The following is a 174,234-nucleotide window of genomic DNA, read 5'->3' as shown; positions in this document are numbered from 1 at the left end:
AGATCGATGTCAGACATAAAATCTGTGTCTGACTCGGTCAGTGTGGGAGCGAGCCTGCTCGCGATGGCCATTACTAGGTCCCGAGCCGATCAAGACAACTCAGCAGCCCCACGACTCGCGTACGTGTTCTGCACACCACCAATCCCCCCCCCCAAAACCCGCGACGAACCGATAACGATCCGTTAATGCCCTGCCGACACTCTGGTTCTGTCGCCGCTTGAATCCATATCGACATCTCGTACGTATACACAATGCAGGCCTCGAAGCAGTGTCTGGAAATACTCTGCCACGGCCTTAACATCTATTTAATCGATTGTTTTTAGCATTTATTTGCGCTTTTTAATCAATTTTATGTGCGTAGTATGAACTCCATACCCAACGCACAACACGCAAACACACCTGGAGTACACATCATGAAAACCAAACTGATCTTCGCTCTGACCCTCTCCGTACTGGCCGCCAACACCTTCGCCGCCGACGGTTATGACCGCACCGGTTCTGGCGCTTTCACCGCTGAACGTTCTGCCGCTGTGGCTGCTGACGGCTTCGATCGCACTGGCTCGGCCAAAGTCGCCGCTGACGGCTTCGATCGCACTGGCTCGGCCAAGGTCGCGTCCGACGGCTTTGATCACACCGGCACCGCCGACGCTATCGCCGCCGATGGTTTTGATCGCACCGGTACTGCCGCCGCTATCGGCTAACACCTTGGGCAGACTTCACAGCCCGGCTTCGGCCGGGCTTAGTTGTGTGCGCCCAGCATGGGCGCAATCTTGTGGGTGAAAGTCCCGCCGTAAGCTGACCACAGCGAACGAAGTGAAGCGCAACTGCATGAGGGTGACCGAGTGTGGGGAGGAAGCGTGAATCGAAGCCATGAGCCGATGTACAAGAACCGGATAAAAGGCGCGGCCGATCAGGGCGAGCGGGCACAAAACCGCGAAGCTCTTGTGGTCAAGGATCAGGCTGTGTAAATCCGGCGGTTGTGTGGTGAAGGATTGCGTTCTTACCTGGGGAGATCTCGCCTTATGCCTGAAAGGGCGACGGTGCCAGCCGGAGCGAGAAGTCAGCAGAGGCCGTAGTAGTCTTTTTTTTTGACGAAGGGCCGAACGAGAGAAAGCGTTATAGGCCATGTTGATACGAAAGACCGGAAGTCAGATGCCTGCCAAACGCGGGGCGGATGGAGACTGCGAGCGGTGAAGCCGTGAGAAGTCCCGTCAGCGACGAGGTCAATCGCCCGCAAGATGAATCCGACAACGCAGGGCAAGGGCTGCTGGAACGGGCCTTTGCGAGAGAAAACCTGAAGCGGGCGTGGAAACGGGTCAAGGCCAACAAAGGTGCAGCGGGAGTCGACGGTCTGGATATTGATCAGACGGCCGAGTACCTGCTGACCCAATGGGCGGCGATTCGTGAACAGCTTCTATCAGGTGTCTACCGGCCCAGTCCGGTACGGCGTGTAGCCATTCCCAAACCTGACGGCGGTCAACGCGAGCTGGGTATCCCAACGGTCACCGACCGTTTGATCCAACAAGCGCTGCTGCAAGTCTTGCAGCCATTACTCGATCCGACTTTCAGTGAACACAGCTACGGCTTTCGTCCGGGACGCTGTGCGCAGGGCGCCGTTTTAGCGGCTCAGCGCCATGTTTCTTCAGGACGTAAAGTGGTGGTGGATGTTGATCTGGAGAAGTTCTTCGACCGGGTCGATCACGACATCTTGATGGATCGTTTGCGCAAACGGACCACGGATCAGGCGGTTATCCGGCTGATTCGTGCCTATCTGGATGCGGGAACGCTGATCAATGGAGTGGTCGAGAAAAGCCGCTGCGGGGCGCCGCAAGGCGGCCCGCTGTCGCCGTTGCTGGCGAATGTGCTGCTGGACGAAGTGGACCGAGAGCTTGAGCGCAGGGGACATTGTTTTGTGCGCTATGCCGATGATGCGAACGTTTATGTTCGCAGTCAGAAGGCGGGGCAGCGGGTAATGGCCCTGCTGAGGCAGCTGTACGAAAAGCTGCACTTGAGCGTCAACGAGAGCAAGAGTGCAGTGACGAGCGCGTTTGGTCGCAAGTTTCTGGGCTATGAGTTGTGGTCAGCCCGCGGCGAAGTCAAGCGTGCCGCATCCTATAAAGCGCAGAAGCAGTTCAAGCAACGAATACGCTGGTACACCCGACGCTCGTGTGGCCGTAGCTTGCAGCAGATTGTCGATGACCTACAACCTTACATTTTGGGATGGAAAGCTTACTTTGGGTTGTCGCAAACCCCAGCCGTCTGGCGTGCGCTGGACGAATGGATACGACACCGGTTGCGAGCGATCCAGCTTAAACAATGGAAGCGCGGAACGACGACGTATCGTGAGCTGCGAGCACTTGGCGCGAATAACCAGGTGGCGCAGAAGGTGGCAGGAAACACCTGCCGCTGGTGGCATAACAGTCGTCTTGACCTGAATCGCGTGCTTAATACTGCGTGGTTCGACAGGCTGGGATTAGTGCGTTTCTCATAACCTCAATCTCTCGAACCGCCCGGTGCGGACCCGCATGCCGGGTGGTGTGGCAGGGGAGCGGCCTATGAAGGCCGTCCCCTATGCCGATTTCTGGTACAGCGAAAAACCCGATGATCCGGGAGTGGCATTCACCGTCGATGACTTGCACTATGGCAACCTTCACTTTTACGTCTGCGCAAGAGCCCGCCATGTCTGATGATATTCACTACTACGAACCTGCCTTGGGCCATGGCCTGCCCCACGACCCGTTCAACGCCATCGTCGGCCCGCGGCCTATCGGCTGGATTTCCTCACAGGATGCCGAAGGTCAGCTGAACCTGGCGCCGTACAGCTTTTTCAATGCGTTCAACTACATTCCGCCGATCATCGGGTTCTCGAGCATCGGCCGTAAAGACAGCCTGAACAACATCGAGCAGACCGGCGAATTCGCCTGGAACCTGGCCACTCGTCCGCTGGCCGAGCAGATGAACCAGAGTTGCGCGGCGGTCCCGGCCGACGTCAACGAATTCGAACTGGCCGGGCTGACGCCGGCAGCGTCGAAAATCATTCAGGTGCCACGGGTCGCCGAAAGCCCGGTGTCCTTCGAATGCAAGGTCACGCAGATCATTCAGTTGCAACGTGCTGATAAAGAAGTGGTGCCGAGCTGGCTGATCCTCGGCGAAGTGGTCGCCGTGCATATCGCCAAGTGGCTGCTCAAGGACGGGGTGTACGACACCGCCGCGGCAGAACCGATTCTGCGCGGCGGCGGGCCGGCGGACTACTTTCAGTTGGGACCTGAGGCCTTGTTCAAGATGTTCCGCCCGGGGGCGACCCGGTAAATCGTTACCAGACCAGTTCGCCGTCTTCAGCGACGTCGGTCAACTGCTCAAGCTTCTGCTCGGCAGCCTGATCGGCTTCGAAGGCGGTCTTGAATGTCTGTTCATCGAGGATTTTGTGAAAACGCGGGGCGCCTGAGCCACCCAGGGCTTTGACGGCGATGGCGGCGCTGTAGCCTCCTTCACCTGGTACTACGGCGGAAACTGCTTCGAACTGTGCAAACTCTTTACGTGCCATGTCGCGGATCCTGGCCAATGGAAAGTCGGCCATTCTAAACCGTCAACTGGCCAACTGGTGTAATGACGCACTGTTCAACTGCGGATATTCGCCGCGAGCCTGAGCTGCCGACACTTCACTGAAGGTGTGGAAATCCAGGCTATTGACCACCAACTCTTGCACCAGCTCGGCAAATATCTGCATGGCCGGGGTGCCGAAATAGGCGGTCATGGCCTGCTGGTCGACCCAAAAACCGGACACCAGCCACAGTTCGGGATCGCACAACGAATGCTGCAAGGCAAAGTGCAGGCAACCGCTGGCCTGGCGCGACGGTTCGATCAGGCTGCTCAAACGCGCGCCCAACTCCATAGAGCGGCCTGCGCGGGCACGGATAAAAGCCATATGGCTGACGGGGATCTGCGTGGACATGTTCGACTCTCCCTGATGTAGACGATCGGCAGCCTGAGAGAAGCTGCGACAGGGACAGAGATTAAGCGACAGGCGCTAGACCCGTTAGTCGATTCCTGCCGGCTTGTTGCACAATCCTGCACACAAACAAAGTTATCGCCGTGCCACGGCAAGATCCGATCCTGGAATGTGACAAAGGGCTTTCAAGCAAGTTTTCCAGCGTTCTGTTCACGTTCTCTACGCTGAATCCGACCACACAGCAGGATCAGGCAAGTTTTGCGCAGGATTTGCCTACCACCTGGACTTGCACAAACTTAAGCTGTGCTCATCCCATCTCCTTGCCGAGGATGTTTTGCATGCCATCTCTGGATTCCACTCACGCCCCGCTGGATGCCAACATGGAAAAACAGCGTGTGGAGCTCTCGGCAATCATTCGTCGTAATACCGGCGAGGATGGCAGCTACGCGACCGCCATCGGTTCGTTGTTTTTGTCGCGGCATAGCCAGTCCCACGACTTCGCCCCGGTGCTCGCGCAACCGGCACTGTGCATCATGGCCCAAGGGCGCAAGGAAGTCCGGCTGGCCGACGAAGTCTTCAACTACGACCCGCTCAACTATCTGGTGGTCTCGGTCTCGATGCCGCTCAGCGGACGGGTGGTCGATGTCTCGCCGCAAGAACCGATCCTGGCCTTGCGCCTGGATATCGACCCGGCGCAAATCACCGCATTGATAGCCGACGCAGGCCCCCTCGGCGTGCCCACCCGTCCTGCCGGACGTGGCCTGTATGTCGAACAACTGGATCAGCCGATGCTTGATGCCGTGCTGCGCCTGGCGCGCTTGCTCGACACCCCGAAGGACATCGCCATGCTCGCGCCGCTGATTCGTCGGGAGATTCTCTATCGCTTGTTGCGCAGCCCACAGGGCCATCGACTGTATGAAATCGCCGTCGCCAACAGCCAGAGCCATCGCATCGGTCAGGCGATCAAATGGCTCAACGGCAACTACGAGCAGCCGTTGCGCATTGATGAGTTGGCCAAGGAAGTGAACCTGAGTGTGTCGACCCTGCACCATCGCTTCAAGGCGATGACGGCGATGAGTCCACTGCAGTATCAGAAGCAACTGCGCCTGCAAGAAGCGCGGCGCTTGATGCTCGCCGAGGGTATCGACGCCTCGGCGGCGGGCTACCGCGTGGGCTATGAAAGCCCCTCGCAGTTCAGCCGCGAATACAGCCGACTGTTTGGCGCACCGCCGTTGCGGGATTTGGCGCGGTTGCGGATGAGTGTTTGAAGCGGTTGCAGAATGCTTATTGTGGCGAGGGAGCTTGCTCCCGCTGGCCCGCGCAGCGGGCCCAACATCAGCAATCGGGTTCTGTCAGGCAGAACTCGTTTGCTGGGTTACGACTGCTTCGCCCGAGCGCGGACCGGCCGGCGGGAGCAAGCTCCCTCGCCACAGTGATCGGCGTCGTAACTTAGGCGCCGAGCACGCGGCAGGCTTCGGATGGAATGGTCACTGACACCGGGTTGCCGATGCTCAGGCCGATGCCCTGGCATGGCGTGCTCAACGCAGTCAGCGACACCCCGGAACACTCGACCGTGGTCTCAATGGTCGCGCCGATATCGCGCACGAACGTCACCCTGCCCAGCAAGCGATTACCGGCGGTTGCCTGTGGGTGCGACAGTTGAAGGTCTTCCGGACGCACCAGCATTTTGACCTTTTCGCCCACCACGATGCTGCTGCAAATCGGCACCTGAAGCGCATCGCCACCGGGCAAACCGACTTTGCCATCGCCCAGCGCCGTGGCCGGGAAAATGTTCCCCGAGCCGATAAAGTCGGCGACGAATTCGTTGGCCGGATGCCGGTAGATCTCGATCGGCGTGCCGACCTGCTGCACCCGATTCTGCCCCAGCACCACCACGATATCGGCCATGGTCATGGCTTCGCGCTGGTCGTGGGTGACCATGATGGTGGTGATGTTCAGGCGTTGCTGAAGCTGGCGAATCTCCACTTGCATCGATTCGCGCAGCTTGGCGTCCAGGGCCGACAGCGGTTCGTCGAGCAGGAGGATTTTCGGGTGCGAGGCAATCGCCCGGGCAATCGCCACGCGCTGACGCTGACCACCGGAGAGTTTCGAGACCGGACGATCAACCATCTCTTGCAGCTGAATCAGTTGCAGCAATTCAGTGACCCGCGCCTGCTGATCGACCTTGCTCACGCCACGCAGTTTCAGCGGATAGGCGATGTTCTCGCCAACCGTCATGTGCGGGAACAGCGCCAGCGACTGAAACACCATGCCGAAGTTGCGCAGGTGCGCCGGTGTGTTGCCGATGTCTTCACCGCCCAGACGAATCTCGCCGCTGGAAAGGGTTTCCAGGCCGGCGATCATCCGCAGCAAGGTGGTTTTGCCACAGCCCGAAGGGCCGAGAAAACACACCAGCTTGCCCTCAGGCAGGTGCAGATTGACGTCCTTGACCGCGCACGCTGTGCCGTAACGTTTCTCGACGTTTTCCAGAATCAAACCAGTCATGTTGCTCACCTCAAATCAAAAGGAAACGCCACCTTCACCGACCAGCTTCTCCAACGCCCAAATGAGGACGAAGTCGATCAGCACGATCAGCACGGCAAACGAGAATACGGTTGGGTCCAGCGACGACACGGTGCGGCTGAACATCCAGATCGGCACGGTCATGACATCGATGGTGTAGAGGAAGTAAGTCACGGTGAACTCGTTGAACGAGACAATGAACGCCAGCAGCATCCCGGCCAGGATCCCCGACTTCATCAACGGCACCACCACATCGACAATCGCCCGCGTCGGCGAAGCGCCGAGCATTTGCGCGGCCTCTTCGACTTCACTGCCGATGGACAGCATCGCCGCGGTGCAGTTTTTCACCACAAACGGCAAGGCCAGAATCACGTGGGCAATCACCAGTCGCGAAACCGTCATCTGGAACGGCAGGCTATCGAACACCAGCAACAATGCCAGACCCAGTACCACCATCGGAAACACCAACGGCAACGACATCAATTGCAGTGCCACGGCTTTGCCACGAAACTCCAGGCGGGTCAGCGCATAAGCCGCCGGCACCGCAACGAGGGTCGCGAAGATCATCGCCATGAACGACACCATCAGGCTGGTGCTCATGGCTTTGCCCAGGCTCAGCACATCACTGGCGTCCGGGGACACGAAGGTGTGCCAGGCAGCCTTGTACCATTGCAGGCTGTAACTGCTGGGCGGAAAGTCGAGGTTCGAAGAGCCACTGAACGACATGACAATCATGGTCAGGATCGGCAACACCGCCAGAAACAGGATGACACCTGAAAGGATCCCGGCAAATTTACCGGTATCGCCTGGCAACAGCGTCAGGCGCTTCTTGATCAACGTGCTCATTGCGAAGCCTCCAGCATGCGCCGACGACGGCCAGTGATGTATTCGGACAAGGTCATGATGGCCAGCGTGGTGACGATCAGCACCACACCCGCAGCGGAGGCGGCTGGCCAATTCATCAGCGGGGCGATCTGGTCATGCACCATCACCGCGAGCATCGGCACGCGCCGACCTCCGAGCAGCAAGGGCACCACAAAACTGCTGGCGTTATAGGCGAATACCAGGGTCGCGCCGGTGATGATTCCCGGCATGCTCATCGGCAGCACCACCTGGAAAAACACCTTCAAGCGGCTCGCGCCCAAGGTCGCCGCGGCTTCCTCGTAGGTGCGGGCAACGCCGCGCATGGCGCTGGCAATTGGCAGCACGGCCAACGGGAAAGCGGTTTGTACCAGGCCCATCAAAACGCCGTTCTGGTTGTACAGCAGCATGATCGGACGCTTGATCAAACCGAGGCCCATCAACGCCTGATTGAGCATCCCGCCAGGTCCCAAAATCACCAGCCAGCCATAGCTTTGCAGCAACAGGTTGACCAGCAACGGCAACAGCACGGCGGCCAAAAATACTCGGCGCAGCAACGGAGAAGTCAGGCGCGACATGGTGTACGCCACCGGAATCGCCAGCACCACGGCAATCACCGCGCTAATCAGCGCCAGGCGCAAGGTCAGCATCAGGGATTTGAGGTAATACGGTTCCAGCAGCTGGGCATAACTGGCCAGGCTGAAGCCGGTCCATTCTGCGCCTTTGGTGCCCACGCTCATGCGCAATACCAGCAGGCTGGCAGCGATCAGCACACCGAGAAACAGCATCGATGGCGAAAGAAATAACCAGGCGCGCGTCGTCGGCGAAACGCCGAAGCGGGGGCGCACGACAGCAGCGCCGACCGGGTGGGTCAGAGGTTGGTGTTCCATAGCAATGGTCTCGTCAATGGAAGGCAAAAAAACCCGGAGCCGCACGAGAAACTGTGGCGAGGGAGCTTGCTCCCGCTGGGCCGCGAAGCGACCCCAAAACCTGCCAACCGGTGTTTATCCGACACACCGCATCTACCGGTTCACGACTGCTGCGCAGCCGAGCGGGAGCAAGCTCCCTCGCCACAATGGATCTCCAAGCGACAGACGTCAGGAAGAGAAGATTTCCGTGTAGCGACGAATCCATTGGTCATGCACAGTCGCCAGGAAGGCGTTGTCGTGCATGATCGCCTTCTCGGCAATCTGCTCTGGCGTGAGGATGAACGGATTCTTGCGCGCTTGCGCAGAGATGATTGCCTTGGCGTTGACCGGGCCGTTGTAGATGTCTTCGGCCATCTTGCCCTGCACCAACGGGTCGAGTGAGTGGTTGATGAACGCATAGGCCAGATCGGTATCGCCCGGACGGTTCTTCGGCATGACCGACTGCATCAGGTCGGTGTAGAAACCTTCCTTCATGCCAAAGGTTGCACTCAGACCGTAGTTCGGATCGCGGATCTGTTTCGGGAAGAACGCTGGAGCGTACAACCCCCCCATGTCCAGGGAGCCGGTGCGGAACAGCTCGGCGATCTGGTTCGGGTTTTCACCCAGGGTCACCACGCGGCTCTTGAGCTCGGCGAGTTTCTTGAAGCCGGGTTCGATATTGTGTTCGTCACCACCGGCCAGTTTGGCGGCGATGATGATCAGGTCCATGGCCTCGGTCCAGTTCGGCGGCGGCAGGAAGATATTCGGCGCCAGGTCCGCGTCCCATAGGGCCGCGTAGCTGTCCGGGGCTTCTTTCTGAGTGCGGGTGCTGTAGACGAGGCTGTTGCACCAGAGCAGGTAACCGATGCCGTGACCGTTGGCCCCGGTGCGGTATTTCTCCGGTACGTCGATCAGGTTGGGAATGCGGTTCAGGTCCGGCTTTTCCAGCAACCCGGCAGCGGCCAGGCCTTCAGCGCCCACGCCAGCCAGAGTGATGACGTCGTATTGCGGGCGATCACCACCGGCCTTCAGTTTGGCGACCATTTCCGAAGTACTGCCGGTACGGTCCGCGATGACCTTGGCGCCGGTTTTGGCTTCAAAGGTCGCGGCGATGTTGCGCAGCGCCGCAAGCCCGGTGTCATCGGACCAGGTCAACAGCCGCAGGGTCTTGCCCTGAAAACGTGTGTCACTGGCATTGGCGCGGATGAACGGCATGCTCATGGCGGCCGCCGCAACCGATGCAACACCGACGGTCTTGATGAATTGTCTTCTGTTCAGATCATGATCGCCCATGAAGGACTCCCTTTATTGTTGTAGGTATGAGTGAGGAGCATCCCTTGCACCCGCGCTCTTCGATCCGCTGCCAGCCCCCGTATTACAAGGGGTGTAGCGAGGTCTGCGGGTTCATCCTGAGGTCACGCAAAACGCGCAACAATCGAAAAAAAATCATTGGTGCCATGTCCCAGGCGCATGCCTCGTTACGAGGCATGCATGGGCCGTTTTCGTGCCGTCAGACGGCCCGAATCACGTGCTTTATTTCTTGAAACGCCTGCAGGCCCCACGGCCCCAACTCGCGGCCGATACTGCTCTGCTTGTAGCCGCCCCAGGCCGTCTGCGGGAAGATCACCTGCGGCGCGTTGATCCACACCAGCCCCGCCTGCAAGGCGTTGGCGACCCGTTCGGCAGTCTCTGGATCAGCGCTGACCACACTGGCCACCAGACCAAACTGGCTGTCGTTGGCCAGCTCGATCGCCTCCTGCTCCGTGGCAAAACTGCGCACACAGAGCACCGGGCCAAAAATCTCTTCACACCACAACGCACTGTCGAGGGGCACTTCGGTGAAAATGGTCGGCCGCAAAAAATAGCCATGCGGCAGATCGGCAGGCCGGTCACCGCCACAGACCAACCGCGCGCCCGCGCTCAAACCGCGATCAATGTGACCCAGCACGCGCTGGTATTGCGCCTGATTGACCAACGCGCCCATTTCAACCTCGGGGTCAAACGGGTCAGCCACGCGAATCGCCTCGGCCCGCGCCGTCAGACGCAGCAGGAAATCGTCCGCCAGTTCATCGGCGACCAACACCCGGCTGGTGGCCGAACACATCTGCCCGGCATTGAAGAAACCACCGCCACAGGCCAGCTCGACGGCCAGGTCGAGATCGGCATCCGCCAGCACCAGCAGCGAGGATTTGCCACCCAGCTCCAGGCTCACGCCCTTGACGGTTTCCGCCGCACGCTGCATGACCTGAACGCCCACCGCGTTGCTGCCGGTGAAGGAAATTTTTGCCACCCGCGGATCGGCCGACAGCGGCGCACCGACCGCCAGCCCCGTACCGCAGACCAGGTTGAACACACCGTTGGGCAAGCCGCTCTCGGCGATGATTGCCGCCAGCTCCAGCTCCGGCAGTGGCGTGACTTCCGAAGGCTTGAGCACCACGCAGCAGCCCGCCGCCAAGGCTGGCGCGAGCTTCCAGGCGGTGGTGACCATCGGGAAGTTCCACGGCACGATCAACCCGACCACACCGCACGCTTCACGGCGCACACGGGCGGCGAAGTCTTCGCTCGGCAGTTCCACGACGCGGTCCTGGCCGGCGTCAAGCGCTTCGGCCAGACCTGCGTAATACTCGAACGTGGCAATCACGTCATCGACGTCGATGCCCGCTTCGAACTGTGGCTTGCCGTTGTTGCTCGACTGCAAATACATCAAGCGCTCGCGGCGGGCCTGCACTCCATTGGCGATCTTGCGCAGCACCGCGCCGCGTTCGGCACCAGTGGTTTTCGACCACTGCACAAACGCCGCACTGGCCGCTGTGACCGCTTGATCAACCGCACGCTGATCGCCTCCCTTGACGGTGGTCAACAGCGCTTCGGTCGCCGGATTGATGACCCGCAAGTGCTCGTCGCCGGCCGACCATTGGCCATCGATGTACAAACCATCCTGGATGATTGGAAAGCTCATGCCGACACCGCCTTCATCCACTGGGCCTGATCGATTTCGATCAGGGTCGGGCCCTGGCGATCAGTGGCCGCACGCAATGCCGCGCGCAGTTCTTCAACGCCGCTGACGGCGTGTGCCGCACAGCCCAGGCCTTTGGCCACGGCGATAAAATCCGGGGTGTAGATGTCCACGCCAACCGGTTCGATGTCGCGGTTGACCATGTACTTCTTGATCTCTTCGTAGCCCTGGTTATTCCACAGCAGGACGATGACCGGGGTGCGTGCTTCCACCGCGCTGGCCAGTTCCGGCAAGGTGAATTGCAGGCCGCCGTCGCCGATCAGGCACACCACCGCTGGACGACTGTTGCGTTCCTGACCACCGCCGAGCCACGCGCCGATAGCCGCCGGCAAGGCATAGCCGAGGGTGCCGTAACCGGTCGACGAGTTGAACCAGCGACGCGGACGCTCCGGGTTGAACGTCAGGTTGCCGGTGTACACCGGTTGGGTCGAGTCGCCGACGAATACCGCTTCCGGCAACTCATCCTGCACGGTGTGCAGGAACAGCGTCTGCGCACGGGTTGGCGCGTCCCAGAGGGTTTCAAGCTCGGCACGCAAGCTGGCGGCGCGAGCCTGGCCCCAGTCGCTGCAACGCTCGGCCAGCGAATGTTTGGCCACACCGTCGAGCAAGGCCTGGGCCGCGCTTTGTGCATCGGAGACCAGCGCCACCTTCGGCGGATAGTTGCGCACGGTCTGGTCCGGGTCGATGTCGACCCGCAGCAAAGTGCCCGGAATTTCAAAGCCACCGGCAAAGGTCACGTCGTAGTCGGTCTCGGCCAGTTCAGTGCCGATGGCCAGGACCACATCGGCGTCAGCCACCAGGGCACGGGTGGCCACCAGCGTTTGGGTCGAACCAATGAGCAACGGGTGAGTCGACGGCAGCATGCCCTTGGCATTGATGGTCAGCGCCACCGGTGCATCGAGTAATTCGGCGAGCCGGGTCAACTCGGCGGCTGCATCGATCGAACCGCCACCGGCGAGGATCAACGGACGTTTGGCGTTGGCCAGCAGTTCGCTCATCTGCGCCACGGCCGACGGCGCTGCACCGGCGCGAGTGATGCTCACCGGTTGGCTGGCGAGCAAGGCATCGGCGTCTTCGACCAGCACGTCGAGCGGAATTTCGATGTGCACCGGACGCGGCCGGCCAGCCTGGAACAAGGCAAAGGCACGGGCCAGCACACCCGGCAGTTCGGCAGCGGACATCAGCGTATGGGAGAACGCTGCAACGCCGGCCACCAGCGCGCCCTGGTTCGGCAGCTCATGCAACTTGCCGCGCCCACCGCCCAACTGGCTGCGCGATTGCACGCTGGAAATCACCAGCATCGGGATCGAATCAGCGTAGGCCTGGCCCATCGCCGTGGTGATGTTGGTCATGCCGGGGCCGGTGATGATGAAGCACACACCCGGTTTGCCGCTGGTGCGTGCATAACCGTCGGCCATGAAGCCAGCACCCTGCTCGTGACGCGGCGTAACGTGGTTGATGCTCGAACGGGCCAGCCCGCGATACAGCTCAACGGTATGCACGCCGGGGATGCCGAACACCTGCTCGACCCCGTAACCTTCGAGTAACTTGACCAATACTTCGCCGCACGTCGCCATATCTTTGCCCTTCTTGTTCGTTGAGACGCTGGCCCCGCGCGGCATTTGAAAGCGCGCCGCGGTGCTCAGTCATGGCGTTATTGGAACGGTCAGCGGGTAGCCGCAACAATCGATAAAAAGTCATACTCGCCATGTCCTCACCTCATGCCTTGGCGTCCCATGAAACGACTTCCCCCCCTTCCCGCGTTGCACACGTTCCTGATCACGGCCCAGTGCTGCAATTTCACCCGGGCGGCCGAGCAGCTGCACATCACTCAGGGCGCGGTGAGCCGGCAGATCGCCGGGCTGGAAGAACATTTGGGCTACACGCTGTTTCACCGTCAGGCACGCGGTTTGAGCCTGACGGCCGAAGGGCTTGAGTGGCTGCCACGGATTCAGCAGGTGTTCGGCTTGATCGATGAGGCGGTGGAACAGGTGGGCGCACACCGTGAAACCTTGCAGCTCAAGGCGCCGACCTGTGTCATGCGCTGGCTGCTGCCGCGTTTGCTGCAATGGCAAAAGGAACGCCCGGACGTGCCGGTGGAACTGACCACCACGGTGCAACATGGCGTGGATTTTCATCGTGAGCAGTTCGACGCCGCCGTCATGTACGGCGCACCGCCAGACAGTTCACTGGCGTCGCTGCACCTGTTTGACGAGCAACTGACGCCGGTCTGTTCGCAGCCGCTGCTCGACGGCCCGGTGCCGCTGCACAGCCCGTCAGACCTGAGTCAACATTTGCTGCTGCATCCAACGCGCGATCAGCGGGACTGGAAGGCCTGGCTGAACGCGGCGGACGTCAACCTCAGCACACTCGGCAAGGGGCAGCATTTCGAAACCCTGGACCTGGCGATGTCCGTGGCGTCTCAAGGGACGGGGGTGGCGATTGGGGATTGGTCGTTGATCGGCGATGACCTGAGTGCCGGACGGCTGGTCATGCCCTTTGATTTGAAGGTTAAAACGGGGCTGGGGTATTACCTGGTGTTCCCGCAGAAACCGGGGCCGTCGCCACAGTTGCGTGAATTGATGGAATGGCTGGTGGTGCAGGCGCAGGCGCGGTGAACATCCGGATCGGGAAAATCACTCACTGTGGCGAGGGAGCTTGCTCCCGCTGGGTTGCGAAGCGACCCTAGAATCAGCCGCCGCGAACATTCAGATGGAACGCGATTGCCGGATTACGACCGCTTCGCGGCCGAGCGGGAGCAAGCTCCCTCGCCACAGTTGTGGAGTTAGTAGCCCACGGTAAACCGCTGGCGGCTATGCGCTGGCTTCTCGACTTCATCAATCATCGCAATCGCGTAGTCGGCGAAGGTGATCCAGCTCTTGCCTTCGGCGCTCACCAGCAGATGGTCCTTGCCCACGCGGAAGGTGCCGGTACGCTCGCCTTCGACGAACAGCGCCGACGGTGAAAGGAAGGTCCAGTCCAGATCCTTTTCCTGACGCAGGGTGTCGAGGTAGACACCACCGGCAGTCGCCTCGGCCTTGTACTCTTCAGGGAAGTTCGGGGACTCGATGACTTTGCTGCCATCCGGCACCAACAGCGAACCGGCACCACCGACCACCAGCAGACGTTTCACGCCGGCCTTTTTGACCGGCTCGATAATCGCGCTGGCCGGGATCGTCGAAAAGTGTGCCGCGCTGATCACCACATCAGCACCTGCAACCGCCGCTTGCAACGCTGCGCTGTCGGCAACGTCGACATTTTTGCTGACAACGCCGGCACGCGGGCTGATTTTCGAGGTGTCGCGGGCGATGGCAGTGACGCTGTGACCGCGACGCAGGGCTTCTTCCAGCAGTTGGCTACCGGCACGACCGGTGGCGCCAATGATTGCGATCTTGCTCATGAACAGTGCTCCAGTTGATTAGGTGTGACCTGTGGCAAGGGGCTTTTGTGACTTACCACTTCATCTCGCCTTTGGCGACTTTGGCGCTCAGCTCAAGGGAGCTTTCTTCGCCGAGGTTCGGGTAATGCTTTTTCATCGCGGCGATCAACCCAGCCGAATCTTTGGCCTTGGCGGTTTCTTCGTCGAATGCCTTGATGTAGTCGGCGGTGAAGTGCACAGCGGCCAGCGAACGTGCGCTGTCACCCAGGTAATGACCCGGAACGATGGTGTTCGGTTTCAGGCTGTCGATAGTCTTCAGGGTAGTCAACCAATCGGCATGGGACTGCACGGTTTGAGTATCGGCCATCCATACGTGGATGTTTTCCGCGACGACCACACCCCCCACCACGGCTTTGATCGACGGGATCCAGACAAAGGTCCGGTCCGGTTGCTTGCCGTCCAGGCCAATGATGTCGAGCTTCTTGCCTTCCAGGGTCAAGCTATGGCCCTTGAGCACAGCCGGTACGATGGTTTTTGCCGGTGCATCGGCAGCCAATTTCGGTCCCCAGAACGCTACTTTGCCTTCAACGGTGGCCTTGATGTGATCAACCGTCGGCTGCGAGGCGAGCACTTTGGCTTTCGGGAACGCGGCGGTGAGGGTGTCCAGGCCGAAGTAGTAATCCGGGTCACCGTGGCTGATGTAGATGGTGGTCAGTTGTTTGCCGCTGGCGCGGATTTTTTCCACCACCTGTTCGGCCTGGGATTTGCCGAATTGCGCGTCCACCAGAATCGCTTCTTTCTCGCCGCTGACCAGTACCGAGGTCACCGGGAAAATCGCAGCGGCGCCCGGGTTGTAGACGTCCAGGGTCAGTGCCGGAGTAGCGGCGGCCGCATGAGCGGTAAAGCCCAGGGTGGCGGTGGCGAGTAAAAGGCGCTTGAGAGAAGTGAAGCCGATCATGGTGCTGCTCCGTTGTGCATAAGCCGTGTTTGACGATGGGACAGAGCTTAGTTGCCTGATTCGCTACAAAAAATGCGATGCTTGAACATAGTTTGTTTCTGAAAGCGGGCAAATCATGGATCGTCTTCAAGCAATGCAGGTGTTCGTCACCGTCGTCGACCTCGGCAGCCAGTCAGCCGCGGCCGATCATCTGGACCTGTCGCGCCCGGTGGTGTCGCGCTATCTGGCCGAACTCGAGGACTGGGTCGGAGCGCGCCTGATGCACCGCACCACGCGCAAACTCAGCCTGACTGCCGCCGGCACCGAGATCCTGCCGCGTTGCCGGCAGATGCTCGACCTGTCGAGCGACATGCAGGCCGCCGTCAGCGAGCCGGACGATGCGCCACGCGGCTTGCTGCGGATCAGCGTCAGCACCTCGTTCGGCCAGGCGCAACTGGCCGACGCCATGGCGGCGTACGTCAAACGCTTTCCCGGCGTCAGTATCGACCTGCAAATGCTCGATCGAACAGTGAACCTGGTGGACGAGCGCATTGACCTCGCAATCCGCACCAGCAACGACCTGGACCCGAACCTGATTGCCCGGCGGCTGACCGTCTGCCGTTCGGTGATCTGTGCCTCCCCCGCCTACCTGCGCGAACACCCGACGCCGCAACGGGTGGAGGACTTGAGCCAGCACAATTGCCTGACCCACTCCTACTTCGGCAAAAGCCTCTGGCATTTCGAGCAGGACGGCGAGCAGGTCTCGGTGCCGGTGCAGGGCAACATCAGCGCCAACGAAGCCAGCACGTTATTGCGCGCAGCAATGGCCGGTGCCGGCGTGGCGATGCTGCCCAGCTACCAGGCCGGCGTGCATATCCATAGCGGCGAACTGGTGCGCCTGCTACCTCACGCCGAACCACGGCAGATGAACATGTACGCGGTGTACACCTCACGCAAACACATGCCCGCAGCGCTGCGCAGCATGCTGGATTTTCTGGTGTCGAGATTTCCTGAAGAACCTGCGTGGGATGTGGGGTTGTAAATACGCTGTGGCGAGGGAGCTTGCTCCCGCTGGGTTGCGAAGCGACCCTAAAATCAACCACCGCGAGTATTCAGTTGGACCGCGATTGCCGGATTACGACCGCTTCGCGGCCGAGCGGGAGCAAGCTCCCTCGCCACAATGGTTTCACCCAATCAGTGGTGTGGGCGGGGTTTATGGCAACTCACCACCGCTGACCTATGCTGATATCAGTACCTCTTAAAAAATAAGGGGTATGGGTTCAGAGGTCAGCGCCATGAACGTTAAAACCAGAAGGTATCTCGCGATCTTCATTACTTGCACCGCTGCGCTGGCGTTGTATGGCACCGCCGCCTACCGCGTTGAACAGGCCCGGCAGCTGCCGCGCGAGTACGCCAGCTGCAACTTCGAACGGTGCATTCCGCACACCGCGACCCTGAACCTCAAGTAACGAGGCCCCTAATCCTGATCAGCTTTCAAGCGATCCCGAAACGCCTTCGGTGAAATCCCCACGCGGCGCCGAAACAGCCGGGTGAAATTGGTGGGATCGGAGAAACCCAACACATCGGACATCTCGTAAATGGTCATGCTGGTGTAGGTCAGCAGTCGCTTGGCCTCCAGCAACTGCCGCTCGTGCATGATCTGCAATGCCGGTTGTCCCGCCAGCTCACGGCAGGTGCCGTTGAGGTGGGACACGGAAATCCCCAACCGGTGTGCCAGATCCTCGACCTTCACGTGCTGGCGATAATTTTCTTCCACCAGTTGAATAAACCCGTTGAGGTATTCGCGTGCACGCTGTGGTCGCTGACTGGCGGCGCGGCGCTGGATCACCTGGCGGCTGACCCACACCATGATCACGCTGACCAGCGAATGCATAAGCATTTCGCGTGCGGGCTGGTGCCCGACGTATTCATTCTGCAAGGCTGAAAACAGGCTGTTGAGGTAGTCCGCATCGCTACCTGCCGAGTAACTCTCCGCCACTGCCAGGGCATTCACCGAACTGCCCAGTTGCGCTTGAAGATGAGCCACCAGCGGCGCCGCCAGCGTCACCACAAAGCCTTCTACCTCTTCGGAAAATCGAAAACCATGTACCGACAGCGGTGGCAGGATCTGGATCGCGGCTTCGCTCAGTTGCGTACGCTGGCCCTCTATCTCAAGCTCCGCCTGGCCTTTGTACACGAACAGCAATTGACATAAATCGGCATGCCGATGGGGTTTGATTTCCCATTGATGCTCGCGGCTGCGTTTGGAAATGGTTTCGCAATGCAGCAAGTCAGGGGTCGGCCAGTCCAGGCTCTCGCCATAGAGTTTGAATACAGGAATCGAAGGAAGGGCAGGCTTGTTCATAACTTCAGTCCAGGCCTCAGCGTAACGGGCGGTAATCGCCCCGATTGGCGAAATGTACAGGTTTCGGCGCAGTTTTCACCTTCAATTGACCGACTCACAAGCGAAAAATGCAAGCACTCGATTCATAAAAACCATTCACCGACTTTGTCCGCGTGAAGCTTGCGAGCCCTAACAACAATGAAAATCCTCAAAACCCAAGTTGCCATTATCGGCGCCGGCCCCTCTGGCCTGCTGCTCGGCCAGTTGTTGCACAACGCCGGCATCGCCACTGTCATTGTCGAACGCCAGACACCCGAGTATGTACTGGGGCGAATCCGCGCCGGGGTCCTGGAACAGGGCATGGTCGAGCTGTTGCGTCAGGCCGGAGTCAGTCAGCGCATGGACGCTGACGGTCTGGTGCATGGCGGCTTTCAGTTGGCCCTCGGCGAGCGCCAGGTGCACATCGATCTGCACGCGCTGACCGGCGGCAAAACCGTGATGATCTACGGCCAGACCGAAGTCACCCGCGATCTGATGGCCGCCCGTCAGTCGGCGGGGGCATCGACCCTCTACGAAGCCAGTAACGTGATGCCCCACGGGATGAAATCCGACGAACCGTTCCTGACCTTTGAAAAGGACGGTGAAACCTGGCGCCTGGACTGCGACTACATCGCCGGTTGCGACGGTTTCCATGGTGTCGCACGGCAATCGATTCCCGCCGACACGCTGAACATTTTCGAACGGGTCTACCCGTTCGGCTGGCTCGGCATTCTCGCCGACACCCCGCCGGTCCACGATGAACTGGTGTACGCCCGACACGCTCGCGGCTTCGCGCTGTGCAGCATGCGTTCGACCACGCGTACCCGCTATTACGTGCAGGTGCCCGCTGACGAGAAGGTCGAGGACTGGTCCGATCAACGCTTTTGGGAGGAGCTCAAATCGCGCCTGCCGCAGGCGCTTGCCGATACGCTGGTCACCGGACCGTCGATCGAAAAAAGCATCGCGCCGCTGCGCAGTTTTGTGGTCGAGCCCATGCAGTACGGACGGATGTTCCTGGTCGGCGACGCGGCCCATATCGTCCCGCCCACCGGCGCCAAAGGCCTGAACCTGGCCGCCAGCGATGTCAGCACCTTGTTCAACATTTTGCTCAAGGTCTACCGCGACGGCCGTACCGAGCTGCTGGCGAAGTACTCGGAAATCTGCCTGCGCCGGGTCTGGAAGGCCGAACGATTTTCCTGGTGGATGACCTCGATGCTGCATACCTTCGAAGGCAACGATGCCTTCAGCCAGCGCATCAGCGAGTCGGAACTCGAGTACTTCGTCGACTCCGAAGCCGGTCGAAAAACCATTGCAGAAAATTACGTCGGGCTTCCGTACGAGGCTATCGAATAGCAGGCTATCGACTTACACTGGCGAGCATCCCCCGCTCGCCTTGTCTCTTGCGGGTTAATCACCGCCCGCAGGTTTGACCCGTGACCAATCTGAACCAGCCTGACTCCACCAAACCGGCCATCCGCAGCGTGTTGGTCTCCCTGATGCTGGCGATTTTTCTCGGGGCGCTGGATCAAACCATCGTGGCCGTCTCGATGCCGGCCATTTCCGCCCAGTTCAAGGATTTCAGCCTGTTGGCCTGGGTCATCGCAGGCTACATGGTGGCGATGACCGTGGCAGTACCGATCTACGGCAAGCTCGGCGACCTGTACGGCCGTCGGCGGCTGATGCTGTTCGGCATGGGGTTGTTCACGCTGGCCTCGGTGTTTTGCGGCATGGCCCAGAGCATGGAGCAGCTTGTCCTCGCCAGGATCATTCAGGGCATCGGTGCCGGCGGAATGATTTCGGTCAGCCAGGCGATCATCGGCGACATCGTGCCGCCCCGCGAACGCGGGCGTTATCAGGGTTACTTCAGCAGCATGTACGCAGTGGCCAGTGTGGCCGGACCGGTGCTCGGCGGTTACATGACCGAGTACCTGTCGTGGCGCTGGGTGTTTCTGATCAACCTGCCGCTGGGCCTCGGCGCCTGGCGGGTGGCTAACCGCACGCTGGTCGGTTTGCCGGTGCCGCAGCGCAAGCCGATCATCGACTACCTGGGCACACTGCTGATGATCATCGGCCTGACCGCGTTGCTGCTGGGCATCACTCAGGTTGGCCAAGGGCATTCGTGGCGCAGCAGCGAAGTGCTCGGGTTGCTGGCGTGTGCGCTGCTGACCCTGACGCTCTTCGTCTGGCATGAGCGGCGGGCGCGCGAGCCGTTGCTGCCGATGCACCTGTTCGCCAACCGCAATGCGATCCTCTGCTGGTGCACGATGTTCTTCACCAGTTTCCAGGCGATTTCGTTGATCGTGCTGATGCCGCTGCGCTTCCAGAGTGTCACCGGGGCCGGGGCCGACAGTGCGGCGCTGCACCTGTTGCCGCTGGCGATGGGGTTGCCGATGGGGGCCTACTTCGCCGGTCGCCGGACCTCGGTGACCGGTCGCTACAAACCGATGATCCTGACAGGCGCCCTGCTCACCCCGATCGCGATTCTCGGCATGGCGTTCAGCCCACCGCAAGCGATGCTCATCAGCAGCGTCTTCATGATGCTCAGCGGCATCGCCGCCGGCATGCAGTTCCCGACTTCATTGGTCGGCACGCAAAACTCGGTGGAGCAACGCGACATCGGCGTCGCCACCAGCACCACCAACCTGTTTCGCTCACTCGGTGGCGCGGTCGGCGTAGCCTTGATGTCGGCCTTGTTGCTGGCGCTGTTGCAGGATTCGAGTTTCGCTCATTTGACCGGCTCGTCGCTGATCGCCGAGGGCAGCTCCGGAAACGTTTTGCTCGATGGCCTGAACGCCGCACCGGGTGACACTCAAAACGCCTTGCGCGCCGAGCTGTTGCTGACCTTCCGGCATTTGCTGATGGTCAGCGCGGCGGTGTCGTTGCTGGGTCTGGCGGCGGCCATCGCCATGCCGAACATGCTGTTGCGCGGGCGGGAAGACAAAGTCCGGTAGAAAGACCGAGTCGCCTGCATCGCGGGCAAGCCTTGCTCCTACAGGTATTGCACTGCTCTTGTAGGAGCAAGGCTTGCCCGCGATGACGTCATCACAAACACCACATCATCAAGAGCTGTAATACCCCACAGCCACAGGTGTTCAACGCCTATACATCAAGGTCGAGCGTTGAGCTGCTGTTGCAGGTTCTGGATCTGGCTCTGCAACGTGGTGATGTTGCGCGTGACCTGGCCACGGAAGGCGTCGAACTCGGCGACATTCGCGTTGCTGCCTTGAGCGGCAGCCGGGCGGTTGTCCTGCTGGCTTTTGATCACCACCAATTCTTGCTCCAGACGCTCGATAGCCGCGCTTGGGTTGCCTTGTTTCTTCAAGGCGGCGATATCGGCCCCCAGGCTTTTCAGCTGGGCGTCGAACTTGCTGGTGTCAGTCGGGGTATTTTTCAGGGTCGCCACGTCAGCGCTCAGGGCTTTCAGGTCAGCTTGCAACTGAGCGTTGACCGCATGTTGCTCGACGCTTTGCGCAGCGATCTGCGCCAGCCGCTTGTCCAGGTCGGACGCCTGCCCGACCACGCCTTGCTGCTGTTGGTTCTGCTCCACCAACCTGGTTTCCAGTTGCTTGATTTTCAGTTTCAGCGCTTCGCTGTCGCTGGTGACGTTTGACTGACTGGCGACCACTTTGCCGGAAATATCCTGCAAGCGCCCAGCGGCTTCCTCGCTGATGCGGGCAAAGCTTTCCTGGGTCGCGACCAGTTGCTGCTCCATCAACGAAATTTGCTGAAAGCTCCACCAGGCAAGGCCGGCAAAAGCAAACAGCAGCGCCCCGACCAAGGCCCACAACGGGCCGGTGCTCGGGACTTTTACTTTGCCCCTGCTTGTGCTTCGCGCATGTACGCCGGTGTGTTCACGGGCAGCGGCGGTGGTTGGAAAATCGTCGGCATCGAGGGGGTCGGCACGCAGGCTCGGTACATCGTCGAAGTCGTCGTTGGCATCGTTACGCATGGACATGAGGCAACCTTTCTGAACCACAGTGATGGCTAAATGCGACGAGTATAAACCCTGAACTCGCCGCATTGATCGACCTTGATCCGCTAGCTCGGTTCAGTGTTTATTTTGCGCCCGGGTCCTGGGCCTTCCACCAGCCACAAAACTCATCGAGCGCCGTCCACAGACTGACCTTGGGATCGTAGTCCAGATAATGCCGGGCGCGGCTGATATCGAGGGTGAAGTTTTTGTTCATCACCTGCATGCCCAAGCGTGACAGTGTCGGCTCCGGACGCCCCGGCCACAGTGCGCAAAAACCCTCGTTCAGCGCCGCAATGCTATAGGCCAAACCGTAGGAACGGTGACGAGTCACCTGCGGGACTTGCATCTGGCGCATCACGTAATTGACCACATCCCACAGCGGCACCGGTGCGCCGTTGCTGATGTTGTAGGCCTTGCCAAGCGCCGATCCCGTCGCCAGCAAACAGCTGAGCATGGCTTCGTTGAGGTTCTGCATGCTGGTGAAATCGACCTTGTTCAGGCCGTTGCCGATGATTGCCAAACGCCCTTTGCGCTGCATGTTCAGCAGACGCGGGAAGATGCTCATGTCACCCGCTCCGGTGACAAAACGCGGGCGCAGGGCCAGCACTTCAAGACCAAACTCCTGAGCGCCGAAAACTTTTTGCTCGGCCAGGTATTTGGTCGCTGCATAAGGATGCTTGAAGCGCTTGGGCACTTGCTCTTCGGTCAGCCCGAGATGATCGCGGCCATCGAAATAGATCGACGGCGACGACAAGTGCACCAGCCGCCGGACGTTTTGTTTCAGGCAGGCTTCGACCACGTTTTCGGTGACCAGCACGTTGCCCTGATGGAAGTCCTGATAGCGCCCCCAAAGTCCCACCGCACCCGCGCAATGCACCACGGCTTCGACGTCTGCACACAGCTCGCGAACCAGTTCCGCATCACTCAAGTCGCCCTGGACGAACTCCGCGCCCCGCCGTACCAGATGTTCGACACCTTCGGCCCGGCGGCCGTTGACCCGCACGTCCAGGCCCTGCTCCAGAGCGAATCGCGCAAAGCGCCCGCCAATGAAGCCGCTTGCGCCGGTGACCAGAATTTTCATGAGTTGCTCCGATGTGTTTCGTTTTTCATGCGTGTCGCATTACAAATTTCGTGTGCTCTTGACGCTGCCCGTCAGTCCAACGGCACCAGCCACTGCCTGGATAAACGTACCAGATGCTCGGTGAGTAACCCCAGCAACTGGCCACCATTGCGCCAATGATGCCAGTACAACGGCACATCAATCGGTTTATCTGGCAACAACTCCACCAGCACACCGCGCTCAAGCTGTTCACGCACCTGCAACTCCGGCACCAGCCCCCAGCCCAGACCGGCTTCGGTCAGGCGGATGAACCCTTCGGATGACGGGCACAAATGATGTTCGAAACCACCGTCCACGCCCAACGACGCCAGGTAACGGTGCTGCAAAAAGTCATCCGGGCCAAACACCAGCGCCGGCGTGCGGGCCAACTGATCGGCTCTGACCCCTTGGGGAAAATGCCGGGCAATAAACGCCGGGCTGGCCAGCGCGCGATAACGCATGGCGCCCAGCAACACACTGCGGGCACCCGCCACCGGGCGTTCACTGGCACACACGCACGCGGCCACTTCACCGGCGCGCATACGTTTGAGGCCAACGGTCTGGTCTTCCACCACCAGGTCGAGCAATAGATGCTGCTCGGCGCAAAAGTCGCCCACCGCCTCGGCCCACCACGTGGCCAGGCTGTCGGCGTTGAGCGCGATGCGCAGGCGTTCCGGCAAGCCTTCTTCATCCAGCGCTGGCACCAGGCTTTGCAGATCGCGCTCCAGCAAACGCACCTGCTGCACATGGTTGAGCAGACGCCGACCAATCTCGGTCGGTGCCGGTGGCGTGGCCCGCACCAGCACCGGCTGGCCGATACGCGCTTCGAGCAACTTGATCCGCTGGGAAATCGCCGATTGCGACAACCCCAACACCTGAGCGGCGCGTTCGAACCCCGCCTGCTCGACCACCGCAGCAAGGGCGGACAGCAATTTATAGTCGAACATCAGTTTTCCTAATGAGCGATCAGCAATATTGGTTTTTCTTATACAGCCTGGAGCAGGAGAATGACCAGCAAGAACTCTTGAACAAGGATCAGCGACATGGCTGGCGAAACCTCATTGAACACCCTGCTGCGCAGCATGAGCCCACAGCTCAACGACGGCGAATACGTGTTCTGCACGATTCGCGACGGCCATCTGCCCAAAGACTGCGAAATCATCGGCAGCTTCCGCGAACAGGAAGGCCTGACGGTGATCCTTGAGCGCTCGCAAGCCGAAAAGGCCGGGTTCAGCTTCGACTACCTGGCGGCGTGGATCACCCTCAACGTGCATTCGGCCCTCGAAGCCATCGGCCTGACCGCTGCCTTCGCCAGCGCCCTCGGCCACGCCGGTATCAGCTGCAACGTGATTGCCGGCTATTACCACGACCATTTGTTTGTCGGCCAGGCCGACGCCAAACGCGCGATGTCGGTACTGCGGCAACTCGCGGCAAACGCGGAGTAAACCTTATGTGGCAAAGCTATGTGAACGGCCTGTTGGTCGCTGCGGGACTGATCATGGCGATCGGTACGCAAAATGCGTTCGTGCTGGCGCAAAGCCTGCGCCGCGAACATCACCTGCCAGTGGCGGCACTCTGCGTGACCTGCGATGCGTTGCTGGTGGCCGCCGGGGTGTTCGGGCTGGCGACGATCCTCGCGCAAAACCCACTGTTGCTGGCGATCGCCCGTTGGGGCGGCGCGGCCTTCCTGCTGTGGTACGGCAGCCTGGCCCTGCATCGCGCCTGTTCCAGGCAAAGCCTGCAACAGGGTGAAAACCAGACCGTACGTTCATTGCGCGCGGTGTTGCTCAGTGCACTGGCGGTAACGCTGCTCAACCCTCATGTGTATCTGGACACCGTGTTGCTGATCGGTTCGCTCGGGGCCCAACAAACAGTGCCAAGCGCTTATGTGATGGGCGCGGCCAGTGCATCACTGTTGTGGTTTTTCACCCTGGCGCTGGGCGCCGCGTGGCTGGCACCGTGGCTGGCACGCCCGAGCACCTGGCGGATTCTCGACCTGCTGGTGGCGGTGATGATGTTTACCGTGGCCTTTCAACTGATCAGCGCCGCCTGATTATTACAAACGGCTCTGGAACCTCTATCCCACACAGTTGTTGCGTGGTTAAGCCGCACCCCCGGTGCTATGATCCGACACCTGCGCCGCAAAGAGTACAAACTCCCCGGCGCTTGTCTGGCCGCCCGTGATCGGCCTTGCGCTCACCGCAACTGACCTGATTAGGAGAATCACCATGGCTTTCGAATTGCCGCCACTGCCTTACGCACACGATGCACTGCAGCCGCACATTTCCAAGGAAACGCTGGAATATCACCACGACAAGCACCACAACACCTACGTCGTGAACCTGAACAACCTGGTGCCAGGCACCGAGTTCGAAGGCAAGACCCTGGAACAAATCGTCAAGACTTCTTCGGGTGGCATCTTCAACAACGCCGCTCAGGTCTGGAACCACACTTTCTACTGGAACTGCCTGGCGCCAAACGCTGGCGGTCAACCAACCGGCGCACTGGCTGATGCGATCAACGCGGCTTTCGGTTCGTTCGACAAGTTCAAAGAAGAGTTCACCAAGACTTCGGTCGGCACCTTCGGTTCCGGTTGGGGCTGGCTGGTGAAAAAAGCTGACGGTTCCCTGGCCCTGGCCAGCACCATCGGCGCCGGCAACCCGCTGACCAGCGGCGACACCCCGCTGCTGACCTGCGACGTCTGGGAACACGCTTACTACATCGACTACCGCAACCTGCGTCCGAAGTACGTTGAAGCGTTCTGGAACCTGGTTAACTGGAAGTTCGTGGCTGAGCAGTTCGAAGGCAAAACCTTCACCGCTTAAGTCCGCTTGCAGTCAAAAAAACCCGGCATTGCCGGGTTTTTTTATGCTCGTGCAATGTGAAGTTCACCTGCAACGCCCTCAAAAACAAACGTTCCCTTGCCCCAACGCCACAGCCGTCTACCATCAACCAGACACAAATATTCTCCCCTGCCTCTCAAGTTGCAGGAGGTGCCTACCGAAACATTACTAATGGGCTCCCACTGCCAACTACCACGGCAATGAGGCCAAGCCAGCAGACAAAATTCGCTTGGTTTGATTGTCCCTTTGACTGCCATCACGGGATTGCCAATACTCATGGCAATTTGACGTTACCCGCACGGAACAAGGAAAAACCCTTTGAAGCTGGAACTCAAAAACAGCTTGTCGGTGAAGTTGCTCCGGGTCGTGCTCCTGTCGGCATTGATCGTCGGCGTGGTGTTGAGCTGTGCGCAGATTGTTTTCGATGCTTATAAAACACGCCAGGCCGTGGCCAATGATGCCCAGCGCATCCTCGACATGTTCCGCGACCCTTCGACCCAGGCGGTGTACAGCCTCGATCGGGAAATGGGCATGCAGGTTATCGAAGGCCTGTTCCAGGACGACGCCGTGCGCATGGCCTCCATCGGCCATCCCAATGAAGCCATGCTGGCGGAAAAAACCCGTGAATTGCAGCATTCTCACAGCCGTTGGCTGACCGACCTTATTCTGGGCCAGGAGCGCACGTTCACCACGCAACTGGTCGGGCGCGGCCCCTATAGCGAATATTACGGCGACCTCAGCATCACCCTCGACACCGCCACCTACGGTCAGAGCTTTATTGTCAGCTCGGTGATCATCTTCATCTCCGGCGTATTGCGGGCCATGGCCATGGGCCTGGTGCTGTATCTGGTCTATCACTGGCTGCTGACCAAACCGCTGTCGCGGATCATCGAACACCTGACCAACGTCAATCCCGACCGTCCCAGCGAACACAAGATTCCGCAGCTCAAGGGTCACGAAAAGAACGAACTGGGGATCTGGATCAACACCGCCAACCAGTTGCTTGAGTCCATCGAACGCAATACCCACCTGCGCCACGAAGCCGAAAACAGCCTGTTGCGCATGGCGCAATACGATTTCCTCACCGGCCTGCCGAACCGTCAGCAATTGCAACAGCAACTGGACAAGATTCTGGTAGACGCCGGTCGTCTGCAACGCCGGGTCGCCGTGTTGTGTGTGGGCCTGGACGATTTCAAGGGTATCAACGAGCAATTCAGTTACCAGACCGGCGACCAATTGCTGCTGGCCCTGGCCGACCGCCTGCGTGCCCACAGTGGTCGTCTCGGCGCGCTCGCCCGCCTGGGGGGCGATCAGTTCGCGCTGGTCCAGGCCGATATCGAGCAACCCTACGAAGCCGCCGAGCTGGCGCAAAGCATCCTCGATGACCTGGAAGCGATGTTTGCCCTCGATCATCAGGAAATCCGCCTGCGTGCAACCATCGGCATCACCCTGTTCCCGGAGGACGGCGACAGCACCGAGAAGCTGTTGCAGAAAGCCGAACAGACCATGACCCTGGCCAAGACCCGTTCGCGCAACCGCTATCAGTTCTATATCGCCAGCGTCGACAGCGAAATGCGCCGTCGCCGCGAACTGGAAAAAGACTTGCGCGACGCCCTGACCCGCGATCAGTTCTATCTGGTTTATCAACCGCAGGTCAGTTACCGCGATCAGCGGGTGGTCGGTGTCGAGGCGCTGATTCGCTGGCAACACCCGGAACACGGGCTGGTGCCGCCGGATCTGTTCATTCCACTGGCCGAGCAGAACGGCACGATCATCGCCATCGGCGAATGGGTGCTGGACCAGGCCTGCCGACAGCTGCGTGAATGGCACGATCAGGGGTTCAGCGACCTGCGCATGGCGGTCAACCTGTCGACCGTGCAACTGCACCACTCCGAGCTGCCGCGGGTCGTCAACAACCTGATGCAGATATATCGCCTGCCGCCGCGCAGCCTCGAACTGGAAGTCACCGAGACCGGTCTGATGGAAGACATCAGCACCGCCGCGCAACACCTGCTCAGCCTGCGCCGTTCGGGGGCCCTGATCGCTATCGACGACTTCGGGACCGGCTACTCATCGCTGAGTTATTTGAAGAGCCTGCCGCTGGACAAGATCAAGATCGACAAGAGCTTCGTTCAGGACCTGCTCGATGACGACGACGATGCAACCATCGTTCGCGCGATCATCCAGCTCGGTAAAAGTCTTGGCATGCAGGTCATCGCCGAGGGCGTGGAAACGATCGAGCAAGAGGCTTACATCATTTCTGAAGGCTGTCACGAAGGTCAGGGCTATTTCTACAGCAAACCGCTGCCTGCGCGGGAGCTGGCCGCTTATCTGAAACAGGCCCAACGCAGTAATGCGCTGATCCTGTGACGGTCTAAAGATCACAGCCTTCGACAGCTCCTACGGGTATATGCGGTCGGAGCTGCCGAAGGCTGCGACTTTTGATCTACCCCGCACCGTCCCCGTAAACAAGAAATATTTCCAATCGCGGCCCTTTACACATAATGCGAAAGATTTGCATTATGTCGCAGTTTTGCGCACCCCCGCGCCTGTCCATTTTTTACCGAAGCAGGATGTTCGCCATGATTCGTATGCCTCTGGCTACCGCCAGTTTGCTGGCCATCGCTATTTCCCTCGCCGGTTGCGGTGAAGGTAAAGACAAGGCTGCTGCTCCTCAAGCGCCTACGCCGGCCACCAGCACTGCGGCACCCGCAGCGCCTGCCGCCACCGGGAAAGTCGATGAAGCCGCTGGTAAAGCTGTTGTCGCGCACTACGCCGACATGGTTTTTGCGGTCTTCAGCGATGCCGAATCCACTGCGAAAAACCTGCAAACTGCCATCGACGCCTTCCTCGCCAAGCCGAACGCCGAGACCCTGAAAGCCGCTCGCGCTGCCTGGGTTGCGGCACGCGTGCCTTACCTGCAGAGTGAAGTGTTTCGCTTCGGCAACACCATCATTGACGATTGGGAAGGTCAGGTTAACGCCTGGCCGCTCGACGAAGGCCTGATCGACTACGTCGACAAGAGCTACGAGCACGCCTTGGGTAACCCGGGCGCCAACGCCAACATCATCGCCAATCCGATCATTCAGGTGGGTGAAGACAAGATCGACGTGACCGACATCACGCCGGAAAAACTCGCCAGCCTGAACGAGTTGGGCGGTTCCGAAGCGAACGTCGCGACGGGTTACCACGCCATCGAATTCCTGCTCTGGGGCCAGGACCTGAATGGCACCGGCCCCGGTGCTGGCAACCGTCCGGCTTCGGACTACCTGGAAGGCGCCGGGGCTACCGGTGGCCACAACGATCGTCGTCGCGCTTACCTGAAAGCCGTGACCCAGTTGCTGGTCAGCGACCTGGAAGAAATGGTCGGCAACTGGAAGCCGAACGTGCCTGACAACTACCGCGCCGAGCTGGAAGAAGAACCGGCTGAAAGCGGTCTGCGCAAAATGCTCTTCGGCATGGGCAGCCTCTCGCTGGGCGAACTGGCGGGCGAGCGCATGAAAGTTTCCCTGGAAGCCAACTCCCCGGAAGACGAACAGGACTGCTTCAGCGACAACACCCACAACTCGCACTTCTACGATGCCAAAGGCATTCGTAACGTGTATCTGGGCGAATACACCCGCACCGACGGTACCAAAATGACTGGCCCCAGCCTGTCGTCGCTGGTGGCCAAAGCCGACCCGGCTGCCGATGCTGCACTCAAGGCTGACCTGGCCGCCACCGAGGCCAAAATCCAGGTCATGGTTGATCACGCCAACAAGGGTGAGCACTATGACCAACTGATCGCTGCCGGCAACACCGCTGGCAACCAGATTGTGCGTGACGCCATTGCGGCACTGGTCAAGCAGACCACCTCGATCGAACAGGCTGCCGGCAAACTGGGCATCAGCGACCTGAACCCGGACAACGCCGATCACGACTTCTGATCAACGCTTGCCAAGCAATAAGGCGACCTTCGGGTCGCCTTTTTTATACCTGCCTGAACGCAACCCCCTGTGGGAGCGAGCCTGCTCGCGATATCGGTAGCATGTTCAAAATAAATATTGGCAATGATGACCCCATCGCGAGCAGGCTCGCTCCCACAGGGGATCGCGGTCAACTGTGAGAGCAAACGATAATTCCTCTTATTCAAACTCCGCTGCCCTGTTAGACTTTGCGCCCTTGTCTGGCTCGTCTTTCAGGATTGCCGATGCCCTCGCTGCCTCTTCGCTTGTCTGCACTGCTTCTGGCCCTGGGCCTGAGTGCCTGCGATGACGCCCCGCGTTTTACCAAAGCCGAACCCGGTGAAGCCCGCTCCGGTGGCGCGGCAACTGTCAGAAAGACCGACCAGAATGCGTTCTCCCTGCCTTCAGCCAACCTCTCGCCGACCCGTCGGCTGGACTTCAGCGTCGGCAACAGCTTTTTCCGCAGCCCTTGGGTGATCGCCCCGTCGACCACCACCGCCCGCGACGGCCTCGGTCCGCTGTTCAACACCAACGCCTGCCAGAACTGCCATATCAAGGACGGTCGCGGTCATCCGCCGACGGCCGATTCCGATAATGCCGTGTCGATGCTGGTGCGTCTGTCGATCCCCTACGCTCCGGCCTACGCCAAGGTCATCGAGCAAATGGGTGTGGTGCCTGAGCCGGTCTACGGCGGGCAACTTCAAGACATGGCCGTGCCCGGCGTCGCCCCCGAAGGCAAGGTTCGAGTCGACTATGATCCGGTCCCGGTACGCTTTGCCGACGGCACTGAAATCGAACTGCGCAAACCCAGGCTGCTGATCACCCAACTGGGCTACGGCCCGATGCATCCCGACACGCTTTTTTCCGCTCGAGTTGCCCCGCCGATGATTGGCCTCGGACTGCTCGAAGCCGTCTCCGACGCAGATATCCTGGCCAACGCCGACACCCAGGCCAAAGCCAAAAACGGCATCGCCGGACGTCCGAACCGGGTGTGGGATGACGCGCAGCAAAAGACTGTTTTGGGGCGCTTTGGCTGGAAAGCCGGGCAACCGAATCTCAATCAGCAAAACGTTCACGCGTTTTCCGGTGATATGGGCCTCACCACCCGTCTGAGACCGTTCGATGACTGCACCCAGGCCCAGACCGACTGCCTGCAGGCGCCCAACGGCAACGGCCCGGATGGCGAGCCGGAAGTCAGCGACAACATCTTGCGCCTGGTGCTGTTCTACAGCCGTAACCTGGCCGTCCCGGCCCGCCGCGACGTCAACGGGGCACAGGTGCTGGCCGGCAAAAACCTGTTCTATCAGGCCGGTTGCCAGTCGTGCCACACAGCAAAATTCACCACGGCCGCGAATGCTGCAGAACCGGAACTGGCCAATCAAGTGATTCGCCCCTACAGCGATCTGCTGTTGCATGACATGGGCGAAGGGCTGGCCGATAACCGTAGCGAATTCCAGGCCTCGGGCCGCGATTGGCGCACCCCGCCGCTGTGGGGCATTGGCTTGACGCAAGCAGTCAGTGGTCACACGCAGTTTCTGCATGACGGCCGCGCTCGCAACCTGCTCGAAGCCGTGCTGTGGCACGGCGGTGAAGCACGCGCGGCGCAGCAGCAGGTTTTAGCGTTCAACGCCGAGCAGCGCGCTGCGTTGCTGGCCTTTTTGAATTCTCTTTGACGCATTTCCCATACGCTTTTGCCCACAAAAAGGGAGCCCGACATGTTCCGCCCCAAGCTGTTGTTCACCAGCCTTGCCGCACTCGTCCTGGGTGCCTGCTCGCCCCAGGACCCTCAAGCCGTCACCTCGGCAGCCATCGCCAAGCAAGTGATCCTGCCGACCTACAGTCGCTGGGTTGAGGCCGACCGCCAATTGGCCGTCAGTGCGCTGGCCTACTGCGAAGGCAAGGCGGACCTGGCAACGGCTCGCGCCGACTTCCTCCATGCACAAAAGGCCTGGGCACAATTGCAGCCGCTGCTGGTTGGTCCACTGGCCGAAGGCAATCGCTCCTGGCAGGTGCAGTTCTGGCCGGACAAGAAAAACCTGGTCGGCCGCCAAGTCGAGCAACTGGTCACCGCACAACCGCAGATCGATGCCGCTGCACTGGCCAAATCCAGCGTCGTCGTGCAGGGCCTCTCGGCCTATGAGTACATTCTGTTCGACGACAAGACCAACGTGGCCGACGCTGCGCAAAAAGCCCGTTACTGCCCGCTGCTGAGCGCCATCGGCGAACGTCAGAAGCTGCTGGCCGAAGAGATCCTCGCCAGCTGGAACAGCACTGACGGCATGCTGGCCCAGATGAGCAAATTCCCGAACCAGCGTTACGCCGATTCCCACGAAGCCATTGCCGATTTGCTGCGCGCTCAAGTGACGGCACTGGATACCCTGAAGAAAAAACTCGGCACGCCGATGGGGCGCCAGACCAAGGGCATTCCGCAACCGTTCCAGGCAGACGCATGGCGCAGTCATTCGTCGCTGCAAAGCATGGAATCGAGCCTGGCTGCCGCCCGGACGGTCTGGGTCGGCGTCGACAACAAGGGCCTGCGCGGCCTGCTGCCGGCCGAACAAAAGCCGCTGGCGGACAAGATCGATGCCGCGTACGCCGCGTCGTTGAAACTGTTCGAAAGCAGCCAGCGCTCGCTGACCGAAATGCTCACGGACGATGCCGGTCGCCAGCAACTCAACGATCTTTACGACAGCCTCAACGTCGTCCATCGCCTGCACGAAGGTGAACTGGCCAAAGCGCTGGGCATCCAGCTGGGCTTCAACGCCAACGACGGTGACTGATGAGGGGTAGCGCCATGCTGCGACGTCAGGCTCTGACTTTAGGCAGTTTGTTGCTGGGCGCCGTGACGCTGGGCGGCTGGAAGCTGTTCAAGCAAAAGGACCACGGTCCTTTGCTGCTTTCGGCGCGCGACGACAGCGACGGCAAACATTACGCCGTCGGCTATCGGCTGGACGGCACTCGAGTGTTCGCCACCGAAGTCGGCCAGCGCTGCCACGACATCATCAACCACCCTGCTCTGCCGATAGCCCTGTTCGTCGCACGACGGCCAGGCACCGAGAGTTATCTGGTCGATCTGCGTGACGGTACGCTGCTGCAAACCGTGGTGTCGCAACCGAACCGGCACTTCTATGGTCACGCGGTTATTCATAAAAGCGGCGACTGGCTGTACGCCACCGAAAACGACACCACCGACCCAGGTCGGGGCCTGCTTGGGGTGTACCGTTTCGAGGGTCAGCGGCTGGTTTACAGCGGTGAGATTTCCACCCATGGCATCGGCCCGCATCAGGTGTCATGGATGCCCGACGGTGAAACCCTGGTGGTGGCCAACGGCGGCATTCGCACCGAAGCCGAAAGCCGGGTCGAGATGAACCTCGACGCCATGCAACCCAGCCTGGTGCTGATGCAACGCGACGGCAGCCTGCTGAGCAAGGAAACCCTGGCCCAGCAGATGAACAGCGTGCGTCACATGGGGATCGCCAGCGATGGCACCATTGTCACCGGCCAGCAATTCATGGGCGCCGCCCATGAGTCATCCGAGCTGTTGGCGATCAAGCGTCCCGGTCAGCCCTTTGTCGCGTTCCCGGTCGCCGAGCACCAGTTGCAGGCCATGGGGCACTACACCGCGAGTGTCGCGGTGCACAGTGAATTGCGTCTGGTGGCGCTCACCGCGCCGCGCGGCAACCGCTTTTTCATCTGGGACCTGGACAGCGGCGAAGTGCACCTCGATGCGCCACTGCCTGATTGTGCCGGTGTCGGTGCAGTGGCCGATGGCTTTGTCGTGACCTCGGGACAAGGGCGTTGCCGTTTCTATGATTGTCGCCAGACACCGCTGCTGGCAAAGCCCCTCGAACTCCCCGCCGGGCTCTGGGATAACCACCTGCATCTGGTCTGAAATCTGCGCTGCCAAATTGATCCTTCCCACGCTCTGCGTGAGAACGATCAACACCGCGGCGCATGATTTTACGACTGCTGCGCAGCCGAACGCAGCCTTCGGCAGCTGCTACAGGGCAGGTGTGACCGGCGAGAAAATGCTGTCTGGAATCACCTGCATACACGGAGTAATGTTCGGTCTGTCTCGCCTGATTTTTTCCAAGGAAGTGGAATATGCTGCGTCGCCGCATGCTGATCATGTTGGGTGTTGTGCTGTTGATCGTCCTGATGCTGGGAGGCTACAAAGCCTTCTCCATCTACAAGATGATCCAGACCTTCGCTGTGCCAAGACCACCGGTGAGCGTTGCCGTGGCCACGGCCACCGAACGGCAATGGCAATCGCGCTTGCCCACGGTCGGCACCCTCAAGGCACTGCAAGGGGTCAACCTCAGTCTGGAGATCGCCGGTACGGTCAAGGACGTGCAGTTCGAATCCGGACAGAAGGTCAAGGCCGGCCAGCCGCTCGTGCAGCTCGACAGCGCCGTTGAAAGTGCCCTGCTGGAAACCGCCCAGGCCGACCTTGGCCTGGCGCAACTCGATTACGGCCGTGGCAGTCAACTGGTCGGCAGTCAGGCGATCTCCAAGGGCGAGTTCGACCGGCTCAGCGCAGTGCTCGCCAAGAACAAGGCCACCGTCAATCAGCTCAAGGCTGCGCTGGCAAAAAAACACATCGTCGCGCCCTTCAGCGGCACCATCGGCATTCGTCAGGTGGATGTCGGCGACTTCCTGCCCAGTGGCACGGTCATCGCCACCCTGCAGGACTTGAGCAGCCTTTACGTCGACTTCTACGTGCCGGAACAATCGGTGCCGAAAATCGCCCTCGGTCAGGCGGTTCAAGTCACGGTCCCGGCCTACCCGACGCAGAACTTCCCCGGTGCCATCAGCGCGATCAACCCCAAGGTCGAAAGCAGCACCCGCAACCTGCTGGTACGTGCCACCCTGGCCAACCTTGACGGCAAATTGCTACCGGGCATGTTCGCCAGCCTGCAGGTCATACTGCCGGACCCGCAGCCCAGAATCGTCGTGCCGGAAGGCGCGATCACCTACACCCTCTATGGCAACTCGCTCTACGTGGTCGCCCAGAAGAAGGACGCGAACGGCAACGTCGAGAAAGACGACCAGGGCCAGCCGATCCTGATCGCCGAACGGCGCTTCATCGAAACCGGCGAGCGGCGCGAAGGCCTGGTGTTGATCAACAAAGGCTTGCAGAACGGCGAGCAAGTGGTCAGTGCCGGCCAGATCAAACTCGACAACGGCACGCACATTGTCGTCAGCCCCGACAAGAACCTGCCAACTGAACAGACCAGCCAACCGCGCACGAACTGATCAAGGAATTCCCATGGCTTTTACCGATCCGTTCATTCGCCGCCCGGTGCTCGCCACCGTGGTCAGCCTGCTGATTGTGCTGCTGGGTTTCCAGGCCTGGAGCAAACTGCCACTGCGCCAATATCCGCAAATGGAGAACGCGCTGATCACGGTGACCACCGCCTACCCCGGCGCCAACGCCGAAACCATTCAGGGCTACATCACCCAACCCTTGCAGCAAAGCCTGGCCAGTGCCGAAGGCATCGACTACATGACCTCGGTCAGCCGCCAGAACTTCTCGGTGATTTCGATTTACGCGCGCATCGGCTCCAACAGCGACCGGTTGTTCACCGAGCTGCTGGCCAAGGCCAACGAGGTCAAGAACAAGCTGCCCAAAGACGCTGAAGACCCAGTGCTGAGCAAGGAGGCCGCGGGTGCCTCGGCGCTGATGTACATGAGTTTTTACAGCAAGGAATTGAGCAACCCGCAGATCACCGATTATCTGTCTCGGGTGATCCAGCCCAAGCTCGCCACCCTTCCCGGCATGGCTGAAGCCGCGATTCTCGGCAACCAGGTGTTTGCCATGCGTCTTTGGCTCGACCCGGTAAAACTTGCCGGTTTCGGCTTGAGCGCCAGTGACGTCACCAACGCCGTGCGCCAGTACAACTTCCTGTCCGCTGCCGGTGAAGTCAAAGGCGAGTACGTCGTCACCAGTATCAACGCCAATACCGAGCTGAAGACCGCCGAAGCCTTTGCCGCAATCCCCTTGAAAACCGAAGGCGACAGCCGGGTACTGCTCAGCGACGTGGCGCGCGTGGAAATGGGCGCCGAGAACTACAACACCATCAGCTCCTTTGGTGGCACACCGTCGGTGTACATCGGGATCAAGGCCACACCGGCCGCCAACCCGCTGGACGTGATCAAGGAAGTGCGCAAGCTCATGCCGGAGCTGGAATCCCAACTGCCCCCCACCCTCAAGGCTGAAATTGCCTACGACGCCACGCTGTTCATTCAGGCCTCGATCAACGAAGTGGTGAAAACCCTCTTCGAAGCCGTGCTGATCGTGATTGTCGTGGTGTTCCTGTTCCTTGGCGCGCTGCGTTCGGTATTGATCCCGGTGGTGACCATTCCACTGTCGATGATCGGCGTGATGTTCTTCATGCAACTGATGGGCTACTCGATCAACCTGCTGACCTTGCTGGCGATGGTACTGGCCATCGGCCTGGTAGTGGACGACGCCATCGTCGTGGTGGAAAACATCCACCGACACATGGAAGAAGGTAAAACGCCGCTGGACGCTGCCCTCGAAGGCGCCCGGGAAATCGCCATGCCGGTGGTCTCGATGACCATCACCCTGGCGGCGGTCTATGCGCCCATCGGCTTTCTGACGGGCCTGACCGGCGCCCTGTTCAAGGAATTCGCGCTGACCCTGGCCGGCGCCGTGGTGATCTCCGGGATCGTTGCGCTGACGCTGTCGCCGATGATGTGCGCGCTGCTCTTGCGTCACGATGAAAACCCGTCAGGCCTGGCCCATCGCCTCGATGTGATTTTCGAAGGGCTCAAGCGTCGTTATCAAAGTGTCCTGCACGGCACGCTCAATACCCGGCCGGTGGTGCTGGTGTTCGCCGTGATCGTGCTGTGCCTGATTCCGGTACTGCTCAAGTTCACCAAATCGGAACTGGCTCCGGATGAAGACCAGGGCGTGATTTTCATGATGGCCAACGCCCCGCAACCGGCCAACCTGGATTACCTGAATACCTACACCGACGAATTCCTGGCGATATTCAAGGCGTTTCCCGAGTACTACTCGTCCTTTCAGATCAACGGATTCAACGGTGTGCAGTCAGGTATTGGCGGTTTCCTGCTCAAACCCTGGAATGAGCGCAAACGAACCCAGATGCAGATTCTGCCAGAGGTGCAGAAAAAGCTTTCGAGCATCACCGGCCTGCAAATCTTCGGCTTCAACCTGCCCTCTCTACCGGGCACGGGTGAAGGCTTGCCGTTCCAGTTCGTGATCAACACCGCCAATGACTACGAGTCCCTGCTGGAGGTGATCAATCGGGTGAAGAAGCGTGCCCTGGAATCCGGCAAGTTCGCGTTCCTCGACATCGACCTGGCCTTCGACAAACCCGAAGTCGTGGTTGATATCGACCGTGCCAAGGCCGCTCAAATGGGCGTCTCGATGGAGGATCTGGGCGTGACGCTGTCGACGTTGCTGGCAGAAGCCGAAATCAACCGTTTCACCATCGAGGGGCGCAGTTACAAGGTCATCGCCCAGGTCGAACGACTTTACCGGGACAACCCTGACTGGCTGAGCAACTACTACGTTAAAAACACCAAAGATGAACTGTTGCCCCTGTCGACCTTGATCAACCTCAGTGACCGGGCACGACCGCGACAACTGAATCAGTTCCAGCAACTCAATTCGGCGATTCTTTCCGGCGTTTCGACAGTCAGCATGGGCGAGGCGATTGATACCGTGCGCCAGATCGCCCAGGAAGAAGCACCGCCGGGTTATGCCTTCGATTACGGCGGCGCCTCTCGGCAGTTCGTTCAGGAAGGCAGCGCCTTGTGGGTGACCTTTGCCTTGGCGCTGGCAATCATTTTCCTGGTGTTGGCGGCGCAGTTCGAAAGTTTCCGCGATCCACTGGTGATTCTGGTGACCGTGCCGCTGTCGATTTGCGGCGCGCTGATCCCGTTGTTCCTGGGCTGGTCGAGCATGAACATCTACACCCAGGTCGGGCTGGTGACCCTGATCGGGCTGATCAGCAAACACGGGATCCTGATCGTCCAGTTTGCCAACCAGTTGCGCAAGGACAAGGGCCTGACGCCCCGCGAAGCCGTGGAGCAAGCGGCAGCCATTCGCCTGCGTCCGGTATTGATGACCACAGCCGCCATGGTCTTTGGCATGGTGCCGTTGATCATCGCCACCGGCGCGGGGGCCGTCAGCCGCTACGATATCGGGATGGTGATCGCCACGGGTATGTCGATCGGGACACTGTTCACCCTGTTCGTGCTGCCCTGCATCTACACGTTGCTGGCCAAGCCCGATAAACCCTGAGAGCTCGCTCCCACACTGGTTTTCGGCAAATTGAAGATTTGGGTTCAAAAACAAAAAAAAGCCTCGCGTATGCAAGGCCTTTGATCTGGGCTGAGGAATTTCAACTCTGGTGTTTCATTCCCTGAGTCATGCCAAGCATGAACAAGAACAGCTCATCATTTTCGGAGTGGGTCACCGTGGATGACTTCGCAGCCCGTGGTAGCGGGCAATGCGCGCCCCCATGCTTTGCACTGAGAACTTGCGTACGTGGCTGCTCCAGTCCAACCACCGCCAATGAAACAACTGCCAAGGCTCCTGCCAAAAAAAGACCCCTAGCAATTTCTAGTTTCATCGCTACAAACCTTTGATGGAGCTGCCAAATACCTTGTTATAAAAATAGTTGAGCTTCTCCCAATCTGCCGAGCCCCACGACGAGTGGCGGCGCAGCTGTTTCATGTCATGCGAAGCCGCTTGCTGGCGGGTCCTGAACCCGAAAATCCGCCTGCTTGAACTCTGCTTCTACGGTCGCGACCGAGGCATCAGGCGTCCGGGTTGCCCAGTTCGACATAAAAGCGGCAGCCGTTAGGTTCCATGGTGCTGAGACTGACGCTCCAGCCCTGGTTTTCACAAATTCGCTGCACCAGTGACAGGCCCAGCCCAAGCCCTTCCCCACGCTTCTCGCCACCGCGCACAAACGGCTCGAACATCGCTTCGCGCTTCTCTTCGGGAATACCGACGCCACTGTCTTCGACCAGAAAACCGCGGGGCAGAATGGTCAGGCGAATAAACCCGCTGTCGGTGTAGTGCAAGGCATTACGCAACAGGTTACCCATGACCGCGTGCAGGAATGTCGCGTTATAGCGCGTATCCGTCGGGTTGCCGGGTTCATAAAACAGCGTGAGCCCCTTGTGCTCGATCGGCTGGCGCCACAGGCCGAGCAAGTCCTCGGCCACCTGCCCCAAGGTCTGTTGCGGCGACATGCTGGCATCTTCACGCTGGGCCCGGGCGAGCATCAGGAAGGTCTGGACCAGATCGCGCATCTCTTCACAGGCACGAGCAATCCGCTCGACCTGGTTGCGACTGCGCTGATCGAGGTCCGGATTCTCGAGCAACAGTTCACAGGAACTGGCCAATACCATCAATGGGGTGCGCAGCTCGTGACTGACGTCGCTGGTGAACAGCCGCTCGCGGCTCAGTGCCTGGCGCAATCGGCCCAGCGTGGCGTCGAAGGCGACGGCCAGTTCACCGACTTCATCGGCGGCATAGTCCGGCGCCAGGGGCGGTGCCAGACCGAGCAGTTGATCGCGGTGACGCACCTGGCGCGCCAGCCGGACCACCGGCGCCATGACCTTGCGTGCCAGCACCCAGCCGAGGAACACCGCCAATGCCAGACTGAATACGAACCCCACCAGCACCACGGCAAACAGCACTCGCTCGCGCTCTTCGAAATCGCTCTGGTCTTGCAGCAGGACGTAGCGCCGACCGTCAACGATCTCGACGATCGCGTGATAGGACAGTTGCTCGCGAAACACTTCATGGAAGCCCGCATTCAGATGCCGCAGGTCCCTGGGCAAGTCAAAATCGCCAGGACCGCCACTGAAGTAGAACAACTGATCGGGCTCGGGACGGTGATTCCAGTCGGCCATGCTGTCCATCAACAGCAAACGCTGTAAATCGCTACCCAAGCCTGCGGAAATCAGCTTTGCTTCGACCAGATGCACAGTCGCCACGATGCCCATGGCGAATGCGCCCGCCACCAACGCACTCATCAAGGCAAAGGCAATAATGATCCGCTGAGCAAGGCTCTGCTTAAACTCCATCACGCCCCTCGGCCAGGCGATAGCCGACGCCGTGCACGGTTTGCAGCAATGGTTTGGCGAACGGCTTGTCGATCACCTGGCGCAACTGATGGACGTGACTGCGCAGGCTGTCGCTGTCCGGACAGTCGTCACCCCAGAGGGCTTCTTCGAGTATTTCACGACGCAAGACGTGCGGGCTTTTCTGCATCAACACCGCCAGCAGCTTGAGGCCTACCGGGTTGAGTTTCAGCAGGCGTCCTTCGCGGGTCACTTCCAGCGTGTCGAGGTCGTAGCTCAGATCGCCAACCTGCAGGGCACGGCGACCGCCACCCTGGGTACGACGCATGACCGCCTCGATGCGCGCCGCCAGTTCAGACAGGGCAAACGGTTTGACCAGGTAATCATCGGCGCCGGACTTGAAGCCCTGCAGCCGGTCATCCAGTTGGTCACGGGCGGTCAGCATGATCACCGGGGTATCGCGCCGGGCATCTTCACGCAGGCGTTTGCACAGGGTGTAACCATCGATGCCGGGCAGCATGACGTCGAGCACGATCAGGTCGTAATGCTCGGTGGCCGCCAGGTGCAGACCTGACAAACCGTCCTGCGCGCAATCCACGGTATAGCCTTTAAGCCCCAGGTAATCGGCCAGATTGGCGAGGATGTCGCGGTTGTCTTCAACCAATAGAATTCGCATGGGCACTTGCTCCGTACACAGTAACGGCCGTCTTGGCCCGCGCAGCTTAAGGCCAAGAGTGGCTCAGGGATAGATCTGTTGATCCAAACCCTGTCAGGGAAGGTCTGCCGATATGTTTTAGACATAAAAAAACCCCGCCTGCATAACGCAGGCGGGGTTTTTTCGTACAGGGTAAGGCTGGCTTACATCATGCCGCCCATGCCGCCCATACCGCCCATGTCTGGCATACCGCCGCCAGCTGGTGCGTCTTCCTTGATCTCGGCGATCATGGCTTCGGTGGTGATCATCAGGCTGGCAATCGACGAAGCCGCTTGCAGAGCCGAACGAGTCACTTTGGCCGGGTCCAGGATACCCATTTCGATCATGTCGCCGTATTCGCCGGTAGCAGCGTTGTAACCGTAGTTACCCTTGCCCTGCTTGACCTTGTCGACAACAACGCTTGGCTCGTCACCGGAGTTGGCAACGATCTGACGCAGTGGCGCTTCAACAGCGCGACGCAGCAACTGGATGCCTACGTTCTGGTCATCGTTGTCGCCTTTGAGCTCGGAGATCGCTTGCAGAGCGCGAACCAGTGCCACGCCACCGCCAGGCACCACGCCTTCTTCAACGGCTGCACGGGTAGCGTGCAGGGCGTCTTCAACGCGGGCTTTCTTCTCTTTCATTTCAACTTCGGAACCCGCGCCAACCTTGATCACTGCAACGCCGCCGGACAGCTTGGCCAGACGCTCTTGCAGTTTTTCACGGTCGTAGTCGGACGAAGTATCAGCCACTTGTTGACGGATCTGAACAACGCGAGCCTGGATGTCAGCCTCAACGCCAGCACCGTCGATGACAGTGGTGTTTTCTTTGGACAGGATCACGCGCTTGGCATTACCCAGGTGTTCCAGGGTAGTGCTTTCCAGGCTCAGGCCGATCTCTTCGGAGATAACGGTACCGCCAGTCAGAACAGCGATGTCCTGCAGCATGGCCTTGCGACGGTCGCCAAAGCCCGGGGCTTTGACAGCTGCTACTTTAACGATGCCACGCATGTTGTTCACAACCAGAGTCGCCAGGGCTTCGCCTTCAACGTCTTCGGCAACGATCAGCAGAGGACGGCCGGCTTTGGCAACGGCTTCCAGTACTGGCAGCATTTCGCGGATGTTCGAGATCTTTTTGTCGACCAGCAGGATCAGCGGACCGTCCAGTTCGGCGGTCATGGTCTCTGGCTTGTTGACGAAGTATGGGGACAGGTAGCCGCGGTCGAACTGCATGCCTTCTACAACCGACAGTTCGTTTTCCAGGCCCGAGCCTTCTTCAACGGTGATCACGCCTTCTTTACCGACTTTTTCCATGGCTTCGGCAATGATGTCGCCGATGGAGTTGTCGGAGTTGGCCGAGATGGTGCCGACCTGAGCGATGGCCTTGGTGTCAGCGCATGGCTTGGACAGGGCTTTGAGCTCTTTGACGATAGCGATGGTCGCTTTGTCGATACCGCGTTTCAGGTCCATCGGGTTCATGCCGGCAGCGACGGCTTTCAGGCCTTCGTTGACGATCGATTGAGCCAGAACGGTCGCGGTGGTGGTGCCGTCGCCTGCGTCATCGTTGGCACGGGAGGCAACGTCCTTGACCAGCTGCGCGCCCATGTTTTCGAAACGGTCTTTCAGCTCGATTTCTTTGGCTACGGAAACGCCGTCCTTGGTGATGGTCGGAGCGCCGAAGCTCTTCTCGATGATCACGTTACGGCCTTTAGGGCCCAGGGTCGCTTTTACTGCGTCAGCCAGGACGTTGACACCGGCGAGCATTTTCTTACGGGCGGAATCGCCGAATTTAACTTCTTTAGCAGCCATGATCGATATTCCTTAAATACTGTTGTAGTAGCGGGAAATTGAGCGCAAATCAGCCTTCGATAACAGCGAGAATCTCGTTCTCAGCCATTACCAGCAGGTCTTCACCGTCGACTTTCACAGTGTTGCTGCCGGAGTACGGGCCGAACACAACCTTGTCACCCACTTTCACGGCCAGCGCACGCACTTCACCGTTGTCCAGCACGCGGCCGGTACCTACAGCAAGGACTTCACCGCTGTTGGCTTTTTCGGCAGCCGAACCTGGCAGAACGATACCGCCAGCGGTTTTCTTTTCTTCTTCGCTGCGACGGATGACGACGCGGTCATGCAGAGGACGAAGCTTCATTGTCGATCTCTCCTAATTGTGGTTTTCAGCGGCCGGTGTAATCCCGGCAGGTTAAATTCCGGCGTTGCCGGTTGCGGCTCGTCAAGCGAACCGCGGAAGTCTGTCTGGTGATCTTCACCAGAAACCTTGCGGTGACCGTTACATAAGGGCGCATAAGCTTATTACAAGGGCGGGGCAGTGATTTTTTTTACGGCACCGACCACAGAAACGAACACGGCACCCGAAGGTGCCGTGTCAATGAAACAGTTATTTGGAGTCGCGGTGCTCGAACTCGCCCTCGATCACGTTCGGCTCACGGCCCAACGGTTGACGCGGAGCCGGGCCGCCACGCGGTTGCAGATCATCGGCAAAGGCACGCTGACGAATGACCTGCTCTTCGGCGCGCTGGCGCATCTTATTGGCCAGCAGCCGACGGGTGATCGGCAATATCATGATCAGACCGATCACACTGCTGATGAAACCCGGCAGGATCAACAGACCGCCACCCAAGGCCAGCATCAGGCCTTCAAGCATGGTCTGCGCTGGCAGTTCGCCGCGATTCAGGCTTTCACGAGCGCGCAAGGCGGTCGCCAGACCGGCGATGCGCAGCACGAACACGCCGAACATCGAGCCGAGAATAATCAGCAGCAGCGCCGGGAAAAACCCGATGGCCGCGCTGACCTTGACGAATACGAACAGCTCCAACACCGGGAACAGCAGAAAGAGCAACAAAAAAGGGCGCATCAAATGGTTCCTCAACGCAAGAATGCCTTGCAAGTAAAACCTAGATGACGTCGCCGTTTCGTGATTTCAAGCGTCGGCTGTCGCATTTTTCGGCCAATGCTCGGCGTGAGCCAATAAAACCAAGGCTTCGCGTACTTGTGTCGGCGTATTACACACCTCCGGGAACGGCAACCAGTAAAGCCCCTGGCCAATGCGCAGGTGCATCCCTTCGCTGTCGATACCCGCCAACTGAGCGGGTGCGGTTTTCGGCAAGCCGGCCAGGTCGACGTAATGGGCGATGGCCTTGGCGTGGTCGGCGTTCATGTGTTCGACCATACTCACTTCAGCCTTGCCGGCGAACGGGTTGGCCAGGGTCAGTTGGTCGACCCAGTGAATCGCACCGAAACCGCCGATGTAGCGATGCCGTACCGGTTTGAGTACCCAGAAGTCGAAATCATGCGCCTTGTGATAATTCTGCGAATCCGGGAAATAGCGGTAATAACGCTCGGCGGCGGCATCGATGGCAGCCTGGTCTTCGATTTTTTCCGCCTCGGCCAGGTAGGTCAGGCGACCAACGGCCTGCACGTCTTCAGCCTCGCGCTCACCCACCAGCAATGAGCATTTGGGGTCTTTTTGCAGATTGTGGGTGTGCTGGGCGATCCGGCTGATCAGGATCAGCGGCCGACCCTGCTCGTCCAGGCAATAAGGAACCACCGAGCCGAACGGGAAACCGGGCATCGCCTTGGAGTGTGTCGAGAGCACTCCGCGGTATTCCTTGAGTAACAATTCTCGGGCATGCTTGGCAGCTTCAACGCTCAATTTATGACTCCTTATATAGAATCCGTCAAAAAAACGGACAGGCACCTGGGACAAAGTTCCAGCAATGCCCTCGGGCAGTTCTCATGTGCAGCCAGGCCAAACCAGGTGCAGATCGAGAGACTCTCTAAAAGGAAACTACTCTGACCTGCCATTGAGGGCATGCGAATGAAACTCACTGACAAAGTAATCATTATCACGGGCGGTTGCCAGGGTTTAGGCCGTTCGATGGCCGAGTATTTCGCCGCCAAGGGCGCAAAACTGGCGTTGGTCGACCTCAATCAGGAGAAACTCGACCAGGCCGTCGCCGCCTGCAAGGCCGCCGGCGTCGAGGCTCGCGCTTACCTGTGCAACGTCGCCAATGAAGAACAGGTGACGCATATGGTCGCCCAGGTTGCCGAAGACTTCGGCGCGATCCACGGCCTGATCAACAACGCCGGGATTCTGCGCGATGGCCTGCTGATCAAGGTCAAGGATGGCGAAATAACCAAGCTGAGCCTGGCCCAGTGGCAGGCCGTGATCGACGTCAACCTGACCGGCGTGTTCCTGTGCACCCGGGAAGTGGCGGCGAAAATGATCGAGCTGAAGACCAGCGGTGTGGTCGTCAACATTTCCTCGATCTCCCGCGCCGGCAACGTCGGCCAGACCAACTACTCCGCCGCCAAGGCCGGGGTTGCTGCGGCCACCGTGACCTGGGCCAAGGAACTGGCGCGCTACGGCATTCGCGTGGCCGGTATTGCGCCGGGCTTCATCGAAACCGAAATGACCCTGGGCATGAAACCTGAAGCGCTGGAGAAAATGACCTCCGGGATTCCGCTCAAGCGCATGGGCAAACCGGAAGAAATCGCCCATTCGGCGGCGTACATCTTCGAGAACGACTATTACACCGGCCGGATCCTGGAAATGGATGGCGGTTTGCGCATTTAAGACCTACCTGAAACCAATAATGAAATGGCTACCCCCGCCGCCCCCTGTGATCGCCCACTAAGCTTTCGCAGGGGGCTCATCGGAGACCGTTGCCATGAACAAAGTAGCTATTGCCGCCATCGATCTGGGAAAACACTCTTTCCATCTACACGCGCAAGATGATCGTGGTCATGAGTTACCGCAAAAAGTTTACTCGTGCGGCGCTCATGCAGCACCTGATGAATCTCGAACCCTGCACCGTTGTGATGGAAGCCTGCGGCGGAGCCCACTTCATGGCGCAGGAGGTCGCGAAGCTGGGACATACGCCCAAGCTCATTGCCCCGCATCTCGTACGCCCTTACGTGAAAAGCAACAAAAACGACTTCGCTGATGCCGAGGCGATCTGCGAGGCGGCGACTCGTCCAACAATGCGCTTTGTACACCCCAAAACCCAGGCTCAGCAGCTGCTGGCCATGCTCAACTCGACACGCGATTCGTTCATCAAAGAGCGCACCGCGACCGTCAATCGGATTCACGCAGCGCTTTTGGAGGTCGGCGTCAGTCTGGCCACAGGCTTCAAGCCCATCAAAGAACTGCCCGCTCGGCTTGAAGCGAGTTCAATTCCTGTGCCCATCAAAAAACTTCTGACGAGGTTGCAGGAGCACTTCACCTATCTGGATGGGCAGATCAAGACGCTGGACAAGGAAGTGGAATGCCAGGCCGCCGAAGATGATCTGGCGGCTCGTTTGATGACCATGCCCTGCGTAGGCCCGATCACCTCCAGCGTCCTGGCTGCCGAATTGGGCGATGGCAAGCAGTTCAAATGCGGCCGAGGCTATTCGGCCTCAATCGGGCTGATACCCAAACCAGCATTCTACGGGCGGCAAGACCGTCCTGCTGGGCATCAGCAAGCGAGGTGATCGCAACCAGCGGCGCCTGCTTGTCCAATGTGCCCGTGTTTACCTGATGCAACTGGACCGACAGAAAGGCTGGCTGGCGGACTGGGTCCGGCAGCTATTGGCCCACCATCACTCCAACCATGTGGTCTGCGCGCTGGCCAACAAGCTGGCGAGGGTCGCCTGGGCGATTGCGGCCCACCACACCGAATTCGATGCAGGAGCCAGCCGCGATGAACGCCTGACCTGCTGTGACCACCGCCAGCACCCCACCACACCTGGTTTTGCGATGCTGGATAAGCTGATGGACGCTGAACGGGCCAACCGCCCTGACGACAAACCCTGAGCTCCCACCACCGCTGAAAGGCCGTCGAATAAATTAGGATCGTCGCGTATGCGATTCTCATTCGAGGCGCGCGGGGTTGCCACCCCACACAGACGCGCGGATAGATGAAAGCAAGCCAAACACGCATCAACAAAACAGTATTGCAGAAAAGGGGGTAACCATAGATGTGGGAGCCGGGCGGCGCTCCGTCTGCTCGCGATAGCGGTGCAACAGTCACAATCAATCGTGAATGTTATGCCCTCATCGCGAGCAGGCTCGCTCCCACAGGTTCAGCATGCTATTTGACAGATATCAATCGTCGCTGACGGTGATGTTCGGCATCGCTGGCGTGGCAGCTTCCTGCAAGACAATCCGCGCCCCCACGTGACGGGCCAGTTCCTGGTAGACCATGGCGATCTGGCTGTCCGGTTCGGCAATCACTGTTGGCTTGCCGCCGTCAGCCTGCTCGCGGATCACCATCGACAGCGGCAGCGATGCCAGCAGTTCGACGCCATATTGGCTGGCCAGTTTCTCGCCGCCGCCTTCACCGAACAGGTGCTCGGCATGACCGCAGTTGGAGCAGATGTGCACGGCCATGTTTTCCACCACGCCGAGCACTGGAATGTTGACCTTGCGGAACATCTCCACGCCTTTGCGGGCGTCCAGCAATGCCAGATCCTGCGGCGTGGTGACGATCACCGCACCCGCCACCGGGACTTTTTGCGCCAGGGTCAACTGAATGTCACCAGTGCCCGGCGGCATGTCGATCACCAGATAATCCAGTTCGCTCCAGGCCGTCTGCGTCACCAGTTGCAGCAAGGCGCCGGAGACCATTGGGCCACGCCAGACCATCGGCGTGTTGTCGTCGGTCAAAAACGCCATGGACATGACTTCAACGCCATGCGACTCGATCGGCACGAACCACTTCTGGTCCTTGATTTTAGGTCGGGTGCCTTCCGGGATGCCGAACATGATGCCCTGGCTCGGGCCATAGATATCGGCATCGAGGATCCCGACCTTGGCGCCTTCGCGGGCCAGCGCCAACGCAAGGTTGGCGGCGGTGGTGGATTTGCCCACACCCCCCTTGCCGGACGCCACGGCGACCACGTTCTTGACGTTGGCCAGGCCTGGAATCTGCGCCTGAGCCTTGTGCGCGGCAATTACCGTGGTGATGTCGACTTTGGCCGAGGTCACGCCCTCCAGGCCCTCGATAGCCATTTGCAGCATCTGCGCCCAACCACTCTTGAACAGGCCGGCGGCGTAGCCCAGTTCCAGTTGAACGCTGACGCGGTCGCCCTGGATGTCGATGCTGCGCAGGCAACCGGCGCTGATCGGATCCTGGTTCAGGTAAGGGTCGGTGTACTGACGAAGGACGGCTTCCACCGCTGCGCGATTGACGGCGCTCATGGGCAACTCCGATAACAAGACTGGAAAATCAGACGGGTATCCTACGCCGGACACTCATTTGTGGCGAGGGAGCTTGCTCCCGCTCGGGTGCGCAGCAGCCGTAATTTTATTGACGCGGCGATACTGTCAGCTCGGCGTCACCTTATTTGGGGCGGCTTCGCCACCCAGCGGGAGCAAGCTCCCTCGCCACAGGTATTCGCAGCCGATGCATCCGGAAACAGGCCTGAAGGGTGAAAAATATGCGCCGGCGCTTTATAGTGGCCGACCTCCGTTTCATCAAGTAGCCGAGCCCCATGTCCGAGCCACGCAAGATCCTCGTCACCAGCGCCCTGCCCTATGCCAATGGTTCAATCCACCTTGGCCATATGCTTGAGTACATCCAGACCGATATGTGGGTGCGCTTCCAGAAGCATCGCGGCAATCAATGCACTTACGTCTGCGCGGACGACGCCCACGGATCGGCCATCATGTTGCGCGCAGAAAAAGAAGGCATCACCCCGGAACAACTGATCGCCAACGTCCAGGCTGAACACAGCGCCGACTTTGCCGAGTTCCTGGTGGACTTCGACAACTTCCACTCCACTCACGCCGAAGAAAACCGTGAGCTGTCGAGCCAGATCTACCTGAAGCTGCGCGACGCCGGGCACATCGCCACGCGCTCGATCACCCAGTATTTCGACCCGGAAAAGAAAATGTTCCTGGCCGACCGCTTCATCAAGGGCACCTGCCCGAAGTGCGGCACTGAAGACCAGTACGGCGACAACTGCGAAAAATGCGGTGCCACCTACGCGCCTACCGACCTGAAAGATCCGAAGTCGGCGATCTCTGGCGCCACGCCGGTGCTCAAGGATTCCCAGCACTTCTTCTTCAAGCTGCCGGACTTCCAGCACATGCTGCAGGAATGGACCCGCAGCGGCACCCTGCAAGACGCGGTCGCAAACAAGATCGCCGAATGGCTGGATGTCGGCCTGCAGCAGTGGGATATCTCCCGCGATGCGCCGTACTTCGGTTTCGAAATCCCTGACGAGCCAGGCAAGTACTTCTACGTCTGGCTGGACGCGCCGATCGGCTACATGGCGAGCTTCAAGAACCTCTGCGCACGTCGTCCCGAACTGGACTTCGACGCCTACTGGGCCAAGGACTCCACCGCCGAGCTGTACCACTTCATCGGCAAGGACATCGTCAACTTCCACGCACTGTTCTGGCCAGCCATGCTTGAAGGCGCGGGCTACCGCAAGCCGACCGGTATCAACGTACACGGCTACCTGACCGTCAACGGCCAGAAGATGTCCAAGTCCCGCGGCACCTTTATCAAGGCCCGGACGTACCTGGACCACCTGTCGCCGGAATACCTGCGTTACTACTACGCCGCCAAACTCGGCCGTGGCGTCGACGACCTCGACCTGAACCTCGAAGACTTCGTGCAGAAGGTCAACTCCGACCTGGTCGGCAAAGTCGTCAACATCGCCAGCCGCTGCGCAGGCTTCATCCACAAAGGCAACGCCGGAGTGCTGGTGGCCGGTAATGCCGCGCCAGAGCTGACCGAAGCGTTCCTGGCCGCTGCGCCAAGCATCGCCGAGGCTTACGAGGCTCGCGACTTCGCCCGTGCCATGCGCGAAATCATGGGCCTGGCCGACCGTGCCAACGCCTGGATCGCCGACAAGGCGCCATGGTCGCTGAACAAACAGGAAGGCAAGCAAGACGAAGTCCAGGCGATCTGCGCCCTGGGCGTCAACCTGTTCCGCCAACTGGTGATCTTCCTCAAGCCCGTGCTGCCGTTGCTGGCCGCCGATGCCGAGGCGTTCCTCAATGTCGCGCCGCTGACCTGGAACGATCACGCAACCCTGCTCAGCAACCATCAGCTGAACGAGTTCAAACCGTTGATGACGCGTATCGACCCGGTCAAGGTGCAAGCCATGACCGACGCTTCGAAAGAAGACCTGGCCGCCAGCCAGACCGACACCGGCGATGCCGCCCCACAAGGGAATGGCGAACTGGCCAAGGATCCGCTGTCGCCAGAGATCGAGTTCGATACCTTTGCTGCCGTCGACCTGCGGGTGGCCCTGATCCTCAAGGCCGAAGCCGTGGAAGGTGCGGACAAGCTGCTGCGCCTGACCCTGGATATCGGTGACGAGCAACGCAACGTGTTCTCCGGCATCAAGAGCGCTTATCCGGACCCGGCCAAGCTTGAAGGTCGTCTGACGATGATGATCGCCAACCTTAAACCACGCAAAATGCGCTTCGGAATGTCCGAAGGCATGGTCATGGCGGCCGGCCCTGGCGGCGAAGAAATCTACCTGTTGAGCCCGGACAGCGGCGCCAAGCCGGGTCAGCGCATCAAGTAAGGTGCCTGGCTGAACCGATCCCACCGTCGCGCTGACTCGCGGCGGTGGGATTTTCATATCTGCTTGCCGGATAATGCCTAATCTTTAAGCACAGGCCCGTTCGCTCAACCCGGCACGCCCATGACCGACATTCTGCTCACGCTCATCAGCACCGCCCTGATCAATAACGTCATCGTGCACTGGCCGCTGGGTGTCGATCCGTTGATGCAATCGACGCGTGAACCTGCCATCGAGCGTCGTCAGGTTCATGCCCTGGGCATTGCGACCACCTCCCTGATGTTGCTCAGCGGCCTTCTGGGTTACGCGGCTTATTACTGGCTATTGATACCGTTGGGTCTGGCGTCCTTGTACCTGTTTGTGTTTTTGCCCTTGAGCGTGCTGCTGATTACCCCGGTGCTGAATCTGCTGGCGCGTGCCCTGCCGCGGTTACCATTCAACGGCTTGTGGCCGTTGCTGCTGGGCAACGCTGGCCTGCTGGGGCTAAGCCTGTTCGGCATGCAAGGCGACAGTGGTTTGGGTTATCACGCAACGCTGTGTCTTGGCGCCGGGCTGGGTTTCTGGCTGGTGCTGAGTCTGTTCAGCGACCTGCGTCAGCGCACTCTCAATAACGATGTGCCCCTGCCCTTTCGTGGCCTGCCGATCGACCTGATCAGCGCCGGACTGATCGCAGTGGCCTTTCTCGGCTTCAGCGGACTGATCAAAACATGAGTCTGATTCAACGTATCGACGCACTCCTGCCGCAGACCCAATGCGGCAAATGCGGCCACCCCGGATGCAAGCCCTACGCTGAAGGCATTGCCAATGGCGAGGCAATCAACAAGTGCCCGCCGGGCGGTAACGAGACCATTTCAGCGCTGGCCGAACTGCTGAAAATCCCGGTGCTGGAACTGGACGTCAGCCGTGGCTCGGCACCGGCGCAAATTGCATTTATCCGTGAAGCCGAATGCATCGGCTGCACCAAGTGCATTCAGGCCTGCCCGATCGACGCGATTGTCGGCGCGGCAAAACTGATGCACACGGTGCTTATCGACGAATGCACCGGCTGCGATCTGTGCGTAGCCCCCTGCCCGGTGGATTGCATCGAAATGCATCCTTTGCCCTCGGCCAAGGTGCTGCCGATTATCGGTGGTCTGGCATTCACGCCCGAAGAACTGCAGGCACGCACCGCCAAACGCGATCACGCAAGGCAGCGCTTCGAACAGCGCAATGCGCGCCTGCGCCGTGAGGAAGAGCAAAAGCACGCCGAACGACTGGCCCGCGCGCAAAAAGCCGCGCAACACAGCGACGCCAGCAACACCCCGCTGCAAGACGCCATAGCCCGGGTTCAGGCACAAAAAGCCGCTGCCGCCGATGCCGCGCTGAAAAAAGCCAAGATCGATGTGGCGATGAGCCGCGCACAGTTGAACAAATCGCTGAAGGCATTCGGGCATCCACCGACCTTCGAACAGCAGTCGCAACTGATCATTTTGCAGCAGCAGTTCGAAGCCGCCGAGCAGGCCCTGGCACAACTCGAAAGCACTGTGCCTTCAGCACCTGCACAACCGACGGCGCCGCCCAACGACGCGGAACTCAAACGCGCGAAAATCCAGCTGGCGATGCGTCGCGCCGAGCTGAAAAAAGCCCAGGCCAGTGAAGCCCCGGCCGAGCAACTGGAAGCGCTCAGCGCAGCCCTGGCTCAAGCCGAGCAGGCGTTGCACGATGCCGAAGGCGCCAGCGAAAAACCGGCACCCGATCTGGTACGCGTCGAAAAACGCCCCATCGACGCTCAACTGCGGCAACTGAAAACCGAACTGGCTTATGCCCGCGCCGATGTCAGCAAGCTCGAGCGGCATCCTGATACGCCGGCGGAGCTCCTGGCCAAGGCCCGCGAAAGGCTCTGCGAAGCCGAGCGCCAGGTAAACGCCTATGTCGCCCCTTGAACCGGTCGATGATCGCCTGCAACAGGCGATGAAGCGGGTTTTACTGGCCACCGTGCCGGGCATGCTGGTGTTGTTCTGGTTATTTGGCTGGGGCGTTCCGATCAATCTGCTGCTGGCCTGCGCCAGCGCGTTGGCGGTTGAAGCGCTGGTGCTGCGCTTGCGCAAATACCCGCTCAAGCCTGCGTTAAGCGACGGCAGCGCGTTGGTCAGCGCCACCTTGCTGGCGCTGGCGTTACCGCCTTACTGTCCATGGTGGCTGACGGTCAGTGCTGCGGCATTCGCGATGTTTTTCGGCAAGCACCTTTATGGTGGCGTTGGCAAAAACCCGTTCAATCCGGCCATGCTCGGTTTTGCGCTGGTGCTGGTGTGTTTCCCGCGACAGATGACCCACTGGCCGACGTCCCACGGGATGAATCTGCTCGCTGGCCTGCAACAGATTTTCGGTTTCAATTTCAGCGGTGTCGAACAGCCCGACGCCTGGGTGACGGCCACGGCGCTGGATAGCCTGCGAATCAACAAAAGCCTGACCATCGACGAACTCTTCGCCGGTAACCCGGCGTTTGGCCACGTTGGCGGCAAAGGTATCGAATGGGTCAACCTGGCCTTCCTCGCCGGCGGCGCTTTCCTGTTACAGCAGCGGGTGTTCAGCTGGCATGCCCCCGTCGGCATGCTCGGCAGCCTGTTCGTCATCAGTCTGCTGTGCTGGAACGGCTCGGGCTCGGACTCCCACGGCTCCCCGCTCTTTCACTTGCTGACAGGCGCGAGCATGCTCGGGGCATTCTTTATCGTGACCGAACCGGTGTCCGGAGCGAAGAACCCCAAAGCCCGCCTGATGTTCGGCGCGGGCGTCGGCCTGCTGACCTACCTGATTCGAGCCTGGGGCGGCTATCCCGACGGGGTGGCCTTTGCAGTGCTACTGATGAATCTCTGCGTACCGGCCCTGGAACGCCTCGCTGCTGCACAACCAGAGCCTCGTACGCCATGAACCGGAATCTCAGTGTGCTGATGCTGGTCGTCGTGGCCGGACTGGGCGCAGGCGCGACATTTTTCCTGCAATACGCCGCTGCGCCACGCATTTCGACCGAACAGCACTTGATCGAGAGCCGCAAACTGTTCGACATGCTGCCGGCCGGCAGCTACGACAATCAGCCGTTGGACCAGCCCCTCGAACTCAAGGATATCGCGCTGAGCAACAGCACCTTGCTGGGCGGCTACCTGGCGACAGCAGGCGGAAAACCCAGCGCAGTGATATTACGCAGCCAGGTGACGGGTTACGAAAACGCGATCGAGCTGCTGATCGTGATCGACGTCAACGGCAAGCTGCTGGGGGTCAAAACCCTCAAGCAATCGGAAACACCAGGGCTGGGCGGGAGAATCGCCGACCAGCCCAATCCCTGGCTTCAGGGCTTTTTCGGCAAGTCGCGCAACGACCCCAGTGACAGTGGCTGGGCACTGAAAAAAGATCAGGGGCAGTTCGACCAATTGACCGGGGCAACCGTCACTTCGAGGGCGGTGATCAGTGCGATCCATGATGCGTTACGCTATTTCGACGAGCATCAGCCACACCTGATCGGGAGCGGACAATGAACCAGTCCTCGATGCTGCAAAACTCGCTGATCCTGACCCCATTGATCGGTGCCAGCGACTCTCTGGTGAACGCCTTGAGCCTGTCGCTGCTATCGCTGCTGGTCATCGGCATTTATGGCGTGAAGATGCACGTGTTGCGACCGCGGATTGTCCCGTCCGTGCAGCTGATCACCGGCATGATGCTCGCCGCCACGTTGACCAGCCTTGCCACATTGGCATTGCAGGCCTGGAACGTTGAACTGCACAGGCAGCTGGGAATTTATGCGGGGCTGATTGCTCTGCAATGTGTCGTGCTGGAGCACAACGGCTTTTTCACCCAGGCAGGCAAGCGCAGCCGACTCCAACTGTCTGGCCTGTTTTTGGGTCTGATGATTTTGCTGGGCTTGCTGCGTGAAGGAATTGGCAATGGATCATTCGCCAGCCATCTGTCCTGGTTGACCGGGTTTGCCGATTCCAACGGGCAAGGCTGGCTGTTTGCCGCTGACGGCGGTATACGACTGGCCGTCCTTGCCCCTGGCGGGTTTATCCTGCTGGGACTGCTCATAGCCGCCAAACAAGCCTGGCCTGGTGCCTCAACCTCACACTGACCGCCTTCAAGGAACTGCTCTACTCATGAATGCCGCAAAACGCCTGGAAATTTTCCGCCGGCTTCACGAAGACAATCCAGAACCGAAAACCGAACTGGCCTACTCATCGCCCTTCGAATTGCTGATCGCCGTGATCCTTTCCGCGCAATCCACCGACGTGGGCGTCAACAAGGCCACCGCCAAGCTGTTTCCGGTGGCCAATACCCCGGCAGCGATTTATGCGCTGGGTGTAGAAGGATTGTCCGAGTACATCAAGACCATCGGCCTGTTCAACAGCAAGGCCAGGAACGTCATTGAAACCTGTCGAATGCTGGTAGAGCTTCATGGCGGCGAAGTACCTCAAACCCGTGAGGAACTCGAAGCACTGCCCGGGGTCGGTAGAAAGACTGCAAACGTGGTGCTCAACACGGCTTTTCGTCAGCTGACCATGGCCGTTGACACGCATATTTTCCGGGTCAGCAACCGCACAGGGTTAGCGCCAGGCAAGAATGTCGTCGAGGTGGAAAAGAAACTGATGAAGTGTGTGCCCAAGGAATATCTGCTTGATTCCCATCACTGGCTGATCCTCCACGGGCGCTACGTTTGCCTGGCTCGCAAGCCCCGCTGTGGCAGCTGTCGTATCGAAGACCTGTGCGAATACAAGCAAAAGACCTCCGACGATTGAGGTTCTATTAACTTTATTGATTTACCGATTGAAAAAATCTTTTTTACCCGCCAGGAGAATGTCGATATAAGAGGCGCCAACGGCAGTCTTAGCCTGGAGTTAACCTTATGAGCACTGGCAAAGAACAACTGGACACAGAAGACGACTTCATCTCTGTTGAGGCCGATGATGCCGAGCCTGTGGTAGAGGTAGCGAAGACCAACCTGAGCAAACGTCGCACCATCGATAATCTCTTGGAGGAGCGCCGCTTGCAAAAGCAACTGGCCGATTACGATTTTGACCTTTAACACCTGAAAGCCTCCCGAAATGGAGGCTTTTCAGCACGCCCTCAACCGCTGGGCAATGCCCTCTGATTCAATGCACCCAGAGCGCCCGGACATCAGGACAAGCCATCCGGCGACTCAAAATCCAACCAGACGCCGCTTACCTGCAAGCGTCTCCATGCGCCAAGCACTGCGCACCCCGAGAGACTCAAACCAGACCATTACGCTGCGCAAGCTCGATCAGGTCTACCAGCGAGCGAGCATTGAGCTTTAATAGCAGACGCGTTTTGTAAGTACTGACGGTTTTATTGCTGAGGAACATTCCATCGGCAATTTCCTTGTTGGTCTTGCCTCGGGCCAACTGTTGTAAAACCATCATTTCCCTTCCAGACAGACGATCCACCATGTCTGCTTCACTCGCATTCCCCAAACTTGAGCGAACCGAGTGCAAAGCCTGATTCGGAAAATAGCTGTACCCGGACAATACAGCCTTGATCGCACTGAGCAACTCGGTGAGATCCTGCTGCTTGCAGACATACCCGGCTGCCCCTGCCTGCATGCAACGCATTGAAAAGTGACCGGGAGCCTGCGACGTCAAGACCAGCACTTTCAAAGGCGTGGTGGTCGAGGTCAAGCGTGCAATAACTTCAAGGCCATCCAGTTTCGGAATACCGATATCCAGTATCACGATATCCGGCATCTGTTCACGGGCAAGTTGCAAGGCATCTACACCATTGTCCGTTTCGGCAATGACTTCGTAGCCATGACGCTCCATTAGCATACGTACAGCAAGACGAATGACGGGGTGATCATCCACGATCAGCACTTTATTCATGGGCAAGTCCAATTTTCGCTGTTCGAATTTTTAGAGCCCGCACAATAGCGTAGTCGTTTGGACCTTGGGATGCTGCCCACCCCAACCACCCACACCGAGAGACAATCCCTACAAACAACAAAGATTCCCCCTACAGGATTTCATAAAAAACAATGTCGCTTAAAGTTTATTCGAGGCTATACCCTCCTCTGATCAACTGTTTTTTTTCAGCAGGCATCAAAAATCGGCTGACAACACATACTCCACCCCGGCCAATCCGGAACATCAATCTACTGTCAAAAAACAACCCGCTTTCGCCCCCCTTTACATAAATCACACTAAAAGAAGGCTATGGATCCGTTAAAAATAGTGATAAAACTGCAAAGCAGACCGCTCCACAAACCCTTTACAAACAATAATAAATTAGTACCAGACAACCACTACCACCCAACAACTTCACCCACAAGGAATCCACTATAGATCACTATTTAACGAGCAATCAAAATGACAAAAACTCAAAAAAAAATCTCCAACCCAATGACCATAATTGCGATATTTGCGACACTCTCCGAAACTTCGGCGGCCGTATCGCTGCCCTTTCTTGATAACGAGGAGCGTCAGACTTACATCTGGTTTCTGATCAGCTTCCCTTTTTACCTGCTCTTTCTATTTTTTATTACGCTAAACTTTAACTATAAATCCCTGTATGCCCCTTCTGACTTTCAAAAGAGCAAGCAGTTTGTAAAAGTCATCGACGATGCTGCTCAACCAGAAAAAAACAGAAAAACCTCCATCAACGACCCTGTTGAAGAGGACAATCAACCACACTCAATCAAAGGAGGTAAACCCGACTATCTGCTTCAGGGCGCACCCGCTCCACCTGCCTATATAACCTTCATCGCAAACCTGTCGACCCAACACCCAGTGTCCTTACCCGCGTCAATACACGGCATGCGGATCATTGATGCACGATGGACTCGTAAAAAGAAAGATGTCGACAGTTTGATGAGTGCTCTCTATTCAAGGAAACACCACCACAGTGAAGTGATCGTCTTTCTGACGAGCGGTGAGTCGGGACATTTGATTAACGAAAGAGCACTCAAAAAATCAGATGCAAAAGCCCTGAAGCACAACGACTCTTTTTACATGATTTATAACTTGAGCACATTGGCCGTGACCGTCGTCAGCCAGCCCTGACACCTACCCAGTACAGTGGCCGGGTAAATAGTCTCTGACACAGACAGAACAGAAAGGAGGGGGTACAGACAATCCAGGAAGTTAAAGCGCAAGACCTGGTAACACAGATTCAGGAGACAAACAGCCACACACGAATTCTTCGATCACATTGTGGCCCCGTTACAAACGGGGCCACAATCGTTGATCATGCCAACAGCATCAGAACAGCTTGCGGCCTTTGTTTGCGGCAATCCGCATACGCAGAGCGTTCAGCTTGATGAAGCCGGCTGCATCAGCCTGGTTGTAGGCGCCGCCATCTTCTTCGAAGGTAGCAATGTTGGCGTCGAACAACGACTCGTCAGACTTGCGACCGGTGACGATCACGTTGCCTTTGTACAGTTTCAGGCGAACCACACCGTTCACATGTGCCTGGGAAGCATCGATCATCTGTTGCAGCATCAGACGCTCAGGGCTCCACCAGTAACCGGTGTAGATCAGGCTGGCGTATTTAGGCATCAGCTCGTCTTTGAGGTGAGCCACTTCGCGATCCAGAGTGATCGACTCGATCGCCCGGTGAGCACGCAGCATGATGGTGCCGCCCGGGGTTTCGTAGCAGCCACGGGACTTCATGCCGACGTAACGGTTCTCGACGATGTCCAGACGGCCGATACCGTGTTCGCCACCGATACGGTTCAGGGTCGCCAGCACGGTAGCCGGAGTCATTTCGACGCCGTCCAGTGCAACGATGTCGCCGTTGCGGTAAGTCAGTTCCAGGTACTGCGGCTTGTCGGGAGCGTTCTCCGGGGAGACGGTCCAGCGCCACATGTCTTCTTCGTGCTCGGTCCAGGTGTCTTCCAGCACGCCGCCTTCATAGGAGATGTGCAGCAGGTTGGCATCCATCGAGTACGGGGATTTTTTCTTGCCGTGACGCTCGATCGGGATCGCGTGCTTCGCGGCATAATCCATCAGCTTCTCGCGGGACAGCAGGTCCCACTCGCGCCAAGGGGCGATCACTTTCACGCCAGGCTTGAGTGCATAGGCACCCAGCTCGAAACGAACCTGGTCGTTACCCTTGCCGGTCGCACCATGGGAAATGGCGTCAGCGCCGGTTTCGTTGGCGATTTCGATCAGGCGTTTGGCGATCAACGGACGAGCGATGGAGGTACCCAGCAGGTACTCGCCTTCGTAAACGGTGTTGGCGCGGAACATCGGGAAAACGAAATCACGCACGAATTCTTCGCGCAGATCGTCGATGTAGATTTCTTTTACGCCCATGGCTTGTGCCTTGGCGCGGGCCGGCTCAACCTCTTCACCCTGACCCAGGTCAGCGGTAAAGGTCACCACTTCACAGTTATAAGTATCCTGCAGCCACTTGAGGATCACCGAAGTGTCCAGGCCGCCGGAATACGCCAGAACGACCTTGTTTACGTCCGCCATGCCATCACTCCACGGGGTTCTACGGAAAGCCATGAAGTCTACCGCTGCGAGAGGATAAATTACAGAGGCGCGACAGCTTATGATGACCAAGCGACAGATTATGTCGAGCGAGCGACTATTTCAGCCGGTTCAGGAGGTCGTCGCGGCACTGCTCGCCGAGCTGACTTGCGGAGCCGGTTTGTCGGTGGGTTCAATACGCTCAAGATGAACGTTGACCCGGCGATTCCTGGCCCGATTGGCGGTGTTGGTATTAGGGGCCAATGGATAACGCTCACCGTGAAAGCGCATCGTGATCTGTGATTCCGCAATGCCATTGGCCTTGAAGAAGTCCATCACCGCCAGCGCCCTGCGCCGGGACAGGTCACGGTTGGTCAGGCGATTGCCGCTGTTATCGGAATGGCCGTCGAGTTCGATGTGATTGACCGTCGGGTCGGCCTTCATGAACGTCAGCATGACCTGCAGCCTGGCTTTGGCTTGCGCGTCCAGATCGATACCACCGCCCGGGAAACCAATCTCAGCCTGCTTCACCTGCTCATAATTCATCGGCAGCAACTTGGCGACACACGCCTGATAATCGGCGTAGGCCTTGTTGAAACTGACCGGCAACAAACGGACTTCCGACACCCCGCCATCGCGCGAATAATGACGAATCAGCGGACTGCGACCTTCCATCAAACCACCGATAAGACGTCCGGCCTGCAGTTGCGAACTGTTGAACAGCACATCACCGCTGCCGACCTTGACCGACCCCAGATTGATATCGCCGCGCCCCGGCTGCCAAGGCGCAGCGGCCGCCAGCAAGGTCGCCGAGCCGCCCGCGATCATCGAGTTGTAAGCCTTCAGACGAAAGGTGGCCTGCTCGCCTGCGCGCCGCACGAACTCGCCCGAACCGAAATCGGTAATCGGCTGGCTCAGGCGACATTCGAACTTGTCGCCTTCGACCGTCCACTCGATGCTCTCCAGACGCGTCTGGAAAGTGAGCGCCATCGCAGGAAGGCTGGCAAACACGCTGAGCAAGGCTAAATAACGCTGGCGCACGGGAGGCTCCACTGGCTTCTACAACAAAAAGACCGATACATATAATTACGGCATACCTTTGTCATATCGGAAGCTTGCTGCAAAACTTGATAGCGAGTGCCTGGATGAGTCTTTTCCGGTAGCATTCCCTTGAGTTTGACCCGCCTGGAATCCCCAATGTCCGACCGCCTGACCCTGCTGCGTCCCGACGACTGGCATATTCATCTTCGCGATGGTGCTGTGTTGCCCAATACTGTCGCGGATGTCGCGCGCACCTTTGGTCGCGCCATCATCATGCCTAACCTGGTACCACCGGTGCGTAACGCCGCCGAAGCCGACGCCTATCGCCAGCGCATTCTCGCTGCGCGCCCGGCCGGCAGCCGTTTCGAACCGTTGATGGTGCTCTACCTCACTGACCGGACTACACCCAATGAAATTCGCGAGGCCAAGGCCAGCGGTTTCGTTCACGCCGCCAAGCTGTATCCGGCTGGCGCGACCACCAACTCCGATTCCGGTGTGACCAGCATCGACAAGATTTTCCCCGCGATCGAGGCCATGGCCGAGGTCGGGATGCCCTTGTTGATTCACGGTGAAATCACCCGCGGCGACGTCGATGTTTTCGACCGCGAAAAAATCTTCATCGACGAGCACATGCGCCGGGTCGTGGAGCGTTTCCCAACGCTCAAAGTGGTGTTCGAACACATCACCACCCGCGATGCCGTGCAGTTCGTCAACGAGGCTTCGGCCAACGTTGGCGCAACCATCACCGCTCACCACCTGCTGTATAACCGCAACCACATGCTGGTGGGCGGGATTCGTCCGCACTTCTATTGCCTGCCGATTCTCAAGCGCAATACCCATCAGGTCGCCCTGCTTGACGCCGCCACCAGCGGCAGCGAGAAGTTCTTCCTGGGGACAGACTCGGCCCCGCACGCCCAACACGCCAAAGAAGCCGCGTGTGGCTGTGCCGGTTGTTACACCGCTTATGCCGCGATCGAGCTGTACGCCGAAGCCTTTGAACAGCGCAATGCGCTGGACAAGCTCGAAGCCTTCGCCAGCCTCAACGGCCCGCGTTTCTACGGCCTGCCGGCGAACACCGATCGCATTACCCTGGTCCGCGAAGAATGGACCGCCCCAACCAGCCTGCCGTTCGGCGAGCTGACTGTCATCCCGCTGCGCGCCGGTGAACAACTGCGCTGGCGCCTGCTGGAGGAACACGCGTGAGTGAAGACCATTTCGACGACGAACAGGAAAGTTCAGGCGGAGGTGGTTCACGTCACCCGATGGCAGCCAGGTTCCGTGGATACTTGCCCGTTGTCGTCGACGTTGAAACCGGTGGTTTCAACTGTGCCACCGACGCCTTGCTGGAAATTGCCGCCACGACCATCAGCATGGACGAAAAAGGTTTTGTGTACCCTGATCACACCTATTTCTTCCGTGTAGAACCGTTTGAAGGCGCCAACGTCGAAGCCGCAGCGCTGGAGTTCACCGGGATCAAGCTTGATCACCCACTGCGCATGGCCGTGAGTGAGGAAGCAGCGCTGACCGACATCTTCCGTGGTGTGCGCAAGGCGCTGAAGGCCAACGGCTGCAAACGGGCGATCCTGGTCGGCCATAACAGCAGCTTCGACCTGGGCTTCCTCAACGCCGCCGTTGCGCGCCTGGACATGAAGCGCAATCCGTTTCACCCGTTCTCCAGCTTCGACACCGCGACACTGGCCGGTCTGGCTTATGGTCAAACGGTCCTGGCCAAGGCGTGCCAGGCTGCCGACATCGACTTTGACGGACGCGAGGCCCACTCGGCTCGCTACGACACCGAGAAGACTGCCGATTTGTTTTGCGGCATCGTCAATCGCTGGAAACAAATGGGCGGCTGGGAAGATTTCAACGACTGATTCAGTCGCAGGATTTATCCCGTGCATAAAAAAACCGGCCTCAACGGCCGGTTTTTATGCCTGACGCGTGGCTTACAGCTTGCCAGCGTTCTCGGTCAGGTAAGCCGCAACGCCTTCTGGCGAAGCAGTCATGCCCTTGTCGCCTTTTTTCCAGTTGGCCGGGCAAACTTCGCCGTGCTCTTCGTGGAATTGCAGGGCGTCGACCAGGCGAATCAGCTCTTCCATGTTACGGCCCAGTGGCAGGTCGTTGACGATTTGCGAGCGAACAACGCCCTTGTCGTCGATCAGGAATGCGCCACGGAAAGCCACGCCGCCTTCGGACTCAACGTCGTAGGCCTTGGCGATGTCGTGCTTCATGTCAGCAGCCATGATGTACTGAACCTGACCGATGCCGCCGGCATTGATCGGGGTGTTGCGCCAGGCGTTGTGGGTGAAGTGCGAGTCGATCGAAACAGCGATCACTTCAACGTTGCGTGCCTTGAAGTCAGCCATGCGGTGGTCCAGAGCGATCAGCTCGGACGGGCAAACGAAGGTGAAGTCCAGCGGGTAGAAGAACACCAGGCCGTATTTGCCTTTGATGGCCGAGGACAGGGTGAAGCTGTCAACGATCTCGCCATTGCCGAGTACGGCCGGTACGGTGAAGTCAGGGGCTTGTTTGCCTACGAGTACGCTCATTGGATATCTCCTGGTGTGGTGGCGGGAAGAACGGTATCGAACCAGTCTGTCGCGAATAAACGACAGGTTCATGAATCGAGTGCCCTTCGCAAGGACCGCACATCATACACCGCGTTTTTCGCCAGTCCTTAGCGCTTTTTACAACGACATCAAAAACCTCGGCGCAGGCTTAATGACACCATCCCGGGCCGCATTATGCCGTTCGTCAGGCAATCGCTGCTCTGGCGTAAAGCCTGCCGGAACCACTTTGACAATCATTCTCGTTAACATTAATATCCGTCGCAACCGAGCCATAACCCACGACGGTTCTCATTTTATGTATGTCTGCCTTTGCACTGGTGTCACCGACGGAAAAATCCGCGATGCGATCTATGAAGGTTGCTGCAGCTACCGCGAGGTACGCCAAGCCACCGGCGTTGCCGGCCAATGTGGAAAATGTGCCTGCCTTGCCAAGCAAGTGGTACGCGAAACCCTGGCCGAATTGCAATTGAGCCAAGCGGCGATCCCCTACCCTGTAGAATTTTCGGCAGCATAAATAGAACATTCGAAAGAACCGGACTTAGCGTCCGGTTTTTTTATGCCTGTAATTCAATCGCTTAGCGTTAGAATGCGGAACACAAACATTCTTATTCCGATTAATTTTCATATAGTATTCAATAACTTAGGTTTGACACTAACAACTGCCAAGCTCAGACTTCACCGTCTATAGGGTAATTAAAGGGCAGGACCCCACATGAAAGGCGACATCACGGTTATCCAGCACCTCAACAAGATTCTTGGCAATGAGCTGGTCGCAATCAATCAGTATTTCCTGCATGCGCGCATGTATGAAGACTGGGGCCTGAACAAACTCGGCAAGCACGAGTACCACGAATCCATCGACGAGATGAAACACGCGGACAAGCTGATCAAGCGCATCCTGTTCCTCGAAGGCCTGCCAAACGTCCAGGACTTGGGCAAGCTGCACATCGGCGAGCACACCAAGGAAATGCTTGAATGTGACCTGCGTATCGAGCGCACCGGCCATGCCGACCTCAAAGTGGCTATCGCGCATTGCGAAACAGTCGGGGACTTCGGCAGCCGTGAACTGCTTGAAGATATTCTCGAATCCGAAGAAGAGCATATCGACTGGCTGGAAACTCAACTGAGCCTGATCGATAAAGTCGGTCTTGAGAACTATCTGCAATCGCAGATGGGCGACGAGTAAGTTCTACAGCACTGATCTCGACTCAATAAAAAGCCCCGCCCTCTTACGAGTGGCGGGGCTTTTTATTACCAGCAGCAGCGGCCGGGCGGCCGCTGCTGCCTATCAATCAGGCTTCGGTCTTGCCAGCAGCGGCTTTTGCCGCAGCGTCCTTGATCAGGGCCTGCAACGAACCGTCAGCGGCCATTTCAGTCATGATGTCGCTACCACCGACCAGCTCACCAGCGACCCACAATTGCGGGAAGGTTGGCCAGTTGGCGTACTTTGGCAGGTTGGCACGGATTTCCGGGTTCTGCAGGATGTCCACATAAGCGAACTTCTCACCACAGCCCATGACGGCCTGAGCGGCTTTCGCGGAGAAGCCACACTGTGGGGCATTCGGCGAGCCTTTCATGTAAAGCAGAATGGTGTTGTTAGCAATCTGCTCTTTAATAGTTTCAATGATATCCATGGAGCACCTCGGCTGAACTTTCCGACTCAGTTGTCGGCACGGTGACGCATTGTAACGGAAAGCCGAGCGCCATGCTCGGTCTCCCCGACAGACACTTACGCTGCCGCGACGGTCACCGGTACACCATTGAGCGCTGCATTTCCGGACAACTCATCGAGCTGGCGCTCATCCGTCAGGTCATTGGCGCTGGAGCCTGGCTGGCCCATGGCAATGGTCATCTGCACTCCCGGCCGGGCATGACCCCAGCCATGCGGCAGGCTGACCACGCCTTTCATCATTTCGACACTGCTCAGCACTTCGACTTCGATCACCCCGACCCGTGAACTGACCCGCACCCGCTGCCCATCGCTGAGTCCGCGACTGGAAAGATCGTCCGGGTGCATCAGCAACTGATGACGCGGTTTGCCTTTCACCAAACGGTGATAGTTGTGCATCCACGAGTTATTGCTGCGCACATGGCGGCGGCCGATCATCAACAACTCATCGGCAGCGGGTGCCTGCAATGCGGCAAATCGTGCAAGGTCGGCCAGGATCGCCGGTGGCGCCGCCTGCACGCGCTGGTTGGCGGTTTTCAGTCGCGGCGCGAGGTTCGCCTGAAGAGCCCCCAGTTCGACCCCGTGAGGATGATCGAACAAGTTCGCCACCGACAGTTTGTGCGGCGAAGCGTCACCATAGCGCCCGGCTCGCAAACCGAGGTCGATCATTTTCGCCGGAGGTATCGTCGGCTTCAGCTCTTTGCCGGTCTTCGCCGCAAAAGCCTGGGCCAGGCCGACGAAAATCTCCCAATCGTGCAACGCGCCCTCAGGCTTGGGCAGGATTGCCCGGTTGAAACGGCTGACATTGCGCACCGCGAACATATTGAACGTGGTGTCGTAGTGATCGTTTTCCAGCGCCGAGGTCGACGGCAGAATCAGGTCGGCATAACGCGTGGTCTCGTTGATATAGAGGTCAATGCTGAGCATGAACTCCAGCCCGTCCAGCGCCTGCTCCAACTGCCGGCCATTAGGTGTCGACAACACCGGGTTACCGGCCACGGTGATCAACGCCCGCACCTGCCCTTCTCCTTTGGTGAGCATCTCTTCGGCCATCGCCGAGACCGGCAACTCACCGGCGTATTCCGGGCGGCCGGACACGCGGCTTTGCCACAGATTGAAATGCCCGCCCGAGGTCGATGCCACCAGGTCAACCGCAGGCTCGGTGCACAGCGCACCGCCGACCCGATCAAGGTTACCGGTGAGCAGATTGATCAGTTGCACCAGCCAATGACACAAGGTGCCGAACGCCTGGGTCGAAACGCCCATACGGCCATAACACACGGCGGTCTTCGCGCTGGCGAAGTCTCGCGCCAACTGACGAATCTGCTCGGCCGGCACGGCGCACAGCGGGCTCATGGCCTCGGCACTAAAGGATGCGACGGCCTGGCGAACCTCCTCCAGCCCGTCTACCGGCAAATGACTGTCGCGGCTCAAGCCTTCAGCGAACATGGTATTGAGCAACCCGAACAACAGCGCCGCGTCACCGCCCGGACGGACAAATACATGTTGATCGGCAATCGCTGCCGTTTCGCTGCGACGCGGATCGACCACTACCACTTTGCCGCCTCGGGCCTGAATCGCCTTCAAGCGCTTTTCGACATCCGGCACGGTCATGATGCTGCCGTTGGAGGCCAGCGGATTGCCGCCCAGGATCAACATGAAATCAGTGTGATCGATGTCTGGAATCGGCAGCAGCAAACCGTGGCCGTACATCAAATGACTGGTCAGATGCTGAGGCAATTGATCGACCGAGGTTGCAGAGAAACGGTTGCGGGTTTTGAGTAAGCCAAGGAAGTAATTGCTGTGGGTCATCAACCCATAGTTGTGCACGCTGGGATTGCCCTGATAAACCGCGACGGCATTCTGGCCATGGCGCTCCTGAATCGCCGACAGGCGTTCAGCCACCAGAGCGAAAGCCTCGTCCCAGGCAATCGCTTGCCACTCGCTGCCGACCCGCAGCATCGGCTGTCGCAGGCGGTCGGGGTCGTTCTGGATATCTTGCAGCGCCACCGCCTTGGGGCAGATGTGGCCGCGACTGAAGCTGTCCTGCGGATCACCCTTGATCGAGGTGATTTGCACGCCAGCGTCTTCGGTGGCGGTGGTTTCGATGGTCAAGCCGCAAATGGCTTCACACAGGTGGCAGGCACGGTGATGAAGAGTCTTGGTCATGGCCATTCTCTGTTTTATTCGAGGCAACCGGCATCAGGTTGCGGGAACAAAACTATGGGCTGTGACCGAGCGCTGCGCCAGCGACGTTCGTCTTGTGAATCGAGGCCCATCAGGCCCGCCGATATCAGCCTTGGGGAAGTCTGGAGGGCGCTTGAAGCTGGATTTCCTGGATGGTTTCGATCTGCTCCTGGGCAATGTGCACGCCCGTGAGTTCGCCGATCAGGCGCCAGTGCTCGTCGAGCCCGGCGCTGATGGTGGCCATACGGTCGATCATCCGTCGACCCGCAGCCTTGGTCACGTCATCCTCGCTGCGCATCAACTCAAAGGACATTGAGGTCATGGAAGCGGTCAGGTGAGTCAGGGTGCGTGCCGTGAGACCCAGCAGCTCCAGCAATTGCTGTTCTTTCGATTCCATTCCAAAGGCTTCCTGTGTCACTCGTGAGTTAGTTATAACCCAGCACTTTGCATTAGCAAATGTTTCAAGCGAAGGCAGGCTGAATCCTGCCTGCAACCACCCCGGCCGACAGGTCAGAAACCGACCGAGACTGTGCTTAGCCCGCCCCGCTTGATTGCCAAGGCGCGCGAGGGCAGTGTACAAAGAGGTTGCTGCTGTCAGGAAACAGACTTCAAAAGCGCGGCTGCGGTCATCCCGTAGCCCCTCTGAAATCCCCTAAAAACCGTAGCCTATTGGTAAGACGCGACATTTAATGTCAATATCGCGCCTTCCCCTATTTCGTCGCCCCGTGCGGCTTTCGCCGCAGGTCTCGCCCGTTTTTCAGTTAAACAAGGCTTTGAGTATCTGCGGTCTGTTGCAAAAAGGTAGTCAATGATGAGCGCAAGGCACTTTCTCTCCCTGATGGATTGCACGCCCGAAGAGCTGGTCAGCGTGATCCGTCGAGGCATTGAGCTCAAAGACCTGCGTAACCGCGGCGTACTGTTCGAGCCGTTAAAAAATCGCGTACTCGGGATGATCTTCGAGAAATCCTCGACGCGCACCCGGTTGTCGTTTGAGGCCGGCATGATCCAGCTTGGCGGCCAGGCGATTTTCCTGTCGCCCCGTGACACCCAACTGGGTCGCGGCGAACCGATCGGCGACTGCGCCATCGTCATGTCGCGCATGCTCGATGCGGTGATGATCCGTACCTTCGCCCACAGCACCCTGACCGAATTCGCGGCCAACTCGCGCGTGCCCGTCATCAACGGCCTGTCCGACGACCTGCACCCGTGTCAGTTGCTGGCCGACATGCAGACCTTCCTCGAACATCGCGGCTCGATCCAGGGCAAGACCGTGGCCTGGATCGGCGACGGCAACAACATGTGCAACAGCTATATAGAAGCCGCCATCCAGTTCGACTTCCAACTGCGTATCGCCTGCCCTGAAGGCTATGAGCCAAACCCGGAATTCGTGGCCAAGGCCGGCGATCGGGTAATCATCGTCCGCGATCCTCGGGATGCGGTACGCGGCGCACATCTGGTCAGCACCGACGTCTGGACCTCCATGGGCCAGGAAGAAGAAACCGCCAAGCGCCTCAAGCTATTCGCACCGTTTCAGGTTAATCGTGCGCTGCTCGATCTGGCCGCTGCGGATGTGTTGTTCATGCACTGCCTGCCCGCCCACCGCGGTGAAGAAATCAGCCTAGACCTGCTCGACGACCCGCGTTCGGTTGCCTGGGATCAGGCTGAGAACCGTCTTCATGCGCAAAAGGCCCTGCTCGAATTTCTCGTTGAGCCTTCGTATCACCACGCATGAGTCATTCATTACTGCTGAATCTGCGTAATCTGGCCTGCGGTTATCAAGACCAGCGGGTCGTCCAGAACCTCAACCTGCACCTCAATGCCGGTGACATCGGCTGCCTGCTGGGCTCGTCCGGCTGCGGCAAGACCACCACCCTGCGGGCGATTGCAGGCTTTGAACCGGTTCACGAAGGGGAAATCCAGCTGGCCGGTGAAACCATCTCCAGCGCCGGTTTCACCCTCGCGCCGGAAAAACGCCGAATCGGCATGGTGTTCCAGGACTACGCGCTGTTCCCGCACCTGAGCGTGGCCGAGAACATCGCCTTTGGCATTCGCAAGCATCCCCGGAAAGACCGGGTCACCGAAGAGATGCTTGAGCTGGTCAACCTGAAGCACCTCGGCAAGCGCTTCCCGCACGAACTTTCCGGCGGCCAGCAACAGCGCGTTGCACTGGCCCGGGCGTTGGCACCGGAGCCACAACTGCTGTTGCTCGACGAACCGTTCTCCAACCTCGATGGCGAATTGCGCCGCAAGCTCAGCCATGAAGTCCGGGACATCCTCAAGGCCCGTGGTACCAGTGCGATTCTGGTGACTCACGACCAGGAAGAGGCCTTTGCCGTCAGCGATCAGGTTGGTGTGTTCAAGGAGGGTCGACTGGAGCAGTGGGACACGCCTTACAACCTGTACCACGAACCGCAAACACCGTTTGTGGCGAGCTTTATCGGTCAGGGTTATTTCATTCGCGGTCAGTTGCAGACCCCGGAATCGGTACAGACCGAACTCGGTGTGCTGCGCGGTAATCGAGCCTATACCTGGCCTGCCGGTGGCACGGTGGATGTATTGCTGCGCCCGGACGATATCGTTTATGCGCCCGACAGCCCATTGAAGGCACGGATCGTTGGCAAGACCTTTCTGGGTGCATCGACGTTGTATCGCCTGCAGTTGCCGACCGGCAGCCAACTGGAATCGATCTTCCCGAGCCATGCCGATCATCTGGTCGGTGGCGACGTCGGCATTCGCGTGGCCGCCGAACACCTGGTGCTGTTCCAGGCAGCCGGCAGCACGGCGGCGCACATTCCAGCGGTAGAGTCCGGGGTTCGTCGGTACAGCACCGCCAACTGACACCACGCCCCCGTACTGTAGGAGCAAGGCTTGCCCGCGATGAACGATAATGCGGTGTACCAGTGACACCACGGCGATCCTATCGCGGGCAAGCCTTGCTCCTACAGAGGCGAGCCTTAGCCGAGCATCAAGGTTCCGCTGGCCACCAGCGTCGCATGACCACCGATTTTCACCCGCCCCCCCTCCAGACGGCAGAACAACTCCCCGCCCCGCGCCGAACACTGATACGCCGTCAGGTTCGATTTATCCAAACGCTGCGACCAGTACGGAATCAGGCTGCAATGAGTCGAGCCGGTGACCGGGTCTTCGTTGATACCGATGGCCGGGGCAAAGTACCGTGAGACGAAATCATGCCGCGAGCCAGGCGCAGTCACGATCGCGCCAGGCCAAGGCAACCTCGCCAGCGCGACCATGTCCGGCTGGCAATCGAGCACCGCCTGCTCCGACTCCAGTACCACGAACAATTCGTTGGAGCCCAGCACATCAACTGCCTGCACACCCAGCGCCCGCTCTACATCAAGGGTCACGCCGACTTCACGCAGTTCAATCGCCGGAAAATCCAGCCATAGCCGCTTGCCTTCCCGACTCACACTCAAGGGGCCCGACTTGCTGATGAAGTCCAGGCGCTCGACCGGCTCTTTATAGACCTCGAACAACACATAAGCGCTGGCCAGTGTCGCGTGGCCACACAACGGCACCTCGGTGGTCGGCGTGAACCAGCGGATACGCCAGCCTTGCGCCTCACGCACCACAAACGCGGTTTCGGCAAGGTTGTGTTCGGCGGCGATTTTTTGCATCAAGTCATCGGCGAGCCAGGCGTCGAGCCGATAGACCATTGCCGGGTTGCCACTGAACGGTTGGTCGCTGAACGCATCGACCTGATGAAACGCTAGCTGCATGAGTGCTCTCCTTCTTGTTAGGCGAAGGCGAGCATGCATCAGCCGTTACCCGGCAACCAGAGACAGAACTTGCCGATTTTCACCATACAGCGCGGCGGTCAGGCCCGACCGATATCGGCGAATGTGGCCTGGGTATGCTCGGCCAGCACCGTCGCCGCCAACTCGACCTCAAGACCGCGTCGACCCGCGCTGACGTAAATGCTCGCGAAAGGCTGAGCACTGTTATCGATGAAGGTGCGCAAACGCTTCTTCTGCCCCAATGGACTGATGCCACCCAGCAAGTAACCGGTCGCCCGTTGCGCGGCTGCGGGATCAGCCATTTCGACTTTCTTCACCCCGGCGGCATGCGCCAGCGCTTTCAAGTCCAGACTTCCGACGACCGGCACGACAGCCACCAGCAACTCGCCCTTTTCACTGGCTGCCAGCAGTGTCTTGAACACCTGCGCCGGATCCAGCCCGAGCTTTTCCGCTGCCTCCAGACCGTAGGACGCAGCCTTCGGATCATGTTCATAACTGTGCACGCGATGTTCGGCACGAACTTTTTTCAACAGATCCAATGCGGGGGTCATGGCAGCTCCAAGCCTGGCGAAAGAAGAAAAATACTGCGCAGGATTCTAGGCCATCACCGAATAAAAGGCTCTATTACCGGCCCCTGTTCACTCTGGAACAGCCAAACGCGAGGCAATTTCCAGACACCTCCCGGGTCCATCCAAATGATCATTCACCTGACTAATAGTTTAAATATGACCAATGGTTCACTTTCGACCTTTGACAGCAGCGTTTCTTGTCTATATTTTTTCGAATCTGAATAATGTGCGAACATTTCCAGGCAGTACCCGGCAGTAGGCCGAGACCAGGATGGGGATCCTGCCTCGGTGAAAATCGTGCCCTGACCATTTCGGGAAGAGCGCCCAACAACAACAAAAACGAGGTTTTCAATGACAACTGCATCACAACAACCATCGCTCTCGAGCCAATGCATGGCCGAGTTCCTAGGTACTGCCTTATTGATCTTTTTTGGTACCGGCTGTGTTGCCGCGCTCAAAGTCGCGGGTGCCAGCTTTGGGCTGTGGGAAATCAGCATCATCTGGGGGATCGGCGTGAGCATGGCGATCTACCTGACCGCGGGTGTTTCCGGCGCTCACCTGAACCCGGCCGTCAGCATCGCGCTGTGCATTTTCGCCGATTTCGAGAAGCGTAAACTGCCGCTCTACATCTTCTCCCAGGTCGCTGGCGCCTTCTGCGCGGCGCTGTTGGTTTACACGCTTTACAGCAATCTGTTCTTCGATTTCGAACAAACTCACCAGATGGTTCGTGGATCACAAGCCAGCCTTGAACTGGCCTCGGTGTTCTCCACGTTCCCGAACCCTACCCTGTCGACGGCCCAGGCGTTTCTGGTGGAGGTGATCATCACCGCCATCCTGATGGGCGTGATCATGTCCCTGACCGACGACAACAATGGCCTGCCTAAAGGCCCGCTGGCGCCGCTGTTGATCGGCCTGCTGATCGCCGTCATTGGCAGCTCGATGGGCCCGCTGACCGGTTTTGCGATGAACCCGGCACGCGACTTCGGTCCTAAACTGATGACTTTCTTCGCTGGCTGGGGTGAAATTTCCTTCACTGGCGGCCGTGATATTCCGTACTTCCTGATTCCGGTTTTTGCACCGATCGTTGGTGCCTGCCTCGGCGCGGCAGCGTATCGCGGGCTGATTGCCCGTCACCTGCCAAGCCCCGTAATTGCTACAAAGGATGCAGAACAGGCCATTGACGGCAAAGCACGAATTTCCTGAAAGCGGTAGCGCGTGATCCTGCCCACCATTGATCACGCGCCCCAACCCACTCCCTTATTTCGTCCAAGGCAATCGACATGACCGACACTCAGAATAAGAACTACATCATTGCCCTCGATCAGGGCACGACCAGCTCCCGGGCGATCATTTTCGACCGTGACGCCAACGTGGTCTGCACCGCACAACGCGAATTCGCCCAGCATTACCCGCAGGCCGGCTGGGTCGAACACGACCCGATGGAAATCTTCGCCACCCAAAGCGCCGTGATGGTCGAGGCCCTGGCGCAAGCCGGCCTGCATCACGATCAGGTGGCGGCCATCGGCATCACCAACCAGCGTGAAACCACTGTGGTCTGGGACAAGACCACCGGTCGGCCGATCTACAACGCAATCGTCTGGCAATGCCGCCGCAGCACCGAAATCTGCCAGCAACTCAAGCGCGACGGCTTTGAGCAGTACATCAGTGAAACCACTGGCCTGGTCACCGACCCGTACTTCTCCGGCACCAAACTCAAGTGGATCCTCGACAACGTCGAAGGCAGCCGCGAACGCGCACGCAAAGGCGAGCTGCTGTTCGGCACCATCGACAGCTGGCTGATCTGGAAATTTACCGGCGGCAAGACCCACGTCACCGACTACACCAACGCCTCACGCACCATGCTCTTCAACATCCACACCCTGGAGTGGGACGCGAAGATGCTCGAGGTGCTGGACATCCCGCGCGAGATGCTCCCGGAGGTCAAGTCGTCGTCAGAAATCTATGGCCACACCAAGAGCGGCATCGCCATCGGCGGTATTGCCGGCGACCAGCAGGCCGCGCTGTTCGGCCAGATGTGCGTTGAACCGGGCCAGGCGAAAAACACCTATGGCACCGGCTGCTTCCTGCTGATGAACACCGGCGACAAAGCGGTGAAATCCCGGCACGGCATGCTCACCACCATCGCCTGCGGCCCACGTGGCGAAGTGGCCTACGCACTGGAAGGCGCGGTGTTCAACGGCGGCTCCACCGTTCAGTGGCTGCGCGACGAGTTGAAGATCATCAACGACGCTCACGACACCGAATACTTCGCCAACAAGGTCAAGGACAGCAACGGCGTGTATCTGGTGCCCGCCTTCACCGGCCTCGGCGCTCCATACTGGGACCCGTATGCCCGTGGCGCGCTGTTCGGCCTGACTCGCGGCGTACGCGTCGATCACATCATTCGCGCCGCACTGGAGTCGATTGCCTACCAGACCCGCGACGTACTCGACGCCATGCAACACGACTCCGGCGAACGACTCAAGGCTCTGCGCGTAGACGGCGGTGCGGTTGCGAACAACTTCCTGATGCAATTCCAGGCGGACATCCTCGGCACCAAGGTCGAGCGCCCGCAAATGCGTGAAACCACTGCACTGGGCGCCGCCTACCTGGCCGGCCTGGCCTGCGGCTTCTGGAGCAGCCTGGACGAACTGCGCGGCAAGGCGGTGATCGAGCGCGAGTTCGACCCGCAACTGGACGAAACAGCGAAGGAAAAACTCTACGCCGGCTGGAAAAAAGCCGTCAGCCGCACCCGCGACTGGGAACCGCACGAAGGCGCTGAATAAGCCAAGTAGCGGATTCGTATCGGTATGTAACTGGTAGGGAGGTGATTCGTACGGCATCATGGGCAAATTTTGCACGGCAGCCCAAAGGAAGCCCTATGAATCTGCCTCCCCGTCAGCAGCAAATCCTCGAACTGGTCCGCGAACGCGGCTACGTCAGCATCGAGGAAATGGCTCAGCTATTTGTTGTTACACCGCAGACCATCCGCCGCGATATCAATCAATTGGCGGAAGTGAATTTGTTGCGTCGCTATCACGGCGGCGCCGCTTACGATTCAAGTGTCGAAAACACCGCCTACGCCATGCGTGCCGATCAGATGCGCGATGAGAAACAACGCATCGCCGAAGCCATCGCCGCACAAATCCCCGATCACGCCTCGCTGTTCATCAATATCGGTACCACCACCGAATCCATCGCCCGGGCGCTGCTCAATCACAGCCATCTCAAGGTGATCACCAACAACCTGCACGTCGCCTCGATCCTCAGCGCCAAGGATGACTTCGAAGTCCTGCTGGCCGGTGGCAACGTGCGCCGTGACGGTGGCGTAGTCGGTCAGTCCTGCGTCGACTTCATCAACCAGTTCAAGGTCGACTTTGCGCTGGTCGGCATCAGCGGTATCGATGAAGACGGCAGCCTGCTCGACTTTGACTACCAGGAAGTGCGTGTCTCCCAGGCGATCATCGCCAACGCCCGGCAAGTCTTGCTGGCAGCAGACTCCAGCAAGTTCGGCCGCAACGCCATGGTCCGCCTGGGGCCGATTAGCCTGATCGACTGCCTGGTGACCGACCACGCGCCAGTACCGGCACTTGCGCAGCTGCTGAGCCAGCACAAGATTCGGCTGGAAGTCGTTTAACCCCCTATCTCAAGAGCAAGCTCCCCCGTGGCGAGGGAGCTTGCTCCCGCCGACCGGTCCGCGCTCGGGCGCAGCAGTCGTAAATTGCTTGATGCGTTGTGCCTGACAAATTGCAGATTCAGGTTTTAGGGCCGCTGTGCGCCCCAGCGGGAGCAAGCTCCCTCGCCACAAAAGCGACATATGCCTTCTAAATGTTCGAAAATTTTCCTTTCCCCTCCCTTCGATCAGAATTTTCAATCGAAGTCGGCTAGCCGTGCCCGGGTTTATGCGCTACCATTTTCACAAATGAACATTAATGTTCGAATTCAAATATAGAAAGAACCCCGAGGCCAGCCGATGCCCACTTCCACCTTGCCTATGCCTCCTCTTGCCGAGGTCTACGATATCGCCGTCATTGGTGGCGGGATTAACGGTGTGGGGATTGCAGCGGATGCCGCCGGTCGCGGTCTTTCGGTGTTCCTTTGCGAAAAGGACGATCTGGCCAGTCATACCTCATCCGCCAGCAGCAAGCTGATCCACGGCGGCCTGCGCTACCTCGAGCATTACGAATTCCGCCTGGTGCGTGAGGCCCTGGCCGAGCGTGAAGTACTGCTGGCCAAGGCCCCGCACATCGTCAAGCCAATGCGCTTCGTGTTGCCGCACCGCCCGCACCTGCGCCCGGCGTGGATGATCCGCGCAGGCCTGTTCCTTTATGATCATCTCGGCAAGCGGGAAAAACTCGCCGGCTCCAAAAGCCTGAAGTTCGGTGCCGACAGCGCACTGAAAAGCGAAATCACCAAAGGTTTCGAATACTCCGATTGCTGGGTCGACGATGCCCGCCTGGTGGTGCTCAACGCCATGGCCGCCCGCGAAAAAGGCGCCCACGTTCACACCCAGACCCGCTGTGTCAGCGCCCGTCGCAGCAAAGGCCTGTGGGAGCTGAACCTGGAACGCGCCGATGGCAGCCTGTTCTCGATCCGCGCCAAGGCGCTGGTGAATGCCGCCGGTCCATGGGTCGCCAAGTTCATCCGTGATGACCTGAAGATGGAATCGCCTTACGGCATCCGTCTGATTCAGGGCAGCCACCTGATCGTGCCGAAGCTGTACGAAGGTGAACACGCACATATCCTGCAGAACGAAGACCAGCGCATCGTGTTCACCATTCCGTACCTCAATCAATTCACCCTGATTGGTACCACGGACCGCGAGTACACCGGCGATCCGGCGAAAGTCGCCATCACCGAAGGCGAGACCGATTACCTGCTGAAAGTGGTCAACGCGCACTTCAAGAAACAAATCAGCCGCAGCGACATCCTGCACACCTATTCCGGTGTTCGTCCGCTGTGTAACGACGAATCCGACAATCCTTCGGCCGTGACCCGCGATTACACCCTGGCACTGTCCGGCAGTGCTGAAGAAGCACCGCTGCTGTCGGTGTTCGGCGGCAAGCTGACCACCTACCGCAAACTGGCCGAGTCGGCCATGGCGCAGCTGGCACCCTACTTCAAGGACATGAAGCCGAGCTGGACCGCGCAAGCGCCCCTGCCGGGCGGCGAAGACATGACCACGCCGCAAGCCTTGAGCGCATTGATTCGCGACAAGTTCGACTGGCTGCCGACGGAAATTGCCCGGCGCTGGGCCACCACTTACGGCAGCCGCACCTGGCGCATGCTTGAAGGTGTACAGAGCCTGAAGGACATGGGCGAACACCTGGGGGGCGGTCTCTACACCCGCGAAGTCGATTACCTGTGCAGCGAAGAATGGGCCACCAGCGCTCACGACATTCTCTGGCGTCGCAGCAAACTGGGCTTGTTCACCACCCAGGCGGAACAAGAGAACGTGCAGCTGTACCTGAACAAGCTCAAGCAGAACCGCAGCAAGATCGAAGCGGCCTGATCGGTAATCCGGCGCAACGAAAGCCCCTGACTCTCACGATTCAGGGGCTTTTTTCATACTGACAACCCGCCCCCTCTGTAGGAGCAAAGCTTGCTCGCGATGGCCGTTACGCGATCTGTCTGTTACACCGCGTTATCGTTCATCGCGGGCAAGCCTTGCTCCTACAAGATTTGCGCTTTTCCAGCATTCGGTTTTCCGAACGCGACTCTTCGGTCAATTCGGTAAACCGGATAATCCGCCCTGAAAATCAACTCAATAAATATTGAATATCCTTTTAAATCAATACGTTAATAAGCGCATCCTGGCCTGGCACGACTCATGCTCTACATTTTGGGACGAATGTCTGATGTGCCAACACGTCAGGAGCCGTCAAGGCATTCCGCAGTACAAAAGAGCTGATGAACTGGCTCCATATAAAAACAATGTAGAGGAAAATTTGATGCGTATCGTTCCCCATATCCTGGGCGCAGCCATTGCTGCCGCACTGATCAGCACGCCAGTTTTCGCCACCGAACTCACCGGCACCCTGAAGAAGATCAAAGAGTCCGGCACCATTACCCTGGGGCATCGCGACGCTTCTATTCCGTTTTCCTACATTGCAGACGCATCCGGCAAACCGGTCGGCTACTCCCACGATATTCAGCTGAAAATCGTTGAAGCCATCAAGAAAGACCTGGACATGCCGAACCTGCAGGTCAAATACAACCTGGTCACCTCGCAAACCCGTATTCCACTGGTGCAGAACGGCACTGTGGACGTCGAATGCGGCTCCACCACCAACAACGCCGAACGCCAGCAACAAGTTGACTTCTCCGTTGGCATCTTCGAAATCGGCACCAAGCTGCTGTCGAAAAACGACTCGACCTACAAAGACTTCGCCGATCTCAAAGGCAAGAACGTCGTGACCACCGCCGGCACCACGTCCGAACGCATTCTGAAGTCGATGAACGCCGACAAGCAGATGGGCATGAACGTCATCTCCGCCAAAGACCATGGCGAATCCTTCCAGATGCTGGAATCGGGCCGTGCTGTCGCCTTCATGATGGACGACGCCTTGCTGGCCGGTGAAATGGCCAAGGCCAAGAAGCCGACTGACTGGGCCGTGACCGGTACTCCACAGTCCTACGAAATCTACGGTTGCATGGTCCGTAAGGGCGACGCGCCGTTCAAGAAGGCTGTGGACGACGCCATCGTTGCGACTTACAAGTCCGGCGAGATCAACAAGATCTACGAAAAATGGTTCATGCAGCCAATCCCGCCAAAAAACCTGAACCTGATGTTCCCGATGAGCGACGAGCTCAAGACCCTGATCGCCAACCCGACCGACAAAGCGGCTGAAGAAAAGAAATCCTGATTTCTGACTAACCCGCCTCCTGACAGGGTCTGCACCCTTTCAGGAGGCTGTCACTACCTGCTGGCATTTTCTGGAAACACTCGAACCGGTGGTTGTCGAGCCGCTCGCGTGTGCCTGACCGTCGAGGTCAGAGGGAACGGAGTTTCCCCAGGCGGGCACTTGTACATTGATCGATCTGAGGGGAGACCCTAATGAATTACAACTGGGATTGGGGCGTGTTCTTCAAGTCCACCGGCGTGGGCAGCGAGACCTATCTCGACTGGTTCATCACGGGATTGGGCTGGACCATCGCCATCGCCATCGTGGCCTGGATCGTCGCCTTGATGCTGGGCTCGGTGCTCGGCGTCATGCGTACCGTACCGAATCGCCTGGTATCGGGCATCGCCACCTGCTATGTGGAACTCTTTCGTAACGTACCGCTGCTGGTTCAGCTGTTCATCTGGTACTTCCTGGTGCCCGACCTGTTGCCGCAAAACCTGCAGGACTGGTACAAGCAGGACCTGAATCCGACCACCTCGGCCTACCTGAGCGTCGTGGTGTGCCTGGGCCTGTTCACCGCCGCCCGGGTTTGCGAACAAGTGCGCACGGGTATCCAGGCGCTGCCGCGTGGCCAGGAATCGGCCGCCCGCGCCATGGGCTTCAAGCTGCCGCAAATCTACTGGAATGTGCTGCTGCCCCAAGCCTACCGGATCGTCATTCCGCCGCTGACCTCGGAATTTCTCAACGTCTTCAAGAACTCCTCCGTCGCGTCCCTGATCGGCCTGATGGAGCTGCTCGCACAGACCAAACAGACCGCCGAGTTCTCCGCCAACCTGTTCGAAGCCTTCACCCTGGCCACCCTGATCTACTTCACCCTGAACATGAGCCTGATGCTGCTGATGCGCATGGTCGAGAAGAAAGTTGCGGTGCCCGGCCTGATTTCCGTGGGGGGTAAATAATGGATCTCGATTTCAGTGGCGTCGTCCAGGCCGTCCCCGGCATGTGGAACGGCATGGTCATGACCCTGCAACTGACGGTACTCGGCGTCGTCGGCGGGATCATCCTCGGCACTCTCCTGGCGCTGATGCGCCTGTCCCACAGCAAGCTGCTGTCGAACATTGCCGGCGCTTATGTGAACTACTTCCGCTCGATCCCGCTGCTGCTGGTGATCACCTGGTTCTACCTGGCGGTACCGTTCGTGCTGCGCTGGATCACCGGCGAAGACACGCCGATCGGTGCGTTCACCTCGTGCATCGTGGCCTTCATGATGTTCGAAGCGGCGTACTTCTGCGAAATCGTCCGGGCCGGTGTGCAGTCGATTCCCAAAGGTCAGATGGGCGCAGCCAAGGCGTTGGGCATGAGCTACGGCCAGATGATGCGCCTGATCATCCTGCCGCAAGCGTTTCGTAAGATGACGCCGCTGTTGCTGCAACAAAGCATCATCCTGTTCCAGGACACCTCGCTGGTCTACACAGTAGGCCTGGTGGACTTCCTCAATGCTACGCGGGCCAGTGGCGACATCATCGGCCGCGCCAATGAGTTCCTGATCATCGCAGGTCTCGTGTACTTCACAATCAGCTTTGCCGCCTCACGGCTGGTCAAGCGTCTGCAAAAAAGGTTTGCCGTATGATTTCTATCAAGAATGTCAACAAGTGGTATGGCGACTTCCAGGTACTGACTGATTGCAGCACCGAGGTCAAAAAAGGCGAAGTGATTGTGGTGTGCGGGCCGTCCGGCTCCGGTAAATCCACCCTGATCAAATGCGTCAACGCCCTGGAACCGTTCCAGAAAGGTGACGTGGTGGTCGATGGCATATCCATCGCCGACCCGAAGACCGACCTGCCAAAACTGCGCTCGCGCGTTGGCATGGTGTTCCAGCATTTCGAACTGTTCCCGCACCTGACCATCACCGAAAACCTGACCATCGCGCAGATCAAGGTATTAGGCCGCAGCAAGGAAGAGGCCACCAAAAAGGGCCTGCAACTGCTTGAGCGCGTCGGCCTTTCGGCTCACGCCCACAAGCACCCGGGCCAGCTCTCCGGTGGTCAGCAACAGCGGGTGGCGATTGCCCGAGCACTGGCGATGGACCCGATCGTCATGCTGTTCGACGAACCGACCTCGGCGCTCGACCCGGAAATGGTCAACGAAGTGCTCGACGTGATGGTGCAACTGGCCAACGAAGGCATGACCATGATGTGCGTCACCCACGAAATGGGCTTCGCCCGTAAAGTGGCGGACCGGGTGATCTTCATGGATCAGGGCAAAATCATCGAAGACTGCAAGAAAGAAGAGTTCTTCGGTGACATCAACGCCCGCTCGGACCGCGCGCAGCATTTCCTCGACAAGATTCTGCAGCACTAAAACCGGCAACCGCTCCCTGTTGGAGCGGACCTGCCTTTGTGGCGAGGGAGCTTGCTCCCGCCGGCCGGTCCGCGCTCGGGCGCAGCAGTCGTAAACCAGTCAGTGCGGTGTGTCAGATTAAATGCATTGGCTGGTTTTAGGGCCGCTTCGCGCCCCAGCGGGAGCAAGCTCCCTCGCCACAGGTCCTGCGCTCGACTGAAACGAGCGCAGGCCCGCCGCCACACTGGTTGACCCAAGGCATCTGTGATGAAATGCGACTCCACTCTCTATCGCGCAGCGCCGCCATCACTTGCCGTGAAACCCCGTCTGATTCGCCACCTGTTTCTACCACCGCTGGTCATCTTGCTGATGATTGGGCTGGGTTACGTCGGCTTCTGGGTCAGCGAGCATTACGGGATTCGCAGCCTCAGCGAGAACGGTCAACGGCAGCTGGAACTGCACGCCCGCGCGGTCGAAAGCGAGATCAGCAAATACACCTACCTGCCCAGCCTGCTGGAACTCGAATCGAGTGTTTCAGAACTGCTGGCCGACCCTACGCCCGAGCACCGGCAAGCGGTCAACAATTACCTCGAAGGCCTGAACCGGCGCAGCCGCAGTCGCGCGATCTACGTGATGGACACCACCGGTCGGGTTCTGGCCACCAGCAACTGGCGCGATGTCGACAGTTACCTCGGTGAAGACCTGTCCTTCCGTGCGTATTTCCAGAATGCCGTACGCGGTCAGCCCGGTCGTTTCTACGGCATCGGCAGCACCAACGGCGAGCCCGGCTACTACCTGGCGCATGGCCTGGAAGAGCAAGGCAAAATCATCGGCGTCGCAGTGGTCAAAGTCCGTCTCGAAGCCATGGAAGAACGCTGGCAGCGTGCACGCCTGGAAGCCTTCGTCAGCGACGAGAATGGCATCATCATTCTGTCCAGCGACCCGGCGCGGCGGCTCAAATCGGTTCGCCCGCTCAGCGACGACACCAAGGAACGCCTGGCGCGCAGCCTGCAATACTACTGGTACCCGCTCAATGAACTGGAACCGCTGGCGCGCGAGCGACTGTCCGAAGGCGTGGAAAAAATCACCTTCCCGGCCAACGCCGAACTGGTCTCCGATGAACAGGAAATCAGCTACCTGTCGCAGACCCGTCCCTTGAGCGACACGCCGTGGAATTTCACCCTGCTCACACCACTCGGGGATTTGCGTCGTGAAGCGATCAACCAGGGCATCCTGGTCGCGGTAGCCTTCGCGCTGGTGGCGTTCCTGCTGATTGCCTGGAACGAACGGCGTAAAGTCATCGCCACCCGCCTCGCCGCCCGTGAAGCGCTGCAAGAAGCCAACAATCAGCTTGAACGCAAGATTGCCGAACGCACCACTGACCTGCGGGCCAGTAACGAGCGCCTGAAAAGCCAGATCCGCGAGCGCCGCCAGGCCGAAGAAACACTGCGTCGGGCTCAGGACGAACTGGTACAAGCGGGCAAACTGGCGGCCATCGGCCAGATGTCCACCAGCATTGCCCATGAATTGAACCAGCCGCTGGCCGCGTTGCGCACCTTGTCCGGCAATACCGTGCGCTTTCTTGAGCGCGGTCAGCTGGACATTGCCAGTGCCAACCTGAAAACCATCAACGATCTGATCGACCGCATGGGCCGGATCACCGCCAGCCTGCGTTCCTTTGCCCGGCGCGGCGACGACCAGGGCCAGGCCAGCCTCGGCAAAGCGGTGGACGCCGCCTTGCAGTTGCTCGGTGCACGCCTTGAAAGCGCTCACCTGCTGTTGCACCGTGAGTTGAGCGACGTGCAAGTACAGATCGACCAGACCCGCCTGGAGCAGATCCTGGTCAACCTGATCGGCAACGCCCTGGACGCCATGCAAGCGCAGCCATTGCCCGAGCTATGGCTGGAAGGTGATGTTGTCGACGGCAAATATCGCCTGCGCGTCCGCGATAACGGCCATGGTATCGACGCCGAAACCCGCAAGCATTTGTTCGAACCATTCTTTACCACCAAACCCGGCGAACAGGGCCTGGGCCTTGGCCTGACCCTGTCGGCGAGCCTGGCGGCCGCCACCGGCGGTCACCTCGGCGTCGAGCACCCGGCCAGCGGTGGTACCGCTTTCGTCCTCAGCTTACCGTTGGTAAGCCCCCTTCCCGCCGAGCCGATATGAACAACGATCTTAGTGTGCTGATCGTCGAAGACGATCCCCATGTCCTGCTCGGTTGCCAGCAGGCCCTGGCCCTGGAAGACATCCCCTGCGAAGGCGTTGGCAGCGCTGAAGAAGCCCTGGCACGGGTCGGTGACAACTTTGCCGGGATCGTCATCAGCGACATTCGCCTGCCGGGCATCGATGGCCTGGAACTGCTGAGCCGCCTCAAGGCCCGTGACCGTAGCCTGCCGGTGGTGCTGATCACCGGCCATGGCGACATCTCGATGGCGGTTGGCGCAATGCAAAAAGGCGCCTACGACTTCATGGAGAAACCATTCTCCCCCGAGCGCCTGGTCGACGTCGCGCGCCGCGCCCTGGAGCAACGCAGCCTCGCCCGTGAAGTGACCTCGTTGCGCCGGCAGTTGGCCGAGCGCGATTCCCTTGAGGGTAGGATCATCGGGCGCTCGCCCGCCATGCAACACCTGCGCGAGCTGATCGCCAACGTCGCCGACACCTCGGCCAACGTGTTGATCGAAGGCGAGACCGGCACCGGCAAAGAACTGGTCGCGCGTTGCCTGCACGACTTCAGCCGCCGTCAGTCGCAGCAATTCGTCGCGCTGAACTGCGGTGGCCTGCCGGAAAACCTGTTCGAAAGCGAAATTTTCGGTCATGAAGCAAATGCATTTACCGGCGCCGGAAAACGCCGGATCGGCAAAATCGAACATGCCAACGGCGGCACGTTGTTCCTCGATGAAGTGGAAAGCATGCCACTGCCGCTGCAAATCAAACTGCTTCGGGTATTGCAGGAGCGCACGCTGGAGCGGCTCGGCTCGAACCAGAGCGTTGCGGTCGACTGCCGGGTGATCGCGGCAACCAAGTCTGACCTCGACGACTTGAGCCGCGCCGGTCAGTTTCGCAGCGACCTGTATTACCGTTTGAACGTAGTGACACTGGAATTGCCGCCGCTGCGTGAGCGCCGCGAAGACATCCTGCAATTGTTCGAACACTTCTTGCAGCAATCGTCCCTGCGCTTTGACCGTGCGCTGCCTGAGCTGGACAACCAGACCCTGTCGAACCTGATGAGCCACGACTGGCCCGGCAACGTGCGCGAGCTGCGTAACGTCGCCGAGCGTTTTGCCCTCGGTTTGCCAGCCTTCAAGAAGTCCGGCAGCGGTGGCGCCGCCCAAGGCCTGGCGTTCTCCGAAGCGGTGGAAGCCTTCGAACGTAACCTGCTTAACGATGCCTTGCAGCGCAGCAGCGGCAACCTGACCCAGGCCAGCCTGGAACTGGGCATGGCCAAGACCACGCTGTTCGACAAAGTCAAAAAATACGGCTTGAGCCACTAACCCACTGCGAGACGTTCCGTGGATCTACTGTTGAAAGCTGCACTGGGCGCCGCGGTGGTGGTGATCCTCGCCTTCCTCGCCAAAACCAGAAACTATTACATCGCAGGCCTGGTGCCGCTGTTTCCGACCTTTGCGCTGATTGCCCATTACATCGTCGGCAAGGGCCGCTCGCTGGACGATCTGAAGACCACCATCGTGTTTGGCATGTGGTCGATCATTCCGTACTTCGTTTATCTGGCGACCTTGTACGTGATGGTGGATCGCCTTCGGCTGGAGGCCTCGCTGGCGGTGGCAGCGCTCGCGTGGCTGATGGCGGCGACGGTGTTGGTTTCTGTTTGGGTCCGCGTTCACGCCTGACCACAACCCCCTGTGGCGAGGGAGCTTGCTCCCGCTGGGCAGCGAAGCGGCCCCCAATACGGCTGGCAGGGTATATCTGACGAAATGTGGTTGCAGATTTTACGACTGCTGCGCGCGGACCGGCCGGCGGGAGCAAGCTCCCTCGCCACAATGAAACAGCGTTCCGATCGTGGCTGGCCCGTCCCTTGCATTTACCCGTTAAAGCCTACCCGGCCTGCGTTAGTGATTGATCAAACAGGTCCTGGAGGGCGCTGCCATGGGTAAAGACACGTTTTGAATATATTGGATCTCGACCACAGCCTCACAGCCCAGGCACCGATTGCCCGACTGCTGGAAAGCGGTCGCGCCAAGCGTCTGGACCTGCTCGATCTGGGCCCCAAACTGCGTTTGTGGTCCAGCGAGAAAAACTATCGACGTTTTTCCGAACGCCTGCGCCAACGGCCGCCGCATACGGGCCCTCAGCCGGAAATCTTCTTTATGGGTTCTGGTGACTACCACCACCTGACTCCGGCCTTCCTCGCCGAGATTACCGAGCCGGTCAGCCTGATTCATTTCGACAACCATCCCGACTGGGTACGTTTCGCGCCGCGTCGGCATTGCGGTTCATGGGTCAATCGTGCGCTCAAGCTGCCGAACATCAAACGCATCGTCACCCTCGGGCCGTGCAGCGATGACCTGCATAACCCGCAACTGCGTGGCGGTAACCTCGGCGCGCTGAAGCGTGGCGACTTGCAGCTGTTCCCCTGGCAGCACCCGCCGTCCCAGGTCTGGGGTTTGATCGGCGATGGCGCCGGGCATCAACAGCGGGAAAACCTGCTGCACTGGCGTAACCTGGCCGACCTCGACTGGCCGGTGTTTCTCCAGCAACTGATCGAGAGTCTGCCGACTGAAGCGGTGTGGATCACCATCGACAAGGATGTGCTGGCCAGTGAAGACGCCGCAACCAACTGGGATCAGGGTGGCATGCGGCTGACACACTTGCTGCAAGCCCTGCGCATGTTGGCCGCGAGCAAGCGAATCCTCGGCATCGATGTCTGCGGCGAGTTCGCCCAACCAGCCTTCAGCAACGCGTTCAAGCGTTGGGAAGCCAAGTCCGACCAGCCGCCTCCCGAGCGCTGGAGCGAAGACGATCTGCTGCGAAACGCGGCAACCAACCAGGCGCTGATCAGCCTGTTCGAGGAGTTATTTCCGTGACCTTGACCGTGGTGTTATTGGTGGCGTTTTCGATTGTTCTGGACGTCATCGGTCAGCTCTGTTTCAAGCTGGGCCTGGACCGTTTACCGGAGCTTGAAGGCGGCTTTCGACTGAATGCATTCTGGGGCCAGGTGTTTAACGCGCCGTTGCTCTGGTGCGGGATCGGCGCCTACGCCATCGAGTTCTTTGTCTGGCTCGAAGCCCTGTCCCGCGCGCCGCTGAGCCTGTTGTTTCCATCTGCGGCATTGGCTTATTGCGGCGTGGTGCTGGCGGGCAAAGTGGTGCTCGGTGAAACCGTCAGCCGTCGGCGCTGGCTGGGCACCGTGGTAATTACGGCGGGCGTGATGCTCGTGTGTGTCGCCCATGTCTGAAGCTCAATCAATGATGGAGAGGAACAACGCAATGGGTTGGCTGCACGGACGTCTGGGCACCGTGGTGCTCTGGATGCTGCTGATCGGGTTTGAAAGTGGCGGTCAGATCGCCACCAAAGTCGGTGGCGATCAACTGGGGCAGATGGACTTCAACCTCCAATGGCTGGCGGCCGTGGCCGGTAATCCTGGGGTGCTGACGGCCATCGCCTGCTACATCGGGGCGTTTTTCGTCTGGATGTTGATCCTGCGGCGCAGCAGCCTGTCGCTGGCGTTTCCGCTGAGTTCGCTGGTGTTTGTCGGCGTGTTGCTCGGCTCGTGGCTCGGCCTCGGCGAGCAGATCAGCCCGCTGCACTGGCTGGGCGTGGCGGTGATCATGGGCGGGATAGCGTTGCTGGCGGAAGGCGAAGAAACCTGAAACACCACTATCCCCTGTGGCGAGGGAGCTTGCTCCCGCTCGAGTGCGAAGCGCTCGCAATCCGCGCGCCCAGATGTGTCTGACCCACATGATTTCAGGGCCGCTTCGCGGCCCAGCGGGAGCAAGCTCCCTCGCCACAATCAGCGTTTCGGCTGGTGGGCCGTCAGAAAGCCCAGTCCGTGTGACACCGGGATTACCTTCACCCCCGCCATACGTTGCTGCTCGGCAATTTCGCGGTGAAACGCCTTGACCTGGGTCCAGTGCATTTTCGGCCGATAATGGTGCTCGGCGTGATAGCCGTTGTTCATCCAGATCAGGTTGTAAAGCACGCTGTAGCTGCTCACGCCCCAGGCGATCGGCAAGTCCGGATTACCGCCAAAATGCTCGTAATACCCATTGAGCGACGACAACGCCTGGCCCAGATACCAGAACGGCAGCAACAGCAACACCGCATGCCAGTCATAGAACGCCAACGCCACATACGCCGCCACGGTCACATAAATCTCGACCTTGACCCAACGTGCATCGCCGGGCCGCTTGCGCTGCATTTCTTCGTAGAACGGCTTGGGATCATCGCGGAAAAAGCTGAGAAAGGTGTACGACCAGGGGTTTTCAGGCTGCCCATCCTTGCCGCGCAGGTAGATCGACAGCGGATCGACGGTTTTTCCGTGCGCATCCGGCAGGTCTGAGTTACCACGGTGATGGCGATTGTGGATGTCGCGGTAGAGGGTCTGCGAGAAACCGATGGTGACCGACAACAACAGATCGAATGCCCGATTCATCCAGCCAAGGGTGAAGTACGGGTTGTGGATCTGGTTGTGGGAAATGCTGTTGATGCTCCATGACAGGCTGACGGCATAGACCAGCGCCAGCGGCACAAGGGCCCACCACGACAAGTTGTGGAAGGCCAGCACCAACCACAGGACAAACGCCAGATGAGCCCCGCCCAGCGCAATCGGGACCAGATCCCACAGCGAATAGGCGAGGAGACGATACGCGGGACGAGCCATGAAGCACTCCTGAGAAATTGAGTTCTCCACGACTATTGCAAACAGCAGACCAAACTCAACACACACTCCATGATCGTTCCCACGCGGCAGCATGGGCACGATCAGTGTGCTAATCGAATTTGTAGCTGATCGCTGCCTGAACCTCGCCCTGGTTCACGCGGCCCTCTTGTTTGACGATGCTGCTGTCCGCCGCCGAGTTGGTCAGGTGCCTCCAGGTGGCGCTGGTCACCAGCGACCACTTTGCGGCCAGCGGGAACTCGAAGTTCTGGGTCAACGCTACATTCTGCAAGCCGCCACTGGCCTTGTACGGACGGAACTCCGAATCCCGGGCGTCTTTTTCGGAAACACCAAAGAACGTCTGTGTCTGCTGGCGATCGGCAAAATTCGCGGCCAGTTCGCTACTGCCAATGATCCCCAGCCCCAGTGGATAACCCACTTCCCCGCCCACCCGACCGAGCACACCACCCTGGCCGCGGTTAGCGCCCACGGTATGGCCGACGAAAGCGAAAATTCGCCAGAAATCAGCCGGGCTGTACTGAACGAAGCCTCCGGCCTCGCCCATGGCCGACACATTGTGCAGGCCCCGCAGCGTGCCATTGGAGTTACGCCCCGGAATGTAATTGATAAACGGCCCGACACTGAAACCATTGGCTTTCAAGGCACTCCAGGTCAAACCGTCGTCGGTGCTGAGGCTGACATCACCCCAGTCCAGATCGAAGTAAGGCACCGGCACGGTTTCATAACGGCTACCCGTGGGGTCATAGGGCTGATTGCTCATGCCGAGACCGGCCTCACCGGTTATCCCGGCCGCCTGCGCGGTGGCGCAAAAGCCGCCAAGGCACAGCAGGCTGGCCAGCAGGGCGCAAATGTTCCTGAACATAAAGCGATTCCTTATCAGTACAGGCGCGCATCAACCCTCAGGTCAACTTTGCTGCGCAAGCACTCATGTTGTTTGTAGCAACCTACAAAAATTGTAGCCAGCCGGACATATTCCCCGCCCAGCATAACTCAGAGCCCCGAGCTATAGGGCCTGAAACAACTTGGCACATTCCCTGCTCTACCCCGTTGCAAGCGCATCAGCGCGCCCCTGCCCAATAGGTAATGCAGATGATTGATTGGCATATCGTGTGTGATTTCGACGGGACGATCACCCGAACCGACGTCATCGACAGCATTCTCCAACGCTTCGCCGACCCGAGCTGGGAAGCGATCGAGGACGAGTGGCTGAGCGGTGCTATCGGTTCGCGTGAATGCCTCAGCCGCCAGCTTTCGCTGGTCAAGGCAACTCCCGATGAACTGCTCGGGTTCTTCGACAGTGTCGAAATCGATGCCGACTTCCCGGACTTTGTCGACCACGTGGTCGGCCTGGGCGCATCCATCGAAGTCGTCAGTGACGGCATCGAACAAGGTATCGCGCGGATTCTGGCGCGCAACTACGTCAGCCTCCTGCCGATCCTCGCCAACCGCCTGCGCCAGGTCGACAACAATAGCTGGCGCATTGACTTTCCGTATTCGAGCGACGCCTGCCGCGCGGCCTCCGGCAACTGCAAATGCAAATCCACCCCCAGCAGCAAACGCGTGCTGGTGATCGGTGACGGTCAGTCCGACATGTGCGTGGCGTCCACCGCCGACTTCGTATTTGCCAAGGACCGTTTGGCCGAACATTGCGAACGCAATGGCATCGCTTACGCCCGCTTCGACAGCTTCGCCGAACTTCCGGCCTTGCTGGCCAAACTGCCGGCCGGCAGCGCGGCCAACGCCACTGCCTTCGCGCTTGAAACCTCTACTGAACTTTCGCTACAGAATCAGGAACTCTTCCACCATGTCTGATATCCGAATTGCTACCGCAGAAGACCAGATTCTTCTGGAAAAAGAAGCCAAGTATTGCTCCTACGGCGACACGGTTCACTACATCGAACCACCGCGTATTTTCAGTCGTTGCGAAGGCTCGTACGTGTGGGACACCAGCGACCAGGCCTACCTCGACCTGCAAATGTGGTACTCGGCGGTCAACTTCGGTTACGCCAACCCGCGCCTGAACAACGCCCTGAAACAACAGATCGACACCCTGCCGCAAATCGCCAGCCAATACCTGCACAAAGGCAAGATCGAGCTGTCGGAAATGATCGCGGTCGACGCCAAGAACAAGTTCGGCCTCGACGGCCGTGTGCACTTCAACGTCGGCGGTTCGCAGTCCATCGAAGACTCGCTGAAAGTCGTGCGTAACGCCACCAACGGCAAGAGCCTGATGTTCGCCTTCGAAGGCGGCTACCACGGCCGTACCCTCGGCGCCTCGTCGATCACCTCGAGCTACCGCTACCGTCGCCGCTACGGTCACTTCGGTGAGCGCGCCAACTTCATCCCGTTCCCGTACCACTTCCGTGGCCCGAAAGGCATGACCAAGGAAGAATACGGCAGCCATTGCGTGCAGCAGTTCGCCCGTCTGTTCGAAACCGAATACAACGGCGTGTGGGATCCGAAAGTCGGCCAGAGCGAATACGCAGCCTTCTACGTCGAGCCGATCCAGGGCACCGGCGGCTACGTGATTCCGCCAATGAACTTCTACAGCGAACTCAAGCAAGTGCTGGATCAGCACGGCATCCTGATGGTCGTCGACGAAATCCAGATGGGCTTCTGGCGTACCGGCAAGCTGTGGTCGATCGAACACTTCGACGTCAAGCCGGACGTGATCGTCTTCGGTAAGGCGCTGACCAACGGCCTCAACCCGCTGGGCGGCATCTGGGCTCGCGAAGAGCTGATCAACCCGAAGGTCTTCCCGCCAGGTTCGACTCACTCCACCTTCGCCTCCAACCCGCTGGGCACTGCAGTCGGTCTGGAAATGTTCAAGATGACCCACGAAGTCGACTACGGCTCGATGGTCATGGCCAAGGGCAAGTACTTCCTGGACGGTCTGCAGGACCTGCAGAAACGTTACCCGATCATCGGCGACGTCGACGGCCTGGGCCTGGCACTGCGCTGCGAAATCTGCGGCCCGGACGGTTTCACTCCGGACAAGGCGACCCTGGACTTCATGGTTGAAGAAGGCATGAAGGGCGACATCGAAATCGACGGCAAGCGTCTGGGCCTGATTCTCGATGTGGGCGGCTACTACAAGAACGTCATCACCCTGGCTCCGTCGCTGGAAATCAGCTACGAGGAAATCGACCTGGGTATCGCCCTGCTCGACCGCCTGCTTGACCGGGCCATGAAACGATGAACCAAACAGAGATCGATCTCGGCGAAGGTAGTACCGGTTTCGTTCTCGGCAGTGGCGAGGTCGCGGTGTTGTTGATCCACGGCCTGACCGGCACCCCGACGGAGTTGCGTCGGGTTGCCATTGGCCTGGCCAAATCGGGTTGCACGGTGTACGTGCCAACCCTGGCCGGGCACTGCGGTGATAACGCCGACCTGCAAGCCACCGGCTGGCAGGACTGGTACGAAGGTGTACGCAAGACATTCGTGGGTATTCGCCAGCGGCACGAGCAGGTGTTCGTCGGCGGTCTGTCCATGGGCGCGGTCATGTCCATGTATGTTGCCTCCGAGCATCCTGGACAGGTCGCCGGCCTGCTGATGTATTCAACCACCCTGCGCTACGACGGCTGGAGCATCCACAAACTGGCGTTCCTGACGCCCTTGTTGATGAAGATTCCGTTCGGCGTGCATATCTGCAGCTTCGAAGAGAAGCCACCTTATGGCATCAAGAACGAGCGCCTGCGGGCGATCGTCGAACGCCAGATGAAGGACGGTGAAAGCAGCAATGCCGGTCTGTTGACCATGGAAGGCGTCACCGTGCGCGAATTGCACCGGATGAATGCGGTGGTCAAGAAGCGCATGCCGTCGATCAAGACACCGGCCCTGGTGCTGCATTCCATCGAAGACGACATCACCAGCCGCTGGAACGCCGATTACGTCGAACGCCATCTCGGCGGTCCGGTCACCAAGATCCTGCTGGACAACTGCTATCACATGATCACAGTTGACCTGGAATACCGCCGCGTCGTGGACCTGAGCGCGGACTTTGTCCATCAGCTTTCCATGAAGCCCGGCGAGCGCGAAGAGTATCGACAGCTGGCGTAGCTTAAGGAAAAGACGTGATCACTGCGCGTGCCTACTCAACCATCGAGGCCATCGAACGCTGCGCCTGGAATGACTGCTTCCCCGGGGAACTGGAGGACTGGGATTATTACCGGGCGGTTGAACAGGCAGGCGTCGCCAACTTCCAGTGGCGCTACCTTGCCCTCTATGAAGGCAGCACGTTGATTGCCGCAGCTGCTGCATTTACCACGCAATACTCGCTCGACACCACGATGCAGGGTATGGGCAAACGCATCACGCAGCGCTTGCGCCAATGGTTGCCGGGCGTGCTGAATATTCGCTTGTACGCCATCGGATCGCCAGTGACCGAACAATGCCACGCAGGCACCGCCAGCCATATTGCTGGCGACCGGCGTCCGGCGTTGCTGCGTCAGTTACTGACGTTGGCCCGCAACGATGCCGACCAGGCCGGGATCGGACTTCTGGCCGTCAAGGATGCGCCCAGCCACGATCGCCAGTGGATTGAAGTCTGCCGCGAGGCCGGACTGCAAACCATGCCCGGTTTACCGAGTGCAGTATTGCCGATTGCGTTCGGCTCACTCGATGCCTACCTCGGCACACTGGGCAAATCCACCCGTAAGGACTTGCGTCGCAAACTTCGGGCGCAAGGCCCGCGAATCGAATGGCGACGTTCGGTCGACGATGTTCTGCCACAGATGATGCGCTTGTATGAAGCCGCTCTGGCGCGCAGTGATCTGGAGTTCGAACGACTGTCAGCCGAGTACTTCACCAACATCCTCGAACACCTCGACCAACGTGCCGCGTGCGTGCTGTATTGGATGGACAAGCAACTGGTGGCATTCAATCTGCTGTTGCTGGACGAACATCGACTGGTGGACAAGTTTTTTGCCCACGACCTGGAACAGACCCGGGAATACAACCTGTACTTCAGAAGCTGGCTGGCCAATGTCGACTACTGTATTCAGCACAAAATCCCGCTGTATGAGTGCGGCCAGGCCGGCTATGCCAGTAAGCTGCGGCTCGGCTGTAAATTCGAAGGCAACACGCTGTTTTTTCACCACCGCAACGGGTTGCTCAATACATTACTGAAACTCGTGAAACTGTTTGTCCGACCGGATAAATCCGACCCTGCCATGGCTGCTGCGATAAGCGAAACCTGATGATCAAAGTCCGACGCCGTAAAGCCCTGCCCTTCGCCATCTCCCGCTGGAGCCTGCAACGCAAGCTGGTATTGGCATTCTGGCTGGTCAGCGTGATCCCGACCATGATCGCCGCGGAACTGGCGGCCACCACGCTGTCACAGATCTTCGATAGCAACGTGCGCATCTGGTTGCAGGAATCGACCAAGATCGTCGAAGACGAGATCCGCGAAATCCTGCGCGAAAACGCGCGGGTCGCCCAATTGTTGCTGCGCTACACCCGCCCGATCAACGACCGGCTCTCGGCCAGGCACGACCGCCTCAGCGCCGACATTGCCGAAGCCATGGGCATCGACGTCGTGGCGCTGGTACGCACCAGCGATCACAAAGTGCTGTTCAGCACCGTGGCCGACGACATCGTCCAGCAAATCAACACCGCGCCCAAGGCCGTCTTGCAAACCATTCAGGTGACGGGCGCGTCCACCGGCATCCTGGTCTCGACCTACCAGACTACCCAGTCTGGGGTCGACTATCAGTTGGTTCTCGCCAACTACCTGGACAGCAGCTTTCTCACCAGCGTCGCCGATGTACATTCCCTTGACCTGCGGCTGTACCTGGCCAAGGACGAGGACTTCTCGGAAATCTTCGCCACCCAGCGCTTCGAAGATCACCCCATGAAGGTGCCCGAAGACATCGAGCAAATCCTGCGCACCACGAAAAAACCGATCGAACAGTTCACCAATAACTACAGCGGCATCTATCGGCCAATCCTCAATGACAGCGGTGAACTTCAGGGGGTGATCTTCAGTGGCCTGCTGCGCCACAACAGCCTGGTCGGGCTGGTGAACCAGAGCAATCTGTTCATCCTGATTTTCATCCTCAGCTCGGCGCTGTCGCTGGGTGTCGGCTGGCTGGTCTCGCAACGCCTGACCCAGCCCCTGCGCGCGCTATCCAAAGGCGTTCGGGCGGTGATCGACGGCGATTATCGTCAGCGAGTACCGGTCGATGGCAGCGACGAACTGGCCGAACTGAGCAGCACCTTCAACCACATGACCGAACGTCTCGGCGAGTTGCAGCACCTGGAGTCGCAACTGCGCCGCCGTGATCGCTTGCACGCCCTGGGTGAAGTGGCCATGGGCCTGGCCCATGAAATCCGCAACCCGCTGGGCATTATCAAGACCGCGACCCAATTGCTGCACCGTCGCGCCGACCTTCCCGAGACCGACAAACGGCATCTCGAATACGTGGTCAGCGAAGTCAGCCGGATCAACGACCTGATCACCGAGTTCCTCGACTTTGCCAAGCCCAACGCGCCCATGCGCTCCACCCAGCCGGTGCGACCGCTGATTGATGAATTGGTCGGGTTCTGCGCCCCGGAGCTGGCGACTCACAACATCGACGCACGAATCGAAGACAACGCCCCTGGCGCGACCATGTATGCCGACGCACGACAGCTCAAACAGGCTTGCCTGAACCTGGTGATCAATGCCATCGACGCAATGCCTGACGGCGGTCGCCTGACCCTCGGTATAACCAGCGACAAGGCGTACACCGTCATCAGTGTTTCCGACACTGGCCAGGGCATCGAACCGGGCATGCTCGAACGGATTTTTACACCGTTCGTCACCACAAAGGCTTCAGGTACGGGTCTGGGGCTGGCAAAAGTCTTCTCGATCATGGAAAACCATGACGGACGGGTCGAATGCATCAGTGAAAAAGATGCCGGCTCCACATTCAGCCTGTACATTCCGGCCAACGGTGAAGACGACAGCGACGACGAGGACAGTGATGACGCATAACATTCTGGTGGTCGATGACGAGCCCAAGCTTTGCGACTTGTTGGCCTCAGCCCTGAACCAGAACGACATCCAGGTGTTCACCGCCAGCAATGGCCTGCACGCGCTCAAGGTGCTGGAACAGGAAGACATTGACCTGGTGATCAGCGACTGGCGCATGCCCGGCATGGACGGACCGCAGTTGCTGGCGGAAGTCAAAGTGCGCTATCCACAACTGCCGGTGATCGTCATGACGGCCTACAGCACGGTGAAAAATGCCGTGCAGTCGATGCGCAATGGCGCCTTCGACTACATTGCCAAGCCGTTCGACATCGATGAGCTGGACATCACCGTCAACAAGGCGCTGCAATTTCGCGACATTCTCAAAGACAACCAGCGCATGCGCGCCGAGCTTGAAGAACACCAGCAGATCGACAGCCTGGTGGGCGACAGCCCGACCTTCCGTCGAGTGCTGCAAGCAGTGGATTCGGTACGCGAAAGCAATGCGACCATCCTGCTCACCGGCGAAAGCGGCACCGGCAAGGAAATGGTCGCCCGGGCCATCCACAAACACGGCAATCGCGCCGACAAACCCTTCGTCGCAGTGAACTGTGCGGCGATCCCCGAAGGGTTGCTGGAAAGTGAAATGTTCGGCCATCGCAAAGGCGCCTTCACCGGCGCCGTGACGGACCGGGTCGGGCGCTTCATGCAGGCCGACAAGGGCACGCTGTTTCTCGATGAGGTGGGCGACATGCCGCTGGCCTTGCAGGCAAAAATCCTCCGCGCCTTGCAGGAGCGAGTGATCGAGCCGGTGGGCGACCCGCGCGAGCGCAAAGTCGATGTACGAGTGATCGCCGCCACCAACAAGAACCTGCTGGAAGCGGTGGCCAACAAAGAGTTTCGCGAAGACCTCTACTATCGCCTCAACGTGTTCCCGATCCCCCTGCCCGCTCTGCGTGAACGGGTCGAAGACATCGCGCCATTGGCCCGACACTTCGCTCACACCCTGGGCGCCACCGCCGGCAAGCGCATCACCGGTTTCAGCCCGGAAGCCTTGCAGGCCATGGCCAATTATTCCTGGCCGGGGAACATCCGCGAACTGCAGAACTGCGTTGAGCGAGCCACCATCGTGGCCTCGGGTTCAGTGATCGAGGAAGACGATCTGCCGGCGTACCTGTTCGCCTCAAGGCCCACCGTCGACGGCGCCCGCGTGCCCCTCAACGAAGGCACTGGCGTGCCGCCGGACCTCGACGCCGCGCTGGTGGAAGTCGAGAGGTCCTACATTCTTGCCGCCCTGCAACAAAGCAATGGCGTGCAAGCGGCCGCCGCGCAACTGATCGGCATCTCGGAGCGCAGCTTCTGGTATCGGCTGAAAAAACTCGGGATCCATGTGGACAAAATCGTCCGCTGAAACCCTAGGCGCGGTCCCTGTGGCGAGGGAGCTTGCTCCCGCTGGGCCGGTCCGCGTTCGGGCGAAGCGGCCCTAAACCCGTCACCGCGTACTTTCAGATAGAAACAATCTGCGACTGCTGCGCAATCGAACGGGAGCAAGCTCCCTCGCCACAAAGGCGTATCTTCAGGTGCGTTGACCGTTACAACAGATTCGGCGCCTGCACCGGATCGATCTGCGCCCAATGCGAGGTGTCCTCACGATGGGTTTTCAGGTACGGCAACACTGCCGCCAGTAACGGCGCCTTGAACGCTTCCTGAAAACGATGGGCCAGCCCTGGAATCAGCTTCAACTGACTGCCCTGGATATGCGCCGCCAGATGAATGCCATGCATCACCGGCAACAGCGGATCAGCGGTGCCGTGCACCACCAGGGTTGGCACCCGCAGCTGGTTGAGCAGCCCCACCCGGCTCGGTTCGGCGAGGATCGCCATGATCTGGCGCTTCACGCCGTCGGGGTTGAACGCCCGGTCGTACGCCACCGCCGCCTGATGCAACAGCGCCTGACGATCATCACTCACCTGCGGACTGCCCAGTGCTGCCAGCAGATCGGCCTGTTGCTCCAGTGCAACCTCACGGCTCGGCGCACTGCGCCGTGAGAGCAATTGCACCAGCGCCGCATTCGGCGCCGGCAGCCCTTCGGCACCGGAACTGGTCATGATCAGCGTCAGGCTCTCGACCCGCTGCGGTGCCATGGCCGCCAGGTGCTGGGCGATCATCCCGCCCATGCTCGCGCCCAGCACATGAAATTGCTCCACATGCAGCGCATCCATCAGGCCCAGCGCGTCGTCCGCCATATCGGTCAGGCTGTACGGCGCCGCTACGGGTAATCCGAGTTTGTAGCGCAGCACCTCAAAGGCCAGGTTGGCGTTGGCCGGAGCCTGACGCCAGGTCGACAGCCCGACATCGCGGTTGTCATAGCGAATTACCCGAAAACCCTGCTCGCACAGCGCCACCACCACCTCGTCCGGCCAGTGAATCAACTGGCCACCCAGGCCCATCACCAGCAGCAACGCAGGATCGGACGCCCGACCGATGCTCTGGTACGCGAGGCTGACCTGCGCCAGATCGACCCGCTCGGTCGGAACATTGACGTCGCAACGCGACGCCGCCAGAGACGGTAAGCCGAACAGCAGCGCGGCCAGAAAAACCGCAGTTGAAAAAAATCGTACCCGCATGAAAAAACACCGAAACGCAGAACCCCAGTAGAACGCGAGTCTGATGAAGTTTGTTCAAGCGCGCTGCCACAGTTACGTGACAGTTTGATGAAGAGTGCTCAACGGTCGGTTGTCGAAATCTATTTGTAGGAGCAAAGCTTGCTCGCGATGAACGATGACGCTGTCCTTCAGACAAACCGCGTTGCCGGCATCGCGAGCAAGCTTTGCTCCTACGAGTCTCCGTCAGGCCAGTTGATTACGCAGTTGGCGCGCGGCGGCGACCATATTCACCAACGCCGCTTCCGTCTCCGGCCAGGCGCGGGTTTTCAGGCCGCAGTCCGGGTTGACCCACAGCCGTTCAGCCGGGATCCGCTGCACGGCTTTGCTCATCAGCTTGACCATCTCGGCCGTGTCCGGCACCCGTGGCGAGTGGATGTCGTAGACGCCCGGGCCGATGTCGTTCGGGTAGTCGAAGGCCTTGAAGGCTTCCAGCAATTGCATGTCCGAACGCGAGGTCTCGATGGTGATCACATCAGCGTCCATGGCGGCGATGGATTTGATCACGTCGTTGAATTCGCTGTAGCACATGTGGGTGTGGATCTGGGTTTCATCGCGCACGCCAGATGCGCTCAAGCGGAACGCGTGCACTGCCCAATCCAGGTATTCCTGCCATTGCGCCCGGCGCAGCGGCAAGCCTTCGCGGAACGCCGCTTCGTCGATCTGGATGATTTTGATCCCGGCCTGTTCCAGGTCGACCACTTCATCGCGCAGAGCCAGCGCCAGCTGTTGCGCCTGGACTTTGCGCGACACATCTTCACGCGGGAACGACCACATCAGCATCGTCACGGGACCGGTCAGCATGCCTTTGATGACCTTGTCGGTCAGGCTCTGCGCGTAGGTGATCCAGTCCACGGTCATGGCCTTCGGACGGCTCAGGTCACCGTAGATGATCGCCGGTTTCACACAACGCGAACCGTAACTCTGAACCCAGCCAAAACGGGTAAACAGGTAGCCGTCGAGTTGTTCGGCAAAGTACTCGACCATGTCGTTGCGCTCGGCTTCACCGTGCACCAGCACGTCGAGGCCAAGACGTTCCTGGATGTGTACCGCGTGGCGGATTTCGCTGTGCATCGCGTCGGTGTAATCATTGGCCGAAAGCTTGCCCTGTTTGAACGACTGGCGCGCCAGACGGATCGATGCGGTCTGCGCAAACGAGCCAATGGTGGTAGTCGGGAAGGCCGGCAGTTTCAGGCGTGCACGTTGCAGCGCAATACGCTTGGCAAACACTGAATGCCGCTGGCTGTCCGCGTCGCGAATGGCACTGATGCGCGCCTGCACCTCGGCTTTGTGGATGCGTGGCGACTGCGCACGACTGGCCTGCACGGCACGGCTCTGCGCCAGCGCAGCCTGGACCTTCGGCGCTTGCGGATCGTTGAGCGCATCACGCAGCACGGCGATTTCACCGCACTTTTGCACGGCGAACGCCAGCCAGCTCTTCAGCTCGGCGTCGAGTGTGTCTTCACGGTCCAGGTCCACCGGGCTGTGCAGCAGCGAGCACGAACTGCTGACCCACAGGTTGTCGCCATAACGCTCTTGCGCCGGTTTCAGCTGTGCCAGTGCCTGTTCCAGCTCGCAGCGCCAGACATTGCGACCGTTGACCAGGCCCACCGACAGCACTTTGTAAGTCGGCAGACGATCGAGTACCTGGCCCAGTTGTTCCGGTGCTCGTACCGCATCGATGTGCAGGCCGTCCACCGGCAGGCTCACGGCCAGCCCGAGGTTGTCTTCCAGACCACTGAAGTAGGTGGCCACGAGTTTCTTCAGCGGCGAATACTGAAGGATGTGGTAGGCGCGCTCGAAGGCGTTTTTCCAGGCTTGCGGCAGGTCGAGGGTGAGGATCGGTTCGTCAATCTGCACCCATTCCACACCTTGAGCCTTGAGGCGATTGAGGATTTCGCCGTACAGCGGCAGCAGGCGCTCAAGCAGATCAAGCTTGTCGAAGTCGTTACCTTTGGTTTTGCCCAGCCACAGGTAAGTCAAAGGGCCGATGATCACCGGCTTGACGCGGTGACCGAGGGCATGGGCTTCGTCGACTTCGTCGAACAGTTGCTCCCAGCTCAGTTTGAACGGCTGGTCAGCGCTGAATTCCGGGACCAGGTAGTGGTAGTTGGTGTCGAACCACTTGGTCAGTTCCTGCGCATATTGCGCCTTCGCAGGCTCAGCGCCGCAGCACCTCGCGCTGGCGCCGCGGGCCATCGCGAACAAGGTGTCGAGGGTCGGCAGGCCCTGCGCATCCCTGGCGCTGTCGAAGCGCTCGGGGATCACGCCAAAGGTCAGTGAGTGCGTCAGCACCTGGTCGTACCAGGCGAAGTCGCCCACCGGCAGCAGGTCGATACCGGCGTCTTTCTGCACTTGCCAGTGTCTGGCCCGCAGTTCACGGCCGACAATTTTCAGCCCGGCCTGATCGAGGTCGCCCTTCCAGTAGGATTCGAGGGCTTTTTTCAGCTCGCGATCGGCGCCGATGCGTGGGAAACCGAGTGTGTGGGCCAAGGCCATGGCATATGTGCTCCGAAGTAAAAGATGGCCCTATTGTCGACAGCCAACCCAACATGAGACAAACTCAACCTTTTCGTGTTGATCACAAAATTTACTCATGGAGCCCCCGGTGCTTGAAATCCGTCACCTGAAGACCCTGCACGCCTTGCGCGAGGCCGACAGCCTGGTCGAAGCCGCCGACCGGCTGCACCTGACCCAGTCCGCCCTGTCCCACCAGTTCAAAGAGCTGGAAGAGCGCATGGGCATGCCGCTGTTCGTGCGCAAAACCAAACCGGTGCGTTTCACCAGCGCCGGCCTGCGCCTGCTGCAACTGGCCGATGCGACCCTGCCGCTGCTGCGCGGTGCCGAGCGCGACATCGCACGATTGGCCGGTGGCACCGCCGGACGACTGCACATGGCCATCGAATGCCACAGCTGCTTTCAGTGGCTGATGCCGACCATCGACCAGTTCCGTGACGCCTGGCCGGAAGTCGAGCTGGACCTGGCGTCGGGTTTCTCTTTCGCCCCGTTGCCGGCCCTGGCCCGTGGTGACCTGGACCTGGTGGTAACGTCCGACCCGCTGGAGCTGGCCGGGATCACCTACGTGCCGTTGTTCACCTACGAAGCGATGCTCGCGGTGGCCAATCAGCATCGGTTGGCGAACAAGCCGTACATCGTCCCGGAAGATTTGCTCAGCGAAACCCTGATCACCTACCCGGTGGAACGCGATCGACTGGACATCTTCACCCGCTTCCTGGAGCCGGCCGATATCGAACCGGCACAAGTACGCACCTCAGAGCTGACGGTGATGATGATGCAACTGGTGGCCAGCGGTCGTGGCGTCTGCGGCATGCCGCATTGGGCGCTGCATGAATACAGCTCACGGGGTTATGTGAAGGCCAAGCGGCTCGGTGAGAAAGGTTTGTTTGCCACGCTATACGCCGGGATCCGCGCCGACATGCTCGACGCGCCGTACATGCGCGACTTTCTGCTGACGGCCAAGGACACCTCGTTCTCGACCCTGGATGGGGTTAGCGCGGTGCGCTGACAGAGATCACACCTGTGGTGAGCGAGCTTGCTCGCGCTCGGCGGCGAAGCCGTCGTAAAGTCAGCGAACGCGGTAAACCTGAAAGAGCGTGGTGGCAGACCTTGGGGCTGCTGCGCAGCCCAGCGGGAGCAAGCTCCCTCGCCACAGCGTCAGGCCGGGACTTCGCGCCACATGTGGATCTTGTCGAAGTACTCTTCGCCAACCCGCACCGCCAACGGTTCGAGCCCGAACTGCACGAAACCGCAACGCAGATACAACGCCAATGCGGCGTCATTGCCCGCGGTGACGGTCAATTGAATCAGTTTCAACCCCGGCCGCCCCCGAGCCTCAGTGAACAGCGCCTCAACCAGTTGGTAGCCGAGCCCGCGCTGTCTGGCCGTGTCCGACACATACAGGCCAAACAGCGTTGACTTGTGCCGGGCTTTTTCCCGTGCCTCGAAGGCCAGGCCGACAATACCCACCAGTTCGCCGTCTTCAAATGCGCCGAACAGCACATCCAGCGGGCTGGTCAAGCGTGACTCCCACCAGCTCAATGGCATTACCGCACGCTCGCGGACACTCGACGTGAACGCCTGCGGGTGACGGTCATAGGCCTCAAGCATCAGCGCCCGGTAAGCGAGTGCATGGCTGGCATCGAGTCGTTGGATTGCCATGTGCTTCAGGCCATGCGCCGGCCCGGTGTCACCACCAGCACCAGCAGCAGCGAGGCCGCCGCAAAAATCAACAGATCGTGGGTTGGAATCATGACGCAGTCCTTGTCATTGAGCAGTCAGGCCGGAGCCGTCAGGGAGGTTCGATAAAACGGCAGGATCAGGTCCCGTGTCAATGGCGCCAGGATGAGATCAACGACATTGTGCGGATCAACCCACAACACTTCTTCGATCTCTGCTGCCGGGGTGACCTGTTGCTGGATATCCAGCTGAAAAATCTCGGCGTCGACCACACACCCCGGTTCATTGGCGGCGGGCGCAGAAAATTTGCCCAGATAGCTCGCTTGAGTGGTGTCGATGACCAAACCCAGTTCTTCTTCCAGCTCGCGGGCCAGCGCATCGACCGGTTGCTCACAGGCCTCGACCTTGCCGCCCGGCTGCATGAAGGCCTGGGTCCCGCGCTTGCGTACCAGCAGGGTTCGGCCGTCCGGGCCGATCAGCAAGGCAGCGGCAATGTGGATAATGCGCGGTGAAACAGGGGATGAAAGCGTCATGGATCAACGATGGCCTTGGACAAAAGAGCCAAGGATCACATGAGTGCAGGTTCTGCGTCACCTCGAAAAAACCAGCGCCGCGCAAGGAGCTGCCGCCGGCTGCGATCTTTTCATTACACAGATCAAAAGATCGCAGGCTTCGCCAGCGCCTACGCGGAGATAGCTGTTTCAGGTTCCTCGGGCACATGGACAAATACACTGTACCTGGCGCCCTCCATGGCTTCGAAAGCGATGAGTTTTTCCACCAGCGGGCCATTGAGCACCTTGCCGGCATTGAGCAGCAGCATGCCGTTGTCGGCATTGAGGTTGCGCGCCAGCACCATCCCGGCCGCCAGATCGCGGGTGCTCAGCACCTTGACCGTCGGATCGCCGAGGGTGATATCACGCTGGTACGTAGCGCAGACCTGAACGAAGTCCTCCACCAATTCCGGGTCGTAGAGACGCCCGGTGTATTTGCGGATGAACAGCAGCGCTTCATCGCTGTTCATGTTTCGCTCAAGAATCAGCCCGCGCTGTAATTCGATAAAGTCCACGGCCAGCTTCAGCAGGCGCGAACCCAAAGGGATTGCCTCCCCCTTGAGGCGATCGGGAAACCCGCTGCCGTCCCAGCGTTCCTGATGGTGCAGGATCAGGCGTGCGGCATCCTTCATAGGCTCAAGCGTCATCAACAGCGACTCGCTCTGTTTCGGATATCCGCGATACAACTCCCGTTCGGCGTGATGCAACAGGTCCGAAGGGGCCGTCATCATGCTGTCGGTCCAGCTCAGCTTGCCGATGTTGTAAAGCGCCGCCGCCATGGTCAGGTCTCGGCTGCTGGCCTCATCCAGCCCATGGGTCTGGCAGTAGATACGCACCAGATCGATGATTTGCCGGTTGGTTTGCTTGGCCGGTGGCAGACGCAGATTGGCCAGCAGCGAAAACACTTCGGTGCCGGTAACATAGCTGTGCTTGAGTTCTTCAAAGGCCAGATCGAGCATGTCGGCGGTCTGCTGCAGCTCCGCGGTACGCGCTGCCACACGTTTTTCCAGGGACACGTTGAGCCGCTTCAACTCCTCGTTCTGATCCCACGTCAACTGCACCAGACGCAGCCGCTCGCGCTCGGAGCGTTGATACGCCAGCGACTGACGCAACGTCAGCAGCATTTCCTCGTCGTTCCAGGGTTTGCTGATGTAACGGTGAATCTGCCCCTCGTTGATCGCCTTGATGATCATCGACAGGTCGGCATACCCGGTCAGCAGGATGCGCACGGTATCGGGATAGCGCTCGTGGATGTGCGTCAGCAGGGTCGCACCGTCCATGTTGGGCATGCGTGCGTCGGTCATCACCAGATCAACCGGTTGCTGCGCCATGATCTCCAGCGCCTGGGCGCCGCTTGCGGCCAGCAGCACTTCATAGGGTTGACCGCGCAACAGCCGGCGCAGGCTATTGAGGATCGATTCTTCGTCATCAACCAGTAACACTCGGGGTTTAAGCAGCTCATCCATGGCATTACCTCAGCTGAAACAGGCCAGTCGTATTGTGAGCACCCAAGGGAATTCCCCTTCCTCCATGGGCCTGAACTACAGGCTAGACGGTTTTTCAGCACAGTTCGCAATAGATTTGCCACACAGCAGGCGGCGAACTCGACAGTCGCAGACTATGCTCTGGGCACCTGGATCCAATATCCGCGCCCATAGCACACTGCGATCAGGAAGGGATGCCGTATGAACACAACGCTGCGAGGGCTCATTTGCAACGGTGCATTGCAATGAAGACACCGTTTGCGCAGAAAAACCGGCGGATCCTGATCGTCGACGACACCGACTCTATCCATCAGGACTTTGCCAAGATCCTCAGCCCCCACGCGCTCGACGATGATGCGCTGAGCAGCGCCGAAGAGGCCCTGTTCGGCACGCAAGTCGTGGCTTCGGACCCGGGGTTTGTACTCGACAGCGCCTTTCAGGGCCGGGAAGCCCTGGCCAAGGTCGAAGCCGCTCTGGCCAAGGACCTTCCGTATGCGATGGCCTTTATCGACATGCGCATGCCGCCCGGCTGGGACGGTCTGGAAACCATCGAACGGCTCTGGCAGGTCGATCCAAAGCTGCAAGTCGCGTTGTGTACCGCGTATTCCGACTATTCCTGGGACGATATCGCCGAACGGCTGGAACTCGGCGATCGCCTGCTGATCCTGAAAAAACCCTTCGATGCCATTGAAATCCGGCAGATGGCCAGCACCCTGACCGTCAAATGGCAAATGACCGAAGAAGCCGCATTAAAAATGAACCTGCTGGAGCAGGCGGTCGAAGAGCGAACCCGCGAGCTGTCCGACGCCAATATCATCGTGCAGAACAGCCCGACCATTTTGTACCGGCTGCGCGGCGAACCCTCGTTCCCCTTGATGTACATCTCCCACAACATCACCAAATTCGGTCACGTGGCAGCGCAATTGGTGGCCTCCGCAAACTGGGCTCAGGAGCTGATTCATCCCGAGGACCAGGGCAAGGTCGACAACGCCATGGCGCGGATACTTGGCAGGGACGCTGCCGGGGCATCCATCGAGTTTCGTCTGCGCACCGGCACCGGCGACTGGCGCTGGGTCGAAAACCGCTACGTGCCGGTGCGTAACCAGGACGGACGCCTGCTGGAGGTCGAAGGCATCATCATCGACATCACTGAACGCAAGCTGGCCGAAGAGAAAATCGCCCTGTTGGCACGTACCGACGGGCTGACCGGGCTGGCCAACCGCGCGACGCTTCTCGAACGTCTGCACCAGGCATTCGCTGCCGCGCGTCGGGGGGCGGCAACATTCGCCGTGTTTTACCTGGACCTCGATCATTTCAAACGCATCAACGACACCCTTGGCCATCCCATCGGGGATTTGCTGTTGCAGGACGTTGCCCGACGCATCAAGGCCTGTGTCCGCGAAAACGACATTGTGGCGCGTCTTGGTGGTGACGAGTTTGTCATCGTGCAGCTCGACGCCGGCGACCCGACACAGTCGGCGGCCCTGGCGGGCAAGGTCCGCGATGAGCTGGTGCGGCCCTACACACTCGACGGCAACAACGTGCGGGTTTCGGTCAGCATTGGCATCAGCACTTACTCCAGTACCAGCTTGAGTGCCGAGAGTCTGTTGGCTCAAGCCGACATGGCGCTGTACCGCTCCAAGGAAAAAGGCCGCAACCAGTACCACTTCCACTCCAAGGAAATCAATCAGGAAGTACTCGACCGGGTGTCGATTGCCAAGGATTTGAAACAAGCCATCGAGCAAAACCAGCTTGAACTGCATTACTTGCCCGAAGTCGACCTGAGCACCGGGAAGATCCTCGGCATGGAAGCCCAGGTTCGCTGGAGTCATCCAGAACGAGGAATGCTGGAGCCCGAGATGTTTCTTCCCGCAGCGGAAAAAACCGGCGTGATCATCGCGCTTGGGCACTGGTTGCTGGATCGCGCTTGCCAGCAAATGCGTCAGTGGCGCGACGAAGGCATGGCGCCCCCGGTGATTGCGATCAAGCTTTCGCTGGCCCAGCTCAAGAGCGGTCCTGACCTGATCTACGACGTGCTGCGCACCACAGCCCTGTGGAACCTCTGCCCCTGGGACCTGCGCTTCGACGTTACCGAAGCGACGCTGGCACAAACCAAGTGGACCCATAACGATGTGCTGCCCCGCTTACGTGAGCTAGGGGTGAAAATAGCCATCGATGACTTCGGCACCGAGTACTCCTCGTTCGACTACCTCAAGACCTATCGGGTCAATCACCTCAAACTTGCCCAGGCTTTCATCGACACCGCGACCCGCGATCCCGCCAGCGCCACAACCCTGCGCGCGATCATCAATTTTGCCCGCGAAGTGGGCATCGGCATTATTGCCGAGGGCGTCGAGACCCAGGAACAGCGCAGCTCGCTGATCTCCACCGGCTCGCCAATGAACGCCCAGGGCTATTACTTCAGCAAAGCCGTCAGCAGCCAGCAGGCAGCGGCGTTGCTGATGGCCGGCAGCATCGTGCCACCGACCTTCCCCGGCGCAACGAACCCGCGGCTCGAAGACTCACCCTATCCACCGGAGGACCGGGGATGAAACCATCGCTCGCCCCCACCAACCGGCGCATCCTGATCATCGATGACATGCCTTCGATCCATCAGGACTTTCGCAAGATTCTCAGCCCCGATGTGCCGGACGAGCAGTCGCTGGCCGGCACCGAAGAGCTGTTATTCGGTACTGAACAACGCGCTCGCCCGACGTTTCTCCTCGACTCGGCCTACCAGGGAGAAGAAGCACTGGAACTGGTCAAACGTGCCCAGGCCGAAGGCAGGCCCTATGCCCTGGCGTTTACCGACATGCGCATGCCACCGGGTTGGGACGGTCTGGAGACCATCGAGCGACTCTGGGAGGTCGACCCACACCTGCAAATCGCTTTGTGCACCGCCTTCTCTGACTACACCTGGGAAGCGATGGCCGAACGCCTGGCGTTCGGCGACCAGTTGCTGGTGCTGAAAAAGCCTTTCGACAGCCTGGAAATCCGCCAGATGGCCAGCGCCCTGACCTGGAAATGGCAGATGGCCCAGGACGCCGCGATAAAAATGCTCAGCCTGGAGCGAACCATCGAAGACCGCGTTCAGGAGCTGCTCAAAGTCTCCCATCTGTTGCAATACGATGTACTCACCGGCCTGCCCAACAGCACTTTGTTGGGTGATCGACTGACTCAGTCCCTGGCCCTTTCACGGCGGCACGACAAACAACTGGCGGTGATATTTCTGGGGTTGGACCGCTTCAAGCGTATCAACAACGCACTGGGGCATCCGGTTGGCGACGAAATGCTCAAACGGGTCGGCCAGAGCCTCGTGTCCACGGTGCGTGAATCCGATTCGGTGTTTCGCTACGGTTCCGACGAGTTCGTGGTGATCCTCGCGGACATCCAACATCCCCAGCAAACCAAAGGCATCGCCGAAAAGCTGCTGAAAGCCGTCAACACCCAACAGCACATTGCCGGCCATAACCTGAGCGTGACCGCCAGCCTGGGTATCAGCATCTACCCGAACGACGGCCTGGATGCCGTGCCGCTGATCAAGAAAGCCGAAACCGCGATGCACAACGTCAAGGAGAGAGGCCTTAACGACTTCAGCTTTTTCATCGACGACATGAATCAGCGCGCCCGTGAGCAGCAAAGCATCGAATCCGGCCTGCGCCTGGCACTGGAGCGCGACGAGTTCGTCCTGCATTACCAACCCAAACTTGATTTGCGTTCCGGCAAAGTGGTTGGTGCAGAAGCCTTGGTTCGCTGGCTGAAACCCGGTCACGGGTGGGTGTACCCAACGGATTTCATCGGAGTGGCCGAGGACAGTGGGCTGATCGTTCCCCTGAGCAAATGGGTATTGACCCAGGCCTGCCAACAGGCCCGTGCCTGGCAACTGGCCGGATTGCCAGCGATCAGCATGTCCGTCAACGTTTCGGCCATCGACTTCCGTCAGCGCGATTTTGTCGACGGTATCGTACAGATCCTCGAACTGACCAGCTTCGACCCAACGCTGCTGGAGCTCGAAATCACTGAAAGCGTGCTGATGCAGAACGTCGAGGCCACCGTGCAAACCCTGCACGCCATCAAGTCATTGGGCGTGCGCCTGGCAATCGATGACTTCGGCACCGGTTACTCCAGCCTGAGCTACCTGCGACGGTTCCCGATCGATGTACTGAAAATCGACCAGTCATTCGTTCGCGGGCTGAGCACCGACAACAACGACGCTGCGCTGGTCAGCGCCATCATCAGCCTGGGCAAGAGCCTCAACCTCAATATCATCGCCGAAGGCGTGGAAACCCTGGAGCAGCTCGACTTTCTCAAGGCCCTTCAGTGTGAGGAAGGCCAGGGTTACCTCTTCAGCAAAGCCGTGCTCCCCCAGGAATTCGTACAGTTGCTCACCGACAGGCAACAGGCACCACCGCGCACGTAGACCGACGCCCCAACAGTGCAGGCACCCGGCAAAGGAATTATCAGATGTCGCCCTATGGATTCACGCTGCTCACCACACTGATGCTCGGACTCGGCCTGACGGCGAGTGCCGAGCCTTTGGACGAACCCCTCAAACCGTTGCCACCGGCACCTGCGCAAGACCCTCAACGTCTCGAACTGGGTCGTCAGCTGTTCAACGAAACGCGGTTGTCGGTCAACAACAGCCTGTCCTGTGCCAGTTGCCATCACCTGGAAAAGGGCGGCGCCGATGACAAGAAATTTTCCATCGGTTTCAACGGCCAGCCGCTGACCGTCAATACCCCCAGCGTGTTGAATGCCAGCCTGAACTTCAGGCAGTTCTGGAACGGTCGCGCCGCGACCCTGGAAGAACAGGTCCACGCAGTGGTGGAAAGTCCCACTGAAATGGGCAGCAACTGGGAACACGTGGTGCAAATGCTGTCCACTGACCCGGCCTACCGTTCGGCGTTTGGCAACGCTTACCCCAATGGGGTTACGGCGGCCAATGTGCAAAATGCCCTGGCCACCTACGAGCGCACTTTGCTCAGCGCCAATTCGCGTTTCGACCAGTACCTGCTGGGCAACACCGACATTCTCAGCCTCGATGAAAAATACGGTTACCAACGCTTCAAGGACTACGGCTGCATCGCTTGCCATCAAGGGGTAAACATCGGCGGCAACATGTTCCAGAAGTTCGGGGTGATGGGCGATTACTTCCAGATGAGGGGCAATCTGACCGAATCGGACCTGGGCCGTTACCTGGTGAGCAAGGACGAGGAAGACCGCAACGTGTTCAAGGTCCCCAGCCTGCGCAACGTCGCGGTGACCGCGCCGTACTTTCATGACGGCACGGCAAAAACCCTCGAAGAAGCCGTTGATGTGATGTTCAAGTTCCAGCTGGGACGCGTCCCTTCCGAAAAAGACAAGGCCCTGATCATCAAATTCCTCAAGACCCTGACCGGCGAGTGGGGAGGCAAACCCTTATGAAAGTGTCCCGTCGACTCAGTCTGCTGTTGCTCACTGGCATCACCTTGTTGCTCGCCTCCACGCTGGTGTTCCTCTACATCAAGGCCAGCACCGACCAGGCCTCAAGCTATTCCGACGCTCGAGACCTGATCGGCCGGATGAAACAACTCAACGCTCAATGGGAAACCGAGATCTTCAAGGCCAGGATCGCCATCAGCCACAACTACGATCCGCTGGTCGCCCCCCTGACCGAAATGACTCGCCTGTGGCAACAATTCGAGGCGATCGAACCCGGCCACGAACGCACAGACTCAGCAATCTGGCAGGCCCGATATGACGCCTACCTCACCTTGCTCAAGGAAAAGACCCGCCTGGTAGAGCAGTTCAAGTCCCACAATGCGGTATTGCGCAACTCCCTGGCCTTCTTGCCGACCGCCGAAGACGACATCCAGAACCAGCTCACCCACCTCCCGGACTACGACAAACTGCAACTGCAGAACATCGCTACCGACACCTACGACCTGTTGCTCAGCAGCCTGGAGTTCGCCCAGGTCACCACTGACGACAGGGCCGCCGACATTCTGCTAGGCCAGAACAAAATGGCGGTGAACAAACCGCGCCTGCCCGAAGAGCTTCATGAGCCGATAGATATTCTGAGCAACCACATCGCGTTGATCCTGCGCGAACAACCGATCGTCAACAGCCTCCTGACGCGGATCGAAGCGCTACCGCTGGCTGCGCGCCTGGACGATATCACCGACCTGTTCAATAAAGACGAGCAACTGATCGACACCAACGAGCAGCGATACCACCTGTACATGCTGGTGTTTTCAGCGCTGCTGGTTCTGCTGTTGCTGTATTTGACCCTCCGGCTCCTACGCAGTTTTGCGGAAATCAACCGCGTCAACAGGGACCTGCACGCGGCCAATGAAAGCCTGGAACAACGGGTCGAAGAGCGCACCCGTGAACTCAAGGACACTCAAAGCGAACTGCTGGACACCGCACGCCAGGCCGGGATGGCCGAGATCGCCACCAACGTGCTGCACAACGTCGGCAATGTGCTCAACAGCGTGAATATCTCCGCCGACCTGGTCACCCGCAAACTGCGCAACAGCAAGGCGCTGGGGCTGGGCAAGGCGATGCAGCTGATCAACGAGCATCACGGTGATCTCGGCCACTTCATCACCGAAGACGAAAAAGGCAAATTGCTGCCCGGTTACCTGAATCAACTGGTGGAAGCCATTGCCCTTGAGCAGCAAGGCATTAGCGACGAACTGGCGCAATTGAGCAAAAGCGTTGACCACATCAAGGACATCGTTGCCACCCAGCAGTCCTACGCCGGGGCCAACAGCCTGATGGAGCCGCTGCAAGTCAGCGAACTGCTCGAAGACGCCCTGCGCATGAACTCGGGCGCCCTGACCCGCCACCACGTCACCGTGGTCAAGGACTACGCCGAAGTGCCCACGGTCATGGGCGATAAACACCGGATGCTGCTGATCCTGATCAACCTGATCAGCAACGCCAAATACGCCATGTCCGACCTCAGCGACCGCCCCCGGGAAATGACCCTGGGGGTCAAGGTGGTCGACGACGCCACGCTGCAGGTCAGCGTCAAGGACGAAGGCGAAGGCATCTCGGCCGAAAACATGACCCGGATCTTTGCCCACGGTTTTACCACGCGCAAGGAAGGTCACGGTTTTGGTTTGCACAGTTGCGCCCTCGCGGCCATCGAGATGAATGGCCACCTGACAGCCCACAGCGACGGTCCGGGAAAAGGTGCACTGTTCACCTTGAAAATCCCCTTGAAAATCGCCGAAGGTGAAACATGAGCGAGTCATCGAATCGACGCATCCTGCTGATTGACGACACACCGTCGATCCATGACGACTTTCGCAAGATCCTGACACCTGAGCTGCCGCAACACGGCGAACTGGAAGAGATGGAGTCGGCGCTGTTCGGCACGCAAATCAAAACGACGAGCACCCGCTTCGAGCTGGACTCGGCCTATGCTGGCCAGGAAGGCTTGAGCAAACTGGTCCAGGCCCGGCACGATAATCGCCCCTATGCACTGGCGTTCGTCGACATGCGCATGCCCCAGGGCTGGGATGGCGCCGAAACCATCGAGCATTTATGGCAAGCCGATCCGCGTTTGCAGGTGGTGGTCTGTACGGCCTATTCCGACTACTCCTGGGATGACCTGTTCAATCGCTTGCAGGCCCACGATCGGCTGCTGATCCTGAAAAAACCCTTCGACAACATCGAAGTCCAGCAGATGGCCAATACCCTGACCAGTAAATGGGACATGACCGAACGCGCCAGCGTGCAACTGGATCAGTTGGGGCACCTGGTCGAACGACGGACTCGGCAGTTCCAGCAAGCGAGCGTCGAACTGCAACAGGAGATCGACGAGCGCAAACAACTCGAAAGCCAGTTGATACAGTCGGAAAAACTCGCGTCACTGGGGCAACTGGCGGCGGGTGTCGCTCATGAAATCAACAACCCCATCGGCTTTATTTCTTCGAACCTCGGCGCCCTGGAGGGTTACTTCAAGCAGTTGCAGAGCATGCTCGACGCCTATCAGGGGGCCGAAGAAGCCATTGGCTCCTTTGAGCTTCTCGAACGGCTCCAAACGTTGCGTAAAGCAGTGGAGCTGGACTTCCTGCGTGAAGACATTCCGCTGCTGATCAAGGAGTCCAAGGACGGTATCAACCGGGTCGGGCAAATCGTCAGGGACCTGAAGGACTTCTCACGCGCAGATACCAGCCAGGAGTGGCAGTCGGTCAATCTGCAAACGGGTATTGATTCGACGCTGAACATTGTCGCCAACGAACTCAAGTACAAGGCCGATGTAATCAAGCACTATCAGACGCTTCCCGAGATCGAGTGCCTGCCCTCGCAGATCAATCAGGTGATCATGAACCTGATCGTCAACGCCGCCCAGGCCATGGGCCCCGAACGCGGGACCATTACCCTGAGTAATGGGGTTGCCGGGGAAAAAGTCTGGATTGAGGTGGCGGACACTGGCTCAGGCATCGCGCCCGAATGCCTGCTGAAAATCTTTGATCCCTTCTTCACCACCAAACCGGTGGGCCAGGGGACCGGATTAGGCCTGTCATTGTCCTATGGCATTGTGAAAAAGCATCGTGGCGACATTACCGTGTGCAGCGAAGTCGGGGTGGGCACCACCTTTCGGATCGAACTGCCAATCCGCCAGTCAAACCTCGTCACCTGAAAGATCGTCCGGCCGCGCTCGGACGATCTTTCGACAATTGCCCGACCAGTCTCTGTACGCCAGTATGCACGGCAGCAATTGGCCGATAGGGATCGACGAATGAAACTCTCGCTGGAAGACATCGCCTGGCACCGCTCGGTCGGGCAGTTGATTGACGCCTTGGACAAACCCAATTTCTGGGCGCAACTGCTGCGCCTGCTGAATCAGTACGTGACCTTCGACAGCTGGGTGGCGCTGCTTTTCAATGACGATCAACACCCGCAGGTATTCGCCGAAAGCCCGAGCGAGGACGGCAGCCCGGACCCGCTGTTTCAGGACTACCTCATGGGGTTGTTCCTGCTGGACCCCTTCTACATCGCCTGCCGCGAACAATCGCGCACCGGTCTCTATCGCCTGTCCGAAGTGGCGCCGGAGCATTTCGAACTGACCGAGTATTACCAGCGCTACTTTCGTCTGAATGTGGTGGCCGACGAAATCCAGTTCAATTGCCAACTTGAGGGCGTCCGTACGCTGTGCCTTTCGCTGGGTAGCAAGCAGCGGTTCAGCAGCGAACAAATAGCCCTGCTGTCACTGATCCAGCCATGGGTGTCGAGCCTGCTGCGTCAGCGCCTGCCGTTTGAGATCAATGAAACACTGACGCCTGCACAACCGGCCCAACACAGCGACTGGCGCATCCGCCTCGAAGCTTCGGTGAAACAGCTCAAGGGCGCACAACTGACAGCCCGAGAGCTGGACGTCGGTCGCTGGATGCTCAGCGGTTGCTCCAGCAAGGAAATCGCTCGTAAGCTGGAAATCTCTGCCGAAACCGTGAAAGTCCATAAGAAACACATTTACAGCAAGCTGGGGATCAAATCCCAGTCCGAACTGTTCTCTATCTTTCTCCAGGCACAAAATGCCTGACGGAACCTGATGAGTCCGAACCCAAGGAAACCGTATGAGCCTGTCACTCCTGAGCCGCTACGCCTTCTTTGCCGTCTGTGTGATTTTCACCTTCGCCAGCCTGCCGTTTCTTGAATACGACTGGCTCTGGCCAATCTCCATCGTCACCGGCCTGCTGAGCCTGCTGGGTATTTTCGACCTGCTGCAAAGCCCCCACGCGGTACGCCGCAACTACCCGATTCTGGGCAATATCCGTTATCTGGTCGAAGGTATTCGCCCGGAAATCCGCCAATACCTGCTCGAATCCGACAGCGACGCCCTGCCCTTCTCCCGGGCCCAGCGTTCGTTGGTCTATTCGCGAGCAAAGAACGAAAGTGCCGACAAACCCTTTGGTACGCTGATCGACGTGTACCAGTCGGGTTTCGAGTTCATCGGCCATTCGATGCGCCCGGCGCCCGTGAGTGATCCGAGCAATTTCCGGGTGGCCGTTGGTGGCCCGCAATGTACAAAACCGTACTCGGCCTCAGTCTTCAACATCTCGGCCATGAGCTTCGGCTCGCTGAGCGCCAACGCGATTCGCGCCCTCAACCAGGGCGCCAAACTCGGTAACTTCGCCCATGACACCGGCGAAGGCAGCATCAGCCCCTACCACCGCGAACACGGTGGCGACCTGACCTGGGAACTGGGCAGCGGCTACTTCGGCTGCCGCACCGCCGACGGACGCTTCGACCCCGAACGCTTTGCCGCCCAGGCTCAGGACCCGCAGGTACGGATGATCGAAATCAAAATGAGCCAGGGCGCCAAGCCTGGTCACGGCGGCATCCTGCCCAAGCATAAAGTGACCCAGGAAATCGCCGACACTCGCGGCGTTCCGATGGGCCAGGACTGTGTGTCGCCGTCCCGCCACAGCGCATTTTCCACGCCGATCGAAATGATGCACTTCATCAAGCAACTGCGTGAGCTGTCAGGCGGCAAACCGGTAGGCTTCAAGTTCTGCCTCGGCCACCCTTGGGAATTCATGGGCATTGCCAAGGCCATGCTGGAAACCGGCATCCTGCCGGACTTTATCGTGGTCGACGGCAAGGAAGGCGGTACAGGCGCTGCGCCGGTGGAGTTCACCGACCACATCGGCGTGCCGATGCGTGAAGGCCTGCTGTTCGTGCATAACACCCTGGTGGGCCTGAACCTGCGGGACAAGATCAAACTCGGCGCCAGCGGCAAAATCGTCAGCGCCTTCGACATCGCCAGCGTCCTGGCGATTGGCGCCGACTGGGCCAACTCGGCCCGCGGTTTCATGTTTGCCATCGGCTGCATCCAGTCGCAAAGTTGCCACACCAACAAGTGCCCGACCGGCGTCGCCACTCAGGACACCCTGCGCCAACGCGCATTGGTGGTACCGGACAAGGCCCAGCGCGTGTTCAACTTCCATCGCAGCACCCTCAAGGCCCTGGCCGAAATGCTCGCCGCGGCAGGCCTCGAACACCCGTCGCAGCTATCGGCCAAACACCTGGTACGGCGCATGTCAGCGACCGAGATCAAACTGTTCTCCCAATTGCACGTGTTCCTCAAACCCGGCGAGTTGCTGACCGGGGAAGTGAACGGCGAGTTCTATTCACGGATGTGGCAGATGGCGCGGGCTGACAGTTTTGAGGCCAATGTCGTGTAATGCATACTCGCGATTATCAGGTGGCTGGGTAGCACAGCCGCCGCTGGTGGTTTGCTCTGCCCAGGCGCGGGTTACATAGAGTCGGAGCTCCATGTCCCCCACGCCTTGCGCGAACAGGCACTGCCAATTGCCTGGAAAGTGGTTTTCTTCATCCGCCAGGCGAGTCGATGTCACCCACCACACTCGCTTGATCTCGGGCGATACGCTGACAAGGTTGTCGAGAAAGACTTTATCCCGGTCCTGGTAAATCAATGTGGACGCGCCATAACCGTTAGGTCGGTGAGCCGTGCTGTTATCCCAGGGCGCCTGAAACAGCCAGGGTTGAATGTCCGAGCGATTGTAGTAAGCAACGCTGTAATACCAGTACGCACCATCCACAATAATGTTATCGCCTGCGATCGCGTTCTCATTGATACGCGACACAATATCGTCAAGCGGATACTGGGATGCGTTGCGCGGATCATCCAGATCATCTTGTTGTTGATAGATTGTATTGAGTCCCAAGAGTTGAACACCGACCATCAACAGGACAGATATCCACGCCAGGGCACGCGTACTACGGGCAAGCCGGCTGATTGCCAACGCCGCAATCATCGGCAAGCCCAGCGCCGCAAATGCCATGTACCGTTCAACAAAGATGGGGAAACCGAATGACACCACAAAGACAATCAATACCGGCAACAACACGTAGATAACCAGTAACAGCTCAAGTTTCAACCGGCTTCTTTCCTTGAGACCGACCCACACCACCGATGCCATCACCAGTGCCGGCAGCAGTACATAAACCGGGCTGGCAAACTCCAGTCCACTCTTCACCGTTAAAAACTTCCAGACCGCTGAAGGCAACGTATACACCGTCAATTCAGGTATCCAGAAAATATCCCCTCCGGTCTTCAGCTTCTCCGTATTCAAGAACAGCTCATTGCCCAGACTGATCAACCAGGGAATATAAAAAATAACGATGGCCACATTCACGACCCACCACATTGGCCGCGAAAGGTAGTGAAGTGTTTGATCTCGCTGAAGACGCAAGACAACGAGGTATAACCAGTGCGACAGCAGACATAAAACAGCCAGGTAATGGGTGTATAACGCAGCCGTCATGAGCACGAGATAGCTCATCAGGTATCGGTTGCGAGCGCTTTGAAGCCAATAGACCAAGGCGATGGTTGCGCCCAGCAGCCATACCCCCTCCAGCGTGTACATCCGGGCTTCCTGGCTGTAGCGAACGGATATCGGCAACAAGGCCAGAAACAACCCGGCCAGCAAGGCCACCCTCGGCGTGCTGATCAATCGCATCAGCCACATACCCAACGCGACTGTCGCAACCCCCGCGAGCGCACTCAGGGCCCGAATCGCAAACACCCCCTCACCAAAAACCGCCATCCAGGCATGGAGCACTAAAAAATACAGCGGCGGATGAACGTCATGCCCCAGGTGAAACCAGATACGCCCCGGCGACTGAACCCCCACCAACGCCGAGAACGCTTCATCGGTCCAGAAATAAGGAAGGCTGATGCAATAAAACCGAACAACAATCGCCAGCATCATGACCAGCACCCACCCACCGTTATCTACCGATGAGCGCAGGGATAGAAACCCCGTATCGTCACGACGCAAAAAACGCATATTTTCTCCCCCAACAACGTAAACCTGATAAAGACAGGTGCCTGTCCACGGACGACTCACCGTCATCGTGAATCCGTGGTTACGCTAATCGCTCTCGATACAACGACCGGCGGTCATGGGTAAAGGCTAGCTAACGGGGCTATTCGGATTGGTTTTTTTTTAGGTTTTTCACGGAAACCCGGGGCTCACTGCAAATAACCGGACGTCTCCATCCCCTTGGGTAAAGGTATCGAGCAGCCGCCAGCTTTCAGGGATAACGACCTGTTGCGCTCCGTCACCACGGCCGTCCAGCACCCACACCCGACCTGAGCCTGGCGTCAGGCGTTCAAGGTTATCGAGATAGACCTTATCTGCATTTTGTTGAGTCAGTGTCGAGGTTAGATAACCGTCGGGACGTCCGGAGGTACCGTCCTTTTGGGGTGGCGTATAAAGCATGGGGGTCACGCCGGTCTTGTTGTAGTAAGCAAAGGGATAGTAAAGAAACCTGTTGGCAACCACGACACCGTCATCAGGTCGAGCAGAGACGTTGATGTATTCTGCCAATGCATCGACCTTGTTGACTTCGGCATACACAACATGGCCCCGTTGATGAACGTTATATAACCCGACACTTTCCATTGACACTATTAATAGCAACAGGACGATAAACAACGTTTTTGCGCGCCCCCACACTGCATCCAGTGCCACCGCCAGGATCATCGGAAAACCCAGCGCAGCAAACACAAAATAACGGTAAACAAACAGTGGTCGAACCAGTGAGACCCCTGCAATCAATACCAACGGAAACCAGGTATAGATGACGAGCAGCGTGCTGAGTTTTCTCTCACTCGTGTCCCGCATGACAATCATTGCTGACACCAGCAACATCAATAACGGCACACTGTAGAACATCCAGATTGATTCTTTGGGCCCATCGCTATAACTCACAAACTGCCAGAGCGCTGACACCACCGTAGAAACATCCAGCGGCGCTATCCAGTTAAACCCGGAAAATCTCAACTGGTTCATCAGGCTCGGAACCCAGGGCATGAACAGTAAAATCACCGCCCCATTGGCCATCCACCCTGCAGGCGCTAACAACTTGCTCTGACACCTCAATACCAAAAGCCCGGCCCAGTGTGACGCCATGCACACAGCGGCAAAATAGTGGGTATAAAGTCCTGCAACCATCAGCAATGCATAGACGCCAAGCGGCCAATGACCGCCTGAGCCTTTTACCCAGTAAACGAAGGCAATCGTTGCGCTAACCATTAACAGCGCAAGCAACGCATACATGCGAACTTCCTGGCTGTAGCGTACCGCTATGGGCAGCAACGCCAACATGATTCCGGCGAGCATCGCCGCCCGTCGCGTACTGACCAGGCAAACCAGCCAGATGCCCATCCCGACGGTGACGACGTCCGCCAGTGCGCTCAGGCTTCGAGCAGCAAAAACGCCATTTCCGAACACATTCATCCATTCATGCAACAGCAGATAATACAGCGGCGGGTGCACATCCCGGGCCGTATGGAACAGGATTTGAGAAGGCGAATAAGAACTCAACAGCAAGGTAAACCCTTCATCGGCCCAGACAGCGGGTTGGCTCAAGGCGTAAAAACGCACCCCTGCCGCCACGAGAATAATCAGCAGTATCCAGCACGTACTCTGGAGCGTACGGACATTCGAGCCATCGACTTCCCTTACCATTTATCCTCTCCAGAAGCGGGAACTTCTTTCATAACGATAAAGCCATAATCACCAATCAGGTACATAGGGAAGTTCTGAAGTACCCACCGATTTTTGATGCCTTCTCTGCGTGAGGTTCAAAAAACGCTGATTTGGTCGAAAAGCAGACCTTTCCACTCTTTAATTCATGATTTTTCCTCTAATCGCGCTGTTTCAGGGCGATTAGCCCGCATTACAGGCGCACCTCTCCTGCATTCAACAATCGTTTTCGCACCATCCACAAGTTCGACAAGGCGAACAACGTCGTCTGTTGAGCGATGTTTTTCGTCAGACCACGAAAGCGCACTTTCGTATAGCCAAACTGGCGCTTGATCACTCGAAATGGGTGCTCAACCTTGGCTCTGACTTGCGCTTTCGCATACTCAATTCCGCGTAGCGCACTGCCGATCACCGTGTCTTTGCCATGCTCTTTGTACGAACTGGGCCGTGCAGAAATCGACCAGATCATCTTGCGATCCTGATGTTCCGGGCGCTTCTGCACCCCGGTGTAACCGGCATCGCCACAGACGTGAACCTCTTCCCCATGAAGCAGTTGATCCACTTGTGTCACGTCCGCCACGTTGGCAGGAGTACCGACCACGCTATGAACCAAGCCCGAATCCGCATCGACGCCAATGTGGGATTTCATTCCAAAATAGTACTGATTTCCTTTCTTGGTCTGATGCATCTCGGGATCGCGTTTCTTGTCTTTATTCTTGGTTGAGCTGGGGGCATGAATGATCGTCGCATCCACTATCGTTCCGTGGCGCAACATCAATCCACGCTCACCCAGATAACCGTTGATAACCTGCAAAATCCCGCCCGCCAGGTCATGCTTCTCCAGCAAGCGGCGGAAGTTGAGGATCGTGGTTTCGTCAGGAATTCGATCCAGATGCAGCCCTGCAAACTGACGCAGGATCATCGTTTCATACAGCGATTCCTCCATCGCCGGATCGCTGTAGCCGAACCAGTTCTGCATCAGATGAACCCGCAACATGGCCAGCAACGGATACGCCGGACGACCGCCTTCACCCTTTGGATAATGCGGTTCGATCAAGGCAATCAACCCCTTCCAGGGCACGACTTGATCCATCTCGATCAGGAAGCGCTCACGGCGGGTTTGCTTACGTTTGCCGGCATACTCGGCATCGGCGAAGGACATCTGTTTCATCGGGGCTCAACCGGTCGATTCGTGTGAGGGGGTATTTCACCAGAGTTGGAAGTCTTTTTCAGAGTTTCCATAGAGTAAAACTTGCTGTCCACCACAGGGACGTACCCTTGATACCCTACCAGCGTCGCATTTCTCCGTTCATTTTCAATAACGACATTGGTAATTCCCGCCCTCAGAAAATTTTCCGACAGCATGTAAAAATCAATATTGAGTATGTATTTCAGCACCGGAATCTGTTCAAAACTCCCCTTGGCGCCTAACAACCAACTGTTTGAATAGTTTATTGCCATGTATATCCGCTTTGCTTCGCGCAAGCGCTGATGGGAAGCAATATCATAGGCCATACTGAATTCAGCATTCAGCCCAAACTCTTTCTGCAAATTCAGTACCCGTCCATACGCATACGACATCGAAAGCATACTGAGCAACGGCACAATCAATGCAACACCGAGCCTGGCGTCAACCGTCACCAACCACTGATGAGCCAGGTAAAACAAAAACACCAGCAGCACGCCAAAACCCAACAGGGTTCTGGCACCCTCATTGAAAAACCTGAACAACAGGGCCGAACCTGACACCAGAAAAAACAAAAATACAATCATGAGAAAATACAAAAAAAACAGAAGCATCTTATTTAACGACGTCTCTTTCCCCTGGGTGATAGTTCGCCCAACCCGCCCTCCCCCAACGACCGAAAATAACACTACCACCCACGCCAGCCAACGATTCCCTCCCTGAAAAAGCAATCCGATTTTTCCGACTAATACACCTACATTGTTCAGGATCAGCAATAGCCCGCTCGCATTGAACGGAATCATCTCCAGGCGCTCATGGGTCATGAGTGGATAAGCCAACAGAAAATAAATGATCAAGCCTGCGACCCACTGCAAGGCTTTCACTCCTGCCATTGATAATAAACAGGCAAGGGACTCCTTATTATTAATACCTCTGACGAACTCGATGCAGCACAACCCCAAAAACACATTGATACTCAGTTGATACAAACTGAGCCCCGCTGCAATCAATACACCGGGAACCAGTACCTGAACGACGCCAGCTTTGTGTTGAAATGCCATTGCATAGATCACCGCCACCAGGCTCAACGCCGTTGCCGGCCCGTCATATTGATAAGATAAATTTTGTAGAAAAAACGGGTTGTACCACAGTGGCAGGAGCACCAGACAGCAGGAGACGGTGGGAGTTTTGTAGTAATGCTTCGTCAGTTTCGTCAAGGCAAACGCCATGGCAAACGTGGCGATCAGCAAGGGTAAGGGAAACATATCGGGCGCGCCCGAGGTGAAGCTCAAGGCGTTGTAAAACAGCTCGACCAGTAACCGCCCCTGCCCCGCCCAGCCTGTACCGGCCGCCAAGGACCGCCAGTTATCGTCTATATAGTAATAATCAACCAGTATCAGAGGGAGCACGTAAACAACAGTGGCAAGTAAAAAAAACACAAACACTTCACGGCCGAGCAACTCCCTACTTAATACACTCGCCACTTTCATTTTGGCGCTCCTTTCCCGGCCAGGGCCTCAGCTGTTTTTTTTACGATTCGCGCTTACCTTTGCCACCCACAATATCTTTCACCACGTACCTCGGTCGGTGTTTCGATTCAATATAGATCCGCCCCACATATTCACCCAATATGCCAATACCAATCAGTTGAACACCGCCCAGGAATAGAATGGCGGTCATCAACGAAGGGTAACCGGGTACGTTATTACCGAAGAAAATCTTGTCCAGCACCATGTAAATGGCATAGACAATTGCAAACAGGGAAATCGCGCTACCGACATATGTCCACAACTGCAAGGGCACCGTGCTAAAAGAGGTAATCCCTTCCAGCGCCAGATTCCACAGTTTCCAGATGTTGAACTTGGTGGTGCCCGCCACGCGTTCGGCCCGTTCGTATTCAACGACTGCGGTATTGAAACCCGCCCACGAGAGAATGCCCTTCATGAACAACCGATGCTCCGGGAGCGTGCGAATCACGTTCACGACCTTGCGGTCCATCAACCGAAAATCACCGACGTTTTCCTCTATCCGGGTATAAGCAATCCGGTTCAACAGGTGATAGAACAGTGCGGCGCTGTGCCGTTTCATATAGCTGTCGGCGGTGCGATCGTGGCGCTTGGCAAGTACCACATCAGCCCCGTTCTGCCACTCCCGGATCAACAGGGGGATCACACTGATCGGGTCCTGCAAATCGACATCCATCGGTATCACCGCATCGCCGGTGGCATACTCCAACCCGGCAAATAACGCCGGCTCCTTGCCGAAATTGCGCGAAAAATTGATGACCAGCACATGCTCGTCAGCCAACGCGATGGCTTTGGCCTGCGCTGCCGTCTGGTCGGAACTGCCGTCATTGATGAACACGATCTCGACGTCACAATCAGCGATCGACAGTTCCTGACGAACCGCCTGATAAAACAGGTTAATTGCCTGTTCTTCATTGAACACGGGAACAATCAGCGAGATCTTCACCGCTCACGCCCTCGAAAAATGAAATATTTCGAGTAAAAAAAACCGCAGACCAGGCTGATACCCGAAAAGACCACCAACGTTATCAACCCCGGCAACAGTAACTGATCCGCCCCATACCCCACGCCATAACTCAACAGCCCCATGAACCCGACAAACAGCAAATACCGTGGAACACTGGTTCTTTGTTTGAAGGTGTATCGCGCATTGGCATAAAAGGAAAATGAAACAGCCAGACAAAAGCCCGTGAAGTTACTGGGTGCCTGACGAAAACTCATGACCGTGTGCAGAACAAAAAACGTCGACCAGTGGATCAACGTATTAAGCAGGCCAACCGACACGAATCTGGGGAAACCGTGAAATGCGGCTCTCATGTCCATTGCGTTTGATTCCAGTCTGAACACCTGCCCCCGTAGAAAGCTTGGCACCCTTGACCCGCTTGTCTATTTTCCAGTCAACAAATAGACCAATGGCCAAAAGGCTGTTCTAAAAGCTCGCTTGAGCCATCAGCGATGTGTCCCGCCCCTGCTGCTCCCGCGGCCGAGACATCCGGTAATAGCCCGCCTTTGCAATTGCCACCAAATCACGCCACCCTGCGCGCCGCCGATGTGCGGCGCACACCCTTTTGCGCCACTGCCCCCCCTTTACTCACACCTGTTCAAGAGCCCGTTGTCATGACCCAAGGACGCGACCTTCGCATCGATTTCTTTCGCGGACTGGCACTGATCTTCATTTTCTGGGATCACGTACCACACAACCCTCTTGCCCATTTCACAGTGCGCAATTTCGGTTTCAGCGATGCGGCAGAGATCTTCGTGTTTCTGGCGGGCTACGCGGCGGTGCTGGCCTACGGCAAGATTGCCCGACGCGATGGTTTGCTGATTGCGACGGTGAAAATCCTGCGCCGCGCCTGGGTGCTGTACGTGGTGCATATTTTTCTGTTGGCGGTGCTGATGGGCATCGTGTTCTTCGCCAACAGCCACGTGGAAACCCGTGACCTGGTGCAGGAAATGGGCCTGCAATACTTCCTCAGCAACACGCAACAGGCCTTGATCGATGAGTTGCTGCTGCGCTTCAAACCCAACCTGATGGACCCGTTGCCGTTGTACATTCTGCTGTTGCTCGGGCTGCCGCCGGTGCTGGCGATGCTACTGCGCAAGGCCGAGTACGTGGTCGGGTTGTCGGTGGTGCTGTACATGCTGGCGCCGTGGTTTCAATGGAACCTGGCGGCCACCGACGGTGGCGTGTGGTTCTTCAATCCGATGGCCTGGCAGTTGCTGTTTATCCTCGGGGGTGCAGCGGCGATTCACGGTCAGCGCCCCGCTGTACCGGACACCCGCACCTTGCCACATCAGCCACTGTTTGTTGCGGCAGCGACCTATCTGCTGGTTACCGGGCTGATCGCAGTGTCATGGAAATGGCCGACGGTGCATGACGCGTTCATGCCCCGGATGCTTGGCGAATGGCTGTACCCGATCAGCAAGACCAACCTGTCACCGGCGCGACTGCTGCACTTTCTAGCGATGGCCTACGTCATCGCCAAGCTCTTGCCCAACAGTGGCTGGACGCAAAACTGGCTGGCGCGGCAATGCTGCCGCATGGGCCGTTATTCGCTGGAAGTGTTTTGTTTGGGGGTGCTGCTGGCGCCACTGGCGGACATGCTCAACTCGCTGGCCGGGGATGCGTTGGTCATGCAGATTTTCAGCGCCCTGTTGGGGGCGGGATTGATGGCGGTACTGGCAGCGTGGCTGGACTGGAACAAACGGCAGAGCCGACCGGCGCACGTGGCCGCGGTTTAGATGATCAAAGCGCACATCTGTGGCGAGGGAGCTTGCTCCCGCTCGGGGGCGAAGCCGCCGCAGAACAGATAAACACGATTTACCTGACAGACCGCAGGTTTGGGAGTGCTACGCACTCCAGCGCGAGCAAGCTCGCTCGCCACAGGTAAATCGCGTTGTCCCAACCGAAAAGAGAAAGCCCTGATCTTGCGACCGGGGCTTTTTCTTTACTGCGCTAGCCGCTTACGCCGCCGCGCGCACCGCACCTTGCGGGACGTTGGTCGGTTGCAGCTTGAACACATAAAACAGCACCGTCAGCAGCACCAGGAACGCAGGTCCCACGTACAGCGCGACGCGGGTGTCCGGGAAGTAGGCCATCAGGCCAACCACCAACACCAGGAACGCCAGCGCCAGGTAGGAGCTCACCGGGTACAGCCACATGCGGTACTTGAGACCGGCACGTTCAGCCGGGGTCAGACCTTTGCGGAATTTGAGCTGCGCCAGCAGGATCATCACCCAGGTCCAGATCGCACCGAAGGTCGCGATGGCGGTGACCCAGACAAAGACTTTTTCCGGCACCAGGTAGTTGAGCAACACGCCCAGCAGCAGCGCGCCGATCGACAGCAACAAGGCGCGACGCGGTACACCGTTCGAGGTTTTGGCGAAACCGGCCGGGGCCTGGCCATTCTGCGCCAGGCTATAAAGCATGCGCCCGGTGCTGAAGATGCCGCCGTTGCACGACGACAGCGCGGCGGTAATCACCACGAAGTTGATGATGCCGGCAGCGGTCTTGATGCCCAGGCGCTCGAAGGTCATCACAAACGGACTGCCCTGAGTGCCGATTTCGTTCCACGGGTAGATCGACAGAATCACGAACAGCGCGCCGACGTAGAACAGCAGGATGCGCCAGAACACCGAGCCGATGGCATTCGGAATAGTCTTCTGCGGGTTTTTCGCTTCACCGGCCGTCAGGCCGATCATCTCGACACCCAGGTAGGCGAACATCACCATTTGCAGGGACATCAATACGCCCTGCACGCCATTGGGCATGAAACCGCCATGGCTCCACAGGTTGGAAATCCCCAGCGCAACACCATTGTTGCCGAAACCGAATGCGATCACACCGATACCGCCGATCACCATCGCAATGATGGTGACGATCTTGATCAGGGCGAACCAGAACTCGAACTCACCGAAGGCCTTGACCGCGATCAGGTTGATCGAGCCCATGCTCACCAACGCCGCCAGCGCCCAGATCCAGCGCGGCACATCGGGGAACCAGATGCCCATGTACACCGCCACCGCGGTAATTTCCGCGACGCAGGTCACCAGCCACAGGAACCAGTAGTTCCAGCCCGTGAGAAAGCCTGCCAACGGGCCGAGATAATCTTGCGCATAACGACTGAACGAGCCGGCAACCGGGTTGTGCACCGCCATTTCGCCAAGAGCGCGCATGATCACCAGGATCGCCAGACCACCGATGATGTAAGACAGCATGATTGCCGGGCCGGCCATTTCGATGGCCTTGGCGGAACCGAGGAACAGACCGACACCGATACAGGCGCCGAGCGCCATCAAGCGAATATGCCGTTCACCGAGTTCGCGTTTGAGCGGGCCGCCCTGAGCGGTCTCGCCGTGGGGCAGGTGATTGCCAACGGTCATAGGGGTACAACCTCATCTTGTTATTGGATATGACCACCGAGTGTCGAAGTACAGACCGATAAGCCTGAACTTCCTGAAACCGGATCCACTTCATGGGTAGATCCGTCTTGCAGGACAAAACCTGCAAGATCAGCGGGGCGTGCAGTATAAAAAGCTCAGCGCAGGGCTTTTCACTATATAAACGACAAGATTCAGCGGGAACTCTCGGCGAAAGTCGCATTTATGGAGGGGCATTACCTGGGATTCAGCCGTGAACTCGCCAGCGAAGCAGCACCGAGTATTGCACAGCAATGGTGCAGCGCCAGGCCCCTACCTGAGCCGTATTTACCGGCTTGATGGCTCTAGCCCAATACTCTCAGACAACCCCTATCCCCTGTGGCGAGGACTTCAGTGTTTTCGGACTTTTCACTCAGCAGTGGAAGCTTCGACTCTATGGCTAGGCAGCTAAGGTCAATTGATACCCCAGACCCAAGGACGCAATGGAATGCATCCCCGCCCAAACTCTCATTGTCTACGCCGTGGCAGGTACTCCGAAACAGGACGGGCCTATATGATCACAACCGTCGTTCACAAGCGGTGCCCGCTCTTCTCCGACTGGCGTATAGGCCGATTGCTGGTAACAGAAATGAAACGGGCTCATGAAAAAGATCAAGTCAACTCTCTGGCCTGGGTCGTCATGCCCGATCATTTCCACTGGTTGCTTGAGTTGAAGCAAGGCACCCTGCCTCAGGTAATGCAATCAATCAAATCTCGTAGCACGCTCACTATAAACAGAGCGGTCAATGGCTCAGGAGCCTTCTGGCAAAGCGGCTACCACGACAGAGCAATACGCGACGGTGAAGACCTGCGCCCTTTCGCCCGATACATCGTCGCCAACCCATTACGGGCAGGGTTGGTGGAAAACATCGGAGATTATCCGCTCTGGGATGCAAGCTGGCTCTGACCACATCATTAGAGCAGTACCTGCCTCTGTGGCGAGGGAGCTTGCTCCCGCTCGGTGGCGAAGCCGCCGTAAACCATTTGAATGCGACTCACCTGACAAACCGCGCTTGCAGGTTTGGGACTGCTTCGCACTCCAGCGGGAGCAAGCTCCCTCGCCACGGTCAGTGATGGGTTCGCGTTTTTTTTGCTTTCACAAATTTTTCACCGGTTCCAACCAGCGTCTAAGCTTCAGACAAGTCCGATCAATCTGCGTAAATGGATCAATCGACTATGGGCGCTTTGTGGCAATCCGATTCGAGTAAAACTGTGGAACCGACTGATCGCGTGGAAGAAGCGCCTTTACCGAAAAAACCTCGCCGTCGTCGTTATGGCTGGCGGCTGTTCTGGTTACTGTTATTGATTATTCTGGTTGCGCTCGGTTGGGCAGCCTCCAAGGAAATGCGCAGCTCGAAACTGCAATCGCGCGAATTCAGCCAGTTTGCTGCATCGCTGAGTTACTCGATGCAACCGGGGCCCAGCGATTCGATTTTCTATCCGGGTGCCGGGCCTTTCGACAAGCGCCTGGGCTACAGTTCTCTGGGTGAGTTTTTGCCACGCTTGCTCAAGCGTGGCTACATGATCTCCGCGCAAACCCGTTTCTCACCGAAACTGTTCAACTACAGCGAAAAAGGCTTCTTCGTGCCCTACGCGGAGAAAATCCAGGCCGGTTTATCCATTACCGACTGCCGCGCCTTGCCGTTGTATCAGTACAACTATCCGCAGCAGCTGTATTCGAGCTTTGCCGCGATCCCGCCGCTGGTGGTGCACAGCCTGCTGTTCATCGAGAACCGCGACCTGCTCGACCCCAAACAACCCCTGGCAAACCCCGCCGTGGACTGGCCGCGTTTTGGCAAGGCGGCCTGGTCGCAAATCGCCAAACTGCTGCACCTGCCCGGTCAGACTGCCGGTGGCAGCACCCTGGCCACTCAGCTGGAAAAATACCGCCACTCACCCGATGGCCTCACCGTGTCGGGCAGCGAGAAAATCCGTCAGATGATTTCCGCCAGCGTGCGCGCTTATCAAGATGGCCCGCAAACCCTCGCGGCTCGTCAAAACATCGTGCGCGATTACCTCAACAGCGTGCCGCTGTCGGCGGTGCCTGGTCATGGTGAAGTGCATGGCATGGCCGAAGGGTTGCGCGTGTGGTACGGCGCCGACTTCAATCAGGTCAATAGAGCCCTGACGAGTGTTGCCAGTGACCCGTTGAGTCTGTCTCAACGCGGTCTGGCCCTGCGTCAGGTACTGTCGCTGATGATCGCCCAGCGCCGGCCTTCACACTACTTGGCCAATGGCCGTGACGAACTGGCAGACCTCACTGACAGCCACATCCGCCTGCTCGCACAAAACGCTGTGATCGACGACCCGCTGGCCGCTGCCGCACTGGCCAGCAAGGTGACCTACCGCGACTGGCAACAACAGCCGACCATTCAGCCGATCGAATCCAACAAGGGCATCAGTGTGGCGCGCAGCCGACTGGCCGCCCTGCTCAATCGCCCTTTGTATGACCTCGATCGCCTTGACCTGTCGGCCACCAGCACCTTGCAGTACGACTTGCAAACCAAGGCCACCGAGTACCTCAAGCATCTGGCCGACCCGACCTACGCGGCGCAACTGGGCCTGCTTGGCGAACACTTGCTGACCCCTTCCAGCACGACTCAAGTGCGTTACAGCTTCACCCTGTTCGAGCGGACCCCCGATGGCTCGCGGGTGCGGGTGCAGACCGACAGCACCGATCAGCCCTTCGACATCAACGAAGGCAGCAAACTGGAACTGGGCTCCACCGCCAAACTGCGGGTGTTGACCTCCTACCTGCAAATCATCTCCGAACTGCACGACCGTTATGGCGACCAGCCACCGGCCGTGCTGAAAAAAACCGCGGTCCCCGAGCAGGACGTGATTAGCCGCTGGGCCGTTGATTACCTGATCCAGAACACTGACCGCAGCCTGCCGAAAATGCTCGATGCGGCGCTCAACCGTACGTATTCGGCCAACCCCGGCGAATCATTTTTCACGGGCGGCGGTCTGCACACCTTTCACAACTTCCGCAAGGAAGACAACGGCCGCAGCCCGACCCTGCGCGACGCGCTGCGTGAGTCGATCAACCTGCCGTTCATTCGCCTGATGCGCGACCTGGTGCGCTACAGCACTTACTCGGGGCCCAACAGCAGCGGCCAGTTGCTCAGTGACGATGACAACCCACGGCGCCAGGAATATCTGGCGCAATTCGCCGACCATGAAGGCACCGCGTTTTTACTGCGCTTCTGGAAGAAGTACCAGAAGAAGGACACCCAGGCTCGCCTCGAGACCTTCCTCGACAGCATGCACCCGACGGCGATTCGCCTGGCTGCGGTGCACCGTTACCTGCTGCCCGAGGCCAGTCAGGAAAGCTTCAACAGCTTTGTGCGTGCACACCTGAAAACGGCCAAGAACACCGAAAAGAATATCGACAGAACCGCCGGCAAACTCAACGAAAAACTCACTGACGAGCGCCTGGAAAAACTCTATAAAACCTACGGGCCGGGTGCCTTTGACCTGCCCGACCAAGGCTTTATCGCCAAGGTCCACCCACTGGACCTGTGGTTGATGGGCTACTTGCTGAACCACCCCGACGCCAAGTTCAGCCAGATCGTCAAAGCCAGTGAATTCGAGCGTCAGGAAGTCTACAGCTGGCTGTTCAAGAGCCGGCACAAGAGCGCTCGCGACAGCCGCATCCGGACCATGCTGGAGATCGAAGCCTTCCTCGACATTCACCAGCGCTGGCAGAAAGTCGGCTACCCGTTCGACCACCTGGTGCCGTCACTGGCCACCGCCATCGGCAGCTCCGGCGATCGGCCAGCGGCTCTGGCAGAGCTGATCGGGACGATCCTCAACGATGGCGTGCGGATGCCGACCCTGCGCATCGACAGCCTGCATTTCGCCGCCGGCACGCCGTATGAAACGACGGTGATCAATGACCCGGACAAAGGCAAACGCGTGATGCCGTCCGAAGTGGCAACGGCGATGCGTGAAGCGTTGTCGCAAGTGGTGGATGCCGGGACCGCCAAACGGGTCGCCGGCACCTTCAAACTGCCAAATGGCACTCCGCTGGCCATGGGCGGCAAGACCGGCACCGGTGACAACCGCATTGAAGCCTTCGGTTCCGGCGGACGGGTGCTGAGCTCGAAATCGATCAACCGCACCGCCACGTTCGTGTTCTACATTGGCGAGCATCACTTCGGCACCCTGACCGCCTTCGTACCTGGCGCCTCGGCCGAATCCTTTAAATTCACCTCGGCGTTGCCGGTACAGGTACTTAAAGGCATGGCACCGATTCTCACACCGTATCTGCAACCGGGGAGCAACACGCTGTGTCTGCCTGCCAACGTAGCGCAGCGTTGATATAACGGAGCACTAAAAGAAGGTAGTAATTAGTTATTTTCGGCATTGCAAATTTCAATGCCTTATCCGCGCGAACGCCTGTTTAACAGTTGAATTTCAGACTTTTACTTTGAGCCCCGGAGGTTAGGCTGATGCCTCCGATAACGACTCAAGGTTTATTAAAAGCATGTCTGACTTACAAGGAAGTATCTCTGCTCGCCAGTCACTGGAGGCAAGCGATAATAAAGGCCGCCATTACGACTTCATCAAGAGCCGGATCCACCCCGCCTTCAAGAACACTTCATTGCAAAGGGTTCGGGAACTTGGTCTCACAAGAACACCGACTGCGCAATGGATAACCACAGCCACAGACTTCGATCACACGCTGTTACAAGAGGCCAACCTTAAACTCTGGTCCTCGCAGAACAAGGTGGACCGGTTTATTGACAAATTACAAAACATTTATGAGTTCGCCGAACCGTTACTCACCCATGCGCTGATGAAACAGTTCGGTGTCGATGCCAATGTCAGAACCACTTATTTGCACCTCTACTTACCCAAGGAAAGCCCTTGGTATGTCATCAACACGTCCGCAGGCGTTGTCACCCGAACCGTCTCGCTGCTGGACGCCGCCTTACACAACTTCGCGCGTACTGAAACCTGTGAGCCAGACTCCGACTTCATCAGCCAGCCCGATGCTCGCGGGCACTTCGACATCCTGGCGATCAAACGCAAAATGTCCATCGCCCAGTTCCAGGCCCTGTGCCGCGAACTGGACATTGGCGCGCGCTATACCCAATACCTTGAAGAACAGTTGCTGCCCAGTGACGGCCTCGCACAGGGCTTTTTGAAACTCAACATTGTCGAGAGCGAGAAAGCCGCCTTTAAAGCGGCCGCGCAACAGGCGGTAATGACCGGCGACATCGATTCCGATGCCCGCGACCTGATCCTGATGATGCTCGACGGCCAGCGCAACCTCACCCGCAAAGGCCGGGTGATGCAGTTCGCTGAACTGTCCATCCTGGACAACCTCCTGACCGGAATCGTGTTGATTACACCGAGCCCGGAACAAAAAATCCGCGACGTTACGCCAGTGATCGCTTATGTCCCGCAGGACCCTGAGCATCCACTGAAAGAGTACCCGTCAACCGTCGCTTTCATGAATGAACTGACTCGCCAACTGCGCGACAACGACGTCATATCGTCCACTGGAATGACTTACCAGCAGTACTTCAGCCGGTTCGTCGATCAGCAAGAGCGAGGGCATTTTTTCGCAGGGTTGCAACAACGCCTGTTCGAGGTGAAATGGCATCAGAAAGAACCGCTGGACCAGAGTCCTAGCTGGCAGGAAGTCCCGGTCACCAAGCCCAATCTGCATTTCAGCACCACACCGATCCCTGGCAAATTCTGGGAGTACCTCTATCAGCAAAAACTGAACAAGGTCCTCAATGACGCCCGACACATCGCCGTGTCCACCGCCGATACCGATCGCAACGCCCGTTGGGCCTGGTGGGACAATTTCAAAAAAATAGTCTCGGACCTCTTCAACGTCGCGCTGATGGTCGCCACCCCCTTCGTCCCGGGCCTGGGCGAATTGATGATGGCCTACACCGCGTATCAGATCGCCAACGACGTCATCGAATCCATCGTCGACCTGGCAGAAGGCCTGTGGATCGAAGCCGCCGAGCATATCGTGGGTGTGGTGACCGACGTTGTTCAACTGGCGGCATTTGCGGCGGGCGTGCAGATTGGCCAGCTCGCTCGCTTGAAGCTCTCGCCGTTGATCGAAGGCATGAAACCAGTGGAACTGCCCAACGGCCAGCCCCGCCTGTGGCACCCCGACCTCAAACCTTACGAACTGCCGGATTACACGTTACCGGCCAACTCCAGGCCTGACGCGTTGGGTATTCACTCCCACGAAGGCCAGGACATTTTGCCGCTGGATGAAAAACATTACGCCGTGCAGCAAGACCCGAAAACGGGCAGCTATCGCGTCAAGCATCCACACCGTTCCAACACCTATTCACCGCAGTTGAAACACAACGGTCTCGGTGCCTGGACCCACGAAGGCGAAAATCCGCGCGCGTGGGAGAACCCGACACTGATGCGTCGTCTCGGCCACTCCGTGGACGGTTTCAGCGATGCAGAACTCGACCACGTTCGCCTCGCCAGCGGCACCGAAGACGGTGCGTTGCGCCGGATATACGTCGACAATACGGCCCCGCCACCATTACTGGACGACAGCCTCAAACGCTTGAACATCCAGCGCCAGACCCGGCAAGCCATTGAACGAATTCGAACAGGCCTGCCTCTGGACTCATCTTCTTACTGGTTTGAACCGCTGGCGACTTATCTGGATGGCTGGCCTTCGGATAAAGCCCTGAAGGTCTATGAAAACGCCGACATGACCGGTCGGTTCCGCCAGTACGGCAATGCCGACGCAAGCGACGAGCAAACACTTTCCACCAGTCTGGCTCACATCATGAGCGACCGGTTTGCGCCAAGCCTGGTCGAGTTCCTCAGCGAAGAAGAGCTGCAAGCCGTGCTCGGTGGGCCAATCGCCAAAAACAATCGGGTGCAAGCGCTGCGAAATCGTCTGGCGGACGAAGCAAACCGCCTGAATGCCGATATCGTCAATCAGCTTTATCAGGGGGCAGAAGCGTCCGACGATCCGCGGGTCCGGCTCATTCGCCAGGCATTTCCGCAACTGCCGTCCCGGGCGGCACAGACGTTGTTGAACAGTAGCGAGGGTGCAGACCTCGAGCGCATGACTCAGGAGCAACGCCTACCGTTGAGCCTCAAGATCCGCGCGCGTGAAGCGGCCTTCGAAGCACGGACCAACCATGCGTACGAAGGCTTTCACGATGGGGCGCAGTGGGTGCCCGAAACCGAACGCCTGGTACTGAACGCGCTCAGGATTCATACCGATACGTTCGCGCAATTGCGCATCGAGGTTCGCGAAGGCAGCGATGCCGGACCACTGCGCGGCAGTGTGGGTGCGCAGGACGCGTCGACGGTCCGGATACTGGTCAAGGATGACATGAACCGATTCGAAGTCTGGGACGCCGAAAACCACAAACTGCATGAAGCCGCTGACTTTTTCGAAGCCGTGCTCAAGGCCTTGCCGAAAAACCAACAAGCGCAATTGGGTTATCGGCCTGGCCAGGGTGCATTTTTCAAGCAATGGGTGATGGTCAAGACCGAGACGCCCGCCGAACGCCGCACCGCGCTCGCCGCACCGCCGATCCGTCCGTTGGCTGACCATGAAGACATGCTGCTGTTACGCGGTCCCGGCTTTTCCATCACAGCAGCCACGCTCACCGAACGGGTGCAGGACCTGTACCCCCACTTCAACGACAGGGAGGTCAATACCTTCGTTCGATCCCTGGGCTCGCAAGAGCAAGGGCATCAGACACTGACGAGACTGGACCGTGAACTGGATGACCTTCGCGTGTTGCTCCATCGGTGGCGATACCAGCAACCTGATACGTGGGGTCCGGATCGTCAGGGGTTCGTGAATGGTGGCGGTCTGCACATTTGCGAACGGCTCGTCGATTGTTTTAAAAGAAAACCCACTGTCTTCGGCGAACGCAGTACCACCGTCGACGGCGGCTATGCGCTGGATCTGTCAACAGAGTTCGATGTTCTTGATCTCGAACGCTGGTGGAAAGAGCTGCCGGATATCAAGCACTACCTCGATCAGGTCAGTACCTTGAACCTGGACCGCACGACCTTTTCCGCAACCTCTACGGGGCTGTTGAAGGACTTCCCCCATCTTCGGCAACTGAGTGCCAGGAGTTGCGGACTGACGCAGCTGCCTGAGGATATTGGCAAGATGCACTATCTTCGAACGTTGCGTCTGATGAACAACGACATCACGTTGACACCCTCGGCTGTCGAACATCTGAAAAACCTGACCCATATGGAAACGCTCAGGCTCGATGACAACCCGCAATTGACGAGGTTACCGAACGTTGAACGCATGCCCAAGCTGAGCATCCTGAGTTTGAGCAACACGGGCGCAACCACGTGGCCCGACGGCCTCTTCGCGCCCGTCAGCAAGCGTCGACCGCGTGGTTTTTTTCTGGATCTGCAGGAGAACCCGATCAGTAAAATTCCGACCGTCGTACCCGGCTCGGAGGATGCATTCATCGTGGCGCGAACCCGTTTGTACGAAAGAAATCTTTCAGAGGTAAATCTGGTCATTTTCAAAGAGTATCGGCGCTCGGTCGGCATTTCTCCCAAGCAGCTCTATACCGACGCCGCTACCGATGCGATGGCCCAATGGCCAATGAACGACGACTCTCAATGGTGGAGTGCCGAGGTCTCCGGGCTGGGCACTTTCCGGCCCAGAGTGTGTAAAAACGCTTTCGTATATCGAGTGCGTCAACCAGGCGTTCCTGGGCGATGCGATTGCCCAAGCGTTTTCCGTGATAGCATTACTGACGTTCCAAAGCGGTTATGTAGCGGTTTAGCGCCTTCTGGGGCTGAGAAAACCGAGACTTTACGCCCTCATCGCCTTCAGCAAGCTTGCTGTACCGATAATGCTCATAACCCGCTTCATGTTGTAGGCGAGTACATTCAGACTCATCTCCGCGCTTACCCCGACCAGTTTGCGCGTCAGGAAATGCGTTGAGCCCATCCATTGTTTGAGCGTCCCGAAGGGATGCTCAACTGTCCTTTTTCGGATTCGCATCATGTCCGGTGCATGGTTCAACCGACGCTGCATTTCCTCCAGCACCGCTTCATGTTCCCAGCGTCTTACTCGACGATTTTTGCTCGGTGTGCACTGCGTTTTCAGCGCGCAGCCCTGGCATTTCGAACTCCAATAACAGTGCATATTCATGCCTTTCTCAATACTGGAGAAGCGCCAGGGCAGCGCCTCTCCCGCCGGACAGATGTATTCGTTTTTCGTCGCGTCATAAACGAAAGCATCTTGTTGAATCGACCATCCGCCTTGGCGCTTGAAGTCATCGGCTTTGGCACGTAGGCAGTGATGTCCGCGTCGTGACAGGCAAGGATTTCTTCACTCTTGAAGTAACCTCGGTCAGCTACCACCGCCAGCGTTTCTGACGCCATGGCATCGCGAGCCTGCTTCGCCATCGAGCTGAGTTGATCGCGGTCGGAACCGAAGTTGGTGACCTCATGAGCAACGATCAAATGGTTCTGGGTATCAACCGCTGTTTGCACGTTGTAGCCGACGATTCCCGTGCCGCGCGTCATCATGGAGCGGGCGTCTGGATCGGTCAGTGAGACCTGTTTATCCGGCGATTCGTTGAGCTGGATTTCTATCGCTTGAAGCTCTTTCATTTGCGTCTTCAGCTTGGCGATTTTCTCTTCCAGCCGCACGGCGTTGGGCTCGGAGGCTGTTGGTTCTTGCCGATCGGCAGCATCGAGTGCCGTCAGATAACGGTTGATGCTCGATTCAATTTCTTCCATTCGCCGCTTCAGTTTGGCGCTGGTGAAATTGCGGTCGCGGTTGTTGACTGCTTTGAATTTACTGCCGTCGATGGCGACCAGATTTTCTCCAAACAGTCCCAACTGCTGACACAGCACAACGAACTGGCGACAGACGCCTCGGATGGCCTTGCTGTTGTCTTTTCGGAAGCTGGCGATGGTCTTGAAATCCGGCATCAAAACGCCCCGTCAACCACATCAGCTCGACGTTGCGCTGGGCTTCTCGCTCCAAACGGCGGCTCGACTGGATGCGGTTGAGATAGCCGTAGATGTAGATCTTCAGCAGGATCGCAGGGTGATAAGCAGGCCGGCCAGTATCAGCTGGAATGGCACTTTCAAAAACCCAGATTGACCAGGTCGAGTTCGTCGACAAAGACGTCGACTATGCGCACCGGATTGGTATCGCATACGTAGTCGTCGAGGCTCTCGGGGAGTAAGGTGCCTTGGCCTCGATGTTCACCTTGGATAAAGCGCTTCATGGGCGATCCCTGCAATGAAATCCACAGAAATCATAGCAAGGGTTCGCGAAGGTGTTTTTACACACTCTGGGCAGGAAGCCTGGCACGACTTGATGACCGAGCCGGGCTCTGCAGGTTTTTTCTCCTTGATCCAGAAACAGACGCTCTCGGCCGATTACCGGGCCGGCGGGGAAATGCGCAGACAGCTCAGCAGCCGGGTATGGCGAATGATCGAGGCCATTGATCTGGACAGCGAGTTGCGCAAGGAACTGTTCGAGATGGCGACAGCGCCTACCACCTGCGCTGATGCAGGGGCCCAGGTGTTCAATCATATGGGCATCAAGGTGCTCGCATCCGAAGCCTATGCCTTGTCGACGTCAGGCGCGATCCTTGAAAGCCGACTGGTCAACCTGGCCAAAGGCGCCGCTCGTCTCGCGCGGGTGGATGACATTGCACGTGCCGATTTCGGCAGCCGGCCGGGTAATCCCGATGAGGTTGAGGTGTACCTCGCCTATGAGAGCGGTCTGGCGCAACGCCTCGATTTGCCGTGGCAATCGGAGATCATGTTGCATCGACGAGTGGCTGGCGTGAGCGCAGAAACTCTCGACACGGCCTTCAACACGGTGATGTCGATGGAAGCCGGCGATGGCTTGATCAACGACATGCTCGAGCAACCCTTCTGGGAGAAATACCTGCGCAACACCTACCCGATCGAATTCAGGCGCAATGCCCGACAGTACGAAAACAAGACCGACCTGCTGGATGAGTTGCGCGAAGCTCAACACGCCTGGGCCCGTTCCAAAGGCAGGCAGATTGCTCAACGACGGGCACTCAAACAGCGCGTCCAGGACCTCGCCCGGCACTTTAACGTCGACGACAGCGTTGTACTCACCGATGAGGACATGACTGATGAGGCCTATGGCAGGTTGTTGAACGACATCGGCTACGAGGAGAAGCAGTTGAGCAGGCGATTGACGCGTGAGGCGTTGCACAAGGCCGTATAGAAGTAACCCGCCCTGAAGGCTCGCAGACCCGCTTTCAGGGCTTTACAGGCAAACCGGTTCGCACCTCACGGTTATCCCACTTCGGAGTCCCAGATCACCGTGACACTCCCGGAATAGTTGGCCGCCTCGCCGGGTTTCAACATGTAGTCCACGTAAGCGCGTGCAATCTCGAAGTGCAAAACACCTGGAGCCCGATCCACATAAAACCCGGGTTTGAATGCTTGCGCATTCACCTCACCCACTTGCAACGGATGACGTTTGACCGGTTGCCCGCTGACGTCCGTCAAGCCGTTGGGCAGGCTGACACTGAGTTGCACCGTGGCTGCGCGTTGTGAAACCGGATCACGAATCATGCAATCGAACAGCCCCGGAATCTGGCACTCCACGAACATCTTGAAACGACTCGACGCCGAAATATTGAACGTCTGATCGCGAAACAGCCGCGTTGGCTTGCGCCCCTGAGTCAGCCAGGCCTGCCATCCCCCCTGAGGGACCAGTTCGACGCGATTGCCACCGGGTGGAATCTCGACCTTGAGCGTATGCCGAACATCCAGAGAGAAGTTGAGGGTCAGTTGGTTGTCACTTGGAATCATGACATCGCCCATATCAAAATCCTGATGAGGGCCGACCGTATAGTTAATAGAACCGGTGTATTTACCCGCCACCATGTTCAGCGGGTCAGGTGTTCGCAGTTCATAAGCGAAAACGAAATACCGATACCGAAAGGACATCGGAATATCGAAAAGCGCCTTTTTGCTGCACACGCCCGCCCCCTCCGGGACTCTCCAGAAGCTGTTATAGCCATATTCGCCGCCAGTGGCCCAACCGACGCCTTGACAAGGTGCAGGCGCATATAACCAACTCCCACCTTCCCACAGCTGGTGCCAATCCCCTCCGTTGGTTAATGCGCTCACAGAGCGGGGAAGTTGCGCTTCGTGACCAATACCTCCAATCCGTATGGAAAGAGTTTTTGAATCACCCGACTCATGAGTCACGCGAACGTCCCTCCATTCCGAGGGAACCCTGGCCATTCCGCCTTGGCGAGGGTCTGTATGATTGGCCAGGATCGGCGCATTGGCGGTGAATGGAATAGACGCAACCAAACTGAAAAGCCCATAGGGTTTACACGCCTGCGGGACCTGACGACAGAAACCCTCAGAGGGTGTTTTATTGACGAATTCATTTTTTTGCGGCTTCGCCGAGTCGGGCTCGAACACCGCCTCAATGTCCAGCACCACCGCTTGCGCCTGCATTGCAAACACAGCGCACACCAGACTGCTCAATACACAGCCACTCAGTGTCCGGGCCAGTCGCCCGCTCAAAAAGCTCATCATTTCGGTAACACCGCATTAAAAATCATATTGACGCTGCCAAAGTAATTGCCGGGTTTATAAACCCCATCGACGGGCGGCACGGGTATGACTTCCAGCAAAACACGTTTGCCCACGGCGGCATCGCTCAGGGAAACCACTTCGCTGCTTTCCAGCTCGCTCAATAACGTGCCGTTGAACAGAACACGCAAGCCAATGTCATGGGCATCGGTGCCGTTGGACAGATAAGGCCTGCCTTCAAGCCGGGCCTTGATCGAACCGGCTTCATTCTTGACATCGAAATACTTGCGCAAGCCGCCCAAGGTCGACGTCACCAGATTCCACGGCAGTTGCTGCTCACGATGTATCCAGCCAGAGTCCGCCGGAATGACGTAGAACGCCTGGCTCGGGACCGTCACGAACACCTCGAAGTGATGCACCTCGCGGGCTGCAAACGCCGAAGTACATGCCCACAGGGCAACAGCCGACAAAGGCACGACAGTCAGTTTTTTGAACATGCTCATCACCTGGCGTTATCCCTTCACGTCGAGTTTTTTGCTGTTCTCGCCTTCAACCAGAGTGAAGCGGTATTCGCGACCGGCCTGTTTCTCGAACTGAAAGGTCCGGCCCGCGAGGATGTGATGCTTGGTCGTCGGCTGGCAGTCCTGCTCGTTCTTGACCGCGCAATCCTTGAACTCGTCGATCACCACCACGCTGTTGCCGTTGTTGCGAATCCGGTAGTTGCGCGCGTCGTTCTCGATCGCGCTGTCGAAGCGGGTTTCCTTGGGACGCACGAAAAATACCGTGCCGTACCCGGCCAGCACATTGACCCCGGCAGACAGGCCTTTCTTGTATTCTTCACGGTCTTCGCTGGAGACGGCGAACTCGTCTTCCTTCTCCGGAACCACCGGTACGAAACGCACCCGGAAATACCGCTCTTTCTCACGCTCGCCCATATACAACAGGCGCGTGCCCTGCATGCCATTGGCCGGCACGATCAATCGGGCCGGGCTGGCCATCAAGCCATCACGCGCGGTCGCGTCGGCCTGGGTTTTGAGCGGTTCTTCCCGTGCGCTGCCATCGGCGTCATAAATAATTTCGAGAATATTGACCTTGACGAACGCGGTGCTGTCACCTCCGTTGAACACGCGTTTCAAGTAAGTACTTTTGTCCCCGTCCAGATAGTCATACACGGTCCCGACATTGATGCTCGGGCCGGCGTGAGCCGTCTGGGTAAATAAGCAAAAACCAAATAATGCCACCAGGCGTTTCATAGTCCTGTCCCTCCTTGAATGAATGCCGCAATGCTGCGACGCACTAAACCTCTGAATCCCAGATAACCGTCACACTTCCCGAGTACTGCCGTTGTGATTCGGGACGAATCATCTCTGCCACTTCGCTTGAAGGAATTTCGAAGTGCAGGGTTCCCGGTTTACGGTCGACATAAACGCCCGGCTGGAACATTTTGGTAGTACTGCCATCACGCAGTAACTGCCGACGACTGACAGACTGTCCGCCCGCATCGGTCAAGCCAGGGGGAAGACTGACGCTGACGTTCAGCGGTACGACATGACCGGTCACCGGCTCGCGCAATGAACAGGTCTTGCCGTCCTGGGTGTATTCACACTCCAGATTCATCTTGAAGCGCGAACTGGCCGAGATATTGAAAGTCTGGTCGCGGAACAGACGCGTGGGTTTACGGCCCTGTTGCAACCAGGCTTGCCAGCCGCCTTGTGGCACCAGCTCGACCCGATTGCCACCGGGGGGAATCTCGACTTTGAGGGTGTGTTCGACAGTCAGGGTGAAGTCGAGCTGGATGATTGCGTCCGCGGGCACGACGATGTCGCCCAGGTCAAAGTCGCCACCAGGGCCGATCGAATAGACCTGCTTCCCCACATAGACGCCCGTGGACATCTTCAGCGGATCCGGTGTGCGCAGTTGGTAGGTAAAATCCAGAGCGCGGTAGCCAAACGCGGGAATGAGAAATTTGGCCTGCTTGCCACACACCGCTTCTTCTGGGGTCAGCCAGAAGAATTGGAAACCGGTCAAGCCGTAATAGCTTGGAGGGCCGATTGCCACGCACGGCCTCGGCGCAACTCGCCAGTCGCTTCCCCACAATGCCGCATGCGCCCTGACAAAATCCGGCTCCCCTGTCAGCTCCAACGCGCTGTGGCTGAGCGTGTAAACACCGCCCATCCCGGCAATGCGCACCTCGACCGTGGCCGGTTCACCGGTCTCGCGGTTCAACACTGGCAACGTTCGCCAGGCGGCTGGCGTCTTGATCATCGCGCCTTTTCGTACGTCTTCGTGGTTGGGCTGGACAGCACCGTGGAATCCAACACTCGCGTGAGAGCGCAAACTGAAAATGCCGTGAGTATTGCAGATGGCAGGGTAAGACTGACAAAACCCTACATTGGGCGTGGTATTCCTGAACTCGTTTTTCTGCGGGTTGCTCGGGTCAGGGTTGAAACTGGCCGTGATCGGAAGCACGACTGCGACGGCCTGGAGGCTTGACGCAACCAGACAGGCCCCTATGAAAAGAGCCACTACCGTGCGCCATGGGAAAGCAGTCGAAACATTCATCGCGTCATGGACTCCAGAGATTGAGCAACACACATCAACCGGCGCTCTGCACGGCATCGCCAACATCGGCCAGCGTGTCTGGGCTGCAGCGCAAATCCCCGATCATCAACACATTGTTTTCAGTACGCCCACGGCTCGGGTCCAGCCGGAACTGACACAGCAACTGATTGCCATGCCGCACTTCGAGGGTCGGTGAACCAGCGTTCATTTCCATCGAGAAGAAGCCGTCCACTTCACTGACCCCACGGCTGGCGTGGTTGATGATGTGATGGCCCTTGAGTGGATTGCCCGTGGGGTCAACCAGACGCCCAAGGACGGTGAGGGTTTTCATCACGCGGATCTTGCGATAGTCCACGCCGCCCTTGTTCAGGTGATAACTGGAGCGCGCCGGTTGAATCGTCGCTGCCGGTACATCGGTGCCTTCGAAGTCGAAGCTCACCGAACTGCTCTTGTACGCGGTGATCGGAATGAAATTTCGACCCGGATGCAGACGGGCGCTGCCGCCGCTGAGGTCATCGGCGCGCAGGGCGATTTGATCGAGATCGGACTCCACATCGACGATCATCCCTGCCCCGCTGCCCTGCTGCTGGTTGGTCATGACCAAGTGCTTGCCGCTGGTGGCAATCGTGCTGTCCAGGTTCAAGCCGCCGGTCAAGTTGTTACTGAAAGACGAGCGCTGAACGAACGCATCGCCATTGACTACCTCCGTACTGAAACTGGTGGTACCGGACAGACCGAGACCGTAAGTGTCGGACATCGCGGTGGCCGATACGCTCTGCAGCACATGGTCTTGCAGGTCTTTGCGGTAGGTCAGCGAGGCATTGTTGTCGCGTCCGCCCTCACGAGAAGTGCGTGAGCCGATGCTGCCGGACCACTGCTCACCGGGGCTGCCGAGCGCCAGGCTGAGCGTCAGGTCGACCCCGCGATTGCGCGAGTCGCCACTGCTGACGCTTCCGGGTCGGTCAAACAGCGAAAAACGCCAGTTGGCATCGTTGCCGAACAGAGTGCTGCGTTGGGTCCAGCCCAGATCCAGCCCCATCCCTTCAACGTTGCCCTCGCTATGCGAGACCCGCGCATTGACCGAGCTTTTGCTGGTAACGCGGTGGTTGAGCGCCACTGACGAATTGCTGGTCTGGCCGACAAACACATTGCGTTGGCGCACCCGCGTACCGTCGGGCAAGGTTTCAAAGATGTCGGTGGTGTCGAGCCAACTGCGGTTATGACTCAGGAACAGGCTGCCGGCGCCATAGTTGTACATCGTCTGCACATCAAGACCGGTGCCGTGGTCCTTGGTCTGATAGACATTGGCGAACAGGCTGACGTTGTTGGCCAGCGTCCAGTCAATCGACGAACCGTATTGCATCGTCTCTCGAACCTGACGCCCGGAAACCCCGAGAATCACCCGCGGGTGCAGCAAGTAATTGAGCGCGGCGCCAGCGGTCATTTCACCGGAGGCCTGATCCTGCCAGTTACTCCACAGTTTGCTTTCCTGACCGGCGAACAGGTTGTAGCGCCAGCGCTCATCGTGGTTACGCCAGTTGCTGGGCTTGTACACCAGCTCCTGGGTGGTCGAGGTGATCTGACCGTCTTCGATCAGACGCACTTCTACTTCGTAGATACCACCGGGCAATGGCCGGGTATCCAGCGTCTGTAACCCCGCGTCCACCGGCTGGGTGTTGATCATCAGCCCATTGCGGTAGATCTCCACCGAAGCCAGGCGATTGGCGGTGACATAAATCGGGTACACCGCAGGTTTCGGGTTGTCGATCGCCAGACTGTCAGAGCTGCCGTACATCACCCCCACCGCCGTGTCGGGGCTGGCGCCGAACGAACGTGGCTGGCGGCTCAGGCCTTCGGAATTGGGCATGAAATAGCCCAGACGCAGGAAGCTGCCTTGCAACTCACGCTGACTGTAGAGCTCGTGTACGGCGTGGTACAGCTGATCGTCCGGACCGCCCAGACGAGCCAGTTGCATGTTGAAACTCTGTGTCCAGTTGCCCAGGCTGCTGCTGGTTTCCAGGCCATAACGGCCACCAAGGTCCTGATCCTGACCGCCATTGAGGTTCAATTGATTACGCAGGATCAAGCCAGTGCTGCCGCCTTCGGGCAGGTTGTAATACTGCTGCACCTGATCGTCCCGTTCGGCGTTCTCCGTGAGAATCGACACCAGCGAGTTTTCGAGGCTGTAGTGCACGGCCAACAGTTGTTCGGGGCAGTTGGCCTGGCAGGCGCCCAGCGCCACGCCTTGTTTCAGATGGTTGGCCCAGATATCACGCTCGCTGGGCTTGATGGTGCTGTCGCTGACATCATTGAAGTCAACTAAGGTGATTCGATCGTCGCGGGTCAACACGACCATCGCCTCACCGAGAAACTGTTGATCAAGTTCCACGCGCACCGCCAGCGGCACATCAAAGAAGTGCTCTTCGAACTCGCTCGGTAAACCCTTGGCTTGCGCAAGTAAACTTCGGGGTGTGTGGCCGTTGTCCGCTGGCGCGGCCAGGGCGGTTGCACAAAAACATAGGGCAAGCGCCGTCGCGATGGGAGTCATCGGGAACATGAACGGGATACTCTGAAGATAAATGCGTTGAAACCCGATCGACAGGCAGTGATTACCCATCGACCGGTAAGTGTTAACGAATAAGGCTGAGCCTTAAGTCATGACTGACTTAGATGCGCGGAACGGCATCGAAGATCACGACTGGATTGGCCGTGTAAAGACCTGTCTGACCGTTAGCAGGCGGGCCGGCAGTAATCACCAGATCAGCCCGCATGCCCCCGTTGGATGCGGCATCGCTGACCACTTCTTTGGAAGAAGCGGTCAAGGTTACGCCGTTGAAGGTGTAGTACAGCGGAATGTTGTTGATGCCGTTGTACAGGGGTTGCGGACCACCTTCCACGTAAGCATTGACCGAACCGAGAGTGTGGCGGATATCGTAAGTCGCACGCAGCGGGCTCAAGGTCTCAGATACCACGTTCCAGGCCATTTTTTCATCTTTACCGAAGTCAGGATTCACCGGTTGGGCGTGGAATACTTCGGTGGGGATATTAGCGCTGATGTTGATGGACGAACGCGCTTCTTCCGCAGCGAACGCCATCGAAGAGCTCAGGGCCAGGAGGGTCATCGGAACGGCGATTGCAAGCTTCTTGAACATTATTAAGTACCTGTCTATTTCAAAGGATTGGGCCGAGAAAAGTCTTGAAATGCGAATACCACTCAATACAACGATGGCGATTTCGCTTAACTTTCGACGCCAGAGAATGATCGTCAAATCCGTTGAGAAAGTAAGTACGCAACTTCCTAAGAACAGGTAGTAACAACGACTTTAGAGCCGTAGGATAAAAGTCAAAAAAGTACTAACAGCACTTCTTTATCCCCCAGAGAAATACTACACACAGCTCTAACTAAAAAAGCACACAGATAAAAACCAACCCAACCTCTGTAAGACCGGTACTACTTAACTCCCGGCACTCGGTTAATGATCAGCAGATTAACTTTACAATTAGTTCAATTACTCTAAAAAAGCAATCAACTCATCACTCATTGCGCGTGGTCTTTAAGCGGCGCCGCAGTCGGCATGACGGCGACCGTTGGTCCAGAACGCTTGCCCAAGCAGTAAGATATATCTTAAGTTGTATCTAAACACGACGAGAGAAGACGCAAAAATGAGAGACCATCATGCCCACCGAGAACACACTGACGGCCGCGACGGCTTCGAAAAACGCCCTGGCCCCGGCCGCGAACGCGGTGGACGCGGCCCCCGGGTTTTCGCCCCCGGCGATCTGAAACTGCTGTTGCTGGCGCTGATCGCCGAGCAGCCGTGCCATGGCTATGACCTGATCCGCCAGATCGAAAGCATGTTCGACGGCGCCTATAGCCCAAGCCCTGGCGTGATCTACCCGACCCTGACTTTTCTTGAAGAAAGCGAAATGATCCTCGGCGATGCCGAAGGTGGAAAAAAACGCTACAGCATCACCGACGCCGGACGTCTGTCATTAAGCGAGCAGGCAATTGCCCTGGACGGCGTGCGCATGCGCATCGAGGTCAGCAAGCGTTCGTTGCGCGGGCAAGACCGCCCGGCCGAGATCCACGAAGCGGTGCACAACCTGCGTCATGCCTTGCAAATGCATCACGGCCGCTGGAGCCCGGAAGAAATCCTGCGGGTGCGCGACCTGCTCAACAACACCGCCAAAGCCATCGTCGATGGCCCTGTCGTTCAACCTGTTCAGGAGAAGGCCGAATGACCGACGTCATTGTGCAAACCATTCACCGCGTCAGCCACGAACTCAAACGCCGTCGCCTGCAAGTGCTGCGGGTGGTCGACCTGACCCCGCGCATGCGCCGGATCACCCTCGGCGGACCGGAGCTGGCCGGCTTCGTCAGCCTCGGAACGGACGACCACGTAAAGCTGTTTTTCCCGCAAACCGCCGCGGAACTCGCCACACTGGAAACCCTGGTGCTGGGCGCTGGCAAAGACAGCGGGCCAATGCCGGCGATGCGCGACTACACGCCACGCCGTTACGACCTGGACACGCTGGAGCTGGACATCGACTTTGTATTGCACGGCGATGGCCCTGCCTCAACCTGGGCGGCTCAGGCCACCCCCGGCCAGTTCCTGCACATCGGCGGGCCACGGGGCTCGATGGTCGTGCCCGACGTGTTCGACAGTTATCTGTTGATCGGCGACGAGACCGCCCTGCCCGCCATCGCCCGCCGCCTCGAAGGCCTGGCGGCCAACCGTCGCGCCCTGGTGGTGGTGGAAATCGAAAACGGTGCCGAACAGCAAATCCTCGACAGCCAGGCAGAGGTCAAGGTGATCTGGGTCTTGCGCGAAGCCGGCAAAAACCACCTGCTGACCACCGTACAACAACTGCCAATACCCAGCGGCGAGTTGTATGCGTGGATCGCCACAGAATCCAGAGCCTCACGACAGATCCGCCGCGTGCTGCTGGACGAGAAAGGCTTGAATCAGGATCAGGTGAAAGCCGTGGGCTACTGGAAACTCGACGACAGCGACGAAGTGTAATGACGGACACCTGTGGCGAGGGAGCTTGCTCCCGCTGGGTCGTGAAGCGACCCCAAAGCCATTCAATCGGGTTGTATCAGGCAGACCACATTACCCGGTTTACGACGGCTTCGCCGCCGAGCGGGAGCAAGCTCCCTCGCCACAAAAGTGCTTTGTGATCGCTACGACCGTCCGCGCCATCGATCCAGCCCGACCACCACCAGTGCAATCAGCACAAACCCCAGCAATATCCCGCTGGCATTGATGAACACCTGGGGATAACCGAGTTTTTCGACATTGATGAAGGGATACGGGTAGAGCCCCAGTTCGTGCCCACGCAGCAAGGTAAAAGCGAAATACAGCACCGGGTAAATCACCCACCACCCGATGTGGCCAAGGCGCAAGGTGCCCTTGGGCACACACCGCCACCAATAGAACAGAAACAGCAGCGGCATGATGTCATGCAACAACTCGTCGGCGATGAACTGCCAGCCCTGCGGATGCCACAAATGCCGCAACAACAGGCTGTACGCCAGGCCGACCAGGGTAATGCTCACGGCGATCCCGCTGCTGACCCACGGCTGCAAAAAGAACGTGCGGCCTTTCGACTCGCGTGAGGTCACGGCACAGGTCAGCACCGTCGCCACCAGCGTATTGGTCAGGACCGTAAAGTAACTGAAGTAACTCACCAGCCCACCCAGCTGGCTGGCGCTGACACTCCAGCGGCCGTAAAACACCAGATACAGCTGAATGCTCAATCCCAGCCAGCCCAGCACGGCGGCCAAGCGGGTAAAACGGCTCATGACGGGCGACAATCGAGTCGGCTCGGCGGGCATCTATATTCCTTAGAGCGGACGTTTGGTGCGCATCAACTTCACGTAGAGCTTTTCGACTTTCTCACGGGCCCACGGGGTTTTGCGCAGGAAGGTCAGGCTCGACTTGATACTCGGATCGCTCTTGAAGCAGCGAATGTCGATGCGCTCGGCCAGCCCCGACCATTCGTAGTGTTGAACCAGCGTGTTAAGGATCTGTTCCAGGGTCACGCCGTGCAGCGGGTTGGTGTTCTGTTCGGTCATGCCGGGCCTTTGAACGAAGAAAGTAGAGGAAGCCGCGCACCTTAGCCGAGGGTGTCCTGCGGTGGAAGGACTCTGTGCGCTATCCGTTAAATGTAGGTGAACTCTGAAAGATCGCAGCCTACGGGTGTACACCGTCCTACGTGGAGCTGCGATCTTTTCAAGGGTGACGGCACACTGTTACCAAATCCGAAATGATTCATGTCAAGAAAAGCCCTTTCTCTCTTTGTTACAGATCATTATCCTTGCAAGCCTAAAAGCTGAATCGCTTCACCTGCCCGATTTCCCTTCGCAGCGTTCAGCTCTCTTCCCCTAAAAGACCAAGAATTCCTTCTCTATGCCTGACATTCAGACTTTGCGAGACAGCGCTGTCTTCCCAACTGTTGCTGCCCGAAAAGCCATAACCCTGCTCGGTGGGCTCAGCGCCCTGAGTCTTGCCGCCTACGCTCAGGCCGCCCCTGCATTCGATAGCGACTCACCGTGGATGCTCGGCGACTGGAACGGCACACGCACCGAACTCGCGGAAAAAGGCTACGACTTCAAGCTCGACTACACCGGCGAGATGGGCAGCAACCTGCATGGCGGCTACGACCACGACCGCACCGCGCGCTACAGCGACCAGTTCGGCCTCGGCACGCACCTGGACCTGCAAAAGATCCTCGGCTGGCACGACGCTGAATTTCAGCTGACCCTCACCGAACGCAGCGGCAACAACATCAGCAACGACCGGATCAACGATCCGCGTGTCGGCGGTTTCACCTCGGCCCAGGAAGTCTGGGGCCGTGGCCAGACCACCCGGTTGACGCAAATGTGGTATCAGCAGAAATTCTTCGATCAGAAGCTCGACATCAAGGCCGGTCGTTTTGGCGAAGGCGAAGACTTCAACAGCTTCCCCTGCGACTTCCAGAACCTGGCGTTTTGCGGCTCCCAGGTCGGCAACTGGGCCGGTGGCATCTGGTACAACTGGCCGGTCAGCCAATGGGCGCTGCGGGTCAAATATCACCTGACGCCCGAGCTCTACGCCCAAATCGGTGCGTACGAGCAGAACCCATCGAACCTGGATCGCGACAACGGCTTCAAGCTCAGCGGCAGCGGCACCCAAGGCACGGTGCTGCCGGTGGAGCTGGTGTGGACACCGAAGCTCAATGGCCTGCCGGGCGAATACCGCGCCGGTTACTACTACAGCAGCGCCAAGGCCACCGACGTCTACAAGGACAGCAACGGCCAGCCCGCGGCCCTGAGTGGTCAGCCCTACCGCAGCGCATCGAGCAAGCACGGCGTCTGGCTGGGCGTGCAGCAACAGCTGACCAGCCGCGCCAGTGATCACTCGCGGGGCTTGAGTGTGTTCGCCAACGGCACGATGCACGACAAGAAGACCAACGCCATCGACAACTATGTCCAGGCCGGCGTCGTCTACAAAGGCCTGTTCGATGCCCGCAGCCAGGACGACATCGGCTTCGCCCTGGCCCGTGTTCACGTCAACCCGGCCTTTCGCAAAAACGCCGAGGCGATCAATCAGGCGCACGCGGTCTTCGACTACAACGACCCGTCCTATTTGCCGCCGCAAGACACCGAATACAGCGCCGAACTCTATTACGGCGTGCATGTGACCCACTGGCTGACCGTGCGCCCGAACCTGCAATACATCCGCCATCCGGGCGGTGTCGATCAGGTCGATGACGCGCTGATCGGCGGGATCAAAATCCAGTCGTCGTTCTAACCAACGCTACAAAACCCTGTGGGAGCGAGCCTGCTCGCGATAGCGGTGGGTCAGTCAACGTTGATGTAGAAGCTGACGACCCCTTCGCGAGCAGGCTCGCTCCCACAAGGAATGCATCAACTGAACTTTTGTACTGAAACCTGCCCGCGCCTGATCGTCATCTACAGTGAACAGGCGCGGGACTACTTAAAACGTCACGGAGAACCACACTATGAGCACTGATGGTGCTTTGAGTCGAAGCCGTCTGCTACCGAGCCTGCTCGGTATCGTGCTTCTGCTAATGGGCCTGGCCTTGCTGGCCGGGGGGATCAAGCTGAGCATGCTCGGCGGCTCGCTGTATTACCTGCTGGCCGGTATCGGCCTGGTGCTGACCGGGATTTTGCTGCTGGCTGCCCGCCGTGCGGCGTTGGGCCTGTACGCCGTGGTGCTGTTCGCCAGTACGGTGTGGGCGCTGTGGGAAATCGGCCTCGACTGGTGGCAATTGGTGCCACGTCTGTCGTTGTGGTTCGCCCTTGGCGTAGTCCTGCTGTTGCCGTGGTTCCGCCGTCCGCTGCTGCGTGATGGCGCCGCACCGCTAGGCACCGCTGCGCTCAGCGTGGCCGTGGTGCTGGCCGGCGCCACCGCCGTTGCCAGCCAGTTCACCCACCCGGGTGAGATCATGGGCGAGTTGGGCCGCGACACTGCCGACATGACCAGCACCGCGCCAGCCATGCCCGAAGGCGAGTGGCAGGCCTATGGCCGCACCGAATTCGGCGACCGCTACTCGCCGCTGAAGCAAATCACCCCGGCCAACGTCGGCAAGCTGCAGGAAGCCTGGCGCATCCGCACCGGCGACCTGCCGACCGCCGATGACCCGGTGGAACTGACCAACGAGAACACCCCGCTGAAGGCCAACGGCATGCTCTATGCCTGCACCGCCCACAGCAAGGTGCTGGCGCTGGACCCGGACACCGGCAAGGAACTCTGGCGCTTCGACCCGCAGATCAAGAGCCCGGTGGGCTTCAAGGGCTTCGCCCACATGACCTGCCGTGGCGTTTCCTACTACGACGAGAACGCCTACGCCAAGGCTGATAACGCGTCGAGCGCGGTCATCTCCGAAGCTGGCAAGGCCGTTGCGCAAGCGTGCCCGCGTCGCCTCTACCTGCCTACCGCCGATGCTCGCCTGATCGCCCTGAACGCCGACACCGGCAAGCTCTGCGAAGGCTTCGGCAATCACGGCGTGGTTGACCTGACCCAAGGTATCGGTCCGTTCACCCCCGGCGGCTACTACGCCACTTCCCCGGCGGCAATCAGCCGTGATCTGGTGATCATGGGCGGTCACGTCACCGACAACGAATCGACCAACGAGCCGTCTGGCGTGATCCGCGCCTTCGACATTCGCGACGGTCACCTGGTCTGGAACTGGGACAGCGGCAACCCTGAGGCGACCGAGCCTTTGGCGCCGGGCAAGATCTACACCCGCAACTCGCCGAACATGTGGTCGCTGGCCAGCGTCGACGAGAAACTCGGCATGGTTTACCTGCCGCTGGGCAACCAGATGCCTGACCAGTGGGGTGCCGACCGCACGCCAGGCGCAGAAAAATTCAGCGCCGGCCTGGTGGCCCTGGACCTGGCGACCGGCAAGGTGCGCTGGAACTTCCAGTTCACCCACCACGACCTGTGGGACATGGACGTTGGCAGCCAGCCGACCCTGCTCGACATGAAGACCGCCGACGGCGTCAAGCCGGCGCTGATCGCACCGACCAAGCAGGGCAGCCTGTATGTGCTCGACCGTCGCAACGGCACACCGATCGTGCCGATTCACGAAGTGCCGGCGCCGCAAGGCGCAGTCACCGGCGACCATACCGCACCGACCCAGGCCCGCTCGGACCTCAACCTGCTCGGCCCGGAACTGACCGAAAAAGCCATGTGGGGCGCCAGCCCGTTCGACCAGATGCTCTGCCGCATCCAGTTCAAGCAACTGCGCTACGAAGGCCAGTACACCCCGCCGTCGTTGCAGGGCAGCCTGATCTATCCGGGTAACGTCGGGGTGTTCAACTGGGGCAGCGTGTCGCTCGACCCGGTTCGCCAGATGCTGTTCACCAGCCCGAACTATATGGCGTTCGTCTCCAAACTGATCCCGCAGGCTGAAGTGGCTGCCGGGAGCAAGCGCGAGAGCGAGACCTCGGGTATCCAACCCAACACCGGCGCACCGTACGCGGTGACCATGCACCCGTTCATGTCGCCATTCGGCGTACCGTGCCAGGCGCCGGCCTGGGGCTACGTGGCCGGTATCGACCTGACCACCAACAAAGTGGTGTGGAAACGCAAAAACGGCACCAGCCGCGACAGCTCACCACTGCCAATCGGCCTGCCGATCGGCGTGCCCAGCATGGGCGGCTCGATCGTTACTGCCGGCGGCGTCGGCTTCCTCAGCGGCACCCTGGACCAGTACCTGCGCGCCTATGACGTCAACAACGGCAAGGAACTGTGGAAGTCGCGCCTGCCGGCCGGCGGCCAGGCCACACCGATGACCTACACCGGCAAGGACGGCAAACAGTACGTGCTGCTGGTGGTTGGCGGCCATGGTTCGCTGGGCACCAAAATGGGCGACTATGTGATCGCTTACAAACTGTCGGAATAAGCGTTAACGGCAGTTAAAACGAAGGCGACTACCTCAGGGTAGTCGCCTTTTTTGTGGCCCACAGATATCTCATGCAACACCGTACTGTGGCGAGGGAGCTTGCTCCCGCTCGAGTGCGAAGCACTCGCAAACCCAGCGAACCGGGTGTGTCTGACTAAACCCGATTGCAGGTTTTGGGGCTGCTTCGCAGCCCAGCGGGAGCAAGCTCCCTCGCCACAGGTTGTGTGTTTATCCCATGAGTAGGATCCAGAGAAGCTTCTGACATGGTTTTCAGGTTGTCGGTGGGAAGCCGCGTCACTAGTCTTTGGTGGTCGCTGCCAATTCAGCGACCGGGCGTCGCGGCCCGGCTCAATCAAGGCGCATAGCGCCATCATTTCCTTTCAGTTGGCGCTTTTTTATCGTCTACTGTTTTGCGTTATGGCGGCTGTGCGCGGGATACCTTCGGGTATGCCGGGTTCCTTGATGCCCGGTCCGCGAACCTGCGTACAGCTGCCACCTCCCATCGCGTCGCGGCGATCAGTGGCGGCTCCACTCATCAAGGAGCTTCACCATGCACAAAGTCACTCCAAATCCGCCTGAAACCCCAAGCACTTCCCCGTACGCCTCCACCGACTCCAAAAAACTCCACGACGCCGCCGAGCGGGCGCTGGATCATTACCTCAAGCCACCGTTCGACAAGGGCAACCTGCCCGACAAACGTCCCTCCAACATCTTCGCGGTCATCCCTGATCTGGATAACGAAACCTTGCTGGCGCATGCCTCGGAAACACTCGCCTCGGTTAATGTGCTGGCCAGCGATCTGGCGTTTGAGCTTGAAGGCACGCGCCGACATGTGGCGCTGGCGATTCAGCAAATGGTCTCGTTGGGGGAACTGTTGGTGAATCGGGCACTGGATAGCTTTGATCAGCCAGAACAGCCGTAATACCGCACTTAATCCAAGGTGCTTTTGTGGCGAGGGAGCTTGCTCCCGCTCGAGTGCGAAGCGCTCGCAAACCCAGCGAACCGGGTGTGTCTGACAAAACCCGATTGCAGGTTTTGGGGCTGCTTCGCAACCCAGCGGGAGCAAGCTCCCTCGCCACAGATTTGGCATGCACCCATTGAGTACGAAACACCCGCTAACAACCGCCCCCCCATTGAAACCACCCACCACCTGCCCCATCTATCCCTCATACCCCATTGCGCAGGTGCCCCATGAGCGACCAGCAAGAATTCCCGGATAACCCGAGCGACTACGCCGACCCCGAAAACGCCGAACACCCCACCTCAGCAGGCAAAGGCCTGGCCCTGCCCGGTCAGAACCTGCCGGACAAGGTCTACATCATCCCGATTCACAACCGCCCGTTCTTCCCCGCGCAAGTACTGCCGGTGATCGTCAATGAAGAACCCTGGGCCGAAACCCTCGACCTGGTCGCCCAGTCCGAACATCACTCGCTCGCGCTGTTCTTCATGGACACCCCGCAGGAAGACCCACGGCACTTCGACACCTCCGCCCTGCCGCTTTACGGCACCCTGGTGAAGATCCATCACGCCAGCCGCGAGAACGGCAAACTGCAATTCGTCGCCCAGGGCCTGACCCGCGTACGCCTCAAGACCTGGCTCAAACACCATCGCCCACCGTACCTGATGGAAGTCGAATACCCGCACCAGCCAAACGAGCCGACCGATGAGGTCAAGGCCTACGGCATGGCGCTGATCAACGCGATCAAGGAACTGCTGCCGCTCAACCCGCTGTACAGCGAAGAGCTGAAAAACTACCTCAACCGCTTCAGCCCCAACGACCCGTCGCCACTGACCGACTTCGCCGCCGCCCTGACCTCGGCCACCGGCAGCGAGCTGCAAGAAGTGCTCGACTGCGTGCCGATGCTCAAGCGCATGGAAAAAGTCCTGCCGATGCTGCGCAAGGAAGTCGAAGTTGCGCGCTTGCAGAAAGAAATCTCCGCCGAAGTGAACCGTAAGATCGGCGAGCACCAGCGCGAGTTTTTCCTCAAGGAGCAACTCAAGGTCATCCAGCAGGAACTGGGGCTGACCAAGGACGACCGCAGCGCCGACGTCGAGCAGTTCGAGCAGCGGCTGGTGGGCAAGGTCCTGCCGCCACAGGCACAGAAACGCATCGAAGAGGAAATGAACAAGCTGTCGATCCTCGAAACCGGTTCGCCGGAATACGCGGTCACCCGCAACTACCTGGAATGGGCGACAGCGGTGCCGTGGGGCATTTATGGCGAGGACAAACTCGACCTCAAACACGCGCGCAAAGTCCTCGACCAACACCACGCCGGGCTCGACGACATCAAGGACCGGATCCTCGAATTCCTTGCAGTCGGCGCCTACAAAGGCGAGATCGCCGGCTCCATCGTGTTGCTGGTCGGCCCGCCGGGCGTGGGCAAGACCAGCGTCGGTAAATCCATCGCCGAGTCGCTGGGGCGACCGTTCTATCGCTTCAGCGTCGGCGGTATGCGCGACGAAGCCGAGATCAAGGGCCACCGCCGCACCTACATCGGCGCGCTGCCGGGCAAACTGGTCCAGGCGTTGAAAGACGTTGAAGTGATGAACCCGGTGATCATGCTCGACGAGATCGACAAGATGGGCCAAAGCTTCCAGGGCGACCCGGCCTCGGCGTTGCTGGAAACCCTGGACCCGGAACAGAACGTCGAATTCCTCGACCATTACCTGGACCTGCGTCTGGACCTGTCGAAAGTGCTGTTCGTCTGCACCGCCAACACCCTGGACTCGATTCCGGGCCCGTTGCTCGACCGGATGGAAGTGATTCGCCTGTCGGGTTACATCACCGAGGAAAAAGTTGCCATTGCCAAGCGTCACCTGTGGCCAAAACAGCTCGAGAAAGCCGGAGTGTCGAAAACCAGCCTGTCCATCAGCGACAGCGCGCTGAAAGCCCTGATCGACGGTTACGCCCGCGAAGCCGGGGTGCGTCAGTTGGAAAAACAACTGGGCAAACTGGTGCGCAAAGCGGTGGTGAAACTGATCGACGAACCGAAAGCTGTGATCAAGATCGGCCCCAAAGACCTCGAAGCCTCACTCGGCATGCCGGTGTTCCGCAACGAACAAGTGCTGTCCGGCACCGGCGTCATCACCGGTCTTGCGTGGACCAGCATGGGCGGCGCGACCTTGCCGATCGAAGCGACGCGCATCCACACCCTCAACCGTGGCTTCAAGCTCACCGGGCAACTGGGCGATGTGATGAAGGAATCGGCCGAGATCGCTTACAGCTACGTCAGCTCGCACCTCAAGCAATTCGGTGGCGACGCGAAGTTCTTCGACGAAGCCTTTATTCACCTTCACGTTCCCGAAGGTGCTACACCGAAAGACGGCCCGAGCGCCGGCGTGACCATGGCCAGCGCCCTGCTCTCGCTGGCGCGCAACCAGCCGCCGAAAAAAGGCGTGGCCATGACCGGCGAGCTGACGCTGACCGGGCATGTGCTGCCGATTGGCGGGGTCCGTGAGAAAGTAATCGCGGCGCGCCGGCAGAAGATCTTCGAACTGATCTTGCCGGAACCCAACCGTGGCAGTTTCGAGGAACTGCCGGACTACCTGAAGGAAGGGATTACCGTGCACTTCGCCAAGCGCTTTGCGGATGTGGCGAAGGTGTTGTTCTGATAGTCATCTAGCGCCTGCTCAATTGCTTTCGCGAGCAAGCCCGCTCCCACAGGTTTACCGCAATCCCTGTGGGAGCGGGCTTGCTCGCGAAGGCGTCGGCACTGACAATATCAAACTTCCGCTTCTGGTCCCGCCCGTCACACTTCGTCTCATCTTCGGTTATGCTCGCCGTTCGTCGTGATTACCGGAGTTCCCGATCCAATGTCCCCCACTCGCCTGTTTGTCCCCCTGAGCCTCGCCCTGCTGGCCGCCTGCGCCACTCAACCGAAACAGAACGTGACGGTGGAAAAACAAAGCGAATGCCCGGTGCAGCTGAACAACGGGCAACACCTGATCCTGACACTGCCAAGCAACCCGACCACCGGCTATCGCTGGGCGATCCAGGATTCGGCCGGCGGTGTGCTGCGGGCGATCAGTCCTGAGGTTTACAGCAACCCGGAGAACACCGGGCTGGTGGGCAGTGGCGGGCAATCGACCTGGCGCTTTCAAGCGTTCGCCGCGGGCAACGGGCGCTTGCGTCTGACCTACCAACAGCCGTGGGAACCGGAAGTCGAACCCGCGCAAACCTTCGACTGCGCGATTTCGGTTAACTGATCGTGGGCTGGCTGATTCTGGCGCTGATGGGCGCGGTGACGTTTCTTTACGGAGTGAGCGTCCATGCCGCGTTGCTGTGCCTGTTGGTCAAACCGTTGCCCGTGTTGGCGCTGCTCGGCTGGTTGCACGACGCGCCGCCCAACGACTATCGGCGCTGGATCAGCCTTGGCCTGATGTTTTCCCTGCTCGGCGATGTGCTGCTGGCGTGGCCGGGGGATTTGTTCGTGTTTGGCCTCGGCGCGTTTCTGGTGGCGCATCTGGTGTACTTGAAAGCCTATTTGAGTGATTGCCGACGCCTGGCGCTGGGGCCGCTGATTTTCGCGTTAGGCGTCGGTGCCGTGCTGCTGGGAATCCTGATCAGCCATGGCCTGGGGCCGTTGCTGGTTCCGGTGATCGTTTACGGCGTGGCTATCAGCGCCATGCTTTGGCGTGCCCTGGCCCGTTTGGGCAGCGACGTGCCCAAGCGCTCGGCGCTGTTGGCGGCCGGGGGCGCGCTGGCGTTTGTGTTCTCCGACAGCGTGATCGGCATCAGCCGTTTTGTCGTGCCGTTCGAGGCTGGGCCCTACGTGATCATCCTCAGCTACTGGCTGGGGCAATGGGGGATTACCGCGTCGGCGTTCTCCCAGAAACCACGCTGAACCCTGTGGCGAGGGAGCTTGCTCCCGCTGGGTTGCGAAGCGGCCCTAAACCCGGTGAACGCGGTGTACCTGACAAAACCCGATTGCAGGTTTTGGGAGTGCTACGCACTCCAACGGGAGCAAGCTCCCTCGCCACAACAGCCCGCTCGCCGCACAGATTGCGTGAACCAGGCGGTTTATCAGACAACCCGCGCATCCACGCGCCAAGTTGGCTAAAATGCCGGCCTTTTCCACATCCGCCGCTGGAACCGCCGTGAGCAAAGAATCCGATCGCCTTTTCGCCCAGCCTTTGGCCCAGGTGCCCGACTTCGCCTTTAACGAGGACGTGGTGCGGGTGTTCCCGGACATGATCAAGCGCTCGGTGCCGGGTTACCCGACCATTGTCGAAAACCTCGGCGTGCTCGCGGCGCAGTTCGCCCAACCGGGTAGCGTGCTCTACGACCTCGGTTCGTCGCTCGGCGCAGTGACCCAGGCCCTGCGCCGTCATGTGCGCACCGACGGTTGCCGGGTGATCGCGGTGGATAACTCGGCGGCGATGGTCGAGCGTTGCCGCGAATACCTCAACGGCCAGGACTCGATGTTCCAGGAGTTGCTGCCGGTTGAAGTGATCGAAGGCGACATTCTCGCGCTGGAGTTCAAACCGGCCTCGGTGGTAGCGCTGAACTTCACCCTGCAATTCATCGCCCCGGACCAACGCCTGGCACTGCTCGCACGCATTCGGCAGTCGCTGTTGCCGGGCGGTGCGTTGATCCTCTCGGAAAAGCTGCGCTTCGAAGACGCGCAAGAACACGCGCTGCTCACCGACCTGCACATCGCCTTCAAACGCGCCAACGGCTACAGCGAACTGGAAATCGCCCAGAAGCGCAGCGCCATCGAAAACGTCATGAAGCCCGACAGCCTCCAGGAACACCGCGAACGCCTGCTGGCCGCCGGGTTCTCGAAAGTCGTGCCGTGGTTCCAGTGTCTTAACTTTGCCTCGTTGATTGCCTTGCCATGATTGATCTGTCTCCCCTCGCCCGCCGCCTGGCCGGCACGCCGCTGGCCGACTGGGCCAACACCCTGCAAGCGCAACTCGACGTAAAAATGGAAAAAGGTCATGGCGACCTTGAGCGCTGGCAGAGTGCGCTGGACGCCTTGCCGAAGCTCCAGCCGAGTGAAGTCGACCTGCTGAACGGCCTGACCCTCGACACTGACTGCGACGATGAAACCCGCGCGCAAATGCGCACCGCATTGATGGGGTTATCGCCTTGGCGCAAAGGCCCGTTCGACCTGTTCGGCGTACACGTCGACACCGAATGGCGCTCGGACTGGAAGTGGTCGCGGGTCGCCCCGCACCTGGACCTCAAAGGTAAACGCATCCTCGACGTCGGCTGCGGCAACGGCTACTACATGTGGCGCATGCTCGGCGCGGGGGCCGACAGCGTGATCGGCGTTGACCCGAACTGGCTGTTTTTCTGCCAGTTCCAGGCGGTGCAACGTTACCTGTCCGAGCCCAATGCCTGGCACCTGCCGTTTCCCTTTGAGGACCTTCCTCCCAACCTCGAAGGCTTCGACACCGTGTTCTCGATGGGCGTGTTCTACCACCGCCGCTCGCCAATCGAGCATTTGCTGGCGCTGAAGGATTGCCTGGTCAAGGGCGGTGAGCTGGTGCTGGAAACGCTGGTGATCGAAGGCGATGAGCAGCAGGTGCTGGTGCCGGAAGACCGTTATGCGCAGATGCGCAACGTCTGGTTCCTGCCGTCGGTGCCGGCGCTGATGCTCTGGCTGCGCCGTGCCGGATTCAGCGATGTGCGCTGCGTGGATGTCAGCGTGACCACGGTTGAAGAACAACGCGGGACCGAGTGGATGAAGTATCAGTCGCTGAGCGACTTCCTCGACCCCGAGGACCACAGCAAGACCATTGAAGGTTTGCCGGCACCGATGCGCGCGGTGATCGTGGCCAAAAAATAACGCTGCACACCTGTGGCGAGGGAGCTTGCTCCCGCTCGAGTGCATAGCACTCGCAAAGGGTCTATCCAGCTAAAAACGCATTGACTGTTTTTAGGGCCGCTTCGCGCCCCAGCGGGAGCAAGCTCCCTCGCCACAAAAGCCCGCTCCCACATTGGTTCTCCCACATTGGTTCTGTGTTTAGTCTGCTGGCTTGGCGCGTCGGGCCTTGAAAAACTCGCTCAACACCGCCCCGCACTCGTCAGCCAATACCCCGCCTTCAACCAACACCCGGTGGTTGAGAAAGCCCTGGGTGAAGAACTGCCCCTGGCTTTGCACGATCCCGGCCTTGGGTTCCAGCGCCCCATAAACCACCCGCGCAATCCGTGAATGCACGATCAAACCGGCGCACATGCTGCACGGTTCCAGCGTGACGTACAGCGTGCTGCCCGGCAGACGATAGTTGCTCACGGCCTGCGCCGCAGCACGGATCGCGACCATCTCGGCGTGGGCGCTCGGATCGCTGCCGCTGATCGGGCAATTGAAGCCGCGGCCGATGATTTCACCGTCCTGCACCAGCACCGCGCCCACCGGCACTTCGCCGAGGGCTGCCCCTTGCGCAGCCAGCGCCAGGGCTTCACGCATGAAGTCCTGATCGCGGCTACGGTCGATGATTTTCGCGGGGCGTATCTGACGCATCAGGCCACCTCGATGGCGGCCATCAGGCCGGTTTCCATATGGTCGATCACATGGCAGTGGAACATCCACACCCCCGGGTTATCCGCCACCAGCGCTACCTGGGCGCGTTCGTTCTTGCCCAGCAGGTAGGTGTCGGTGAAGTACGGGATGATCTTTTTGCGGTTCGAGGCAATGACCTTGAAGCTCATGCCGTGCAAGTGAACCGGGTGCTGATACTGGGTCATGTTCTTCAATTCGAAAATGTAGCTTTTGCCTTTCGCAAGCTTAGCAATCGGGCGGTCGGCGCAGGTTTTGTCGGTGATGTCCCAGGCCTTGCCATTGATCTGCCAGAGGCTCGGCGGCTTGCCATTATCGACGTTCACCGACACCGATCCAACCCACTCGAAATTGAAGTTGAGCTTCTCGGCATTGGCCAGGTCCGGTTCGGCAATCGGGTTGGCCGGCAGCGCGGGTGGCCACTGGGTTGGCGCGTCATTGTTGACCACCGAACGCAACGTGCCAATGCGCACCGGCCCGTTACGCAGCGACAATTCTTCACCCGCCTTTGGTGCCTTGATCGCCAGGCAAATGCGCATGCCGGGGCCCAGCCAGTATTCCTTGCCCAATGGCCGCGGCTCGATCGGGTTGCCGTCGAGTGCGTAGATCTGCGCTTCGACGCCCGGAATGTTGAGGCGGTAAGTCAGGGTGTTGTCGAGATTCAACAAGCGTACCCGAGTGATCTGCCCGGCCGGCAAGTCGATCACCGGCAGTGGCACGCCATTGATGGTCGCCAGACGCCCGGCCGTGCCGCCGCGCGCCGCTTCACGAGGAACGCTGAACGGCACGAACGCGCCCTCTTCATCGACGTGCCAGCTTTTCAGGCTGAGGGTCTTCTCGTAGTGGAAACCGGTGGGTTCGCGTTCTTCGATGATCAGCGGCCCGACCAGCCCGCGCCCCAGCTCTTCGCTGCTGTTCACATGCGGGTGATACCAGTAGCTGCCAGCGTCCGGCACGCGGAATTTGTAGTCGAAATACTCGCCCGGCAACACCGGCAATTGGGAGACGTACGGCACGCCGTCCATCTCCAGCGGCAAACGGATGCCGTGCCAGTGAATGGTGGTGGGCACCGGCAGGTGGTTGATGAAGCGCACCCGCAGCCATTCGCCCTGGCGCACGCGCAGTTCCGTGCCCGGCGCCGACGGACCAAAGGCCCAGGCCTCGGTTTTGTGCCCCGGCACCAGCTCGACATCCAGTGGCGCGGCGATCAGCTCGTAGTCATGACCCGCGCTGGCGTTGGCCATTTTCCCCAGCCAGTAACGCGATGCACCACCGGCCCCGACGCCCACCACTGCCAAACCGGCCAGACCACCCAGTATTTGTCGACGGGTAAAGGACATGAACTCAACAACCTCACGTATCAGCGGCAGGCCTGCGCCCGCAAAAGGCGAATACGATACACCTGCGGTTGAGAAACAGTAAGGGCAACAAAGGGACGCACATCACCCGTGGCGAGGGAGCTTGCTCCCGCTCGAGTGCGAAGCAGTCGTAAAACCATCCTGCGCGCGGTGTCTGACGGAATGCGGTTTCAGGTATTAGGGCCGCTTCGCGCCCCAGCGGGAGCAAGCTCCCTCGCCACAGGATTCGGTTACGTTTCCAATCCTGTGATCAAATGCACCACCCCGCCCGCCAACGTCATCACCCCCGGTACACCCGCGGCGCGCAAGGCCGTCGCGTCCAGCAGCGCGCTGTCTTTCAACTCCACCCGCACCCGCGTCAGGGCCACCCGCTGTTGCGACTTGAGGTTGCTCGCCCCGCCCAGCGCGGCCACCACATTCGCAGCCAAGCCAGAGACAGGTTGGGCAACCCTCTTCGCCTCATCCACCACCAGGTCCGGGGTCAATGCCTTCCAGAACACCCGTTGCATTTTCTCGAACATGTTCAGTTCTCCCACACCTGTGAAGTTTCGACCATTGCCTGCTGCTGCACGCTCAAGGCCTCGCGGACCTGCTCGGCGCTTTCCAGCCCGAGCACCTGATGCGCGATGGCCTGACAGTCGCTGAGCTCGACCTCGCGAATCGCCGCCTTGATCGCCGGAATCAGCGGCACGCTGACCGACAGCTCATCCACGCCAAGCCCCAGCAACAGCGGCACCGCCAACGTCTCCGACGCCAGCGCGCCACACACCCCGACCCACTTGCCATGGGCATGGGCGGCCTTCACGGTGCTGGCGATCAGGCGCAGCACCGAAGGGTGAAAGCTGTCAGCCTGACTGGCCAATCGCGGGTGATCGCGGTCCATGGCCAGGGTGTACTGGGTCAGGTCGTTGGTGCCGATGGAAAAGAAATCCACTTCAGGCGCAAACAGGTCCGCCATCAGCGCTGCTGCCGGGACCTCGATCATGATGCCGAGTTTCGGCAGCTCCGTGAGCCCCAGCGCCAGCGCCTCTTCTTCGAGCATCAGCCGCGCCAGGCGCAGCTCCGACAACTGGCTGACCATCGGCAGCATGATGTGCAGACGGGCCAGCCCGGCGCTGCTCAGAATCGCCCTGAACTGCTCGCGCAGCAGTTGCGGACGCTCCAGGCACAAGCGAATCCCGCGCATCCCCAGAAACGGATTGGCCTCGCTGTCCATCGGCACGTAGGCCAAGGGTTTATCGCCGCCGACATCCAGCGTGCGCACCACCAGATTGCGTTGCGGGCCCAGTGCGCGGGCGATGGCGCTGTAGGTGCCGGCCTGTTCATCGTGACTCGGCGCCACACTGCGCTGCTGATACAAAAACTCCGAACGCAACAGGCCGACACCTTCAGCCCCGAGGCTCATGGCCTGCTCGGTTTCGGCCAGCGAAGCAACGTTGGCCGTGACTTCGAAGTGATGACCGTCGCGGGTGATGGCCGCCCGTGCAGCGTGTTCCAGTTCGTGTTGATGACGCTGGCGTTGCTGCTGACGCTTGGCGTGCAACTGCTCGATGACCGACACCGCCGGGTCCAGGTGCAATTCGCCCTTGTCGGCATCGAGCAACACCCGCGTGCCACTGGCCAGTGACAGCACTTGCAGCGGCAAACCACACACCGCGGGCAACCCCAGGGCCCGGGCGAGTATCGCTACATGGCTGGTCGCACCTCCGCCTACGGTGGCGAACCCCAACACTTTGTCGGTATCCAGGGCGGCGGTCTGCGACGGTGTCAGTTGTTCGGCAATCAGAATCGCCTGATCCGGCAACTCCCAGACACCGTCCGGCACTCCGAGAATCAGCTTGAGCACACGCTGGCCGACATCCATCAGGTCCAACGCCCGCTCGGCGAGCAACGTGCTGCCCAGCGACTTGAACAGCGTAGCGGTGGCTTCGGTGGCGCTGTTCCAGGCAAATGCCGCGCTCTTGCCCTCAGCGATCAGGGCCTGGGCCTGTTCCAGCAGGCTCGGGTCTTCCAGCAACTCCTGATGCGCCTTGAAGATGTCCGCCTGCGTCTCGCCGGCCGCGTTGTCACGCAAGCGTTGCAGCGCCTGCGTCGCCTGCATCAGCGCACGCTCCAGCGACTCGCGCTCCGCCTGTTGATCGGCGGCAAACTCAGGTATCTCCAGGCTGCGCTCAGCCACTTGCACCACGTACCCGAAGGCCGAACCCGCCGAAGCGCAAACACCGCGCAGCAGCTTCGTCGATACCTCCTGTGCCTGCACCACTGGCGCTACCACCGCAACCGAAGTCACCGCCTCACCGCAACCATCCGCCAGCAATTGGGCCAACGTGCTGATTGCCAATTCGGCATCTTCGCCCACCGCGCTGACCTGCAGCGCATCGCCATGCACCGTCTGCAACGCCATGATCGCTACCAGCGACTTGGCGTTGGCGCTGTCCTGCTGCTTGTGCAGGCAAATACTCGCCGCAAACCCTTTCGCTGCCTGTGCAAAAATCGCCGCCGGCCGTGCGTGCAGGCCATTGGGGTTAGGCAGGTGAACCGGTTTGGAGAACAGCGCTTGGCCCTCCTCCTGCGCCACACTGGAACGCGGATCGCCCAGGCTCAGGCGCAACACCGGTTGAGCGCACGCCACCAGACCGCTGTCGGGTGTCAGCAAACTGAAAGGCTCACCGCTGACCACCAGCATCAAGGTCAACAAGCTGCGGGCATGCAGGGCGATATAGTCGGCGTCGAACTCGATCAACGGCTGCCCGGCCTCGACACGCTGGCCCTGCTCGACCAGGGCGCTAAAACCCTGGCCCGCGAGGTTCACGGTGTCCAGGCCAATGTGCAGCAACACCTGCACACCGCTGTCATCGGTGATGCTGATCGCATGGCCGCTGTGTTGAAGGTTGCTGACGACGCCGGCCAACGGTGCGCACAGGACCTGTGACGTCGGGTCGATGCACAGGCCGTCGCCGATCACCCGGCTGGCGAACACCGGATCCGGCACGTGATCAAGTGGCATCAGCACCCCGGACAGCGGCGCCAGCAATTGCAAGGGTTGGGTTAGGGTCATGACTTCACCTGCGGTTTTGTTCTTTGAAGTGCCGATGGAGCGCGAGCCCCGACAGCATCGCTTATTTCCACCAGTACTCGACCTGCAATCCGACGTTCGCGCCATGCAGTGCCGTGCCGAACGCGCCGGTATCGGACAACGCCGAACCTTGTGCCAGTTCATTGGCCGCGCGCTTGGCCGCCTCGTTCCAGCTGGCATAGGTGTAATACAAACGCACCTCGGGACGTTCCCAGAACCCCGGACCTTTGGGCGACCAGGTCGGGGCAAAGGTGAACTTGCTCAGCTTGCGCGTACCGCCCGGGGCCTCGACCTGATCGTGCCCCAGCTCAGTCACCAGTTTGAATTGATCGGTGATCGCATACGCCGGACGAATGCCGAGGGAAATCCAGTTCTGGCCGTTACCGTCAGGGCGGATGTCCTTCTGATAGACCGCTTCGACCTGGCCACCAAAACGCGGTGTCACTTGCCAGTCGAAAAACTCCACCAGCCGGTAGCTCTTGTTGCTGTCGTCCAACCCCACATCGCCGGTGTAGCCCAAACCGGTGCCGGGCCCTTCGCCGTATTGCAGCGCCAGTTTGTTCTTGCCGCCCAAAAAGTCTTTTTGCACATGTTGAGCGGTGATCGCCCAGCCTGCATGCGTGTCGCGACGGTCGGGCTTGTCGATGTAGCTCAGGCCAAACTCCAGCTCACCACCAGGGTTGGTATCAAAACCTGAAACGTTGAAATCCTGCCGGGTCACGTAGTCCTTCTGGTACAGGTTGTCCTTGCGCGAAAACGCGTAGCTGTATTTCAGGTCGCCAATCTTCACGTCCTCGATACCGCCGCCCGTGGCGCTCTGGTTCCAGTAGTAGAAGTCGGAAATGTGGATGTCGTTTCGTTTGTAGTAGCGCCGACCGGCCCACAGCGAACCGCCATTGAGGCTCGGCAGGTTCGACCATTGCGCATACATCTGCGGCATTCGCACCGAGCCGTTGTCACCCTGGAACGTCAGGTTGCGGTCGTACTGGTTGTACAGCGAAGCCATGCCATCGACGCTGAGCACCGAGCCGTCATCGAGGGTCAGCAGGTTCTGACGCAATTCCAGCTCCGCGTACTGTTCGCACTCGTTACCCAAGCGGTACTTCGACTCTGCGCCGGGCAGTTTGAAGCACGATTGCGAGCCGCCATTGACCGTGGTCCCGACGCCGCTGCGCAGGTAGCCGGCGAACTCCAGAGCGTGGGCCGAGAACGGCAACACCAGGCACACGCACGACGCTGCAAGGCTGCGATTTATTGTTGTTTTCAAGAGCCACCCCATTATTTTTATTGTGCTCATCCGGCAAAACCCGCGCGCAAAAAGCCCCCGCGCAGTGCCCTGCGAGTTGTTTGAAAGCGTGTTGTTTAGTGGTCGGTCAGGTGCAGAACGAACGACTCGTAGGGCCGCAGGAACAGCTGCCGCTTGCGCACCTCACCGTCCGGGTAGTTGCTGATCACCAGGCGTTGCACCATGCCGTCGGTGATCACCTGTTCCGGCAGCTCGACTTCACACGCCGTGCCATAGAAGTTATTCACCACCAACAGCCGCTCGCCGCAGCCTTCACGCAGGTACGCCCAGACCTGTTTGTGCGTGGGCAAGAGCTGGCGATACATGCCGTCCTGGATCAGCGGTTCGCTGCGGCGCAAGGCAATCAGCCGGCGATAGTGGTGCAGCACCGAAGTCGTGTCGTCGAGCTGGTTTTCGACGTTGATCCGCGTGGCATTGGCCGGCACGCCGATCCACGGCTCGCTGCTGCTGAAACCGGCATTGGGTTGCGCGCTCCACTGCATGGGAGTGCGACTGTTGTCGCGGGACTTTTGCATGATTGCGGCCATGCTCGATGCCTCGGACTCGCCCGCCTCGCGCTTGAGACGATAGATGTTCAGGGTTTCGACATCCCGGTACTGCTCGATGCGCTCGAAGCCCGGGTTGGTCATGCCCAACTCTTCACCCTGATAGATGAACGGGGTGCCCTGCAAAAAGTGCAGCGCGGTGCCGAGCATCTTCGCCGAGACCACCCGATGTTCGCCGTCATCGCCAAACCGCGACACCACGCGCGGCTGATCGTGGTTACACCAGAACAGCGCATTCCAGCCACCACCGGCCTGCATCCCGGTCTGCCAGTCGGAAAGGATGCGCTTGAGTTCGAGGAAGTCGAAATCGGCGCGCACCCATTTCTGCTGGTTGGGGTAATCGACTTTCAGGTGATGGAAATTGAAGGTCATCGACAGCTCTTTCGAGTCCGGTCGCGAATAGCGGATGCAGTGCTCAAGGCTGGTGGAAGACATCTCGCCGACGTTGATCAGGTCATGGCCTTCGAACACTTCGCGGTGCATTTCCTGCAAATACTCGTGCACGTTCGGGCCGTCGGTGTAGAAGCGTCGGCCATCGGTGTTGTCTTCGGGGAAGTCCGCCGGTTTGGAGATCAGGTTGATCACGTCCAGACGGAAACCACCCACGCCTTTGTCACGCCAGAAGCGCATCAGCTTGAAGACTTCCGCGCGCACCTGCGGGTTGTCCCAGTTCAGGTCGGCCTGGGTGTGGTCGAACAAGTGCAAAAAGTACTGCCCGGTTTGCGCCTCGTACTCCCAGGCCGAACCGCCGAACTTGGACTCCCAGTTGTTCGGTTGATCGCGCCAGATGTAGAAGTCACGGTGCGGGTTATCGAGGCTGCTGCGCGCTTGCTGGAACCAGGTGTGCTCGATGGAGGTGTGGTTGACCACGATATCGAGCATCAGCTTGATCCCGCGCTTGCCGGCCTCGGCAATCAACAGCTCGCAATCGGCCATGGTCCCGTAGCTCGGGTCGATAGCGTAGTAGTCGCTGATGTCGTAGCCGTTGTCGCGTTGCGGCGACCGCAGGAACGGGGTGATCCACAGGCAGTCGACACCCAGCCATTGCAGGTAATCGAGCTTGGCCACCACCCCGAGCAAATCGCCCGTGGGGTTGCCGGCGTGGCTGTGAAAACTCTTCGGGTAGATCTGGTAGATCACCGAACGCTGCCAGTCTTGCATGGCGGATTCCTTCAATGAATTTATGCGCTGAGCATTGTTCTTTTGTGGCGAGGGAGCTTGCTCCCGCTGGGCCGCGAAGCGGCCCCAAAAACGTGTAAATGCATTTAGCCAAGCACACCGCATCCGCCGGTTTTACGACTGCTTCGCAGCCGAACGGGAGCAAGCTCCCTCGCCACAGGTGTGCTCAGCCTGTTAAGCCACTCGATATCCCGCTCGAACGATTTTCATGCTCAAGCCACAGGTCAACACGAACGGCACGACCATGGCGATGACCATCCCGACCACGAACATCGGAATGAACTGCGGGATGATCGAGATGAAACCGGGCAAGCCGCCGACACCGATCGCCGAGGCCTGAACCTTGTTCAGCGACAGGAACATGCAGCCCAGCGCCGAGCCCATCAACGCGGCGTAGAACGGAAACTTGTAGCGCAGGTTGACGCCGAACATCGCAGGTTCCGTGATGCCGAAATAGGCGGAAATCGCCGAGGTCGAGGCCATGCTTTTATCCCGCGCACTGCGGGTCATGTAGAACACCCCGAGCGCCGCGCTGCCTTGTGCAAGGTTGGACATGACAATCATCGGCCAGATAAACGTGCCGCCCTGGGTCGAGATCAACTGCAAATCCACCGCGAGGAACATGTGGTGCATGCCGGTGATCACCAGCGGCGCATACAGCAGACCGAAAATAGCCCCGCCGACCATCGGCGCCAGGTCGAACAAGGTCACCACGCCTTCGGTGATCAGAATCCCCAGGTGACGGGTCACCGGACCGATCACCGCCAGCGCCAACACCCCGGTCACGACGATGGTGGTGATTGGCACGACCAACAGTTGAATGGCATTCGGCACGCGTGCCCGCAGCCATTTTTCAATGACGCTCATGACGTAGGCGGCCATCAGGATCGGCAGGATCTGGCCCTGATAGCCAACCTTCTCGATCTTGAACCAGCCGAAAATATCGAAGTACGGCAGGCTCTGGCCATCCAGCCCGGCCACCGCTTTGCCGTAGTTCCAGGCGTTCAGCAGGTCCGGGTGAACCAGCATCAGGCCGAGCACGATGCCGAGGATTTCACTGCCGCCAAAACGCTTGGCCGCCGACCAGCCGACCAGCGCCGGGAGGAACACGAACGAGGTGTTGGCCATCAGATTGATCAGGCTCCAGACACCGTCCAGCGTCGGGTAGGCCTCAAGCAGGGTCTTGCCTTCGATGAACATGCCTTTGGCGCCGATCAGGTTGTTCACGCCCATCAGCAGGCCGGCAATGATCAGTGCCGGCAGAATCGGCATGAACACATCGGAGAACACCCGCACCAGACGCTGCATGGCATTGGTCTTGTCGGCGCCCTTTTGTTTCACATCGGCGATGGTCGAAGCAGCGAGACCGGTCTGCTCGCGCAGTGCGGCGTAGACCTTCTCGACCTCGCCGGGACCGATGACCACCTGAAACAGGCCACCGGTGAAAAACGAACCTTTGACCAGGTCGATCTGGTTCAGCGTCGCGCTGTCGACCCGCTGCGGGTCTTTGAGGGCCAGACGCAGACGCGTAACGCAATGCGCGGCCTGTTCGAGGTTGTCAGCGCCACCGAGGCTATGAAGCAGCTCGCTGGCGATAGTCGCGTAATCGTGGCTCATGCTTTTTCATCCACCGTGTTTTTTGTTGTTGGCAGCATGCCGAAGCGAAAAGTACTCGTCTGTACGAGTTATTGCAATAACTCGTACAGACGAGTTTGAATTTGTTTAATCACAAGCCGACCAGTGGCCCTATTTCCCACGGGTGAGGATTTCAACGCTAAATGGACAAACCCCACCTCTGCCCTTAAGGTTCCTGCCTTGAGCACAACGCAGCCATCCCTATGAGCAAATACAACCAGATCTACAGCGATCTGCTTGCCAGCATCACCACCGAACGTCTGGAACGCGGCGCCCGGTTGCCTTCCGAAACCGAATTGATGGACAGCTACCAGGCCAGTCGCGGCACCGTGCGCAAGGCTATCGAACTGCTTCAGGAACGCGGCTTCGCCCAGAAAATCCACGGTAAAGGCACGTTCGTACTGTCGACCAACCCGATCGAATTCCAGCTCGGCGGTATCGTCAGTTTTCAGGAAACCTACCCAAGGCTGGGCAACGACGTCAGCACCGAGGTGGTGGAGTTCGAGCAGATCCCCCTGCAAGGCGCCTTGCTCGAACACCTGAAAGCCGAAGAAGGCAGCCTGATCACGCGGATCAAGCGCGTACGGCGAATCGATGGCAAAAGGGTCATCCTGGACATCAACCACTTTGTCGCCGAGCTCATTCCGGGGCTGAACCGCGAGATCGCCGAGCACTCGATCTACGCCTTCATCGAGCAGACCCTGCAACTGCAAATCGCCTACGCCCAACGCACCATCGAAGCGGTGCCGCGCAGCAAGGATGACCAGCAGCACCTGGACCTCGACGGCCAGAGCCATGTGATCGTGGTCAGCAACCAGACCTTTTTGCAGGATGGTCGCCAGTTCGAATACACCGAATCACGGCATACCCTGGACAAGTTCTACTTTTCGGATGTGGCGCGGCGCTGACTCGGCGCCTGCAGCCAAGTTCGAAGACACTCTTTTCTTACAGGGTTCGTCGATCAAGACCAAAACCCGATAGCTCCCGCTCCTACAGATTCAAACGGGTCTGGTTGTCATAGTTCCTCGTCTCTTACCCCCATTTCTCAAGGAGCGAGAAGTGCACACGCCTGAATCAATTTCCCCGTCCCTCCTCCCGAACCCAGCCGACGAGCGATCTCTAAAAGCACTGGTAGTGCCTTTTACCGAGGCCTGCCCCGACATGCATGCGATGGCCCACGAAGTTGCAAAGGGCATACTCGACAAACACGGAATCACAGGCATCGACCCGGACAAGGTCTGGTGGCACCGTTTCGATAACGTATCGGTCAGCAGCCCCAAGGCTTTTCTGGGCTGGGAGCGTTATCCGAAACCCAGTGAGTCGTTGACCTTGCCGCAACTGGTCGTCCAGCGATTCCGCCTCAGCGATCAGGAAGACCCTGGCATGCCGGACGGCGACGGCGGCTTCTATAACGAAGGCCCGCACGCCTCCATTTTCAACGAAACCAACGAAGTGCGAATGTACCCCAGGGACGTCTTGAAGGACTTCTGGGCCCTCAACTTCAGCCAGTCCTACCGAGAAAAAATGGAGCGTTTCTGGCCACTCCATTCGGACGACTTCCGTACCCTGGCCAAACTCAATTTCCTGGTGCAGGCACTCGACGAACACGATGGGGCTCGGCTGAACAACGAAAACCTCAAGACCGTGATCAAAGCCGTGGCCGGCAATGTCTCCTGGCCGGTCAGCCTCGACATGCTGCAAACGCAGGCACACCCTGTGGACGGGTTACGTGTGTGTGCCCTGGATATCGGGGGTTATCAGGCCACCGACATCCTCTGCATTACCGACCGCAACGGCGTGAACATTCTTTACACACCAGGTGAAACCCAAACATTTCACATCTTCACCACCCTGCTCGATTTCCATTGGTGGCTACTGCTGCAAAACAACTTTGCGGAAAACCGGGCGCGATTCATGAGCCATTTTCCGTTGTCCGCCCAACAGCAGGACAACGGCAAAATCGGTCTGAACGCCACGATCGACCTGCTCTACACCACATGGGGCGCCTACGACCATCACCTGATCAACCAAAACGCCGAGCCGATTACCGGCGATGTTTTCAGCTGGTTGCGAGACTCGGTGAAGGCTCGCATGTACAGCGATGCGGACCTGTCCCTGCATTCCAACGGACAACTGCGAAAAAAGCTGTGGATTGGCTATCTGAACGCGTTTGTTCACCTCTTCGGCTCCATGGCCGGTCTTGGCTGGCCGGTGGCACTGGCTGCCGTTGGCGCCGGCATTGCCGATATGGGGTTGAACATTGACCAGGCGATCAACGGCAGTACCAAGGCCGAGCGCAAGGCGGGAGTCGTTGGGGCCATCTCCAGCGGTATCGAAACCCTGTTCAACCTGCCTTTCCTGCGTGGCGCAACGGAGCTTGCCGAAGTAGGTGAAGCCAGCGAAACCTTCAGTCCACAGGAAAGCGTCACCGAACCTGTCGATGAAGGACCCACCCACCCTTCAGGCATACCCCCCATTGCCCGATTCGCCCCCGGCCCGGCCTATGCGGAGCAAGGCGCGGAGCTGCTCTCATCCTTCGAAACCAATGAAGTGCTGGATGGCTTGTCGCCCATCAGCGAGGAAGGCAAGTTCGCCGGTATTTATCAGCCGCCAAGCGGCGGCAACTATGTGCTAATCAACGACAGTTATTACCTTGTACGCTACGTCGAGGCATTGAAAACCTGGGTCATCATTGACCCGGCCAACCCCTACTCGTTTTATCGCAGCCTGCCCGTTCGCCTGGACGCGGCCGGAGAATGGCAACCCATCAACCGTCCGGGCCTGTTCGGCGGTGGCAAATTCGATGGGTTATGGCCGTGGGGCCGTGATAGCACACCGCTGCCGGACATCGACAGCCCGCCCAGCGCATACGATATGCCGCAGGCCTCGCGCGAACAGCTCAAAGAGCTCGCCCGAGGGGCTGGAAGCAAATACGACCTCAAAGACTACACCGCCAGCCTGCCCAAGCCTGACGGCAGTAATCCCGTTGCCGACTTCAAGGCCATGCGGCAAACCCTATACCGGGACGCTACGGCTTTCTTCGAATCAAACACTCTGCCAGCCAGGCCCGAGATCCCTTCCCTGCCAGCCCACCTGCCCAGCAAGGACATCATCAAGAAACTGTATCGCCTGATATCGGGGCTGGTGGTGGGTGAGAGCCATTCAAGCGTTGCCAGCAAACAGTTCCTGATCGAAAACATGGAGGTGCTGAGCAAACAAAAGGTCAAGACGCTCTACATGGAGCATTTGCTGAGCGACTTCCATCAGGCCGACCTGGACATCTTCAACCGGACGGGCACCTTGTCCGAAGATCTCGAGAGCTACCTGAGAACTCAGGATCGAGGGCACGGCACCGACCCCAGTGGTCAGTTCACGTTTCTGGAAGTGGTCAAGGCCGCCCGCAAAAGCCATATCCGGATCCAGGCCATCGATTGCATGGCCAGCTACAGGAGCACGGGAATGACCGGTGTCGAAAGTAACTTTCGCCAGCGGATGATGAATTTCTTTGCCCACGAGACCATCAGCGCCGATCAGGCTGCCCGAGGTGCTCATCGCTGGGTTGCATTGATGGGAGACAGTCACGCCAGCACATGGGAAGGCGTGCCGGGTGTCAGCGAACTGGAGGGAGGCATCAGTTTGCGCATAGAAAGCACCGATGCCGGTACGGCGAGGGGCATCGAAGTGGACCCGGGGCGTATTCCAACCGATAACTTCGGCCGGCCGCTGGCCAGCGTCAAAGGTGATCTGCGCCTGCAACTGGATACACCGCCCAGTGTTGCGCTGGCCGAAAATCTGGAAAAAGGTCTGCGCAATACCGGTGATTACACGGTGATGAATATCGATAAACGGGCCACGCTCATTCATCGCAGCAGCGACGGCTCTATCGTTCGCACACTGATACAGCGCGACCATGGCTCGTTCTACGTTGAGCGCCCCACATGGCCGGCCATCAGTGGCCGACGCTACCCCAACATTGCGGAGTTCTCGGCGGCATTAAGGCTCATTGGGCTCAAACAGGTCCAGGTGGCGGGCACCTGATACGCAAAAGGCCCCGTGAACTCGCGTTCACGGGGCCTTTCAGGTGTTACGGACGATCAGTTAAAACCGGGATCACTCCCACTCGATTGTAAACAATAGATAAAAACCCATGAATATCATTGACTTATGGCACGAAATTCTCTCAATGCCATGAAATGTGCCATATCCTGTTATGTAGACGATAGCTTGCGCTCTGCATCGGCAAGACTCCACCCCTCATCCTGCCCGAACGCCTTGGCCATCTGTCGCAATAGGATGGCCAGCTCGGCCGAGTCGCCGTTACGGCGCACTTCAATCAGCAGCTCGGCCGCATAGTCCGGATCGGCGTGAAACTGCTCGGCCATTGCCTCGTCGTGTGGTCGGCCTTTCATCTGGTGCCATCCTCTTTGTTGAGCGGGCGGTACAAGGTTACACGATACACGCCCAGGAGCGCCGCGACTTCGGTTGTCGTTTACCCCCCTCCGCTATCCGCCGCAGCATAGATTATAAGTTGCGTAATTGCATGGACTTGACCACCCATTTGCATTGCCACGGACCAGTCAATTGCATTCGTGCTGACCAACCGTTTGCATTCGACTTGACCAGCACACGCGGAGCGACGACTTGCAGAGAACGGCCAGAAGCGGATGTTTAAGAAGCCCATTTAAGCCAATAATGGAAGTTGAATAAGTAGCATTTACCTATAGGAACCTTGTGGTTTCGCTCATTTTCACGGCTTTCGCAGGAACAGCTGAAGAGCAAATTGGTAAGATTCAACAGCATTTGCTGGGGGCGCGCATGGCTTCCGAATTGCTGGCAAAAAACGACAGACGACTCGAAACGAGCGTCGTAGGCCTTGACCAATAATCAGCATTGGAAACACCGAGAAATAGACCCAGTGGCGGCAAATTGATAGCATCAGGATTGCAGGCAGTTCGGACATGCGACTTCTCACGTACATACTGCAACCGCACATGACAATAGCCAACATGACATGGACGAAAAGAAATGCGCCTAACACAAATCGAGATAAGTAAATTATTTGGAATATTTGATCATACAATTCCATTGTCGAATAATGGTAATGTGACAATCATTCATGGGGCAAACGGCGTTGGCAAAACCATGTTGCTAAAAATGGTTGCCTCATTAATAAGCGGGAAAATCGCCATATTCGAAAAAGTACCTTTTCATGAATTTAAAGCCACTCGTGAAGATGGGACAACTATAACAATTACCAAGCAAGCCAACCAAAAAAGCAATCACGATAGAGCTAGCTCAAAATTAGAAATATCAATTACAGACCCACAGGGTGAACCTCTAGAGTGCGGGGGTAGTTTATTACAAGAGACGCCCTCTGAGCTTCTTGATTCAATTGACAACTTAATACCTGGACCCTACCATCGAAAACTTGGGGGGTGGTCGAAAGGCGGAAGAAAAATCTATTATATCAACGAAATAATAGAGCTATTCCCCTATATATCAAAACACTTGCCAGATAGTTTTAATGTTAATGTGTTTTCTCCATTTGTAACTGATATGGAGATTTTTTTTGTTGAAACAAAAAGACTTTATGCAGAGCGAGAGCAATCGGATCATAATACATTTAACGCTTTCGATGAGGATGATCAACCTAAGGAGGAAGACCTCCGCGTACATCAATATTCAGCCGACATTGTTACCCGTATCAAAACTGCCCTAGCTGATTATGCTAAACATTCCCAAGAGCGAGACAGGACCTTTCCAGCTAGGCTGGTAAAATTCGTAAGAGATGAAGAAAGCTCCCTATCGGAGAAAAGTATTCTCGCATCCATGTCAGAAATCGAACTGAAACGTCAACGCTTGGTTGCTCTTGGCTTCTTGGATAGCGAGACTGAACTTAGAGATATTAGTGAAGAAGATGTCCGCCGCTCGGCAGCCGCCCTAACTATATATGTAGACGACATCAAGCAAAAGCTTAATGTTTTTGATGTATTGTCGGATCGAGTTGGCCGACTAATGGATATCGTAAATGCTCGATTCAAATATAAGCGTCTAACTCTCAACAGAATTGAGGGATTTCGATTTAAATCGCTAAATGGCTCCCCCATTGACATTAGCGATCTTTCTTCTGGCGAACAGCACGAATTGGTTTTGCTCTATGAGCTGCTTTTTAGAGTTCCAAAAAATGGACTTGTGTTAGTTGACGAACCAGAAATCTCACTGCATGTTGCATGGCAGGCTAGTTTCTTGGAAGACCTTATGGGGATTCTAAATCTTACCGAATCCTACGGGATAGTCGCTACACACTCGCCAGTGCTAATAGGTAATCACTGGGATTTAACAAAAGAACTGTTTGGCCCCAGCGTTGAAGAAGTGATGGGGCGGCGATGAGAGAATATATCGACATACCTGTGCTAGTTAATTTAGTAAGTATGATAAGAAGCGAGACGGCCGGTGCGATCCTATTGGTTGACCATGAGCCTGAGGGGCGTTTCTATGATTCTTTAGTTCATAAAAATGCCCGAGTCATACCCAGTCCCGCCATGGCAATAGAAATATTATCCTCTGCAACACGGAGAGGTGTCTCCGGATTAGCAGCGGCGGTTAGAAGTGCAAGAGTTGCCGCAGATTTAGCCTCATTTCAATTTTCTCCTTCACTGGGAGATACTTCTTCTTTACTAATTTGCTCATCTAATTTTGAGCGCGCTATCACAAATGCGACTGGTCGAACTTGGTACCAGTGTTGTGAAAAAGAGATAGGTTCACTCGCAATTCGTTGTGTGGCACTTGCATGCGCTCTAGAGCGCGTAGCTACTGCAACGCTCTCCCCGCTCAATACAGGGAGTGTGTTAAATTTAATCGATTGGAATCTGCTAGCGTTACTTGAAGATTCTATTGTAAATGTTACAAGCATTGAAGCCCTTAGGAAAATACAATTATTATTTGAGGAGGATAGTAGAAAAACGCTTCGAGAACTCCTGCTTCACTGCGATGGAGAACTTGCGATGAGTGTAGTCGCAACAGCTATCCAGCGCTATCGGCCACATGGGTTAAGTCCAGACTCCGTTGTATCAAGCGTCGAACTATCCAAAATGCTTGAGCTAAGTTATGCGCTTGAAAACATCGAAGATGACCCTGTTTTCTGGAAGATGAGAAAGTGGGAGCGAAGCAATCCAAAGTATAACTTATTACGGCAGTGGCGAACATTAGACCCATTCAAATTGGTGTGGGATCAAAGATACTGGGAAGTCGACTTGAAGTCCCTGCTAAGCCTTGGAGAAGCGGGAGGCGGGCTTAGTTTAATTAAGCTGGATCTTGATAACTTTAAGAATGTGAACACACGTCTGGGCCACGGAGGTGGCGACGAGGCTATAAAAATTGCAAGTCGGATAATTTCCTCCGTTTGTTATGGGGCCGGCGAAGTGTATCGCCGCGGTGGTGATGAATTTGTCATTATTGCGCCGGAACTCAGAGGAAATGAAGCAGAACGATTGTCTGAAAAAATCAGAACTGAAATCGAGTCCGTTTTCTTGGCTTGGGGAGATAGCAACAATTTGGAGACTTGCCCAACAGCAAGTATTGGTGTAGTTGACGCCGACTATGGTGTTTGTTTTGACGAGCTGACTAGAGCTGCTGATCAAGCTCAGCAGCTTGCAAAAGACAGCGGAAAAAACATCTCGATTTATAAAAGACTAATAATTCAGACGGATTGAGAATTACGAAAAAACTGCTATCTCGGGACCAGTTTCGTAGCGTCATTTTTGACCTAAGCCGGCAAATCATAACGTACACTGTAAGCTAGTATCTGTTAGAGCGCTTGATGGAACAACAGAAGTCAGTGGTTCTCATCTCAGCGCCCCTTAATCTTCCTACCCTATGAGGTCGGGTGACTGAAGAGATCACCCGCCCCCATGGTTCCGTAGACAGCTATCAACGTCTACTCTTGATTATTCGTAACCGCTCCACGAACCCCACATTCAAAGCCGCGATTTGATGCCTGATGCTGTGCTCCCGATCTCTTTCAGAAGCCAGCGGCCATGATGCGTCCCGATGCCAAAGTTGAAAAAGTGTACCTCTACCCTAAACCCGTAGACTTTCGAAAATCCATTGACGGCCTAGCCGCACTGGTGGAGCTGGATATCAAAGTGGCGGTGTTCGATCCGGTGCTTTTCGTCTTTC

At 58.6% G+C, this 174,234-nt stretch carries 144 protein-coding genes and 4 pseudogenes; 85 read left to right on the top strand and 63 right to left on the bottom strand.

Annotated elements, in window-relative coordinates; translation table 11 throughout:
- Window positions 1–413 precede the first annotated feature (413 nt).
- The 4 genes from HK44_RS21545 (at window position 414) to HK44_RS21530 (ending at window position 3,309) form a co-directional block, all read left to right on the top strand.
- Window positions 414–701 carry a hypothetical protein gene (locus HK44_RS21545; RefSeq protein ID WP_019693302.1) on the top strand — a complete coding sequence of 96 codons (288 nt, stop codon included), beginning with the start codon at window positions 414–416 and terminating at the stop codon, window positions 699–701.
- A gap of 473 nt (window positions 702–1,174) precedes the next feature.
- Entirely contained in the window at window positions 1,175–2,491 is a 1,317-nt protein-coding gene (gene ltrA / locus HK44_RS21535) for a group II intron reverse transcriptase/maturase (RefSeq protein ID WP_024265118.1), read from the top strand.
- Between the two features lie 64 nt (window positions 2,492–2,555).
- Window positions 2,556–2,687, top strand: coding sequence for a hypothetical protein (locus tag HK44_RS30205; RefSeq protein WP_024265117.1), 132 nt, complete (start codon window positions 2,556–2,558; stop codon window positions 2,685–2,687).
- On the top strand, window positions 2,680–3,309 hold the full coding sequence (locus tag HK44_RS21530) for a flavin reductase family protein (protein WP_019693303.1): 630 nt from the start codon (window positions 2,680–2,682) through the stop codon (window positions 3,307–3,309). The genes HK44_RS30205 and HK44_RS21530 overlap by 8 nt, the downstream gene beginning before the upstream one ends.
- Window positions 3,310–3,313: 4 nt before the next feature.
- Here HK44_RS21530 and HK44_RS21525 read toward each other — a convergent pair whose 3' ends face one another.
- Window positions 3,314–3,577, bottom strand: coding sequence for a hypothetical protein (locus HK44_RS21525; protein ID WP_019693304.1), 264 nt, complete (start codon window positions 3,575–3,577; stop codon window positions 3,314–3,316).
- A 9-nt stretch (window positions 3,578–3,586) separates the two neighbouring features.
- On the bottom strand, window positions 3,587–3,952 hold the full coding sequence (locus HK44_RS21520; protein ID WP_019693305.1) for a putative quinol monooxygenase: 366 nt from the start codon (window positions 3,950–3,952) through the stop codon (window positions 3,587–3,589).
- A gap of 335 nt (window positions 3,953–4,287) precedes the next feature.
- Here HK44_RS21520 and HK44_RS21515 point away from each other — a divergent pair, with 335 nt between their 5' ends.
- A complete protein-coding gene (locus tag HK44_RS21515; RefSeq protein ID WP_019693306.1) occupies window positions 4,288–5,217 on the top strand; it encodes an AraC family transcriptional regulator in 930 nt (309 codons plus the stop codon).
- Window positions 5,218–5,398: 181 nt separating this feature from the next.
- Here HK44_RS21515 and HK44_RS21510 read toward each other — a convergent pair whose 3' ends face one another.
- The 6 genes from HK44_RS21510 to HK44_RS21485 all read right to left on the bottom strand — a co-directional run bounded on the left by HK44_RS21510 (window position 5,399) and on the right by HK44_RS21485 (window position 12,834).
- Window positions 5,399–6,454, bottom strand: coding sequence for an ABC transporter ATP-binding protein (locus HK44_RS21510; protein ID WP_019693307.1), 1,056 nt, complete (start codon window positions 6,452–6,454; stop codon window positions 5,399–5,401).
- Between the two features lie 15 nt (window positions 6,455–6,469).
- The gene (locus HK44_RS21505; RefSeq protein ID WP_019693308.1) at window positions 6,470–7,318 is read right to left on the bottom strand and encodes an ABC transporter permease; all 849 of its coding nucleotides are present in this window, start codon (window positions 7,316–7,318) and stop codon (window positions 6,470–6,472) included.
- Window positions 7,315–8,223, bottom strand: coding sequence for an ABC transporter permease (locus HK44_RS21500; protein WP_019693309.1), 909 nt, complete (start codon window positions 8,221–8,223; stop codon window positions 7,315–7,317). The genes HK44_RS21505 and HK44_RS21500 overlap by 4 nt, the downstream gene beginning before the upstream one ends.
- 207 nt (window positions 8,224–8,430) lie before the next feature.
- Window positions 8,431–9,534 (bottom strand): ABC transporter substrate-binding protein, encoded by a 1,104-nt coding sequence (locus HK44_RS21495; protein ID WP_019693310.1) that lies wholly within the window; start codon window positions 9,532–9,534, stop codon window positions 8,431–8,433.
- Between the two features lie 217 nt (window positions 9,535–9,751).
- Entirely contained in the window at window positions 9,752–11,200 is a 1,449-nt protein-coding gene (locus HK44_RS21490) for an aldehyde dehydrogenase family protein (RefSeq protein ID WP_019693311.1), read from the bottom strand.
- Entirely contained in the window at window positions 11,197–12,834 is a 1,638-nt protein-coding gene (locus HK44_RS21485; RefSeq protein ID WP_019693312.1) for a 5-guanidino-2-oxopentanoate decarboxylase, read from the bottom strand. Before HK44_RS21485 ends, HK44_RS21490 begins: the two co-directional genes overlap by 4 nt.
- A gap of 159 nt (window positions 12,835–12,993) precedes the next feature.
- Between HK44_RS21485 and HK44_RS21480 the strand changes: the two genes are divergently transcribed.
- Window positions 12,994–13,875, top strand: a complete 882-nt coding sequence (locus tag HK44_RS21480) for a LysR substrate-binding domain-containing protein (protein WP_019693313.1) — start codon at window positions 12,994–12,996, stop codon at window positions 13,873–13,875.
- Window positions 13,876–14,042: 167 nt separating this feature from the next.
- Here the strand turns inward: HK44_RS21480 and HK44_RS21475 are convergent, their stop codons facing one another.
- Together HK44_RS21475 and HK44_RS21470 are read right to left on the bottom strand one after the other, a co-directional pair.
- Window positions 14,043–14,657 (bottom strand): NAD(P)-dependent oxidoreductase, encoded by a 615-nt coding sequence (locus tag HK44_RS21475; RefSeq protein ID WP_019693314.1) that lies wholly within the window; start codon window positions 14,655–14,657, stop codon window positions 14,043–14,045.
- Window positions 14,658–14,709: 52 nt separating this feature from the next.
- A complete protein-coding gene (locus HK44_RS21470) occupies window positions 14,710–15,594 on the bottom strand; it encodes an MBL fold metallo-hydrolase (protein ID WP_019693315.1) in 885 nt (294 codons plus the stop codon).
- Between the two features lie 115 nt (window positions 15,595–15,709).
- Here HK44_RS21470 and HK44_RS21465 point away from each other — a divergent pair, with 115 nt between their 5' ends.
- Together HK44_RS21465 and HK44_RS21460 are read left to right on the top strand one after the other, a co-directional pair.
- Window positions 15,710–16,615, top strand: coding sequence for a LysR family transcriptional regulator (locus HK44_RS21465; RefSeq protein ID WP_019693316.1), 906 nt, complete (start codon window positions 15,710–15,712; stop codon window positions 16,613–16,615).
- A gap of 253 nt (window positions 16,616–16,868) precedes the next feature.
- Window positions 16,869–17,042 (top strand): hypothetical protein, encoded by a 174-nt coding sequence (locus tag HK44_RS21460; protein ID WP_020723547.1) that lies wholly within the window; start codon window positions 16,869–16,871, stop codon window positions 17,040–17,042.
- An 8-nt stretch (window positions 17,043–17,050) separates the two neighbouring features.
- On the opposite strand, the gene HK44_RS21455 is transcribed toward HK44_RS21460, so the two are convergent.
- Window positions 17,051–17,938, bottom strand: coding sequence for a helix-turn-helix domain-containing protein (locus HK44_RS21455; protein ID WP_019693318.1), 888 nt, complete (start codon window positions 17,936–17,938; stop codon window positions 17,051–17,053).
- 177 nt (window positions 17,939–18,115) lie between these two features.
- Between HK44_RS21455 and pobA the strand changes: the two genes are divergently transcribed.
- Window positions 18,116–19,309 carry a 4-hydroxybenzoate 3-monooxygenase gene (pobA, locus tag HK44_RS21450; RefSeq protein ID WP_019693319.1) on the top strand — a complete coding sequence of 398 codons (1,194 nt, stop codon included), beginning with the start codon at window positions 18,116–18,118 and terminating at the stop codon, window positions 19,307–19,309.
- A gap of 80 nt (window positions 19,310–19,389) precedes the next feature.
- Window positions 19,390–20,907: an MDR family MFS transporter gene (locus tag HK44_RS21445; RefSeq protein ID WP_019693320.1), complete on the top strand. Its 1,518-nt coding sequence runs from the start codon at window positions 19,390–19,392 to the stop codon at window positions 20,905–20,907.
- A 155-nt stretch (window positions 20,908–21,062) separates the two neighbouring features.
- Here the strand turns inward: HK44_RS21445 and HK44_RS21440 are convergent, their stop codons facing one another.
- The 3 genes from HK44_RS21440 to HK44_RS21430 form a co-directional block, all read right to left on the bottom strand.
- Window positions 21,063–21,911 carry a hypothetical protein gene (locus HK44_RS21440; RefSeq protein ID WP_019693321.1) on the bottom strand — a complete coding sequence of 283 codons (849 nt, stop codon included), beginning with the start codon at window positions 21,909–21,911 and terminating at the stop codon, window positions 21,063–21,065.
- A gap of 100 nt (window positions 21,912–22,011) precedes the next feature.
- On the bottom strand, window positions 22,012–23,010 hold the full coding sequence (locus HK44_RS21435; protein ID WP_019693322.1) for an NAD-dependent epimerase/dehydratase family protein: 999 nt from the start codon (window positions 23,008–23,010) through the stop codon (window positions 22,012–22,014).
- 71 nt (window positions 23,011–23,081) lie between these two features.
- Window positions 23,082–23,975, bottom strand: a complete 894-nt coding sequence (locus tag HK44_RS21430) for a LysR family transcriptional regulator ArgP (RefSeq protein WP_019693323.1) — start codon at window positions 23,973–23,975, stop codon at window positions 23,082–23,084.
- Window positions 23,976–24,071: 96 nt separating this feature from the next.
- On the opposite strand from HK44_RS21430, the gene HK44_RS21425 reads away from it, so the two are divergent.
- From HK44_RS21425 to HK44_RS21380, 10 genes are all read left to right on the top strand, one after another.
- Window positions 24,072–24,473, top strand: a complete 402-nt coding sequence (locus HK44_RS21425) for an ACT domain-containing protein (RefSeq protein WP_019693324.1) — start codon at window positions 24,072–24,074, stop codon at window positions 24,471–24,473.
- Window positions 24,474–24,478: 5 nt separating this feature from the next.
- Window positions 24,479–25,081 carry a LysE/ArgO family amino acid transporter gene (locus tag HK44_RS21420; protein ID WP_019693325.1) on the top strand — a complete coding sequence of 201 codons (603 nt, stop codon included), beginning with the start codon at window positions 24,479–24,481 and terminating at the stop codon, window positions 25,079–25,081.
- 175 nt (window positions 25,082–25,256) lie between these two features.
- Entirely contained in the window at window positions 25,257–25,853 is a 597-nt protein-coding gene (locus tag HK44_RS21415; protein ID WP_019693327.1) for a superoxide dismutase, read from the top strand.
- Between the two features lie 336 nt (window positions 25,854–26,189).
- Complete coding sequence (locus HK44_RS21410; RefSeq protein ID WP_019693328.1) at window positions 26,190–28,241, top strand: putative bifunctional diguanylate cyclase/phosphodiesterase; 2,052 nt, start codon at window positions 26,190–26,192, stop codon at window positions 28,239–28,241.
- A 212-nt stretch (window positions 28,242–28,453) separates the two neighbouring features.
- Window positions 28,454–29,797, top strand: coding sequence for an imelysin family protein (locus tag HK44_RS21405; protein WP_019693329.1), 1,344 nt, complete (start codon window positions 28,454–28,456; stop codon window positions 29,795–29,797).
- 263 nt (window positions 29,798–30,060) lie between these two features.
- On the top strand, window positions 30,061–31,488 hold the full coding sequence (locus HK44_RS21400) for a di-heme oxidoredictase family protein (RefSeq protein ID WP_019693330.1): 1,428 nt from the start codon (window positions 30,061–30,063) through the stop codon (window positions 31,486–31,488).
- Window positions 31,489–31,530: 42 nt separating this feature from the next.
- Window positions 31,531–32,595: an imelysin family protein gene (locus HK44_RS21395; RefSeq protein WP_019693331.1), complete on the top strand. Its 1,065-nt coding sequence runs from the start codon at window positions 31,531–31,533 to the stop codon at window positions 32,593–32,595.
- Window positions 32,596–32,609: 14 nt separating this feature from the next.
- A complete protein-coding gene (locus HK44_RS21390) occupies window positions 32,610–33,707 on the top strand; it encodes a DUF1513 domain-containing protein (RefSeq protein ID WP_019693332.1) in 1,098 nt (365 codons plus the stop codon).
- Window positions 33,708–33,919: 212 nt separating this feature from the next.
- Complete coding sequence (locus tag HK44_RS21385) at window positions 33,920–35,071, top strand: efflux RND transporter periplasmic adaptor subunit (RefSeq protein ID WP_019693333.1); 1,152 nt, start codon at window positions 33,920–33,922, stop codon at window positions 35,069–35,071.
- 13 nt (window positions 35,072–35,084) lie between these two features.
- Window positions 35,085–38,111, top strand: coding sequence for a multidrug efflux RND transporter permease subunit (locus HK44_RS21380; RefSeq protein WP_019693334.1), 3,027 nt, complete (start codon window positions 35,085–35,087; stop codon window positions 38,109–38,111).
- A gap of 100 nt (window positions 38,112–38,211) precedes the next feature.
- Here HK44_RS21380 and HK44_RS21375 read toward each other — a convergent pair whose 3' ends face one another.
- From HK44_RS21375 to HK44_RS21345, 8 genes and pseudogenes are all read right to left on the bottom strand, one after another.
- On the bottom strand, window positions 38,212–38,442 hold the full coding sequence (locus HK44_RS21375) for a hypothetical protein (RefSeq protein WP_019693335.1): 231 nt from the start codon (window positions 38,440–38,442) through the stop codon (window positions 38,212–38,214).
- A 2-nt stretch (window positions 38,443–38,444) separates the two neighbouring features.
- Window positions 38,445–38,573: pseudogene (locus HK44_RS29910) on the bottom strand (lipopolysaccharide kinase InaA family protein); the annotation flags it as partial.
- 56 nt (window positions 38,574–38,629) lie between these two features.
- Entirely contained in the window at window positions 38,630–39,910 is a 1,281-nt protein-coding gene (locus HK44_RS21370) for a sensor histidine kinase (protein WP_019693337.1), read from the bottom strand.
- A complete protein-coding gene (colR, locus tag HK44_RS21365; protein WP_019693338.1) occupies window positions 39,900–40,583 on the bottom strand; it encodes a two-component system response regulator ColR in 684 nt (227 codons plus the stop codon). The genes HK44_RS21370 and colR overlap by 11 nt, the downstream gene beginning before the upstream one ends.
- A 182-nt stretch (window positions 40,584–40,765) precedes the next feature.
- Entirely contained in the window at window positions 40,766–42,409 is a 1,644-nt protein-coding gene (groL, locus tag HK44_RS21360) for a chaperonin GroEL (RefSeq protein WP_019693339.1), read from the bottom strand.
- A gap of 49 nt (window positions 42,410–42,458) precedes the next feature.
- Window positions 42,459–42,752, bottom strand: coding sequence for a co-chaperone GroES (locus HK44_RS21355; RefSeq protein ID WP_008032125.1), 294 nt, complete (start codon window positions 42,750–42,752; stop codon window positions 42,459–42,461).
- A 246-nt stretch (window positions 42,753–42,998) separates the two neighbouring features.
- A complete protein-coding gene (locus HK44_RS21350; RefSeq protein WP_019693340.1) occupies window positions 42,999–43,475 on the bottom strand; it encodes an FxsA family protein in 477 nt (158 codons plus the stop codon).
- A gap of 66 nt (window positions 43,476–43,541) precedes the next feature.
- Window positions 43,542–44,273, bottom strand: coding sequence for a HugZ family protein (locus tag HK44_RS21345; protein ID WP_019693341.1), 732 nt, complete (start codon window positions 44,271–44,273; stop codon window positions 43,542–43,544).
- Between the two features lie 165 nt (window positions 44,274–44,438).
- On the opposite strand from HK44_RS21345, the gene HK44_RS21340 reads away from it, so the two are divergent.
- Entirely contained in the window at window positions 44,439–45,197 is a 759-nt protein-coding gene (locus HK44_RS21340; RefSeq protein ID WP_019693342.1) for an SDR family oxidoreductase, read from the top strand.
- A 94-nt stretch (window positions 45,198–45,291) separates the two neighbouring features.
- Window positions 45,292–46,292: pseudogene (locus tag HK44_RS21335) on the top strand (IS110 family transposase); the annotation flags it as partial.
- Between the two features lie 417 nt (window positions 46,293–46,709).
- On the opposite strand, the gene apbC reads toward HK44_RS21335, so the two are convergent.
- A complete protein-coding gene (gene apbC / locus HK44_RS21330) occupies window positions 46,710–47,804 on the bottom strand; it encodes an iron-sulfur cluster carrier protein ApbC (RefSeq protein WP_019693343.1) in 1,095 nt (364 codons plus the stop codon).
- A gap of 293 nt (window positions 47,805–48,097) precedes the next feature.
- Between apbC and metG the strand changes: the two genes are divergently transcribed.
- The 8 genes from metG (at window position 48,098) to HK44_RS21290 (ending at window position 55,193) form a co-directional block, all read left to right on the top strand.
- Entirely contained in the window at window positions 48,098–50,149 is a 2,052-nt protein-coding gene (metG, locus tag HK44_RS21325) for a methionine--tRNA ligase (protein ID WP_019693344.1), read from the top strand.
- Window positions 50,150–50,269: 120 nt separating this feature from the next.
- Window positions 50,270–50,857, top strand: a complete 588-nt coding sequence (locus tag HK44_RS21320; protein WP_019693345.1) for an Rnf-Nqr domain containing protein — start codon at window positions 50,270–50,272, stop codon at window positions 50,855–50,857.
- A complete protein-coding gene (gene rsxB, locus HK44_RS21315; RefSeq protein ID WP_019693346.1) occupies window positions 50,854–52,068 on the top strand; it encodes an electron transport complex subunit RsxB in 1,215 nt (404 codons plus the stop codon). Before HK44_RS21320 ends, rsxB begins: the two co-directional genes overlap by 4 nt.
- Entirely contained in the window at window positions 52,055–53,053 is a 999-nt protein-coding gene (locus tag HK44_RS21310; protein WP_019693347.1) for an RnfABCDGE type electron transport complex subunit D, read from the top strand. The genes rsxB and HK44_RS21310 overlap by 14 nt, the downstream gene beginning before the upstream one ends.
- Window positions 53,050–53,655, top strand: a complete 606-nt coding sequence (locus tag HK44_RS21305) for an RnfABCDGE type electron transport complex subunit G (RefSeq protein WP_019693348.1) — start codon at window positions 53,050–53,052, stop codon at window positions 53,653–53,655. The genes HK44_RS21310 and HK44_RS21305 overlap by 4 nt, the downstream gene beginning before the upstream one ends.
- Entirely contained in the window at window positions 53,652–54,242 is a 591-nt protein-coding gene (locus HK44_RS21300; RefSeq protein ID WP_019693349.1) for an Rnf-Nqr domain containing protein, read from the top strand. The genes HK44_RS21305 and HK44_RS21300 overlap by 4 nt, the downstream gene beginning before the upstream one ends.
- A gap of 25 nt (window positions 54,243–54,267) precedes the next feature.
- The gene (gene nth / locus HK44_RS21295; protein ID WP_019693350.1) at window positions 54,268–54,906 is read left to right on the top strand and encodes an endonuclease III; all 639 of its coding nucleotides are present in this window, start codon (window positions 54,268–54,270) and stop codon (window positions 54,904–54,906) included.
- A 107-nt stretch (window positions 54,907–55,013) separates the two neighbouring features.
- Complete coding sequence (locus HK44_RS21290; protein WP_019693351.1) at window positions 55,014–55,193, top strand: PA3496 family putative envelope integrity protein; 180 nt, start codon at window positions 55,014–55,016, stop codon at window positions 55,191–55,193.
- Between the two features lie 184 nt (window positions 55,194–55,377).
- On the opposite strand, the gene HK44_RS21285 is transcribed toward HK44_RS21290, so the two are convergent.
- Window positions 55,378–56,004, bottom strand: a complete 627-nt coding sequence (locus tag HK44_RS21285) for a response regulator transcription factor (RefSeq protein WP_019693352.1) — start codon at window positions 56,002–56,004, stop codon at window positions 55,378–55,380.
- Between the two features lie 483 nt (window positions 56,005–56,487).
- Here HK44_RS21285 and HK44_RS21280 point away from each other — a divergent pair, with 483 nt between their 5' ends.
- The gene (locus HK44_RS21280) at window positions 56,488–57,180 is read left to right on the top strand and encodes a hypothetical protein (RefSeq protein ID WP_019693353.1); all 693 of its coding nucleotides are present in this window, start codon (window positions 56,488–56,490) and stop codon (window positions 57,178–57,180) included.
- Between the two features lie 198 nt (window positions 57,181–57,378).
- Here HK44_RS21280 and HK44_RS21275 read toward each other — a convergent pair whose 3' ends face one another.
- Window positions 57,379–58,596 (bottom strand): argininosuccinate synthase, encoded by a 1,218-nt coding sequence (locus HK44_RS21275; protein WP_019693354.1) that lies wholly within the window; start codon window positions 58,594–58,596, stop codon window positions 57,379–57,381.
- A 129-nt stretch (window positions 58,597–58,725) separates the two neighbouring features.
- A complete protein-coding gene (locus HK44_RS21270) occupies window positions 58,726–59,634 on the bottom strand; it encodes a flagellar protein MotY (protein WP_019693355.1) in 909 nt (302 codons plus the stop codon).
- Between the two features lie 156 nt (window positions 59,635–59,790).
- Between HK44_RS21270 and pyrC the strand changes: the two genes are divergently transcribed.
- Both pyrC and rnt read left to right on the top strand, forming a co-directional pair.
- Window positions 59,791–60,837, top strand: coding sequence for a dihydroorotase (gene pyrC / locus HK44_RS21265; protein ID WP_019693356.1), 1,047 nt, complete (start codon window positions 59,791–59,793; stop codon window positions 60,835–60,837).
- Window positions 60,834–61,508 carry a ribonuclease T gene (gene rnt, locus HK44_RS21260; protein WP_019693357.1) on the top strand — a complete coding sequence of 225 codons (675 nt, stop codon included), beginning with the start codon at window positions 60,834–60,836 and terminating at the stop codon, window positions 61,506–61,508. The genes pyrC and rnt overlap by 4 nt, the downstream gene beginning before the upstream one ends.
- Window positions 61,509–61,580: 72 nt before the next feature.
- On the opposite strand, the gene HK44_RS21255 is transcribed toward rnt, so the two are convergent.
- A complete protein-coding gene (locus HK44_RS21255; RefSeq protein ID WP_019693358.1) occupies window positions 61,581–62,183 on the bottom strand; it encodes a peroxiredoxin in 603 nt (200 codons plus the stop codon).
- Between the two features lie 316 nt (window positions 62,184–62,499).
- On the opposite strand from HK44_RS21255, the gene HK44_RS21250 reads away from it, so the two are divergent.
- Complete coding sequence (locus tag HK44_RS21250; RefSeq protein ID WP_019693359.1) at window positions 62,500–62,718, top strand: bacterioferritin-associated ferredoxin; 219 nt, start codon at window positions 62,500–62,502, stop codon at window positions 62,716–62,718.
- Window positions 62,719–62,916: 198 nt separating this feature from the next.
- Window positions 62,917–63,390 carry a bacterioferritin gene (gene bfr / locus HK44_RS21245; RefSeq protein WP_019693360.1) on the top strand — a complete coding sequence of 158 codons (474 nt, stop codon included), beginning with the start codon at window positions 62,917–62,919 and terminating at the stop codon, window positions 63,388–63,390.
- Window positions 63,391–63,496: 106 nt separating this feature from the next.
- Here the strand turns inward: bfr and grxD are convergent, their stop codons facing one another.
- The 3 genes from grxD to HK44_RS21230 form a co-directional block, all read right to left on the bottom strand.
- The gene (grxD, locus tag HK44_RS21240) at window positions 63,497–63,838 is read right to left on the bottom strand and encodes a Grx4 family monothiol glutaredoxin (protein ID WP_019693361.1); all 342 of its coding nucleotides are present in this window, start codon (window positions 63,836–63,838) and stop codon (window positions 63,497–63,499) included.
- 95 nt (window positions 63,839–63,933) lie between these two features.
- A complete protein-coding gene (locus HK44_RS21235) occupies window positions 63,934–66,042 on the bottom strand; it encodes a molybdopterin oxidoreductase family protein (RefSeq protein WP_019693362.1) in 2,109 nt (702 codons plus the stop codon).
- A gap of 124 nt (window positions 66,043–66,166) precedes the next feature.
- Window positions 66,167–66,457: a hypothetical protein gene (locus HK44_RS21230; RefSeq protein WP_019693363.1), complete on the bottom strand. Its 291-nt coding sequence runs from the start codon at window positions 66,455–66,457 to the stop codon at window positions 66,167–66,169.
- A 414-nt stretch (window positions 66,458–66,871) separates the two neighbouring features.
- Between HK44_RS21230 and argF the strand changes: the two genes are divergently transcribed.
- Together argF and HK44_RS21220 are read left to right on the top strand one after the other, a co-directional pair.
- Window positions 66,872–67,792: an ornithine carbamoyltransferase gene (gene argF, locus HK44_RS21225; RefSeq protein WP_024265114.1), complete on the top strand. Its 921-nt coding sequence runs from the start codon at window positions 66,872–66,874 to the stop codon at window positions 67,790–67,792.
- The gene (locus HK44_RS21220) at window positions 67,789–68,898 is read left to right on the top strand and encodes an ABC transporter ATP-binding protein (protein ID WP_019693365.1); all 1,110 of its coding nucleotides are present in this window, start codon (window positions 67,789–67,791) and stop codon (window positions 68,896–68,898) included. Before argF ends, HK44_RS21220 begins: the two co-directional genes overlap by 4 nt.
- 116 nt (window positions 68,899–69,014) lie before the next feature.
- Here HK44_RS21220 and HK44_RS21215 read toward each other — a convergent pair whose 3' ends face one another.
- Both HK44_RS21215 and ybaK read right to left on the bottom strand, forming a co-directional pair.
- Window positions 69,015–69,797: a PhzF family phenazine biosynthesis protein gene (locus HK44_RS21215; RefSeq protein WP_019693366.1), complete on the bottom strand. Its 783-nt coding sequence runs from the start codon at window positions 69,795–69,797 to the stop codon at window positions 69,015–69,017.
- A gap of 98 nt (window positions 69,798–69,895) precedes the next feature.
- On the bottom strand, window positions 69,896–70,366 hold the full coding sequence (gene ybaK / locus HK44_RS21210; RefSeq protein WP_019693367.1) for a Cys-tRNA(Pro) deacylase: 471 nt from the start codon (window positions 70,364–70,366) through the stop codon (window positions 69,896–69,898).
- A gap of 369 nt (window positions 70,367–70,735) precedes the next feature.
- On the opposite strand from ybaK, the gene HK44_RS21205 reads away from it, so the two are divergent.
- The 14 genes from HK44_RS21205 to HK44_RS21140 all read left to right on the top strand — a co-directional run bounded on the left by HK44_RS21205 (window position 70,736) and on the right by HK44_RS21140 (window position 85,400).
- Window positions 70,736–71,587, top strand: a complete 852-nt coding sequence (locus HK44_RS21205) for an MIP/aquaporin family protein (RefSeq protein ID WP_019693368.1) — start codon at window positions 70,736–70,738, stop codon at window positions 71,585–71,587.
- 77 nt (window positions 71,588–71,664) lie between these two features.
- Window positions 71,665–73,170 (top strand): glycerol kinase GlpK, encoded by a 1,506-nt coding sequence (gene glpK / locus HK44_RS21200; RefSeq protein WP_019693369.1) that lies wholly within the window; start codon window positions 71,665–71,667, stop codon window positions 73,168–73,170.
- A 95-nt stretch (window positions 73,171–73,265) separates the two neighbouring features.
- Window positions 73,266–74,021, top strand: coding sequence for a DeoR/GlpR family transcriptional regulator (locus HK44_RS21195; RefSeq protein ID WP_019693370.1), 756 nt, complete (start codon window positions 73,266–73,268; stop codon window positions 74,019–74,021).
- A 336-nt stretch (window positions 74,022–74,357) separates the two neighbouring features.
- On the top strand, window positions 74,358–75,896 hold the full coding sequence (glpD, locus tag HK44_RS21190) for a glycerol-3-phosphate dehydrogenase (protein ID WP_019693371.1): 1,539 nt from the start codon (window positions 74,358–74,360) through the stop codon (window positions 75,894–75,896).
- Between the two features lie 439 nt (window positions 75,897–76,335).
- The gene (locus HK44_RS21185) at window positions 76,336–77,250 is read left to right on the top strand and encodes a glutamate/aspartate ABC transporter substrate-binding protein (protein WP_019693372.1); all 915 of its coding nucleotides are present in this window, start codon (window positions 76,336–76,338) and stop codon (window positions 77,248–77,250) included.
- A 191-nt stretch (window positions 77,251–77,441) separates the two neighbouring features.
- A complete protein-coding gene (locus HK44_RS21180) occupies window positions 77,442–78,188 on the top strand; it encodes an amino acid ABC transporter permease (RefSeq protein WP_019693373.1) in 747 nt (248 codons plus the stop codon).
- The gene (locus tag HK44_RS21175; RefSeq protein ID WP_019693374.1) at window positions 78,188–78,859 is read left to right on the top strand and encodes an amino acid ABC transporter permease; all 672 of its coding nucleotides are present in this window, start codon (window positions 78,188–78,190) and stop codon (window positions 78,857–78,859) included. Before HK44_RS21180 ends, HK44_RS21175 begins: the two co-directional genes overlap by 1 nt.
- Window positions 78,856–79,590: an amino acid ABC transporter ATP-binding protein gene (locus HK44_RS21170; RefSeq protein ID WP_019693375.1), complete on the top strand. Its 735-nt coding sequence runs from the start codon at window positions 78,856–78,858 to the stop codon at window positions 79,588–79,590. The genes HK44_RS21175 and HK44_RS21170 overlap by 4 nt, the downstream gene beginning before the upstream one ends.
- 246 nt (window positions 79,591–79,836) lie before the next feature.
- Window positions 79,837–81,738, top strand: a complete 1,902-nt coding sequence (locus HK44_RS21165; protein ID WP_019693376.1) for a sensor histidine kinase — start codon at window positions 79,837–79,839, stop codon at window positions 81,736–81,738.
- Window positions 81,735–83,063, top strand: coding sequence for a sigma-54-dependent transcriptional regulator (locus tag HK44_RS21160; protein WP_019693377.1), 1,329 nt, complete (start codon window positions 81,735–81,737; stop codon window positions 83,061–83,063). The genes HK44_RS21165 and HK44_RS21160 overlap by 4 nt, the downstream gene beginning before the upstream one ends.
- Before the next feature lie 27 nt (window positions 83,064–83,090).
- Complete coding sequence (locus HK44_RS21155; RefSeq protein ID WP_173859969.1) at window positions 83,091–83,420, top strand: GlpM family protein; 330 nt, start codon at window positions 83,091–83,093, stop codon at window positions 83,418–83,420.
- 273 nt (window positions 83,421–83,693) lie between these two features.
- Window positions 83,694–84,614: an arginase gene (locus HK44_RS21150; RefSeq protein ID WP_019693379.1), complete on the top strand. Its 921-nt coding sequence runs from the start codon at window positions 83,694–83,696 to the stop codon at window positions 84,612–84,614.
- Window positions 84,611–84,985 carry a transporter gene (locus HK44_RS21145; RefSeq protein ID WP_019693380.1) on the top strand — a complete coding sequence of 125 codons (375 nt, stop codon included), beginning with the start codon at window positions 84,611–84,613 and terminating at the stop codon, window positions 84,983–84,985. The genes HK44_RS21150 and HK44_RS21145 overlap by 4 nt, the downstream gene beginning before the upstream one ends.
- Window positions 84,986–85,016: 31 nt before the next feature.
- Window positions 85,017–85,400, top strand: a complete 384-nt coding sequence (locus HK44_RS21140; RefSeq protein WP_242031584.1) for an EamA family transporter — start codon at window positions 85,017–85,019, stop codon at window positions 85,398–85,400.
- Between the two features lie 140 nt (window positions 85,401–85,540).
- Here the strand turns inward: HK44_RS21140 and HK44_RS21135 are convergent, their stop codons facing one another.
- Window positions 85,541–86,410 carry a fatty acid desaturase family protein gene (locus HK44_RS21135; RefSeq protein WP_019693382.1) on the bottom strand — a complete coding sequence of 290 codons (870 nt, stop codon included), beginning with the start codon at window positions 86,408–86,410 and terminating at the stop codon, window positions 85,541–85,543.
- Window positions 86,411–86,519: 109 nt separating this feature from the next.
- Window positions 86,520–87,290 (bottom strand): MipA/OmpV family protein, encoded by a 771-nt coding sequence (locus tag HK44_RS21130; RefSeq protein ID WP_019693383.1) that lies wholly within the window; start codon window positions 87,288–87,290, stop codon window positions 86,520–86,522.
- A gap of 227 nt (window positions 87,291–87,517) precedes the next feature.
- On the opposite strand from HK44_RS21130, the gene HK44_RS21125 reads away from it, so the two are divergent.
- The 6 genes from HK44_RS21125 to HK44_RS21100 are packed head-to-tail and all read left to right on the top strand — an operon-like array spanning window position 87,518 to window position 94,791.
- On the top strand, window positions 87,518–88,240 hold the full coding sequence (locus HK44_RS21125) for an MtnX-like HAD-IB family phosphatase (RefSeq protein ID WP_019693384.1): 723 nt from the start codon (window positions 87,518–87,520) through the stop codon (window positions 88,238–88,240).
- The gene (locus tag HK44_RS21120; protein ID WP_019693385.1) at window positions 88,233–89,627 is read left to right on the top strand and encodes an aspartate aminotransferase family protein; all 1,395 of its coding nucleotides are present in this window, start codon (window positions 88,233–88,235) and stop codon (window positions 89,625–89,627) included. The genes HK44_RS21125 and HK44_RS21120 overlap by 8 nt, the downstream gene beginning before the upstream one ends.
- Window positions 89,624–90,487, top strand: coding sequence for an alpha/beta hydrolase (locus tag HK44_RS21115; protein WP_019693386.1), 864 nt, complete (start codon window positions 89,624–89,626; stop codon window positions 90,485–90,487). The genes HK44_RS21120 and HK44_RS21115 overlap by 4 nt, the downstream gene beginning before the upstream one ends.
- Window positions 90,488–90,501: 14 nt before the next feature.
- Complete coding sequence (locus HK44_RS21110; protein ID WP_019693387.1) at window positions 90,502–91,626, top strand: GNAT family N-acetyltransferase; 1,125 nt, start codon at window positions 90,502–90,504, stop codon at window positions 91,624–91,626.
- Window positions 91,626–93,404 (top strand): sensor histidine kinase, encoded by a 1,779-nt coding sequence (locus HK44_RS21105; RefSeq protein WP_019693388.1) that lies wholly within the window; start codon window positions 91,626–91,628, stop codon window positions 93,402–93,404. Before HK44_RS21110 ends, HK44_RS21105 begins: the two co-directional genes overlap by 1 nt.
- Complete coding sequence (locus HK44_RS21100; RefSeq protein ID WP_019693389.1) at window positions 93,394–94,791, top strand: sigma-54-dependent transcriptional regulator; 1,398 nt, start codon at window positions 93,394–93,396, stop codon at window positions 94,789–94,791. Before HK44_RS21105 ends, HK44_RS21100 begins: the two co-directional genes overlap by 11 nt.
- A 181-nt stretch (window positions 94,792–94,972) precedes the next feature.
- On the opposite strand, the gene HK44_RS21095 is transcribed toward HK44_RS21100, so the two are convergent.
- Window positions 94,973–96,007, bottom strand: coding sequence for an alpha/beta fold hydrolase (locus HK44_RS21095; RefSeq protein WP_019693390.1), 1,035 nt, complete (start codon window positions 96,005–96,007; stop codon window positions 94,973–94,975).
- A 222-nt stretch (window positions 96,008–96,229) separates the two neighbouring features.
- Window positions 96,230–98,542: a 5-methyltetrahydropteroyltriglutamate--homocysteine S-methyltransferase gene (gene metE, locus HK44_RS21090; RefSeq protein ID WP_019693391.1), complete on the bottom strand. Its 2,313-nt coding sequence runs from the start codon at window positions 98,540–98,542 to the stop codon at window positions 96,230–96,232.
- A 109-nt stretch (window positions 98,543–98,651) separates the two neighbouring features.
- Between metE and metR the strand changes: the two genes are divergently transcribed.
- Complete coding sequence (gene metR, locus HK44_RS21085) at window positions 98,652–99,569, top strand: transcriptional regulator MetR (RefSeq protein WP_019693392.1); 918 nt, start codon at window positions 98,652–98,654, stop codon at window positions 99,567–99,569.
- A gap of 149 nt (window positions 99,570–99,718) precedes the next feature.
- On the opposite strand, the gene HK44_RS21080 is transcribed toward metR, so the two are convergent.
- From HK44_RS21080 to HK44_RS21070, 3 genes are all read right to left on the bottom strand, one after another.
- Entirely contained in the window at window positions 99,719–100,222 is a 504-nt protein-coding gene (locus tag HK44_RS21080; protein ID WP_019693393.1) for a GNAT family N-acetyltransferase, read from the bottom strand.
- 116 nt (window positions 100,223–100,338) lie between these two features.
- Window positions 100,339–100,773, bottom strand: coding sequence for an NUDIX hydrolase (locus HK44_RS21075; protein ID WP_019693394.1), 435 nt, complete (start codon window positions 100,771–100,773; stop codon window positions 100,339–100,341).
- 149 nt (window positions 100,774–100,922) lie between these two features.
- Entirely contained in the window at window positions 100,923–102,257 is a 1,335-nt protein-coding gene (locus HK44_RS21070) for an HD domain-containing phosphohydrolase (RefSeq protein WP_019693395.1), read from the bottom strand.
- A 263-nt stretch (window positions 102,258–102,520) separates the two neighbouring features.
- Between HK44_RS21070 and HK44_RS21065 the strand changes: the two genes are divergently transcribed.
- From HK44_RS21065 to HK44_RS21035, 7 genes are all read left to right on the top strand, one after another.
- On the top strand, window positions 102,521–104,827 hold the full coding sequence (locus HK44_RS21065; RefSeq protein WP_019693396.1) for an EAL domain-containing protein: 2,307 nt from the start codon (window positions 102,521–102,523) through the stop codon (window positions 104,825–104,827).
- Window positions 104,824–106,695: a putative bifunctional diguanylate cyclase/phosphodiesterase gene (locus HK44_RS21060; protein WP_019693397.1), complete on the top strand. Its 1,872-nt coding sequence runs from the start codon at window positions 104,824–104,826 to the stop codon at window positions 106,693–106,695. Before HK44_RS21065 ends, HK44_RS21060 begins: the two co-directional genes overlap by 4 nt.
- Before the next feature lie 44 nt (window positions 106,696–106,739).
- On the top strand, window positions 106,740–107,699 hold the full coding sequence (locus HK44_RS21055; protein WP_019693398.1) for a cytochrome-c peroxidase: 960 nt from the start codon (window positions 106,740–106,742) through the stop codon (window positions 107,697–107,699).
- Window positions 107,696–109,507 (top strand): DAHL domain-containing protein, encoded by a 1,812-nt coding sequence (locus tag HK44_RS21050; RefSeq protein WP_019693399.1) that lies wholly within the window; start codon window positions 107,696–107,698, stop codon window positions 109,505–109,507. The genes HK44_RS21055 and HK44_RS21050 overlap by 4 nt, the downstream gene beginning before the upstream one ends.
- Complete coding sequence (locus HK44_RS21045; protein WP_019693400.1) at window positions 109,504–110,910, top strand: ATP-binding protein; 1,407 nt, start codon at window positions 109,504–109,506, stop codon at window positions 110,908–110,910. Before HK44_RS21050 ends, HK44_RS21045 begins: the two co-directional genes overlap by 4 nt.
- A gap of 99 nt (window positions 110,911–111,009) precedes the next feature.
- A complete protein-coding gene (locus HK44_RS21040) occupies window positions 111,010–111,810 on the top strand; it encodes a helix-turn-helix transcriptional regulator (protein WP_019693401.1) in 801 nt (266 codons plus the stop codon).
- 34 nt (window positions 111,811–111,844) lie between these two features.
- Window positions 111,845–113,455 carry an FMN-binding glutamate synthase family protein gene (locus HK44_RS21035; RefSeq protein ID WP_019693402.1) on the top strand — a complete coding sequence of 537 codons (1,611 nt, stop codon included), beginning with the start codon at window positions 111,845–111,847 and terminating at the stop codon, window positions 113,453–113,455.
- On the opposite strand, the gene HK44_RS21030 is transcribed toward HK44_RS21035, so the two are convergent.
- The 6 genes from HK44_RS21030 to HK44_RS21005 form a co-directional block, all read right to left on the bottom strand.
- Window positions 113,402–115,084, bottom strand: coding sequence for a glycosyltransferase family 39 protein (locus tag HK44_RS21030; protein WP_019693403.1), 1,683 nt, complete (start codon window positions 115,082–115,084; stop codon window positions 113,402–113,404). The two genes, HK44_RS21035 and HK44_RS21030, sit on opposite strands and share 54 nt — an antisense overlap.
- A gap of 168 nt (window positions 115,085–115,252) precedes the next feature.
- On the bottom strand, window positions 115,253–116,770 hold the full coding sequence (locus tag HK44_RS21025) for a glycosyltransferase family 39 protein (RefSeq protein WP_019693404.1): 1,518 nt from the start codon (window positions 116,768–116,770) through the stop codon (window positions 115,253–115,255).
- Window positions 116,771–116,981: 211 nt separating this feature from the next.
- The gene (locus HK44_RS21020) at window positions 116,982–117,959 is read right to left on the bottom strand and encodes an IS5 family transposase (protein ID WP_024264756.1); all 978 of its coding nucleotides are present in this window, start codon (window positions 117,957–117,959) and stop codon (window positions 116,982–116,984) included.
- Window positions 117,956–119,464 (bottom strand): glucosyltransferase domain-containing protein, encoded by a 1,509-nt coding sequence (locus tag HK44_RS21015; protein ID WP_024265112.1) that lies wholly within the window; start codon window positions 119,462–119,464, stop codon window positions 117,956–117,958. Before HK44_RS21015 ends, HK44_RS21020 begins: the two co-directional genes overlap by 4 nt.
- A 40-nt stretch (window positions 119,465–119,504) precedes the next feature.
- Window positions 119,505–120,446: a glycosyltransferase family 2 protein gene (locus tag HK44_RS21010; protein WP_019693406.1), complete on the bottom strand. Its 942-nt coding sequence runs from the start codon at window positions 120,444–120,446 to the stop codon at window positions 119,505–119,507.
- Window positions 120,443–120,817, bottom strand: a complete 375-nt coding sequence (locus HK44_RS21005) for a GtrA family protein (protein ID WP_024265111.1) — start codon at window positions 120,815–120,817, stop codon at window positions 120,443–120,445. Before HK44_RS21005 ends, HK44_RS21010 begins: the two co-directional genes overlap by 4 nt.
- A 300-nt stretch (window positions 120,818–121,117) precedes the next feature.
- On the opposite strand from HK44_RS21005, the gene HK44_RS21000 reads away from it, so the two are divergent.
- The gene (locus tag HK44_RS21000; protein ID WP_019693408.1) at window positions 121,118–122,242 is read left to right on the top strand and encodes an OpgC family protein; all 1,125 of its coding nucleotides are present in this window, start codon (window positions 121,118–121,120) and stop codon (window positions 122,240–122,242) included.
- A 222-nt stretch (window positions 122,243–122,464) separates the two neighbouring features.
- Here the strand turns inward: HK44_RS21000 and HK44_RS20995 are convergent, their stop codons facing one another.
- Entirely contained in the window at window positions 122,465–123,883 is a 1,419-nt protein-coding gene (locus HK44_RS20995; RefSeq protein WP_019693409.1) for an amino acid permease, read from the bottom strand.
- A gap of 484 nt (window positions 123,884–124,367) precedes the next feature.
- On the opposite strand from HK44_RS20995, the gene HK44_RS20990 reads away from it, so the two are divergent.
- From HK44_RS20990 to HK44_RS30320, 3 genes and pseudogenes are all read left to right on the top strand, one after another.
- On the top strand, window positions 124,368–124,826 hold the full coding sequence (locus HK44_RS20990) for an REP-associated tyrosine transposase (protein ID WP_019693410.1): 459 nt from the start codon (window positions 124,368–124,370) through the stop codon (window positions 124,824–124,826).
- A 269-nt stretch (window positions 124,827–125,095) separates the two neighbouring features.
- A complete protein-coding gene (locus tag HK44_RS20985) occupies window positions 125,096–128,242 on the top strand; it encodes a transglycosylase domain-containing protein (protein WP_019693411.1) in 3,147 nt (1,048 codons plus the stop codon).
- Between the two features lie 166 nt (window positions 128,243–128,408).
- Window positions 128,409–129,458, top strand: a pseudogene (locus HK44_RS30320) (dermonecrotic toxin domain-containing protein); the annotation flags it as partial.
- A gap of 3,267 nt (window positions 129,459–132,725) precedes the next feature.
- On the opposite strand, the pseudogene HK44_RS30200 reads toward HK44_RS30320, so the two are convergent.
- Window positions 132,726–134,157 (bottom strand): annotated as a pseudogene (locus tag HK44_RS30200) (IS1182 family transposase).
- 14 nt (window positions 134,158–134,171) lie between these two features.
- Here HK44_RS30200 and HK44_RS20970 point away from each other — a divergent pair.
- Window positions 134,172–135,140 carry an NEL-type E3 ubiquitin ligase domain-containing protein gene (locus HK44_RS20970; protein WP_080690666.1) on the top strand — a complete coding sequence of 323 codons (969 nt, stop codon included), beginning with the start codon at window positions 134,172–134,174 and terminating at the stop codon, window positions 135,138–135,140.
- A gap of 71 nt (window positions 135,141–135,211) precedes the next feature.
- On the opposite strand, the gene HK44_RS20965 is transcribed toward HK44_RS20970, so the two are convergent.
- The 6 genes from HK44_RS20965 to HK44_RS20940 all read right to left on the bottom strand — a co-directional run bounded on the left by HK44_RS20965 (window position 135,212) and on the right by HK44_RS20940 (window position 142,185).
- Window positions 135,212–136,474, bottom strand: coding sequence for a hypothetical protein (locus HK44_RS20965; RefSeq protein WP_019693413.1), 1,263 nt, complete (start codon window positions 136,472–136,474; stop codon window positions 135,212–135,214).
- The gene (locus tag HK44_RS20960) at window positions 136,471–136,968 is read right to left on the bottom strand and encodes a CS1 type fimbrial major subunit (RefSeq protein WP_019693414.1); all 498 of its coding nucleotides are present in this window, start codon (window positions 136,966–136,968) and stop codon (window positions 136,471–136,473) included. The genes HK44_RS20965 and HK44_RS20960 overlap by 4 nt, the downstream gene beginning before the upstream one ends.
- A gap of 15 nt (window positions 136,969–136,983) precedes the next feature.
- Complete coding sequence (locus HK44_RS20955; protein ID WP_019693415.1) at window positions 136,984–137,724, bottom strand: p pilus assembly chaperone; 741 nt, start codon at window positions 137,722–137,724, stop codon at window positions 136,984–136,986.
- Between the two features lie 43 nt (window positions 137,725–137,767).
- Window positions 137,768–139,033: a hypothetical protein gene (locus HK44_RS20950; RefSeq protein WP_019693416.1), complete on the bottom strand. Its 1,266-nt coding sequence runs from the start codon at window positions 139,031–139,033 to the stop codon at window positions 137,768–137,770.
- A 34-nt stretch (window positions 139,034–139,067) separates the two neighbouring features.
- A complete protein-coding gene (locus HK44_RS20945; protein WP_024265107.1) occupies window positions 139,068–141,590 on the bottom strand; it encodes a CS1-pili formation C-terminal domain-containing protein in 2,523 nt (840 codons plus the stop codon).
- A 109-nt stretch (window positions 141,591–141,699) separates the two neighbouring features.
- Window positions 141,700–142,185 carry a CS1 type fimbrial major subunit gene (locus HK44_RS20940; RefSeq protein ID WP_019693418.1) on the bottom strand — a complete coding sequence of 162 codons (486 nt, stop codon included), beginning with the start codon at window positions 142,183–142,185 and terminating at the stop codon, window positions 141,700–141,702.
- Window positions 142,186–142,696: 511 nt separating this feature from the next.
- On the opposite strand from HK44_RS20940, the gene HK44_RS20935 reads away from it, so the two are divergent.
- Window positions 142,697–143,275: a PadR family transcriptional regulator gene (locus HK44_RS20935; protein WP_019693419.1), complete on the top strand. Its 579-nt coding sequence runs from the start codon at window positions 142,697–142,699 to the stop codon at window positions 143,273–143,275.
- A complete protein-coding gene (locus HK44_RS20930) occupies window positions 143,272–144,057 on the top strand; it encodes a siderophore-interacting protein (protein ID WP_019693420.1) in 786 nt (261 codons plus the stop codon). Before HK44_RS20935 ends, HK44_RS20930 begins: the two co-directional genes overlap by 4 nt.
- Window positions 144,058–144,218: 161 nt before the next feature.
- On the opposite strand, the gene HK44_RS20925 is transcribed toward HK44_RS20930, so the two are convergent.
- Together HK44_RS20925 and HK44_RS20920 are read right to left on the bottom strand one after the other, a co-directional pair.
- A complete protein-coding gene (locus HK44_RS20925) occupies window positions 144,219–144,872 on the bottom strand; it encodes a Pr6Pr family membrane protein (RefSeq protein ID WP_019693421.1) in 654 nt (217 codons plus the stop codon).
- A gap of 9 nt (window positions 144,873–144,881) precedes the next feature.
- Window positions 144,882–145,112: a VF530 family DNA-binding protein gene (locus HK44_RS20920; protein WP_019693422.1), complete on the bottom strand. Its 231-nt coding sequence runs from the start codon at window positions 145,110–145,112 to the stop codon at window positions 144,882–144,884.
- 334 nt (window positions 145,113–145,446) lie between these two features.
- Here HK44_RS20920 and HK44_RS20915 point away from each other — a divergent pair, with 334 nt between their 5' ends.
- The 8 genes from HK44_RS20915 to cmoB all read left to right on the top strand — a co-directional run bounded on the left by HK44_RS20915 (window position 145,447) and on the right by cmoB (window position 156,246).
- Window positions 145,447–146,829: a carbohydrate porin gene (locus tag HK44_RS20915; protein WP_019693423.1), complete on the top strand. Its 1,383-nt coding sequence runs from the start codon at window positions 145,447–145,449 to the stop codon at window positions 146,827–146,829.
- A 211-nt stretch (window positions 146,830–147,040) separates the two neighbouring features.
- Window positions 147,041–149,452: a glucose/quinate/shikimate family membrane-bound PQQ-dependent dehydrogenase gene (locus tag HK44_RS20910; RefSeq protein WP_019693424.1), complete on the top strand. Its 2,412-nt coding sequence runs from the start codon at window positions 147,041–147,043 to the stop codon at window positions 149,450–149,452.
- Window positions 149,453–150,002: 550 nt separating this feature from the next.
- On the top strand, window positions 150,003–150,374 hold the full coding sequence (locus HK44_RS20905; protein WP_019693425.1) for a DUF6124 family protein: 372 nt from the start codon (window positions 150,003–150,005) through the stop codon (window positions 150,372–150,374).
- Between the two features lie 269 nt (window positions 150,375–150,643).
- Window positions 150,644–153,064 (top strand): endopeptidase La, encoded by a 2,421-nt coding sequence (lon, locus tag HK44_RS20900; RefSeq protein WP_019693426.1) that lies wholly within the window; start codon window positions 150,644–150,646, stop codon window positions 153,062–153,064.
- Between the two features lie 201 nt (window positions 153,065–153,265).
- The gene (locus HK44_RS20895) at window positions 153,266–153,658 is read left to right on the top strand and encodes a protease inhibitor I42 family protein (RefSeq protein WP_019693427.1); all 393 of its coding nucleotides are present in this window, start codon (window positions 153,266–153,268) and stop codon (window positions 153,656–153,658) included.
- Window positions 153,659–153,660: 2 nt separating this feature from the next.
- The gene (locus HK44_RS20890; protein ID WP_019693428.1) at window positions 153,661–154,296 is read left to right on the top strand and encodes a lysoplasmalogenase; all 636 of its coding nucleotides are present in this window, start codon (window positions 153,661–153,663) and stop codon (window positions 154,294–154,296) included.
- 217 nt (window positions 154,297–154,513) lie between these two features.
- Window positions 154,514–155,293, top strand: coding sequence for a carboxy-S-adenosyl-L-methionine synthase CmoA (cmoA, locus tag HK44_RS20885; RefSeq protein WP_177474908.1), 780 nt, complete (start codon window positions 154,514–154,516; stop codon window positions 155,291–155,293).
- Window positions 155,290–156,246 carry a tRNA 5-methoxyuridine(34)/uridine 5-oxyacetic acid(34) synthase CmoB gene (cmoB, locus tag HK44_RS20880; protein ID WP_019693430.1) on the top strand — a complete coding sequence of 319 codons (957 nt, stop codon included), beginning with the start codon at window positions 155,290–155,292 and terminating at the stop codon, window positions 156,244–156,246. Before cmoA ends, cmoB begins: the two co-directional genes overlap by 4 nt.
- Before the next feature lie 177 nt (window positions 156,247–156,423).
- Here the strand turns inward: cmoB and tadA are convergent, their stop codons facing one another.
- The 7 genes from tadA to treP form a co-directional block, all read right to left on the bottom strand.
- Window positions 156,424–156,921, bottom strand: coding sequence for a tRNA adenosine(34) deaminase TadA (gene tadA / locus HK44_RS20875; protein WP_019693431.1), 498 nt, complete (start codon window positions 156,919–156,921; stop codon window positions 156,424–156,426).
- A complete protein-coding gene (locus tag HK44_RS20870) occupies window positions 156,921–158,297 on the bottom strand; it encodes a multicopper oxidase family protein (RefSeq protein WP_019693432.1) in 1,377 nt (458 codons plus the stop codon). The genes tadA and HK44_RS20870 overlap by 1 nt, the downstream gene beginning before the upstream one ends.
- A 248-nt stretch (window positions 158,298–158,545) precedes the next feature.
- Window positions 158,546–158,836: a PTS transporter subunit EIIB gene (locus HK44_RS20865; protein WP_019693433.1), complete on the bottom strand. Its 291-nt coding sequence runs from the start codon at window positions 158,834–158,836 to the stop codon at window positions 158,546–158,548.
- A gap of 2 nt (window positions 158,837–158,838) precedes the next feature.
- The gene (gene ptsP / locus HK44_RS20860; RefSeq protein ID WP_019693434.1) at window positions 158,839–161,373 is read right to left on the bottom strand and encodes a phosphoenolpyruvate--protein phosphotransferase; all 2,535 of its coding nucleotides are present in this window, start codon (window positions 161,371–161,373) and stop codon (window positions 158,839–158,841) included.
- A gap of 61 nt (window positions 161,374–161,434) precedes the next feature.
- On the bottom strand, window positions 161,435–162,658 hold the full coding sequence (locus HK44_RS20855; RefSeq protein WP_024265105.1) for a maltoporin: 1,224 nt from the start codon (window positions 162,656–162,658) through the stop codon (window positions 161,435–161,437).
- Window positions 162,659–162,753: 95 nt separating this feature from the next.
- Window positions 162,754–164,403 carry an alpha,alpha-phosphotrehalase gene (treC, locus tag HK44_RS20850; protein WP_019693436.1) on the bottom strand — a complete coding sequence of 550 codons (1,650 nt, stop codon included), beginning with the start codon at window positions 164,401–164,403 and terminating at the stop codon, window positions 162,754–162,756.
- Between the two features lie 192 nt (window positions 164,404–164,595).
- Window positions 164,596–166,038: a PTS system trehalose-specific EIIBC component gene (gene treP / locus HK44_RS20845; protein WP_019693437.1), complete on the bottom strand. Its 1,443-nt coding sequence runs from the start codon at window positions 166,036–166,038 to the stop codon at window positions 164,596–164,598.
- Window positions 166,039–166,259: 221 nt separating this feature from the next.
- Here treP and treR point away from each other — a divergent pair, with 221 nt between their 5' ends.
- Complete coding sequence (gene treR, locus HK44_RS20840; protein WP_019693438.1) at window positions 166,260–166,964, top strand: trehalose operon repressor; 705 nt, start codon at window positions 166,260–166,262, stop codon at window positions 166,962–166,964.
- Between the two features lie 151 nt (window positions 166,965–167,115).
- Window positions 167,116–170,094: a membrane-targeted effector domain-containing toxin gene (locus HK44_RS20835; RefSeq protein WP_024265104.1), complete on the top strand. Its 2,979-nt coding sequence runs from the start codon at window positions 167,116–167,118 to the stop codon at window positions 170,092–170,094.
- 170 nt (window positions 170,095–170,264) lie between these two features.
- Here the strand turns inward: HK44_RS20835 and HK44_RS20830 are convergent, their stop codons facing one another.
- Complete coding sequence (locus tag HK44_RS20830; RefSeq protein WP_019693440.1) at window positions 170,265–170,465, bottom strand: hypothetical protein; 201 nt, start codon at window positions 170,463–170,465, stop codon at window positions 170,265–170,267.
- A 616-nt stretch (window positions 170,466–171,081) separates the two neighbouring features.
- Between HK44_RS20830 and HK44_RS20825 the strand changes: the two genes are divergently transcribed.
- The 3 genes from HK44_RS20825 to tnpB form a co-directional block, all read left to right on the top strand.
- Window positions 171,082–172,446, top strand: coding sequence for an AAA family ATPase (locus HK44_RS20825; protein WP_019693442.1), 1,365 nt, complete (start codon window positions 171,082–171,084; stop codon window positions 172,444–172,446).
- Window positions 172,443–173,768, top strand: a complete 1,326-nt coding sequence (locus tag HK44_RS20820) for a GGDEF domain-containing protein (protein WP_080690665.1) — start codon at window positions 172,443–172,445, stop codon at window positions 173,766–173,768. The genes HK44_RS20825 and HK44_RS20820 overlap by 4 nt, the downstream gene beginning before the upstream one ends.
- A 324-nt stretch (window positions 173,769–174,092) precedes the next feature.
- The coding region (tnpB, locus tag HK44_RS20815; protein WP_019689103.1) for an IS66 family insertion sequence element accessory protein TnpB at window positions 174,093–174,234 on the top strand (142 nt) is incomplete at its 3' end.

The sequence above is a fragment of the Pseudomonas fluorescens HK44 genome (assembly GCF_000217955.3).
GTDB lineage: Bacteria > Pseudomonadota > Gammaproteobacteria > Pseudomonadales > Pseudomonadaceae > Aquipseudomonas > Aquipseudomonas fluorescens_AQ.
The sequence above is the reverse complement of the archived record's forward strand: the minus strand, read 5'-3'. Positions and strand labels throughout refer to the sequence as shown.

Bases quoted from the DNA above. Each gene is read 5' to 3' on its own strand.
- HK44_RS21545 (WP_019693302.1), top strand. From the start codon at position 414: ATGAAAACCAAACTGATCTTCGCTCTGACCCTCTCCGTACTGGCCGCC.
- ltrA (WP_024265118.1), top strand. From the start codon at position 1,175: ATGGAGACTGCGAGCGGTGAAGCCGTGAGAAGTCCCGTCAGCGACGAG.
- HK44_RS30205 (WP_024265117.1), top strand. From the start codon at position 2,556: ATGAAGGCCGTCCCCTATGCCGATTTCTGGTACAGCGAAAAACCCGAT.
- HK44_RS21530 (WP_019693303.1), top strand. From the start codon at position 2,680: ATGTCTGATGATATTCACTACTACGAACCTGCCTTGGGCCATGGCCTG.
- HK44_RS21525 (WP_019693304.1), bottom strand. From the start codon at position 3,577: ATGGCCGACTTTCCATTGGCCAGGATCCGCGACATGGCACGTAAAGAG.
- HK44_RS21520 (WP_019693305.1), bottom strand. From the start codon at position 3,952: ATGTCCACGCAGATCCCCGTCAGCCATATGGCTTTTATCCGTGCCCGC.
- HK44_RS21515 (WP_019693306.1), top strand. From the start codon at position 4,288: ATGCCATCTCTGGATTCCACTCACGCCCCGCTGGATGCCAACATGGAA.
- HK44_RS21510 (WP_019693307.1), bottom strand. From the start codon at position 6,454: ATGACTGGTTTGATTCTGGAAAACGTCGAGAAACGTTACGGCACAGCG.
- HK44_RS21505 (WP_019693308.1), bottom strand. From the start codon at position 7,318: ATGAGCACGTTGATCAAGAAGCGCCTGACGCTGTTGCCAGGCGATACC.
- HK44_RS21500 (WP_019693309.1), bottom strand. From the start codon at position 8,223: ATGGAACACCAACCTCTGACCCACCCGGTCGGCGCTGCTGTCGTGCGC.
- HK44_RS21495 (WP_019693310.1), bottom strand. From the start codon at position 9,534: ATGGGCGATCATGATCTGAACAGAAGACAATTCATCAAGACCGTCGGT.
- HK44_RS21490 (WP_019693311.1), bottom strand. From the start codon at position 11,200: ATGAGCTTTCCAATCATCCAGGATGGTTTGTACATCGATGGCCAATGG.
- HK44_RS21485 (WP_019693312.1), bottom strand. From the start codon at position 12,834: ATGGCGACGTGCGGCGAAGTATTGGTCAAGTTACTCGAAGGTTACGGG.
- HK44_RS21480 (WP_019693313.1), top strand. From the start codon at position 12,994: ATGAAACGACTTCCCCCCCTTCCCGCGTTGCACACGTTCCTGATCACG.
- HK44_RS21475 (WP_019693314.1), bottom strand. From the start codon at position 14,657: ATGAGCAAGATCGCAATCATTGGCGCCACCGGTCGTGCCGGTAGCCAA.
- HK44_RS21470 (WP_019693315.1), bottom strand. From the start codon at position 15,594: ATGATCGGCTTCACTTCTCTCAAGCGCCTTTTACTCGCCACCGCCACC.
- HK44_RS21465 (WP_019693316.1), top strand. From the start codon at position 15,710: ATGGATCGTCTTCAAGCAATGCAGGTGTTCGTCACCGTCGTCGACCTC.
- HK44_RS21460 (WP_020723547.1), top strand. From the start codon at position 16,869: ATGAACGTTAAAACCAGAAGGTATCTCGCGATCTTCATTACTTGCACC.
- HK44_RS21455 (WP_019693318.1), bottom strand. From the start codon at position 17,938: ATGAACAAGCCTGCCCTTCCTTCGATTCCTGTATTCAAACTCTATGGC.
- pobA (WP_019693319.1), top strand. From the start codon at position 18,116: ATGAAAATCCTCAAAACCCAAGTTGCCATTATCGGCGCCGGCCCCTCT.
- HK44_RS21440 (WP_019693321.1), bottom strand. From the start codon at position 21,911: ATGTCCATGCGTAACGATGCCAACGACGACTTCGACGATGTACCGAGC.
- HK44_RS21435 (WP_019693322.1), bottom strand. From the start codon at position 23,010: ATGAAAATTCTGGTCACCGGCGCAAGCGGCTTCATTGGCGGGCGCTTT.
- HK44_RS21430 (WP_019693323.1), bottom strand. From the start codon at position 23,975: ATGTTCGACTATAAATTGCTGTCCGCCCTTGCTGCGGTGGTCGAGCAG.
- HK44_RS21425 (WP_019693324.1), top strand. From the start codon at position 24,072: ATGGCTGGCGAAACCTCATTGAACACCCTGCTGCGCAGCATGAGCCCA.
- HK44_RS21420 (WP_019693325.1), top strand. From the start codon at position 24,479: ATGTGGCAAAGCTATGTGAACGGCCTGTTGGTCGCTGCGGGACTGATC.
- HK44_RS21415 (WP_019693327.1), top strand. From the start codon at position 25,257: ATGGCTTTCGAATTGCCGCCACTGCCTTACGCACACGATGCACTGCAG.
- HK44_RS21405 (WP_019693329.1), top strand. From the start codon at position 28,454: ATGATTCGTATGCCTCTGGCTACCGCCAGTTTGCTGGCCATCGCTATT.
- HK44_RS21400 (WP_019693330.1), top strand. From the start codon at position 30,061: ATGCCCTCGCTGCCTCTTCGCTTGTCTGCACTGCTTCTGGCCCTGGGC.
- HK44_RS21395 (WP_019693331.1), top strand. From the start codon at position 31,531: ATGTTCCGCCCCAAGCTGTTGTTCACCAGCCTTGCCGCACTCGTCCTG.
- HK44_RS21390 (WP_019693332.1), top strand. From the start codon at position 32,610: ATGCTGCGACGTCAGGCTCTGACTTTAGGCAGTTTGTTGCTGGGCGCC.
- HK44_RS21385 (WP_019693333.1), top strand. From the start codon at position 33,920: ATGCTGCGTCGCCGCATGCTGATCATGTTGGGTGTTGTGCTGTTGATC.
- HK44_RS21380 (WP_019693334.1), top strand. From the start codon at position 35,085: ATGGCTTTTACCGATCCGTTCATTCGCCGCCCGGTGCTCGCCACCGTG.
- HK44_RS21375 (WP_019693335.1), bottom strand. From the start codon at position 38,442: ATGAAACTAGAAATTGCTAGGGGTCTTTTTTTGGCAGGAGCCTTGGCA.
- HK44_RS21370 (WP_019693337.1), bottom strand. From the start codon at position 39,910: ATGGAGTTTAAGCAGAGCCTTGCTCAGCGGATCATTATTGCCTTTGCC.
- colR (WP_019693338.1), bottom strand. From the start codon at position 40,583: ATGCGAATTCTATTGGTTGAAGACAACCGCGACATCCTCGCCAATCTG.
- groL (WP_019693339.1), bottom strand. From the start codon at position 42,409: ATGGCTGCTAAAGAAGTTAAATTCGGCGATTCCGCCCGTAAGAAAATG.
- HK44_RS21355 (WP_008032125.1), bottom strand. From the start codon at position 42,752: ATGAAGCTTCGTCCTCTGCATGACCGCGTCGTCATCCGTCGCAGCGAA.
- HK44_RS21350 (WP_019693340.1), bottom strand. From the start codon at position 43,475: ATGCGCCCTTTTTTGTTGCTCTTTCTGCTGTTCCCGGTGTTGGAGCTG.
- HK44_RS21340 (WP_019693342.1), top strand. From the start codon at position 44,439: ATGAAACTCACTGACAAAGTAATCATTATCACGGGCGGTTGCCAGGGT.
- apbC (WP_019693343.1), bottom strand. From the start codon at position 47,804: ATGAGCGCCGTCAATCGCGCAGCGGTGGAAGCCGTCCTTCGTCAGTAC.
- metG (WP_019693344.1), top strand. From the start codon at position 48,098: ATGTCCGAGCCACGCAAGATCCTCGTCACCAGCGCCCTGCCCTATGCC.
- HK44_RS21320 (WP_019693345.1), top strand. From the start codon at position 50,270: ATGACCGACATTCTGCTCACGCTCATCAGCACCGCCCTGATCAATAAC.
- rsxB (WP_019693346.1), top strand. From the start codon at position 50,854: ATGAGTCTGATTCAACGTATCGACGCACTCCTGCCGCAGACCCAATGC.
- HK44_RS21310 (WP_019693347.1), top strand. From the start codon at position 52,055: ATGTCGCCCCTTGAACCGGTCGATGATCGCCTGCAACAGGCGATGAAG.
- HK44_RS21305 (WP_019693348.1), top strand. From the start codon at position 53,050: ATGAACCGGAATCTCAGTGTGCTGATGCTGGTCGTCGTGGCCGGACTG.
- HK44_RS21300 (WP_019693349.1), top strand. From the start codon at position 53,652: ATGAACCAGTCCTCGATGCTGCAAAACTCGCTGATCCTGACCCCATTG.
- nth (WP_019693350.1), top strand. From the start codon at position 54,268: ATGAATGCCGCAAAACGCCTGGAAATTTTCCGCCGGCTTCACGAAGAC.
- HK44_RS21290 (WP_019693351.1), top strand. From the start codon at position 55,014: ATGAGCACTGGCAAAGAACAACTGGACACAGAAGACGACTTCATCTCT.
- HK44_RS21285 (WP_019693352.1), bottom strand. From the start codon at position 56,004: ATGAATAAAGTGCTGATCGTGGATGATCACCCCGTCATTCGTCTTGCT.
- HK44_RS21280 (WP_019693353.1), top strand. From the start codon at position 56,488: ATGACAAAAACTCAAAAAAAAATCTCCAACCCAATGACCATAATTGCG.
- HK44_RS21275 (WP_019693354.1), bottom strand. From the start codon at position 58,596: ATGGCGGACGTAAACAAGGTCGTTCTGGCGTATTCCGGCGGCCTGGAC.
- pyrC (WP_019693356.1), top strand. From the start codon at position 59,791: ATGTCCGACCGCCTGACCCTGCTGCGTCCCGACGACTGGCATATTCAT.
- HK44_RS21255 (WP_019693358.1), bottom strand. From the start codon at position 62,183: ATGAGCGTACTCGTAGGCAAACAAGCCCCTGACTTCACCGTACCGGCC.
- HK44_RS21250 (WP_019693359.1), top strand. From the start codon at position 62,500: ATGTATGTCTGCCTTTGCACTGGTGTCACCGACGGAAAAATCCGCGAT.
- bfr (WP_019693360.1), top strand. From the start codon at position 62,917: ATGAAAGGCGACATCACGGTTATCCAGCACCTCAACAAGATTCTTGGC.
- grxD (WP_019693361.1), bottom strand. From the start codon at position 63,838: ATGGATATCATTGAAACTATTAAAGAGCAGATTGCTAACAACACCATT.
- HK44_RS21235 (WP_019693362.1), bottom strand. From the start codon at position 66,042: ATGACCAAGACTCTTCATCACCGTGCCTGCCACCTGTGTGAAGCCATT.
- HK44_RS21230 (WP_019693363.1), bottom strand. From the start codon at position 66,457: ATGGAATCGAAAGAACAGCAATTGCTGGAGCTGCTGGGTCTCACGGCA.
- argF (WP_024265114.1), top strand. From the start codon at position 66,872: ATGAGCGCAAGGCACTTTCTCTCCCTGATGGATTGCACGCCCGAAGAG.
- HK44_RS21220 (WP_019693365.1), top strand. From the start codon at position 67,789: ATGAGTCATTCATTACTGCTGAATCTGCGTAATCTGGCCTGCGGTTAT.
- HK44_RS21215 (WP_019693366.1), bottom strand. From the start codon at position 69,797: ATGCAGCTAGCGTTTCATCAGGTCGATGCGTTCAGCGACCAACCGTTC.
- ybaK (WP_019693367.1), bottom strand. From the start codon at position 70,366: ATGACCCCCGCATTGGATCTGTTGAAAAAAGTTCGTGCCGAACATCGC.
- HK44_RS21205 (WP_019693368.1), top strand. From the start codon at position 70,736: ATGACAACTGCATCACAACAACCATCGCTCTCGAGCCAATGCATGGCC.
- glpK (WP_019693369.1), top strand. From the start codon at position 71,665: ATGACCGACACTCAGAATAAGAACTACATCATTGCCCTCGATCAGGGC.
- HK44_RS21195 (WP_019693370.1), top strand. From the start codon at position 73,266: ATGAATCTGCCTCCCCGTCAGCAGCAAATCCTCGAACTGGTCCGCGAA.
- glpD (WP_019693371.1), top strand. From the start codon at position 74,358: ATGCCCACTTCCACCTTGCCTATGCCTCCTCTTGCCGAGGTCTACGAT.
- HK44_RS21185 (WP_019693372.1), top strand. From the start codon at position 76,336: ATGCGTATCGTTCCCCATATCCTGGGCGCAGCCATTGCTGCCGCACTG.
- HK44_RS21180 (WP_019693373.1), top strand. From the start codon at position 77,442: ATGAATTACAACTGGGATTGGGGCGTGTTCTTCAAGTCCACCGGCGTG.
- HK44_RS21175 (WP_019693374.1), top strand. From the start codon at position 78,188: ATGGATCTCGATTTCAGTGGCGTCGTCCAGGCCGTCCCCGGCATGTGG.
- HK44_RS21170 (WP_019693375.1), top strand. From the start codon at position 78,856: ATGATTTCTATCAAGAATGTCAACAAGTGGTATGGCGACTTCCAGGTA.
- HK44_RS21165 (WP_019693376.1), top strand. From the start codon at position 79,837: ATGAAATGCGACTCCACTCTCTATCGCGCAGCGCCGCCATCACTTGCC.
- HK44_RS21160 (WP_019693377.1), top strand. From the start codon at position 81,735: ATGAACAACGATCTTAGTGTGCTGATCGTCGAAGACGATCCCCATGTC.
- HK44_RS21140 (WP_242031584.1), top strand. From the start codon at position 85,017: ATGGGTTGGCTGCACGGACGTCTGGGCACCGTGGTGCTCTGGATGCTG.
- HK44_RS21135 (WP_019693382.1), bottom strand. From the start codon at position 86,410: ATGGCTCGTCCCGCGTATCGTCTCCTCGCCTATTCGCTGTGGGATCTG.
- HK44_RS21130 (WP_019693383.1), bottom strand. From the start codon at position 87,290: ATGTTCAGGAACATTTGCGCCCTGCTGGCCAGCCTGCTGTGCCTTGGC.
- HK44_RS21125 (WP_019693384.1), top strand. From the start codon at position 87,518: ATGATTGATTGGCATATCGTGTGTGATTTCGACGGGACGATCACCCGA.
- HK44_RS21120 (WP_019693385.1), top strand. From the start codon at position 88,233: ATGTCTGATATCCGAATTGCTACCGCAGAAGACCAGATTCTTCTGGAA.
- HK44_RS21115 (WP_019693386.1), top strand. From the start codon at position 89,624: ATGAACCAAACAGAGATCGATCTCGGCGAAGGTAGTACCGGTTTCGTT.
- HK44_RS21105 (WP_019693388.1), top strand. From the start codon at position 91,626: ATGATCAAAGTCCGACGCCGTAAAGCCCTGCCCTTCGCCATCTCCCGC.
- HK44_RS21100 (WP_019693389.1), top strand. From the start codon at position 93,394: ATGACGCATAACATTCTGGTGGTCGATGACGAGCCCAAGCTTTGCGAC.
- HK44_RS21095 (WP_019693390.1), bottom strand. From the start codon at position 96,007: ATGCGGGTACGATTTTTTTCAACTGCGGTTTTTCTGGCCGCGCTGCTG.
- metE (WP_019693391.1), bottom strand. From the start codon at position 98,542: ATGGCCTTGGCCCACACACTCGGTTTCCCACGCATCGGCGCCGATCGC.
- HK44_RS21080 (WP_019693393.1), bottom strand. From the start codon at position 100,222: ATGGCAATCCAACGACTCGATGCCAGCCATGCACTCGCTTACCGGGCG.
- HK44_RS21075 (WP_019693394.1), bottom strand. From the start codon at position 100,773: ATGACGCTTTCATCCCCTGTTTCACCGCGCATTATCCACATTGCCGCT.
- HK44_RS21070 (WP_019693395.1), bottom strand. From the start codon at position 102,257: ATGGATGAGCTGCTTAAACCCCGAGTGTTACTGGTTGATGACGAAGAA.
- HK44_RS21065 (WP_019693396.1), top strand. From the start codon at position 102,521: ATGAAGACACCGTTTGCGCAGAAAAACCGGCGGATCCTGATCGTCGAC.
- HK44_RS21060 (WP_019693397.1), top strand. From the start codon at position 104,824: ATGAAACCATCGCTCGCCCCCACCAACCGGCGCATCCTGATCATCGAT.
- HK44_RS21055 (WP_019693398.1), top strand. From the start codon at position 106,740: ATGTCGCCCTATGGATTCACGCTGCTCACCACACTGATGCTCGGACTC.
- HK44_RS21050 (WP_019693399.1), top strand. From the start codon at position 107,696: ATGAAAGTGTCCCGTCGACTCAGTCTGCTGTTGCTCACTGGCATCACC.
- HK44_RS21045 (WP_019693400.1), top strand. From the start codon at position 109,504: ATGAGCGAGTCATCGAATCGACGCATCCTGCTGATTGACGACACACCG.
- HK44_RS21040 (WP_019693401.1), top strand. From the start codon at position 111,010: ATGAAACTCTCGCTGGAAGACATCGCCTGGCACCGCTCGGTCGGGCAG.
- HK44_RS21035 (WP_019693402.1), top strand. From the start codon at position 111,845: ATGAGCCTGTCACTCCTGAGCCGCTACGCCTTCTTTGCCGTCTGTGTG.
- HK44_RS21030 (WP_019693403.1), bottom strand. From the start codon at position 115,084: ATGCGTTTTTTGCGTCGTGACGATACGGGGTTTCTATCCCTGCGCTCA.
- HK44_RS21025 (WP_019693404.1), bottom strand. From the start codon at position 116,770: ATGGTAAGGGAAGTCGATGGCTCGAATGTCCGTACGCTCCAGAGTACG.
- HK44_RS21020 (WP_024264756.1), bottom strand. From the start codon at position 117,959: ATGAAACAGATGTCCTTCGCCGATGCCGAGTATGCCGGCAAACGTAAG.
- HK44_RS21015 (WP_024265112.1), bottom strand. From the start codon at position 119,464: ATGAAAGTGGCGAGTGTATTAAGTAGGGAGTTGCTCGGCCGTGAAGTG.
- HK44_RS21005 (WP_024265111.1), bottom strand. From the start codon at position 120,817: ATGAGAGCCGCATTTCACGGTTTCCCCAGATTCGTGTCGGTTGGCCTG.
- HK44_RS21000 (WP_019693408.1), top strand. From the start codon at position 121,118: ATGACCCAAGGACGCGACCTTCGCATCGATTTCTTTCGCGGACTGGCA.
- HK44_RS20995 (WP_019693409.1), bottom strand. From the start codon at position 123,883: ATGACCGTTGGCAATCACCTGCCCCACGGCGAGACCGCTCAGGGCGGC.
- HK44_RS20990 (WP_019693410.1), top strand. From the start codon at position 124,368: ATGCATCCCCGCCCAAACTCTCATTGTCTACGCCGTGGCAGGTACTCC.
- HK44_RS20985 (WP_019693411.1), top strand. From the start codon at position 125,096: ATGGGCGCTTTGTGGCAATCCGATTCGAGTAAAACTGTGGAACCGACT.
- HK44_RS20970 (WP_080690666.1), top strand. From the start codon at position 134,172: ATGAAATCCACAGAAATCATAGCAAGGGTTCGCGAAGGTGTTTTTACA.
- HK44_RS20965 (WP_019693413.1), bottom strand. From the start codon at position 136,474: ATGATGAGCTTTTTGAGCGGGCGACTGGCCCGGACACTGAGTGGCTGT.
- HK44_RS20960 (WP_019693414.1), bottom strand. From the start codon at position 136,968: ATGTTCAAAAAACTGACTGTCGTGCCTTTGTCGGCTGTTGCCCTGTGG.
- HK44_RS20955 (WP_019693415.1), bottom strand. From the start codon at position 137,724: ATGAAACGCCTGGTGGCATTATTTGGTTTTTGCTTATTTACCCAGACG.
- HK44_RS20950 (WP_019693416.1), bottom strand. From the start codon at position 139,033: ATGAATGTTTCGACTGCTTTCCCATGGCGCACGGTAGTGGCTCTTTTC.
- HK44_RS20945 (WP_024265107.1), bottom strand. From the start codon at position 141,590: ATGTTCCCGATGACTCCCATCGCGACGGCGCTTGCCCTATGTTTTTGT.
- HK44_RS20940 (WP_019693418.1), bottom strand. From the start codon at position 142,185: ATGTTCAAGAAGCTTGCAATCGCCGTTCCGATGACCCTCCTGGCCCTG.
- HK44_RS20935 (WP_019693419.1), top strand. From the start codon at position 142,697: ATGAGAGACCATCATGCCCACCGAGAACACACTGACGGCCGCGACGGC.
- HK44_RS20930 (WP_019693420.1), top strand. From the start codon at position 143,272: ATGACCGACGTCATTGTGCAAACCATTCACCGCGTCAGCCACGAACTC.
- HK44_RS20925 (WP_019693421.1), bottom strand. From the start codon at position 144,872: ATGCCCGCCGAGCCGACTCGATTGTCGCCCGTCATGAGCCGTTTTACC.
- HK44_RS20920 (WP_019693422.1), bottom strand. From the start codon at position 145,112: ATGACCGAACAGAACACCAACCCGCTGCACGGCGTGACCCTGGAACAG.
- HK44_RS20915 (WP_019693423.1), top strand. From the start codon at position 145,447: ATGCCTGACATTCAGACTTTGCGAGACAGCGCTGTCTTCCCAACTGTT.
- HK44_RS20910 (WP_019693424.1), top strand. From the start codon at position 147,041: ATGAGCACTGATGGTGCTTTGAGTCGAAGCCGTCTGCTACCGAGCCTG.
- HK44_RS20905 (WP_019693425.1), top strand. From the start codon at position 150,003: ATGCACAAAGTCACTCCAAATCCGCCTGAAACCCCAAGCACTTCCCCG.
- lon (WP_019693426.1), top strand. From the start codon at position 150,644: ATGAGCGACCAGCAAGAATTCCCGGATAACCCGAGCGACTACGCCGAC.
- HK44_RS20895 (WP_019693427.1), top strand. From the start codon at position 153,266: ATGTCCCCCACTCGCCTGTTTGTCCCCCTGAGCCTCGCCCTGCTGGCC.
- cmoA (WP_177474908.1), top strand. From the start codon at position 154,514: ATGCCGGCCTTTTCCACATCCGCCGCTGGAACCGCCGTGAGCAAAGAA.
- cmoB (WP_019693430.1), top strand. From the start codon at position 155,290: ATGATTGATCTGTCTCCCCTCGCCCGCCGCCTGGCCGGCACGCCGCTG.
- tadA (WP_019693431.1), bottom strand. From the start codon at position 156,921: ATGCGTCAGATACGCCCCGCGAAAATCATCGACCGTAGCCGCGATCAG.
- HK44_RS20870 (WP_019693432.1), bottom strand. From the start codon at position 158,297: ATGTCCTTTACCCGTCGACAAATACTGGGTGGTCTGGCCGGTTTGGCA.
- HK44_RS20865 (WP_019693433.1), bottom strand. From the start codon at position 158,836: ATGTTCGAGAAAATGCAACGGGTGTTCTGGAAGGCATTGACCCCGGAC.
- ptsP (WP_019693434.1), bottom strand. From the start codon at position 161,373: ATGACCCTAACCCAACCCTTGCAATTGCTGGCGCCGCTGTCCGGGGTG.
- treC (WP_019693436.1), bottom strand. From the start codon at position 164,403: ATGCAAGACTGGCAGCGTTCGGTGATCTACCAGATCTACCCGAAGAGT.
- treP (WP_019693437.1), bottom strand. From the start codon at position 166,038: ATGAGCCACGATTACGCGACTATCGCCAGCGAGCTGCTTCATAGCCTC.
- treR (WP_019693438.1), top strand. From the start codon at position 166,260: ATGAGCAAATACAACCAGATCTACAGCGATCTGCTTGCCAGCATCACC.
- HK44_RS20830 (WP_019693440.1), bottom strand. From the start codon at position 170,465: ATGAAAGGCCGACCACACGACGAGGCAATGGCCGAGCAGTTTCACGCC.
- HK44_RS20825 (WP_019693442.1), top strand. From the start codon at position 171,082: ATGCGCCTAACACAAATCGAGATAAGTAAATTATTTGGAATATTTGAT.
- HK44_RS20820 (WP_080690665.1), top strand. From the start codon at position 172,443: ATGAGAGAATATATCGACATACCTGTGCTAGTTAATTTAGTAAGTATG.